The following is a 230,686-nucleotide window of genomic DNA, read 5'->3' on the forward strand; positions in this document are numbered from 1 at the left end:
ATCTAAACCATTTAAGTTGAACTCTGATTTTCCAGATTTTATTTTTGTCATAAAATGATTTTCTACAGAAATTTCGACAGTTTCTTTAGGTAATTTTTTTACGATTTCACTAAAATACTTTGCTTGTAAAATAATACTTCCTGATTGTTCAATTTCCACAATTTCTTTTCCAGCATCTTCGACTGGGATAAATGATTCGATAGAGATGTCTGCATCACTACCTGTTAAAGTAACTCCTTCTTCATTTGCTACAACTTTAATCCCTGTAAGAATTGGAATTGTTGTACGAGAAGAAACTGCCTTCATTACATCTTGTACACTTCTTACAAGATAGTCTTTTTGTATTGTAAAACGCATAACGAAAAACCTCCGGTAAGTATAAGATTTTATTTATTTAATAAAGATAAAAAAGTAGTAGTAATAGTACTAGGTCTTGTGGATATGTGGATAACCCTGTTTAAAGATGTAAAAACAGTCTATCTACATGTGGATAGACTGTGCGTAAAATAAGCTAAGTTATTCACACTATTCAGCTACTACTATTTTAAAATATCCTTAATTTCTTCAACGTGTTTTTGTAATTGAGTATCCGTTTTTAATAGCTTCGAAATTTTTTCGTGAGCATGGATTACTGTTGTATGATCGCGGCCACCAAATTCTTCACCTATTTTTGGCAAAGATGAGTCCGTAAGTTCACGTGATAAATACATCGCAATTTGGCGAGGGAATGCAACGGATTTTGTCCGTTTTTTTGCTTTGAAATCTTCTAATTTTACTTGATAGACGCCCCCAACAGCTTTTTGAATATCAGAAATAGAAATAATTCTAGGTATAGAGTTTGGAATAATATTTTTCAGCGCTTCAGCCGCTAAATCAGCATTCATATCTTTATTAATTAAAGATGAATAAGCTACAACTCGAATAAGTGCACCCTCTAGTTCACGAATATTTGAATCGATTTGATTTGCGATATAAAGCATAACTTCATTTGGTATATCAAGACCTTCTGCTTTTGCTTTTTTACGTAAAATTGCGATTCTAGTTTCTAGATCTGGTGGCGTAATGTCCGTAATTAACCCCCATTCAAAGCGAGAACGAAGGCGATCTTCTAAAGTTGGGATTTCTTTTGGTGGTCTATCGCTTGAAATCACAATTTGTTTACTTTCTTCATGTAACGCATTAAATGTATGGAAAAACTCTTCCTGTGTTTGTTCTTTTCCAGCAAGAAATTGAATATCATCTATTAATAAGACATCTACATTACGATATTTATTACGAAAATCGACAGCTTTATTATCACGAATTGAGTTAATAAATTCATTTGTAAATTTTTCAGATGATAAATATACAACTTTTGCATTCGGGTTGTGTTCAATTACATAATGCCCAATTGCGTGCATTAAATGTGTTTTTCCAAGTCCAACGCCCCCGTAAATAAAGAGCGGATTATAGGCTTTAGCTGGTGCCTCAGCTACAGCTAAAGAAGCAGCATGTGCAAAACGATTACCAGAGCCAATAACAAATGTATCAAATGTATATTTTGGGTTTAACATACTCTGTGGTAAGTGATTAGACTCATCATGTGCGTGTTTTTGCTTAACAGAAGGGAGATCTATATCCTCTTCTGCCTGACTTTGGGGAATAATAAAACGAATAGCTAGTTTTGCCCCTGTTAAATCATAAAGTGTTTCGGAGATTAGTTCCGAATAATGAGATTCTAGCCAGTCACGAGCAAATTCATTTGGAGCTGTAATAGTTAATACATCTTTTTTCAAGTTATGAGCAGTTGTTGATTTTAACCAGGTTTCATAACTTGGCTTGCTTACCTTTTTTTCTAATTCTTTTAAGGCATTATTCCATAAATCAGAGATATTTTCCAAAGGTGTCCCTCCTTTACAAAGATGGTAAAAGAATAAGGTTGCGCAACAATTGTACAACCTGTAAATATTTTTAATGCATATTTATACGAAACGTATTTTAAAATATAAAAACGTCGTTAGTATCCGAGATAGAGTTTTCGACAAAAAAACAAATGTGGACAACTATTTACCCACATGTGATTTAAACTATCCACATGTTATGCACAAATTGTGGATAAAATAAAGGTGTGGAAAACTTATTCAAAGTGAAAACACAACTATAATATCAAAAAAAAGCAGCTATAGCAATGAATTTAAGAAAGTTATCCACAAAATCAATACCTTGTGGAATAAACTTGTCCACAATACGATATACTGTGTAAAAGTAAAAAAAGAGTTTGTGGATACAAAAAAGAGAAAATATATTTATCCACAAGGAAATGTAGGGACTGTGAAAAAGTGTGTGAATAGGTTAAAAACGAATATTTGATGAAAATTTCGAGAACCATTGACATTTTCCTATTTGATTTACTATAATTTATTAGACTGTCTTTAACAGATATTCCTCAGGGAGGTGTCATATAATGAAAAGAACTTACCAACCAAATAAACGTAAGCGCAGCAAAGTACATGGTTTCCGCAGCCGTATGAGCACAGCAAACGGACGTAAAGTGCTAGCAGCTCGTCGTCGTAAAGGAAGAAAAGTATTATCTGCGTAGACCACTGATCGTTCAGTGGTCTTTTTTTCTAATAATAATGAGTTTCCGCTGATGAAATACAGGAGTGTCAATTGATATGAAGAAAAAAAACCGTATAAAAAAGAATGATGAATTCCAGGCCGTTTTCCAAAAAGGACAATCGAATGCCAATCGCCAGTTTGTTGTATACAAATTAGATAAAGAAAAACAGCCGCATTTTCGCATTGGTCTTTCTGTTAGTAAGAAAATAGGAAATGCAGTAGTTCGTAATCGAATTAAGCGTATGATTCGCCAATCGATTATAGAATTAAAAGATGAGATAGATTCTGGAAAAGATTTTGTTATAATAGCAAGGAAGCCTTGTGCAGAGATGACATATGAAGAGTTAAAGAAAAGCTTAATTCATGTCTTTAAACGCTCTGGTATGAAAAGAATAAAAAAGTAGCGTAAGGAAATGAATTACACTATATACATACCGAAACAAGGAGGAGCAGGCTTTGAAAAAGAAAATAGGTTTATTAGCCATGGTTATTATGCTAATGGCAATTGCTACCGGCTGTAGTGAAACAAATCAACCGATTACACCGAAAAGCACTGGGATTTGGAATGAATATTTCGTATACCCGCTTTCTCAGTTAATCACGTATTTTGCAAATTTATTTGGTAGTAATTACGGTTTAGCAATCGTTGTTACAACTCTTATCATTCGTTTTGCATTATTACCATTAATGATTAAACAAACGAAGAGTACGAAAGCAATGCAGGCGTTACAACCAGAAATGGTGAAATTAAAAGAAAAGTACAGCTCAAAAGATCAAGCAACACAACAAAAATTACAACAAGAAATGATGCAGTTGTATCAAAAAAATGGTGTAAATCCATTAGCAGGATGTTTACCAATATTTGTTCAGATGCCTATCCTATTCGCTTTTTATCATGCGATTATGAGAACATCAGAAATTAGTAAACATACATTTTTATGGTTTGATTTAGGACAGGCAGATCCTTACTATATCCTTCCAATTGTTGCTGCTATTACGACGTTTATTCAGCAAAAGCTTGCAATGGCAGGAACGGCTGGACAAAATCCGCAAATGGCAATGATGATTTGGCTTATGCCAATTATGATTTTAGTCTTTGCAATTAACTTCCCAGCAGCACTATCATTGTACTGGGTAGTTGGTAATATCTTTGGTATCGCTCAAATGTATATGATCAAAGGGCCTGAGATTAAGGCTAGTAAGGCAGGAGGATCAAGCAAGTGAGTATAATTACTGCTAAAGGACAAACAGTCGAGCTGGCAGTACAAGATGCTTTAAGACAATTAAATGCTTCGAAAGATCGAGTAGATATAAAAATTATCGATGAGGGTAAGAGGGGATTCCTAGGTTTATTTGGGAATCGCCCCGCTGTAGTAGAAGTTGTATTGAAAAAAGATCCAATCCAAGAATGTGAAGAATATTTAAAAAATGTTATTCAAAATATGGGTGTGGAAGTTGAGATTAGAAAAATTGTAAAAGGACGCGAAGTTGAATTTACAATTTATGGTGATAATATTGGTGTTTTAATTGGCAAAAGAGGTAATACATTGAATTCTTTACAGTATTTAACAAAACTTGTTGCGAATCGTAATACAAAGCAATATATTGGTATTACACTGGATGCTGAAAACTATCGTAGTAAAAGAAAAAATACGTTAGAATCTCTTTCTTATCGATTAGCAAAGCAAGTAGTGAGTACGAAAAAAAGAGTTGTTCTAGAACCAATGCCTTCTTTCGAACGAAAAATTATTCACCAAGCATTATCTAATCATCAAAATATCATTACAACTTCTGAAGGGAAAGAACCACATCGGTATGTTGTAATATCTTCCAAGTGACCGGTTACTCAATTGAGTGCCGGTTTTTTTGAGGCGAAAATAAATGTGGATAACTAAAAAACACTAAACTTATCCACTGTGAATAAGTTTAGTGTTTTTTACATAAGGACATAATAAAATGAGTTATTATTCTTTTGTAGATAGGTTCGTTATGGTATCCTAATAATTTAGTGACGGAAAAAAATCATGTTGAAATAGAGATAAATAAGCAAGTGAGGTGAAAGGACATGGAATTTGATACAATTGCCGCAATTTCCACAGCACTTGGGGAAGGTGCAATTGCCATTGTTCGAGTAAGTGGGGATGATGCGATTGAGAAAGTCAATCGTATTTTTAAAGGGAAGGATTTAACACAGGTTTCTTCTCATACAATTCATTATGGTCATATTGTCGATTTAGATACAAATCAAGTTATTGAAGAAGTTATGGTGTCTATTATGCGTGCACCAAGGACTTTTACGCGTGAAAATATAGTAGAAATTAACTGTCATGGTGGACTTGTTTCGGTAAATAAAGTATTACAGCTTATTTTAGCACAAGGAGTACGACTAGCAGAGCCTGGTGAATTTACAAAACGTGCTTTTTTAAATGGACGTATTGATTTGTCACAAGCAGAAGCTGTTATGGACTTAATCCGTGCGAAAACGGATCGTGCTATGAATGTAGCGATTAACCAAATGGAAGGACGATTATCTAAATTAATCGGCTATTTGCGTCAAGAAATATTAGAAACATTAGCTCATATTGAGGTGAATATAGATTACCCGGAATATGATGATGTGGAAGAGATGACGCATAATATTTTAATTGAGAAAGCTACACATGTCCGTGCTGAAATTAAAAAGATATTAGAAACATCGAAGCAAGGAAAGATTTTACGTGAAGGTATTTCTACCGCGATTATCGGTAGACCTAACGTTGGGAAATCATCGCTATTAAATAGTCTTGTTCAGGAGAAAAAGGCAATTGTAACTGATATTGCAGGAACAACTCGTGATGTTATTGAAGAGTACGTTAATGTGCGTGGTGTACCACTTAAACTTATAGATACAGCCGGAATTCGTGAAACGGAAGATGTTGTTGAACGAATTGGTGTAGAGCGTTCAAAAGAAATGATGAGCCAAGCAGACTTAGTGTTAGTTGTAGTTAACTATAGTGAGGCTTTAACAAATGAAGATGAGGATCTATTCCGCGCTGTACAAGGAAAAGATTTCATTGTCATTGTAAATAAGACAGATTTACCGCAAGAAATTGATATGGAACGTGTTACAGATTTAGCGGTAGGCAATCGTGTTATTACAACATCTCTAATTGAGGAGAAAGGAATAGATGAGCTTGAAAAGGCAATAGCTGATTTATTCTTTGAAGGAACAATTGATTCTGCGGATATGACATATGTGTCTAATGTGAGACATATCGGATTATTAACACAAGCAGGAAAAACAATTAGTGATGCAATTGAAGCAATAGAAAATGGTGTTCCGATTGATATGGTTCAAATTGATTTAACAAGAACGTGGGAAATACTTGGTGAAATTACTGGTGATACTGTCCATGAAAGCCTAATTGACCAATTGTTCTCTCAATTTTGTTTAGGAAAATAAAGTGAAACTTTAATCAGAGATGCTTTAGCGAGATAGAGGTTATTAGGAGGAATAAACAATGGGATACAATGCCGGTTCATACGATGTCATAGTGATCGGTGCAGGTCATGCAGGATGTGAAGCTGGTCTTGCAGCAGCACGAATGGGCTCAAAAACATTAATGTTAACAATTAACTTAGATATGGTAGCGTTCATGCCATGTAACCCTTCTGTTGGTGGACCAGCAAAAGGGATTGTTGTTCGTGAAATTGATGCATTAGGCGGAGAAATGGGACGCAATATTGATAAAACACATATTCAAATGCGTATGTTAAATACGGGTAAAGGACCGGCTGTACGCGCGCTTCGTGCACAAGCTGATAAATTCTCTTACCAGCATGAGTTAAAGAAAACAATTGAAGAGACACCAAACTTAACGTTGTTTCAAGGTCTGGTAGAGCGTTTAATTGTTGAAGATGGTGTATGTAAAGGGGTAATTACACAAGCTGGTGCTGAATACACAGCGAAAACAGTTGTAATTACAACGGGAACATTTTTACGTGGTGAGATTATTATGGGAGATTTAAAATATTCAAGTGGTCCAAATAATCAGCAACCATCTATTACGTTATCTGAACACTTAGAGGAACTTGGTTTTGATCTTGTTAGATTTAAAACAGGTACACCTCCGCGTGTAAACAGCAATACAATTGATTATAGTAAAACAGAAATCCAACCAGGTGATGATAAGCCACGTGCTTTCTCTTTTGAAACGACAAAATTTATTATGGATCAAATTCCATGTTGGTTAACATATACAAGTACAGAAACACATCGTTTAATAGATGAAAACTTACATCGCTCAGCTATGTATTCTGGTATGATTAAAGGAACAGGGCCTAGATATTGCCCTTCGATTGAAGACAAGGTAGTAAGATTTAATGATAAACCACGTCATCAAATTTTCTTAGAGCCAGAAGGACGTAATACGCAAGAAGTATATGTACAAGGTTTATCGACGAGCTTACCAGAAGATGTACAGCGTGCAATGCTTAGAACAATTCCTGGCCTGGAAAATGTTGAAATGATGCGTACGGGTTATGCAATTGAATATGATGCAATTGTACCAACGCAATTATGGCCAACACTTGAAACGAAAAATATTAAAAATTTATATACAGCAGGACAAATTAATGGAACTTCTGGTTACGAAGAAGCGGCAGGACAAGGACTTATGGCTGGAATTAATGCAGCGTGTCGTTCTTTAGGTAAAAAAGAAGTTATTTTAGGTCGCGCCGATGCATATATTGGTGTCTTAATTGATGATCTTGTAACAAAAGGCACAAATGAACCATACCGTTTATTAACGTCTCGTGCAGAATATCGTTTATTATTACGTCATGATAATGCAGATCTTCGTCTAACTGAGGTTGGGCGTGAAATTGGTTTAATTAAAGAAGATCGTTATGAGAGATTTACAAATAAAAAACTACAAATTGAACAGGAAAAGGAACGTTTAAGCAGCATTATTATTAAACCACGTCCTGAAGTTCAAGAATTAATTCGCAATATTGGCGGAAGTGAATTGAAAGATGGAATACGCGCAAGTGACTTATTACGTCGTCCAGAGATGACATATGAGCATATCCATCTTTTAGTACCAAGTGAATTAGAATTAAATGATGAAATTACAGAACAAGTTGAAATTCAGATTAAGTACGAAGGATATATCGAGAAATCTTTACAGCAAGTAGAGCGTATGAAGAAAATGGAAAACAAAAAAATCCCTGTGGATATTGATTATGATGCGATTTCTAGCCTTGCCTCAGAAGCGAGACAGAAATTAAAAGATGTTCGTCCACTTTCGATGGGGCAAGCTTCACGTATTTCTGGTGTAAACCCAGCTGATGTTTCCATTTTACTTATTTACATTGAACAAGGAAAAATTGCACGAGTATCGAACCAATAATATAGTAAGGAGACATTGCTAGATGAACATAGAACAATTTCAATCTATGCTGGAAGAGAAGGGTATTTCCCTCTCTTCTAGACAGTTAGAGCAGTTCGAAATCTACTTTGAAACGTTAGTAGAGTGGAATGAAAAAATGAACTTAACGGCTATTACGGAGAAAGAAGAAGTATACTTAAAGCACTTTTTTGATTCTGTTACAGCGGCTTTTTATTATGATTTTTCGAAACCATTTTCTATTTGTGATGTTGGAGCAGGAGCTGGATTCCCAAGTATCCCTTTAAAAATCTGTTTCCCGCACTTAAAAGTAACAATTGTTGATTCATTACAAAAACGTATTAATTTCTTAAACCACTTAGCGCAAAAGTTAGAATTAAGTGACGTTGCATTTTGTCATGATCGTGCTGAAACATTTGGTAAAAAAGAAGGTGTACGTGAAGTATACGATATTGTAATGGCACGTGCAGTTGCACGTCTTTCTGTATTAAGTGAGCTATGTTTACCACTTGTAAAAGTAGGGGGAACATTCATTGCAATGAAAGGTGCAGCAGCGAACGAAGAAATCGAGAATGGCAAATATGCTTTAGAGGTACTTGGCGGAGAATTAAAAGAAATGTTTACGTTCCAATTACCGTTTGAAGAAAGTGAGCGTAATATTTTATTAATCGAGAAAAAGCGCAAGACACCAAAGAAATATCCACGCAAACCGGGAACGCCCAATAAATTACCTATTGAAAAATAAATCTTATTAGACGTAAGATTAAATTATATAAATGAAAACGTAAATGTTTCATAGGAAACATTTTATGTAGAACAGTCAATAGGCCTAAAAGGTGGTGGAATATGTATGAAAAATACGTTTTCTCGTTTATTTGGCTTTGGAGATAAAGAGAGCGAATTCGAATTACAAGACGAAAGCCATGAAGAAATAGAGAAAAAGGTATATGAAGAAATACAGGAAATTCCGATAGTGAACATTACCCCTAACCGTTATCAACCACGAACAGTTTTTGATGATGCACGTATTGAGGAGCTAGCATTAACGATTCGTACTCACGGGCTTATCCAGCCGATTGTTGTGAGACAATATGAGGATGATAAGTACGAGATTATTGCCGGGGAAAGGCGTTTCCGAGCAGCAACAAAATTAGGGTGGGAAAAAGTTCCTGCAATAATAAAGAATTTAAATGATACTGAGACAGCTTCTGTAGCGTTAATTGAAAATTTGCAGCGTGAGGAATTAACAGCAATTGAGGAAGCTGTGGCGTATCAAAAGCTGATTGAGTTACATAATTTAACACAAGAAGCATTGGCACAACGACTTGGAAAAGGACAATCGACAGTCGCAAATAAATTGCGATTATTAAAGTTGCCTGAAGAAATCAAAAGTGCATTATTAGAAAAAAGTATTACAGAACGGCATGCTCGCGCCCTTATTCCTTTGAAAAATGAGGAATTACAACTGAAGGTTTTACAAGAGATTGTGGAGAAGCAATTGAATGTAAAGCAAACAGAAGAACGAATTGCAAAGTTACTAGAAGAAGTAAAACCAAAGCGCAAAGCGAAGCAAAAAGCAGTAAGTCGAGATGCGAGAATTGCTATGAACACAATTAGACAATCATTACAAATGGTTGCTAACAGTGGTTTGAATGTTAATTCTGCAGAAGAAGAGTTTGATGAATACTATCAAATTACGATTAAAATTCCGAAGAAAAAATAATTACGTGCTAGAGACCTTATCCTATTGGAGAGGTCTCTTTTACTATATTTTCTTGTTAAAGCAAGAAGGAGTTTAGAAATAAATTTTGAAGTTTAATAAGGACGTAAAAGAAAAACTTTTATTTCATGTTACAATAAACATAATTATTTCTAGAATAAGAAAGAAAGGTTGAAAGTAGGTGACATCATGGGAAAAATCATTGCTATTGCTAATCAAAAAGGCGGTGTTGGAAAAACAACAACATCCGTTAATTTAGGGGCTGGATTGGCACAAGTAGGAAAAAAAGTCCTTCTCGTAGATATTGATGCTCAAGGAAATGCAACGACTGGTGTAGGAATTGAAAAGTCTGAATTAGATCAATGTATTTATAATGTTCTTGTAGAAGATGCAGATGTTCAAGGCGCTATACGGAAAACCGCAACTGAAAACTTAGATGTTCTACCCGCTACAATTCAATTGGCTGGTGCTGAAATTGAATTGGTACCAACCATTTCCCGGGAAGTACGCTTGCAAAGAGCATTACAGCCAATTCGTGATGAATATGAGTATATTATTATTGACTGTCCCCCATCCTTAGGGTTATTAACGATTAATGCATTAACAGCAGCAGATTCTGTTATTATTCCTGTACAGTGTGAATATTACGCGCTGGAAGGGTTAAGTCAGCTATTAAATACAGTTCGACTTGTGCAAAAGCATTTAAATAAAAATTTAGCAATTCAAGGTGTATTGTTAACGATGTTGGATGCTCGTACAAATTTAGGAATTCAAGTTATAGATGAAGTGAAAAAATACTTTAGAGATAAAGTATATCGTTCGATTATTCCTCGTAATGTTCGCTTAAGTGAGGCACCAAGTCATGGAAAACCAATTATGCAGTATGACGCTAAATCAAGAGGAGCAGAAGTGTATTTAGATTTAGCAGAGGAAGTGATTGCAGGTGGCTAAGGGATTAGGAAGAGGAATCAATGTGTTTTTTCCAGATTTAGATGTGAAAGAAGAAGAAACGATTCAGGAGATTATCGTAACTGAATTAAGGCCGAATCCATATCAGCCACGTAAACATTTCAATAAAGAAGCGATTCAGGAATTAGCGGCTTCTATTAAAGAGCACGGTATATTGCAACCGTTAATTGCTCGAAAGAGTATTAAAGGATATGAAATAGTTGCAGGTGAAAGAAGATATCGTGCTGCTAAAGAGGCCGGACTTGAGAAAGTGCCTGCTGTTGTAAGGCAATTAAATGAGCAGCAAATGATGGAATTTGCTTTGCTTGAAAACTTACAACGAGAAGATTTAAATCCTATGGAAGAGGCAATGGCATATCAGATGTTAATGAAAGAGCTAAATGTAACACAAGAACAATTAGCAAAACGTCTTGGTAAAAGCAGACCTTATATCGCAAATTATACTCGTTTGTTAAGCCTCCCTTCATTCGTTCAAGATATGATTGCAAACGGTGAGCTTTCAATGGCTCATGGAAGAACTTTACTTACAATAAAAGATGAAGAACAGTTGAAATCTTTATTGAAACGAATTGAAAAAGAAGGATTGAATGTCCGTCAATTGGAACAAATTGTCCAGGAAATTAATCAACGTGTTTCACGTGAAACACAACAAGTGAAAAAGGAAAGAAATATATTTTTTGTAGAGCGTGAAACGTTTTTAAGAGAAAAGTTTGGTACGGATGTAAAGATCAAAGAAACGAAAAAAGAAAAAGGTAAAATCGAAATCGAATTTTTTAATAAAGAAGATTTAAATCGAATTTTAGAATTATTATCAAAGGAAAATTAAAAAGCAAACCATCTTATTGTTTATAGATGGTTTGCTTTTTTTAATGCAGATAATTTTTGGTCTGTTTCTTTTATACTTTGTGCAATTACATCAGCCATCTTCATGACTAAACTTAGTCTTGTATTTTGAAGTACGAAAAACTCCATGAAACCATTTAAATTTACGATGCCATGTATATGCAAATCACCAATTTCAGGTAATTTCTTATTCATCGCAGCTCCAGGTTTACTGGGGCCTTTTCCGGTAGTTATAGAACCAATACTTTGAGATTTTCCTAAACATGCATCAACAGCAATAATAAATGAAGCAGGATTATCTTTCTGTATATTCCGAATCTTTTCCTCTAAATTTAGTGCATGTATTGGTTCATCTAGTGTGCCAAATACTTGAAGATTTTTGATTTCAATTTGTGCTAGTTTAGTACCGACTAACGGACCAAGTGCATCACCGGTGGAACGGTCTGTTCCGATACAAACGAGAATGAGTGGCATATTAGTCTTAATGGGAATATGAGAAAGTAAGAAATTACTGATTGTCTCAGAGGCTTCTAGGTCATGATGCATAACATTTTGAGTTTCTTTTTCAAAAAAAGGTAAGCGAAAACTTCTAATATTCATGAAGCACCCATCCTTTTAATAAATTTTCACAATATGTTATATGGTGTGTGAAATGGAAAATTATAAGTGCATAATTTTTACAAACTGTGAATGAAAACGGAAATAATAGTACTAGTATATATATATTCGTCTCATTTTATACCTGAATAGAAGTTAACAAATGGAATTAAAGTTATAAATTTTTTTCAGAAATCAGAGAGAGTTCTGATACAATAAGAAGGATAACTAAAAAGAAATTTTAGCTGGAGAGGTAGAGGGACATGGATTTAGCGTTGAAATGGTTTGAGTCCATTGATTGGACGAATATAGGTGTAAAATCACTACAAATAGTCGTTATTTTAATACTTGGTGCAATCGTTGTGCGAGTTGCAAGAGCAATTGTACGAAATGCGTTTCGCATGGGGAGTCGTTCACCGATTCAAATTTCAGAACGTCGTACAGTTACGGTAGCGAAGTTGCTTGAAAATATTGTGGCATATGTTGTTATGTTTATTATGTTAATAGCGATTTTAGGTGTATTTGAAATTAATGCATCAGGTTTATTAGCGGGTGCCGGGGTAATTGGTTTGGCAGTCGGATTTGGTGCTCAAAGTTTAGTGAAAGATGTCATTACAGGACTATTTATTTTGCTGGAAGATCAGTTTTCGGTAGGTGACTATGTAAGAATTGGTCAATTTGAGGGAGTCGTTTTAGAAATTGGACTTCGTACAACGAAAGTAAAGAGTTGGACAGGTGAAATTCATACTTTGCCAAATGGAAGTATCATTCAAGTTACTAATTTTTCAGTTAGTAATAGTGTCGCATTTGTTGATGTATCCATTTCATATGAGAGTGACATAGCGAAAGCAGAGCAAGTCATTGAAGATTTATTAGTTGAGCTTCCTGAAAAATATGAGAAGATGATAGCGACTCCTCAACTATTAGGTGTTCAAACGTTAGCTGCATCTGAGGTTGTATTACGCGTTATTGCTGAGGTAGAACCGATGCAACATGCAGTTATTGCAAGAGCTCTTCGCAAAGAGATTAAAAATCGTCTTGATTTACATGGGATTGAAATTCCATACCCACGTATGGTTTTATATAGTCGCGAAGAATTAGTTAATGAAAAAGCAATTTAATAGTGGGAGGGATTTAGAGAATGGAGCAAAAGCAATATAACTTGTACGATGTTGTGGAAATGAAGAAAGCCCATCCATGTGGTGAAAATCGCTGGAAGATTATTCGTATGGGAATGGATATCCGCGTTAAGTGCGAGGGGTGTGACCATTCGGTAATGATTCCTCGAAGAGAGTTTGATCGTAAGGTGAAAAAAATACTTGTGAAGCATGAAGAATAGTGAAAAAGCAACAGCTGCAGTAGACAGCCGTTGCTTTTTTTCATTTGGTGGAAACTTGTCATTTTTTTCGTTACTATCTATAATGATGAAAGATTGAGACATAGGAGTGAAAAATATGGGATTAACGGCTGGGATTGTTGGATTACCTAACGTAGGGAAGTCCACTTTATTTAATGCAATTACACAAGCAGGAGCAGAATCTGCGAACTATCCATTCTGTACAATCGATCCAAACGTAGGGATTGTAGAAGTACCAGATGAGCGCTTAAATAAATTAACGGAATTAGTAGAACCGAAAAAAACTGTTCCGACTGTATTCGAATTTACTGATATCGCAGGTATCGTAAAAGGTGCGAGTAAAGGTGAAGGGTTAGGAAATAAATTCTTATCTCACATTCGTCAAGTAGATGCAATTTGCCAAGTTGTTCGTTGTTTTGAAGATGAAAATATTACGCACGTTTCAGGAAAAGTAGATCCAATTGATGACATTGAAACAATCAACTTAGAGCTAATCTTAGCGGATTTGGAATCTGTTGATAAACGTATCGAACGAGTTGCGAAGTTAGCAAGACAAAAAGATAAAGAAGCTGTATATGAGCATGAAATTTTAGTTCGTTTAAAAGAAGCTTTTGAAGAGGGAAAACCAGCTCGTACTGTTGAATTTACAGAAGAGCAAATGAAGATTGTTAAAGGCCTTCATTTACTTACAACGAAAGAAATGCTATACGTAGCAAACGTAAGTGAAGATGATATTATGGATCCTTCTGACAATAAATATGTACAAATGGTAAAAGAATTTGCAGCAAATGAAAATTCACAAGTAATTGTTGTATGTGCAAAAATTGAATCAGAAATTGCTGAGTTAGATGAGGAAGAGAAGAAAGTATTCCTTGAAGAACTAGGTATTGAAGAATCTGGTTTAGATCAATTAATTCGCGCTGCATATGACTTATTAGGACTTGCTACTTACTTCACAGCTGGTGTGCAAGAAGTACGTGCATGGACGTTTAAACAAGGTATGAAAGCACCACAATGTGCTGGTGTTATTCATACGGACTTTGAACGTGGATTTATTCGTGCGGAAACAGTTTCTTATACTGATTTAATGACAAATGGCTCTATGACAGCTGCAAAAGAAGCTGGAAAAGTACGTTTAGAAGGAAAAGAGTATATCGTAAAAGACGGAGATGTTATGCACTTCCGCTTTAACGTTTAATTTAATATTTCCTAGGAAAAATAAAGATATGGGCTTGGCAAATATATTATATGTTTGCCAAGTTTTTTACGTATTGGTGAGTTGATTCATATAACTTACTATGATATAATCTAAACTCGTGAGTAATTACTATAAATTAATTGCTCCTTGCCCATTATGGGCCGTTTAGACCAAAAGGAGGTGAAAGTGTAATGAGAAAGTACGAAATTATGTACATCATTCGTCCTGGCGTTGAAGAAGAAGCTCAAAAAGCTTTAGTTGAACGTTTTGCAGGTGTTTTAACAAACAATGGTGCAGAAATCATTAACACGAAAGAGTGGGGTAAGCGTCGTTTAGCTTACGAAATCAACGACTTACGTGAAGGTTTCTACATGATCTTAAACGTGAACTCTAACGCAGAAGCGATTAACGAATTCGACCGTTTAGCTAAGATCAACGAAGACATCCTTCGTCATATCGTTGTTAAAGAAGAAGAAAAATAATTGATATATAAGGGAGAGTGGTTCGATTGATGAATCGTGTTATCCTCGTTGGTCGTTTAACTAAGGACCCTGACTTACGTTACACGCCCAATGGTGTTGCAGTAGCTACTTTTACGTTAGCTGTGAATCGCGCATTTGCGAATCAACAAGGTGAGCGTGAAGCTGACTTTATTAATTGTGTAATATGGCGTAAACAAGCAGAAAACGTGGCAAATTATTTGAAAAAAGGTAGCTTAGCAGGCGTAGACGGACGTCTTCAAACTCGTAATTACGATGGACAAGATGGTAAACGTGTATATGTAACAGAAGTTCTTGCGGAGAGCGTACAATTTTTAGAGCCGCGTAATGGCGGTGGGGAGCAACGTGGTTCATTCAATCAGCAACCATCAGGAGCTGGTTTCGGTAACCAAAGCTCTAACCCATTTGGTCAATCTAGTAATCCAGGTAACTCAGGTAACACTGGTAACTCTGGATTTACGAAGAATGACGATCCATTTTCGAATGTTGGTCAACCGATTGACATTTCGGACGACGATTTACCATTTTAATGGTATGAATCGGCTATTTTTAACAAAGAATGGAGGGAATAGACATGGCAGGACGCAAAGGTGGACGTGCGAAACGTCGTAAGGTGTGTTTCTTCACATCTAACGGCATCACTCGCATTGACTATAAAGATGTTGATTTATTAAAACGTTTCGTTTCTGAGCGTGGTAAAATTTTACCTCGTCGTGTAACAGGGACAAGCGCAAAATACCAACGCAAACTTACAGTTGCAATTAAACGTGCTCGTCAAATGGCACTTTTACCATATGTTGGTGAATAATAGCGTATGAAATGCACAGTAGAGTCGGACTCTACTGTGCATTTTGCTATGCTTTTCTTTTTGAAAGAGAGGTTAGATGATGAAAAGTACGAAATTTATTACTGAGGGTGCAGCATTATTGGCGATATATGCAATTTTATTGCTGATATCTATGTATGTTCCGATTTTAGGTACAGTTGCAATATTTGCGTTGCCGTTACCATTTATATTATTAACAGTAAGACATAGACTATCTAATGTATTCATGATTTTTGTAGCGTCACTTTTTGTTACAGTTATTGTCAGTCAGCCGATTAGTCTCATAAAGACAGTGATGTTTGGATTAATAGGTGTTGTATTAGGATATATGTATAAAAAAGGGAAAAAACCAGTGGAGATATTGATAGCTGGAACACTTGCATATTTAATTGGTATGATGCTCATTTATGTGGGGAGTATAAAGTTTTTTAACATAGATTTAATGAAGCAAATGCAAAATATGTTTAGTGAAAGTATGGCGCAAAGTGAAAAAATAGCAAATGCTGCTGGTATGCCAGTTAGTAAGGAACAAAAAGAGTTATTTGCACAAATGAATGATATATTACAAACGTTATTTCCAAGTATACTTGTGCTAGTTTCTGTATGTTTTTCTTGGATCACAGTGCTAATATCAGGTAGTGTTTTGAGAAAATTAAAGTACGACGTGACACCTTGGCCTAAATTTAAAGATATACAATTGCCAAAGAGTATCGTCTGGTATTACGTCATATTTATTTTGCTATCAACTTTCATAAAAGTTGAACCAACATCATATTTACATATGGTATTTTCTAATCTATATGTAATCTTTGCGTTGCTACTTGTATTGCAAGGATTAACGTTTATCACCTTTTTAGCACACAAAAAAGGTTTTACGAAAGGTGTTCCTATTATTAGTTTTATCGTATGTATGTTTATTCCAATGCTGTTTCCTCTTGTGACAATCTTAGGTATAATTGATTTAGGGATTTCATTGCGTTCTAAAATGCAATGAAAAACAAAGGGATAAAACAGCATTTTTATGCTGTTTTAAGGTGTTTAATCTGTTTAACTAACTAGAAATTGAGTTGGTTTTACGTTATAGGAGTTGTATACATGCCTGAATTTTATAAGAAACAGTGGTTTTTATATCCTGTTTACGTATTGGCATTTTTTGTGTTGGTGCTAATCTCGATTCTTTGTTATTTTCACTTAATTATGGGGATAGCCGCCTTTTTTATTTTTAGCATCGTTTTCTTTTTAGTTATACGATTTGAACTTAACTTTCAAAGGAATTTTGAAAAGTATACGACAGATATGATTACTAGGGTAAAAAAAGTGAGTAACGAAGCATTCAACCAGATGCCAATAGGTATATTGTTATACAATAAGGAGTATGGGATTGATTGGGCAAATCCTTACTTGTCTTCATGTTTGGGGCAACATGCATTAGCTGGGTGGCATCTGTACGATGTATCAGAAACATTACTCCTTTTTATTAAAGGAGAGACTTCTGACGATATAGTATCTTTAAATAGTCGAAAGTTCCGTGTGTTTGTAAGGAAAGAAGAAAAACTAATTTATTTTTTTGATGTAACTGAGCAAACAGAGATTGAAAAAATGTATGAGGATCAGCGTACTGTTTTAGCTGTTATTTATTTAGATAATTACGATGAAGTTACACAAGGGTTAGATGATCAATTACGTACGAATATAACAAGTCTTGTGACGTCACGTCTAAATGAATGGGCCGTTAAGTATGGTGCATATTTGAAACGTGCATCTTCAGAAAGATTCTTCGTTGTACTAAATGAAAGTATTTTAGCGCAAATGGAGAAAGGGAAATTTAGTATTTTGGATCAAGTGCGTGAAGAAACATCAAAAAGGAATATCCCACTTACATTAAGTGTTGGTGTTGGCTCAGGTGATTTACCTTTATCGGAGCTTGGAGCGATGGCTCAATCTGGTTTAGACCTTGCGTTAGGACGAGGAGGAGACCAAGTAGCTATTAAACAAGCAACGGGTAAAGTTAAGTTTTACGGTGGTAAGACGAATCCGGTCGAAAAGCGTACTCGTGTACGTGCTAGAGTTATTTCACATGCATTAAAGGATTTAGTATTAGAAAGCAGTAATGTCATTATAATGGGGCATAGAGCCCCTGATATGGATGCTATTGGTGCAGCGATTGGTATTTTAAAGGTAGCTCAATTAAATGAGCGCAAAGGATATATTGTATTAGATGAAAATGATTCTGATAAAGGAATCAAACGTTTGATGGATAAAGTGAAACAAAATGAAGAGTTATGGTCACATTTTATTTCACCAGGGCAAGCGATGGAATTTGCAAATGATGATTCATTACTTGTTGTTGTTGACACGCATAAACCTTCAATGGTGATGGAGGAAAAACTGTTACATAAGATTGAAAATGTAGTGGTTATTGACCATCATCGCCGCGGGGAAGATTTCATTGAAGATCCATTGCTTGTTTATATGGAGCCATACGCTTCTTCAACGGCAGAGCTTGTTACAGAATTACTTGAGTATCAACCGAAAAATTTAAAGATGACAATGTTAGAAGCAACGGCATTGTTAGCTGGTATTATTGTTGATACGAAAAGTTTTACATTCCGTACAGGCGCTCGCACATTTGATGCCGCTTCTTATTTACGCTCGCATGGCGCAGACACTGTACTTGTACAAGAACTTTTAAAAGAAGATATGGGTCAGTATTTACGAGTTGCAAAAGCCATTAAAAATGCGTACATTTATAAAAATGGAATTGCGATTGCTAAAGTTGATGGTGATGAATATTATGACCAAGTACTTATTGCACAATCAGCAGACACATTATTGACAATGACAGGTATCATTGCATCGTTTGTTATTGCAAAACGTGGGGAAAATTTCATTGGAATTAGTGGTAGATCTTTAGGTGAATTGAATGTACAGCTAATTATGGAGAATTTAGGAGGTGGCGGGCACTTAACAAATGCAGCCACACAAATGAAAAATGTTACAGTAGATGAAGCGGAGGAGAAGCTTCGATTTGTTATTGATGACTATTTACAGGGAGGCACACAATCATGAAAGTAATTTTTCTAAAAGACGTAAAAGGTAAAGGTAAAAAAGGAGAAATAAAAAACGTACCAGACGGTTATGCAAATAATTTCTTACTAAAACAAGGGTTAGCTGCCGAAGCGACAAACAGCAGTATGAAAATTTTAGATGCTCAAAAGCGCAAAGAAGAAAAAGACGCAGCGGCAGAAGTTGAGAATGCAAAAGAGCTGAAAGAAACATTAGAGAAATTAACTGTAGAAGTAAAGGCGAAATCTGGAGAAGGTGGTCGCTTATTTGGTTCTATCACGAGTAAACAAATTGTAGATGTAATGCAAAAGTCACACAAGATTAAACTTGATAAACGTAAATTTGAAATGGATGATGCAATCCGTGCATTAGGTTATACAAACGTCACTGTGAAATTGCATCCGCAAGTAACAGCAACAGTAAAAGTTCATGTTAGTGAACAATAAAAATAAATTAAGCAAGGAGGATTGCGCATGAGTGATGTAATGGCTGATCGTACCCCTCCGCATAATATAGAAGCTGAGCAGGCAGTCTTAGGTGCCATATTAATTGATCAGGATGCGTTAACGTCAGCATCGGAACTATTGGTACCTGACTCATTTTATCGAACGAAACATCAAAAGATTTTTGAAGTCATGCTTGGGTTGTCTGATAAGGGAGAACCAATTGATTTAGTAATAATGACATCAGCGATGGCTGATCAAGGATTACTAGAAGAAGTTGGTGGGGTTTCTTATCTAGCAGAGTTAGCAGAAGTTGTTCCAACAGCTGCTAACGTAGAATATTATGCACGCATCATCGCTGAAAAGGCGCTTTTACGTCGTTTAATTCGAACGGCGACTCATATTGTATCGGATGGATACGAGAGAGAAGATGATGTGGACGGCCTTTTAAATGAGGCTGAGAAAAAAATATTAGAAGTATCTCATCAAACAAATGCAAAAGCATTTCAGAACATTAAAGATGTTCTTGTAGATGCTTATGATAAAATTGAACTTTTGCATAATCAAAAAGGTGAAGTTACGGGAATACCAACTGGATTTACTGAATTAGATAAGATGACCGCAGGTTTCCAGCGAAATGATTTAATCATCGTGGCGGCGCGTCCATCGGTAGGAAAAACTGCATTTTCATTAAATATCGCACAAAACGTAGCGACAAAAACGGATGAAAATGTAGCGATCTTCAGTCTAGAGATGGGCTCTGATCAGCTTGTTATGCGTATGCTCTGTGCAGAAGGAAATATTGATGCGCAAAGACTTCGTACCGGTTCATTAACTTCTGATGATTGGGCGAAATTAACAATGGCGATGGGTAGCCTTTCTAATGCTGGTATATATATTGATGATACACCAGGGATTAAAGTAAATGAGATTCGAGCAAAATGTCGTAGATTAAAGCAAGAGCAAGGTCTTGGGATGGTTTTGATTGACTATTTACAGCTTATTCAAGGAAGTGGGAAATCAGGAGAAAACCGTCAGCAGGAAGTATCTGAGATTTCTCGTACATTAAAAGGGATTGCACGTGAATTGCAAGTACCTGTTATCGCCTTGTCGCAGTTATCTCGTGGTGTAGAATCTCGTCAAGATAAACGTCCGATGATGTCTGACATTCGTGAATCGGGAAGTATCGAGCAGGATGCTGATATTGTAGCCTTCCTATATCGTGAAGATTACTATGACCGAGAAACGGAAAATAAAAATACGATTGAAATTATCATTGCAAAACAGCGTAATGGTCCGGTAGGTTCAGTAGAGCTTGCATTTGTTAAGGAATTTAATAAATTCGTCAATTTAGAACGACGCTTTGAGGATGGGGCATAAAGGCAGTATAAAAAAGAAACACATTTCTTATAATAAGATGTGTTTCTTTTTTTATATAGGAAAGATAAGGCTTTCATAATGTGAAAATATAATTCTTACGAACGAAAATGAATTTTAGTAAAAAAATGTTCGCTTTTTGGTTGACTTCTTTTTCGGTTTTGGTACAATTATATTGTTTGAATAGATCGTTTGAAAATTGCGGAGGTGCTTTAATAATGTCTTCAGTAGTAGTTGTAGGAACACAATGGGGCGACGAAGGAAAAGGTAAAATCACTGATTTTCTTTCTGAGCATGCGGAAGTAGTTGCAAGATATCAAGGTGGAAATAACGCGGGACATACAATTGTTTTCGGCGGAGTTAAATATAAATTACACTTAATTCCATCTGGTATTTTCTATAAAGAGAAAATTTGTGTAATCGGAAACGGCTTAGTAGTAGATCCGAAAGCATTACTTGAAGAGTTAAAATACTTACACGATCGTGGTGTAAGTACTGATAATTTACGTGTAAGTAACCGTGCGCACGTTATTTTACCTTATCACTTAAAACAAGATGAGTTAGAAGAAGCGAGTAAAGGTGATAACAAGATCGGTACAACGAAAAAAGGTATCGGTCCTGCATATATGGATAAAGCTGCTCGTATTGGTATCCGTATGGCTGATCTTTTAGACCGTGAAGCATTTAAAGAGAAGCTTGAGCGCAATTTAGTGGAAAAAAATCGTTTATTTGAAAAAATGTACGACACAGAAGGTTTCAGCGTAGAAGAAATCTTTGAAGAGTACTTCGAATACGGACAACAAATCGCACAGTATGTATGCGATACATCTGTCGTATTAAATGATGCACTAGATAACAATCATCGTGTATTATTTGAAGGTGCACAAGGTGTTATGCTTGATATTGACCACGGTACGTACCCATTCGTTACATCTTCTAACCCAATTGCTGGTGGTGTAACTGTTGGAACTGGAGTTGGTCCTGCGAAAGTTACTCGCGTTGTAGGTGTATGTAAAGCATATACAAGCCGCGTAGGTGATGGTCCATTCCCTACTGAGCTTCATGATGAAATTGGTCACCAAATTCGTGAAGTTGGTCGTGAATACGGAACGACAACTGGTCGTCCACGCCGCGTAGGTTGGTTCGATAGCGTTGTTGTAAGACATGCACGTCGTGTTAGTGGTTTAACAGACTTATCATTAAACTCTATCGATGTATTAACAGGTATCCCAACTCTTAAAATTTGTGTTGCTTACAAATACAATGGCGAAGTTATCGATGAAGTTCCAGCTAACTTAAACATTTTAGCGAAATGTGAGCCTGTATACGAAGAGCTTCCAGGTTGGGAAGAAGATATTACTGGTGTAAAATCATTAGACGAGCTTCCTGAAAATGCACGAAAATACGTAGAACGTGTTTCTGAATTAACAGGAATCCAATTATCTATGTTCTCAGTTGGACCAGATCGTAATCAAACAAATATCGTTCGTAATGTATACGAAGCTTAATTGATATAAAAAATTGATTTTTTTAAGAAAAAACTCATGTTTTCATGAGTTTTTTCTTATCTTTTATAAAAAAATAAAAAAGGTATTGCAAAAACAAAAGATAACATGTTATGATATGTCTTGTCGTCACGAAAATATGACGTTGGTGAGTATGAGCCATTAGCTCAGTTGGTAGAGCATCTGACTTTTAATCAGAGGGTCGAAGGTTCGAATCCTTCATGGCTCACCATTTTATTTTTCGTGGCCCGTTGGTCAAGTGGTTAAGACACCGCCCTTTCACGGCGGTAACACGGGTTCGAATCCCGTACGGGTCATGTTTTTTTATGTTCATTTTTGGTCCCGTGGTGTAGTGGTTAACATGCCTGCCTGTCACGCAGGAGATCGCCGGTTCGACCCCGGTCGGGACCGCCACTTTTGTTTATACCACCATTAGTGGTTTTATATATAGTTTTGGCTCGGTAGCTCAGTCGGTAGAGCAGAGGACTGAAAATCCTCGTGTCGGCGGTTCGATTCCGTCCCGAGCCACTCTCAGGATATTAAGTGGGCCCACTTAATATCCTTTTTATTTTGTCCAGTTTTACAAAAGTGGGTAGTTATTTTACAATAGAATGAGGAGCCTCTAGCAGTTGAAGCTAGAGGTTTTTCTATAGATCGTATAGGATTCCGTGTAAAAGTGGATGATACATGAGTCTATGAGAATAGAGGAGAAATACTTAGACTAAGATTGTTGTCATATAGGAACATACTATAGAAACACCAATATGTTTGAGGATTATTGATCATATTTTTATAAGGAGGAAATAGACGATGATGGGAAAGAAAATTTTAGTAGTTGATGATGAAAAGCCGATTGCGGATATTTTGAAGTTCAACCTAGAAAAAGAAGGTTTTGAAATTGTAATGGCGCATGATGGTGATGAGGCGATTGAAAAGGCAAATGAAGAACAGCCAGATATGGTTTTATTAGATATTATGTTACCGGGAAAAGACGGTTTAGAGGTATGTCGTGAAATACGTAAAAGCTCAGAAATGCCAATTATTATGCTTACAGCAAAAGACTCTGAAATTGATAAAGTATTAGGGCTTGAGCTTGGGGCAGATGATTATGTAACGAAGCCATTTAGTACGAGGGAGTTGCTTGCTCGTGTGAAAGCGAATTTACGTCGCCATCAGCAGGGCGGTGCTGCAGAGAAAGAAGAAAATACTGAAATGGTTATTGGACCAATCGTTATTAATTCGAACGCTTATAGTGTAACGAAGCGTGAAGAAAGCATTGAGCTTACACATCGTGAATTTGAATTACTACATTATTTAGCGAAGCATTTAGGGCAAGTTATGACTCGTGAACATTTATTACAAACAGTTTGGGGTTATGATTATTTTGGAGATGTACGTACAGTAGACGTAACAGTACGTCGTTTACGCGAAAAAATTGAAGATAATCCAAGTCATCCTACTTTAATTGTAACTAGACGTGGAGTAGGGTATTACTTGCGTGACCCAGAACAGGAATAGTATATGAAGAAAGTTGGTTTTTTTCAATCTATTCATTTAAAATTTGTGCTCATATATATGCTGTTAATATTAATAGCAATGCAAGTAATTGGTGTATATTTCGTCAGGGAATTAGAAAAAAGCCTTGTAAAAGGCTTTCAAGATTCCTTAACGCAGCAAACAAACTTACTTTCTTATAACTTGAAGCAAGAGTTTGTAAAAGAACGTCCTAAAACAGAATCAGTAGATAAAGCTATTAATGATTCGATTCAAAAATTTGCATCAGATCGTAAGAAAGATATTCAAGAAGTAAGTGTAATTGATGCTACTAAAAAATTAATGGCAATTTCAGATGCGTCTAAGCAAAATAAGGTAGGACGAACGTCAGCAGATACAGCTGTACAACGGGTAATGGTACAAAAGAAACCAGAGTCAAAAGTTGAGAAAGATGGAAATACAGGTCATCGAGTTCAAGTTATGATTACTCCTATTCTAAAAGAGCCGGGCGGAGAGGTACTTGGCGTCATTCATATCGTTGCATCTATGGAAGATGTGTATAAACAAATGAAAGACATCAACCAAATTTTCGCAACGGGGACAGTAATTGCTTTATTAGTAACAGCTGTACTTGGGATTTTGTTGGCTCAAACAATTACGAGACCAATTTCAGATATGCGGAGACAAGCAATTGAAATGGCAAAAGGAAACTATTCGAGAAAAGTAAAAGTGCATAGCCATGATGAAATTGGACAACTAGCATTATCTTTCAATAATTTATCAAAAAAATTACAACAAGCCCGTTCTTCAACAGAGAGTGAGAGACGCAAATTATCATCTGTTTTATCACATATGACAGATGGAGTAATTGCTACTGATCGAAAAGGCGACATCATTTTATTAAATGATCCTGCGGAAAAAATGTTAAATGTTTCGCGTGAAACGGCGCTAGATCAATCAGTCTTAGAAGTGCTAGGGATACAAGAAGAATTTACACTGGATCATTTATATGAAGAACCTGATTCAGTTTTATTAGATTTTAGTACGAGAAATGAACCATATATTTTACGTGCTAGTTTCTCTGTTATTCAAAAAGAAACAGGGAAGGCAAATGGTTTAATTGCTGTATTATATGATGTAACAGAGCAGGAGCGGATAGAACAAGAGCGCCGTGAGTTTGTTGCGAACGTATCTCATGAGTTAAGAACGCCGTTAACAACGATGCGCAGTTACTTAGAAGCACTTACTGATGGAGCATGGCAAGATCCAAATATTGCACCACAATTTTTAACGGTTACACAAGAGGAAACGGAAAGAATGATCAGGCTTGTAAATGCATTGTTACAACTATCTAAACTAGATAGTACAGAACATCGCTTAATGAAGGAATGGGTCGACTTTACTGACTTCTTTAATAACGTTATCGATCGCTTTGAAATGTCTAAAGAGCAAAATGTAAGCTTCAAACGATCTTTCTCTAAAAAATCTCGATTTATTGATATGGATACAGACAAAATTACACAAGTTTTATATAACATTATTTCCAATGCACTAAAATATTCGCCAGAAGGCGGTACAGTAACATATCGCTTGCGTGACCGCGGGGAGTTATTAGAGATTAGTGTGAGTGATCAAGGAATGGGAATTCCGAAAGAAAATGTAGATAAAATATTTGAACGTTTTTATCGTGTAGATAAAGCGCGTTCGAGACAAATGGGTGGTACAGGTCTTGGGTTAGCTATTGCGAAAGAAATGATTGAGGCACATGGCGGCTCGATTTGGGCGAAAAGTGAGGAAGGAAAAGGGACAACTATTTATTTCACATTGCCAATGGCGACAGATGAAGAGGACGATTGGGAATGAGTATGGAAAACTTTAAAACAATAGTGCTAATCAATTTGGTTGTCATAAGTCTATTTCTTACTTTTAACTTATGGACATATGTTCCTGATTCTACTTCTATGCAAAATACAAAGTTCGTTCAAGGTAACGAAGATATAAATCCGATAAAGATTTCGGAGGTTGTTCGCCCATCCTCTGTCGTTATTCATAAGGAGAAAAATCATTATGTAAGCGAAAAGAAGGCAAATGTGGATTCAATCTATAAAATTCTTGAAAATGGAGAATTACATGGTTTTGTGGAAATAACGGGGACAATTCCTAAAGGTGATTTTCTGTCTTATGTACACGGAGAAGAAAAAATTGAATTTGTTTTTCCTACAAATATCCCATTAGATACGATTAAAGATATGTTTAATATTAAAGATAAAAACATGGAAAGTAACAGAAGTTTTAATCGTATTATAATTGATCCTTCTCGAAGTAAGGACCAAGAAATTAAAGTTAGCTTTGTTTCCTATGATACTCCTCATAAAATATATCAAGCAACATTGAGCGGTGCTTATATAAAGGATATTATAAATGCTCAAAATCAAATTATAACAGTAGCAAAACCATATTTTGAGTATCAAATAAATGATACAAAAAAACTTTTTTTACCAGAGGGGATTACGGAGTTAAGTAAGGCAGAGTATATTACGGCTAAACTAGAAGTGGATCCATTTAAAAATGCTTTATTTAGTGATCCACGTTATTTAAGTCCTATTTCTGAGAAAACAAAGGAAACATTTACGGATGGCATCCGTTCTATGGAAATTGATAAGTCGGATGCAATGTTGAAATATAAAAATTCCGCTGTACATGGTGATAAACCTACGGATAATGCGGTAATTTTACAAAAAAGTTTTGACTTTGTAAGTGGGCATAGTGGATCCTTGAAGTCCTATCGTTTTGATTATATTAATGGGAGGAAAACTTCATTCCGTCTATATGAGGATGGTTTGCCTGTATTTAATGCAAATGGAATAGCAGAATTAAAACAAGTATGGAGTTCAGGTGAAATTATGCAGTATGAAAGACCCTTTTTTGAGTTCAGTATTACTTTGCCTAGTAAACAACAAACAACTTCTCTTGCATCAGGACATACAGTGATGACATCACTAGAGAATAATCCAGAAATTGATAAAAAATCAATTCAGGATGTTGGTATTGGCTATAAAATGTCATTGGAACCTTCCATCAATGATGGGAGAATCGCTGTCTTACAGCCGATATGGTATGTAAAATGTGAAGAAAATGGTAAGCAACAAATATTTGAATGGAGTGAGGGGGGACTAAATGGATTGGGATCGAATTAAAACCATATTTATTGTGACCTTTTTTGTTTTAGACCTCTTTCTTATCTTTCAGTTCATTCAAAAGCAAGATAGTAATCAATTGGAACTTATAACAGAAACAAAAATTGATCAACAATTAAAGGCTGGAAAGATTACTATGGGGAATTTTCCTAAAGAACCGAAAAAAGAGTCATTTATAATGGCAAAAAATAAGGTTTTCAGGGAAGATGATGTGCAGTCTTTAAAAAACCAGACAGTGCACCTACAAAACGAATACCAAATAGAAAGTAAATTAAAAGAGCCTTTTTTAAATACGAAATCATCGTCAAAAGATAAGTATAATGATTTTTTGAAAAACTACGTGCTTGATGGACAGAAGTACGAGTTTGGGGCAATGAAAGATTCAAAAATTTATTTCTTTCAAAAGTATAAGGATAAGCCGATTTTCTACAACAATCGTGCAATGATTGTTGTAGATTTGAATGAAAAAAATGAGCTTGTTTCGTATACACAAACAATGTTAACGGATTTGAAGGAAATGGGCGAAAGTGAAAAAACGAAAGAACAAGAAATTATCACTGCTCAAACAGCTTTAGAAAATATATATGTAAAAAATAAAATTGCAGAAAATACGCACGTGAAAGAGGCGCAGATTGGATATGCGACTCTAGCTGAATCTTCTTCTAATATACAAGTGCTTGCTCCAACGTGGAACTTAAAGACAGAGCAGAAAAAGGACTATTTTGTGAATGCAATTGAAGGACAAGTTATGGAATTAGGGGAAACTCAAGTGCCGGAAGAACATAATGGAGTGAGAAAGAATGAGTATGCACTTTAGTGTACTTGCAAGTGGAAGTACAGGGAATATGCTATATGTAGGAACAGATGAAAAAAAACTGCTCGTCGATGCAGGTTTAAGTGGTAAAGCTACAGAGTCCTTATTTAAGCAAGCTGAACTGAATATAAATGACATATCAGGTATTCTTGTAACACATGAGCATAGTGACCACATTAAAGGATTAGGTGTATTGGCGCGTAAATATGATTTACCTGTTTATGCGAACGAGAAAACATGGAATGCAATGGAACATTTAATAGGTAATATCCCAACTGATCAAAAATTCATTTTCTCAGTAGGAGACGTGAAAACATTTGGAGATATTGAAGTTGAATCATTTGGTGTTTCTCATGATGCAGCGGAACCGATGTTTTATGCTTTTCATAACAATAATAGAAAGTTAGCTCTTATTACAGATACGGGCTACGTAAGTGACCGTATGAAAGGTGTTATTAAAGGGGCGAATGCTTTCGTATTTGAAAGTAATCATGATGTGGAAATGCTTCGTATGGGGCGCTACCCATGGAGCATTAAACGACGTATATTAAGCGACGTTGGCCATGTTTGTAATGAGGATGCTGCATTAGCGATGGCGGATGTTATTACAGACGAGACAAAACACATTTATTTAGCGCATTTAAGTTTAGATAATAACATGAAAGAATTAGCGCGTATGTCTGTATCACAAGTATTAGAAGAAAAAGGTTTTGGGGTTGGAGAATCCTTTGAAATACATGATACAGATCCAAAAATGCCTACGAAAATTCAATACGTATAATTCTTCATTTTAGTAAACAATAAAGGTGAATATAGTTGTTTTCAGGAAGATAGGTGAACAAATATGTCCTTTATTGATGAAGAAAAATATCGTATTAAACGAGCAGGTAAAAAGAAACATAAAGGTATTGTCATTTCTAGCATAGCGGGAACAATTGTAGGGGCTTCATTATTTGCATTTGGAGCTCCTTTATTTTCAAATCATGCAGGTAAGCTTCCGCAAGCTGAAGCAAGTGAAAAAAATATGGCTGAAGCTCAAAGTGGAAATGGTCCTGTTAAACAGATTAGCTTTGTAGACGCTGTTGATCGTGCTTCAGAGGCTGTTGTTGGTGTTATTAACATTCAACGAGACGATTTTTCAGAGGCTGATTCGGAAGCTGGTACAGGTTCTGGTGTGATTTATAAGAAAACAGATGGACATGCGTATATTGTAACGAATAACCACGTTGTTGCTGGGGCGAATCGTATTGAAGTGAGCTTAAGTGACGGTAAGAAAATTCCAGGTAAAGTATTAGGAACCGATGTAGTCACAGACTTGGCGGTATTAGAAATAGATGCAAAGCATGTGAAGAAAGTGATTGAAATTGGGGACTCTAATACCGTTCGTAGAGGAGAACCAGTTATTGCGATTGGAAATCCACTGGGGCTACAATTTTCCGGAACTGTCACACAGGGTATTATTTCGGCTAATGAGCGTATTGTTCCTGTAGATTTAGATCAAGATGGACATTACGATTGGCAAGTAGAAGTATTGCAAACAGATGCGGCAATTAATCCAGGTAATAGTGGTGGGGCGCTTGTAAATGTAGCGGGACAATTAATAGGTATTAACTCAATGAAAATTGCAGCAAAAGAAGTAGAAGGAATTGGATTAGCTATTCCAGTTACGAGAGCTGTTCCTATTATGAATGAGTTAGAAAAGTACGGTAAAGTAAGAAGACCTTATGTTGGGATTGAACTAAGATCATTAAATGAGATTCCGAGTTACTATTGGTCAAAAACGTTACAATTACCAGGTAACGTAACAGAAGGAGTCTGCATTTTAGATGTGAAAAGTCCTTCGCCAGGTACGGATGCTGGTCTTAGAGAACACGATGTTATTGTGGCGGTAGATGGAAAAGCGGTGCATGATATTATTGGGTTCCGCACGGCCTTATATAATAAAAAAATTAATGATAAAATGACTCTTACGTTTTATCGTGGTACAAAACGAGCGACAACAACGGTGAAATTAGGCATTCAAAAGTATTAAAAACAGGAGGGCCTACCTCCTGTTTTCTATTGTAGAAAAGTGAGGTGAAGAATATGAATTTACCTTGTTGTTTAGAACATGTTGAATTAGCATTAGATATCATTGTGGATGAGTGTGAAGTTGCACCGGTTATTAACAATGTGGATAACTCTGAAGAAAAGAAAAAAACATGTGAATTTTGTCAAAATGAGGCGACATATGTTGTATCGAACACAGATTCTCACACAATATGTGGGTAACATTTGTGGATATGTGGATAAGTGCTGTGGATAACGTGTTTGTAAGGTGGGGAATAGATGTGAATATCTCGATTATTTCAATCGGAAAATTAAAAGAAAAATACTTAAAACAAGGTATAGCAGAATACTTAAAACGATTATCTTCTTACGCAAAAGTAGAAGTAATTGAATTGCCAGATGAAAAGGCACCAGAAAATTTAAGCGAAGCAGAAATGTTAATTGTAAAAGAAAAAGAAGGCATACGTATACTGGATAAAATTTCTGATGATACGCACGTTATTGCGTTAGCAATAGAAGGAAAACAAAAATCATCAGAAGAATTTGCAGCAAGTCTAGATCGTCTTGCTACATATGGGAAGAGTAAAGTAACGTTTGTAATTGGTGGATCACTTGGACTTAGCTCAGAAGTAATGAAGCGTTCAAACGAATCTCTGTCTTTCTCAAAGATGACATTACCACATCAATTAATGCGATTAGTATTGCTTGAGCAAGTGTATAGAGCGTTTCGTATTAATCGCGGTGAACCGTATCATAAATAAATTTTTCATTTGTATATAAAGAGTAAAAAAGACCATTGGACAAAAATCACCGATGGTCTTTTAAACATTAATAGATGGTATGTAGATTTCCTAAAATAAGTATGTTTCTATTTCTAAAAAAATATGCTGTAATATGAAGAGGAAAAAGTATAAGTAGTCAGAGAAGTGAGGAATTAAAGGTGAAGAAGTTTAAGAAGTTTTACTTGGAGATTACGAGTGTATGTAATCTTGCGTGCAGCTTTTGTCCGCCGACGGAAAGGCAGAAGCAATTCATTTCTGTGGAGGATTTTGCTAAAAGATTAGACCAAATTAAACCTCATACAGACTACATTTATTTGCACGTGAAGGGTGAGCCATTGCTCCATCCGAAAATAGATCAACTGTTAGATTTAAGCCATGAAAAAGGGTTTAAAGTTAATATTACAACGAACGGAACGTTAATTAACAAGAGAAGGCATAGACTGTTAAATAAGCCTGCGTTAAGACAGATGAATTTTTCCCTGCACAGTTTTGATGGACACCCAGGTTCGCAAGATAAAGAGGGCTATGTAAGAAGTATACTTTCATTCATTAGAGAGGCAACGAGTCAATCGGATTTAATCGTCTCACTAAGATTATGGAATTTAACTCAGGATAATAAAACAAATGCTGAAATCCAGAAAAATAGGGATTTATTATCCATAATTGAAAATGAGTTTGATCTATCCTATCAAATTGAAGAGAAGCTTACACCAGGAAAAGGCATAAAAATTGCGGAACGTGTCTTTATTAATCAAGATTATGAATTCCAGTGGCCAGCATTACATGAAGAAGAGGATGATGGAAAAGGTTTCTGTCATGGTCTTCGAAATCAAGCTGGTATTTTAGCAAATGGAGCGGTTATACCTTGTTGTTTAGACGGTGAAGGCATTATTAATCTTGGAAATATTAATGATGATTCATTTTCTAACATTATAGAAGGTGAAAGGGCACAAAATATTGTAGACGGATTTTCGAAAAGGGTTGCGGTTGAAGAACTTTGTAGAAAATGTGGATACCGTAAAAGGTTTGGAAAGTAAACATAGGATAAGCCCTCATAAAGTGAGGGCTTATTTTTATTCTTGATAAGAACGCTCTAATTCATCAATTAAGGAACCAACGTAAGAAACAGCTTTACGGATTGCATCTGGTTTTGACATATCTACTCCGGCGTGTTTCATTAATTCGAGTGGTTTCATCGTACCACCAGCGCGAAGTACATCTAACCAGCGATTAACGGCAGGTTGCCCTTCTTCTTTAATCATTTGGGCTACTGCGGTAGATGCAGTGAGACCTGCGGAATATGTGTAAGAATATAATCCCATATAATAATGAGGTTGACGCATCCAAGTTAAGCCGGCACCTTCATCAATTTCTACAGAATCTCCCCAGAATGTAGAAAGGACATTTGTTTTTATTTCGGTTAAATTTGTAGCTGTAAGTGCATGTCCTTCTTCTGCTAGAGTATATACTCTACGTTGATATTCACCCTCAAGTAAGTGAGTAACAAAGTTATGATAATATGTGCCAAGTAGTTGCAGAATAACCCATCTGCGCATTCTCTTATCTTCAGTAGTCGCTAGTAAATGCTGGGCTAATAGTAATTCATTCATCGTTGATGGTGCTTCAATAAAGTACATAGATGGGCGTACATTCATAATACGCTGATTTTTATTTGCTAAATAAAAATGGCCAGCATGTCCAAATTCATGAGCTAATGTGAAACATCCGCGCATCGTACCCTGCCATGTAATTAAAATATATGGGTGAGAACCGTATGGACTAGAGCAGAAGGCACCTGTTGATTTTCCTACGTTATCTGCAAGGTCTACCCATCTCTCTTTAAATCCTTTTTCGATAATAGTACTATATTCAGGTCCTAATACTTTTAAAGATTCTTGAATTAATTTACCAGCTTCTTCGTATGTGATTGTCGGATTAAATTCAGGATCTAAAGGTGCGTGTAAGTCACAGAAAAGCATTTGGTCAAGCCCTAATACTTTCTTTTTTAAATCTGCAAAACGGCGCATATGAGGCGCTAACTCGTTATAAATAATATCTAGTTGATTGTTATACATTTCAAGTGGAACTTTTTGAGGTTCTAAAAGCATATGGGTAACGGACTCGTACTTGCGTAAACGAGAAAGTGTCACTTGTTTTTTTACTTCAGTAGCATATGTAGTTGCAACTGTATTCTTATATCGTTTCAATGTGGAAACAAATGATGAATATGCTTCTCTACGTATATATGCGCTTGGAGAAAATTCATATTTGCTTTCAAATAATGCAAACGATACAGGCAAATCATTTCCTTGTTCATCTTGTATAGAAGAGAAATCCATATCGGCTAATTTAGTCATGCCGTAAATTTTGTAGGGGGAACTATGAACTTCACCGAGTGCAGCAAGAGCTTCTTCTGTTTCAGGAGAGAGAGTATGCTGCCTGTTTTTGAGTACCTCTAGTAATGATTTACGGAAAGGTTCGAGTTTTGTTTCCTCAGTTAAATATTTTTCAATTGTTCCTTCTTCAAATGAGAGGATTTCGTTATGAATAAAGGATAGTGCAGTATGTACTTTCGTTCCTAAAGCGGAAATTTTGGAAGAGTTCGCTTGAATAACTGGATCTGTACGATCAGCGGAATCTTTTAAATTTGCATATGTGCCGAGTTTTGTTAACTTCATTAAAAGCTCTTCTTCTAAAAGCAGGCAATTTAATAAGGTAGCGGGGCTAGTGTGTAATTGTCCTTTAAATGCATCGAGTCTTTTTATATCATTTTCTAATACATTTAGTGCAGTGTGCCATTCATCATCAGACTTATACAAATCAGAAAGATCCCATGTTAGTTCAGTAGGAACTTCCGCGCGAATAAGGCGTTTCTCAATTACATGTTTCATTTAATGTATCCCCCTTATTTTAAGTATCTAAAAATATAATACTAGAAAATTCAGTGAAATGAAAATATTTTACATTTTTATACATGAAAAAGAAGGACAAGCATAAAAAATGCTTGTCCTTCTTTTTAAATTTAAGAATTAATATACTTTATCGCCGTTGAAAATAGAGTTTTTCACGACTACATAATCTACAGTACGAATTGCATCTAATTTTGTTCCACCAGCGTAAGAAATAGAGGATTGAAGATCTTGTTCCATTTCGATTAAAGTGTCTTCTAAAGAACCTTTATGCTCAACGAACATTTTCTTACCTTCAACGTTTTTCTTCTCACCTTTTTGGAATTCAGAAGCTGAGCCGAAGTACTCTTTATAAAGTTTGCCATCTTTTTCGATTGTTTCCCCTGGAGATTCTTCATGACCAGCGAATAGAGAACCGACCATAACCATAGTTGCTCCAAATCGAATTGATTTAGCTACGTCGCCATGTGTACGAATACCACCGTCAGCGATAATTGGCTTACTTGCAGCTTTTGCACACCAGCGAAGTGCAGCTAGCTGCCAACCGCCAGTTCCAAAGCCTGTTTTAATTTTAGTAATACAAACTTTGCCAGGTCCAATACCAACTTTTGTTGCATCAGCACCAGCGTTTTCTAATTCTCTTACCGCTTCTGGAGTTCCAACGTTTCCAGCGATAACGAAGCTTTCTGGTAAATGTTTTTTAATATGTTGAATCATGTTGATCACAGCATTAGAGTGACCATGTGCGATATCGATTGTAATGTATTCAGGTGAAAGTTGCTCAGCAGCTAATTGTTGTACGAATTCGTACTCGTCTTCTTTAACACCAACGCTAATTGAAGCAATTAATCCACGTGATTGCATATCTCTAATGAATGAAATTCGTTTCTCTGGTTGGAAACGATGCATGATATAGAAGTAATTATTTTCAGCTAAATAAGTTGCGATTCTTTCATCGATAATCGTTTGCATATTTGCAGGTACGACAGGTAATTTAAATTTATGTTTTCCTAAAGTGACAGTTGTATCACATTCAGATCGGCTATTTACAATGCATTTTGCAGGAATTAATTGAATGTCTTCATAGTCAAATACGTTTTCCATCATTTACACCCCTAAAATACGAATATTTTATTTTTATTGATTAAAAATGTTCGTCCATAGGATAATTTACATCATTTTTATTAAGAAGTCAAAGATTTTCTTAACATTTTTTTTGAAAGAAGCTAATATCTTTTAAAAATAACGTTAAAAACGAATTTAAATAGTTTTTATATGCATAACGTTCGTTTATAAAAAAAGTAAGGAAAGTTGCGATAATTGCATAAAATTGCATGTGTGCTTCTTATTTTGGGTGAGGGGGCTGGGGAAATACTATGAAAAAGCTAATACTAACAATAGGAATAACTTTGTTGGGTGTTGCCGGATGTAGCAATAATGATGCATTTGATAAGGCGAAGAAACAAGGAGATTTAGCACTGGAAAATAAAGAATACGATAGAGCATTCGCGTCTTTTGAATTAGCATTAAAAGAAAATAAGGATGACCGAGAAGTAAGGCTGAAGATGAATCAAACGAATAAAATGATTGAAGTATTGCAGGAAAGTAATATAGACCGGGCAATTTCGTTATTGAGGGAAATTGAAAATGATTCTGCTAGTTCAGTTATATTAGCCAAACAAGCAAAAGAAAAACGAGAAGCTTTATCTAATCAAAAAGATGAGGAAGAAAAATATAAGCAAATGCTTGCTAAAGTAGAAGAGTTGAAAAACCAACAGAAGTTTGTGGATGTAAAAGAGCAACTGAACGTAATTATTAGGGAAACGAAAGGGAAAGAACAGTTTAAAATATATTATCAAAATGCGAATGAACAAATTACACAGATTGTGCCGAGGGCAGTAGAGGTAGATAAAACAAAAGATGAGAATAGTAAGGAAGAAAAGGTAATAGAAGAGAAGCCGAAGAAAGAAAGTGTTATTACCGGTCAGAAGGCAGAATATATTGCTAAACTAAACAGTATTGAGGAGAGTTTGAAGAAACTCGATTACTTATATGAGAACGGAATTACAACTGAAATGAAAGAAGGAGAAGTTAGAAGATACGATGCATGGGATCAAGCTTTAAATGAGATTTATGGTGTTTTGAAAAATCAACTTTCTACAAGTGAAATGAACACTTTGAGAGAGAAACAGCGTGAATGGATTACGTATCGAGATCGCAAGGCGGAAGAAGCTTGGAATGAATCTGGACAGGGAACATTGTCAGGGATAGCAACTATTTCATCGAATGCAACTAGTACGAGGGAAAGGTGCTATCAGTTAGTTGAACAGTATATGAAGTGATAGAGGTTTATTTTTATAATGGAATAATTTTTTGAAATAGAAAATTTCTATATAAAAAGGTGGATTACGAATGATTCGCCTTTTTATGTGAGCTTTCAAGTATAATGAATAAGGTGATAATAACGTATATGATGATTCATTGATAGGAAAAGCGAAAAAAGAAAATAATATAGAATAAAAAGAGGTTAATATATGAGTAAAAAAAGTTTTTCTGATTATGCATTAAGTAAAGAAATTGTAAGAGCGCTTACTGGTTTAGGATATGAACATCCAACGGAAGTGCAAGGAGAGGTTATTCCAGTTGCCTTGCAAAAGAAAGACCTTGTCGTGAAATCACAGACTGGAAGTGGAAAAACCGCTTCATTTGGCATACCACTTTGTGAAATGGTGGAGTGGGAAGAGAATAAGCCACAAGCTTTAGTTTTAACACCGACGAGAGAGCTTGCGGTGCAAGTAAAAGAAGATATTACGAATATAGGCCGCTTCAAAAGAATTAAGGCTGCTGCAGTTTATGGTAAATCTCCATTTGCACGTCAAAAATTAGAGTTAAAGCAAAAAACACATATTGTAGTTGGGACTCCTGGCCGTGTGTTAGATCATATTGAAAAAGGTACTCTTTCTTTAGCGTGTTTGAAGTATTTAGTTATTGATGAAGCAGACGAAATGCTGAATATGGGCTTTATCGATCAAGTAGAGGCAATTATTGACGAGTTACCTACAAAACGAATGACAATGTTATTTTCGGCAACACTTCCAGAAGATGTTGAAAAGTTATCTCGTAAGTATATGGATTCGCCAACGCATATTGAAATTAAGGCTGCTGGGATTACAACAGATAAAATTGAACATACACTTTTTGAGACGAGAGAAGAGGAGAAGCTTTCACTTCTTAAAGATGTAACAACGATTGAGAATCCAGATAGTTGTATTATTTTTTGCCGTACACAAGAAAATGTAGATCACGTATTTAAACAGTTAGATCGTGTTAACTATCCTTGTGACAAAATACATGGTGGTATGGTACAAGAAGATCGTTTTGAAGTTATGGACGATTTTAGAAAAGGAAAGTTCCGTTATTTAGTAGCGACAGATGTAGCAGCTAGAGGAATTGATATTGATAATATTACACATGTTATTAACTATGATATTCCATTAGAAAAAGAAAGTTATGTACATCGTACGGGAAGAACGGGACGAGCTGGTAATAAAGGAAAAGCTATTACATTCATAACACCGTATGAAAATAGATTTTTAGAAGAGATTGAGGAGTACATCGGCTTTGAAATTCCAAAGGCGCTTGCACCTTCAAAGGAAGAAGTTATGAAAGGGAAAGCAGTATTTGAGGAAAAGATACATGCTAAACCAATTATAAAGAAAGATAAAAATGCGGACCTAAACAAAGGAATTATGAAATTGTACTTTAATGGCGGGAAGAAAAAGAAAATTAGGGCGGTAGATTTCGTCGGTACAATTGCTAAAATTAAAGGTGTTACAGCAGAAGATATAGGCATTATTACAATACAAGACAATGTTTCTTACGTTGAAATATTAAATGGAAAAGGACCACTTGTTTTAAAAATCATGAAAAACACAACGATTAAAGGGAAACAATTAAAGGTTCATGAAGCAATTAAATAAACAAAAAAACTATCCACTTCAAACAGGTGGATAGTTTTTTGTTTAAGATTCTTTGAGATCATCAACTAATTTTTCTGCTAAACGTCTATACATATTACTCATAGTTACGAAGGATGTTAGTAATAAAAACTTTTCTAGTGTTGGATCTTCTAAGGAAGAAACCTCATTTACTTCCGTAACGCGCTTATTTACGTCTTGCTTAAAGCTTTCCACATTGGTTTCAGTAAGAGAAAGATAATCTTTATATAGAGTATTTAATTCGAATGTATCATCGTTTATTAACGGTGCATTTATATTTTCTAAGGAGCTTTTTATATCATTAATGGAAAGTGCTCCTTTTAATTGATAAATTAAGCTGATTAAAATCATATGTTCTTTTGAATACTTTTTATTTTTGATAGGGATGAATAGTTTCCCTTTTGCGTAATTGTTAATCATTGTTTTTGTTAATACTTTTTCATCATCAGTTCTCGTTGTATCCGCATAAGTATTCTCAAATAGTTGGACAACTTGGTCTACATATAAGTCGACATTTGGGATATCCTCAAGTTTAATATTTTTTTCTAAATGTAATGATTCAAGTAATGTATTTATATTTTCCACGTAGAACCCCTCACTTTTATAACTTAGTGGAACTTAATGTTTAGTATATCTTTAAATATGGTATTACGAAACAAATGAAATGTAAATGTTGACCCGTATGAATAATATATATATAATTATAAGTAGTTATCAAAACTACATGTAATTATATGAGGGGTGTTTATATGAATGCTTATGTAAGAGAACCGGTTAATGCATTTACTCACTTAGGAGGAGCTGTATTATCATTTATTGCATTATTAGCTATGATTGTGAAAGTTTCTGTTAAGATGCCATCTTTTGCTGCAATTACAGCTGTTATTTTATTTGGTATCGGGATGATGGTCCTTTATATGGCGTCAGCTGTGTATCATAGTGTCGTAGCCAGTGAACGTGTTATTTATTTCTTTAGGAAGCTAGATCATTCTATGATTTTTATATTAATTGCAGGTACATATGCACCCTTTTGCTTAATTACATTAAATTCGGCAAACGGTTTACTATTATTTTGTTTAGTTTATGCAACGGCAATTTGTGGTATTGTTTTTAAAATGTTTTGGTTTAATTGTCCAAGATGGTTATCGACAGCAATTTATCTTCTGATGGGTTGGTTAATCGTTCTATTCTTTGCACCGCTAGCTGAGAATTTAAGTACAGGAGGTATTATTTTCTTAGTACTTGGAGGCATTTTTTATACAATTGGTGGGTTTATTTACGGTGCGAAGCCAAAATGGTTGGAGTTTAAATATATGGGACACCATGAAATTTTTCATGTTTTTGTATTGTTAGGTAGTCTTGCGCATTTTCTAAGTGTATATTGTTACGTAATTTGATAAAAAACGCCACGTGATGTCTGTTATGTGGCGTTTTTTTATTACCTGATTTAAATCGTGTATTGTACAAAATAATTATGGGATAAAATGTAAGTTTCTGTGTTCGCATAATAAACATAGGATAAGAAATATGTGATATACTTTGAGAAGTTTATAATGAATGAAATATGGAGGACTATAATTATGGCAATACTTGTAACAGGTGGAGCAGGATATATTGGTAGTCATACATGCGTAGAATTACTAAAAAACGGTTACGAAATTATAGTAGTAGATAATCTTTCGAATAGCTCAGTAGAGTCTATAAATCGAGTGAAAGAGATAACAGGAAAACAGTTTAAATTTTATAAAGAAGATATTTTAAATCGAGAAGCACTTGATACGATTTTTGAAGAAAATACAATTGAAGCTGTTATTCACTTTGCAGGCTTTAAGGCTGTAGGGGAATCAGTAGCAATTCCGTTAACGTATTATCATAACAACATTACAAGCACATTAGTGCTATGTGAAGTGATGCAGAAGCATGATGTGAAGAAGATGATCTTCAGTTCATCTGCAACAGTGTATGGTATCCCAGAAACATCACCAATTACGGAGGAGTTTCCGTTAAGTGCAACAAATCCATATGGTCAAACGAAATTAATGATTGAACAAATTATGCGTGATGTAGCATTTGCGGATGCAGAATGGAGTATCGCATTACTTCGTTATTTCAACCCATTTGGTGCGCATGAAAGTGGACGTATTGGAGAAGATCCAAACGGAATTCCAAATAACTTAATGCCATATGTAACACAAGTAGCAGTAGGTAAGCTAAAGGAATTGAGTGTATTTGGAAATGACTATCCAACAAAAGATGGCACGGGTGTCCGTGATTATATTCATGTTGTAGACCTAGCCAATGGCCATGTAAAGGCACTTGAAAAGGTACTTGGCACTACTGGGATAGATGCATACAATCTTGGTACAGGTACTGGTTATAGTGTGTTGGAAATGGTTGAAGCATTTGAAAAGGTTTCAGAAAAGGAAGTTCCTTATAAAATTACGGAGCGTCGCCCTGGTGATGTGGCAGTATGTTTTGCAGATGCATCGAAAGCGAAGCGTGAATTAGGATGGGAAGCAAAACGCGGATTAGAAGAGATGTGTGCAGACTCTTGGAGATGGCAATCAAATAACAAAAATGGCTATCTAGAAGTTTAATAAACAGATAAAAAAATGACCTTTTTGCGGGAGCAAAAGGTCATTTTTATTTATTTATTTCCATTAAGTTTATTAGCAAATTTAGTAAAGAAAGTTCGTCGTTTTATAGGAGCATTTGACTGACAAAACGTGTAGTAATCAATATCTTTAATGTAAGTAAAGAGTCTAGAAATAGCATATAAGAATGTAATAGAAGATCCGAGTGCAAAACTAATACCGTAACCATTGAACCCAAATGGAAGTAGAAGAAGACTTAATAACAGGTTTGCAAAAAAGAACAGAGCCGATGTTCGAAATGCCCCTTTACGATCTTCAAAATATAAGAGTAGTAACGTAATAACAAGAACCATACCGTTTGCATAAGCACCAATTATAGTCAGTTGCAAAATAGAGTATTCAAGTGTTACGTTCCCAGACTGTGAACTAAACATCCATATTATAAAAATAATAAGTAAAGAAAAAATACCTTGATTACGAAGTATTCGTTCCATTTCTTGTTTTAGGACAAAGTTCATTGACTCTTTTAATTGTAAAATTGTATTTAATGTTGCCCCATTGTTAACTGAGCCGAAGAACTTCTTATACCGTTCATAAAATCTTGTTTCAATGGATACCACGAAGAAAATATAGGTTGGGATAATACTTAAATAAGCCCAGAAAACAGAGGTATCATATATTTGATGATAAATAAATGTGTTTTCAATATTTCCTCGCCCTTCTCCGAACCAAATAACAAAGTTACATACCCAAATGCCAATATTGTAAAGTAGGCTCGACCAAAATAGTTCTGGATATTTATCTAAATAAGAAAGAAAGGTAAATTGTTCAGTAGCATCACTATTTGGAAACATTCGTACAATAACTATACTTAACCACACTAATGTAATGAAAGTCCCGATTGTAAAAGAAATTAAAAGTAATAGGGCAAATCCATGTTCTATTCCAAGTGTTGGATGCCAGTAAGCGATAAGCGCAATTCCAGATAAGGAGAAAATGGAACCAATTAAAAATGCAAGAGCGATGGACTGATAATCTTTAGCTGCTGTTAAATAAATGGATTGAATCCAAATGATGTTTAAAGCTAAAAATAAAAATAGCATTACGATTTTATAATACAAGGCTAATGGTGTAAAAATTGCAAACAAAAGCCATAAGATAATAGCTAAGAAAAGTGTGATTTTCGTCATTCCTAAAAAGGAAGAAAATACTTTATCAGCTTTTTGCTCGTATAAAAGGTCAGCCACATATCTAGTTACGATGAGCTGCAAGGCACCATATATGATTTGAGAAAAAATAAAGCAGTATGAAATTGAAATGGTGAAAAGGCGCTGTTCCTCAATTGAAATAGAATGGAACAAACTTAAAATGTATCGAATAGCTGTTACCGCTAAAATAACGACTAACCAAGGACCAGCTGTAACAAATAATGAAAATCCGTACGCTTTTATTCTGGAAGAATAGTAGTCTTCTTGGAATAATTTTTGTAAACGAAACCCTATTCCTGCCATGTTTTTTTACCTCTTTCTAAGTAAAGCTTACGATAACTATCAACGACACCTGATAATTGATAATGCGCTTCAATACGATTGCGCCCGTTATCCCCAAATTGTTGAATGGATTCAGGGTGACGATAATACCACTCTAAATGAATGGCAACTTGTTCAGGAGATACAGGTGGTACAACAAATCCACATTGTCCGTAAGGATCTTCATCTTGTCCGTAAATTAATTCCTTACAAGAGCCAACATCTGTAACAACCCATGGTAATCCTGCTGCCATTCCTTCTAACATAGCTAATGGTTGTCCTTCAGATATACTTGTTAATACGAGAATATCTGTTTGTTTTAAGTAATCTTTAATATTTACTTTGCCGGTCATTATTACATGCTCTTCTAATCCTAATTGTTGAATTAAATCACGACATTCCTGAGCATATTCTGCTTCTTCCGTATCAGGACCTAGTAAGTAAAATATAAATGGAATATTTTTTTCAAATAATAATTTAGCTGCATAAATCATTGTTTTTACATCTTTAATTGGCACAACTCGTATAATAGCGGAAATGATGAGTTTATCCGAATTATACTTTGGTTTACGTAACCCTTTATAGTCAGATAAAGTAACGCCATTTGGAACGATTTTTAGTTTATGAGCCGGGGCACCTAATTCTTTTTGATATGCACTATTTCGGCCGAACAACGTAATTACATCAGCTGCTTGTTCATATGCTTGATGAGACAAGTGATGAAAGAAAGAAACCCATCTTTTTTTGTATTCAATTGGTATCCAAGTAGACTGTAGTATTTCTTCTTCACGTTCCCGAGAATAAATACCGTGTTCAGTTAGAATAAATGGTATATCAGATTTGGCGCTAATTGCAGCACCAAGCAGTCCGCCATAACCTGTCGATACAGAATGAATAAGATCTAATTCAGGAAAATCAATTTGTAAAATTTGAATGATTGGTGTGAACATAGATCTCCACATCCAAAAATAATTTAAGAAGGAACCACTACTTTCTTCATATAAATAGCTTTCTTTAACAATTTCATAAAACTCACGACTTTCGAAGAAGGAATGGAGTGTTCCTAGCTTTTGTTTATCCCCTAATATTTGTAATGCTGTTGTATCGTTGGCTTGAAATGTAAACCATTTTTGAAGTGTCTGTACTTCTTGTTCAGTTAAATTAGTTTTTATATGTTTTGATTCATTTTCTGATTGCAAAGGAATCATAATGATATCTTTTACGTTGCTTGGAATTTCATATTGATATTCATCTTCTGTTTTTACTTGAGGGACTATCGCAAAAATCGTAAATTCATGTTCTTTAAACTGCTGGATAATCATTTGAACCCAGCTTGCTACCCCTCCACTTACAAAGGGGTAGCTGCCTTCGACGACCAAACCTATTCTCATCTGTTATTCTCCTTTAATTGGGATCGTAGCGCTGGCTTTCGTTAACGTAACGCTATAAATTTGGGAATCAAGTTTTTTAACCGTACCGTAAGAGAATGAGCCAGTTTGTATCTTCTTACCTTCTTCTACACGTATAATTGTTGAAGTATGGTTTGGTAACCCTTTATATGCAATGTGAACAGCATCATCTTCATAAGAAACATCTAGGTCACCAGTTTGATAAATTTTCATAGAAGCAGTTGCTTCACTTTGGGTCATACTTTTTATATAAGGATATTTTTCTTTGATTTCTTTAATTGTCGTTTTATAAGCTTTAAATAATTCTTCCCATGTTAAGTCACCTGAGCGTTTTTCATCAAGGATATCATCTGGATGGACGAAATGTGAGATAACCCCTAAATTTGCGGTAACATCAGTTAAGATAAATTGCTCTTCATCTGTGATAGCATAGCCACTCGTAATACGCGGGAAGTGATAAATGTTTTTGTTATATTCATCTGGTCCAAATTCTTGAATTAAACTGCCGTTACTTTTACCTCCCACATATAGAGAAGCAACTGTTTCCATAGTTGGAACCGCGTCGTTTAATGCACTTAATCCAGTTGTATTTATAATATTGGATGGTGGTACATAGGTTTTTAATTTTTCGTTTGGAAAGAAGTTATACACGAGTTTTTGTAGAGCATCTAAGGAGTTCTCCATATCCTCTTTTGAATTCCACGGAACATATTCAAGTGCTTTATCTACTGGGTCTGGTGGTAATAATAAAGGTTGATGGTTATAGCCATGAATACCTATTTCCCCGCCGTGACTTAATAATTCTCGCCCAAATAATAAATAGGTATTTCTATTTTTACCTGTGAAATCTTCAAAGGGTGGCGTTACTTTATTTTGGTATGTCCCAATTGCAACACCCGTATATTTAATATCAAGCTCTTCAGAGATATCCTTCATATTTTTCCACCAATGTTTTTTATAAAATTCTTCAACAGAAATTTTTTCTGTTGTTAAGTTTTTTAGTTCTCCACTTGGAATCGGAGATGGGAAGTCATCGATATACATAATCTCCGCTCCAAGTTGCGCTGTAGCGAAAGCCGGGAAAATAGTACCCAGTGATTGAACGAACATACCCCTGCCTAATTTATCGTTCAATGCTGTTGTATTCCAATATAAGACTTTTCCTTCACCGTAGTCATTGGTCCAAAGAATGGGAGTATCTTCTGCCGTAATCCAAGTATTAGTGGTATTCTCATCTAGCATAATATTCATTGAGCTATGAGTAAACAATGCAGAAGAACTTGAGAGATTTGGATAACCAGGGAATAAAACTTCTTCAAAAGTTAATCCTTTCGCATCTTTGAATCCTTCTTTTTTTGTAATACCGAATAGGGCGTTCCAGGAAGGATCTGAATCAAGTCGGTTTGCGATAATAATCCTTCCGCCCATTTGTACAAAATTTTGAATATCAGCTTGTGGAAGTTGCTCCATTATTTCACCTGTAATAATAATCCCTGTATAGGGAGAGGGATTAAGTCCCTTAATTTCATTAGCTGTAATATCTTTATAGTGTAGATGTGCGTAATCCATTGCCTTCTTCGTATTAAATTCGACTTGTTGTCCCAATGTATTATCCGTTTTTAAAACGTATAATTGCATTTTCTGTCCATTTTGAGTTACATCTTTTGCTTTGAGTGTTTTAACAGTATCTGTTTCTTTAGCTTTAGGAACAGAAAACTTTTGATAAAAATTTTCTGTTCGATATATAAGAATGGATAAAATTAAGAGAAATAAAATGATACTAATAATCCCGATATATATATTAATCCCCTTTTTCAATGTGTGTGCCTCCAAACTGCCTTACAAATAATTGATATTTACGCGGTAGTATATTAATTATTTTTGCATCTATTAGGTTATTGATTAAGTTATAGAGCTTGTCCCATAACTTTTGGTCATAATATATTTCAAGTAATCCAACATAACCGTAATATGATTCAGGATAGAAGTGAATAAGATTTAAAAATTGTTCTTCAGACTTTGCATATTGTTTTGTGTGTAGAAACAGATTTCCAAGTTGGAAAGGGTAAAGAGACTCGTTAGGGAATAGTTCTACACTTTGTGTAATAAAATTCATAAATTCATCGATTACTTTTTCTTTTTGCTGATTAGAAAGGAGACCACTGTCTATATATCTTAAATAGTTAGAAACCAATTCCTTTGCAATTTCATTTTGTGGATTTTGTAAAAATTGCCTATTTAAGTATTCAATCTGTTTTTCGTACCGTTCATTTAGTAAATTGATAGTAGTTGCTGCGTAATGTACAGTTTCAGGATCTTTATGGTGAATTGCTTCTTTCAATAATCCACCTTCATTAGAAATAGAGGAGGAGCTTAACTGTACAATGAGTTGTTTATGTAATTCAGGCTTATCTAGTTCTAATCCAGAAGAAAATGAAATTAAGTCCATATCTTGTTTAGCTGATTCCAAAATATCTTCGTAATTATCAACGTGAAAGGCAACATAATCAGAGTATTGCTGTAACCACTCGGTTTTGGATCTTCGTATATTAAGTAATAACATGATTACTGATACAATAAGTCCGATAAGCGGGAAAAGAAGAGAGATAATTAAGCAAAATTCAATAATTCCTTTTTTATCTTCAGCAATTAAACTTTTTGTAAATCGAAATAAAAGAAAAACTAAAATAGCGTAAATAAAATAAAGAAGGAGTAAAATCATTAGACTATCACTCCTTTAGAAGAAAGAGCATTTTGTATACGAGTTTGAACTTGTAGTAAAAACTTTTCTTCAGTGCCAGGTAATAAAATCATAATTTTTTGCTCGGTTGTACTATAACCGAATATATCAATATATCGTAAATGATCTTTTAAAATAGAATTTATTATTTCTAAAGAATCTTGTGGAGCATTGAACTCAAAATAGGAATATGGATAAGATAATGTTTCGTACCGTTTCTTTTCTATTTTTAGTAAATGTTCAAATTCATCTTCATAATAAATGTTTGTCTTAGGGAATGTGCGATCCTCTTGACTTGATAGCCAAAGATTAGAAGCGTTTTGTAAACGATCACCCATCCAGCGTAAATACCATGTGAAAAGTTCGAATTGCTCAGAAGTTACCTTTGAAAACTCGATTTCGTCTAATATAATGACGTATTGTACATCATCTTGGAATAGGACGGGACCAACTAAAAGTGGAGCATCTTGAAAATCCTCATCTGTACGGAAAAAAGGTCGATTATGAGCTAGCGCATTTTTGATGACTAACGAAGCGTTGTTAACAAAAATAGATTGAGATAATGTATTTTTACCAGTTTCTGATCTTAATTTAATACGAAGCGATTGTTTATTGTTATCGACGTGATAGATACCAATTTTTTTTGCTCCAAAATACATTTTTAATACATTCATTCCTTCATCGAGTACAATTTCAGGATGTGTATGATTTAAAGCTTTAAACATATGATACATTTTAGATAAATGGTTATTTGATTCAAGTACGCGAGAACGTAGTGTAATACGTGTTTCATCCAATTGTTTCACAACATATTTTAATTCTTTATTTTCAGCCTTCAGCTCATTATTGATCATATGTACATCTTCATAACGTTCTTTTTGTGAAGTACTCATTAGTCCACAACATAAACTAATAACAAGTAAGAAAATCCAACTTATCCAGTAATCTGATGAATAAAAGTACAGTAATACATCATTTTCTTTATATATACCGCTTATAAAAATGTAAATCATTGCTTCTAGAAAGGTGAAAAGGGAAATAGATATGCCATACCGGCTAGAAATAATTAATGTAATAAATAAGAGCAAGAAGTATTCATACATTGGTGTTAGAAAATCAGTTAGTATTGAGAGAAAAAATAGGGCAATAAAGAGAATCGTAGGTTCAATCATCTTTTGGAATAAATTAGATTGTCTATAGTGCATAAAAAAATCCCTTCTTTCGTTTGCAATTTTAATTTTGAGGAATAGTACACTGAAATAAAATACATAATTTAAAAGAATTATTTTAAGATATATAATATATGAAGCCCAAATCATTTTATCAACAGGGATGTAGTAAATTCAAGTGAAATAAATTCTAATTTCTGTTAATGTATTGTATTTATTGGAATTTTTATAAAATATCGAGTTTGAAAAAATGTAAAATGTTATGGTATTACTATATTTGTATTAACATTTAAAACGATAAAAAATTACAGTTGTATAGGGGGTAATATTATTATGGAGTGGAAACGTTCCATATGCTTTTTAGCTATATTTTCTTTTATTTTTTCCTCAAGTACATCCGCACAAGCAAATGTTGTGGAACCAGTTTTAAAAAATGTACGAAGTTATAAAATTTATTATGGTGAAGCAAATGAGCAAGTAATTGAGAGACTTTCAACGTATGACATGGTTATTATAGAGCCATATGCATTTACGAGAGAACAAGTTCAGCAATTAAAAAAATCAGGAACGGTAGTCCTTGGTTATGTTAGCGTTTTAGAATTAGAAGCGTGGCATAAGTCACAAGTAGTTGAATCAGACTATTATTATAGAAACGGTAAGAAAATGAAGATTGAGCAGTGGAATACATATATTATGAACTTAGCTGATGAACATTACCGTGGGATTGTTGTTAATAAAGTAAAACAGCAAATTATTGGAAAAGGCATAGATGGGGTGTTTTTAGATACAGCTGGTGATATTGATGACTATTTTTATGATCAGCCAGCTACACAAGGAAAATTCCGAGAAGCATATGTAAATTTATTAAAAGAAATTAAAAGTGTTGATTCCAACCTACTTCTTATACAGAATTGGGGATTTGACACAATCAAAAATACATCCTTGAATTTTATACATGGTGTATTGTGGGAAGACTTCAATAAACAAGTTATTGCGAAAGATGAATGGAGTCAAAATTGGATGCGCTATTTTAAACAACAAAGTAATAAAATTATAACGTTTACTGTTACTCCAGATAACGTATCTAAAAAATATAGTTCTATAAATGGATTTATTCCTACAATTAATCCGAATGATATTTATGATAAATAGAAATTGTTAGGTCAGTAATACGATTATCTTATAAAGATGAATGTATTACTGACCAGCCCATTTTATCCCGCTATTTGTGGGCAGTAAAGCTCCCACTGATTAAAGTTTCACTTTATAATATTCTATGTTAGAAATTAGTAGAGTGAGATAGGGAAAATGTATCACCCTACTAATTTTTTATAGAAATAAAAAACGTAATCTTGAAAAGAATTCCAATACTTGTATCATGGTTAGAGTACGTTTATAATCAAGGAATCCTATTTAATGTTCTGATAGGGTTATTTATTATTGAAAGCGTTTTAAATTCGTTATTTTTTAAGGTAGGAAGTCTGACTTGTTCGGATTAAAAATTATGTATGTAGTTTTAAATAGGAAGAAAAATAATAAAGGATCACTTTATATTGTGGGGAGGTTAAAAGTGTGAAAGGGAAAGACTTTCACACGAATATATATGGGTTACGTAGGATTATTACTTTCAGGTGCAGCTTTATTTTTAAATAGTCTTGTTATATTGGGCAAAGTAGAGATGAAAAGTGCAGGTGTTTTTAATTTATTTGTGGGGGCATTACAAATTATCATTCCGTTCTATTTGATTATGATTTCTGATCAAAGTAACTGGACGGTATATTCATACGCAGCTACTTTTCTATTTGGTTTAACTTATTTATATGTAGGCGTTACTTTTATTAAAGGAATGGATAGTAGTGGGCTAGGCTGGTTCTGTATTTGGGTAGCAATTATTGCTTTATTCTATATGGTTGTTTCATTTGTTCAATTCCACGATGTTGTTAATGCGTTAACATGGTTTATGTGGGCATTACTTTGGTATTTATTCTTTGTATTAAATGCACAAAAAAAGAATATCAATCAATATCTTGGCAGAATTGCCTTTGTACAATCATGGGTAACATTGACGTTGCCTTCACTCTTTTATTTTATGGGAGTATGGGGCGAGGGCTTCGTATATGAACTATGGGTTTATGTATCAGTAATTTCTATTTTATATTGCTGCTATTGTATTTTTAAATATCGAGTACGTTAAAGTATCGTATGTAAGAAAGCATGGAATCTTTATAATGATTCCATGCTTTTTATTTATACTCAAGTTTATAATTAAGGTAGTAACTTACAATATTCAATTTTATAAAACAGGGGATGATGAATTTGAAAAAGGTATTGGTACTAGGGGGAACAAGGTTTTTTGGTAAACATTTAGTAGAAGTACTGTTGCAAGCTGGACACAATGTAACGATTGCTACGAGGGGAGTTACTGAAGATTCTTTCGGTAGTGCGGTAAAAAGATTGATTGTCGATAGAGAAGATGAAGAGCTACTAAAAGAGCGTCTAGAAGATAAAAGTTATGATATCGTATACGATAATTTATGCTATAGCTCGAATACAGCGAAGATAGTATGTGAAGTGTTAAAAGGAAAAACGAAGAAATACATTATGACATCTTCAATGGCTGTCTATGAGCCTGCGCTAGGCCTGTTAGAAGAAAACTTCAATCCGTACGAGTATACAATTACGTATGGAGGTAGGAATGATTTCAATTATAGTGAAGGTAAGCGATTAGCTGAGGCAGTTTTATTTCAACATGCAACATTCCCAGTCGTTGCAGTGCGTTTTCCAGTTGTTATTGGAGAAAATGATTATACGAAAAGATTACAATTTTACGTTGAACATGTTATGAAACAAGAGCCTATCTTTGTGGATCATGTAGATGGAAAGTTGTCATTTATACATGAAAAGGAAGCAGGAGAGTTTTTAGCATGGTGCGGAATGGAAAGCATAGAAGGTCCAATTAATGCTTGTAGTAATGGAGTGATTTCCATGGGAGAAGTTATTTGTTTCATAGAAGAAAACAGCGGGACAAAAGCTCTTATTCAAGAAGCAGGAGAGAATATAGCACCTTATAATGAAATAACTAATTGTACGTTACATAATAGAAAGGCTCGCGAATTAGGATTTCCGTTCCGAGAATTAAATACAGAAATAAAAAATGTTTTACAGTATTACATAAATATACTGAAGTAATCATAAATCCCCCGGTGGCAATCCGGGGGATTCTGGAGGATTTTTACAATACTAATTTTACATTACCAAACTTACCTTATACGCACGACTAATGTTTTTGTGATTGCATTGCTTGTAAATACTTTTCATTTACCTGGTCCCAGTTCACTGTATGCCACCAGTTGGTAACAAATTCTGGACGTCGATTTTGATACTTTAAATAATAGGCATGTTCCCATACATCGATGACGAGTAATGGAATCTTACCTTCTTGCAGAGGTGTATCTTGATTGGGTGTACTCATAACAGCAAGTTCTTCACCATCAAGGACAAGCCATCCATATCCACTTCCAAAACGGCTAATGGCTACTTTGGATAGTTGATCTTTTAAGTTGTCAAAGGTATTGAAATAATAATCAATTACTTTTGCAACGTCTCCATTAGGCTCGCCGCCACCTCGTGGGCTCATTACTTCCCAAAAAAGACTATGACAATAATGTCCACCACCGTTATTTCTGACAGCTGTAACAATTTCCTTTGGTAAAGTTTCTAAATTACATAGTAACTCTTCTAAAGATTTATTATGTAATTCCGTATAGTTTTCTAAAGCGGCATTCAAATTATTTACGTATGTCGCATGGTGTTTTTCATGATGAATAGAAAGCGTGTTACTATCGATATATGGCTCTAGTTCATCATAGTCATATGAAAGTTTTGGCAATTGAAATGAAGACATAACATTCCCTCCTTTCTCTCTAAAAGTTGGTCTAGGTAAAAATATTTTACCTGAGTCAAAAATACACCTATTTTTCATGCAAGTCAATAGTAATCTCTTTAATTTTCTGAAAAATATTACAATAAAAGTAACACTTCCACTTTCGTTTGTGACTCTTATCCTTTTTGCTTATACTGTAAAGTAGTAGTGTCTTGTTGAGATAGAAGGAGATTGTTTATGAGTAAAACGAAACAATTAATAGAGGAAGCAAGTAACTTTATTACTATTTGCTATAAGGAACTTAATAAAGAGCAATTAATAAAAGAGCGTATGGAAGAAATTTTAATAGAGATAGAAAAGACGGGCACGTATGAGCATACATTTGAAGAGCTTGTTCATGGATCACGAATGGCATGGCGTAATAGTAATAGATGCATTGGGAGATTGTTTTGGAGTAAGATGCACATATTAGATGCGCGTGAAGTAAATGATGAAGAAGGTGTATATAATGCATTAATTCATCATATTAAATACGCGACGAATGATGGTAAAGTTAAACCGACAATTACGATTTTTAAGCAATATCAAGGTGAAGAGAATAATATACGACTTTATAATCATCAATTAATTCGATATGCAGGATACAAAACGGAAATGGGAGTAATCGGTGACTCCCACTCTGTCGCATTTACTGATTTATGCCAAGGTCTTGGGTGGCAAGGAGAAGGCACAAACTTTGACGTATTACCACTTGTATTTTCTGTTGATGGAAAAGAGCCTGTATATAAAGAAATTCCTAAAAAAGAAGTGAAAGAGGTGCCAATTGAACATCCAGAGTACCCAATCTCATCTTTAGGAGTGAAATGGTATGGGGTACCAATGATTTCAGATATGCGCTTAGAAATAGGCGGGATTTCTTATACAGCTGCCCCTTTCAATGGATGGTATATGGGAACGGAGATTGGAGCGCGTAACTTAGCGGATCACGATCGTTATAATTTACTCCCAGCTGTTGCGGAAATGATGGATTTAGATACATCGAGAAACGGTACGTTGTGGAAAGATAAGGCGTTGATTGAATTGAATATTGCTGTATTACATTCCTTTAAAAAACAAGGAGTTAGTATTGTGGATCACCATACGGCTGCACAACAATTTCAACAATTTGAGAAGCAAGAAGCTGCTTGTGGACGGGTTGTAACAGGGAATTGGGTGTGGCTCATTCCGCCGTTGTCGCCAGCTACCACTCATATTTATCACAAACCGTATCCAAATGAAATTTTGAAGCCGAATTTCTTTCATAAATGATATTTAGTATAGGGGTTTCTTCTGCAAAATATAATTTTTTTTAATTACTGTTACGTAGCAAATGGAAGCCTTTACTATCGGTTATTTTTGGAAGGGTCTTTTTGAACCAAGAAGTTCCTTGTGTTATAATCAAATTTCTGTTTCGAAGACCTTATAGAAATATAAGGTCTTTTGTTTTGCTTTTTTATGTAATAGGAATAGAAATTTTCTTTTAAATAAGGGATTTAGCATATTTTTAGGGACAACATAAGTGTGTGGAAAATCGATTAATTATTATACTTATATAATCATTGTGTTTTGGGTGTAAACGATACAACATAATAAAGTTGTTTTTTTAGATTGCTGAGGAAGGAGGAAGTGTAAATGAGGATGAAGAGTCGAAAAACGGATTGGCCTGTATTTCTTATTAGTGGTGGCTCACTTTTATTATTTGTAATTGCAGTTATTTTAAATAAAAGTTATGTAGAGGGAGTCATTAATAGCAGTTTTGCAGCTTCAATTAAATATTTTGGTGCCTTTTGGCAGGTTTTATTAATTGGTACATTTATTGTTGCGATGTGTATGGCGTTCTCGAAATATGGGAGAGTTAAACTTGGGGGATTAGAAAAACCTGAGATTAGTACGGCAAAATGGCTCGCTATTATTATGTCTACATTACTTGCCGGAGGTGGCGTTTTTTGGGCAGCAGCAGAGCCAATGTATCATTTGATGACGGTGCCACCAATACATGAAGGTATATCTGCTGGAACGAAAGAAGCAGTCATGCCTGCCTTAGCACAAAGTTATATGCACTGGGGTTTCTTAGCTTGGACGATTTTAGGAACAATTAGTGCAGTAGTTATGATGTATGGGCATTATCATAAAGGTATGCCATTAAAACCTCGAACACTTTTATATCCTATTTTCGGTGAGAAATTGCGAAAGAGTGTGCTTGGAACGATGATCGATGTGTTTGCAATTATTGCGGTAGCTGCAGGAACAATTGGCCCAATCGGATTTTTAGGATTACAAGCAAGTTATGGTTTGCAAGCATTATTTGGAATTCCTGATGTGTTTACTACTCAATTAGCAATTATTATTTGTGTAGTAGCCGTTTCTACTATATCTGCGGTAACGGGAATTAATAAAGGGATTCAAATAATAAGTGATTTAAATGTTAAACTAGCGATTTTATTGATGGTGTTTGTGTTATTCTGTGGACCAGGTGGATTTATTATTGATTCATTTGTTTCTTCGTTTGGATTTTATATGCATGAATTTATTCCAATGAGCACATATCGCGGGGATACAGGTTGGTTAGGATCTTGGACAATCTTCTTCTGGGGATGGTTTATTGGATATGGACCGATGATGGCAATTTTAGTGAGTCGAATTTCAAGAGGAAGAACGATTCGAGAAATCATCGTTGCAATTGGAATTATTGCACCTATTATTACAACGTTTTGGTTTACGATTTTGGGAGGATCAGGTGTGTTTTATGAGTTAATGAAGCCTGGCTCTATCTCGGCTGCATTAAGTGAATCCGGTATGCCGGCAGCTATGATTGCAATTACGCAGCAGTTGCCACTCTCTAATATTATTGGACCGGCATTTCTTTTATTAACAATTTTATTTGTAGTAACAACAGGAGATTCAATGGCCTATTCTATCTCAATGGCAGTGACTGGAGATGGAGATCCTAGAATTAGCTTACGAATTTTTTGGTCGCTTATTATGGGAGCAGTTGCAGCAATTCTTTTATATATGGGTGAGGGAAGTATTAATGCACTACAATCCTTTATTGTAGTGACGGCTGTTCCTGTATCAATTTTATTATTTCCGATGCTATGGTTAGCTCCTAAAGTTGCAGGAGAATTAGCATTGAAGCAAGGAATTGTAGAAGAGAAAGATAAAACTGCTTTCTTATTCCAGAAGGCTAGTAAATCAAAATGATAAATAAACATTGAAAAGAGGAAGCATCTTAAATGAGATGCTTCCTCTTTTACGTTTAATCTAACACTTTTCCCTTTGTTTCTGGTACACATAATAGCATCGTAATCAATCCGATTGGATAGATGATAAAAATTAGGGATAATGCTCCAAGTAGATTGCCATCCGTAGCGAGTAATCCGATAATAACCGGTCCAAATCCAGCTAATCCACGCCCTGTGCCGAAAATAAAGTTTTCCGCTGTGGAGCGAGCTTCGGCAGGATAGTTTTCAGCTAAAATTGCCCCGAATCCTCCCATCATTCCATTTGCAAAGAATCCAAGTAGGGCACTTCCCCATAACAGTGATGTCGCATCTGTGAATAGGAAGAAGTAAATGAGGCAGTATATAGTACCGCCAATATAATATAATGAAAATGTTTTGCGGCGGCCAATTTTATCGGCTAGAATACCAAAAGTTGCAATCCCAATTAGCATACCAATAGTAGAAATGAACATCCAACCGCTTGCTTTTGCTAATGTATAGTTATATTTATTCGCTAAAATAGTTGGCATCCATGTGAAAATTCCATAATATCCGAAGTTCTGGATAAATGACATGATAATAAGACCAATTGTTGTTATTGTTACTTTTTTACTTGCAAATAACTTTCGAAGTGGGAACTTTTTCATATGTTTTAGTTGTTCCGCTTCAATAGTTGTCAAATTACCTTCAGCTTCCTTTTGGAGCAATTCCCTTTTGTAACGTTGCTTTTGCTCCCATATTTTCGGTTCGCTTAAACTTTTACGGACATAAACAGCTAATAAAGCGGGAATTAATCCAAATAAGAAAACAGCTCTCCATCCAAAATGCGGGACGATAAATGCTGGAAGGAGTGAAGCAACCAGGACGCCAAATTGCCAGCCAAGTGCAACAACTGATGTCGCTTTAGCGCGCATTTCTTTAGACCATGTTTCTGTTACGATGGCCATTCCAATCCCAAATTCACCACCAACGCCCATTCCAACTAAAAAGCGAAGAATTAATAATTGCCAATAATCTGTTGCGAAATAAATAAGTGCGGTTGCTAGTGAAAATAGCAAGATCGTAAAGGCCATTGTACGAATACGACCGAATAAATCAGCAATAAATCCGAATAAATAGGAACCAATTAACATCCCAATTGTTGTGGCTAATGTTAAGTTCCCTCCCTCGACAGGGCTAAGGTGAAATTCTTTTAGAATGTAGACAAGTACGAAAGATAAGAGCAACATATCTAGTCCTTCTGCAGCGTATCCTAGTGCAGAGCCAAATAATGTTTTATATCTTTTCTCTTTCGTCTCCTCTGTTGATGATTGTACATCAGTAGTAATGTTCATTATTACTCCTCCTTATTTTCTTCTACAGTCGCTATGGAAGAATAACAAAAGGCCTTCTCACCTGATATGATGAGAAGGCCAAAAAAGCATACGTATCCCTTAAAAAAGAACATACGTATATTATATTCCGACTTCCTTCTCAACCTCACGGGGTTGGGTTAAAGGACTGTATTATATTACTTTATTTTTAGCACTCTTCTGTTAGATTGTCAAATAAAGGGGAGATTGTTATGTGTAAAATATTTCAAAAAACATTTCATTCTTCTTGACGCCCACTTCATTATTTTCCCATAATAAAACTAACTAATATAAAAAGGAATGAATCACAGATGCTAAATTTAGTACTTATGATGATTGAACGCGTCGGGCTTATAGTTATTTTAGGATTTTTACTTTCTCATATTAAAACGTTCCGGCGTCTTCTTCATAAGCAAGACGGATATATGGATAAGTTTAAGCTTATTTGTATTTTTTCAGTGTTTACAATTGTAAGCAATTACACGGGGATTGAAATAGCAGGAAATACTATTATGAATGAAAATTGGTTACAAGATGTTTCATCATCCAGCACAATTGCGAATACACGAATTATGGGTGTGGGAATTAGTGGATTGCTTGGCGGTCCTATCGTCGGAATTGGAGTAGGTTCTATTGCGGGTATTCATCGTTATATGCTTGGCGGGACGACGGCAGTAAGTTGCGCAATCTCATCAATTTTGGCTGGGATTATAACAGGTTATATTGGATACATCTTCAAAAAATATAACCGTACTATTACACCTAAATTTTCTGCGGTTTTAAGTGTTTTTATCGTTACTTTAGAAATGCTTATGATTCTATTAATTATAGAAGATGGACTTAGTGTTGTGAAAACAATTGCGCTACCGATGATTCTTGTAAATAGTTTTGGCAGTTTTATTTTACTTTCGATGATACTAGCTATTTTAAGACAAGAAGAAAATGCAAAAGCTTTACAAACGCATAAAGTATTACGAATTGCTGATAAGACGTTACCATATTTCCGCCAAGGGTTAACGGAAGATTCTTGTAAACATGTGGCACAAATTATTCACCGCTTTACGGGAACAGATGCGGTATCCTTAACAGATACAGAGAAAATCTTAGCTCACGTTGGATTAGCATCAGATCATCATATTCCTTCACACAGTTTAATAACAGGTTTATCAAAAGAAGTATTAAAAACAGGGAAAATAATGAAGGCGAAATCACGTGAGATTATTAATTGTCAACATGAAGGGTGTCCATTACAAGCGGCAGTTGTTATTCCATTAACTTCACATGGAAATACGATTGGAACATTAAAACTTTATTTTAAAAACTCTAATCAATTAAGTCGTGTTGAAGAAGAGTTAGCGGAAGGGCTAGCGAAAATATTCTCCACACAGCTTGAGTTAGGTGAAGCTGAGTTACAAAGTAAGTTATTGCAAGATGCTGAAATAAAAGCGTTGCAAGCACAAATCAATCCGCATTTTTTATTTAATGCAATTAATACAGTATCAGCTTTATGCCGAACAGATGTAGAGAAGGCGAGAAAATTATTATTGCAGCTTAGCGTTTATTTTCGTTGTAATTTGCAAGGGGCACGACAATTACTTATTCCATTAGAACAAGAGTTGAATCATGTACATGCATATTTATCGTTAGAGCAAGCGAGATTTCCGAATAAGTATGAAGTGAAGATGTACATTGAAGAGGCACTAAAGGTGACTTTAGTTCCACCATTTGTGCTTCAGTTATTAGTTGAAAATGCATTGCGCCATGCTTTTCCGAAAAAGCAGCCAGTGTGCCAAGTCGAGGTACATGTGTTTGAAAAAGAAGGAATGGTTCACTTTGAAGTGAAGGATAATGGACAAGGGATTGAGATTGAACGTCTAGAGCAATTAGGAAAAATGGTAGTTCCATCAAAGAAAGGGACTGGAACAGCTTTATATAATATTAATGAACGACTTATCGGGTTATTTGGGAAAGAGACAATGCTTCAAATTGAAAGTGAATTAGAGCAAGGGACAACGATCCTCTTTGTAATTCCGAAAAAAGTAGAGGAGGAAAAACGGAGTGTTAAAAGTATTAGTAGTTGATGATGAAATGTTAGCGCGGGATGAATTGAAATATTTATTAGAGCAAACAAAAGAAGTAGAGATAATTGGTGAGGCGGATTGTGTAGAGGATGCATTAGAAGAATTAATGAAAAACAAACCAGATATTGTTTTTCTAGATATTCAGTTATCTGATGATAACGGATTTGAAATCGCAAATATATTAAAGAAAATGAAAAATCCACCTTCAATTGTGTTTGCTACTGCATATGATCAATATGCGCTGCAAGCATTTGAAGTAGATGCATTAGATTACATTTTAAAGCCATTTGATGAAGAACGTATCGTACAGACATTAAAGAAATATAAAAAACAAAAGCAAATAAAATTAGAAACAAAGCAAGATGTAAAGAGTATAGATGTAACGACCGAAATGCATAAATTAGCATTACCGATTGAGGAATCAATTGTACTTGTTAACATTGAAGATATTATTTATGTGGGGCTTGTAGATGGGAAAGTAACTGTAAAAACAATGAAAGAAACATATGTAACACATGATACGCTTGTCATTTTGGAAAAGAAATTACCACAAACAATTTTTATGCGTGTTCATCGTAGTTTCGTTGCTAATATTAATCATATTTCTGAAATACAGCCGTGGTTTAATTCGACTTATAACTTAATTATGAAAGAGGGATCCAAAGTCCCAGTTAGCCGTACATATGCAAAAGAACTTAAAAAGCTGCTTCGTATTTAAGAAGCAGCTTTTGCATTTCACCGTATGATTATTGTAATTGGCTGTATATATTTGACATTCTGTTATGTAAACGCTTACTTAGGTGTTTATATCCTATAAAATAAAGGTACCAAATCAAAAGAGGTGGCCAAAATGAGCACAAAAAAAGTATATGGTTTTCTATCACAAATATTCGTTTTTTCAGCTATTATGTTAGTTTCTAATATTATCTCAACCCATTTACCAATTCCGATGCCTTCATCAGTAATCGGGTTAGTCGTTTTATTTAGTCTATTATGTTTAAAGGTTATTAAATTGGAGCAAGTTGAATCACTCGGAACAGCTTTAACAGGTATTATCGGATTCCTTTTCGTCCCATCAGGTATTTCAGTTATTAACTCTCTTGGTGTAATGAGCCAATATTTCGTACAAATTCTAACTGTAATCGTTGTCGCAACAATTATTTTACTTGCTGTAACAGGTTTATTTGCACAATTCATTTTAGGTAAAGATGACAAAGAAACAAAAGGTACAAAAGAGTTGAAAGTTGTAAACAAAGGAAGCAAACACGGAAAAGTCGCGTAACTATTTTAGACCATACATGGTTAGGAGGTAATGAACATGACAAGCACAATGACTCCATATTTCGGAATCGTCGTTTCATTAATTGCATACGGAATCGGAACGTTTTTATTCAAACACTCAAAAGGATTCTTCTTATTTACACCATTATTCGTAGCAATGGTATTAGGGATTGTATTTTTAAAGGTAGGTAACTTTACCTTTGAGGAATATAATACGGGCGGAAAGATGATTAGTTTCTTCTTAGAACCAGCAACAATCGCATTTGCAATTCCGTTATATAAACAAGTTGATAAGTTAAAAAAATATTGGTGGCAAATTTTATCGGCTATCGTGGTTGGATCTATTTGTTCAGTGATTGTTGTGTTCATTGTCGCAAAAGCAATTGGTCTAGATACAGCTGTAATGAACTCAATGTTACCGCAGGCAGCAACAACAGCAATTGCATTACCAATCTCTGAAAGTATCGGTGGTATTCCAGCAATTACATCATTTGCAGTTATCTTTAATGCAGTTATCGTATACGCATTAGGAGCTTTATTCTTAAAAACATTTAGAGTTAAACATCCGATTGCTAAAGGTTTAGCTCTTGGAACAGCGGGACATGCGTTAGGGGTTGCTGTAGGGATCGAAATGGGTGAAGTAGAGGCAGCTATGGCAAGTATCGCTGTGACCGTAGTTGGGGTTGTAACAGTAGTTGTCATTCCGATGTTTATGCCGTTCATTGGGTAATATAACTTACTTAAAAAATTATAAAAGCAAGCTATTTGTAGGACGGATTTCTACTGATAGCTTGCTTTTTATGTTACAGTAATGGTAAGACCTATTTTTATAAGAATAAAAGTTTCCTTAAATCTTCATTAATACTACGCATAATGCGTTCTGAAATAGGTCATTGTATTGTAAAATAAGAAGTAACATAATATATTAGCACAATTAATGGGCGGTTAGGATTGAAGATCAATTGCTCGCAATGGCTTTAATATTAAAGGATAATTATAAGTAGAGAATATATAGAGAGAGCTACTTGTTAAAGTTTTACTTTATAGGACAGGAGAGAGTACTCGTCGATTATGCAAATAAAAAACCTGTTTCAAAGCAAAGGATTTCAGAGATTAATCGTATTAGTATTACTTGCTCTCATATTGTATGGGATGCAAAGTATGTTAAATTTAATTTTAATTACGTTTATGTTGACGTATTTAATGGATCGATTCCAAAAGTTTATTTCTCGTAAATTAGATCATTTTATGCCAATTAATCGGAAAATTATTATAGCACTTTTATATGTAATGTTAGTGGCGGGAATTGCCATTACGCTATTTAAATATTTACCGGTATTAACAATACAAATTTCACAATTGATTTATCAATTCAATGTATTTTTAAGAAATCCACCTGATAGTGAATTAATTAAGTATGCAGTTAATGCTGTTAATCATATGGAACTTTCTAAATATGTAGGGCAAGGCGTAGACATTCTGTATAAATCCATTACGAATGTTGGGAAATTTGGCCTTCAAGTTTTACTTTCTGTAATTTTAAGCTTATTTTTCTTACTTGAAAAAGCACGTATCGTTGCTTTTACTTCGAAATTTAAAGAAAGTCGACTTGCAATTTTCTATAACGAAATAGAGTATTTCGGAAAGAAATTTGCACGTTCATTCGGAAAAGTAATCGAAGCACAATTTTTAATTGCAATTGTTAACTGTGTTTTATCGGTTATCGCATTATGGATATTAGGATTCCCACAATTACTAGGTTTAGCGTTAATGATTTTCTTGCTTGGTTTAATTCCAGTAGCAGGTGTTATCATTTCGTTATTCCCACTTTGTATGATTGCTTACAATATCGGCGGTATTATGTATGTCGTTTATATTTTAGTTATCGTAACAGTAATTCATGCGCTTGAAAGTTACGTATTAAATCCGAAGTTTATGTCGCAAAAAACAAATTTACCGATTTTCTATACGTTTATGGTATTAATCTTCTCAGAACACTTTTTAGGTGTATGGGGACTAATTATCGGTATTCCTATCTTCATTTTCTTATTAAATGTCTTAGATGTGACAAGTGATGAAATGGAGAAGGACGTTGAAAAAAATAAAGTGAAGTAAAGAAAAAGCATCGATGTTCGATGCTTTTTCTTTTATAACATTATGTTTCTTATGCCATACTGTAAGGAGAATATAGAATAGGGGTGAAATAATGGCTTTAAATGAAAAGGTAGAGTTAGCTACATTTGCTGGTGGGTGCTTCTGGTGCATGGTTTCGCCGTTTGAAGAGATGGAAGGGATTATACAGGTTGTTTCAGGCTATACAGGTGGACATAAAGAGGATCCAACGTATAAAGAAGTATGCTCGGAAACAACTGGGCATTATGAAGCAGTACAAATTACATTTGATGCAAATAAAATGCCGTATGAAGAGTTGTTAAATATATATTGGAGACAAATTGACCCGACTGATATAGGGGGACAATTCCACGATCGTGGACAGTCTTATGAAACGGTGATTTTTTATCATAATGAGGAACAACATAAAAAGGCAGAAGCTTCAAAAGAAGATCTTGCGACGAGTGGACGCTTTTCAAAGCCAATTGCCACAAAAATATTGCCGGCTGCTACGTTTTATCCAGCTGAAGAATATCATCAAGGATATCATAAGAAAAATACATTCCGTTATGAGCTATACCGCAAAGGATCAGGTCGTGATGCCTTCATTAAAAATCATTGGCCAAAGGACAACGCTCATTTAAAAGAAAGATTAAATGAGATGCAATTTTATGTAACACAGGAAAATGGGACAGAACCGCCATTTCGAAATGAGTATTGGAATCATAAAGAAGAGGGTTTATATGTAGATATCGTTTCGGGTGAACCGTTATTTACTTCTTTCGATAAATTCGATAGTGGATGTGGATGGCCGAGTTTTACGAAACCAGTTATGTCAGCTAGTGTGGAAGAAAAAATGGATGTTAGTCATAATATGACGCGTACTGAAGTGAGAAGTAAGGCAGGGGATTCACATCTTGGGCATGTATTTCCAGATGGCCCAGGACCAAATGGCCTGCGTTATTGTATTAATTCAGCAGCTCTTCGTTTTATTCCAAAAGAAAATTTAGAAAAAGAAGGATATGGTGATTTCCTAATCCTGTTTGGAAATAAAAAATAACCTCGCTAATTGCGAGGTTATTTTTTTACTTTGCTTTTTTCTTTTTAAATTTGCTTAATGCTTCATAAACGATTGGTACGATAAGAAGTGTTAACAATGTTGAACTTGTTAATCCACCGATTACTGTTACACCAAGTCCTTTAGAAATTAAGCCGCTACCTTCAAATCCTAATGCAAGCGGGATAAGAGCCCCAATTGTTGCAATTGCAGTCATTAAGATAGGACGCAGGCGTGTTGCACCAGCTTCTAATAATGCTTCACGTGTTGATAGGCCGTCATTTTCTTTATGAATAACGCGGTCAATAAGCACGATTGCATTCGTTACAACGATACCAATTAGCATAAGAGCCCCAATCATCGCAGATACACTTAACGTTTCGCCAGAGATTAATAAGGCAACGAGTGCACCAATGATTGTGAATGGTAGCGAGAATAAAATTGCGAATGGTGCAAGGGCACCGCCAAATGTAACGACAAGAACGAAGTATACAATGGCAATCGCAGCTAACATCGCTAAGCCAAGTTGTTTGAATGATTCTTGAATATCTTGTGTAACACCGCCCATAGAAACATCTACACCAGAAGGAAGATCCATTTTATCTACTTCTTTTTGAACAGCCGCAGATGCTTTTGAAACATCATCAGATGTTAATTTTGCACTAACTTCCGCATAAACGCGGCCATCTCGGTGCGTTACTGTATTAGAAGTTTCACTTTCTTTTACAGTCATAACGTCTTTAACAGCAACTTCATTACCAAGTGGCGTTGTAATTTTACGATTTGTTAAATCATCGATCGTTTCATAGTTTTGTTTTTCAGTTTCTACATATACATTTATATCTTTACTGTCTTTTTTAATTGTTGTTAGAACAGGGCGATCATGTTGATTCGAAAGTCCCATTCCAATTTGAGCAGCTGTTAAGCCCATTTTACTTAACTTCTCTTGATCAGCGACTAATGTGTATTCTGCATATGTTTTCGCAATACTAGAGTCTACGTCTTTTAAGTCTTTATTTTTCTTCATGATATTTTGAATGTCTTTAACGACAGGCTTGATTTCTTCAGAGCTATCTCCATAAACGTATAGCTTAATTTCGTTACTACCGCCACTTGCTCCAAAATCTTGGTTTTTCCATTCGCCTTTTCCAGACATCTTTTGTAAATCTTTAACGACTTGTTCTTTCTCTTTTTCAAAGTTTTTCGTATCGTTATCATATTGAACGAAGAACATTGCCTGATTTGTTTGACCAGGGCTCATTGGGTTTTCGCCACCTAATGAGAATTGAATTGTTTTGACGTCTTTTTTATCTTGGAAATGTTTTTCAGCTTTCGTTGCAATTTTTTCAACGTCTTCTAACGTTTGACCTGGCTCAGGTTTGTACGTTGCAATAATCATTTTTTCTTCTTCAGATGGTAAGAAGCTGACACCGATAATTGGTACAAGTGCAAGGCTACCTACTAATAGAAGAACAGCGATACTTGATGTAATAATTTTATGGTTTAAAGCCCATTCAAGTATACGTTTATATCCGTTTGCTAATTTGCTTGGTTTTTCTTCATGATGTACTTCTTTTTCTCTCATGCTCTCTTTCTTGAATAAGGAGTGAGCTAGCATTGGTACTATTGTAACAGCTACCAGTAAGGATGCTAATAAAGCAAATACAATAGTTAAAGCAAATGGTAAGAACATTTCACCAATCATACCTTTGACAAGCCCAAGAGGTAAGAATACAGCGATTGTTACAATTGTAGAAGACATAATTGGGATAAACATTTCTTTCGTAGCTTCACGAATTAAATCTTTTCCACGTAATTTTTCTTCTGATAACGACATGCGTCGGTAAATATTTTCAATAACAACAATGGAGTCATCGACGACACGTCCGATAGCGACTGTCATTGCTCCAAGTGTCATAATGTTAAGCGTAATATCCATTTGTTTTATGACTAAAACTGCAATTAATAGAGAAAGTGGTATAGAAACGACAGAGATTAGCGTTGTTCGAATGTTTCGCAGGAACAACATAATAATAACAATCGCAAAGATAGCACCGAAAATAGCTTTGCTAAGCATTGTTTCGACTGATTTTTCAATAGGCGCACCTTGATCGAATGTTGAAATAATCTCTAAGTCTTTATATTTTTTTTCAAGGTCTGTTACTTTATCTTTAACTGCATTTACAACATCAACTGTATTCGCATCAGCAGCCTTCACAATTTGAATTCCAATTGCTTCTTTTCCATTTGTTCGAGAAATAGACTCTGCTTTTCCGACTTCTTTAATATCAGCAATGTCTTCTAATGTAACCGTTGGTATGCCGTTCATAGCGGCTGGATTCATCTGTGGTGCTTGTGTTCCGGCACCAGCATTTTGATTACCTTGACCATTTGGTGATGAAGGGATAGCTGGAATTTTTAATTCTTTTAATGCTTTAATTGTTGTAATGTTACCATCTACAACAACTGATTTTTCCGTATCTTTAAATGTATATAAGCCAAGTGGTAATGATACGTCCGAACCTTTAATCATATTTTTCACAGTATCTTCACTTAAACCTAATTCTTTCATCTTATCTTTTTTGAAGACAAGCTGTACTTCGTCTACTTGTTGACCTGCGATTTGAACAGATGCGACACCATCAAGTCCTTTTAATCCAGGAACAACATTTTTTTCTACATTTTCTGTTAAGGCAGCTAAAGATTCATTTTTACTCGCTACGCTTAATGAAATAACAGGAAAGGCATTAAAGTTTACTCGTGAGACTTTCGGGTCTTTCACACCTTCTGGCAGTTTCACATTTGCAAGCGATTCTTTAATTTCTGTTTCGGCTTTTTCCATGTTTTTATCAAAATCATATTCTACCTGAATAGAAGATGCGTTTTGAAAAGATGAAGAACTAACAACGTTTACACCGCTTAAATTTTGCAGTTGCTCTTCCATTGGTTTTGAAATTTTATCAGCTACTTCTTCTGGTGTAGCACCAGGATAAACCGTAGTTACTGTTACAATAGGCGTTGTAATATCAGGAATTGTTTCTAACTTCATGTTCATCCCGGAATAAATGCCTGCAATGGTAACAATAATGGTTAGTAGCCAAACCGCGAACTTATTTTTTAACGAGAAATTAATGAGTTTGTTCATGTTTGCGCTCCCTTTTTATTGTATTGACCAACTGGTCAGTCTAATACATAATATAACTGACTGATTGGTCAGTCGTCAATGAAAAGAGATGGTATAATAAAGTGAATCTGTAAGGGGAGAAATTTTTAACTAGTCCTTACTGAATCATTAGCTTTTATTAATTGAGCTTCTATATAGATAGTAGGCCTCGAAAAGAATTTTGTCTCGCTAAATTTTTGGGTAGGGGTCTTGCTACTTGCTAATATAAAATTAAATTAAATTTAAATTTACATAAGATGCGAAATTAAGTTTAGGAGAGAAGATATGAAAGAAAAAGAGCGCTTAATTATAGAGATGGCTATGAAGTTATTTGCGACTAAGGGTGTAAATGCAACGTCAGTACAAGAAATTGTCACAGCTTGTGGTATATCAAAAGGGGCTTTTTATTTGTATTTTAAATCGAAAGATGAGCTTTTATTAGCGACACTTCGATATTATTATGACAAAATCCAAAAGAAAATGCTGGATATTGAAAAAGAATCGTTATTACCACGTGAAAAATTTGAAAAACAATTATATTTTCAGTTTACTGATGTGCAAAAACATAAAGAATTTATTATTATGCATGCAAGAGAAAATGCCATTCCATTTAATAAAGAAGTAGAAGAGTTTATGGTGCGGATGAAGTTAGAATCTCATGCATTTTATCGGAATAGCCTACTGTCTATTTATGGTGAAAAAATCAGTCCATACTTATTAGATTTGGTAATTATGGTGGAAGGGATATGCCACGGTTATTTACAATTAATTATTTTAAATGAACCGGAAATAGATTTCTCTCATGTTTCTTCATTTATTTTAAAAAGAGTAGACGATTTAGTAGAAGGGCTTCTAGACTCTTCGGAGGAACCTGTTTTAAATGAAGAAAAGATTGGGGAGTTATTTTGTAGCTCAGAGCTTATTAAAGAACAGGTGAAAGAGCATTTTTTAAATGAAATTATTATATTAAAACGAACATTAGCAGATCAACTAGAAAATGATGAGGTTTTAGTCACTTTAGATGTTTTAGAATCCGAAATGAGAGTTCAAAATCCAAGGATTCCAGTTATTCGAGGGATGTTAGCGAATTTAGAAACGTATAATGATTTGAATGATTTTAGATTGAGGTTAGCCCGATATTACTATATAAATTGAGAATATAATCAGTGGGATTGAAATCCCACTGATTATATTTGAAAATAAGTTTTTATTTTACATTTTGAAATTTATACATATCACCATAAACGTTGGTGTCGTTGTATATAAACAATACAATATCTGCATTTTGTTCTTCTATTTGCTGTTTCACACTTTTTCCTTGAGTGTAACGAGAATCAATAAAAGTTGTTTTAGCAAAATTACGTGCAAATAAAGGATATGTAGCATCAGCATACGAATCTTTTAAGATAACAATGTGTAAATCGTTGTCTGCCTTTTCATTAATGATGTTTATTTCAGGGAAATCCGTTTGATAAATATTAGCATATCCAGGAGCAGGACTATCTTTTTCTTTTCCGTAAAACTGAGCCATAGATTCCTTAGCAGTATCATCTTTAATAGCACCATAGTAAACTGCGTAGTCGTCCCAAGATTCGCCCGAATTATAATGGACATACGGAATTTGTACAGATGAAGTATCAATTAAGCGGTACAATTGATTATTCCAGCTACCAACAAACTTTCCTTTCGGTTTTTCCCAGTTAATGGTGTAGTCATCTTTCTTTATTGGTTGCCCTTTATATTTGTTTGAATGAGAATTAATAAAATTCATCGTATCCTCATATGCATAAAAGGCACCTTCCATATCCCAATGATGGTCTGTAGTTAAATACATTCGTTCTAGTTCTTTGTTAGTAAAACTTTCTTTAAACATTGGTAATACATCAATAATGGGGAATTTAGTTTCTGCCAATTTCTCAGCAAGGTGATCCCTAAGTATTCGTTCTTACCCAAGATTTAGGTAAGAGGGAAGCTTATATTGTAACGCTGTTTGCTTACTAGGAACTAAAGAAAAATAGAATTCTGTTTGAGGAAAATCTTTTTTCAAAGTATTTAATTCATGAACCCCAGCATCAACATCGTTTAAATGATTTTCCATATTAGGCCTATTAAAAATAAATTGATCGTTTGTAACATGAATGTTGTTTACGAATGTTTGATTCATAGACAGTTGGAACTTTATATAACTTTCAAGAAAGAAATCTCTAGGTCCAATATAATCTGTAAAATGTATTTCGATACCTTTAAATAATTCTCCAGTTTTTATAGTGGAAGCACTTACAGCAGGTTTAATTGCTAAGTTTCTGTTCTCAAATTCAGAAAATGTCTTTTTATCTATAAGGATAACTTTTGCTGTCCAAATACCCACTCCAAAAATAACTGTAAGAAACCCCATTATTAAAGTGAGGTTTTGAAATTTCTTCATAGTGAACCTTCTTTAAAAACGGAAATAAATAAATGGATTATAAGTTGCATTTGTTAGGAATACTAAAACAATGACTAAAATACTTAAATAATAAATTGGCGATAAAACAGCGAATCTTTTTGTTGATAACACTTTTTGTAACCATGGAAATACGGGCGCTGCAGTAATAATAGCTAATAGGAAAATGCCCCAATAATTCATTATATAGAAATAACTATTAATGTCTGTTAACGGACCGTTAAATCCGAACATGGATTTTAAAAATTCAAGGCAATAACTGAAATTATCTGCGCGGAAAAATACCCATCCAATAATAACTAAAAACATAACGTAAATATGTTGGAGAGGACTCCATAATTTTTGAAGTAGGTTTTCAAGTCCTGCTTTTTCAAGTGCAATTAGAATTCCATAATAAATACCCCAAATCATAAAGGTCCAACTGGCACCATGCCAAAACCCGGTTAATCCCCATACAATGAAGAGGTTACGATAAATTTTCCAAGTTGTAACGCGATTTCCTCCAAGAGGAATATAGACATAATCACGGAACCAAGAACCGAGCGAAATATGCCAACGACGCCAAAATTCAGAAATGGATTTTGAGATATATGGATAATTAAAGTTTTCTAGAAAATCAAATCCAAACATCTTTCCTAATCCAATTGCCATGTCACTGTATCCAGAAAAATCAAAGTAAATTTGTAGCGTATAGGCAATGGCTCCCATCCATGCTAATGATACACTCATATCAGAAGGATTCATTGCGAAAATCTCATCGGCTATAGCACCTAATTGGTTAGCAATTAAAACTTTTTTCCCAAAACCAATAATAAAACGGCGAACTCCTTCAGAGAATTTTTCGGCATCAACAGTTCGCTGGTGTAATTGGTGAGAAATTGTATTATAACGAACAATTGGTCCTGCTACTAATTGTGGAAATACAGTAAAGTATAAAGCCAAATCAAAGATATTTCGTTGAGCATCGACTTTTTTCTTATAAATGTCGATAATATAACTCATCGCATGGAACGTGAAAAATGAAATACCAATTGGTAAAGGTATTTTTTCAAGAATAATATTGGTATGGAAGATAGAATTGATATTATCCACTAAAAAGTTTGCGTATTTAAAATATCCTAAAATAGCTGTGTTCATTATAATTGCAAACGTTAATAATAGTTTTCTTTGCCCATTTGTGAAGCGACTATTCCCTAACAAGATACCAAACCAATAGTTAACAAAGATAGAGAACAGCATTAGGAAAACATAGATGGGTTCGCCCCAGGCATAAAATACTAAACTAAAAAATAATAAAACTATATTTTGTAGTTCTTTGCGTACAGCATAATAAATTAAGAGTACAGCGGGTAAAAATAAACATAAAAAGACAAGGTTACTAAATACCATTTCAATTAATTCCTTTCCTATTTTATCTAAATAATATCAAAATTATCTTCGAAATATAAGATTATAAAATTTAGGATATCATCTGCATTTTTAATGTCTTTATATTGTGAGAAGTTCTCTTAAGTGGTGAGAGAGAAAAAATCTTTGTTTATAAAAAAAGGCCGTCCCTAATTATCTTTTAGGAACGGCTCTTTTTTACTGACATGAAATAATTTAGTTGTTTTTTTCTGCCCATTCTTCTACATTCCAAACTTTTGTTATCCAGTCTTCATAGAAGTCGGGTTCGTGACATACAAGAAGAATTGTCCCTTTATATGCTTTCATAGCTTTTTTAAGTTCTTCTTTTGCTGTAACATCAAGGTGGTTTGTTGGCTCATCGAATAGTAGCCAGTTGCTTTCTTCACCCATTAGTTTACATAAGCGAACTTTTGCTTGTTCCCCACCACTTAATTGATTTAATGGGCGAGAGATATGTTCATTTTTTAGTCCACATTTCGCTAACATTGCACGAATTTGATGTTGGTCCATGCTAGGGAATGTATTCCACACATCATCAATTGGTGTTATATTATCAGCTTTAACTTCTTGCTCGAAGTATGCAGGCTCTAAGAAGTCACCAAGACTCGTTTTACCGCTTAAAGGTTTATTTTTTCCTAAAATCGTTTTTAGTAATGTTGATTTACCAACACCATTACATCCAACGATAGCAATTTTTTCACCGCGTTCAATTGTCATTGTTAGTTTTGGTAGTAATGGGTGTGTATATCCGATTTCTACATTTTCACCTTCAAAGACGAAACGGCTACTTGCACGACATTCTTTAAATGAAAATTCTGGCTTAATTGCCGTTTCAGGACGATCAATAAGCTCCATGCGATCAAGCTGTTTTTGACGACTCTTTGCACGGCCTGTAGTTGAATAACGAGCTTTGTTCTTTGCAATGAAGTCCTCTTGCTTTTTAATAAACTCGCGCTGCTTTTCATAAGCGTTTATATGTTGATTTTTATTGATTTCTGCTAGTTCTAAGAATTTTTCGTATGTCGCTGTATAGCGCGTCATTTTCGTGAATTCTAGATGGAAAATAACATCAACACATTTATTCATAAATTCCGTATCATGGGAAATTAATAAGAATGCATGCGGGTATTCTTTTAAATAATTCGATAGCCAATTAATGTGTTCCACATCTAAATAGTTGGTAGGCTCATCGAGTAATAACACTTCTGGTTGTTCAAGTAATAGTTTAGCAAGTAATACTTTTGTACGTTGCCCACCACTTAGTGCTGAAACATCACGATCTAAACCGATTGCATCAATTCCAAGACCTCGTGCTGCTTCTTCGATTTTCATATCTAGTAAATAGAAACCGCCTGCTTCGAGAGCATCTTGGATCTCTGCCATCTGCTCAAGAAGGTCCTCTAATTCCTCCGGTGTAGCGGTTCCCATTTTTTCTGTAACTTCATTTAACGCGTTTTCTTTTTCAAATAAAGGTAAAAATGCATCTGCTAATACATCACGGATTGTACGACCAGGTGTTAAAATTGTATGCTGGTCTAAGTAACCGTAATGTGTACCTGGTGTCCACTCTACGCGACCTTGGTCGTGAATAAGTTGACCAGTAATAATATTCATAAATGTTGATTTACCAACACCATTTGCACCGACTAATCCAACGTGCTCACCTGCTAGTAATCGCATAGATACATCTTTAAATAATGTACGATCACCAAATGTATGTCCTAGTTTTTCGACTGTTAATAAGCTCATAGTATCCTCCGTCCAACTTGAAATAGTACCTTGAATCATGATACTAAATTCTTTCGTATAATGCTATCATTTCAAAATGTATATTTTTTCAAGAATTATATTGCATTAATTTTTTGAAAATGTATAATGTAATTGAACAGTGGTTAATTAAAGGTGTGAGGTATGGAATATGTCACCAAGGAAAGCAGTTAAGCAAGAACTAACAAGAGAAATGATTATGAATGTAGCAAGGGATTTATTTATAGCACAAGGATATCAACATACTTCAATGCGCAAAATTGCAACGGAACTTGGATATAGTCATGGTTCGATCTATTATCATTTTAAAAATAAAGCAGAGCTATTTTACGCAATGGCGGAACAAGATTTTCAGTTATTAAATAAAAAATTAGATGAAATATGTAATCAAAAATTATCGAGAGAAGAACAATTAAGAGCAGTTTTATTCGGTTTTATTGAATTCGGCCTACGAAATCAGAGTCACTACGAAATCATGTTTTTAATTAAAGATGATGAGTTAAAAGAGTGCTTGGCGGATAGTCCGAATGTTAGTTATGAAAAATTTGCGAGCGTCATCTCTTCTTTATGCGATGCAAAAATAAATGCGATGTTAATATGGTCTGTCTTTTTATCATTACATGGGTTTGTAGCACATTATTGCAGGAGTGGTCAAACGTTTGAAGAACTACAAGGTTTAGCTAAGGTGCATGTAGAGTTTATTTCAAAATCGCTTCTTATGTAAGTGATTTTCTTTTTACTATTAATTGAACGGTGGTTAATTAATTTAAGGGGGAATTGTAATGAAAAAAGCTTTAGTACTAGGGGCATCTGGTTCAATGGGATATGCCATCGTAAAAGAGTTATGTAACCGAGGAATTCACGTAGTCGCTTTTGCAAGGAATAAAGAGAAGTTAGATTTATTATTTTCTGATGAGGAAAATGTGGAAGTCGTAGCGGGAGATGTATTTATACAAGAGGATATAATGAGTGCTGCTAAAGATGTTGATGTTATATTTCACGCTGTAAATATTCCGTATTCGGAGTGGGAGAAGCAGCAAGCAAAGTTATTAACAAATATATTAGAGGTAACGAAATATTATGGTATCAAGTTAGGGATAGTCGATAATATTTATGCGTATGGAAAGCAGGGACGAGGGCTCGTAAAAGAAGATGCTGAAAAGAGACCACATACAAAAAAGGGGAAAATTCGTTTGCAGCTTGAAGAGATGGCAAAAGAAGCCAATGTACAAATGTTTATTGCTCATTTCCCAGACTTTTACGGTCCCAAGGCAGAAAGTACACTTGTCCATCATACATTAAAGGGGGTACTTGGAAATAAAATGTCTAGCTTTGTAGGAGATCAAAGGATTGCGCGCGAATATATTTTCACACCAGATGGTGCAAAAGCGATGGTTGAATTGGCATTACACGATAAAGCGTATGGTCAAAATTGGAATATACCGGGATGTGGAGTAATTACAGGAGAAGAGATGATTCAACATATGAAAGAATTAGCGGGATATAAAAAATCGATAATAACGGTAAATAAGTGGGTCGTTAGGCTACTAGGATTATTTGATAAACAAATGAAAGAATTTGTGGAGATGTTATATTTAGTAGAAAAACCAGTTATATTAAGTGGTGAAAAATATGAAGAGTATATAGGAGAAATACCTAAAACACCTTATTATGAGGGGATAAGAGAAACTATTGAGTATATGGGTAAAATGAAACTTTAACTAATTGGAATGCCTGCAAATAGTGGAGAATAATATTAAAAAAAGTTACTTCTGTAAATAGAAGTAACTTTTTTACTAAGCTTTTTGTTTTACTTTACTAACTTTTTTTTCTGCTACAATGAAATGTGGTCTACGCTTTGTTTCATAATAAATACGGCCGATGTATTCACCGATAACTCCTAGAAAAATGAGTTGAATACCACCGATGAATAATATGGCAGAAATTAATGTAAAGTATCCTGGTACATCGACGCCGCTAACGGTAATTTGAATAAATGTAGTGATTACATATAAAACAGCTAAAAGTGTTGTTAATAATCCAAGGTATATAGATAATCGCAATGGTTTATTGTTAAACGAAATTACACCATCTATCCCGTAATTTAATAACTTAGAGAAAGTCCATTTACTTTCTCCGTCAGAACGTAATACATTTTCGTATTCAATAACTTGTTCTTTGAAACCAATCCAAGAAAATAACCCTTTTGAAAAACGATTGTATTCAGTTAGAGATAGTAATGAATCGACTGCACTTCTACTTAAAAGTCTAAAATCACCGATGCCATCTACTAGCTCAATATCAACGAATTTATTCATGACTTTATAATATAAGCGAGAAACGAAAGAACGTACTGGTGAATCACCCGTCCTAGTTCGCTTTGCAATTACTTGATCATAGCCGTTATTATAGCCGTCTAACATATCTTTTATTAGTTCGGGTGGATGTTGTAGATCAGCATCCATAATAACCACAGCGTCGCCTGTAGCGTACTTTAGACCGGCAAGCATAGCAGCTTCTTTTCCAAAATTCCTACTAAATGATATATAATGCACACTTGAGTCTGAATCGGCTAGGTCACGTAGAATTTCTAGTGTATTATCTTTACTTCCATCATTGACGAAAACAAATTCATAATCAGTAGTTAGTTTATGAATTTCAAGAGAAGTCTCTGAATAGAAAGCTCTGAGTACCTTCTCCTCATTATAACAAGGTACTACTATTGAAAGGGTCATGTTAGGACCTCCTTAGGTGTAATTTTAAACTGGGCATGAAGTAAAAGTTCAAGCAATTATCTTCAACTTTTACTTCACTTTATTTTAATAACTTTTTTTAAAACGACTTTTAAATTTTTTATATCGATCCTTATCTCCAAGAACTAGAAGCGAGATACAAATGATAAATGAAATGATAGAAATAACGAGACCCATTTTGAAATAAGGTGTGACGTATTTCATTTCAACTACATGCTGCCCTTTTGAAATAGGAACACCAATAAAGGAAGAATTAGCCTTCGTAAACTCAGTTTCTTTACCGTCAACCTGTATTGACCATCCTTTACTATACGGTACAGATAAATATAGTAATCCATCTTTAGTAGAATTAATATTACCTTTTAAGTAGTTACCTTTATAGTAAATATTTTGTAGGCTATTTTCTTTTAAAGTATTCACTTTTTTCGGGACAGTCTGATAGTTGGTACTGTTGACTTGTAAGTCTTTCAACTCGTATTGACCAGGAGTAGGGATAGAAATGATTAGCTCAGTTGGCTTCGCATCTTTACCTAAATTGTAAACAAATCTTTCTAACGGGTAAGCATAAGCTCCATCTTCATTACCTTTTATCATAGATTTGTCATTCACAGTAACCCCAAATGATTCCTTATTTATATTTCTAATTTTAATTTCAACAAGGAGATCACCTAACATATCGGTATTATCAACAGGTACTATTATACGCCCATTTTCATGAACAGTGAGTATATCTTTCTCTTTATCTATATTTTCCCACTTAATTTTATTTGAATTAATCTTAATTTGTTTTGAATCTAGCTGTTTTGTATTAAATTGTTTTAACGGAAGACTTCCAACATTATCTACAACTACAGCATCTAATAAAAGTTGATCTCTCTCGGCGAAATTAAGTTTTGAAAATTCTTCATCACTTATTCCAGCTTCGTATACATAGCCTAATGGTAGTGCAAATTCGTTTTTGTAAATGTTGTAAGGGCCTACTTGTTGTAAATATTTATAACCATACGGAATATCAGTTTTATTAGCACCTTCACTTAATACATAATATTTTACCCCTAGCATGTTCTCAAGGAATAGTCGTTTATCTAACTGGAAGAACATAGATGGACTATCATATCCCTGGAAAACATTGTACTTATTTTTCATAAAGTCATGAACATCACGATTGACTAAGCTTTGATAAGTACTTGTACCATGATAACCTTGCAGCATCGGTGTATTCTTATAATTATTGTTTGGATTGATAATTCGATAAAAATCTTTATCTTGATTTTGTATATAACGAATTGCGTCAATTTCATCCTTATTATCGAGACCTGGACCATGTAATGATTCTTTTGTTGCGCCTGCTTGATTAAAGTGTTTACTAAGAGCTGTATCTGAATAGATGTAATTAATACATATTACATTGACCAGTACATTTAATATAATGAAAGATTGTAAGACTGCTTTTGATAAATAGCGCCATAGTAATATTGTAATAATAGATAAAACAGTAGTACCAATTAAAATTTTATCAATCGTTTCTAGTGGTTGTTCGTTTATATTTACTTTTCTATAGAATGCGTAAATAAATAGTGCTGTTGCTAGCAAAGGACCTATTAAAGAGTTGACCTTCTTTTTGTTAAGTAGCATCCAATCTAAAATGTAGGCGGCGGTTTGCGCAACTACAAATACAAATAAGTAAAACCATCTGTATTGCATAGCAGAAAAGCCATTAAATACGGAATACGTATATGGAAGCATATATAGAACTAACATAAACCCAGTAAAGAGTAACTTATTTGTGACAAGTTTATTGCGTATTAGAAGCGCACTAGTAACAAGGAAGAGAATGAAAACTGGGAATGCGAGCTGATAATCCTCTGTATTATTAATGAAAAAGATACTTTCCATTAAGTTTTTATAAAACGTATCTTCAAAAAATAATGGAATAGTAAATTTTGTAGCTAGTCGATCTGAACTAAATACACCATTTACAGATGGTATAAAGCAAACAGCGGCTAAACCTAGTGATAAAGAATATAGGAAAGCAATTCTAATATAATAAGTTATAAATGTTTTAATTGTTTTGTTCTGCTGTGTAGCGAAATATTGGAAAAAGGCATAAATATAGATGAAAATACTAGTAATGAAGGCGAAATAGAAATTTGATGCAAGCATAAGTGCTGTTGCAAACAGGAATAATCCCTTTTTTCGCTCTAAAATATATTTATCTAATCCCCATATTACTAAAGGTAAAAACACTATAGCATCTGCCATGAAATCCCATAATAAAGAATGGCGAATAAAAGTCACACATCCTCCATATATAATGGCAGAAATGAAAGAGGAAAAAACAGTTTTATTATGATAACGTAAAGAACCATACATGAATAACATCGCTAATGTACTTTTTAAAATACTCATATATAGCTTCATCTCAAATATTTGGTCAAAATTTAGTTTAGGAAGTAGAAGCGTAAGCCAGAAAAATGGTGCTGTACTATAGTAATAACTAAATTCTCCGAATAAATCTCCACCTAAGCCATAATCCCAAGACCAAAATAAATTCCCATCTTTAAACGCATGTTGTAAAAGGAATGTAAAAAAGCTGAATTGTGATAATGCATCTCCCGTACTAGAAAATACACTGTCTGATTTTAAGAAAAAGTAATGAAAAGCAAATGCACATATTATTAATAATGGAATGATAATAAGTGTGCTTTTAGTAAAAAAGGTTCTTTTATTTACTTCTGAAGTCATTAAATGAATAAGCCTCCTCAATACAATTATTAAGATTTAAGCCACATTCTCCATATTTAGATATTGTTTTATAATGAAGAAAAACTATGGATGAATCGACGATTTTTAATGGTAGTAATAAAGTGTTCAGTTGTATAATTTATGGTGAAATTAGGGTGTAACGAGTTAATGTTTTTATAGAAGATTAACTGCGAATTGCTTTAATACTAGGTGTTGTACATCTAGGGCTGTTCGTTTCCAAGTATAATCATTCCAGAAAGGCAAGTCAATTTAAGATATAGATTGAAAACAGGGCTCATTCTAAGTGAAGAAGATAAAATAAAAACTTCAAATTTAATTTGAAGTTTTTATTTTTATTTATTTTCTAGCTAGCTTTTTATTTATAAATCCTAAAATTAACCCGCGTATTTGAGGGTCAATGGCAAGACCGATAATACCGTACAATATACCAGTAAATGTTAAAGCTAGTAGTGGCGGTAAGTTAATTAATACCGTGCGGTATATTGCGTAACTGATTATAAATGCTAGTGCATTGAATATTATTCCTTTGAATAGTAATGAAAAACCTTTACGAACGAATAAAGTAAATCCGATTAATAATGTAATCTCGGTAATAATCGCAGCTGCCGCAGCTCCCATCATTCCAAATTGGCTACCTAATGCGATGTAACTTACGATAGCGACAGCTAGTCCAATTCCCATCGTTGTCGCGCGCTTCCACTGTTGACCAATTGTCGTTAAATTATCAGCAAGTGGGTAGTTGATAGATTGTAAAATGACCATAAAGGCTAAAATTGCAAGAGCGTCACCAGCTGGTGCATACTCTTCGCCTAATAAAGTAACAATCCAAAAGCTTGGATCAGCGATAAATGGGATAGAAATTCCCATTCCTAAGAAAGACATAAGCTTTAATTCAAACAGAGATAGTTTTCTATGTTCATCAATATTCTTCTCATTTCCAAAAGCAAATAACTTTGGATAAAAGGCTGCTGCAATTACACCGGGTATTTGATAAAGTACAGCGGGTATTTTCGATGCAGCTCCAAAGAATCCAACTTGCTCATATGTCGAAACTTTTTCTAATATAATGGGGCCTAACTGCGGTAAAAGCATAATGATGATCCCATTTATTGTGAAAATAAGCAGTTGATCTAAAATACCTTTGTCCCAGCCTTTATGAACTGTTGTATGGCGAATTACCATTATAAAGGCGATGACTCCTGTTACAAGACTAGATATCCCGTACATGGCAGCGACCATCATAAGTGACCATTTAAATGACATTCCTAGTAGAAGAGCAGCTGCGGCTGTGACACCTTGTATTACAGAAATGATCGCTGTAAATTGCATACGTTCTGTTACTTGGAAGTAAGCCATTCCAACACCTTGTAAAGTTGCTCCAAACATTGTCGGTAGTACAACCCAATATACCATTGCACGTAAGTAAGCATCAGTATAGAAGAACTGAGCGAAAATAGCGAAGAGCACAGAAATTACGATGGCTAATACTAAACGAATGCGTAAATAACTGCTGATTAGTACACTAATGTTAGCATCACTTCTCGTTCCTTCACGCATAAATGTATGCGTCAAACCTGCATCTGTAAAATAACAAATAACAGCGGAAACTGCTAATGCAGTTGTAAACATACCATACTCACCTGGTGAAACGTACCTTGCAAAGAAAATTGTTGCGATAGCAAGCACAAATCGAACAGTAATATTTCCTACAAAGAGGTAGGAAGCGTTTTTAAGGATTTTATTTGTTTTCATGGAAAAAGACCTTTCTATTCTTCAGGACGTACTTTGTCCTATTTGTAAATTTGATTTGTTTACGGAAAGAATGTTTAGAAGCTTATTTTTATTTAAGAAAACATAAATTTGATTCGTACAAACCAAAGCATTGCGTATAACTTCTTGCTTCGTTTTCCATTTTTTGAATAAATTTTGCGACAATATTTCTTTATATCGCTTTTGATTAGTTGAACTTGTGATTTATCTAATTTAGAGTTGCCCTTAATGTATATACAAGCGTTATTAATAACCGTATATGGGAATAGGTAAGTTTCAAGGATTTCAATAAGTTCGGTAGAATCATTCACGATTAAGTCTTTTGACTTATTATGAACCCAATCTTTCATTCGATTAAATATTTCTAATTCTTTTTCTGTTTTTAACTCATAATCTTTATACTTTGAAGAAAGATTTCCTTCTGATAAAATTCGGTAATATGTCAAATATTCATCCACATAGCATACGTTTGTTACACTCATTAATTTAAATAGAAATTCTAAATCTTCTCCCCAGCTACATCCTGGTGTGAAACGAATGTTATGATCCATCACGACAGATCTTTTAAAAATCCAAGTACTCGTTTGCGCAACAACTTGATGCGTTAAGAAAGCTTTTGTCATATCACCTTTAATAAAGTTTGTCGTGTGTTCAACTTTTTCACCAGTCTCTTCATAAAAGTTCATATAGCCGCAATAGCAAGCATTCATGTTGTTTTTATGCATGCTTTTAACCTGTTTTTCGATTTTTGTTGGATGCCATAAATCATCACTATCAAGAAAAGCAACATATTCTCCGCTAGCATTTTCAATTCCTGTATTACGAGCAACAGAAACGCCTTGATTTTCTTGAGGAACGTATTTTATTTGTCCTGGATATTTTTGCTCAAGATTTTTTACGATAGAAGATGATTGATCTTTACTCCCATCATCTACAATTACAATTTCAATATGTTTATATGTTTGATTTAGTATCGATTCCATCGTTTCTTCAATATATTTTTCCGCATTATACAGCGGGATAACAACTGAAACGATTTGTTTTTGTTCCATCATATAATTTTTATCTCCTCAAATTTTTTATGTTTCACACTATATATAGGCCTTTTCAAAGGAAGAAGATTACAAGAACATCTGTATAAGTTTACCGCATATAAACTTTGTAAATCAACTCTATGTATTTTATATGAAAAGCGTGTAAACAAATGCTTCATATAAAAAACCTTCCTTTTTGATTAGAAAAAAGGAAGGTAAATCAGTTATTAAATACTCCAAGGTTTATTCAAAGTTAACACTTCAGCCATTTCTTTACTTTTCAAACGTCCTTTTTTCCTATTTTCTGCACGCTCTGAACCAGTTGTATGTAGCCAATGCTCTTCCTCTGTTTCAGGAATTACTTGTGGTACAGATGAAGGTTTTCCGTCTTTTAATGCGACAAATGTAATGAAACATGTTGCGGCCATCCTACGCTCACCTGCTAGTAGATCCTCTGCAATTACTTTTACGAAAACTTCCATTGAAGATTTTCCTGTATAACATACGAATGCTTCATAACAAACAGAATCTGCTTGGTGAATGGGAGTTAAAAAATCAACGGAATCGATAGATGCTGTTACGCAATGTTTGCGGCTATGTCTTGCAGCTGCAATTGAGGCGATACTATCAATTTCGGCTAATAATTTCCCTCCGAAAAGTGTTTGGTGATTATTTAAATCGTTAGGAAAAACACGTGTTGTTTTAATTGCTTTTGATTCTCGCATGAATTTCTTTTCCATATATTCATCCCCTATTTTCTGTTTTCAATCAGAGTGACATGTGTAAGTGGAGTACTCATATTAGATATTTAATGAAGTAAAGTGTTCCAAAAGAGGATTATCCCGCTATTTGCGGGCTAATAGTCAGTGGAGGATGAACAATCCCCCTGCGGATTAAAGTTTCACTTTATTGAAATTTCTGTATTTGTATTCATGTAACTGAAAGAAAATTTATCTTATATAAAATGTAGTGTAAAAGAGGATTCGCTTACATTGCAAGTGAAAAAGTAATGACTATGTATTTGTCATAGAAATTCCCTATTAACCTTGTGCCTATTCATGATAGAATCGTTTTGTTATGAATGGAAATAGAGGTGCAATGGACATATGAATCATATAAGAACAAATTTTTCGTCTTTCTTCAGTAAAATAATGATTGGTGCGATGCTCGCATTTTTTGTCTATAGTTGTTGGTCGGCTTTTGAAACAAGTAAGCAATTTTTTGGGGGAAGTACAACAAGTATAACAATTGTATTAGTGATTTTTGTTATTCTTATTTTGTTAGTAGCATCAATTTTGCAATATCGTTTTACAGATAAACAATTTCTTGTTTTTCTCATAAGCATATCTATAGTTGTAAGACTTATCACAGTTCTATTTGTAGATGGTCCAATGATAGGTGATATGAAAGCTATGTATGAGTCTGCAAAGCAGATTGCAGTTGGCAATAATATAGAGAATATAGCACAGTTACCTTTTATTATTTATGAATCGATCATCATTCGTATATTTGGTGATACGGTATTCGCTTTACAACTATTTAATATTTTATTTTGTACAGGAACTGCATTTTTCATTTATCGCATTGCGTCAAGGGTCTTTGGAGAAGAGTGTGGTCGTATTGCATCAATGTTTTACGCTTTATATATTCCAAATATATTTATGAGTTCTGTATTAACGGCGGAATCACTCGCAATATTTTTATTTTATTGTGCTTGTTACATATTTTTATATAAGGGATTAGATCATCCTTATATGTGGGTAATTTCAGCAATTTTATTTGCGCTTAGCAATATGATTTTCCCAATGGGGTTATTTTTACCTATTTTTATAGCTGTATATGTGCTGTTAATTGAATTATTTCAATCAGGGGCGAAACAAAAATTACTATTAAAAATGATAGGGATACTTATTCTGTTTTATAGTACTCATTTTGGTGTAAGCTATGGTATCAAGATGATGGGAATGTCACAGTATACGATTTCTAATCAGACTTATGTTCAATCTGTTTTAATTGGAAAAAGTCAAAATGAAGAAAAAACATCCAAAAATCAAAGTGTAAAAGAGCACATTGATCAAGAGTTAAAAGAAATGGAAGTAGAAAGATTTAAACTGTTAAAACCAGTTATTAACCAGTTTTCAGACGAGGGAATAAATTCTATTATTTTTAAATGTGAAAAGCTTATATATATAGTGGTGACATTATTTATGGCCATAGCTTTATTACATTTTCTAATTAAGAAACAGCAAAATGAAGGATATATGTTGTTTGTATTATTAATTACCGGATATGTGTCGTTAAGGCTCTTTCGAGTAGATATGGCATATTATAATATTATTATGCCAGCCTTGTTTATTTTACAAAGCTTTGGTGTTTATATGAGTTATTTTTATTGCCAAAAAATATTTTTCAGAAAATAAAAGAATCCATTTTGGATTCTTTTTTTTGTAGACAGATGATAAGGATGAATGCAAAGCGGAGATGAAGAATCTCCACTTTGTATCGATTCGCCTTATCGGTTTAGTTCTAGTTGTAAATTATCCGCTGTTAAGGCCATTTTCGAGGAATCGTCTTGAATACTCTTCATTACTTGTGAGATAGTTTCTAATTCATTTTCAATTTTTTTATTTTGATCTTTAGAGTTAGACATATCTTTTACGATTTCTTGGAAATATTGATCTGTCGCATGCATACTATCTGTCCCTTCAGATACGAGAGAGCTTATTTGTTCCACGGAAGAAGAGACGTGTATAATTTGTTCATTCGTTTTTTCAACGAGTTTTGTAACGTTGAAAATTGATTCTTTCGTTTGCTCTGATAATTTTCGGATTTCTCCCGCTACGACTGAAAAACCTTTACCGAATTCGCCAGCACGTGCAGATTCAATAGCGGCATTTAATGCTAGTAAATTTGTTTGCTCGGCGATTGATTTTACAATATCAATGATTTCATTAATTTTGTTAGAAATATCAAGAAGTTCATGGGTATCAGTAATAATAGTTTCCATATTCGTTTGAATGCTTTCCATTCGTTTGTTTTGCAGATTTAATTGTTCTTTTCCTTTGTTGGCCTTTTCTTCTGATGTTGTAGCTAATGATGTACCTGTTTTTGCAATTCCTACGATACTTTCTGATTTAGATGTTAACTGTTGAATAGAAGAACTTGTTTTTTCAGATACTGCGGCTAGTTCTGTTGCAATATGTGTAATCGTCATAGCTGTCAGTTCTTTTTCTTTTTCATGTTCTTTTTGGATTCTTTCATATTCGGATTCATAAGCCGCAATAACAAGTTCTTGTTCTAATGTGAATAATTTATTTATTACATTTATAGAATAAGAAAAATCGTCTATCGTTGAAGTTTTCGTTTGCAAAATCTTTATGACGGAGCGGAATAACTCTTGATAAGCAGCAGTATACCATTTTCTATGTAAACCAATTTGTACGTGCCTTTTTGCGATTCTAACACGTTGTTCAATAAAATCTTCATTCATATTCCCGCTGAATAATTCTTTAATATGTGTCTTTAAAGTTTGTTTTAATTTTGGAATAGAGCTGTAGCGTTCAATAACAGCAATTAAATTAGGTTGTTTTGTGATGTTGGTGTAGAATTTTTCTGTTATCCAATCTATTTCTTCATAAATAAATGGCTGTAATACTTTTACAATTTGTAAATCTTCCTTTGAAATATGTAGCATATCCATTTGAGTTTTTAGTTCAGAATTAGCAGGCACGTTAAATATGATTTGTTGGCCTTTGCTTAATTCGATTATACTGGTGTTTGTTTTATTTTTTTTAAAAACCCCAAGCATCATTCTTCCCCCTGTTTATAAAACGTTTTCATTTTTTTATTCTAATGTAATTATATATTTTTATATACAATTACTCTATAGTATGTGGAATTGTATATAAATTAAGAGAATTCTATGTAGAATTCTCTTAATGGCCTTTATTAATTTTTGCATGTGTTTTAAAGAAAACTGGGAAATGTACATTATATATTACGGTGACTACACGAATAACGAATGTTATTAATAAACAAACATAGAAAGCTAATATGTGTGCCCCCATTGCATGTGTAATTAGGAAACTAACTGCTCCTAAAATAGAAGCAATTGCATATATCTCTTTTCGGAATACATACGGGATATCTTGAGCGCAAATGTCGCGTAAAATACCGCCCCCAATACCTGTAATAACTCCCATTGAAACGACTAAAAACGAGGCGTCAACATGATGTGACATTGCTGCATTTGCACCAATAGCTGTAAATACACCTAAACCAACAGCATCAGAAAGCATAATAACAACTTGAAGTTTATTAATGCGCTCAAAAAACATACATGTGAATAATGCTGATAGTACACTTACGAAAAAGTAAATGGGTTTTACAAATGCGACAGGAGGCAGGTTACCAATCATAATATCACGAATAATACCGCCGCCGAGCGCAGTAGCTACAGCTAAACAAAGGACACCAAATAAATCTAGATCTTTTTTTAAACCAACTAATGTACCAGAAATGGCAGCGGCGATAATGCCAAGAAACGTAAATATATCGATTAATAACATGGCTTTAATTCCTTCCTCTTAAAGATGTTCCAGAGAAAAAATATACACTAAAGTTTTAGAAATAACAATTACTTTTCGCTACATGTAGAAAAATGGATGAAATAGCTAAAGAAAGCGTTTGAAAATGCTTGATAAGTAGCAATAAAGTAAAGCGAAAAAGTGTGGAAAGATTAATTGTATAGTTTTTTGATGTAGCTTAGTTGGAGGGATGGTACAATAAGAGAAGTCCGTTTTTTACATTTGTATAAAATGATAAAAAAATATTTCTGTGTGATCGAAAATAAGTGCATATGTGTTAGATAGTTTTTATAGGGATAGGGAAGGATAGCTAAAGGACAATGTTTTCGGTTATTAATAATGCTGGATTTGACTAGTTTCGGCATGAAAAATAGTTCTCAATTTAAATATGAGTTATGTTATAATTGCTAGGTGTGTTTAAACAGTAGAAAACTATGATTAAAAGATAATGTAAAGATTTTGTATGGAGGTCTTGGAATGTTAGCAAATCAAGCTAGGGTTAGATTTGAGCATTTTTTGCTCTTTTTTATTATTTTACAGCCTGTTTTAGATTTATTAACGTCTCTTAGCATCGTGTTATTAAAGTCAAATGCCACTGTTGGAATTTTGGTAAGATTTCTTATTATGGCTGTTGGTGGTATTTACATTTTAATTCAGGCAAAAGAGAAGGAAAATAGGAAGTTTTTAATTTACTTAATATTATTAGCAGTAGTTTTAGGGATAGGGTTTATTAATAATAAACTAGTTAAGAATCCTATTGTACTTGGTGAAGAAGTTAAGTTTGTTGCGAAGGCATTATATATATATATCATGCTAGGATCATACATTTTAGCTTTAAAATCATTGAAAAAGAAAGTAAATATTAGCGACAAAGTCAGAAATAGTATTGTGTATTCAACATTAATCATTAACGCTATTATGGTTATTTCTATTTCGACATCTACAGACTTTGGTAGTTATCAATGGATGAAGGTTGGTTCCCGAGGATGGTTCTATGCAGGTAATGAACTAGGATCAATCTTAGCTATTATTTTCCCTATTGTGGTACTATATTCTATTCAAAAAACAAAGAGCGTGAAACACGTTTTATATTGGATTCCATCGCTGTTAATGATTTACTCTTTAATTCAAGTTGGTACGAAAGTAGGGATGGGCTCAATTGGTGCTACGTTAGCGGCAGCAATAGGGATTATCGTACTACAATTATTATTTGATAGAAAAAATCCAAACAAAAAGTCTCTTGTACTTAATGGGTTAATTGCTGTCATCTTATTAGCTGGTGTTGTCGGAACGTTTAAAATGACGCCATTAGCACAAAATATGGGTATTCATAATAACTATCTATCAGAACAAAACGTAGCACAGCAAGGTCAAAAAGAAAAAGAAATTAAAGAGAAAATTAAAAAAGAAGAAAAGCAACATAAAGTTGAAAAGCCAGAAGAAAAGGCGAAGGTAGAAGCGGAAGTTAAGAAAGAGATTGAGAAAGAGCAAAAGAAAGAAAATCAAGAAAATCTTATTTTCAGCGGACGTCAAGTATATGAAGAGAGACATAAGCAATTCTTTAAAGAAGCGCCAATGTCACAAAAATTATTAGGAATGGGTTATGCAGGTAACTTTAAGTATAATGAACAAAAAGAGCCAGATCCGAAGTTAATTGAAATGGACTTCCATGATTGGTTTTATGATTTCGGAATTATTGGCTTTGCATTACTAATGATTCCATTTGTTTATTACGGCTTAAGAATTCTGCTAGCATTTATTACAAGATTTAAAGAGATATTTAATATAAAATATGGAATGATTACAGCAAGCTTAGTATTAGCACTAGGTATTGCATATATTGCAGGACATATTTTGACGGCACCAGGAGTTGGGATTTACTTTGTAGTGTTGTTAGCGTATCTAATTGTAGACTTAGAAATTGAATGATAAAAATAAAAGCTAACTTTTGTTAGCTTTTATTTTTTAGTACAGTAAAATAAAGATAGATGGAAATGTAGCGAGGATTTAAAGGAGGAAAAAATATGAGGATATTGCATATGAATGCAGGAGCAGAAGATGGGGGAGGAAAAACACATATTATTTCACTTCTCGATCAGTTCCCAACTGGTGAAGTAGAATTAGCAGTATTTGAAGATGGAATTGTTGCGAAAGAAGCAAGAGAGCTAGGGATAAAAGTTCATGTGTTTTCACAAAAATCTCGCTATGATTTATCCATTTTAAAGAACATAAGTGAATTCATTAATAAAGAAAAATTTGATGTAGTTCATACACACGGTCCTAGGGCGAATTTCTTTGTTTCTCTAATGAAGAAGAAATTCGCGGCAAAATGGGTAACGACAATTCATAGTGATCCATTTCAAGACTTTACTAAACAAGGCTTAAAAGGCTGGATTTTTACTAAGTTAAATTTGAAAGCTTTAAAAAATATAGATTTATTTTTTGTTGTAACGAATAGGTTGAAAAAAAGCTTAGCAGCATTAGGTATTTCAAATGAAAAGATGCATGTTATTTATAACGGGATTGAATATGATCAGGAAAAAGCAGATGGCTATAATAAAAAGGAAATGTTTAATATTGATGAAGATGTGTTTACGGCAATACAAGTAGCACGTCTGCATCCTGTTAAAGGACATGAAGTTTTATTCGATGCGTTACAACAAACAAAGTTAGAGAAAATTAAAGTGTTATTAGTTGGTGACGGGCCATTAGAAGCGGAACTAAAGGCGTTAGCTACTGAAAAAGGGATTAATGATAAAGTTGAATTTTTAGGGCACCGTCAAGATGTGAAACAATTATTTGCTTCATCACATGTCAATTTATTAACTTCCCATAGCGAAGGATTTCCATTAGTTTTATTAGAAGCGGCAAATCAACGTGTACCATCAATTGTGACTAGAGCAGGAGAAATCGAACCGTTAATTGCAGATGAAACTTATGGGTGGATTGTGCCAACTGGTGATGGCAAAGCGTTAGCATCGGCATTAGAAGAGGCGTATGATAAGTGGAAAACTGGAGAGTTGACAGTAATGGGTAAGCATATTTATGAGCATGCTACTATGAACTTCTCACTTCAAAAATTATATGAAGATACGAAAGAAACATATGAGCAATTAATAGCGAAAAACCTTTAATGATAGAGAGGATAGTTAAATATGTCAGTACAAACGGTTGATATTCTAGGTGTTCCTTTTTCTACAATGACAATGGATGAAACGATCCAGCATTTAAAGAAGCAATTAGAATTAGAGCAAACTCATACTTTTCAGGTGGTAACGGCAAATCCTGAAATTGTTATGTGCGCAAAAAAGGACGAAAAATTCCATAAAACACTATTAAATACAGATTTAATTACACCTGATGGTATTGGGGTTGTAAAAGCAAGTGGTATGCTTGGTACACCTTTAAAAGAGCGGGTAGCTGGATTTGATTTAATGAGCAATTTATTTGCAAAGTTGTCAGAAGAGAATAAATCAGTATCTGTTTTCTTATTAGGTGCAAAACCACATGTTGTACAAGCTGCAGCTGATCATTTAACGAAGACATATTCGGCTGCATCTATCGTGGGTATACAAGATGGATATTTTAAACAAGAAGAAGAAGAGAATATTGTTTCACGTATTCAAGAAGCAAAACCAGATCTATTACTTGTTGCACTTGGCTTCCCAAGGCAAGAAAACTTTATCCAAAACAATAAGCATCGTTTAGAAACGAAAATGGCTGTTGGAGTAGGCGGTAGTTTAGATGTGTGGGCTGGAGAGGTAAAGCGTGCGCCAAAATGGATTCAAGCTATTAATTTAGAGTGGTTTTACAGATTGTGTAGTAATCCAACACGCTGGCGTCGTCAGTTAGTATTAGCCGAGTTTTTAAAAGAAGTAATGCGTTCAAAAAAGTAGCGGAACATCGCTACTTTTTTTTATTTGTTTATTTTTGATAAACATTTTATTTTTTGGGAATGATGAAGGAGAAATTTTTATACGAAAGTGTTTTACTTATACAATACACACATGTAAAATTATGTGTAAAGACACCTGTGTAAGGAGGACTTCTTGTGAGCAAGGTAAAAGAAATTTCAAAGCGAAAGCTACTTGGTATAGCAGGGCTTGGCTGGCTATTTGACGCAATGGATGTTGGAATGCTTTCATTTGTAATAGTGGCGTTGCAAAAAGAGTGGGGATTAAGTACCCAAGAGATGGGTTGGATAGGTAGTATTAACTCAATTGGTATGGCTGTAGGGGCGCTCGTTTTTGGGATACTATCAGATAAAATAGGACGGAAATCGGTCTTTATTATTACATTATTACTATTTTCTATTGGTAGTGGCTTAACGGCTTTAACGACGACACTCGCGATGTTCCTCGTTTTACGCTTTTTAATTGGTATGGGACTTGGCGGGGAGCTTCCAGTTGCATCTACCCTTGTATCGGAGAGTGTTGAAGCGCACGAACGTGGGAAAATAGTTGTACTATTAGAAAGCTTTTGGGCTGGTGGTTGGTTAATCGCAGCTCTTATCTCATATTTTGTTATTCCTAAATACGGTTGGGAAGTTGCTATGGTATTAAGTGCAGTTCCAGCGTTATATGCTTTATATTTAAGATGGAATTTACCCGATTCTCCAAGATTCCAAAAGGTTGAAAAAAGGCCATCTGTTATTGAAAATATAAAATCGGTTTGGTCTGGAGAATATCGTAAAGCAACAATTATGTTATGGATTCTATGGTTTTGTGTTGTCTTTTCCTATTATGGAATGTTCCTTTGGTTACCTAGTGTAATGGTACTGAAAGGATTTAGTTTAATAAAAAGTTTTCAGTACGTACTCATTATGACTTTAGCTCAACTTCCAGGGTATTTCACAGCTGCATGGTTTATTGAACGTCTTGGTCGTAAATTTGTATTGGTTACGTATTTAATTGGTACAGCATGTAGTGCTTATGTGTTCGGAATTGCGGATTCATTAACAGCATTAATAGTGGCGGGTATGTTACTATCCTTCTTTAATTTAGGTGCTTGGGGTGCATTATACGCTTATACACCAGAACAGTATCCAACAACTATTCGCGGTACAGGTGCAGGAATGGCCGCGGCATTTGGACGTATTGGTGGTATTCTTGGACCACTATTAGTAGGGTATTTAGTTGCTTCACAAGCTGCACTATCGCTAATATTTACGATTTTCTGTGGATCAATTTTAATTGGGGCACTTGCTGTAGTTATACTTGGTCAAGAAACGAAACAGAGGGAATTAGTATAAAGTGAAACTTTAATCAGTGGGTGTTTTGTCCATCAACCACTAATTATTAGACCGCACCAATCGGGATAAAAGAAAAGGGAACCAAAGTGGTTTCCTTTTTTCTGTTTTTTTAGATAAATAATGGTATAGTAAGAAAAAGGGATTGTTTCTTACTAAAGCGAATGTATACAACAAGACATATGGGCAAAGGAATTAGGTGGCTGGATAAATGAAAATCTTACTTATCATGAAAGAAGCAGAAGAGCGAAGAAAATTAGTTGAGAACTTTACTGAAAATATTCGAAATGTAGAATGTTTTGAAGCGGAAACTGGAACAGAATCTTTGCTAATAATGAAAAAACATACACCTGATTTTGTTTTTTTAAATTCGCAATTAATGGATGGTACTGGTTTTGAATATTCGAGTTTGTTAAGAGAAGTGAATTGTTATACGAAATTTATTTTTATTGGTGAGGATATAGAAGAGGCAATTACAGCTTTTCGTTTCCAAGCGTTTTATTATTTATTACGACCATTTCGTGAAGAAGATTTACAATTCATTTTATATAAAATCGGAAAAGAACAAGGTGAGAAAGCAAAGAGTCATTTGCGTAAACTACCGATAGAAGGCCATGAGGGGATTAGATATATTTTCCCAGAAGATATTGTATATGTAAGTAAAAATAAGGAAAACAAAACCGTTTCAATTTATACAACAAATAATCATTATATTTCAACATATACACTCCAGGAATTAGAAAATAAACTAAATGCATATGATTTTTTACGTGTACATAAAAGCTATCTAATTAATATGTCATATGTACAAGAACTTAAACCTTATTATAATGGCACGTATAATTTGTATTTAGATAGGTACGATGAGCAACCGATTCCAGTAAGTCGCAATTATGTAAAACGACTTCGAAATAAAATTGAACTGTGACAAGTAATGAGAGAATTTTAACATGATAATCTAGAAATCCTTCATGATAAGGAGGATTTGAGTAAAGTATTCAGAAAATTTAGTACAATCTCCACTAAGAAGTAGTAATGGGGGGATTGTATGTGAAAACATTGAAGTCAATTTTACTTTGGGGGATTATTGCAGCGCTAGGAGCATCTGCTTTTGGTGTAATAGCGTTATCGCAAGGTGAGACAATTAATGCTGTATGGCTATTAGTTGCTGCTGTATCAGTGTATGCGATTGCTTATCGCTTTTATAGTAGATTTATAGCGAGGAAAGTTTTTGGCCTAGATAATAATAGACAAACACCTGCTCATACGTTAAATGATGGCAAGGATTATGTTCCGACAAATAAATGGGTTTTATTCGGACATCACTTTGCGGCGATTGCAGGGGCAGGTCCTTTAGTAGGACCGATTTTGGCGGCACAGATGGGGTATTTACCTGGGACAATTTGGATTATTGTTGGGGTAGTTATTGCTGGAGCTGTACAGGATTTTGTAATTTTATTTGCTTCAATGAGACGTAATGGTAAATCATTAGGAGAAATGATTAAAGATGAGATTGGTCCTGTTACAGGATTGATTGCGATGATTGGTATTTTAGGTATTATGATCATTTTATTAGCGGTATTAGCTTTAGTAGTTGTGAAGGCGCTTGTTGGAAGCCCATGGGGAATGTTTACGATCGCAGCAACGATTCCAATTGCTATTTTAATGGGAGTTTACATGCGTTACATTAGGCCGGGGCGAGTAGGAGAAGGATCAGTAATCGGTATTGTTCTACTAATCTTATCTCTTATTGGAGGACAATATGTAGCGGAAAATCCGACACTTGCAAGTATGTTTACTTTTAGTGGTGAGACAATTGCTATTATGCTTATCGTATACGGATTCATTGCATCAGCATTACCAGTTTGGATGCTTCTTGCGCCACGTGATTATTTAAGTACATTTTTAAAAATAGGGACGATACTTGGATTAGCAATTGGTATTTTAATTGTAGCACCGGATTTAAAAATGCCAGCAGTTTCTCAGTTTATTGATGGAACAGGTCCTGTTTTCTCAGGGAACTTATTCCCATTCCTATTTATTACAATTGCCTGTGGTGCTGTGTCTGGATTCCATGCTCTCGTCTCATCAGGTACGACGCCAAAAATGATCGAACAGGAGGGACATGCAAGGCCGATTGGTTATGGAGCAATGTTAATGGAGTCGTTTGTAGCAGCTATGGCTATGATTGCGGCTTGTGTATTAACACCAGGAACTTATTTTGCGATTAATAGTCCGGCCGCACTGATCGGTACGGATGTAACGCAGGCAGCTCAAGTTATTTCTTCATGGGGATTTGCTATTACACCAAATGAATTAAAAGACCTTGCTGTTAATGTCGGAGAACAGACCATTTTATCACGTACAGGTGGTGCACCAACATTAGCAATTGGTATGGCGTATATATTTTCACAAGTAATGGGCGGAACGGCGATGATGGCATTTTGGTACCATTTTGCTATTCTTTTTGAAGCGCTATTTATTTTAACAACGATTGATGCCGGGACACGCGTAGGACGATTTATGATTCAAGACATTTTAGGTCATGTATATAAGCCGTTTGCGAAAACAGATTCAACATTAGCAAATGTGATAGCTACAACACTATGTGTACTAGGGTGGGGGTACTTTTTATATCAAGGGGTGGTAGATCCTCTTGGTGGAATTAATACGCTATGGCCACTTTTCGGTATTGCAAATCAAATGTTGGCGGGGATTGCATTATTACTTGGAACGACAATCTTATTCAAAATGGGGAAAAAGGCATACGTATGGGTAACGCTTATTCCGACTGTAGGATTACTTATTGTAACGATGACAGCTGGTTATCAAAAGTTATTTCATGAAAATCCTAAAATAGGATTTCTATCACATGCGAAAGTATTCCAGGGAGCATTAGATGATGGGAAGATATTAGCTCCAGCTAAAAACGTTGCACAAATGAAACAAATTATTTTTAATGACTATATTGATGCGGCACTTTGTGGAATTTTTATGATAGTTGTAATTGCTGTATTAATTTCTGCACTTCGAATTTGGCTTCAAGTATTAAGAAATAAGCCAATGCCATTAAAAGAGGCGCCATATATTCCTAGAGATGAAAGTGAGTCGAGGAACTATGCTTAAAAGTTTACGGGACGTATGGGGAAAGAGAAAGCAATTTATTAGTTTACTTGTCGGAGTTCCAAGTTATGAAACGTATGTAAATCATATGAAAGTGCATCATCCAGAAGAGAAAATTCTATGTCAAAAGCAATTTTTTGCGGAGGCACAAGAAGCTAGATTTAATGCAAAAGACGGAAAGATATCACGATGTTGTTAAGGGAGGAGACGAAATTTCGTCTCCTTTTTTATTTTACTGTTCCACGTGGAACAGTAAAATAAAAAAGATTGGGAATTATAGGGATTTCGTAATACAATAGCATATAGAAAGGGATAGATGGAAAAGAAAAAGTAGGGAGATTATTTTATGTTCAGAGATTTATTTGTAAATATGACAATCATTCTTTCCTTTATCTTTGTGGGTGCTCAGCTTTTAAGAGATAAGCCATTAAAAGAAGGATTCTCTTTTTGGCAGAAATGTTTGGTCGGTATTTTAACTGGAATATTGAGTATATTGTTGATGCATTTTGGTGTGCATATTGAAGATATTATGTTGGATTTACGTTATTTGGCTGTTGTTTTGGCAATTATAATTGGTGGCCCAATAGCTAGTAGTATAACCGTTATGATTATTTTAATAACGCGGGTATTATTTACTGATTATTCTTTAGCCTCTGAATTGGCTTGCTATACTATCGTGGCAATAGGGATTGGCGTTACCCTCATTTGGCGGATGAAGATTTCTATATTTACAAAATGGATATGGTTTAATGTATACAGTTTATCTATTTTAATACTACCACTTTATATTTTATTTAAGGATCTATATGTAGTGGCATTATATTTAGTTTGTTGTATTGTAGCGGCATACATCACATTTGTAAGTGTAAGTTACGTATTGCAATCGAATGAATTATTTCAAAAGATGAAGCATTATGCAACGATAGATGCATTAACGAATCTAGGAAATGTAAGGCAGTTTGATTTAGAGATGAATCGCTATATTGGTAACAAGTATATGAAAAATGATTCACTTTGTTTATTACTTATCGATATTGATCACTTTAAGTATGTAAATGATACGTACGGTCATCCTGCTGGAGATGAAGTGTTAAAACAAGTAGGACGTATTTTGTTCGAGAATGCACCATTCCAAAATTTAGTCTTTCGAAAAGGTGGCGAAGAGTTTGCTCTGTTGTTACCAAAAAAGGGATTAGCATTTGGAACTCGTATAGGGGAACAAATTCGACTAGCTGTTGAAAAGCATTCATTCCAACTGCAAAATGGGGAAAAAATTAAAATTACAGTTTCTGTGGGGCTTTCAGAGTATAAAAAATCACCTGAGCAATTTATTCAATCAGCGGATGATGCGTTATATTATTCAAAAAGAAATGGTAGAAACAAGGTTAGTTCAGCATCATAGGAATTAGGGGAGTAATTTAAAACATATTAAAACCGACAGAACAATAAATGTTCTGTCGGTTTTAATATGTTTTTAAATTTATGAATAAAAAAGCTTTATGTTAGACAAGTTCTTTCGGTGCAACGAATTTGCGGTATGCACCGTGATGTGTTGGTCCTACATATTCGTTAATCTTAAATGAATGACGAATTGCAGCTGTGATGAATTCTTTCGCAGTTTTTACCGCTTCTTTCACAGTTTTTCCTTTTGCAAGTTCTGCTGTAATTGCAGCAGAATATGTACAACCTGCACCGTGTGTATTTGTCGTATCAATCTTTTCTGATTCTAGAAGATCGAATGTTGCTCCGTCATATAATACATCAATAGCAGTTTCTGTGCCTAGTTTGCTACCACCTTTAATTAGTACGTATTTAGCACCTAAAGCGTGGATTTTTTTTGCAGCTTCTTTCATGTCCTCAAGAGAATTAATTTTTACACCACTTAATTGATATGCTTCAAATAAGTTTGGCGTCACAACTAATGCCTTTGGAACAAGAACGTCACGTAAGCAGTCATTTGTTTCAGGATGTAATGCTTCATCCGCTCCTTTACATACCATAACAGGGTCAACTACTACGTTTTTGAAATTGTGCTTTTCAATTGTTTCCGCAACCATTTCAATAATCTCTACGGATCCAAGCATACCCGTTTTTAAAGCATCTACGCCAACGCCCTCAATTGTTGTTTCTAATTGTGGTTTTAATGTAGAAGCCGCGATTGGGAATACGTTATGTGCCCAACCGTTATGTGGGTCCATTGTTACGATTGTCGTAAGAGATGTCATGCCATATACGCCAAGTTCTTGGAATGTTTTTAAGTCTGCTTGTATACCAGCACCGCCACTTGTGTCAGAACCAGCGATTGTAAGTGCTTTATTTAATGTCATTATGAAAACCCCCTCAAGTGATATAATGAAAACTATGTTTTCACTATTATATCAATGTTACGAATAAGTACAAAGTGAAAAGTAGATGATTTATTTTAGGAACTATTTAAAATCTTGTATGTAGGAGACGAATTATGTTTCAAGAGAATCGTACAAATGAATTAGTTATATTAAAAGAGATTGCAGAAACGTTGAACACCTCAAATGATACATATCATGTCCTTCAAGCTGTGTTGGAAAAGCTATTGAATGTAACTGGTTTAACGACAGGGTGGATTTTCCTTGCGGATAAAAATGGTAGGTATACAAAATTAATTGATTACCAATTACCAGAGGGATTGAGATTCGAAAATAAACGACCGATGTGTGAGGGGAATTGTTGGTGCTTACATCGCTTTGTGGAAGGAAAACTAGAGCGAGCGGTTAATATTATTGAATGTAAGAGAATTAATAATGCGATTGAATATAACTGGGGAGATACAGAAGGAATTGTGCATCATGCGACAGTACCGCTAAAAGCGGGAGAAGATGAATTCGGCGTATTAAATGTGGCTAGCCCAGGTAAAACGCATTTTTCTGAAGAAGAATTAGTACTATTACAATCAGTTGCCTTTCAAATTGGAACAGCGTTAAAGCGTACGAAATTATATGAAAATGAAAAGAGAAGAGCTCATTATTATGTAAAGTTAGAACGTTTTATTCAAGCTTTAAGGACAATTCATAAATTTAATGCATTGCCTGAGGAGATTGTAAAGCAAATAGGGAGCTTGTTTCTATGGGAGCAAGTCGTATTCTTTAGTAGAGAAGAAAATGAACTTGTCGTAAGGGCCGCATATAAGACAGATGAACTACAAGAGGATTTGAAATCGGCAGCACAGGAAGCGTTGGAAAAAGAAGAGTCTGTCTTGTTGAAGCGTCAGGTTGGTAATATAGAGCATCCCAATAGGGCAGTTATCGCTATTCCGATACATATTCAAGATCATATATTTGGAGTATTAAGTGTAAGTTCTAATAATGGAGAATTTGATATAAATACGATAGATGTAGTACAAGCGTTAGCAAATCATATTTCATTAATGATAGAGAACTTAAGATTAAATGAAAAACGCCGCGAACTTGTACGAATGGAAGAGCGTAATCGTTTAGCTAGAGATTTACATGATTCTGTTTCACAAAAGTTGTTTTCATTAACGTTTATGACGAAAGGTGCTGAAGCTGTCTTAAAGGGTCAAAATGAAAAGGTAGATCATTCTTTGTATGAGATGCGTGAATTAGCACAAGGTGCCTTAAAAGAAATGAGGACATTAATTTGGCAGCTCCGTCCGGCTGGATTAGAGAAAGGGTTATTACCAGCTTTAAAGCAGTATGGTGAAAGTTTAGGATTGAAAATTCGGGAGCAAGTTACAGGTGTGCGTGATTTGCCGCGTGTAGTAGAAGAAGCGCTATGGCGAATTGGACAAGAAGCTTTAAATAACGTAAGTAAGCATGCGAATGTAAGAGAAGCGACGATTTATTTCAAAGTGACGGAGAAAAATGTATCATTAGAAATAGTCGATCAAGGAAATGGGTTTGTAGAAAAGGATATAAAAGAGAAGAAATCACTTGGTATGACTACGATGCGTGAAAGAGTAGAATTAGTTGGTGGAACAATTAAAATTGTAAGTAGCAAGAAACGAACGAGTGTAAAAGTAAATGTACCATTATGATGTGAAAATGAGGGAAGTTTGTGAAAATAAAAGTATTGTTAGTTGATGATCATACAGTTGTTTTAAAAGGATTGGCATTTTTTCTAAGCACACAGGAAGATTTTGAATTAGTTGGGGAAGCAAACAATGGGAAAGAAGCGTTGGTGAAAGTAGGCGAAACAAGTCCAGATGTCGTATTAATGGATTTATATATGCCTGAGATGGATGGAATTGAGGCAACAGCTTGTATTAAAAAAGAATATCCAAACGTGAAAGTAATTGTATTAACTAGTTTTTCTGACCAAGCTCATGTATTGCCGGCACTAAAAGCTGGGGCGAGTGGTTATATTTTAAAAGATATAGAACCAGATCAGCTTGTTGAAGCTATTCGAAGCGCGTATAAAGGTAATATTCAACTACATCCAGATATAGCAAATGCCCTTCTTTCTCAAACATTACCACAGGAAGAGAAAGAAGAAGAACCTTCAGTTCAAGTGGATGTGTTAACAGCGAGAGAAAATGAAGTACTGCAGCTATTGGCGAAAGGGATGAGTAATAAAGAAATTGCTTCTGTTTTAGTTATTACAGAAAAAACGGTAAAAGCTCATATGAGTAGTATTTTGAGTAAGTTACATTTATCCGATCGCACACAAGCAGCATTATATGCGGTGAAAAATGGAATTGTATAAGACGAAAGTCGTAAGACCTAGTTCGCCTTTAGAAGGTGGACTTTTTTTATGGAAAAATACGTCTATGTGAGGACGAAATTGTCTTGATATAAAGATAAAATGTATTTGTAAGCAACAACAATTACAAGGGAGTACCCTTTTTTCGTAAGTAATATATAACAACATAAGAGTGAGTAGTAGGAGGAAAAGAATCATGGCAACAGTTTTATTTGTAAAAGCAAACAACCGCCCAGCGGAACAAGCAGTAAGTGTGAGATTATACGAGGCATTTTTAGCAAACTATAAAGAAGCACATCCAAATGATACAGTAGTAGAACTTGATTTATATAAAGAAGAATTACCATATGTAGGCGTAGATATGATTAATGGTACATTCAAAGCAGGTAGAGGATTTGATTTAACAGAAGAAGAAGCAAAAGTGGTAGCAGTTGCTGATAAGTATTTAAATCAATTTCTAGAAGCTGATAAAGTAGTTTTCGGTTTCCCATTATGGAACTTAACGATTCCAGCCGTATTACACACGTATATTGATTATTTAAACCGTGCTGGTAAAACGTTTAAATATACACCAGAGGGTCCAGTTGGGCTTATTGGAGATAAGAAGATTGCGTTATTAAATGCACGCGGCGGCGTATATTCTGAAGGACCAGCAGCTGAAATGGAAATGGCTGTTAAATACGTAGCAAGCATGATGGGCTTCTTCGGCGCAACAAACATGAAAACAGTAGTTATCGAAGGACATAACCAATTCCCAGATAAAGCAGAAGAAATCATTACAGCAGGTCTTGAAGAAGCGGCTAAAGTAGCAAGTAAATTTTAATTAAAAATATAATCGTCACTCAAAGAAACAGCATTAACGCTTAAACGTTAATGCTGTTTCTTTATATTTTTAGCTCATCAGCAAGTTTTTCTAATTGATTTCGATCTTGTATATAATATGTTCGGCCTTCTTTTTTTAAATAATTTTGCTGGCAAAACTGGTTTAATACATATAAAAGATGACGATAACTGACGTTTAAGTATTCTGAGGCTTCGGTATGTTTTTCGGTATAGCAATTATTTTGTTCTGTTAATAGAATAAACGCCGCTAATCGATTTTCGAACGGATAACTATTGTTTTTTGCATAACTTTCTGTTCGGACAATTGTTTTTTCGCCAATGAATTTGCATAGTTTCTGTAAAAAGGTAGCATCTTGCAATAAAAGATGCTGACAATTTTTAAGAGGAAGTGCTAAGCAAATACAATCATCGATTACCTCAACTGCTTTAGTAAAGGATTCTACACCAATTAATCCTAATTCTCCAATGAACGAAGGTGCTTGAATAAAGTTAATTAATGAAACCTTTCCGTTTTTGTGACTCATATATATTTTTGCTTTCCCAGAAATTAAATAATAAAGATAAGGGAAATCAACCCCTTCAGTACATATCTTTTCTTTCTTTTGAAAGGAATGTAGCTCAGCATACGGTAAGACATCAAAAGAAAAAAGAGTGTGGAGGTTGTAAGTTTGCATGTAATGAGAAATTTCTTCGTTATTTTTGCTGACTTTCATATTTTCACCTCATATTTAGTATGAGATATCTCCTATTATTTTTACAAGGAAGAATGATACGATTTATGTAAATTTGTTTTTGTAGAAAAGAGAGTGTGAGGGGTTTATGAAAAAATATAAAACATTGCTATTTGATGTAGATGATACATTACTAGATTTTCAAACGGCTGAGAAAATCGCTTTACGGATGCTTTTTGAAGAGAAGGGGCTTCTTTTAACCGATGAAATAGAGGAGCGTTATAAAAAAATAAATAAAGGCCTTTGGGGTTCTTTTGAAAAAGGTGAAATAACGCGAAATGAAATTGTAAATACACGATTTTCCATTTTGTTTAAAGAGTACGGGGAAGAAGTAGATGGGATATTATTCGAAAATAATTATCGTAGCTACTTAGAAGAAGGAAACCAACTAATGCAAGGTGCGTTTGAATTTATAAATCAAATTCAAAGTGAGTATGATTTATATATAGTGACAAACGGTATTTCTAAGACGCAGGATAAACGTTTACGTAATGCAGGGTTACATTCATTGTTTAAAGGTATTTTTGTTTCTGAAGATACAGGTTTTCAAAAGCCGATGAAAGAGTATTTTGATTATGCTTTTGAAAGGATTCCTAACTTTGCTTCTGAAGAAGGGCTTATTATTGGGGATTCATTAAGCGCCGATATTAAAGGTGGATATGTAGCGGGAATTGATACTTGTTGGTTTAATCCAGAAAAGAAATCAAATGATAGCGAGATTGTGCCAACATATGAAGTGCATAGTTTTGAAGATTTATACGCTCTATTGAAGCGGCATGTGTAACAAAAATAGGCAGTGGAACTTTTGTCCCTACTGCCTATTTTTATTAATTTGTAGCTTCGTTATGTTTAGGAAGCGGAAAAGCATTACCAATTGCCGCAGCTCCAAGCATCGGTAATAATAAATTGAGCGGGAAAAACATGAGCAATAGTAATGTTATAGCTATTGGTTTTTTTAATGCATAGCTTGAAATAGCTGTCGTGACGATGGCTACAGAAGCTATTGGATCTATAGGGATAATAGAAGCTATAGCATATCCGATACTTGATCCAGCAAATATAATTGGGAAAATATGTCCGCCGCGCCAACCCGTATTTAAACAAACGGCAGTAATACATAATTTTAAAACCCCTGAAAGAAGTAGTACCCAGAAGGACAAATGGCTCCATTCAACGACTAAATCTTTTAATTGATGTTCCCCTGAAAATAACGTATACGGGAGAAAAGTTCCTGTAACTCCTAATAAAATACCGCCTATAATTCCAAGTGATACCTTGTATTCCCTGAAGGGATGGATTAATTTCTCTAATGCGAATTCTAATTTGAAATAAAAGAAACCAACTATAACACCAATGCTAGCAAGTGGTAGAAAGGCGATCCATTCATTAAGAGCAAGAGACCCTTCCCCAAAATCAACAATAAAGGATCCACGATTATCGAGTTTACTAAGCAATAAGTAAACGGAAAAACCGGCAAAAGTGGTAGCTAAATATACAATTGCTTTTTTTCCTTTCGAAAATTCATTAATTTGCTCACCCTCATTTTCATTCGGAGCTAAGTAACCGAATAATGGTGCATTAAAAATTACACTTAAAGTAGCACCAATTCCAACCTCTGTTAGTTCATTCATTCCCTTTAAAGCAAAATTAAAGCGATCTCCTACCCATGTACAAAGTCCACCGATAATTCCAACAAGTGCTGCTTCTGGGCCTAAACTAGCTCCAAATATTAAAACGATAATCGCAGTTAAAGTAGCTTTATGTACAAAACTGTATTCGATTCTACCTGTTTTTTTATATTCAGCCATCACTTCGGGCATAAGACGTGGATATGTACCGAAGTATTTTTGTGTTAAACCAACGAGGATACCACCGATGATTGTTACACAAATGGTGTAATAAGGCGGAGAAGAGAAAATAGTAGGTAAGTATCCCCAAATAAAGTGAATTCCGATATTTATTGTAACTAAAAATAACCAGACTGTAGCTCCTACTATAGAGCCTAAAAGAATGCCATATAGGACGAGTATATAGTGCATGTCCTTTTTATTTGTCATGTTGTACCTCCGTTATGTAAGTTTTCATGTAGAAAGGATTAAAAATGCTAGTGTGAAATGAATGGAATATATATAGTATCTTTTTGAGGGTTTGGCTTATTCAATATATTGAAATCTCATGAAAATTTGAAACAAACGCGGTTAAACCACTTATTTAATTCTATATATTGATCGGAGTTTTTAAAAGGTCTTTTTCAAATGAATATGGAATATATTTCTTTTGTTGTTTAAATTAAATTCCTCTCATTTAATTTAGAACATTCAGAAAAACTATTTGACATCAGGAAATTATTGCTATAAAATCAACGGTAATTGCATAGTCTTATCAAGAAAAGGTGGAGGGACAGGCCCGATGAAACCTTGGCAACAGCCGTATAACGGAATTGTGCCAAATCCTGCAGGTAATAATCCTGAGAGATAAGAAAGAACCTTAGAGCGTGTTTTCAAACTGCTCCTTTCTTGTTTTCAGGGAAGGAGCAGTTTTTTATTTTGCATAAAAGAAAGGAGAATGAGAGATGGGAGAATCATGGGGGAAAGGAACGATTTGTGTGCAAGGTGGCTATACGCCAAAAAATGGTGAGCCGCGTGTTTTGCCACTTTATCAAAGTACAACGTATAAATACGATACGTCAGATGATTTAGCAGCACTATTTAATTTAGAGGCAGAAGGATATATATATACGCGTATTGGAAATCCTACTCTAGCTGCATTTGAGCAGAAGTTATCAGATTTAGAAGGCGGTGTAGGGGCTGTTGCAACAGCTTCTGGGCAGGCAGCTATTATGCTTGCGGTTTTAAATATTTGCAGTAGTGGAGACCATTTACTTTGTTCTTCAACTGTTTACGGAGGAACGTTTAATTTATTTGGAGTGAGTTTGCGTAAGCTTGGTATCGATGTTACGTTCTTTAATCCTAATTTAACGGCAGATGAAATTGTGGCACTTGCTAATGATAAGACAAAACTCGTTTATGCAGAGTCATTAGGAAATCCAGCAATGAACGTTTTGAATTTCAAAGAACTTTCAACGGCAGCAAAAGAATTAGAAGTACCTTTTATCGTTGATAATACATTAGCGACGCCTTATTTATGCCAGGCGTTTGAACATGGGGCAAATATCATTGTCCATTCTACAACGAAATATATTGATGGCCATGCAAGTTCTCTAGGCGGCATTGTAATAGATGGAGGGAACTTCGATTGGACAAATGGAAAATACCCTGAGCTTGTCGAACCGGATCCGAGTTATCACGGCGTAAGCTATGTTCAAAATTTTGGAGCAGCAGCGTATATTGTGAAAGCACGCGTTCAGTTATTAAGAGACTACGGAAACTGTATGAGCCCATTCAATGCATATATTAGCAACATTGGCCTTGAAACATTGCATTTACGAATGGAGCGTCATAGTGAAAATGCTCTCGAAGTTGCTAAGTGGCTTGCTAATCATGATCGCATTGAATGGGTGAATTATCCAGGGTTAGATAGTAATGAAAATTACTCGTTAGCACAAAAGTATTTGAAAAAAGGTGCTAGTGGAGTTTTAACATTTGGTATTAAGGGCGGATTAGAAGCAGCAAAAGAATTTATCGCAAATGTAAAGCTTGCAACTCTTGTAACGCATGTAGCTGACGCAAGAACTTGTGTAATCCATCCTGCTAGTACGACGCACAGACAATTAAGCACAGAAAATCAGCGTTTAGCTGGTGTTACATCTGATTTAATCCGTTTATCGGTCGGTATAGAAGATGTTTCTGATATTATTGCAGATTTAGAAGCGGCGCTAGTCGGAGGCAAACAACATGCCGATCATAATTGATAAAGATTTACCAGCTCGCAAAGTATTGCAGAAGGAAAATATTTTTGTAATGACGAAGGAGCGAGCAGTAACACAAGATATACGTGCTTTGAAAATTGCTATATTAAATTTAATGCCTACAAAACAAGAAACAGAGGCGCAATTACTTCGTTTAATTGGAAATACACCGTTGCAATTAGATGTGCATTTACTTCATATGGAATCGCATCTGTCTCGCAATGTAGCGCAGGACCATTTAACGAGCTTCTATAAAACATTCCGTGATATTGAGAATGAAAAATTTGATGGACTCATTATTACAGGAGCACCAGTTGAAACTCTTTCTTTTGAAGAAGTAGATTATTGGGAAGAACTTGGACGTATTATGGAGTATTCAAAAACGAATGTAACATCTACGCTTCATATTTGCTGGGGGGCACAAGCAGGTTTGTATTATCACTATGGTGTGCCGAAGTACCCTCTTGCGGAAAAAATGTTTGGTGTATTTGAACATGAGGTTCGCGAGCAACATGTGAAATTGTTACAAGGGTTTGATGAAGTGTTTTTTGCTCCGCATTCTCGTCATACAGAAGTACGAGAGAGCGATATTGAAAAAGTGAAAGAATTAACGTTATTAGCCAGTTCTGAAGAAGCGGGTGTTCATCTTGTTATTGGGCAAGAGGGAAGGCAAGTTTTCGCACTCGGACATAGTGAATACAGTTGTGATACGTTAAAGAAAGAATACGAACGGGACTGCCAAAAAGGGTTAAATATTGATGTGCCAAAAAATTATTTTAAACATAATAATCCAAATGAGAAGCCGCTTGTTAGGTGGAGGAGTCATGGGAATTTATTATTCTCTAATTGGCTGAATTATTACGTGTATCAAGAAACCCCTTATATATTGTAAATGATTGTATAACACGTGGTAGCGTTTTATTTGTAAAGATCAACCTGTATTTTTCTTAATATTCAAAATACATTGTTTTTCAGATTTTTTGTCTATATAATGGCATCTAAACACAATTTTTAAGGGGTGGACAGTATTATGAAAGAAATTCAAGTGGGGTTATTAGGTCTTGGGACAGTTGGTAGTGGTGTAGTTCGTATTATTACAGATCATCAAGAACGACTTATACACCAAGTAGGTTGTCCAGTGAAAGTAACGAAAGTATTGGTGCAAAACATTGAGAAAGAGAGAGAAGTAGACGTGCCTTCTACTCTATTAACACAAAATGCAAATGAAATTTTAGATAATTCAAATATTGATGTTGTCATCGAAGTGATGGGTGGCATTGATGATGCAAAAGCATATATTTTACAAGCTTTACAAAGCGGGAAGCACGTTGTGACTGCAAATAAAGATTTAATGGCGTTACACGGAGCGGAACTATTAGCAGTAGCAAAGGATAATAAGGCTGATTTATTTTACGAAGCAAGTGTAGCTGGAGGGATTCCAATTTTACGGAGCATCGTAGAAGGACTTTCCTCAGATCTTATTACGAAAGTAATGGGAATTGTAAATGGGACGACAAATTTTATTTTGACGAAAATGTCAGACGAAGGGAGAGCATATAACGACGTGTTAAAAGAAGCTCAGCAGCTTGGATTTGCAGAAGCAGATCCAACATCAGACGTAGAAGGTTTAGATGCAGCAAGAAAAATGACGATTTTGGCTACTCTCGGTTTCTCTACAAATGTAGAGCTTGGAGATGTGAAGGTAAAAGGAATTACTTCTATTACAGCAGAAGATATTGAATATAGTAAGAGCTTAGGCTATACAATTAAATTAATTGGTCTCGCAAAGCGAGATGGCGAGAAATTAGAGGTTACAGTTGAGCCAACTTTACTTCCAAATGCACACCCTCTTGCGGCAGTGCAAAATGAATATAATGCTGTCTATGTGTATGGTGAAGCGGTAGGAGAAACGATGTTTTATGGACCGGGAGCAGGAAGTTTACCGACAGCGACAGCTGTTGTTTCTGACCTAGTTGCTGTAATGCAAAATATTAGGCTTGGTGTAAACGGAAATAGTGCGGTAGTCCCGCAATATCAAAAGGTACTAAAAGAGCCAGATGAAATTGTTGTGAAAAAGTTTTTAAGACTTCATGTGAAAGACGAAATTGGTGTGTTTGCAAAAATTACATCCTTGTTCTCTGAGCGCGGTGTTAGTTTTGAAAAGATTATTCAAATGCCACTTGAAGAGAAAGGGAAAGCAGAAATCGTAATTGTAACGCATCGTGCTTCTCTTGCGGATTATGAGTACATTCTACATACATTGCAATCGTATGAAGAAATAGATTGTGTGAAAGCAAACTATCGAATTGAAGGAGATGCTAAGTAGTATCTCTTCTAATAAAACGAAAACCCTATTAAGCGGCTTGCTTAATAGGGTTTTTTCTATTTAAAATCTGCGTACCAACTTGAATAAATGCTTGAATAATCCAACCTGTTGTAAAGGATAAGATAATTGTTCCAAAATAGATTGGCCCATCTAATAAGAAGCTTAATGTTAAAAATAAAAAAGCTAATGAAATTTCTGTTCTTCTAAATGTCCATTTCTTTTTCTCAGCAACAGTTAAAACGAAAGCCTCTTGAGGTGCTGCGCAAAGGTTAGTAGAGACGTAAAGACCAATTCCAGCTCCGACGAATAGATTTCCGCAAATAAGTGTTATATATTTTGGAAGAGAGCGGATAGCGTCCATAATAGTCGTAATAGAACCAACCCAATCAACAAAAAGAGAAATAAGAATCATTGTGACAATTGTGCCGATTGTAATTTGTTTTTTGTCCCAAAAGAGTACGATTAGGGTAAAAACAAAGTTAATCATAAAAATCCAAAAACCAATACTTATCCCAAAATTTTGATATAGTGCAATAAAGAAGGAATCATAAGGGCTAAGTCCAAAGGAAGTAATTGTCGTCATCATATTAATACCGATGGCGAGAATGAGTAAACCGCCAATGAAAAATATATATTCTAATTTGAATCGAAGCATAGTTGTATATCCTTTCAAAATGTATTTGCTAGGAAAGGATATATTGTGGAAAGCTTACCAGGTCAAGGGAGAATTTTTGTGAGAAGGGGAAAATGAGATGACGAATATAAGAAAGATTGCTGAACTTGCTGGGGTATCGGTTTCAACTGTTTCACGTGTACTCAATAATCATCCGTACGTGAATGAACAGAAACGAAAAGAAATTTTAGCGATTATAGAAGAATTAAATTATACGCAAAATGTGAATGCTATTCATTTAGTGAAAGGAAAAACGAATGTAATTGGCGTTTTATTGCCGCACGTAAATGATCAATATTACAGTGCCATTATTGGGGGAATATCAAAGGAAACCGCAAAGAATAATTATAATATGATGCTTTGCCAGACAAATTATAGCGAAGAAAAAGAGCTTGAAATTTTACAGATGTTAAAAATGAAAAAGCTTGATGGAGTAATTATATGTTCACGGACAAATAGTAAGGAAAAACTTGAAGAGTATACGAAGTTTGGTCCAATTGTGATGTGTGAAGAAATAGATTCGAATTTCATTTCGAGTGTACATATTGATTACTACAAAGTATTTTTGCGCGGGATGAAAAGCTTAATAGATGCTGGTCATACACGTATCGGATATTGCATTGGAAGAAGTAATAGTATTAATAGCCAAAGGCGAAAAAAGGCGTATGAGGATTCACTTCAACAGATTGTTATAACACCGTTAGATGCCTGGAAGTTTAAAGGCTGTTTTACGGTGGAAGATGGGCGCAATGTAGTCAGGGAATGGGCTAGTATGTCTGTAAAACCGACGGCGTTTCTTGTATCTTGTAATCATATTGCTGCAGGAATGGTAACGGAGGCGAAAAAACAAGGAATTCGTATCCCAGAGGATATTACGATTATCGGATGTGATGATCAAGAGGTAGCAGATATATTAGGTATTACGACGATTTCGCATTCGAGTAAAAATGTTGGTATAAAGGCATTTGAATTATTATATGAAAAGATTAATGATGAGGAAATAGATGTGAAACATGTAGAGTTATTACCAAATTTGGTAAATAGGGAAACGACATAATAGAGAAGGTGTGAAAATCGCTTTTCGAAAATTCGTTTGGTATAATTATGGACAATCTATAGGGGCTAAAAGGGGTTTTGATATGAGATCAAAATTAGTAAAAGTAATTCTACTCATTACAATTGCGTCTTTCTGTTTATTTGCATATGGTTTTGTTTCGGGTGTGAATGATGTATTAAATCCGAAAGCTTCCAAATTAATTACAAAGACTGACGTAGTGGCAAAAGAGAAAAAGAAAACGGGAACGTTACAAATAGTTAGTCTAGGTGATTCGTTAACGCGAGGCGTTGGTGATAAAGAAGGAATTGGCTATATTGGACGAATGAAACAGGATTTACAAAAAGATTATAAACAAAAAGTTGCACTAACCAATTTGGCAGTTAGTGGCGCAAAAATGCCGGATTTATTAAAACAATTAGAGGGTAGCGGTGCTCAGTATTCAATTAAGCAAGCAGATGTAATTGTTTTAACAATTGGAGGAAATGATTTGTTCCCAGGATGGGAATCGCTCGGAAAGATAGATTTAGAAACGTATCGTCCTGATACGGAAACGTTTCAAAATGAAGCAAAGAAAATTATAGAAGAAATTCGTAAATTAAATACAGATAGCCCTATTTTTTGGCTAGGTTTATACAATCCTTTTGAGGATGTGGAAGATTTAAGAGGTTCATCAAATATTGTTGTTGATTGGAATGCTTCTTTAGAGAAGTTAGCATTAAATGATAAAAATGTATATATCACACCGACATTTGATTTATTCCAAAATCGCGGAAAAGATTTATTATACTCCGATCATTTTCATCCGAATGAAGTAGGCTACACATATATGGCAGAGCGATTAGTCCAAAACGTCGTAAGTAAACTAAAACTAGAACAAGGAGGGATAAAATGACGATGATACTTTCCGTACGAGACGTGAAGAAGGTAATTGGAAAGAAGACACTTGTAGAAGACATTTCATTTGATGTAAAGCAAGGAGAAGTGTTTGGCTTTTTAGGACCGAACGGAGCCGGGAAAACGACAACAATTCGAATGTTAGTCGGACTGATTAAAGCGACAGAAGGTACTATTTCTATTGGTGGTTATTCTATTAAGGAAAATTTCAGAGAAGCGATGCGTCAAATTGGAAGTATCGTTGAAAACCCAGAGCTTTATACATATTTAACAGGATGGGAAAACTTAAAGCAATTTGCGCGCATGCTTGGTGATATATCAGATGAACGTATTATTGAAATTGCAAAAATGGTTCATTTAGATGAGCGTATTCACGATAAGGTAAAAACATATTCCCTTGGTATGAAGCAGCGCCTCGGAATTGCACAGGCGCTGCTTGGAAACCCGAAATTGCTCATATTAGATGAACCGACAAATGGTTTAGATCCAGCTGGGATTAGAGAACTTAGGGAATTTATACATAAGCTTGTAAAAGAAGAAAATATGAGTGTATTTATTTCGAGTCACTTATTAAGTGAAGTGCAAATGATATGCGACCGTGTTGCTATTATTCATAAAGGAAAAATGATAACAGTTGCACCTATTGAAGAGTTGATCAAAACAGCGAGTGATCGTGTGGAATGGGTCGTTACACCGATTTCCAAAGCAAAAGACATGTTAGACGCTGCCGAAGAGGTAGAGGAAGTTATTATAGAAGATGAGCGTTTACTATGTCGTATGGATGTTGCGTCTGTTAATATTTGGAATAAGAACTTTGTAGAAAACGAGATAGATGTACATAGCGTCAAAGAGCTTGTATTTACGCTAGAAGATTTATTTATTGAACTCACAAGGGGTGAGCAACATGCGTGAATTTGCAAATCTAGTTTTAAATGAATCAGAAAAGATTTATCGTAAGAAACGGATTGTTGTTGTTATGCTTATTTTAGCAATCTTGATTCCGCTTTTTGTGTATGCTCAGTATCGTGAAATAGAAACAACGCAAAAAAGGCTTGGTACGACCGATTGGAAAGTATCATTGCAACAACAAATTGTTGATTCACAAAACCGCTTGAACAATTCTAGATTGCCAGAAGAATGGCGTGATTGGTTAAAAGTAAGAGTGGAACAGCAACAATATTATTTAGATCATGATATTAATCCGACTGCGCCAGGGGCACCAACATTTGTGAGGGCATTTATTGAACAAGGAATAACGTTATTTATTCCATTGCTCGTTATGATTGTCGCCATTGATATTGTTTCAGGAGAACGAAGCGATGGTACGATGAAAATGCTTCTGACGAGGCCAATTCGGCGCTGGAAAATACTCCTTAGTAAATATGTGACGATGTTATTTTTCATTTCGCTCATATTGCTTCTTGTCGGTGTGTTTGCTTACGCATTATCAGGGCTTGTATTTGGATACTCTGGATGGAACTTACCTGTTTTAACTGGATTTGTTATCGATAAGGAAACATTGAATACGAACTTTGTCCATCTTATTCCGCAGTGGCAATACATTTTAATGGCGTACGGATTAGCTTGGTTTGTTGCCATTGTGGTTGGAACTATATCATTTATGGTTTCTGTTTTAATTCGAAATACACCAGCTGGTATGGGCGTTATGTTAGCTGCGTTAATCGCAGGCGGCATTTTAAGTTCATTCGCAACGTCTTGGGAAGGTGCGAAATACATTTTTAGTGTCAATTTATCGTTAACGGATTATTTATCAGGAAAACTGCCTGCATTACAAGGATTATCAATGGGATTTTCTTTAATGAATTTAACGGTTTGGGCAGTAGTATCTCTTATCATTTCATTTGTAGTATTTACAAGGCAGGATATGGTGAATTAATTGGATAGGAAGTGAAGGCATGGAAAACATTTTGCAGAATGATTGGGGACCATTACTGAGGTCAGAATTTGAGAAAGAATACTATCAAGCTTTAGCTAATTTTTTAAAAGAAGAGTATGAGGAGCATGTGATTTATCCAAAGAAAGAAGATATCTTTAACGCTCTTCAGTATACAAGTTATGAAAATACAAAGGTCGTTATTTTAGGACAAGACCCATATCATGGACCGAATCAAGCGCATGGTTTAAGCTTTTCTGTACAACCTGGCATTAAAACGCCACCGTCATTGCTAAATATGTATAAAGAACTTCGAGATGAATATGGTTATGAAATTCCGAATAACGGTTATTTAGTAAAATGGGCGGAGCAAGGAGTCTTATTATTAAACGCGGTATTGACGGTTCGTCAAGCTGAAGCAAATTCTCATAAAGGAAAAGGATGGGAGCATTTCACAGATCGCGTAATTGAGCTATTAAATGAACGTGAAAAGCCAGTTATTTTCATATTATGGGGACGCCATGCTCAGGCGAAGAAAAAATTAATTACGAATACGAATCACTATATTATCGAGTCCGTACATCCAAGCCCATTATCAGCAAGACGAGGTTTCTTTGGAAGTAAGCCGTACTCTAAAGTAAATGAGATTTTATCTAAAATGGATGAAAAAGAAATCGATTGGCAAATTCCGAATATATAAACGCAAAAAAGGTAGCTAACAATTGTTAACTACCTTTTTACTATTACTGTTCATTTTTTAGTTTTGCATCTAGTACAAAAGTACCAAATGGGATAACTGATGCAACAAGTGCACCAAGTGCCCATAAAATTGTTTTACGGTGTACGATTGTTACTTGAATTACCGCAAAGATGAATAGTATGAATAAAACGCCATGAGCCATACCTGTAATTTTAACAGCTGTTGCAAACCCTGCAAAATATTTTAATGGCATTGCTACAAATAATAGTAATAGGAAAGAAATCCCCTCAACTAAGCCGATTGCTCTTAATCGTCCGATTGGTGTAGATAACATGAAATAGCCTCCTTTAACGTATGCTTGTATATAGTAAATTTGTATTCTTTTTCAAAATAAAATAGTCTATTTTGTTCCATTATATACAAAAAGAAACTTTACACTACGAGAATAGTGCAAAGTTCAAAATATAGTCACAAAAGCAATGTAATTTAAATAAAAACCTATTTGAAGTATTTGACTTCAAATAGGTTTTATGAGTGAAAATATTAAACAAGTACTTCTCTTTTTAGTACGAACTTCTCTACAACTTTTGCAACGCCATCGTTCATATTTGTATCTGTTACGTAGTTTGCAATTTCTTTAATATCATCTGGTGCATTGCCCATTGCAACGCCAAGACCAGCGAATTCAATCATTGCCTGATCGTTATAGCTATCACCCATTGCGATAACTTCTTCGCGTTTAATACCAAGTTTTTGGATTAATTGGTTTAAGCTCGTTCCTTTTGTAACACCATATTCAGTGAATTCTAAGAAGAATGGTTTAGAGCGCATAACGCTTAATTGACCTTCTAGTTGTTTTTGTAGTTTCTTTTCTACTTCGACAAGGCGTTCAGCTTCTTTATTCATTAATACTTTTACTACAGGCTCTTTAACAGCAGCTTTAAAATCATCTACTACAACAATTGGCATACCAGTAATATCGCCTTCAATTTCAGTATACGAATTATTTTCTTCCGTTACGATATCATCGCCAATATAAGTATGAATCCATACATCTTCAGTTTTACTAATTTCAAATAGGTTGTGAACGATTTCAGGAGATAGCGTGCTACTGAAGATTTCTTCATTTGTTTTACAGTTAATAATTTTTGCACCGTTAAAAGATAGAATGAAGCTACCGTATTCTTCTAAAAGAAGTTCTTTTGCAACATTGCGCATACCAAACGTTGGGCGCCCAGAAGCAAGTACAACTTTAACCCCTTGCTCTTGTGCTGTCATTAAAGCCTCTTTCGTACGAGGCGAAATTGTATGGTCATCGCGTAATAAAGTATCATCTAAATCTAAAACAATCATTTTATAAGTCATATAGAAAATTCCTTTCTTTGTTGGAATAGAAATAAATTTTTATGAAGATAGTGGGGAATATATAGTAAGACATCGAACCTCTTTATATGAAATTAGGAGAAGTTCTGCATTGTTAGTATAAATTATCATGAGCGTGTTGCCCATGACAATTTATCATTATCGTAACAACTCTAAAGGCAGAGTGCAATAATGGAAGTTTTCCAATTTACGATAGTTGTTTTTCGTGCGAACGAGAAAATAGTATTTCTAGCAAGATTGCCATTACAGATCCAAGAACGAGACCGTTACTTAAAAATGATGCTAAAAATGGTGGCAGCGTAGAAAATGCTCCGGCTGGAACGAACATAACTCCGATTCCTGTAAAGATTGAAAGACCTGCTACTTTAAATAATTGTTCTTTATTTTGCACAGTGTCATATTCGCGAAAAGCGAGACCAATCATGCTTGCAAATACAGGGTAAATCGCAGCATACCCAACTGCAACGGGGATTGCTGCAAAGAATGAAGTAATCTTTGGGAATATACTAACAAGAATGATAAAGCTTGACCCTAACATAAATGGAAGGCGCTTATAAATATTTGTCGTTGCGATAAATCCCGCTGATCCAGAAATGGCAACAGGACCAATGGCTGAAAATAGACCGCCTAGCAATTGATTTATTCCTGTTATAATGCCAGCTTGTTTGAAGCGATCTGGAGCTGCATCTTTTTCATACTTAGACACAACCTTTTGTACAACGCGAATGCTTGCTAACATATTTGTTAGAAGTAATAGTGTGACGAAAACTACCGTAATTGCCATGTTCCATTCAATGCGAGGCATTCCGAAAACAAATAGAGATGGAAGACGAATTATATCTGTCACAGGTGTTACTGGATTAGATAATCCGAAGCACGCGAATAATATCCAGCCGCAGACGATGCTGAAAAGAACGGAATATTGTCCAATAATAGGTAGCTTCATAATGAAAAAAGATAGTAAAATAACAATGAGTGAAAGAATAAATACCTTTGGCTGTACTTCTGTATGTTGTCCATCAAGGCCAAACATGCCTTTTAAGAAGGAGCCACTAAGTTGTGCGACAAGAAGGAATAAATATGTTCCAATTACTGTCGGTGTAAAGTAACGAACCAGTTTATCAATAAGTCCAAAAACACTAAGAATAATACAAATGATGCCACTTAATAGGAAAGCGTACTGAAGGACCTTAAGTGTTTCATTACTTGATCCAAATAATACGACACCTAAGCTTGCATAAAGGGAGAAAATTCCCCACCAAAGGCCTGCAGGACCTTCTTGAATAGGAAGTTTATGACCAAATATAGCTTGCAGTAGGCCGGCAAAACCGAGAACAAATAATGTTCTTTGTACAAATGCGATAGCTTCAGCACCATCGAGACCGTAACTAGTTGCGACACTAATTGGTACAATAAGACTTCCAGCTAAAATAAATAGTGCCCATTGTAAGGCAGAAAGAAATAGCTTCATTATATCAACCTCTTTCATAGATTCCGTTTCTAGTATATACGTATTTCATTTCCTCTGGCAAAGATTGTAGATAGAGAAAAGAGTTGAAACATAATATGAATGCACGGAAGCAATTATGGATAGCAGTTATATGTATGACTTTTGTTGTAATTCTAGGAACGCTAGGATTTATGACAATTGAAGAGATTAGCTTGTTCCAAGCATTTTGGATGACGATGATTACTGTATTAACTGTTGGATATGGTGATGTAGTGCCTGTAACAAAGGCGGGGAAATTTTTTGCGCTCCTTATTATACCTGTTGGCGTCGGTATCGTTACGTATGCAATGGGGGTAGTAGCAGCTATGATCATTGAGGGTAACTTATTTCATGCAGTGCGGAGGAAGAAGATGGATAAACAAATAGCACAGTTACAAAAGCATATTATAGTATGTGGTTGCGGAAGAGTAGGGCTTCAAGTTGTACATGAATTACAGGAAAAGAAAATCCCATTTGTAGTTGTGGAAAAAGATGAAAGTATATTCGAACAGGAAAAGCTTTTATATGTACATGGGGATGCAACTGAAGATCAAGTGTTACATAATGCCGGAATCTCAAAGGCGGCTGGTCTAGTTGCTATCGTAGCAAACGATGCTGAAAATGTATTTATTACATTAACGGCAAGAGGGCTTAATGATACAATTAAAATTGTAGCAAGAGCTGAAAAGCCAGAAACAGAAGAGAAATTACGGCGCGCTGGTGCAAATAAGGTTATTAATCCATCTAGTATGGCAGGGATTCATATAGCGAAGGGTATTGCGAATCCGTTAACAGTTCATTATATTGATACAGTATTGTATGGAATAGAGCAATCATTTGTAATTGAAGAAATTCAAGTTGGAAAAGATTCTATCTTAGTTAGTAAATCGTTATTAGAGAGTAATGTGAGAAATCAATTTGATGTAACAATTTTAGCGATTTTAAGAGATGGGGATATTATCCATAATCCAACGGGGCAGGAAAAACTGCAAGAACATGATATGATAATAGTATTTGGCTCAGTGGAGAAACTGGGGCAATTTGAGAAAGAACTACAAAGTAAGAGGTGACAAGGAATGCAAGTATCTAGCGATAAGGTTTTAAATAAAATGGCGAGTGAAATTGCAAAGGCAAAAAGTAGTGAAGGACAAAAATCAAAAGAGCATTTATTAGTTGTGCGTGCATTATGTGATTTATTATTAGATGAACAAGTTGAGCCTTCTACGTATAGAGAACCACAAGTTCAATCACAAATAATCGGATCTCAGCCTATAACAACAGTTCAACCGGTTATGCCAGTTTCTGGAGAACCTGTGTATATAAAAGAAGAAGGTGCAAATGGTAATTCTTTATTTGATTTTTAAGGGTTAAATCGTTTGGATTATATGTGAAAATTGCTTATGATAAAAATAAAAAGGGGAATTAAGATGAAAATTTTCTTTTTACTAGGTTGTATTGCAGCGGGGCTATCTGTTGCATTAGGGGCTTTTGGAGCACATGGTTTAGAAAATAAAATTTCTGCAAAAATGTTAGAAGTGTGGAAGACGGGCGTTACATATCAAATGTTTCATGCAGGTGGCTTATTCGTAGTTGCTCTATTAATGGATAAAATGCAATCATCACTTTTAAGCACTGCGGGTTGGCTTATGGTAGCTGGGATTATTATGTTCTCAGGCAGTCTTTATGCATTAAGTACAACAGGTATTAAATTCTTTGGCCCAATTACCCCCCTTGGTGGTGTAGCATTTATTGTGGCGTGGATTTTAGTCGGAACTGCAGTTGTAAAAGGGTTATAAAAAAACAAAAGCTGGCATTTGCCAGCTTTTTTTTATGGTCTTGGAGCATAAGTTGCTTGTTGACTAGGTAAATACGTAATTTCTCCTGGGAATTCTACATAATCTAAGTAAATCATTAGTAGTAAATAACGCTTTCCAGATTTCGGTTCACTAATAACGATATGATCACGGCCAGCTGCCTCGATAATCCCTGTATAAGATTGTGTACCAAGCGAACTACCACGTTCATAAGTCATTACAACTGTAGCTGGCTTACCTTTGTTTAAACGAAGGATATTTTCGATATACGATTGCTCTAGTGGTAACATCCCTTGAGAAACTGCAAGTTGAGCTTGAGCAGCTTGTTGTTGCATTGCTTGCTGTTGTTGCTGTTGTTGCTGTTGTTGTGGGGTCATTTGTTGCGGTTGTACATAAGTTCCAGATGGTTGATAAAAACCTGTTCCGTAGTACGGGTTTTGTTGCTGTGCCATTCAAAAATCCCTCCTCATTTTCATTCCTTAATATACGCCTGGACAATCTCCACCAGATGGTTGGAAGAAGCAGTGCTTTTTAAAGCGACCAGAATTTTGCTGGTCATACCAAGTTGGCGGGCAAGGACCTTCAGGTCTAAAGAACCATAAGGCAAAGTTAGCGGGCCAAAAACGTTGTCCTTGAATAGTCCGTCTTGCCAATGCGATATCTTGTTCTCTCGCTCGTTGATAAAAATACCCTTTTTGAGTTGCCTCAAAACCACCAGGATTTTGATACACCATTTGACGTAAATTACGTATTTTTTTAAAATCTAAACAATTTCCGCGGACACGATTTACGCCAACGTTTCCAACCATTAACATCCCTTGTTGGCCTTCTCCTTCGGCTTCAGCACGCATCAGTCTAGCTAATAACTTTACATCTTCTTCGTTATATGCGATAACACCCATTATGTTTCACCTCTCTTTTTGGAATGCCTTGTAGAAAGAGGTTTATCCCGCATTAACGGGCAGTAAGACTCCCACCCTAAAATTCGGCTGGAGCAAAGAAGTTGGGTGGGAGATCAAACTGCCCCTAAACGCCCGATTGGTGAAGGCTAATAATCAGTGGGGGATGAACAAAACTCCCACTGATTAAAGTTTCACTTTATCTCTAGATGAAGTGTGGAACAATTACTAGTTCATAGGTATGAGAAAAAGGACTCAGATATGACAACCAAACGAAGTTTTACATTTAGAGGGGAAAATAAAAAAGCTAGCGTGGGCTAGCTTTTTTTATCATTAAAATACTTTAGACCATAAGTTTGAGAAGAAATCGCCAATTGAACGCATTGTTAATACGAACCAATTTGCTTTTTCTACTTCTTCAGTCGTTTTTGCAGTAACTTTCATACTTTTATTTCCGTTTAAGAAACCGTATTTATCAGTTGATTCTAAAACGATTGAACCTACTTTTACATCTTTCTTAATAGGGGCAACTAAATGCCCATCTTCAGCAAGTAATTTATCTGCTTCAGTTGAAATTTTGTAAGGTGATTTGTTACCTTTTGCAGTAACTACTGTTACTTCTTTTTCTGGTGCAACTGTTACGTAGTCTTTATTTCCTTTTACTACAGAAATTTTGTTATTTTTATCTACTTTTAATTTCTGTTTTTCGAAGTTATTAAACCCGTATTCAATTAATGCACGAGATTCTGTGAAACGCTCGTCCATTGATTTTGTTTTAATAATAACTGAAATAAGGCGTAAATCACCACGTTTTGCTGTAATGGTGAATCCATATCCAGCGGTATCAGAGCTTCCTGTTTTTAAACCATCTGCTCCTTCATAAGAGAAAGCAGCACCTGGTAACATCCAGTTCCAATTTTCCATACGAATGGGTTTCGGATGATTATCTGGGAAGTTTCTAAATCTTTGTTTTGTATCCTCTAGCATTTCTGGATACTTTGTAATAATTGTTTTTGAAAGAATACCCATATCGCGAGCTGACATGGAGTTTTCTCCATTCGGATCAGTTCCTTCAGGATGTTTTCCTTTTAAATCAGCGTTGTTTAACCCAGTAGCGTTTACAAATTTATATTTCTTTAACCCTAGTTTTTTCGCATGTTCATTTGCAAGATTTAAGAAGTTCTTTTCACTTCCTGCAAGTAATTCTGCTAAAGCAATACTAGATCCATTCGCAGAGAAGATAACGATAGAATGATATAATTCTCTTACAGTATATTGGCGTCCCTTTTCGAACGGTACGTTAGAGAATTCATTATTACGTGAAACTTCATAAGCGTAATCGGAAATGTTTACTTTCGTATCCCAAGTGATTTTACCTTCTTTAATCGCTTCTAAGACGGCATAAACAACAATTAATTTTGACATACTAGCGATAGCTAGTAGTTCATCTGGATTTTGTTCATGCAGTATTTTTCCTGTATCTGCATCAAATAGAAGTGCAGCAGCTGCCTCTATATGTATTTTTTCTTCCGCATGGGATGTTGTTACTCCTAAGGGAAAAAATGACAATAGAAACAATAGTGAAATAGACAAGATTTTCTTCATATACATTATCACCTTCGCATCGTTATTAGCATATAGCTCGTACCATTTTAGCATAAATTTGGATGTGAAAAGGTTACAATCTTACAAGAAATTTGAAAAGAATTTGTCGATTTTTGTTCAAATTTGCAGAGAAAAGAAGGTTTTTGCAGGTAAATGTAGAGGGTAATAAAAAAAGGAACGAATTTCGTTCCTTTTTTATATTATATGTGTAAAAATGTTGTTACTTTTTCGCTTGGTAAAATGTTTCCGACAAAGAATGTTCCAAATTCACCGTAGCGAGCACTTACTTCGTCGAAGCGCATTTCATATATAAGTTTCTTAAATTGAAGAACATCGTCAGCAAATAATGTTACGCCCCACTCAAAATCGTCAAATCCAACTGATCCTGAAATAACTTGGCGCACTTTACCTGCGTACTGGCGACCGATTTTGCTATGACTGTACATAAGTTTCTTACGTTCATCCATAGGAAGCATATACCAGTTATCATTACCTTGGCGACGCTTATCCATTGGATAGAAGCAAATGTGATTTGCTTTCGGTAACTCAGGATATAAGCGAGCTAAGACTTGTGGGTTTTGGTATGGGTCTTCATCAGCTGGAAGATAGTTGCTTAGTTCAACAACAGATACGTAAGAATATGCAGGAACTAAATATTCAGCTAATGTTGTTTTATTTAATTCTGTTTCGATTTCATTTAACTCTTCCATTGTTGGACGTAAGATCATAAGCATAATATCTGCTTTTTGACCAACAACTGTATACATTGCATGACTGCCTTTTTTTGCAGTAGCCACTTCGTTCCATTTTTCAACGACATTTAAAAATTCAGAAATTGCTTGTCCGCGTTCGTCACTAGATAATGTTTTCCATGCTGCCCAATCAATAGAACGTAAATCATGTAAACAATACCAGCCATCTAACGTTGTTGTTGCTTCACTCATTCTATTCACCTCAGTTAATGATATTTTACACGTTAACTATAGCATATATAGGATTAAAAACATCTAAATAAAGTTTCGGTGCATAAAACTGTCACATTTATATTTACTGGAAAACGGGAGAAAATAAGGCTTAAGTAGGCTTGTTTTCTCGGCTGAATTTTATGAAAATATAATCATTTTCATTTTATCTATTTTTTGGGAGCTATAAGTTTAAAATATAGCTGAAAAGAAGTATTCTTAAAGGTAGAGTTTTTAACATTTGTAGGAGGGTTTATTCGTGAGCAATTTATTTACAGCAGTAAAAGAAAAAGTTCAAGGAAAAGGCATTTCTATCGTACTTCCTGAAGGAACTGATGAAAGAATTTTAGGCGCTGCAGAGCGTTTAGCAAAAGAAGAACTAGTAAAACCAATTTTAGTTGGTAATAAAGAAGAAATTAGCGCAAAAGCTGCTAGCATGAACTTAACATTAGCAGGCGTTGATATTTACGATCCAGCTACATACGAAGAGATGGATGCAATGGTAGCATCTTTCGTTGAACGCCGTAAAGGTAAAGCAACAGAAGAAGATGCTCGTAAAATTCTTAAAGACGAAAACTACTTCGGTACAATGCTTGTATACATGGGCAAAGCACAAGGTTTAGTAAGTGGTGCAGCTCACTCTACAGCTGATACAGTTCGTCCAGCACTTCAAATTATTAAAACAAAACCAGGCGTTACAAAAACTTCAGGCGTATTCATCATGGTACGTGAAGAAGAGAAGTATGTATTCGCTGATTGCGCAATTAACATTGCACCAAACAGCCAAGATTTAGCTGAAATTGGTATCGAAAGTGCGAAAACTGCTGAACTATTCGGTATTGACCCACGCGTTGCTATGTTAAGCTTCTCTACAAAAGGTTCTGCGAAATCTCCAGAAACAGAAAAAGTTGTAGAAGCAACTCGCATTGCAAAAGAAATGGCTCCTGAATTAGCTTTAGATGGAGAATTCCAATTCGATGCTGCATTCGTACCATCTGTAGCTGAGAAGAAAGCTCCAGGTTCTACAATTAAAGGTGATGCTAACGTATTCGTATTCCCAAGCCTAGAAGCTGGTAATATCGGCTACAAAATCGCTCAACGCTTAGGTAACTTCGAAGCAGTAGGACCAATCTTACAAGGTTTAAACATGCCTGTAAATGATCTATCTCGTGGATGTAACGAAGAAGAAGTGTACAAGTTAGCTTTAATTACAGCAGCTCAAGCACTTTAATTCTATAATGAATTAATATGAAAAAAGACCACCCTATTTCTTTTGAAATGAGGGTGGTCTTTTTTGTTTATCCTTTAAAATTTAAGTAGTTTTAAATCTTTAAGGAATATATATAATTTTAATAATAGGGGGAGGGATGAAAGTGACAGTACACCACTTTATTGCGGCAAATAAAGAACTACCAGTAGGGGATTACGGAATGATTGAAGGGGATTTTATAACGATTGTGAAACTAGAAACGTACTATGAGCCAATCAAAAAACACTTTCATAAAATGTTGGTCTATGAAATAGGTGGATATTTAGGGAGACCGGGGGAAGGTATGAAAGTATTATTTCATTATATAAATAGCAATTTAAACGCTGGTGAAGAAATAGAAATCTACAGTTGTTTAGATGGAGAAGAGGAATATGAGAAAGATGATAAGCTAGACATTACAATTGATTTGAAAAACCTTCAATTCGGCAAGTACATTAAGTTAAATAAGAAAAAATATATTGAACAATTAGGAGAAACATTTTTCTTAGAAGATAAGCAATTTGTTGTGGTGAAAAAATAAAAGCATGTATATAAAAAAACCGTCGCTATAGCGGCGGTTTTTACTTCTCTAAGCCAAGTGCCTTATTATTACGGTCAATAATACGTTGTAAATTCATCTCATATAAAGGAACTTCATCTACTGTTAGCTGAGATGGTGTTAACTTTGGAGCGAATTGTTGCAACGTTTTTAAAAGGCGCATCATTAAATCTTGCACTGTAATTGTTTCGCCAAGTAATTCAGATAGTGAAGCCATCGTACTCGGCACGATTTCAGGATACGTAAATCGTGTTTCTTCGCCTTGAATTGCTACGTTGTAAAAATCACGAACGAGTGCGGCACGCTCAGATCCGCTTCCTGTCGCACATAAGTAAATTTGTACAGCAACGCCTCCGCGAATACGACGCTGAGAAATACCAGCAAATTTTTGATCGCGAATGCTCAAATCATAGCTACCAGGACAATAAGAACCAACAATTTCTTTTGCCTCGATAGTAACATCGTAATCTTTTAACATTTCCTTAATTAAATGCCACATCGTATCGTATCCAAGATCGATGTCGATACCTTTTTCTGTTTCTTGGAATAAAAGTGATACGTTTAAAACACCTTCATCAAGTACGACAGCTAGTCCACCGGAATTACGAACGATAACATTGAAGTCGTTTTCTTTTAAAAAGGAAATACCTTCTTCTAAATGTGGTAGGCGTGAATCTTGAATGCCAAGAACAATTGTATTGTGATGAACCCAAGATCGCATTGTTGCAGCGGATAGACCATTTCCAATACTTGTGCATAACGTGTCGTCCATTGCGAATGACTGAAGTGCATGGAATGTTGGTCCTAAACTAGACTGGTCTACAATACGCCACTCTGGCTGAGATAAAATTGAACGGGAATTGCTCATATAACTAACCCCTTATCTTTAAAATGACAATCTTTATTATAGCAAAAATATAGAAAGTAGTTTTAGGGAGAAATCTTACTAAATTGTAATGTTGTTGTAAGGAAAGTGAATTGGTTAAACTAGCTGCGGTGGTTAAACTAAGGGATGCAATTATGCTTTTAGGAGGAATACAAATGAAAAAAGTTAAATTAGGAATCGTAGCAATTATGTCTGCTGCTGTATTTAGCGGTTGTTCTATTATGGATATAATCGCACCACAAGCAAAGGGTGTTGTTATGTACGGAGATGAAACTGGCGTTCAAAAAACAATGGATCAATATAAAGATAAAATTGAATTCCAAAGTAAATTTGAAGCAAAACTAGGTACTGTCAATGAGAAAAAGGTTTTAATTATGAATAAAACGACAGCTGAAAAGATGGTAAAAGAAAACATGCTGAAAAAAGTAGTGAAAGAAGATGTAGAACCTATTAAAGCATTGCCGGCTATTTCTGATGAAGCTGGAATCGTATTTGCTAAAGAGGAACAAAAAGATGTAGTAATTGATGGAAAGAAAATGAAGTATGAAGGTAATGTAGTAATTGGTGATGCGCGTAAATATACAGATATGTATGCGGTCGTTAGTGATACGGCATATACAAAGATAAATGAACCGGTAAAAACGATTGGATTAGCAGCTTTTAAAGAAAATCCAAAGGAAAAAATTTTTCCAGATATAAAAAGAGATTCTAAAGTAGAAGAAGCACATATGGTTGAAGTGAAATAATAAAAAAAGGATGCATGCAATGCATCCTTTTTATTCTGCAATTTTTTCTAAGTTACCGTTTCGATCCATGCGGAAAGATGTTTGTGAGCGTTCCTCATCATCCATTACTGCTAATTTACGAGCGCGGTTCATAATATTCATAAGTGTTTCGTAATCCTCTTGTACAGTATGAGATTGTTGTTCTAATTTTTCTAGTTTCTTTTCTAGTTCTTCATTTCGCAAGATTTGCGCTTTAATTTCTTGCTTCAATCTCGTATTCTCGTTTTCAAGAGCTGTTACTTTTATATTTGAAGATCCAACTGTTTGTAAAAAGTAAATAACATCTTGCATTGTTATTGAGTTTTTTGAAGCAGGGACAGTCGGCTCTTGATATGGAATAGCTTCTGTATATTGAACAGCTGTTTCATACGGTACGTGTTCTTCATAATCAGTTATCGCCGCTGAAGCTGGTGGTGTATAAAGCAAACGTTTTTTTGCCTGTTCACCGCCCGCAGCACGCATTTTATCTTTACGATGTTTTTTTGCTAGTTGAAGAGCTTGTTCATAGCTATAGCGAACAACAGCATTCCAGCGGAAACCACAAGCAGCAGATGTGCGATTTAACTGATCTCCTACTTCTTCAAAAGCATTTAATTGAGTACTTCCTTCTCGAACATGGCGAAGCACCGTTTCAGCAAGTAATAAATCGTCCTCGTCTGTCCAAGCATCTTGTCTTACTTTCATAGATTCAACTCCCTTTCTTTTTATGAACTTCCTATTTTTATAATGGGCAAAAAAATGAGCTTTTATACAAAGCTTTTAAAAATATGGTAGATTTCAATGAAGAGAAGAAATGTGGCTATGAATGATGAAAGCTTTTGAAGGAGAAAGTATAAAAATAGGTAGCCTTATATAGGAATAGAGCTACGCCCGGAGACTTGCAACAAGCTTCAAAGAGCGGTAAAATACCATTTAGTGTTTATTTTTAAATGTACTTGTGAAAAGTTTAAAATAGAGGAAGTGTTATATATAATGGGAAACGAATTTCGTGTGTGCGATGATTGTCAGGCAACGAACGTTAAAACGTTGATTCCAAAGTTAAAAAAAGTAGATTCATGTGCAACGATTGAAGTTGCATGTCAGTCTTACTGTGGCCCTGGTCGTAAAAAATCATTCGCATTTGTAAATAATCGTCCAGTTGCAGCTCCAACAGAAGACGAATTAATTGTAAAAATTGAAGCGAAGTTAAATAAGTAAGAAAAAGAAGAGTGAACAGATTACTCTTCTTTTTTTATGTCCATAAGATAGCGCTTTGTATGAATTCGTATTTCAAAATAATGGTTGACAGTCTTTTGACGTGATAGGTAGAATAGAAAGTGTCTGATTCTGATAATCATTATCACGAAAAAGGTCAATTCACCTAATTTTTTTATTATTATTTGAGAATAAATTTCATTTTATTAAATATATGTTGTTGGTTAGGATGGTTGAGGGATGGAAGCGAGCGCAAGGAGTATAGAACAGCAAGATGTGAATGTTAAAGAGATTAAGAGCAGACCGCTCGTTGCTTCTATTATTTTAATAGCAGGCACAATTTTGTTAGCTTTAAGCATGGCAGTTTCTATTTCGTTTGGTGCAGCAGATATTAGTTTAAAGACCGTTTGGCAAGCTGTATTTCAGTTTGATGGGTCTATCACGCATCATAACGTAATTCAAGAACTTCGCATGCCTAGAGCAATAGGGGGCGTAGTTGCAGGTGCCTTTTTAGCGGTATCAGGAGCAATTATGCAAGGTATGACACGAAATCCACTTGCATCTCCATCGTTAATGGGGATTACAGATGGTGCTGTATTCGGGATTGCAATTATGTATGCATTTTTCCCTAATTCACCTTATTTAATGTTTGTTATTGCATCTTTTATTGGAGCTGCGTTTGGAGCGAGCATTGTATATGGTATTGGGTCTTCTTCACCAGGTGGATTAACGCCTGTGAAATTAGCTTTAGCTGGTGCGGCAATTAGTGCTTTATTAGGGGCAATTTCATCTGGAATTGCATTGTATTTCAACCTTGCTCAAGAGGTAAGTATGTGGAATGCAGGCGGTGTTGCTGGAGTGAAATGGCAAAGTATTAATATGTTAGTACCGATTGGTCTTGTTTGTCTCGTTATAGCAATTATGATGTCGAGGTATATTACCATTTTAAGCTTTGGTGAAGAAATTGCGATTGGGCTTGGTCAAAATACGACATTAATTAAATTTATCGGAACAGTACTTGTTCTTGTATTAACAGGTTCTGCGGTTTCTATGGCAGGATCGGTTGGATTCGTTGGACTTGTAATTCCGCATATGACTCGTTTCCTTGTAGGCTCAGACTATAGATGGGTTATTCCATGTTCTGCAGTCTTAGGTGGATTGTTAATTGAATGTGCAGATATGTTATCTCGCGTTATTAATCCACCATTTGAAACGCCAATTGGAGCAATTACAGCGCTAATTGGAGTTCCATTCTTCCTCTACTTAGCACGTAATGAAGGGAGAGGAAAAATGTGAGGACGAGCGTCTTAACAAAAAAGAACATTTCTATTTTAACGATTTTAGTAGGATTAATCGTTGCTGTATTTTTAGTAAGTTTAAATACAGGAACATTTAAAATTCCTCCAATAGATGTATTAAAGTCACTAGTTGGATTAGGTGCAGAAGATCAATCTGTTATTTTATTTGAATTTCGTATGCCGCGTATGGTTATTGCTATATTAGTTGGTTCTGCATTAGCTATGTCAGGTGCAATTTTGCAAGGGCTATCACGAAACCCACTTGCTGATCCAGGTATTATAGGTATTAACGCCGGAGCGGGATTAACAGTTGTTGTATTCGTCTACTTTTTCTTTGGAAAAGTTGGAACTGGTACATTCTTATCTGTATTTATCCTTCCATTCTTCGCGCTAGTTGGTGCGATATTAGCAGCGGTTATTATTTATTTACTAGCATGGAAAGACGGCGTTTCATCAACTCGATTAATACTTGTGGGTATCGCTGTTGCAGCCGGATTTGGTGCTGTTAGTTTAATTTTTTCTATGAAGATGACATCTAACGACTTCCGTTTTGCAACGATTTGGTTGGCAGGAAGTTTATGGGGAACAGATTGGAAGTTCGTACTAAGTGTGCTCCCGTGGATGGTTATTTTCTTACCACTTGCCATTAGTAAAGCGCACATATTAAATGTAATGAATTTAGGCGACTCTACAGCAGTTGGCCTTGGTGTAAATGTAGAAAAGGAAAGACGTAAATTATTATTTATTGCAGTTTGTTTAGCAGGTGCATCTGTTGCTGTTGCTGGCGGCATTGGTTTTATCGGTTTAATGGCTCCGCATTTAGCGAGACGCCTCGTTGGTGGTAAACATCAAATTATGTTACCAACGGCTGCATTAATAGGAACGTTCTTACTTTTATTTGCAGATGTAATTTCAAGAAGTGTGTTACCAACTTCAGAAATACCGGTCGGTCTTGTTATTTCTGTAATTGGCGCACCATATTTCATATACTTACTTATGAGGACAAAATAAAGGGAGGCTTTTTGTATGGCAACTTTAGCAGTTGATGCGGTATCTGTTGGCTATAATGAAGGGTTAATTATAGATGGATTAACAGTTGAAATTCCGGAAGGGCAAATTACAACGATTATTGGACCAAATGGTTGTGGGAAATCTACATTATTAAAAACGGCTTCTCGTATTTTGAAAGCAAAACGAGGTACTGTTTATCTTGATGGAAAAGCAATTGAGAAACAGCCAACGAAAGAAATCGCAAAGAAAATGGCGATTTTACCACAAACTGCAGAAGTGCCAACAGGCCTTACTGTGTTTGAACTTGTTTCATATGGACGTTTTCCTCATCAAAAGGGATTTGGAACATTGAAAGAAGAGGATTATCGCTACATTCATTGGGCGCTTGAAGTGACGGGAATGACTGAGTTTGCAAACCGTCCAGCAGAAGCGTTATCAGGTGGGCAACGTCAACGTGTATGGATTGCGATGGCTCTTGCACAAGGAACAGATTTACTCGTGTTAGATGAACCGACAACATACTTAGATATGGCTCATCAGCTTGAAGTATTAAACTTATTGAAGAAGTTAAATCAAGAAGAAGGTAGAACGATCGTTATGGTTATCCATGACTTAAACCATGCTTCTCGTTTCTCAGATCATATGATTGCATTAAAAGCAGGTAAGCTAATGAAACAAGGAACGCCAGATGAAGTTATGACAAGTGAAACACTTCGTAACGTATTTGAGATTGAAGCTCAAATCGTTCCATGTCCAGTAAACTGTAAACCAATTTGTTTAACATACGATTTAGCGATGATTAATAATCAATTGCGTAAAAAAGCATAAGTAGAACCCCCTCTTTAAGAGGGGGACTTCTAATGGACGTTGAGCTTCTTATATACGAATGGGAAGTTGAACGCCCGTTAGAACGGGCTATAAACAACAATTAATGAAAATATATTAATTAATTGTTACTTTCGTTTCTTATAGTTCATTGTAACTTATAAGAGAAATACAGCTAGAAGGAGTGGGAACATGAAGAATTTTAAAATGGCACTATTAGCAATGGTACTAGTTGTTACTTCTGTACTATTTGCAGCTTGTTCTAACAAAGAAGAAGAAAAGAAAGCAGATGCGAAGGATGCGAAGATTGAAGAGCGCACTGTACAACATGCAAAAGGGGAAATTAAAATCCCTGCAAATCCAAAGAAAATTGCTGACCTTAGTGGTTCAACAGAAGAATTATTAATCTTTGGTATGAAACCAATTATTACTGCTAATACATCTCAAGAAAAAATTGATGCACATATTGAAAAGAAATTAAAAGACGTAAAACCGGTTGGTTCTGCTTGGGGCGATAAAATTAATATCGAAGCAGTAGCTGCTGCAAAACCAGACTTAATTCTTGTAAACAATCGTCAAGAAAAGATTTATGATCAATTATCTAAAATTGCACCAACAGTTATGTTAAAAACTCCATTAGATCAATGGCGTCCAAAATTCGAAGAAGTAGGTCAAATCTTCGGTAAAGAGAAAGAAACAAAAGAATGGTTCAAACAGTATGATGAAAAAGCAAGTAAATTACATGACAAAATCATCGCTAAAACTGGTGATGCAACATTCATGAAAATGGCTGCATATCCAAATGCTTTCCGCGTATACGGCGACTACGGTTACGGTAGCGTAATCTTTAATGACTTAAAATTACCAGCAGTTAAAGGTACACCAACGGACAAACCGCTAGTACAAGTACAAAAAGAAGCTTTAATCGATTACAACCCAGATTACTTATTCGTATTTACAACTGGTGACGGTTCTCAGCGTCTAAAAGAATTCCAAGAAGAATCAATTTGGAAAAACATGAACGCTGTTAAAAACAACCACGTATTTACAATTAGCAATGAAGACTTAAACAAAGGTTACTTCCCATTAGGTAAAGAAATGATCCTAGACGAAGTTGCTGAGTTTGTTTTAGGAAAATAATATATAAAGAAAAATCACTTTTACGTCGGTAAAAGTGATTTTTCTTTATATAACAGGAATTAATATAGTCTTTCATTTCTTTCTGTTTCCTATATCGTTTATAATATATAGTAAGAATGCAGTAAAGAAAGGGGGATGTCGGAAAGTGGTATATTTAAACGACAAACTCAGCGAAACAAAAGTGTTTAAAGACCCAGTACATAAATATGTGCACGTGCGTGATCGCGTTATTTGGGATTTAATCGGAACGAAAGAATTTCAACGCTTGCGCCGTATTAAGCAGCTTGGTACGACATTTTTTACATTTCACGGTGCAGAGCATAGTCGCTTTACTCATTCGTTAGGTGTATATGAAATTATTCGTCGTATGATTGATGATGTGTTTGATGGCAGACCGAACTGGAATGCTGAAGATAGATTATTATGTTTATGTGCGGCATTACTTCATGATGTCGGTCACGGTCCATTTTCTCATTCGTTTGAAAAAGTATTTTCGTTAGATCATGAGAAATTTACGCAAAAGATTATCGTTGGTGATACGGAAATTAATCGTGTGTTAAGCCGTGTGGATAAGGATTTCCCACAAAAGGTAGCAGATGTAATTGCGAAAACATCTACTAATAAATTAGCGATTAGTATGATTTCGAGCCAAATTGATGCTGATCGTATGGATTATTTATTAAGAGATGCATATTTTACTGGTGTAAAGTATGGGAACTTTGATATGGAACGTATACTGCGTGTCATGCGCCCGTACGGTAATCAAGTTGTCATTAAAAATAGTGGTATGCATGCTGTAGAGCATTATATTATGAGCCGTTATCAAATGTATTGGCAAGTATATTTTCATCCGGTAACACGTAGTGCAGAAGTAATCTTAACGAAGATTTTACACCGAGCTAAATCACTGCATGAGAAGTATTATGCGTTTAAAAATCATCCTGTTCATTTCTATTCTTTATTTGAAGAAGAAGTGACAGTAGAGGATTATTTAAAGCTAGACGAGAACGTAATGTATTATTACTTCCAAGTATGGCAAGACGAAGAAGATCCGATTTTAAGTGACTTATGCCGCCGTTTTATGAATCGAAATCTATTTAAATATGTAGAGTTTACAGATAAGCACGGTTTAGATAATTGGATGGAGCTAAGTAGCTTATTTAAAAAGATTGGACTAGACCCAGAGTATTATTTAGTTGTTGATTCAACATCGGATTTACCGTATGACTTTTACCGCGCAGGAGAAGAGGAAGAGCGTCTGCCAATCTTACTTCTTATGCCGAACGGGGAACTTAGAGAGCTTTCACGTGAATCGGATATTGTTGAGGCGATTACGGGTAAGAAGAGAACGGATCAAAAGCTATTCTATCCGCATGATTTAATCTATGAAGATGGAAGAAAAGGAAAATATAAAGAGAGAATTATCGAGTTATTAGAAGGAAAGAAATAAGAAGCAGCTAAGAGCTGCTTCTTATGAAAAAACTTGGAATTATTTGTCGCTTAAGCGTTTTCCGCCAACTGCATAATGGTTTTTAGACATTTCTTCGATGAAAACAACGATGTTTTCTTCAGGAGCACCAGTTGTTTCGCTTACTGCTGCTGTTACTTTCTCAGCGAGAGCTTTCTTTTGTTCTTCTGTGCGTCCTTCTAGCATTTTCACTGTTACGTATGGCATGTATAATCGCTCCTTTTATGTAAGTTACACTCTTATTATAGCGGATTATGAGGAAGAACAATCGGAAAAACAAATAATTTCTTTTTTTGACATATTGAAGAGGAGATGAGTTATGGATCAGTTATTTAGATACCCATTGCAGCAAATTCCATTGGTAGCAATGGCGATTATTATTGCGCTATCTGTGCATGAATTTGCACATGCGTATGTTGCATATAAATTTGGAGACGATACAGCGAAAAAGCAAGGACGTTTAACGTTATCACCGATGGCTCATTTAGATCCTATCGGTATGATTGCTGTACTAATTCTTGGATTCGGTTGGGCAAGACCAGTACCTGTTAATCCGTATAACTTTAAAAGACCGCGTCTTGCGGGAATATTAGTTTCTATTGCGGGACCGATAAGTAATCTTATCTTAAGTGCAATTGGTTTAATTATTTGGTACAGCTTAATAACGTTTGGTGTGTTAGATGCGATTCCACCTGCAGTAGCAGATACGCTGGGTCAATTCTTCCAGATTTTTATTATGCTTAATATTGTTTTACTTGTATTTAACTTATTACCAATCCCGCCACTTGATGGTTATCGCGTTGTGGAAGATTTAGCACCAGCAAATATTCGTGCGAAAATGACGCAGTATGAAAAATATGGAGCAATTGCGTTATTAATTCTTGTTATTACACCGCTTAGCAATTACACAATTCAACCTATTTTCAATGTTGTTATTCCATATGTATTAGTATTTTTACAAAGTATCATTGCGCCTATTTTCGGGCTCCTATAATTATTAAGCGAGGAGGAATTTACATATGACAGAGAAAAAGAAAAAAATCGGTTTTAATATCGTGAAGAATGACTCAACAGATGGACATGGTGGTTTTGGTGTCGGGGCATTAAGCCTAGAAAATATTTCTCCTGTATTTGTTGATGTACTAGAGAAAACTGCGTTCGTTGATATCGGTGCGATGCATGCGCGTAGTACAGTAGAAAAAGGTATTAAATTTTTAACAAATAAAGATGAAGTTCCAAACGGAAAACCATTTTGGCTTGTTTGGGTAACGATTGAAAGAACACCAAACGGTGCATATTACGCAGGTGTAACTGCTTGCGAAATGACAGTTGATCGTGAAATTCGCCGCGGATATAAATCACTTCCAGAGCATGTAAACAAAATGGATAAATCACTAAAGCGTTACATCATGATTGATCATATGGATGAATCATCTAAAAAAGTACTTGGTACATTCTTAAAAGAGCATAATGAAGCAATTTGGAACGAATCTAGTGAAGAATTGCGCCGTGCATTATTAGGTGAATAAAAGAAAAGGATGTCTCATTAGTCGATTTTTGACTAGTGAGGCATCCTTTTTATTTTGTGAATAGGACCATGGGATATGAAAATATATCAGCGATTCGACAAGGAATATCAATAGCATTCTTTCTTACCACGGGAGATATTTCTTCCACCAACCCGTCTTTTTCTTCTCTTCACTAACCTTTTCAAACTCTTCTTTATCATCAACATGATCCATACAATATTCAGTTGGCTCTGTACCTTTTGCGAAATACATTTTCACAGAAATGGGACAATTTTTTGTAGCAATCTTACCGTTTTCAGGGTTAACGTCGACAGCAACAACATCTGTTGGTTGTTTGAAATCTTTTTTAGGCTGTCCATCTAATCCTTTTTCCATTGTATCGGTCCATATTTTTTTCGCGTATCCTTGTTCTGCTACATTTGAAATGGATTTAGGTTGATCGTATCCAATCCAAACCCCTGTTACAAGTTGCGGGGTAAATCCAATCATCCAACTATCAGTTTCTGTAGAACCAGACTTTCCAGCATATGATCTTGATAGTTTTGATAACATCGATTGTCCGGTCACAGCGGCATAACTGCTTAGTTTTTTATTAAACATACCTGTCATCATTTCTTCCATCACAAAGGCTTTACTTTTATCTAGAACTTGTTTACTTTCTAAATGGGCGTCGTATAGCATATTTCCTTCATGATCAACGATGCGCCTTATAAAGATTGGTTTTACTTCTTTCCCGCCGTTTGCAAACATGCTATAAGCATTGACCATTTCAATTGGCTTTACAGGAGATGTGCCGAGAGCAAGAGACGGAACATCTTTTAATGCGCTAGTAATACCGAATTGCTTCGCCGTTTTTGTAAGAATGTCTTCGCCTAAAAATAGATTCGTCTTCACAGCATATACATTATCAGAAACGGCGAGTGCTTGTGCCATTGTCACAAAGTCATCTGCATAATAGTTTTTATAATTTTTCGGTTTATACTTTGAAACACCGTCACCTAAAGTGAATACAGTGTATTCGCTTTTTAAGCGCGTAGCAGGGGTAAATCCTCGTTCTAAGGCTGCATAATATAGGAACGGCTTAAATGTAGAACCGGGCTGACGAGCGGCTTGTGTAGCTCTGTTAAATTGACTCGTATTATAATCAGTTCCACCAACAAGAGCAGCCACTTCACCCGTTTTTGGATTCATAGAGACGAGGGCAGTTTGGATGTTTGTTGTTTCAGGTATATGATTTTTTACAGCTTGCTCTGCTACAGATTGTAATTTAGGGTCTAGCGTTGTATAAATACGTAAGCCACCTCGCTGTAAGGCTTGCTCATCTAATCCGATATCACGAAGAAGAGAAGCTTGTACAGCATCTTGGAAATAAGGTGCAATTTCTGCAACTTTTTTCGTATCCAATGAGGCGAAAGTAAGTGTTTCTTTTTTTGCCGAGGTAGCTTGCTGTTTTGTAATATAACCTTGTTCTACCATTTCATCTAGTATGAGAGATTGACGCCCTTTAGCACGCTCTTCTTTTAAAAAGGGAGAGTAGAAGCTAGGTCCTTTCGGAATACCTGCGAGCATACTAGCTTCTGCTAATGTTAATTCTTTTGCAGTTTTATCGAAATATAGGCGGGAGGCAGCTTCGATTCCGTAAGCCCCATGCCCGTAATAAATTGTATTTAAATAGCCTTCTAAAATATGATTTTTATTATAGTTCACTTCAAGACGAACGGTATACATTGCTTCTAATAGTTTACGCTTCCACGTTTTATCATGATCTAAGTATAGGTTACGAGCATACTGTTGTGTAATAGTACTAGCACCTTGCACTTTTGCCATTGCTTTTAAATCGGCAACAATAGCACCAGCAATGCGCTTCATATCAAAGCCATGATGTTTGTAGAATCGTTGATCTTCAATAGATAGTGTTGCCCCTTTTACATAAGGAGAAATTTCATCAAGAGATACATTATAGCGTTTTTGCATTTCATTACTTTGTCCTATAACAGTGTCATCATTAGCGTAAAAGACACTCGTTTGCGGAACCGCGACGGGTGGAGGTCCCATAATTTTTGCAGCTATAATGATAATAAAAAAGGAAAAAACGAAAAAAAGAACACAAGAAAACATTACGGTGAAGAAAAGACGTTTATATTTTTTAAGTTTTGGATTCATAGTTTGATCCATCTTTTTCAGCCCCTCATTAATACAAGCATTATTGTATTAGTATTGAGGGTTTTCGTTTATTTTAAACAATGAAATTTCCAAAATAAAAAGAGCCCCTTTATTTAAGAAAGGAGCTCAAAAGCACGCGCTGGCCAATCGGTAATAATAACATCTACACCATAATCAATCATAGTTTGTAAATCTTTATATTCATTAATGGTGTAAGGACGAAAAACGTATCCTTGCCCCTGTGCTAATTGGACAAACTCTTTTGTTAATAATTGAAAGTTTGGATGTAATCCAGTCGCCTCGCGCCTTTTTGCTTCAGCAATAGGATCTGCAAGTGGTGTATCGTACAAAATCGCTCTTGGAATTTCTGGAGCAATTTCTGCTAATAATGAAACGGAATCGTGGTTAAATGATGAAAATGCAATTTGATTGGATAGATGATATTCACGAACAAGAGCAACAACTTTTTCTTCAATATTTGGATAATGAATAACATCTGTTTTTAATTCAATGTTAAGTTGTAAATTTGTTGTAGAGAGCCAAATAAATACTTCTCGTAATGTTGGGATTTTCGCCTCATGGAAAGAAGGATCTTTATGGCTACCGGCATCTAAAGCTTGTAATTCCTCTACAGTTTTCTCAGAAACAAGTCCCACGCCATTTGTTGTACGGTCCACTGTTTCATCATGAATAACAACTAGTTCACCATCTTTTGATAGATGAACATCAAGTTCAATTCCGTGAGCACTAATGCGTTCAGCCTCTTGGAAGGCAATCATCGTATTTTCTGGATGTGTTCCTTTTACCCCGCGATGAGCGAAAATAAGTGGTTTATTCATGTGAAAATCTCCTTATCATCTCTTTTCTTTCATTATGAAACTGCTTTGAGAAAAATACAATTCATATGACAAACATTTACAAAAGTATAATAGTTGCACAAAAGTTAACGTTAACGTAAAATGTAATAATCCGGTGAAGGGAGGAATACACATGTATAAGATTGATGAAGTAACAAAGCAAGTGGGTTTAACAAAGCGTACACTTCGTTATTATGAGGAAATTGGTTTAATTCATCCCCCAGAACGCAGTGAGGGGAATATTCGTCTGTATACAGACGAGGACATTGCAAGAATTAAAAGGATTGTGGAAGCAAAAGAAGTACTAGGAATTACGCTTCAAGAAATGCAACATTTCTTATCGTTAAAAGAAAGAATGGAACAAAGAAGAAATAGTGAGAATCCGCGTGACCGTGAAGTGATTCAAGAAATTAAAGAGATGCTTGAAAAACAAGTGCAAACGTTAGACGAGAAAATGGAGCAAATGCAGCGTGTTAAGGCAGAGCTAGAGGATAGTTTAAGCCGTGCAGTTACATTTTTAGAGAATACAAAAGGAGAGTAATCAAAATGGAGAGCAAACAAAAATTAGGGAGATTGATTACAGTGGTGGCTACCTTCCTTGCCTTTTCAGGTATAGGGGTAGTCGACCCAATTTTACCAAGTATTGCTGAACAAATTGGTGCATCCCATTGGCAAGTCGAGATGTTATTTACAGCATATATTTTAACGATGGCAATTATGATGTTACCAGCTGGAATATTTGCATCAAGATTTGGTGATAAACGAATGATGACGATTGGTCTTGCGATTGTGACTGTATTTGCATTTATATGTGGTATATCGCAAACGATTGCTCAATTATCTCTTTTCCGCGCTGGGTGGGGATTAGGAAATGCGATGTTTTTTGCTACAGCAATGACACTTTTAATAGCATTAAGTAAAGAAGTTCATGAAGCAGTAGGATTATATGAAGCAGCCATTGGTTTAGGGATGGCAGGTGGACCATTATTAGGCGGGATATTAGGTGGACATTCTTGGCGTTACCCATTTTTTGCGACGAGTATTTTAATTTCCTTAGCATTTATTTTAGTTTTCTTTTTTGTAAAAGAACCGGAGCGAAAAGTGAAGCGTAAAGCAGCGGGCGTAGGTGAATTACTTAACCTGGTGAAGTATAAACCGTTTATGCAAGGTGCCATTTCAGGGATGTTATACTACTACGGATTTTTCGTTGTACTAGCATATTCACCACTTATTATGCATTTATCTGCTATTCAATTAGGATTTGTATTTTGTGGATGGGGATTAGCGCTAGCTTACGGATCAGCAATTTTAGCGCATAAGCTAGAAGGTAAATATGAGCCGAAAACATTGTTAAAAGGCAGTTTACTCGTATTTGCGATTTTCTTAATTGCATTATTCTTCGTAAAAATTATGTGGTTACAAATCGTGTTAATCGTTCTATCTGGATTAGCATCAGGATTAAATAATGCGTTATTTACAAGTTATGTAATGGATATTTCACCTTATGAAAGATCTGTTACATCAGGTGTTTATAACTTCGTTCGTTGGTTAGGAGGAGCGATTGCTCCAATTTTATCAGGAGTTATCGGTCATACTGTTTCGCCGCAAAGCCCGTTTTTAGTTGGTGGAATTGTTGTGTTAGTCGGTTGTGTTATGATCTTAATTCCAATTCGTAAACCGGTAGAAATAGAGACAGAAGCCCTTTCTTAAGAAAGGGTTTTCTTTCCTATTACAGAGCAAACCCTTTTCGTACATATGTTAGAACCCTCTGACTAAAATATATTTTCGGTATTTTTGTACTTTTAACTATACTTTTTGGATGTTTTGTTTTATTTTTGTTAGGGGACATTAAAGATGTCCCTATTATAAATTTGCATTGAAAGGCGTGATTGTACGATGGAACTATGGTTCACTGAAAAACAAACAAAACATTTTGGGATTACGGCGCGTATTAACCGCACATTACATACGGAGCAAACAGAATTCCAAAAACTTGATATGGTTGAAACGGAAGAGTTCGGAAACATGCTTATTTTAGACGGCATGGTTATGACGACAGAAAAAGACGAGTTCGTTTATCATGAAATGGTAGCGCACGTGCCTTTATTTACACATCCAAACCCTGAAAACGTATTAGTTGTTGGCGGTGGTGATGGTGGTGTTATTCGTGAAGTGTTAAAACACCCAAGCGTGAAGAAAGCAACTCTTGTTGAAATTGATGGAAAAGTAATTGAGTACTCTAAGCAGTACTTACCATCAATTGCAGGTGCATTAGATAATGAGCGTGTAGAAGTAAAAGTAGGAGATGGTTTCCTACACATCGCAGAAAGCGAAAACGAATATGACGTAATTATGGTAGATTCTACTGAGCCAGTAGGCCCAGCAGTAAACTTATTTACAAAAGGCTTCTATGCTGGAATTTCAAAAGCGTTAAAAGAAGATGGTATTTTCGTTGCCCAAACGGACAACCCTTGGTTTACACCAGAACTAATTACAACTGTGTTTAAAGATGTAAAAGAGATTTTCCCAATTACTCGTTTATACACAGCAAACATTCCAACGTATCCAAGTGGACTTTGGACATTCACAATCGGATCTAAAAAACATGATCCTTTAGAAGTAAGTGAAGAGCGTTTCCACGAAATCGAAACGAAATACTATACAAAAGAATTACACAATGCAGCATTCGCATTACCGAAATTTGTTGGCGATTTAATTAAGTAAGAGCGTTAAATTGAAATGAATAAAGTGTAAGTAACTCATTTAAGGTGTTTGTCTAGAAGGCTTGAACATGCTAGTTACTTACACTGCTACAAATGAAGTAGTCTTCTTGTAATAAAAAGAAGGCGCAGGTAAATCGAGAAAGAGGAGTTATAGGCTCCAAATTTGAGAAATAATGAAAGGTTGGGATACCTTAAGTTCCACACAAGGAGGAAAAGAGTATGCGTTTTGATGAAGCTTATTCAGGTAAAGTATTTATAAAAAGTCATCCAAGTTTTGAAGAGTCAAAGGCGGTTATTTATGGGATGCCTATGGATTGGACAGTAAGTTTTCGTCCAGGATCTCGCTTTGGCCCTGCACGTATTCGTGAAGTATCAATCGGTCTTGAAGAATATAGTCCGTATTTAGATCGTGAACTAGAAGAGGTAAAATATTTTGATGCGGGTGATATCCCATTACCATTCGGAAATGCACAACGCAGCTTAGACATGATTGAAGAGTATGTATCAAAACTTTTAGATGCCGGTAAGTTTCCACTAGGTCTCGGCGGTGAGCACTTAGTGTCTTGGCCAATTTTTAAGGCAATGGCAAAAAAATATCCGGATTTAGCAATCATCCACATGGATGCTCATACTGATTTACGTGAATCGTATGAAGGGGAGCCTTTATCCCACTCTACACCAATTCGTAAAGTGTGTGATTTAATTGGTCCGGAAAACGTATATTCTTTCGGAATTCGTTCTGGAATGAAGGAAGAATTTGAATGGGCGAAAGAAGTAGGTATGAACTTATACAAATTTGACGTATTAGAGCCGTTAAAAGAAGTATTACCGAAACTTGCAGGACGTCCAGTCTATGTCACAATCGACATTGATGTATTAGACCCAGCTCATGCTCCTGGAACAGGAACGTTAGAGGCTGGGGGTATCACATCTAAAGAACTATTAGATTCCATCATGGCAATTGCAAATTCAAATATAAATGTAGTTGGAGCAGACTTAGTAGAAGTAGCTCCTGTCTACGACCATAGTGATCAAACACCAGTCGCAGCAAGCAAATTCGTGCGGGAAATGCTGCTCGGTTGGGTAAAGTAAAAGTGAAGCCGACTGTTTAGACCCGGTGACTAAGGTTCTTTCCTGCAAAAGGTGCTTTTTACCTTTTGCAGGGAAGGTTCTTAGACGCAAGGGTCTAGGAGGCGTAACTGGATATAATAAAAGCGGAGGCAGCTCGCTCAGAATCGCAGGTCATTGGAACGCTCGACCGAGAGTGTGAAATAGCCGGAGATTCTAGCCGCTGTAGCTGGATAAAATAAGAGCCTCCTATATGAATAGGGGCTCTTATTTTTGTCGTTATGTGTCGGCAAGTCGATATATTTAAAAAATCGCTGATATAATTTCACTGGTTGTCACGCAAGATCAAAAAGAGTTATTCTCAAACGATGAGAATAACTCTTTTTCTTATGCAACTTTCTCTTCCGAATTAATTCCACGAATTTCATCAGCAGAACGGATCGGATATTTGCGGAACACAATGGAACCAACGTATCCAACAATAGTGGTAACGATTCCACATAATACGGCAGCAATCGTTACTTTTATTACATCATTAAATCCGAACAATACGAGAAGTCCTGGAATTGGTGATGCTGTCCCTGGTGCATTATTAACGAGCTGGAATAGCGACGTAATAATACCGGCAAGCGCACCGCCAACAAAGTTCGTCATATAGATAGGAATTGGGTTTGCTGAGACAACATCGGCTTGTGTTAACGGCTCGATTGCCACAGCGATTATATCTTTCTTTGAACAAATTTTTAGTCGTTTAAAGAAAATAAAGTTCATTGGGGCAGAAGCTGCTACGGCAAGACTACCAATTGCCATTGGTAAACCTGTTAATCCAAGCATTGCAGTTAGTGCCATAGAACTCAGTGGAGATGTAGAAATAACTGTGATTAATCCACCAAGCATAATACCCATAATGATAGGACTTTCTGTAGTTGCAACTGAAATCATAGAACCGATTTTACCGAGTGTGGCGTTAACGAGCGGATCCATAAGCATAGCCATTCCACGTGAAATTGGTGCGGCAATAAATAAAATTGCTAAAAATTCTACACCAGCTGGTAATTTCTTTTCGAGAAATTTCACGACGAAGGCACAAACGTATCCAGCGAAAAATCCTGGTAAAATACCGAACCCACTAGTAGCTATACCGATTAAAACAGCGTATACGGGTGAAACACCGATTGCTAATGCTACTAAAATCGCCGCTGCGACACCGCTCATACTACCAGAAGCTTCTCCTACTGATTGTAAAAAGTCATTATGAAACATTTCTCCACCGATATAACGGTGAAATGCCTCAATAAGAAAACTCGCGATTGCTGCATTAGCTAAAGCACCCATTGCTTTCATTCCGTAAGGAGCACGGTAACTAAAAAGTGTAAATAGACAGAGTACAACAAGTAATAGTGCTAAACCTTGCAAGATAGCCATTTGAAAACTGTCTCCTTTGATTTTTGTAATAAAAATTCGTATCATTCAATAATAATATAAAAGTTTGTTAAACGGAAAAACTTTTTGCCCGGAAATTGCTGTAAGGTGAAAAAGTCTTACAATAATGTAAGGGAAGTGTAAGACATTTCGATAGAGTATAGTATGCTTTTTTTCGTATAATACAGGTATAGACATACGGTTAGTGAGAAAGAAGTAGAAACAGGAGGCGCATTTATGAAATTGGTAATAAAAGTTTTAGTTGTGTTCGCCATTATTTTAGGGGGAACAGCATATTATTTAAACACAAAAACAGAAGGTGTACACGCTTTTGTAGACAACTTCTTTTCAAATAAAGAAATACAAGATTATTATGCAGTTATAGATAAAGGTGAGAAAAAAGACGATGAATATTTGTATACATTTAAAGGGTATACGGAAGACGGAAAGCTACAAATTATTAAAAGAATAGTGAACCGTGAATTGCATACAGGTGATTTTATAAAAATTTATGCAAAGGGTATGCAAGGAAAAGGATGGGCTGAAATCCCGAAAGAATCAATCCCGCAAAAGGCATTACAAAAAATAGAAAAAGTTTAAAAGGAGCGAACAAATCGCTCCTTTTTTAATTCGTTAAAATTGTAATAGATGCGCTCTTTTTATTAGAAGTGATTGTTGCTCTTCCGCCAATTGGGAAAGTGAAAATAGGAGTTGTATGCCCAAAACTAGCATTTGCAATGATAGGTATATGTTTAAGTTCTATCTTTGAAGCAATCATTTCTTGAATATCTGCTATCGTACATTCTGCTCCTTTTTGCATTCTTCCTATAACAATGCCTTTTACATGTTCAAAGCCAGGTTGCTGCATAAGAGAATGTAAATATCGATCAAAAGTTTTAAGGGTAGCTTTTTCTGTTAAACTATCCTCTTCAAGAAATAAAATTTTGTCCTGTAAGTTAGGCATATATGGTGTACCTTGTAGTAAATTAAATGTGCTCATATTACCACCAATAATCTCTCCTGTGGCTTCTCCTTCTTGAATTGAAACATATCCTTCATTTTTAATAAATTTTCGATTTTCCTGATCAATATACCAAGAATCATCGCTCCATGTTTCAGCCGGCAATATTTCAATAGGCTCATTAGAAGTTAAGCATTTTAAAAAGTAATCGGTCGTATAATCGAGGCCTTTCTCCATTCCAAATGAAGAGAAGTGAGGACCTGAATATGTAACTAAGGCCGTTTTAGCATAAATCGCGTTAGTTAAAGCGGTAATATCAGAGTAACCGCAGAAAAACTTCGGATTTTCTCGAATTAAATCATAATCGAGATGTTTCAATAAACCGTTAGAGTTGTATCCTCCAAGTGTCGTCAAAATTGCTTTTACATTAGGATCTCTAAATGCTTCGTGGAGGTCTTGAACTCGTGAAGAAATAGAGGCTGAAGAAAAACGATCTATTTCTTCAGCATTTTTTGAGAATGTAACGTGAAAGCCCATATCGGTTAATCTTTTTGTGGCAATCTCTCGGTTCGTATTTGAGACAATACTTAAACTACAAGATGGTGAAATAACCCTTATTTCATCACCTTTTTTTAATTTTGTTGGTAGCACCAAATTCACCCCTTTAAATGAAAGAATATTTAGATTTAAAAAACATTTTAACATATGAAATAAAGTGAAGGTGAATTATTTTTTGAAAAGGAGTTTTCCTGATTTTTCAGCAGACAGACAGAGTCTTTTTTTGATATGATAGGAAAAGTGATTTATTATATACATTATTTAATATCTATAACATTTGAAGGGTGTGCAAGACGTGAAGAAACAACTTGCAGGCTTGCCGGTACACGTTCATTTCGTAACAGAAATCCGTGAAGGGGCGAGAAAGGAAACCGTTGCTTTTGAAGCAAATGGTCAATACTATGTAAAAGGTCAAGGTACATATATAACATTCCAAGAGCCGAACGAACAAGGCGAAGTGAAAACAATTATTAAAATTCAAGATGAACAAGTTCTCATTATGCGTTCAGGTGCTATTTCTATGCGTCAGACGCATGTGAAAGGTGAATGGACAACTGGTACGTATACGAGTGAACTTGGTACGTTTGCATTGCAAACGAAAACTGATAACGTTCTTTTTAAATGGTCGGATGAAAAGAAAAAAGGACAACTCTTCTTAACGTACGCATTGCTTCTAAGTGAACAAGAAGCTGGCAGATATACAATTACAATTAATTTGAAGGAGGCAAAATAATGAATTCTTTAGAACAAGTAAAAGGATTGATTAAAGAAGAAATCCAAGCTGCTGTATTAAAGGCAGAATTAGCGACAGAAGAACAAATTCCAAACGTTGTATTAGAATCTCCAAAAGATAAAACAAATGGTGACTTCTCTACAAATATGGCAATGCAACTTGCACGAGTTGCGAAAAAAGCACCTCGTATGATTGCAGAAGAATTAGTTGCAAACTTCGATAAAGCAAAAGCTTCTATTGAAAAAATTGAAATCGCTGGTCCTGGTTTCATTAACTTCTACATGGATAATAGCTACTTAACAGACTTAATCCCAACAATCGTCAACGCTGGTGAAGCATACGGTGAAACGAATACTGGTAAAGGTGAAAAAGTACAAATTGAGTTCGTATCTGCGAATCCAACAGGCGACCTTCACTTAGGACATGCACGTGGTGCGGCAGTAGGTGACACTTTATGTAACGTATTAGCAAAAGCAGGATATGATGTATCTCGTGAGTACTACATTAATGATGCTGGTAACCAAATTCATAACTTAGCTCTTTCTGTTGAAGCTCGTTACATGCAAGCTTTAGGATTAGAGAAAGAAATGCCAGAAGACGGTTACCATGGTGCGGACATCATTGGAATCGGTAAACGTTTAGCTGAAGAATTTGGTGATCGTTATGCAAAAGCTGATGCAGAAGAAAGCTATGAATTCTATCGTTCATACGGTTTGAAATATGAGTTAGCAAAACTTCAAAAAGACTTAGGAAGCTTCCGTGTTAACTTCGATGTGTGGTTCTCAGAAACATCATTATACAAAAACGGAAAAATTGATCAAGCTCTTGCTGTATTAAAAGAGCGTGACGAAATCTTTGAAGAAGGCGGAGCAACTTGGTTCCGTTCAATGACTTACGGTGACGACAAAAACCGTGTATTAATTAAAAATGATGGTTCTTACACATACTTAACGCCGGATATCGCTTATCACCGTGATAAATTAGAGCGTGGTTTCGATAAGCTAATCAACATTTGGGGTGCTGACCACCATGGTTACATTCCACGTATGAAAGCTGCAATTCAAGCGCTAGGTTATGATAAAGAAACACTTGAAGTAGAAATTATCCAAATGGTACAACTGTACCAAAATGGTGAAAAGATGAAGATGAGTAAGCGTACAGGTAAAGCAGTTACACTTCGTGAGCTTATGGAAGAAGTAGGCGTGGACGCAATGCGTTACTTCTTCGCAATGCGTAGTGGTGATTCTCATTTAGACTTCGATATGGACTTAGCTGTATCAAAATCTAATGAAAACCCAGTATACTATGCACAATATGCACATGCTCGTGTATGCAGCATCCTTCGTCAAGGTGAAGAGTTAGGATTAGCTACAGGCGGAGACGTGAATTACAAACTTGTTACTTCTGAGAAAGAAGTAGAGTTATTGAAAAAACTTGGTGAATTCCCAGCTGTAGTTGCGGATGCAGCGCAAAAACGTCTGCCACACCGCATTACAAGCTATGCATTTGAATTAGCAGCAGCATTACACAGCTTCTACAATGCAGAAAAAGTATTAAACCAAGATAACTTAGAATTAAGTAAAGCTCGTTACGAATTAATGAAAGCAGTACGCACTACACTTCAAAATGCATTAGCAATCGTAGGAGTATCTGCACCAGAAAAAATGTAATTAAGAAAAGCGGAAGCGGCTCGCTTAGAATAGGAGGTGGATGGAGCTCCTGACAGAGAGGCGTACTTTGCCTCGGAGGAAGGCGCGAAGCCACCGAGTATTCGTTTTAAATAAAAAGCAATCACATGATGTTGTGATTGCTTTTTTATATGGAATAATAAAAAAATATCCAACAAAAGGAGAGTTTGCATCGTCTTATATAAGTGACAGGGGGGTTACGATGGAAGAAAATGTGGAGAGATCGAGTATTGGATTTGTTTCATAAAGAAGGGCCTTGTAAGAGGCCCTTTTTCTATTGAATTGTATAAGTAACAGAAAAGCTAACAAGACTGTAGTAAACGAAAGGTGCATGAAATTGAACATATATATTCCCATCTGTTTTTGCGGTAAAAATTCTCCCATAACCATCAGAATAACGTCCGATGAGATTATTATTTGTATCGTAAATGCTGTAACTAGGGGTTTTACTATTAGGATGAATTGTTAGCTCTTGTCCTTTTTTAAGGTAAATTGGTTCTTTTTCAGAGCTACTGCCAGTTTGAATAGAATAAAATTTTGTGAAGTTTTGTTCTTGAGTAGCTGCAGCAGCCTTTGTTTCAGGAATAAAAGCGGTAGCTCCTGTAACACCTGCTAAAGTCAACGCGCCTGCTAGAATAATTTTTTTCATAGTAGAAAAGCCTCCTTATTAGTTGTAATCATTTTCGTTACAGTTAATATTGTATACGATAATTAATAGGAGAAAATATGCGTTTATGCATATATATTTTTTCTCAATAAAAAACCACCGAAGAGATCGATGGTTTACGTATTATTAAGCAGCTTTTTGCCCTATTTGAGTAACAGGTTTTTGAAGAGTGTTATAAACACCAGTTCCGATAATTTCTAATGCCATTTTCATACGTTCTGGTGAAATGTTCTCAAATACGTTATCTTGAGGCGTGTGATATACCTTTTCGATATGATAGATTAATGGATTCCAACTATCGACGCCCATCCAAATAAATAGTGCAGAAGGAATACCCACTTCAGCAAATGGTACGTGATCACTAGAGCCAAATTTCCCTTGAAGAACGAGATTATTATTTAATTGCTTACCTGCATGTAAGGCAGCATCTGTTACAAGGTTTGTTGAGCCATCAGGAGTCATTGCATATAAATTCTTTGCTTTATCATAGTTTGTTGCAACCATGTCGGCGTTAAAAACACCTAAAATTCGATCGCGTTCCTTTTGGGACAGACTATTAACATAATAATCAGAGCCAAGTAAGCCGGTTTCCTCAGAACCAAAAGCAATAAAACGAATTTCTTTATCAGTTTCTACATTTTGAAAAGCATGAGCTAATTCTAATACTAATCCTGTACCAGAAGCATTATCATTTGCCCCAGGTGCTCCAACGACACTATCATAGTGTGAACTTACAACGACAGCTTTTTCATTACCTGTACTATTTTTTGGTTTCTTTTTAGCGATGACATTTAGGGATGTTAAATTAGATTCATGTCTCGCTTTTAGGGAAAGAATTGTTGTCTCCTTTGTAGCGATTTCTTCTTTAAACGCATTTCCTTGAGCATAAGCAAGACCAAAGACAGGGATAGACTGCTTTTTAGTTAAGCGAGGATTAAAGGTTTGTCCGTAGTTTCCACGACCTCCAATTAAACTGTATAAAAGAACACCTTTTGCCCCTTTACTAACAGCATTTTCAACTTGCTTATTATAATCTGCTACTGTTGCACCTCTTTCGAATAAAACAATTTTTCCATTTACCTCATTTGGAATATCGTCCAATTTTGTACCACCTTGAACAAAAATAAGCGGAGCTGTAACAGCTTCTGTAGAAATTAGTGAATTGGGAGCAGCACCAGCTTGCCAATTACGCTTTGTCCCTAATGGTGATTCGATAAATCCAACGTATTGATCCGGCACTTGAAAGGGTTGATACTCTACTTCATATCCCATTGACTTAAGCTTCATGCCAACATAGCGAGAAGCCCATTCTTCTGATTTTGTACCACCTGGACGGGGACCGATTGTTTCGGATAAGAAACGGATATGCTCGATAGCGCGGTTTGCATCAACTTGTTTTGTAATAGGTGGAGTCTGTGTAATTTCTGACGTGGAATCAGCTTTTGCTTGTCCGATTGGAGCTAAGCTAACGGCGAGTGATACAGCAAGCAAGGAGCTTACTATTTTTTGTTTCAGTGATTTTCTCATTTTTTCCTCTCCCATTCTTCTATTCTCTCTGACTGACAAAAGAAGACGGATAACGACCTTATTTTACCTTTATATATCTGAATTTTCAATAAATGTATGTTGAGAAATAAAAAACGCTATATGCACATTTGCATATTTTTAGCGGATATATGTATGCTATCATTTTAAATGAAGGATCGCTTTCTGTTTTGAAGGCTCCTACATTGCATGAATCTAGTGTACCCAAACTTTAGATTATGTAGGGAAAAGAGATCCGTTATAGGATTTCTTTTCTTTTGTTTTGTTTGAATCATGTGATGGTAACTATGTTTCCGCATTTCATAATTATCATCAGTGATATATGTAAGGCATCCATATGAAAATACGAGGCTGTTCAAGAGTTTTCCGTACTTTTGGACAGCCTCACCCCGTTAAAAAGGTGATACTTTGATGTATCACCTTTTTATTTGTATAAGCTTTCTGTTTATATGGATGTTACATACTTAAAAATAATAAAAAACAGCCGCTTTAGTAGAAGGAATCTACAAAACGACTGTTTTTTATTATAGTTGAGTTAAAATAATTGGCTCGCTACGAGTGACAACAACTGTATGTTCACATTGTGCAACAAGGCTTTTATCTGGTGTAACGAATGTCCAACCATCATCACCGCGCTCAATAATATGATCAGCTTTCATAGAGATGAATGGTTCTACAGCGATAACAAGGCCGTCTTTTAGAAGTGCATTATCCATTGGATCATAGTAGCTTAAGATGTGATTTGGGGCTTCGTGTAAGCTAAGACCAATGCCGTGACCAGTTAAGTTTTGAATAACGTTATATCCATTTTTATGTGCAAAGTTAGAAACAGCACGACCAATTTGATTTTGTTTTGATCCAGCTTTTACCTTTTTCATTGCTTCCCAAAATGAGTCTACTGCTGCTTGGCAAAGCTTTTCTTTTTCTTCATCTTCTCCAAGAACAAAGGAGATACCTGTATCTGCATAATAGCCGTCAAGTGCTGCTGATACGTCTACGTTTACTAAGTCACCTTCTTTTAATACACGATCTCCTGGAATGCCGTGAGCAACTTCTTCGTTCACACTAATGCAGGTTACACCTGGGAATTTATATTCTTTTTCAGGTGCTGACATAGCACCGTGCTCATCTAATACTTTTTTACCAATTAAATCAAGCTCTTTCGTTGTCATACCTGGCTTCGCTTGCTTTTTCATTTCTTCGCGTGCAAGTGCAACGATGCGGCCGATTTTTCGTAAACCTTCTAAATCTTGTTCATTACGAATAATCATGAAAACCACTGTCCTTCCTCGAATATATCTCTTATCCGATTGTATCATGTTTATTTTTGTACTGCTACTCGTGTGCGGCATGCGGGTTGATTCCTCTCATAAAGAATACATGACAATTGTCATATGGATGTCATGACGCATCATACTGTTTCCTAACTTTTCCAGCGCATACAATGTAAATATAAGAAACGGCGGGGGTGGAGAGATGGAAAAGATTATTGAAGTAAATGGTGTTTCTAAAACATTTAAACATAAAAAAGCAGTAAATAATGTTTCATTTCATGTGAATAAAGGGGAAATAGTAGCATTACTTGGACCAAATGGTGCAGGGAAAACAACAATGATGTCCATGATGCTTGGATTAAAAGATCCAACCGAAGGAACGGTTTCTGTATTTGGAAAAAGCCCCAAGCATAGAGATGTTCGTAATAGCTTCGGTGCGATGCTACAAGAAGTAAGTGTTATTGATAGCATTTCAGTGGATGAAGCAATTGAGTTATTCCGTAGTTACTATACGAACCCGGTAGCGAAAGAAACATTACTACAATTATCAAATTTAGAATCAGAGCGAAAGCAAAGATGTGAGAAATTGTCAGGTGGACAAAAAAGAAGGTTAAACTTTGCGCTCGCACTTGCAGGAAATCCAGATTTGTTATTTTTAGATGAGCCGACAGTTGGAATGGATATTACGTCTCGAAGAACGTTTTGGGAAACGATTAGAAAATTAGCAGGTGAAGGGAAAACGATTATTTTAACGACACATTATTTAGAGGAAGCAGATGCGTTGGCGAATCGTATTTTATTGTTTGCGAACGGAAAGATTATCGCAGATGGTACACCGGATGAGATGAAAGCGACGATTTCTCGAAAAACGATTTCGTTTTATTCAAAGGAAAGCATTCCTACAAGGTTGCTAAAGGAATTGCCGAATGTAACAGAAGTACAGTCAAATGAAGGGCGGATTATTTTAACAACGGAGGATACTGATGCCACGTTACAAGCAATTTATCAAAAGAACTTACCTGTAACAGATATTTCAGTTGAACGTGGAAGTCTGGATGAAGCATTTGAACAATTTGTCGCAAATCAAAAGGGGGAAATTGCATGAGAGCTTTATGGATGCAATGCAAAATAGAAATTTTACGTACGTTTCGTAATAAATTATTTATCTTTTTCTCATTATTAATGCCAGTTATGTTTTACTACATTTTCACAAATGTCGTTCAAGTGCCACAAAACGGAGATGCTTGGAAAGCACATTATTTAATCTCAATGGCGACTTTTAGCATTGTAGGAACGGCACTTTTTAGTTTTGGTGTGAGAATCTCTCAAGAAAAAGGGCAAGGATGGACACATCTTCTAAAAATTACACCACTTCCAGAGGGGGCATATTTAACAGCAAAGATTATTGCCCAAACGGTAGTAAATGCTTTTTCAATCTTAGTTATTTTTATGGCAGGGATATTAATTAATCATGTGGAGTTAACAGTAGGACAATGGATTAGTGCCGGATTATGGTTATTATTAGGTGTTACACCATTTCTAGCGTTAGGAACAGTGATCGGTTCCATTAAGAAGGCAGATGCAGCTGCTGGCTTAGCGAATATTTTAAATATGAGTTTAGCTGTAATTGGCGGGTTATGGATGCCGATTGAAGTATTCCCTAAAATATTAAGAACGATTGGTGAGTGGACACCGACATATCATTTCGGAAGCGGGGCATGGGATATTGTAGCCGGGAAGTCAGTTGGTTGGGAAAATATCGCGGTACTAGGAGGTTATTTCCTTATATTTGTTGTTGTATCAATATATATAAGAAAAAGACAGGAAGCGGTATAAATGATAGAGAAGAAGAGGTTTGAAGTTTTTCCGAAACAGATGGGTTTCTTCCCATATATGTGGTTAGTGTATCTGTTATTTCCAATTTATAATTTAACACAAGTATCAGGGGGGAAGCTTGCAATAGGGATCGGTATGTTGATGGTTTTCATCGTCACATACCGTCAACTGTATTTTGTGCAGAGGACGTTCATTTTGTGGGCGTGTATTCAAATGTTACTAACCTTTTTATTTGCTGTATTTTATAATCCTTTCATGATTTTCTTTGGATTTTTTACGGCAAGTGCGATGGGATTTGCGCCAAGTAAAAAAGTATTTCGATTGATGTGGGGCCTGTTAATTGTAATGCTGGGAGCTTTTATATTTGTAAACTTTAATCAATTAACAACTACAAGTTTAGTGAATATCGTTCCGATGTTTATTTTAATGCTTCTTACGCCATTTGGGATGCGTAATTTTAATCAAAAAAAGATGTTGAAAAATCAATTAAACGAAGCAAATGAACAAATTAAAGACTTAGTAAAACGTGAAGAACGGCAGCGAATCGCAAGAGATCTTCATGACACGTTAGGGCATACGTTATCTCTTATTACTTTAAAAAGCCAGCTCGTGGAGAAGTTAATTGTGAAAAATCCAGAGCGTGCAAGTATGGAAGCGAAGGAAATTACACAAACATCTCGTACAGCTTTAAAGCAGTTAAGAGAGTTAATTTCTGATATGCGTATGATTACAGTGGAAGAAGAATTAGAGCAAATAAAGGCAATTTTACAAGCTGCTAATATTGAATTAGAAGTAAAGCAAGAAGCAAGTTCAAGTTCGTTATCACCAATTGAACAAAATATTGTTGGGATGTGTTTGCGTGAGGCAGTGACGAATGTTGTAAAGCATAGTCAGGCAACGCGGTGCACAGTCTCTGTATTAGAATCACAAGGTGAGTTGATTTTGATCGTAGAAGATAACGGTATCGGTCTAGCAGATCAAAACCATGATGGAAATGGTATACGCGGTATGAAAGAGAGAATTGCTCTTATTGATGGATTTGTTGAACTGGATACGATAAATCCAGGGACACTATTAACAGTAAAAGTTCCAGTTGTCATTAGAACAGGAAAAGATGAGGTGAGGGCATGATTCGAATTATTATTGCAGAAGATCAACGGATGCTTCGAGGGGCATTAGGAGCCCTACTTGATCTAGAAGATGATATTGAAGTAATTGGGCAAGCTGCAAATGGGGAAGAGGCGCTAAAATTAATTGAATCGCTAAAACCCGATATAAGTATTATGGATATTGAAATGCCGATTCAAAGTGGATTAGATGTTGCTGAAACTTTAAAGAAAGAAAAATCGGCATGCAAAGTAATGATTTTAACAACATTTGCTCGCCCAGGGTATTTTGAACGAGCAATGAAAGCTGGCGTGCATGGGTATTTGTTAAAGGATAGCCCGAGTGAAGATTTAGCTGCAGCAATTCGTAATGTGATGAAAGGAAAACGGGAGATCTCTCAAGATTTAATGTTTGGCTTATGGCAGGAGCAAAATCCGTTATCAGATCGTGAAAAAGAATTGCTTTTACTCGCGAAAGAAGGAAAGACGGCAAATGAAATTGCGAAGGCACTTTATCTTTCACCTGGTACAGTACGTAATTATATTTCTGAAGTGTTAACGAAGCTTGATGCAAAAAATAGAATTGAGGCAATTACAATTGCAGAAGAAAAGGGCTGGATATAAAAAAGAAGTTTACCTATAGTCGGTAAACTTCTTTTTTGCTTATTTTCCTTGTTGTACTTCTACTACTTTACTAATTTTTGCTAGTGCTTTATATCCATGTGCTTGGAAAGCCTTTTCGAATTCTGTCGATGTTGTATTGCCATATAAATCTTTTGCAGCTTGTACAATGTGAGATTGAAGTGATTCAAAATCTTCTGCTGAAGTTGCGTAGTTTTGCAATGCACGCATAATAACTTTACTTACTTTTTCATTGCCTTGTTTTTGAACAGCAATCCCGTTGTATGTCTTACCCTCAGCTAATTGATATAATACGTGACTAATGATACCAGAATTTACATGCGACTCTTGATCATTTCCGTCATTATAGAAATCTTGTAAGTTTGTATATAGTTTGTTGCCACCGTCACCAATTTCCCTTGGGATGTCACGAATTGTTAGGCCGCCTAACGTATCACCCATAATCCAATTTCCTTTATCTTTCTTTACGTAATATTCTATTTGTGTACCCCAAAAATCTGCTAGACCTTCATTTAGCGCAGATGTTTCAGCACTTGGATATCGCACAATTTTATTTTTCGTCGTACCACTAAATACAGCATGTCCAAATTCATGGGCTGTTACGTCAAGAGCAGAGGTTAATTTTCCATTTAGCCCGTCACCAAAGACCATTTGATTCCAACCTGGATGCCAAAATGCATTTACATAGTTTTCTTTTACACCATCACTAACTTCAGTAGAATCAAATCCGTGGACGCTAGCAACAACTTTTGAGTCTTTATTATCGTAACTTTTCAGATTATGTTCTTTCTTAAAATAGTCGTAAATATCACTCATATTTTTCATAACACCAGCTGCTTCTTTATCTAAGAAGTTAGAGTTGTCGCTTGAAATAAGTGTCCCTGGATAACCAGCTTGGCTATTGCCACCAAGGGAATCAGCATAGTTTGCATTGTAAATATAAATACCATTCCCGCGGGATAAATCAGCTAAATAAAATTTTTCATCAGAGCCTTTCGCAATATTAAATAATACATTTTCTTGTAGCGCATTTTTCCCAGTTCCTTGTTCTTTCGCTGGTGATAGTTTAGGTGCTGTTACTTGATTAATAGTTTTATTCTCTTTATTTTTAATAAACTTTTCTTGGAAAAGTACTTCACCGGTTTGTAAGTCCATGATTGCATTTCCGTTTATAACTTGTTCATTGTTTTCATAAGTAAATGTAAGGACCGTTGCGTATGTATAGTAGCCATCTTTTTTCTTATAAACTACCGTTTCGCTAGAAAATTCTGTTTCTTTCGCATCACTTGGAATTTGAAGTATATTGCGTAATTTAGATTTTACTTCATTTTTCGACAAAAAATTTGTTATAGTAAGATTAAGTTGTTGGTCTAAATTTTGGGCAACTTTACCACTAACAGTTGTAATTACTCCATTTTTATCTACTTTTACAATGAGATCTTGACCATATACTTTATAGTTTTTGTACGTTTGTGCAAGGCGTAATTCGGTTTGATTTTCTTTTGTTTCTTTATTTGTAGGTTGAAAATCGACATTCTTTTCAGTAGTAACTTGCTCTTGTTGAGCTTTAGCCCCATTTGCCTCACCTTTTAAATACTTTTTAGCAATATTCTCTTTTGTATCGTTTTGAGGTTGTGTTAATTTTCCGATTGTTAAACCAGGCTGAGCAATTTCAACTTTTACTTCATTTTTATCTAGTTCTTGAGCGTGAATAGCTTCTGTTGATAAAGGACAAAGAAGGCCGAATGTAACGAAAGCACTAGCAAGTTTTCTATAATTCATCTATAACACTCCTAATCTTGTATTGTGTATGTGAGATGAATTGTATGAGGAATTTGCGGAATTTTATATATATTATGCATTATTTCATATCAAAAATTGTCGAATTCACATTATTGTAGTGGTATGACAACTTGAAAAAAATTAGATTGTTATAATGGGATGGTGAGTAAGTATGCACGCAGAAAAATTAGGAAGCGAAATAAAGAAAATTAGGGTAATGAGAGGATTAACACAGAAACAACTCTCCGATAATGTATGTCATCAATCGGAAGTGAGCCGAATTGAATCGGGTGCGGTATACCCAAGTATGGATATATTACAAGGAATTGCGGTGAAGTTACAAGTTCCCATTATTCACTTTTATGAGGTACTCATTTATTCTGATATTGAAAGAAAGAAGCAGTTTAAAGATAAGATTCAAGTATTGAGTAAGAAGAAACAATATGCTGAAATTTATAAAATCACTTCAAATGAACTTAAGAAAGAAAAGTTTCATCCAGAATTTAATCAGTTTCTTCTTTGGTACTATTATTTATCTGCATATGTTTTGCAGAAAATTGATTTTGAATATTGCATTTTAGAGTTGAAAAAAATTGTACATCAATCATATGGAGGGGTAGATGTATTTCAAAATTTGTATATTGAAAATTCCATTGCAAGTATTTACGCGGAAAATAATCAATTGGACAGAGCAATAGCATCATTTAGAACTATTTTAGAACAATTAGAATCATCACATAATAATGAAGTATTTATAGTTAAAGTTCGATATAATTATGCAAAATCTTTATATTTGAGTGATCAGTTTGAAGAGGCATTGTATCAAGTAAATGAAGCAATTGAAGCTTCTTGCTATATGGGAAGTATGGAGTTAATTGGGCAACTATATTACCAAAAGGGTGAGTGCCTGGAGAAATTAGATTATTCATCAAATGATATTAAAGAAGTGTATGAAAAAGCATCTTTCTTCTTTGATTTATTAGATTTACATTCATATAAAGAAACTTTATTAAAGAAAAAGAAATATTTAAGTTGAATTTAGTTAAAATATGCATATATGCATATTTTGTAAGCGTGTTTTTATGGTATATTTACAAAAAAGAAAACATAGGGTGATAATAAATATGAAGAAATTTCTTGCTTGTAGTTTAGTAGCAGTAACAATGCTGGCAGGTGTTGTATTTGGAGTAAGTCAAGAGCAAGCGCTAACAAATCAACAAGAGCAAGTACAGTTAGCTTCAGATTTACCGTTTGAACATTAAAATAAACAACCGTCTTACTTAGACGGTTGTTTTTTTGTGGAGTAACATCCAAACATCTTTACTAGAAACAGGTTTGCTAAAGAGGAATCCTTGAATGTGGTCACAGTTTTGTTCTTGTAAAAACTTCCATTGTTCTTCTGTTTCTACACCTTCCGCAATAACCTCTAACTTTAGTTCTTTTGATAGCTTAATAATGGAAGCGATAATCGCTTCTTCTAAAGGGCTATTCGTAATTCCACAAATAAATTCTCGAGCAATTTTTAAGGTATTGATTGGATATTTCGTTAAATAAGCTAAAGAACTATAACCAGTTCCAAAGTCATCAATTGAAATTTGGATACCGAGATTTTGAAGTTCTTCTAGTTTAGCAATTACAGAATGATTTTGATTAATCGCGATACTTTCTGTAATCTCAATATCCAGCGCTTCCGGCTTTAGTTCTGTTTCTTCCAAGACTTTTGAAATAGTTGATATTAAATCTGCGTGATTGAATTGAACAACAGATAAATTCACACCAACCTTTAAATGAGAAAATCCTTGATTATGCCATCTTTTTGCTTCTAAGCAGGCAGTACGTAAAATCCAATTTCCAAGTTCAATAATAAAGCCGGTTTCCTCCGCTAGAGGAATAAATTGGGCAGGAGATACGATACCGAGTTTTGGATGCTTCCAACGAATTAATGCTTCAAAACCAATAATTTGTTTTGTTTTTGTGCTTACTTGTGGCTGGTATTCAAGGAAAAATTCATTTTGTTGTAATGCTTTTGCAAGTTCACCTTCTAAGAATTGGATTTCATTTTGGGCGATACTTATTTCTTTTGAGAAGAAAACAAATCTGTTTTTTCCATTTGCTTTCGCGCGATACATAGCCATATCAGCATTTTTCATTAATTCTGTTACATCTGTTCCATAATCAGGATACATAGCAATTCCGATACTCGGTGTAATAGATAGTTCTTCATCTTTAATGAAGAATGGTTTGTTTAAAATAGTTAAAATCTGTTCAGCTATAAAAGCCGCACTTTTTTCTGAGTACATATCTGGTAATAGAATTGTAAACTCATCTCCACCTTGGCGAGCAACGATATCCTTTGAACGTAAGCAACCGCGTAACCTTTTTGCTACTTCAATTAATAATAAATCTCCGACGTCATGACCGAGTCTATCGTTAATTTTTTTGAATCGATCTAAATCAAGAAACATGACGGCAACATCATTTGCGCTAGCTTGAGCTGTATTTAAAATAATTTTTAAATCTTTTTCAAACTTTCGGCGATTTGGTAATCCAGTAAGTGCATCATGAAAGGCTAAATGTTCTACTTGTTTTTGTTTTTCATATAAAGTTGTAATATCGCGTGCTATACCGAACATCCCAACAACTTCTTTATTTATGAAAGTAGGGATGAGTGTAACGTGAAGGTAATAATAATAGCCTTCTTTTTCTTTTGTACGAATTTCTAGAGTTTGTGGCTTACCTTCTTTTGTAATTTTTAAAGATTTCTTCAATAATTCATGATCTTGTGGATCAATGAAGTGTAGAAGGGAATAGCTTTCGACTTCACAATAGTAGGCAGTAAATAAGCTTTCACAAGCCTTATTAGATTGTTGAAAAATGCCATTCATATTTAAAGAGAAAACGGCATCAGGATGATCTTCGAATAAAGATGTATAACGTTGTTCACTTTTTGATAACGCAGATGCACCTTCTTCAACTTTTCCTTCTAGTTGTGTAGTCAACTGTTCGTACGTATCGATTAGTACTTGATTATCTTTCCACATGTAAAGTTGTCGTAGGAATAATAAGATGAGTGATAATACGAGACCGATTAACATGAACTTATCATCCCAAGGTTGAATAAGAATAAAGGCAAAGGTAATGATTATACTGAAATATGGTAATATAAAGCGCACATAATCGAATCGATAATATTTCGCTTTCGTTTCATGTTGCATGGGTTTATCCAAAATATATAGTATGGATGATAAACCGATTAATAAAATTGAAGCAGTATGTATTAAGTAAGAGACTTCAGAAGAAGGTTTCATTCCTGAGTTTAACTGGAATAGGTGTATATATCCGTATACAAGTATGATAGTAAAGCCGATAATTAACGAAATTCTACTAGAAGAATATTGTTCTCTTCTATATAGACTAATAACGGCGTAAATCACTAATGATTGTGCAATAAAGTATCCAATTAAAAACCACGTATCTGTTGTTAACATACGAAAGCTCGAAAAATCCAAAATAAAAGTTAAGGTAAAATAAATATTCATAATAACAATAAAGATGCTATCGAATGAAAATTGAGCAAGGCCTCTAATAGAGTAATGTTTTATAAACTTTATAGCAAAGCCAGAAAAGAGCAAAATATATTGTATGATGAAAAAAGGCAATGCCTTATATGAGAATATGACTTGATCATATATAGAAAGTGAATGAAGAAATAAAGTTATCTCCATAGCTAATCCACATATACAAGTGCATAGTACTAGAACCCAAAATAGTTTGTCACCGTGCTTCATCTTCTTAATTGCTTTATATAAGCAATAGCAAGAAAAGAGTGTAGCAAAACAAAATAAGAAGAGAATTCCAATTTCTTTTATATTTAAACTCCTAGGGATAAGGAATATCCAAAGAGAAAATATAATTATATACATCATGACAAATTGTACATATTTTTTTTGATTAATCATATTATGACTCCGTTTCAATAAAGTTGAATCGCAGGGGGAAAATGCTAATTTAAATAATAGCATATAAATTGGGATGTTTTTTGCTATAAGAATTACTTTTTTTTGAAAAAATAGCGCAGTGTTACAAATTACCATTGTAACGTTGCGCCATTTGTTCTTTTTATCCCTCTTATAGAAGCGATTTCATCTATTAACTGAAGAAGTGCTAAATCCTTTTGTTTACTTTCAATCATAATATCAAAATTATGATTGATTTTTTTTGTAATGTGTAAAAAAGGTTTAATAAATTCTAAATCAATATAATCTGCGTGGGCCCTAAATTCTTTTTCTGATCTAGGAGAAGAAATATGAACTTTAGGAAGGACATTTGTATGTGACCAGGTTTTAAATATCATAGGAAGTAATTCTTCTAGCGGTTCATTACAAAGGTTCGCTATGTGATGATGATAATCGAACACGAAAGGGATTTGCTCTTTTTGACAAATAGCCAAAGTTTCAGAAGTTGTATATGTTTTATCATCATTTTCAAGAGTCATTTGTCTTTTTACATGGTACGGAAGTTTTTGTATGTTTTCATGAAAACGTTCGATTGCCCTCTCCTTATTTCCATACGCGCCACCTACATGGATATTAATGTAGGAAGAATCTGCAATTCCCATAGCATTTAACACGTTATAATGATAGGTCATATCTGTAATTGCATTAGTTGTAATATGTGGTTTGTCGCTTGTAAATAGCGTAAATTGATTTGGATGAAAACTTACGCGTAAATTGTGTTCTTGAATTAATGCTCCTATTTTACGCCATAGTGGAGCAAATAGTTGAATGTAATCAAATTCAACTTCAGGATGTGTTGCAAGTGGAACGATAGAAGATGATAAACGATATAATGGAATTTCGTGTGCAATATTGTAATGAAGGATGCGTATTGTGTGTTCTAGATTCTGTAGTGTGACATTATACAATTTATCTTCACGCTCTTGTTTGTTTAGTTTTTTCCAGCTTGTAAATGTCATCGTTTTAGCAGGAGAGCAGTCCCACAATGCCATAGCGTGTGAGACATATCCAAATCGCATTATCATATGTGATCCACCTCTTTAGCTTTTGAAATTTTCCTATAAAAAGAACGCGAGTACCGTTCCTATCCATTCCTTTCCTCTATCAATAATGGAGAGAGGGCTGACATCTTCAAAGGAAAGTAATGAGGAGCGCCCCAAATCTTCCTCGAATTTACTTTTTACTTCTTGTATGAAATATTTATCGTATAAAAGGCAGTTGATTTCATGGTTAATATATAAACTTCTCATATCAAAATTAGCGGTTCCGATATCACAAATATGATCGTCTACTATAATAATTTTTGCGTGGAAAAACCCTTGCTGAAAAGCGTAAATATTACAACCAGCTTGTATTAACTTTCGGCAATATGGGAATTTTGCTTCTCGAACGAGGGCATGATCAGCCTTTTGTGGAACGAGAATAGTTATTTGAACCCCGCGTTTTCGTGCTTTTAATAATGCGTTCATAATTTTTTTTCCAGGAATAAAATATGGTGTACCGATAAAGAGTTCTGTTTTCGCGCTTTCGATTAAATGTAAAAATGTATTTTGTAAATAGGCACCATCAGTAGGGATGAAACGATGTAGAACGGCCCCTGGTTGTTGCGTAGGAAAATAAAGAGATGAATCTAATAAATTTTGGTCTGTATCGTCGAGCCAATCATGTAAAAATTGTTTTTGTAAATCTTGTATCCCTTCTCCTGTAAGACGTAAATGATAATCTCTCCATAACCCTAATTTTTGATTATGCCCTAAATATTCCTCGCCAATATTAAATCCACCAATATAACCAATTTCCCCGTCAATAACTGTAATTTTTCTATGGTTTCTTTGATTTGCAGAAAAGAAAGGAAAAGGAAATTTCACTTTGTGACAAAATGAAAAAGAAACACCATGCTTTTGTAGGGAGTAAATTGCTTCTTTTGATAAATAATGACTTCCAAACCGGTCGAGTAAAAGTCTTACTTCAATTCCTTCTTGTGCTTTATCGATCAGTAACTTTAAAAACTTACGACTTATGTTATCGTTCTTTACAATGAAAAATAAGACGTGCACATGGTGTTTAGCTTGTTTTATATCAGTAAAGAGAGCATCGTACAGATCATTTCCGTATGTATAAAGGCGAAAATCACTTTGACGTAAAGGGAAAGAACGAGAGCGTACGCGCTTTAAATGAAGAATTCTCCCGTATGAAAGGTCGATTGTAATCCAGAGAGCGCTGCCTAATAACAAGAGAGATAAGAAAAACATAAGTAAATTCCCTCCTTCACGGTCTTTTCACCATCAATTTTTTACAAATCAAAATTTCGCTGTATCCCGCTATTTGCGGGCGGTAAGACGCCCATCTCAAAATTGGGTTAAAGCAAAGAAGTTGGTTGGGATTCGGGCTGCCCGTAAAAGTCCGATTGGTGCGGGCTAATAGAATAGCTCCCCACTGATTAAAGTTTCACTTTATAGTTTCACCGAAATAAACATCTTTATTAAAAAATGTGTTGTTGTATAACAAAAAACTGTTGACTGAATGCTCACTCATTATATAATGGGAATAGGGGATATAATTCAGAAAATTATATATTTTCGAAGATTCTAAAAAAAGAAAGAGAGCTTACAAAGAGAGGGGTAGCATAAAATGAATAGCTTACTAATCATTAATTGGCTGGCTGCCATTGCTGTTATTGCTTATGCGGGGTATTTGTTTGTATATCTTATACGAACAAGAATGGCCTACATACAATTAGGAAAAAAGATCGAATTTGACCGTCGTTTTAAAGAGCGTTGGGATCTTCTTAAGGTCAATGTTTTCGGTCAGAAAAAGCTGCTGAAAGATAAAAAGAGCGGCATCATTCACGTTATGTTCTTTTACGGATTTATTCTTGTCCAATTTGGAGCAATTGACTTCGTTTGGAAAGGACTCGCACCAGGATCGCATCTTCCACTTGGACCACTATACCCTGCATTTACATTCTTCCAGGAAATTGTCACACTCGTTATTTTAATTGCAGTCTTTTGGGCTTTTCATAGACGCTATGTTGAAAAGCTTGTTCGTTTAAAACGTAATTTCAAATCAGGTCTTGTTCTTATCTTTATCGGTGGCTTAATGATTTCTGTGCTACTTGGTAATGGGATGGGAATTATATGGCACGGTGAGGAGCTTTCATGGAGTGAACCAATCGCTTCTGCAATCGCTTACGTTTTCTCGGGGATAAATGAAACCGTAGCCATTTCAGTATTCTATTTTTCTTGGTGGGTGCATCTATTAATCTTGTTAACGTTTTTAGTTTATGTTCCACAATCAAAACATGCGCATTTAATTGCTGGACCAGTTAACGTGTTTTTTGGTCGTCTTTCAAATCCGGGAAAACTTGAAAAAATCGATTTTGAAGATGAAACACAAGAAACATTCGGTGTTGGTAAAATTGAAGACTTTAGACAAAATCAACTTATCGACTTATATTCTTGCGTCGAATGTGGTCGTTGTACAAATATGTGTCCGGCAACAGGAACAGGGAAAATGTTATCACCGATGGATTTAATTTTAAAACTTCGTGATCATTTAACTGATAAAGGAGCAGCGGTAACATCAAAAGCACCGTGGGTTCCAGTTGTTGCTTTTAATAATACACAAGGAAATCAGTTAGCGATGATGGCAGCTGGAAAAGGACAACAAGAATCAGCGGCTACAGCGCTAGCGTACGATCCGAGTTTAATCGGAGATGTTATTACAGAAGAAGAGATTTGGGCATGTACAACGTGCCGTAACTGTGAGGACCAGTGCCCAGTTATGAATGAGCATGTTGACAAAATTATTGATTTACGCCGCTATCTCGTTTTAACAGAAGGAAAAATGGATGCGGAAGCGCAGCGTGCAATGACAAACATTGAGCGCCAAGGGAATCCGTGGGGACTGAACCGTAAAGAGCGTGAAACATGGCGCCAAGGTGATGATGAAGTAACAGTTCCAACTGTAAAGGAGAAATCAAAAGCTGGCGAAGAGTTTGAATACTTATTCTGGGTTGGGTCGATGGGTTCGTATGACAACCGGAGTCAGAAGATTGCGATATCATTTGCGAAGCTAATGAACGAAGCAGGCATTTCATTCGCAATTCTTGGTAATAAGGAAAAGAACTCTGGTGATACACCGCGCCGCCTTGGAAATGAATTTGTATTCCAAGAAATGGCGACTAAAAATATCGAAGAATTTGAAAAAGCAGGAGTGAAGAAAATCGTTACGATTGACCCTCATGCTTATAACACTTTTAAAAATGAGTACCCGGACTTTGGCTTACAAGCAGAAGTCTATCATCATACAGAATTACTAGCCCAGTGGGTGAAGGAAGGACGTTTAAAACCTGTCCATTCTATTGAAGAGACAGTTACGTATCATGATTCCTGTTACTTAGGAAGATACAACGAAGTATACGAAGCACCGCGCGATATTCTAAAAGCAATTCCAGGCGTTAACCTTGTGGAAATGGCGCGTAATCGTGAAACGGGAATGTGCTGTGGTGCAGGTGGCGGCTTAATGTGGATGGAAGAAACGGCAGGTTCTCGTATTAACGTGGCTCGTACAGAACAAGCGCTAGCTGTACAGCCGTCAATTATCGGTACAGGATGCCCGTATTGCTTAACAATGATTAGTGACGGTACGAAAGCGAAAGAAGTAGAAGAAACAGTTCAAACTCTGGACGTAACAGAGATTTTAGAACGCTCAGTTATCGGACAGAAGAAAGAAGCAATGTAGTTTGTAAGAATGCATTCAAATTTAGAAAGAGGTGCAATAATTGCACCTCTTCTCAACGCAAGGATACCGAGCGAGCGCTCGGTGCTAAAAAAAGAAATGGGGGAAAGAAACATGAGTAAAACAGTTATTTTAAGTGCTGCAAGAACACCGGTTGGAAAATTTGGAGGGACTTTAAAAGACGTGAAAGCAACAGAACTTGGAGGAATCGCAATTAAGGCAGCGATTGAAAGGGCGAATGTTTCCGCTAGTGATGTTGAAGAAGTTATATTTGGAACGGTTATCCAAGGAGGGCAAGGACAAATTCCATCACGCCAAGCAGCAAGAGCGGCCGGCATTCCTTGGGAAGTGCAGACAGAAACAGTAAATAAAGTTTGTGCATCAGGGCTTCGCGCAGTTACTTTAGCAGATCAAATTATTCGCACTGGTGACCAATCACTGATTGTAGCTGGTGGAATGGAATCGATGAGTAACAGCCCTTACATTTTACGAGGGGCAAGATGGGGATACAGAATGGGTAACAACGAAGTTATCGATTTAAACGTTGCAGACGGTTTAACGTGCGCATTTTCAGGTATACACATGGGTGTTTATGGCGGAGAAGTTGCGAAGGAAGATGGGATCTCTCGCGAAGCACAAGATGAATGGGCATATCGTAGCCATCAACGTGCGGTTTCAGCGCATAAAGAAGGGCGTTTTGAAGAGGAGATTGTACCAGTAACAATTCAGCAAAGAAAAGGCGATCCTATCGTCGTGGCTAAGGATGAGGCACCACGCGCGGATACAACGATTGAAAAATTAGCGAAATTAAAGCCTGTATTTGATAAGACATCAGCAGTGACAGCAGGTAATGCTCCGGGACTAAATGATGGCGGTGCTGCACTTGTATTAATGAGCGAGGACAGAGCGAAGCAAGAAGGAAGAAAGCCATTAGCGACAATTTTGGCGCATACGGCGATCGCGGTAGAATCGAAGGATTTCCCAAGAACGCCAGGTTATGCAATTAATGAATTGCTGAAAAAGACAGGTAAGACAATTGAAGACATCGATCTATTTGAAATCAATGAGGCATTTGCGGCGGTAGCAATTGCAAGTACAGAAATCGCAGGAATTGACCCAGAAAAATTGAATGTAAATGGCGGCGCAGTGGCGATGGGGCATCCGATTGGAGCAAGCGGAGCACGTATTATCGTTACACTTATCCATGCACTAAAGCAGCGCGGAGGCGGAATTGGAATTGCTTCGATTTGTAGTGGTGGCGGTCAAGGTGACGCAGTAATGATTGAAGTTCACTAATTAAGATTAGAAGATATATAGTTTATTAAAAATTAAGGGGGAAGAAAAAATGGGTGTACAAAAGATTGTTGTAATTGGTGCAGGACAGATGGGATCGGGAATTGCGCAAGTATGTGCAATGGCAGGATATGATGTGAAAGTGCAAGATTTAAAACAAGAGCAATTAGACCGAGGGTTAGCTGTTATTACGAAAAATTTAGCCCGCCAAGTAGAAAAAGGCCGTATGAAGGAAGAAGAGAAAGAAGCGACTTTAAATCGTCTTACATGGACGCTCGATTTAAATAGTGTCAAAGAAGCTGATCTTGTTATTGAAGCAGCTGTTGAAAAAATGGATATTAAAAAGAAAATTTTTGCGAATTTAGATGAAATCGCCCCAGAACACGCAATTTTAGCGACGAATACATCATCTCTACCAATTACGGAAATTGCAGCGGTAACGAAACGTCCGGAGAAAGTAATCGGCATGCACTTTATGAATCCAGTTCCAGTTATGAAACTCGTTGAAATTATTCGTGGTTTAGCTACAGATGATGCAGTGTATGAAACGATTGAGGATATTACGAAAAAGATTGGGAAAGTTCCAGTTGAAGTAAATGATTTCCCAGGGTTTGTATCGAACCGTATTTTATTACCAATGATTAACGAAGCAATCTATACGTTATATGAAGGTGTAGCAACGAAAGAAGCGATTGATGAAGTAATGAAGCTCGGTATGAACCATCCGATGGGGCCACTTACATTAGCTGATTTTATCGGTTTAGATACGTGTTTATACATTATGGAAGTGTTGCATGAAGGATTAGGAGATAGTAAATATCGCCCATGTCCATTATTACGCAAGTATGTGAATGCAGGATGGTTAGGACGTAAAACGGGTCGTGGTTTCTACGTTTACGAATAAAGTCCTCCCTTTATTAAAGTAGTGGTCTTACCAGATTGTTAAAAAGATATATAGCAAACGGAGGCGAAGTACATGAATTTTCACTTAACTGAAGAGCAACAAATGATGAGGAAAATGGTTCGAGATTTTGCACAGAAAGAAATAGCTCCCTTTGTTCCTAGTATGGAACAAGGGGTGTTCCCGAAAGAGATTTTGCAAAAGATGGGTGAGCTTGGACTAATGGGTATTCCAGCGCCTGCAAAATATGGCGGGGCAGAAATGGATTTTATTTCTTACATTCTAGCAATTGAGGAAATTTCAAAGGTAAGTGCAACGGTTGGTGTAATTTTAGCTGTACATACGTCAGTTGGAATGAATCCGATTTTATACTTCGGAACAGAAGAACAGAAGCAGAAATATGTTTCTAAATTGGCGACTGGTGAGTATTTAGGCGCATTTGCTTTAACAGAACCAAATGCAGGATCAGATGCAGGTAGTTTGAAATCAAGAGCTGTAAAGAAAGACGATCATTACATTATTAATGGGTCGAAAGTATTTATTACGAATGGCGGCGAAGCAAGTACATACATTGTATTCGCTTCTACAAATCCAGAGGCGGGGAAAAGTGGTATTTCTGCATTTATAGTAGAGAAAGATACACCAGGCTTAATTATCGGTAAAGATGAGCATAAGATGGGACTTCTCGGTTCTCGCACAGTACAACTTACGTTTGAAGATATGAAGGTGCCGGCTGAGAATTTACTTGGAGAAGAAGGACAAGGATTTAAGGTAGCGATGGCGAATTTAGATGTTGGACGAATTGGAATCGGTGCACAGGCGTTAGGAATCGCTGAAGCGGCGCTTGCATGTGCGATTGATTATGCGAAAGAGCGTGAGCAATTCGGAAAGCCAATTGCGGCGCAGCAAGGAATTGGATTCAAACTCGCAGATATGGCGACTAGCGTAGAAGCAGCGCGATTACTTGTATATAGAGCGGCATCGCTTAGAGCGCAAGGGCTACCATGTGGTAAAGAAGCTTCTATTGCGAAATTATTTGCTTCTAAGACGGCTGTTGAAGTTGCGATTGAAGCGGTGCAAGTATTTGGTGGTTATGGTTATACGAAAGATTATCCAGTAGAAAGATTTTTCCGTGATGCGAAGATCACGCAAATATATGAAGGAACGAGTGAAATACAAAAGCTTGTAATTAGTCGAGCTTTATAAAAAGGAACAGGGGGATACGGGAATGCATTTTAAATTATCAGAAGAACATGAAATGATAAGAAAAATGGTTCGGGATTTTGCAAGGAATGAAGTAGCACCGACAGCAGCAGAGCGTGATGAGGAAGAGCGATTTGATCGAGCTTTATTCGATCAAATGGCAGAGCTTGGTTTAACCGGTATTCCGTGGCCTGAAGAATACGGTGGAATTGGAAGCGATTACTTGGCGTATGTAATTGCCATTGAAGAATTATCCCGCGTCTGTGCTTCTACAGGTGTAACGTTGTCTGCGCATACTTCACTTGCTGGATGGCCGATTTTTAAATTTGGAACGGAAGAGCAAAAACAAAAGTTTTTGCGCCCAATGGCTGAAGGGAAGAAAATTGGTGCATATGGCTTAACAGAACCAAGCTCTGGATCAGATGCTGGCGGAATGAGGACAACTGCGAAACGAGATGGAGACCATTACATTTTAAATGGATCGAAAATCTTTATTACAAATGGCGGCATTGCTGATATTTATGTTGTTTTTGCATTAACAGACCCTGAATCGAAGCAGCGCGGCACGAGTGCATTTATTGTGGAGAGCGATACGCCAGGATTTTCAGTTGGGAAGAAAGAGAGCAAGCTAGGGATTCGCTCTTCGCCGACTACTGAAATTATGTTTGAAGACTGCCGTATTCCTGTAGAGAACCTACTCGGGGAAGAGGGCCAAGGATTTAAAGTTGCGATGCAAACGTTAGATGGCGGCCGTAATGGTATTGCCGCGCAAGCAGTCGGTATTGCGCAAGGGGCTTTAGATGCTTCTGTAGAATATGCAAGAGAGCGTCATCAGTTTGGGAAGCCGATTGCGGCGCAACAAGGAATTGGCTTTAAACTTGCAGATATGGCAACTGATGTAGAGGCAGCGCGTCTTTTAACATATCAAGCGGCTTGGCTTGAATCTGAAGGGCTTCCGTACGGGAAAGAGTCAGCGATGTCAAAAGTATTTGCAGGTGATACAGCGATGAAGGTAACGACTGAAGCAGTACAAGTATTTGGTGGTTATGGTTATACGAAAGATTATCCAGTAGAGCGTTATATGCGCGATGCAAAGATTACACAAATATATGAGGGAACACAAGAGATTCAAAGGCTTGTAATTTCTCGTATGTTAACGAAATAGGAACAAAAGCGTAGGTATTTTCCTACGCTTTTTACTTCCAAAAATAATAGAGAGAGGTGAAGGGGATGGTTAAACATAATGTACATGCGTCAGTGAAAGATGAAAAATTAGTTGCGTTAAGACGTGAACAAATGATTAAAGGTGCAGTGCAATTGTTTAAGCAAAAAGGATTTCCGCGCACAACAACGAGAGAAATTGCGAAAGCGGCTGGATTTAGTATCGGAACACTGTATGAATATATTCGCACAAAAGATGATGTATTATATTTAGTTTGTGATAGTATTTATGAACATGTAAAAGAGCGGTTAGAGGAAGTAGTGTGTACAGAGAAGGGAAGTATAGAAAGCTTAAAGATAGCGATAACAAATTATTTTAAAGTGATGGATGAATTGCAAGAAGAAGTATTAATTATGTATCAAGAGGTACGCTTTTTACCGAAAGAATCACTCCCATATGTATTAGAAAAAGAGTTTCAAATGGTCGGGATGTTTGAGGATATTTTAGAGCAGTGTACGGAAAATGGAACATTTACACTAAATAAAAAGGAAATACAGCTTCTTGCACATAATATTTTCATACAAGGACAAATGTGGGGATTTAGGCGTTGGGCCCTGCAAAAACTGTATACGCTTGAAGAATATACTGAAATGCAAATTAGGTATGTATTACAAGGAGCGCATATGTTTCCGAAATAAGGAATAGACAAATTATAATTTTATTGCCATATAAAAGTTTCCCGTTTTTTTTGTAGCATATTTGTGCGACTTTTGTTTATAATGAATAGTATGGATTTTTTTAAGCAGACCGTTGTATATAAGGTTATATTTGAAGAAAGGAAGTGCCGCATAAGTGAATTTTAAGCAATATTCACCAGAAGAGCTAAAAGAATGTTCAATGATTGAAGTTGTACATAGCGTTTTAGGGGATAAAAGACAAGCAACGACATTCAACGAGTTGGTTCAAGAAATCGCTCAAGTGCTGGGACTATCTCAAGAGCAAGTTAATGCGAAACTCGCACAATTTTATACAGATTTAAACATCGATGGACGTTTCATTAATTTAGGAGAAAATCGTTGGGGGCTACGTAGCTGGTACCCATATGAGCAAATTGATGAAGAAATCCTGCCTCAGCCAAAACCGAAGAAGAAACGTAAAGTTGAAGAGGACGGTTTTGACGACTACATCGAAGAAGATGAAGATGAATTCGGCGATGCAGAAGGAAATGCAGACGAAGAAGATGATGTAGAAGATTTGGACAAGGTTCTTGAAGAAGAAGACGCAGATGATGATGAAGATGATGATCTTGATGATTTAGAAGAAGATGATGAAGACTTCGCAGAAGAAGAACTTGAGTACGATGAAACTGAAGAAGAAGAAGAGGAAGAGCGGTAGTTCTTGACTTTTCATTATCGTCCATGTAGAATCATTTTTGGGCTCTTTAAAAAAGGACGATAATACTTTTAAAGTGTAAATATAAAAGAAAATTGCTCCCTACTTATTACTTTATGTGATGAGGGGAGCAATTTTCTTTTTTGTTTTTTGTTTAGAAAATAAAAAGAGTCTAACAATAAGATGGATACAATGTTATCTACATACGTTGCGCTTTGCAACGGTGATTATATAACAACGAAGTAGAAGGGAGTATTTTCATGACTAAGTATATTTTTGTAACGGGCGGTGTAGTATCGTCTTTAGGAAAAGGTATTACAGCAGCATCTCTTGGAAGACTTTTAAAAAATCGTGGTTTAAACGTAACTATTCAAAAGTTTGATCCATACATTAACGTAGACCCAGGGACTATGAGCCCATACCAACACGGTGAGGTATTCGTAACAGATGATGGTGCAGAAACGGACTTAGACCTAGGTCACTATGAGCGTTTTATCGACATCAACTTAAATAAATACAGCAACGTAACAACAGGTAAAATTTACTCTTCAGTTCTTCAAAAAGAGCGTCGTGGTGAATATTTAGGAGGAACAGTTCAAGTTATTCCTCACATTACTAATGAAATTAAAGAACGTGTATATCGTTCTGGTCGCGAAACAAACGCCGACGTTGTTATTACAGAAATCGGTGGAACTGTTGGTGACATCGAGTCTCTACCATTCTTAGAAGCAATCCGTCAAATTAAGAGCGACATCGGTCGTGACAATGTAATGTACATTCACTGTACGTTAATCCCGTACTTAAAAGCAGCGGGTGAAATGAAAACAAAACCAACGCAACATAGCGTTAAAGAGCTTCGCAGCTTAGGTATTCAACCAAATATTATCGTTGTTCGTACAGAACTACCTGTTTCTCAGGACATGAAAGACAAGCTTGCATTATTCTGTGACATCGATACAAAAGCAGTTATCGAAGCACGCGATGCAGATACTTTATATGCGGTTCCATTATCTCTTCAAGAACAAAACATGGACCAAATCGTTTGCGATCACTTGAAATTAGACAATCCAGCTGCAGATATGACAGAGTGGACTGCGTTAGTTAATAAAGTGCGTAACCTTTCTAAGAAAACAAAAATCGCTCTTGTTGGTAAATACGTAGAGCTTCAAGATGCATACATTTCTGTTGTAGAAGCACTTCGTCATGCAGGTTATTCATTCGATACAGATGTAGAAGTGAAATGGGTAAACGCTGAGCACGTAACAGCAGAGAACGTAAAAGAATTAGTTGGCGATACAGATGGTATCCTTGTACCAGGTGGCTTCGGCGATCGTGGTGTAGAAGGTAAAATCGTTGCAATTCAATATGCTCGTGAAAACAAAGTTCCATTCTTAGGAATTTGCCTAGGTATGCAACTTGCATCAATCGAATTTGCACGTAACGTATTAGGATTAGAAGGAGCTAACTCTTCTGAAATTAATCCTGACACACCTTATGCAATTATCGATTTATTACCAGAACAAAAAGATGTAGAAGATTTAGGTGGTACACTTCGTCTTGGTCTATATCCATGTAAGCTTTCTGAAGAAACAAATGCTTACAATGCTTACAATGAGCCGGTTGTATATGAGCGTCATCGTCATCGTTATGAGTTCAACAATCAATTCCGTCCAGATATGGAAAAAGCAGGATTTGTATTCTCTGGTACAAGCCCAGACGGTCGTCTAGTGGAAATTATTGAATTACAAGATCACCCTTGGTTCGTGGCAGCACAGTTCCATCCAGAACTTGTATCTCGTCCAAACCGTCCACAACCATTGTTCCATGATTTCGTAAGTGCTTCTATTACGAATAAAGAGAGCAAGTAATTAAAAAAAAGCGCCTGAAATAGGGCGCTTTTTTTAATATTCGTTTAACATTTCATCAATTGTAAATTTAATTCCGTGATAAGTAAATAAAGCTACAATTAAACTTGGGAAACCATAGCGGTTACCTTCATCATCTGGAATAAGACCTTTTAACAGCTTTGTATCAATATGTACATCTGTATATTGCTCAAGTGATTCAGGACCTTCTTGAATAGCAGAAATTCCAACAATAGATTGGCCTTCTTCATGAAGTTTTTTCGCGGTTTTTATAACTTCTTCATCTGTCGAAAAACGACTAATAAGAAGTACGCGGTCCGCAGAAGTCACTGCTGCCAGTTCACCGTTTTCTATTAAACGTTTTGCTTGTTTCATTGGTTCGGCACCAAATAATGCTTCTGAAACAATACCCTCCATTTCGTCTGTACCATGCAAGTAAATGAAGCCGTCGCCAACTAACGCCTGGGCAAGTAGACGAGCGCTATCTTCTATATTCATTTCCTCTTTTTGAGAAATTCTAGAGAAATATCCACTTAATTGAGTTGAAAAAATTTTTAACATGTTGTTGCTCCTTTCTTTCGTGTTAGCTGGTTCTCATTATATCTTATTTTTTTTGGAAAGGGGAAATAGTAGGGTAGCATAACAAAATAGGAAACGGTAAAATAAGAAAGAATAGGAAGGGATTTGGCAAAGAGTAGCGAAAATAAACCGATAAGATATAAGAAGCTTTAAATCTTGTACTTACACAGAAAGGTTGGGAGTTATGGAAGGGAAAATTTTAATCGTTGATGATCAATATGGCATTCGTGTTTTATTGCATGAAGTGTTCCAAAAAGAAGGTTATCAGACGTTCCAAGCAGCGAATGGATTTCAAGCTTTAGATATCGTGAAAAAAGATAATCCGGATTTAGTAGTGTTAGATATGAAAATCCCAGGTATGGATGGTATAGAGATTTTAAAACATGTAAAAGAAATTGATGAGAGTATTAAAGTGATTTTAATGACTGCTTATGGAGAATTGGATATGATTCAAGAAGCGAAAGATTTAGGAGCTTTAATGCACTTTGCTAAACCGTTTGATATTGATGAGATTCGTCAAGCAGTGAGAGATCAGCTTGCTGTAGAGGCGTAAAAAATGAATTTTTTATAAAAAATATGGAAAAAAGCGTTTACATGGACTATTGAGCAGGTGAATACGGTTGAGTTTTTGAGTACAAGTTGTTATCCTATTGAGTGTAGAAAGAAGTCCGGTATGTAAATATACATATTTTACCTTATTCTGGTCATACTACCAGCGATAAGAATTTATCGGATACAAAAAACGTTTTTTAGGAGGATTCACCATGCCTTTAGTTTCTATGAAAGAAATGCTAAACACAGCACTAGAAGGAAAATACGCAGTTGGTCAATTCAACATGAACAACTTAGAGTGGACTCAAGCTATCTTAGCTGCTGCGGAAGAAGAAAAATCTCCTGTAATCTTAGGTGTATCTGAGGGTGCAGCTCGTCATATGACTGGTTTCAAAACAGTTGTAGCTATGGTTAAAGCTTTAATCGAAGAAATGAACATCACTGTTCCTGTAGCGATTCACCTTGACCATGGTTCAAGCTTCGAAAAATGTAAAGAAGCAATCGATGCAGGTTTCACATCTGTAATGATCGACGCTTCTCACCACCCATTCGAAGAAAACGTTGAAACTACTAAAAAAGTGGTAGAATACGCACACGCTCGTAACGTATCTGTTGAAGCTGAGCTTGGAACAGTTGGCGGACAAGAAGACGACATCATCGCTGAAGGCGTAATTTACGCTGATCCAGCAGAGTGTAAGCACCTTGTTGAAGCAACAGGTATCGATTGCCTAGCTCCAGCTTTAGGTTCTGTACACGGTCCTTACAAAGGTGAGCCTAACTTAGGATTCGCTGAAATGGAACAAGTTCGTGACTTCACTGGCGTACCTTTAGTATTACACGGTGGTACTGGTATCCCAACTGCTGATATCGTAAAAGCTATTTCTCTAGGTACTTCAAAAATTAACGTAAACACTGAGAACCAAATTGAGTTTACAAAAGCTGTTCGTGAAGCATTAAGCAAAGACCAAGAAGTTTACGATCCTCGTAAATATATTGGACCTGGCCGCGACGCTATTAAAGCAACTGTTGCTGGTAAAATGCGTGAGTTCGGTTCTAACGGTAAAGCGTAAGAATAAAATTCCGTTTTGGAAACCGTCTAGTCTTTTAGACGGTTTCCTTTCGTTGTATAATGAAAGCGTGAACAAGTCTAAAGATTTTATAAAGTGAATTTTTAGTTTGCAAATATAGAAAATAATGTGCATAGTCCTATTAATAAATGTGATAAGTATCTGAATTGAGGAATTTGATTCGATGAATAGTTAATCTTCATCTATTTGTATAGCGGGGGAGCTGCAGGTGATGGTTTTCTACTTATTGAATTTCAGGATGGAAAGAATGATTGAGATTCTTAAGGGGGAATCTTCTACTTCTTCTTATAAAGAAGTAGAAGATAAATACATTCACAAGAAGGGAGCTCAATATGGAAAAGTTGCTAATTGAAGGCGGAAGAGCTTTAAATGGAACAATTCGCGTGAGTGGTGCAAAGAACAGTGCTGTTGCACTAATTCCAGCGACAATTTTAGCAGATACTCCAGTAACTATCGGTGGCGTTCCTAATATTTCGGACGTGAAAATGTTAGGAGACTTACTAGAGGAAATTGGAGGGAGAGTAACTTATGGGCAGGAAGAAGAGATGGTAGTCGATCCTTCTAACATGGTTGCAATGCCTTTACCAAATGGAAAAGTGAAAAAATTGCGCGCCTCTTATTATTTAATGGGTGCAATGCTTGGCCGTTTTAAAAAAGCTGTTATTGGGCTTCCAGGTGGATGTCATTTAGGGCCACGACCGATTGATCAGCATATTAAAGGGTTTGAAGCGTTAGGTGCGTATGTTACAAATGAACAAGGTGCCATTTATTTAAGAGCAGATGAACTACGCGGGGCACGTATTTATTTAGATGTTGTTAGTGTAGGAGCTACGATTAACATTATGCTAGCGGCTGTACGAGCGAAAGGTAGAACTGTTATTGAAAATGCAGCGAAAGAACCAGAGATTATTGACGTAGCTACATTGTTAACGAGTATGGGCGCACGTATTAAAGGTGCTGGTACAGATGTAATCCGAATTGATGGCGTGGACTCCCTGCACGGTTGTCACCACACTATCATTCCAGATCGTATTGAAGCTGGTACGTATATGATTTTAGGGGCTGCGTCAGGAGGAGAAGTAACAGTTGATAATGTTATTCCTCAGCACTTAGAGTCCGTTACTGCGAAGTTAAGAGAAGCTGGTGTTCAAGTTGAAACGAACGATGACCAAATTACAGTGAATGGTAATAGAAGGTTAAAAGTAGTTGATATAAAAACACTTGTATATCCAGGTTTCCCAACAGATTTACAACAGCCGTTTACAACGCTTTTAACAAAAGCGCATGGAACAGGGGTTGTAACTGATACAATTTACGGCGCACGTTTCAAGCATATTGATGAATTGCGCCGTATGAACGCGCAAATTAAAGTAGAAGGCCGTTCAGCAATTGTGACTGGACCTGTTTTATTACAAGGTGCGAAGGTGAAAGCGAGTGACTTACGAGCTGGTGCGTCCCTTGTTATTGCGGGTTTAATGGCAGATGGTATTACAGAAGTAACGGGACTTGAGCATATTGATCGAGGTTACGAAAATATAGTAGACAAGCTTAAAGGGCTTGGTGCAAACATTTGGCGAGAACAAATGACAAAGCAAGAAATTGAAGAAATGAAGAATGCATAAAGTGAAACTTTAATCAGCGTGGGGTACCCCGCGCTGATTACTAGCCCTCACCAATCGGGATAAGGTGGTGATACTTCCGTTAATGGGGAGCGAAGAATCACTACTAACGGAAGTGCACTTTATAGAAAAACACGGTTCACAAAATACGGCAGAAATATAAAGACTTAAAGGAGAGGGATTAACGTGGAAAGAAGTTTATCTATGGAGTTAGTACGTGTAACAGAGGCTGCAGCATTATCATCAGCGCGTTGGATGGGGCGCGGAAAAAAAGATGAGGCAGATGGTGCAGCAACATCAGCTATGCGTGATGTATTTGATACAATTCCGATGAAAGGTACAGTTGTAATTGGCGAAGGTGAAATGGATGAAGCGCCAATGCTATATATCGGAGAGAAATTGGGTACAGGATATGGACCACGCGTAGACGTTGCAGTTGATCCTTTAGAAGGGACAAATATCGTAGCAGCTGGCGGATGGAATGCGCTTGCTGTTATTGCAATTGCAGATCACGGCAATTTGTTACATGCTCCTGACATGTACATGGATAAAATAGCGGTTGGTCCAGAAGCAGTTGGTGCAGTTGATATTGACGCACCTATTATCGACAACTTACGTGCAGTTGCGAAAGCGAAAAATAAAGATATCGAAGATGTTGTAGCGACAGTTTTAAACCGTCCACGTCATCAAGCGATTATCGAAGAAATTCGTAAAGCTGGTGCTCGTATTAAATTAATTAACGATGGAGATGTAGCTGGAGCAATCAATACAGCATTCGACCGTACCGGTGTAGATATTCTATTCGGTTCTGGTGGAGCACCTGAAGGTGTATTAGCAGCAGTTGCATTAAAATGTTTAGGTGGAGAAATTCACGGGAAGCTCTTACCTCAAAACGAAGCTGAATTAGCGCGTTGTAAAAAAATGGGTATTGAAGATATCAATCGTATCCTTCGTATGGAAGACTTAGTAAAAGGTGACGATGCAATCTTTGCAGCAACAGGTGTAACAGACGGAGAACTATTACGAGGCGTTCAATTTAAAGGTAGCGTCGGAACGACACAATCTCTTGTTATGCGTGCAAAATCAGGCACAGTCCGCTTCGTAGACGGACGCCATAGCTTAAATAAAAAACCGAATTTGGTTATTAAGTAAAAAGCGTAAGCAGCTCGTTCAGAATGGGAGAGGGATGGAGCTTCTGACGTAGAGGCGCTTTTTGCCTCGCAGGAAGAAGTGAAGCCACCGACCATTCTAGCTGCTGAAGCTGGATTAAATAAAAAGTGGAGGCGGCTCGTTCAGAATCGCAGGGCATTGGAACTCCTGACGAAGAGGCGCTTTTTGCCTCACAGGAAGGGGTGAAATACCCGGATATTCTAGCCGCTGGAACTGGATTAAATAAAAGCAGAAATGCCTTATCTATTCTGCCTTAAAATCAGGTGAGTAGAAAAAAGTAAGAAATATAAAAGGCGAAGACAAATTTTCTTGTCTTCGCTTCTTGTATTTGTGTTTCAACGTATTGATTAAAACTAGATAAAAGGGTTACAATAGTGAATATTATCCTACTTGAACTTATTGCCTTTCATTATTATTTATTTGCCTTCCGTATTTTTTCCCTTTACCCATGTGAAAAGAGAATAAAGTTAAAGTGTGGTGTCTGAATGAATTTGTCAATTGCAGCATTAGAAAACATGAAATTAAAAGAGTTATACGAGCTTGCGAAAGAATTTAAGATTTCGTATTACAGCAAGTTAACGAAAAAAGAGCTGATTTTCGCCATCTTAAAAGCTCGAGCAGAAAAAGAAGGTTTCTTTTTCATGGAAGGCGTATTAGAAATTATTCAATCAGAAGGATTTGGATTCCTACGTCCTATCAACTACTCTCCAAGCTCAGAAGATATTTATATCTCGGCTTCGCAAATTCGTCGTTTCGATTTACGTAATGGAGATAAGGTTTCTGGTAAAGTACGACCTCCGAAAGAAAATGAACGCTATTTTGGATTATTACAAGTTGAAGCTGTAAACGGAGATGATCCAGACTCAGCAAAAGAGCGTGTGCATTTCCCTGCATTAACACCGTTATACCCAGATCGCCAAATGAAATTGGAAACGGAAACGAAAAAGCTACCGACACGCATCATGGATTTAATCGCACCAGTTGGATTTGGACAACGTGGTTTAATTGTCGCGCCTCCAAAGGCTGGTAAAACAAGTCTGTTAAAAGAAATTGCACATAGTGTCACGACAAATCATCCGGAAGCAGAATTAATTGTACTTTTAATTGATGAGCGTCCAGAGGAAGTAACAGATATTGAACGTTCTGTTAAAGGTGATGTTGTAAGTTCTACTTTTGATGAAGTACCAGAAAATCATATTAAAGTAGCCGAGCTCGTATTAGAGCGTGCAATGCGTCTTGTAGAGCATAAAAAAGACGTTGTCATTTTAATGGATAGTATTACCCGTTTAGCGCGTGCTTACAACCTTGTTATTCCGCCAAGTGGTAGAACTCTATCAGGTGGTATTGATCCAGCTGCTTTTCATAGACCGAAGCGTTTCTTTGGGGCTGCGCGTAATATCGAAGAGGGCGGTAGCTTAACGATTTTAGCAACAGCACTTGTTGATACAGGATCCCGTATGGATGATGTAATTTATGAGGAGTTTAAAGGAACTGGAAACATGGAACTTCACTTAGATCGCTCATTAGCTGAGCGCCGTATCTTCCCAGCGATTGATATTCGTCGCTCTGGTACGCGTAAAGAAGACCTATTAATTCCGAAAGAACATTTAGACAAGCTGTGGGGCATTCGTAAAACAATGCGTGATACGCCAGACTTTGTTGAAGGCTTCTTACGTAAACTTCGTCAAACAAAGACAAATGAAGAGTTTTTACAAAACATTGTTGCAGACTCAAAAAGGTATGTAACAACTAAGTAAAGGGAAAAGATTGGGACTCGCTTATTTCGTAGTAAGCGAGTTTTTTATGTTTTTAAGGGAATATTAGAGAGAGTAATATATGGAAAAAATTTGTTTTTTGAGATGAAAATCATATTTTGTGCGAGAGAACCTTAGCCAGTCAGAGCTAAGTGAGCCGCTTGCGCTTTTAGGTATATCCAGCTCCAGCGGCTAGAATGGTCGGTGGCTTCGCGTCTTCCTACGAGGCAAAAAGCGCCTCTATGTCAGAAGCTCCATCCCCTTCTCATTCTGAGCGAGCCGCTTGCGCTTTTAATTTTTAAAAAGACAAAAACAGGTAGTTGCAAAATGGAGTTAGCCTTGTTATAATTTCATCATATGTGTTTCATCAATATAGTTGTGTAAGCAGCTGAAGATGAAAAACTCTGTTTCGAAAATGATTCAGGGCGGAAGGAGATGAAAAGAATGAAAGCAGGAATCCATCCAAATTACAATAAAGTTGTATTTATGGACACGAACACTGGCTTCAAATTCTTAAGCGGGTCTACAAAAGGCTCTAGCGAAACTGTTGAGTGGGAAGATGGTAACACTTATCCATTACTAAAAATTGAGATCAGTTCTGATTCTCACCCATTCTACACTGGACGTCAGAAGTTTGCTACTGCAGACGGACGTGTTGACCGCTTCAATAAGAAATACGGTATTAAGTAATAAAGAACATAAAACAGGCAAGTGTATGTATTCGCTTGTCTGTTTTTTTTGCGAAAATATTAAACCTTTACCCTACTTTGGATTAGGAAAGTAGATGAAAGGAGAGCTCAATGTACTTAATGAATCAAAATGGTTGGATTGAAGTGATTTGCGGGAGTATGTTTTCTGGGAAATCAGAAGAGCTCATCCGCCGTATACGCCGTACGCAATTTGCGAAACAACATGCGATTGTATTTAAACCATGTATTGATAATCGTTATAGTGAAGAAGATGTTGTATCACATAATGGATTAAAGGTTAAAGCAGTTCCTGTTTCAGCTTCAAAAGATATATTTAACCATGTAACAGAAGAAATGGATGTTATTGCAATCGATGAGGTACAATTTTTTGATGGGGACATTGTGGAAGTGGTGCAAGTATTGGCAAATCGTGGCTATCGTGTCATTGTAGCTGGATTAGACCAAGATTTCCGTGGTCTACCATTTGGACAAGTTCCTCAGCTGATGGCGATTGCTGAACATGTGACTAAATTGCAGGCAGTTTGTTCTGCATGTGGATCTCCTGCAAGTCGTACGCAACGTTTAATCGATGGAGAACCAGCGGCATTTGATGATCCAATTATTTTAGTTGGGGCTTCAGAATCGTATGAACCACGTTGTCGTCATTGTCATGCAGTACCTACAAAACAAAGATAAACGAAACTCGCTATGTAGAGCGGGTTTTTTTCGAAAATAGATGAAGATTGGTGGCCAGCTCTTCGCACAGCTAAGAAATTTAGGCAGTCAGAGCTGAGCGAGCCGCTTGTACTTTTAAATATATTATCTAGCTCTAGCGGCTAGAATCTCCGGCCATTTCACTCTCTCGCTCGAAGCAAAAAGCGCTTCAAGGTCGAGAGTTGAAAGTGTCCTGCGATTCTGAGCAAGCCGCTTGCGCTTTTAAATATAATTTGCGTTTTTTTGATTAAGTACCATATACTATTTGTATTAGATACTAGGATGTAGAGGTGAATGGTGTGTTAGATCGTTTGCAAGCTGTAGAAGATCGTTATGAGAAGTTAAATGAGTTGTTAAGTGACCCAGAGGTTATTAGCGATACAAATAAGCTTCGTGAGTATTCAAAAGAGCAATCTGATATTCAGGACACGGTAGAGGTGTACCGTGAGTATAAAGATGTTCGTGAGCAATTACGAGATGCAAAAGCAATGTTAGAAGATAAGTTAGACGCTGATATGCGTGATATGGTAAAAGAAGAGGTTTCTGAATTAGAAGGACAAGAGAAAACATTATCAGAACGTCTGAAAATTTTACTTGTTCCAAAAGACCCTAATGATGATAAAAACGTTATCGTTGAGGTTCGTGGTGCTGCTGGTGGTGACGAGGCGGCTTTATTTGCTGGTGATTTATATCGTATGTATAGCCGTTATGCTGAGGTGCAAGGTTGGAAAACTGAAATTATCGAAGCGAGCTATACAGAGTTAGGTGGATATAAAGAGATTATCTTTATGATTAACGGTAAAGGTGCTTTCGCGAAGCTGAAATTCGAGAATGGTGCTCACCGTGTACAACGTGTTCCTGAAACGGAATCTGGTGGACGTATTCATACATCTACAGCAACTGTAGCTGTATTACCAGAGGCAGAAGAAGTAGAAATTAATATTCATGAAAAAGATGTTCGTGTTGATACGTTTGCTTCTAGTGGTCCTGGTGGACAAAGCGTTAATACAACGATGTCAGCGGTACGTTTAACACATTTACCGACTGGTGTAGTTGTATCTTGTCAGGATGAGAAATCACAAATTAAGAATAAAGAAAAAGCGATGAAAGTATTACGCGCACGTGTTTATGATAAGTTTAGACAAGAAGCGCAAGCTGAGTATGATCAAAACCGTAAACAAGCTGTTGGTACGGGAGATCGTTCAGAGCGTATTCGTACGTATAACTTCCCGCAAAACCGTGTTACAGACCATCGAATCGGTTTAACGATTCAAAAGCTAGATCAAATCCTACAAGGTAAGTTAGATGATTTCATCAATGCCTTAGTGATGGAAGATCAGGCTCAAAAGATGGAGGCAGCTGAGTAATGCGTGTCTATGAAGCCCTGAAATGGGCTTCTTCTTTTTTACAGGAAAATGGACGAGATGAAAATGCGGGAGAAATTGTCCTTTGTCATGTATTAAAGACGAACAGAACCGGAATGCTCATGAATATGCGTGAAGAAATAACTGCGGAACAAGAGAAAAGTTTTGCAGAATTTATCCACAAGCACGTAGAAGGTATTCCTATCCAATATATGCTCGGTTATGAAATGTTTTATGGCCGATCATTCTTTGTAAATGAAGAGGTATTGATACCAAGACCGGAAACAGAGGAACTTATAGTTGGAGTGCTAGAGAGAATTGAGCGCCATTTCGGTAATGAGGAGCTTCACATAGCGGATATTGGAACAGGTAGTGGAGCGATTTCTATTACGCTCGCTTTAGAAAATAAAAATCTTCATGTGTATACAGTAGATATCGCACAGGAGTCGATTGAAGTTGCAAAAGAAAATGCAAAAACTTTAGGGGCGGATGTAACTTTCTATCACGGCGATTTACTGTCTCCGTTTTATGAAACAGGTCAAAAGTTAGATGTTGTGGTTTCAAATCCTCCGTACATACCAGAGGAAGATTGGCGTGGTCTTTCTACTGTTGTGAAGGAGCATGAGCCGAAGCGTGCGCTTGTTGGTGGGGAAGATGGACTAGATTTCTATCGTCGTTTTATGGAGGAATTGCCGAATGTATTACAGAAAAAGGCGATTGTGGCGTTTGAAATTGGTGTAGGGCAAGGTGAAGATGTGAAAGCATTATTACAGCAAACTTTCCCGCACGCTCAAGTTGAAGTTGTATTTGATATTAATGGAAAAGATCGCATGGTATTTGCAGAGATGGAGTAAGGCATAAGCCTTACTCTATTTTTTGTATGAAAAATTCGTAACTACTCAGCCATACATTTCATTTAGAATTTTGGTAAGGAGTATTATTCCAGCGAAAATACGCACCTTATTATCCATAGAAAGTTATTTTTATTTTTCAGCATATAGATTGCTGTCATAAAGATAAAAATGGATATACACCTTGCTGCCTGTCTTTGTTTTAAATCTTTGCGTGTGGCAGGAAAAGGCTCTGACCGCTCCTATACATAGCCAGTCCCTCTCGCCCATTAAAAAAATGCTTTTCTATCGGTTTTTTATATAGATTTTGAATTTAATAGTTTAGAAAGAAGTAACTTTGTCCACACTGTTTCTAGAGGGGACGGTGGAGGAAATGAAAAAACAAGTTATTGCTTACTTTCTTTTATTATTAATTGGTGCACAGTTACTTGTGCAGTTTGGATATATGAAAGCTGATGCAAAAGGGCCTACGGTTATTCCGAAAGAGGCCGTTCGATTACGTATTTTAGCTAATAGTGATTCTGATAAAGATCAGGCATTAAAACGTAAAGTACGTGATGAAGTGAAAGCGCAAATTGATGGATGGGTAGCGGATTTAACGTCATTTGAAGAAGCTCAAAAAGTAATTCAAAATCATATTCCTGAAATTGAAAAGACAGTGGCGAATACGCTGAAAAGAGAAGGAAGTAAAGAGGCGTTTCAAGTGAAATTCGGTAAGAATGTGAAGTTTCCTACAAAGGTATATGGGAATTTTATTTATCCGGCAGGAGAATATGAAGCGGTACTTATTACAATTGGAAAAGGTGAAGGTGCAAACTGGTGGTGTGTGTTATTTCCGCCGATGTGTTTCTTAGATTTTTCAAGTGGTACAGCTGTAAGGAAAGAAGAACATGTTGTGAAAGCTGAATCTCCTGAAGAAGAGCAGGTGAAACAATCAGATGAGGAAGTAGAGGGTGTACCGGAGAAGAAAGAGGATAAGGTGAAAGAAACGAAAGTAGTGAAGCCGGAAAAAGCTGAAAAAGTAACAGTACCCGAAAAGAAAGTAGTGAAAAATGAAACACAAGTAGAAGAACAGCCTGTAAAAAAAGTAGAAACAAAATCTGTGGAAAAAGTGGAGAAATCTGTGGAGCAAAAACAAGAAAAGCAAAATGAGTATGTAAAAGTAGAAGAGGAAGAAGAAAAACCAGAGGTTAAATTATTTATCGTCGAAGCTTTTGCAGCTTTATTCTCTAAATAGTACTATTAGTAAATCCCTCCTCATATATATCAATGAGGAGGGATTTATTATGAAGAACGTGTATTTTGCTACGAAAGCAGATGTAGAAAGATTGCATTCTTTTTTCGGACAAGCTAATAAAAAAGATGATAAAATAAATGAGCTATACGCACAATTTATGATTTTGGAAGAAGCGGGAGAAATACGAGCGGTAATTGGATATGAACAAAGTGGAGAAAATGCACTTATTCGTTCTTGTTTATTCACACCTAATGTGGATAAACAGACTTTCTTATATTTTTTTGAGATGTTTTTGCAGTATATGAAAGAAAAAGATATTCGACAATTGTACTTACTCACAAATCATCCACAATCTGTGACAATCTTTCAGTTTTTTGACTTTGTCATTATAGAGAAAGAGAAAGTTCCAGAGGGAATTCGACAGTTAGAACACTTTTGTAAAAATATAAAAGAGCTAAATGCAATAATACTAAATTGTCAGCTATTCACAAAGTTATCCACGGATTAACAAGGTTTATCCACATTTTGTGGATAAACCTTGTTTGTCTTTTGGATAAATCTCATAGTAAACTAAAAATAGACAAGTATTTCATGGTAGAAAAGGACGTGGGAAAAAATGCATACAAATATGTGGATTGTGGATAATGTTGTGGAAAGAAAAAAATATTATCCACAATTAAAAGAAGCAGCGAGATTATTAAGAGAAAATGAAGCGGTGGCCTTCCCGACGGAAACGGTATATGGGTTAGGAGCAAACGCAATGGATGATGAAGCGATAGCGAAAATTTTTGAAGCGAAAGGGAGACCGAGCGATAATCCACTGATTGTCCACATAGGAACAAAATCTCAGTTAGATGGTATTGTAAGAGAAATTCCGCCGGTTGCAGAAAAGTTAATGGAGCATTTTTGGCCAGGACCATTAACAATCATTTTACCGAGAAAAAAAGGGATTTCAGAGAGGGTTACGGCAGGACTTAATACAGTCGGAGTGAGGATGCCGGATCATCCAGTAGCGCTCGCTCTTATTGAAGAGGCAAACGTGCCTGTTGCGGCACCGAGTGCGAATCGTTCAGGACGCCCAAGTCCAACGTTAGCTTCTCATGTGTATGAAGATTTAAATGGGAAAATTGCTGGTATTGTTGATGGCGGGGCAACAGGAGTTGGCGTTGAATCAACTGTAATTGACTGTACGAGCGAGGTTCCGACGATTTTACGTCCAGGTGGGATTACGAAGGAGCAATTAGAAGCAGTGATAGGAAATGTTTCTTTAGATCCAGCTTTAAAGGATGAGAAAGAAAAACCGAAATCACCTGGAATGAAATATACACATTATGCACCGAAAGCGCCACTTAGTATTGTTGAAGGGTCCCGTGAGTTTATTCAACGTATTGTGGATGAGAAAAAGAAAGAAGGATTTAAAGTAGGTGTATTAACGACAGAAGAGTATCAGCGTGTGTATAGGGCAGATGTTGTATTGTCTTGCGGCGTGCGAAGCGATTTAGCCAGCGTTGCGACTAAGTTATATGATGTGCTTAGAACGTTTGATGCAAGTGAAGTAGATGTTATTTTTAGTGAATCATTCCCGAATGAAGGAATAGGAAATGCAATTATGAATCGTTTAACAAAAGCTGCGGGACATCATATTATCACTGAATGATAATGTACCTTTAGCAAACAGAATATTTCTCCTCGGATAAGCATATTGTGAAGTAGCACGTCCGAGGGGGGATATGAGTGACGCTTGAACAATTAATACCTTTAATAATTATGGCATTTGCCCTGGGGATGGATGCATTTTCAGTGAGCCTCGGTATGGGAATGGTGACATTAAAGTTAAGACAAATCCTTTATATCGGTATGACGATTGGGATATTTCATATTATTATGCCATTTATCGGAATGGTACTAGGACGTTTTCTATCAGAGAGGTATGGGGATGTCGCAAATTTTGCAGGAGCTATTTTATTAATTGGGCTAGGGTTCTATATCGTATATTCGTCTATTTTAGAAGGGGAAGAGACTAGAACTGCTCCAATTGGAATTAGTTTATTTGTATTTGCATTTGGTGTCAGTATAGATAGTTTTTCAGTAGGTCTTAGTCTTGGAATTTACGGAGCGCAGACGATTATTACGATATTGCTGTTTGGATTTGTTAGCATGTTATTAGCGTGGATTGGTTTATTAATTGGTAGACATGCGAAAGGTATGCTCGGTACATATGGTGAGATAGTAGGTGGTATCATTCTGGTTGGATTTGGATTATATATCCTTTTTCCTATATAATTTTATGTAGGAGGGAATTATGAACAAGCTATTGGAATGGTATGTTAAGTTTTTAACCTTCTTTCCTCGATGGCTAAGAAGACTTATAATTTGGGGTATTATTTTGCAAATTTCGATGTTAGGTTGGATTAAGTTAATTCGTGAATGGTGAGATGGTTCCTTTCTGTGCATATTTTATTTGTACTATATTTATTGCACTAAAAATTACAGATATAGAAAGGATGAGATGAATGACGAGATTGAAGCAAGTTTTTGGTATTATTATTAGTTTTTTTGTTTTTTGGTTTAGTATGCTCGGTGTACAAATGTTTGCCGAGTTTTTAGATATTGAGTCATTGAAGTTTGTTGCAGGAAAAACGGAGGCAGCACGTACTTTTTATTCTCCATACCCGTTTTTAATTGTTTTCCTTATTACGTTACTTTCCTTATATTTCTTTGTAATAAAGCTTGGTAGATCTAAAAAAGAGAAATTCCCGGCATTAGAGGAGAAGAACGAAGAATTACGATAAAAAATCCCCCGCTTTCAGCGGGGGGGATGTTTGAGTGATGAAGCTGGAGCTTTTTGGTGGTATCCAGCTCCCCCTCCTAGGCCCTTGAGTCTAAGAACCTCCCGCACTAAAGGTAAAAAGCACCTTTTGTGCGAGAGAACCTTAGCTGGTCAGAGCTAAGCGGGCCGCTTCCACTTTTAGATGTATCCAGTTCCGGCGACTAGCTCTTCGCATCTAAGAACCTTCCGCCCGAAAGGCAAAAAGCGCCTTTAGGGCGAAAGAACCTTAGCTGGTCAGAGCTGGACGAGTCGCCTCCACTTTTAGTTGTATCCAGTTCCAGCGGCTAGAATGGTCGGTGGCTTCGCGTCTTCCTGCGAGGCAAAAAGCGCCTCTACGTCAGAAGCTCCATCCCCCTCCCATTCTGAGCGAGCCGCTTCCACTTTTAGATAGGCCTCACTAATTCAAATTGTTCTCCTAGTTTTGCGTAGTTGTGTCCTGCTAGGCGGCTTATTGGTTTTAGTTCTTCGGCGTGAATTCGGCCGTTTTCGTATAAGTGTTCTGCGACGTGGAAGCGGACGACGCGGCCAATTAGTAGGTCACAAGCTGGAGAGTCTTCGGTTCCGCCGAGCGGGATAGCGCGTTCTAATACGCATTCCATTCGAATGTTTGCTTCTTTCACCCCTGGTACTGAAATGACATCACTGTCGATCGGTGTTAGTTTTGCCAATTCGATTTCACTTTCATTAGGAGGTAGGTTGGCCGCTGTTTCGTTAATTGCTTCCACGTAAGATTCATCAGAAATATGTATGACAAATTCCCCTTTTTCGATTGCGTTTCGAGAAGTGTCTTTTGGTTTTCCTTCTTTTCGTTGTACTGAAACCGAGATAAGTGGTGGATTGGCAGCGACGATATTGAAATAACTATATGGCGCACCGTTCAATACACCATCTTTAGTTACAGAAGTAACGAATGCAACAGGACGTGGAATAATACTTCCTGTTAGTAATTTGTAATTATCTTTTTCGGTTTGTTCGTTTGGATTAATGGATAACATGTTGTAATCCCCTTTCTAAATATGAATACTTATTGTTTGTTTACAAGATATCAATGGGAATCTCCTGCTGAAAATAATATTTTTTTGATGATGTAAAAAAGAGATTACCTCAATTGAAGTAATCTCTTTTCTGGTGAATATCTCGAAATAGAGATAAATGATTAAAGTAAAACGTAAGCGCCAGGGCCGATTAAAGCTACACCAACTGCAACAGCGATTAACATTAAATTATACTCAAATCCGTTTTGTGTTACCCAGTAACCATTTTTTCCGTGAACTGTGAAGATTGCTACTAACATTGTTCCTACGATAAATAATGAACCAACTACAGTGAAAATACCTGCTGCGAATAAGAAACCACCTAATAGTTCAGTTGCGCCAGCCATAAATGCCATGAATACACCAGGGCGTAACCCGATTGATTCCATCCAGCCACCTGTTCCTTTTAAGCCATAACCGCCGAACCAACCGAATAATTTTTGAGCACCATGACCCATGAATGTAATACCTATAATAAGGCGAATAATAAGAAGACCGATATCCATCATTAAAAAACCTCCTAAAAGTTATTAACTTATCTTATGTAAGTAATGATAAAATAGTTACTTACTTTAGTCAAGTGGATTTCAACAAAAATTTGAAAGAAATTTTACAAATTAACAACAAAAAATAAAATGTAGTAAAGACCTCTAGACAAGTAAGTGAAAAAAAGAGAAAATATAAGTAGAAGTTAACTTCTTATTGTTATTCAGACAATCAGAATTGACTGGAATTTTGTGAGGCGCTACAATAAGAGTCTAGTAGTAATGGCATAATTTATTTCGAAAGCGTTTTTACAGTATAACATTCGAAGTATGAAGTCTTACGTGTATTTCGATCTTGAATAGAGATTGCCCTATAAACTTTTAGGTAAATTATAAGGAGGACTATCCTATGTTTAAAAAATTATTCGGTTTTGGTTCAAAAACAAATGAAGAAACAATCGTAGCTCCATTAACTGGAGCAGTGAAAAATATTGAAGAAGTACCAGATCCAGTATTCGCTGGTCGTATGATGGGTGACGGTGTTGCAATCGATCCTACTGAAGGTGTAGTTGTATCTCCAGTTGATGGTGAAATCGTACAATTATTCCACACGAAACATGCTATTGGAATTAAAGCGAAAAACGGTACAGAAATTTTAATCCACGTTGGATTAGAAACTGTAAAAATGGAAGGTGAAGGTTTCGAAGCTCACGTTTCTGAAGGACAAGCTGTAAAAGCTGGAGATAAATTAATCTCATTCGACTTAGAACTAATTCGTGAAAAAGCGAAAAGCACAATTACTCCAATCGTTATTACAAACACAGATGCAGCTGATTCTATTAAGACAACTGTAGGTGTAACAGCTACAAAAGGTTCAACAGAAGTAATGAAAGTTACAATGAAATAATTATTGTATGAAAGGAATCTGTTTCGTATGAAATGGATTCCTTATTTTGTTTTGTAGTGTGTTCATCATGTATGGTAAAATACTTTGGGCACTTGGAAATAGGGTTTCACATATATGTGGATAAGGCGCATTTTTCTTAGAAAAAATATAAGAGAAATGCGCCTTTCGTATATTCACATTTCTTTTGTTCTATTCTAATGTACGCTATGATAAATGGTAGGAAACAGAAAAAAAGGGGTGGGTTTAGATGAAACGAGTGTTATTTGTTTGCACTGGAAATACATGCCGTAGTCCGATGGCTGAGGCTTTGCTTCGTCATTACGGAGAAGGTAAATTTGAAATGCAATCTGCTGGTGTTTTCGCCTATCCTGGAAGTGATGCGTCGGTACATGCAAAGGAAGCTTTAGCTGAAAAAGGAATTGCAATCGATCATGCCGCGCAGCAGGTAAACGAAATTTTGGTTGATTGGGCGGATATTGTAGTAACAATGACGGAGAACCATAAGCAAATTGTACTTGGGCATTATCCGAGTGTTGAAAAGAAATTGGATACATTATATGGATTAACTGAGGGTATAAGTAAGGATATTTCAGATCCATTTGGCGGATCGCTTTCTATTTATAAAGAAACGCTAGAAGAGATGGAAAAACTTGTACAAACTTTCCTGAAAAAACATTCAGAAGGTTGATGTTTCGTGTATAATACGATATTGGAGATCACTTCGTTCCATTAAGGTAGCGAGTGTGAAATGAAGATAATTGATTGAAACTTTGGAGGGGTAAAAATGAAAGTAGTAGTAGCATCTGATCACGGCGGTATGAATATCCGTAAAGAACTTGTAAGTTTATTAGAAGAGTTAAATATTGAATATATTGATTTAGGTTGTGAATGTGAAGCTGGTTCTGTTGATTACCCTGATTTTGCGTTTCCAGCAGCAGAAATGGTCGCGAATGGTGAAGTGGATCGCGGCATTTTAGTTTGCGGGACAGGCATTGGTATGTCAATCGCAGCAAACAAAGTAAATGGTATTCGTTGTGCATTAGTTCATGATACTTTCAGTGCGAAAGCGACGAGAGAGCATAATGACACTAACATGTTAGCAATGGGCGAGCGTGTAATTGGAGCTGGTCTAGCACGTGATATCGCAAAAATTTGGCTAACAACTGACTATGAAGGTGGCCGTCACGAAAACCGCGTAGGAAAAATTAAAACGTACGAAACAAAGTAATAGATTCTAACTATAAGTAGTATGAAATATAATTTGGTGAACCAACCTGTGAAAGGAAGAGGCGTAATGACAGAAATCGTAAAGGTAAGAGAACAGCTGCAAATGTCGCTTTCTGATTTCCAAGAACAAGCCACGCTGCAAAGTGGCCAAATTTTTGTAGTGGGGTGTAGCACGAGCGAAGTGCTAGGTGAAAGAATTGGAACATCAGGAACGATGGAAGTGGCAGAGGCGATTTTTTCTGAATTAAAACAATTTCAAGAACGAACAGGTATTGAATTGGCGTTTCAATGTTGTGAGCATTTAAATCGTGCTTTAGTAGTTGAGAGAGATGTAGCGATGAAATATCAATTTGAAATTGTAACAGTTACGCCTGTTAGATCAGCAGGTGGTGCATTAGCGACGTATGCGTATCACAATTTTAAAGATCCGGTAGTAATTGAGTTTATTAAAGCAGATGCAGGAATGGATATCGGCGATACATTTATCGGTATGCATTTAAAGCATGTAGCTGTACCGGTTCGTACAAGTGTGAAGGAAATAGGAAGTGCGCATGTAACGATGGCGAAAACACGTGGGAAACTAATAGGTGGAGCACGTGCTGCTTATGCGGCAAACGAAGAAGCTATTCCTTGCCGTTAAACATGAAAAATTATAAAGTCTTATAACAGCTTTATATCGAAAGGTAAAAGGTATGTAGTCTGACTTTATAATAGAAGAAAGAAAAGACCAATTTTGGTCTTTTTTTTTCTTTTATGATATAGAAAGTCATGTTAGAATGTAGTTGAAAACATGAAGGTTCGAAAGAATTACAACCTGAATTTTCGTTTTTTCTGAATAAATGAGAAAAAACTATTGGGAATTGATGTAATTCGTTCAGAAAAGGGGGATTTTGGTGGATCATTTAAAACGTCAAGATGAAAAGGTATTTGCTGCAATTGAGGCAGAACTAGGAAGACAGCGTTCAAAGATTGAGTTAATTGCTTCGGAAAACTTCGTAAGTGAAGCAGTAATGGAGGCGCAAGGTTCTGTTTTAACGAATAAGTATGCTGAAGGATATCCTGGAAAACGTTACTATGGTGGTTGTGAACACGTAGACGTAGTAGAAGATATCGCACGTGATCGCGCGAAAGAAATTTTCGGCGCAGAGCATGTAAATGTTCAACCACATTCTGGTGCACAAGCGAACATGGCAGTATACTTCACGATTTTAGAGCAAGGCGATACAGTACTTGGTATGAATTTATCTCATGGTGGTCACTTAACACACGGAAGCCCTGTTAACTTCAGTGGAGTACAATATAATTTCGTAGAGTATGGCGTGGATGCTGAATCTCACCGTATTAATTACGATGATGTATTAGCAAAAGCGAAAGAACATAAACCAAAATTAATCGTTGCAGGTGCAAGTGCATATCCTCGTGTTATCGATTTCAAACGATTCCGTGAGATTGCAGATGAAGTGGGTGCATACTTTATGGTTGATATGGCACATATCGCTGGTTTAGTAGCTGCCGGCTTACATCCAAATCCAGTACCACATGCACATTTCGTTACAACAACAACACATAAAACATTACGCGGCCCACGTGGTGGTATGATTTTATGTGAAGAGCAATTTGCAAAACAAATTGATAAATCAATCTTCCCTGGTATTCAAGGTGGCCCACTTATGCATGTAATTGCTGCAAAAGCTGTTGCATTTGGTGAGACACTACAAGATGAGTTTAAAACATATGCACAAAATATCATTAATAATGCGAACCGCTTAGCTGAAGGTCTTCAAAAAGAAGGACTTACACTTGTTTCTGGTGGAACAGACAATCATTTAATCTTGATTGATGTTCGTAACTTAGAAATTACAGGTAAAGTAGCAGAGCACGTATTAGATGAAGTTGGTATTACAGTGAACAAGAATACAATTCCATTTGAAACAGCAAGCCCATTTGTAACAAGCGGCGTACGTATCGGTACGGCAGCTGTAACATCTCGTGGTTTCGGCTTAGAAGAAATGGATGAAATTGCAGCACTTATTGCTTATACATTAAAAAATCATGAGAATGAAGCTGCATTAGAAGAAGCAAGTAAGCGTGTAGAAGCGTTAACGAGCAAATTCCCAATGTATACAAATCTATAATAGATTGAAAAAGACTGCTGAAACGTAATTGTTTTAGTAGTCTTTTTTTGGACATATATTGTTTTGAAAGTATGTATACAAATGATGAATAAATTTTGGCGATATAATGAAGGATACAGCTCCCATAATTGGTAAAGATACTAGATAGATTCATCGTAAAATCATGATTTTGCCAAATTTGCCCTTGAATATTAGTAGCGTTTTCTTTACAATCGTAAATAGTGTAAAAAAGCGTGTAAACGCATGAATATCATCTAAAGGAGAGATTCACATGGGAAAACTGTATGTATTTGATCACCCGTTAATTCAACATAAGATTACATATATTCGCGATAAGAATACAGGTACGAAAGATTTTCGTGAATTAGTGGACGAAGTAGCAAGCTTAATGGCTTTCGAGATTACTCGTGACCTTCCACTTCAAGACATTGAAATTGAAACGCCTGTAAGCAAAGCGACAACAAAAGTGATCGCTGGTAAAAAACTTGGTTTAATTCCGATTTTACGTGCAGGTTTAGGAATGGTTGATGGAATTTTGAAATTAATTCCAGCAGCAAAAGTAGGACACGTTGGTTTATACCGTGACCCTGAAACATTACAACCGGTAGAATACTATGTGAAACTTCCAACGGATGTAGAAGAGCGTGACTTTATCGTACTAGATCCGATGCTAGCAACAGGTGGTTCTGCAGCTGAAGCAATTAACTCTCTGAAAAAGCGCGGTGCAAAGCAAATTAAATTAATGTGTATCGTAGCTGCTCCAGAAGGAGTAAAAGTAGTACAAGAAGAGCATCCTGATGTTGATATTTATGTAGCGGCATTAGATGAGAAGCTAAATGACCATGGTTATGTAGTTCCAGGTCTTGGTGATGCTGGTGACCGTTTATTCGGAACGAAGTAAGACAACAGACGAGAGGGGAGTCCCCGCTCGTCTTTTTTTTCGCCCTGAGCGTGCGGGGGAGGGGGAGGTAAATATACAGGGTCTATACAACATAAGTTGCATACACATCACATATAATATAGAAGTCTTACGTCTTGGGAACACTATATTATGGAAGGAAAGCGCTATATCTTAAAAACATAATAGTGACAAACTTGTGAACATTTCCTTCTATTATAAAGAGAAAACTGTTAGAAATTGCATATCTCTAACCAGTATTTAGAAGGGGAACGTTTTCATTTTTGGGAGTAAATGACTAATACTCAAATTTTTTGATTTTTTACGATTTCTCGTTGACACTGTTAATACCCTATTGTATGCTAACAACGGGGATAGATGGTAGGGCTTTCAGTGACAAAAATACATCTATTCCGTGACGAAAATGTAAACTTTTTATTTTGTATAGAATTTATGCAGAAAAATGAGTTATTATTAACACATCGTGAATGAGGGTTACATATTGGAGGGATGAATCCTTGCAAAAAAACGATCGCAGCCATATAAAAGCGTATGCTTTAATGTCAGGAATACTTGCTCAGTTAGTTGGTTCTATTCTTATTGGAATCTTTGGTGGGCAATGGATTGATAATAAGGTTGGAACGTTTCCATTGTTTCTTATTATAGGGTTATTACTCGGGTTAGGAACAGGGGTATACGCAATGATTCGACTCATTCGACATTACTATTCGGGAGAGCAATGATGATAGACGTACATGGACTTGTCCAAAGACAAAAGAAATATATGTACTACTTGCTTGCGCTTCTAGTGCTAGGATGGGGATTCACCTCTTACAAGGATGTATTTCTTGGGCTGATTATCGGAACGATTTTCAGTTTTCTTAGTTTGCGCATCATTGCACGTAGAACAGACAAGCTGTTGGATCGCGTAACAAATGGAGAAAACGTGAAATTTAAAGCAACAGCGGTAAGTACATATTCAAGATTCGCCACGATTGGGTTATTAATTTTATTTGCAGCCAAATATCAAGAATTAATTGCGATGTGGGGCTTAGGTGTAGGATTGCTGACAGGATACCTTGTCATGATCATAGATTTTCTTTATTTAGAGTATACGGGCAGGGAAGAGAGGTGAATTACTAGTGGAACACGGTAAATTAGTTGAATTTCTAGGTTTAACGTTCGATTTGTCATCAGTTATGATGGTTACTGTAGCAGCAGTTATTGTTTTCTTAATCGCTGTTATCGGAACTCGCAGCTTAGCGCTTCGCCCAACCGGGATGCAAAACTTCATGGAATGGGTGTTTGACTTCGTGAAAGGGATTATCAATAGTACGATGGACTGGAAAACAGGTGGACGTTTCTTAACGCTTGGCGTTACGCTTATCATGTTTATCATCGTATCGAACTTCCTTGGTTTACCATTCATGTATTCAACAGTTGAGGCTGGCGAACATATTGCATGGTGGAGATCACCAACGTCTGATCCAGCAGTTGCATTAACATTAGCCGTGATGGTAGTTACCCTCACCCATTATTATGGAATTAAGATGAAGGGTACGAAAGAATATGTTAAAGGTTATTTCCAACCTATGAAATTCTTATTCCCATTAAAGGTTATTGAGGAGTTTGCTAACACATTAACGTTAGGTCTTCGTCTGTTCGGTAACATTTATGCAGGTGAAATCCTGTTAGGATTACTTGCTAAGTTAGGCGGAGCATCATTCCTTGGAGCATTAGGTGCACTTGTACCGATGTTAGCATGGATGGGATTCAGCGTATTCGTTGGATCAATCCAGTCATTTATTTTCGTTATGTTAACGATGGTTTATATGGCTCATAAAGTAAGCCATGACCATTAATATAATTTAAGTAAGAAAAAATTTATTTTTTTATAATACAAAGGAGGACAAATTAAATGAGTTTAGGTGTAATCGCAGCTGCAATTGCAATTGGTTTATCAGCATTAGGTGCAGGTATTGGTAACGGTCTTATCGTATCACGTACAATCGAAGGTGTTGCTCGTCAACCAGAATTAAAAGGCGCACTTCAAACAATTATGTTCATCGGGGTTGCTTTAGTTGAGGCACTTCCAATTATCGGTGTAGTTATTGCTTTCATCGTAATGAACAAATAAGGGAGACTCCCCTTACATAGATGGCGAAGAGTGTTTTTTGAACTTTCTTCGCCATTGCTTTATGAACGAAACGTATGTCTTTTTTTTTCATATGATCAATTTAGATATTTTGAAGGGAGTGAATCCTTGTGCCAACTTTATTATTAGGGGCTTCCATTCCATTTGGAACGATTGCTTATACATTGTTCATTTTCTTACTTCTATTAGTAATGCTACGCAAATTTGCGTGGGGTCCTTTAATGGGAATTATGAAAGAACGTGAAGAGCATGTTACTAATGAAATCGACGCTGCAGAAAGAAGTAACACTGAAGCGAAGAAATTAGTAGAAGAACAACGTGAAATGTTAAAACAATCGCGTGTTGAAGCACAAGAGTTAATCGAAAGAGCGAAAAAACAAGCTGTAGATCAAAAAGATGTTATTGTTGCTGCTGCGAAAGAAGAAGCAGAATCAATTAAAGCATCTGCTGTACAAGAAATTCAACGCGAAAAAGAGCAAGCGATTGCTGCTTTACAAGAACAAGTCGCTTCTTTATCTGTTCAAATTGCTTCTAAAGTAATTGAAAAAGAGTTAAAAGAAGAAGATCAAGTGAAGTTAATTCGCGATTATATTAAAGAAGTAGGAGAAGCGCGATGAGCAATGGGATTGTAGCAAAACGTTATGCTGTCGCTCTTTTTAAAATTGCAAAAGAAAAACACGTATTAGAAATGTTTGAAGAGGAATTACGCCTTGTACAAAACGTTTATGTAAAGAACGGAGAACTACATAGCTTTTTAACGCAACCGAACATTTCAAAAGAGCAGAAGAAAACGTTTCTTGCAAACGTATTCGGATCTGTTTCTGAATCTATTTTAAATACGTTATATATTTTAATTGATAACAAGCGCATTGATATCTTACCTGAAATTGCAGATGAATATGTTGTTCTTGCTAATGAAGAACGTAACGTAGCGGATGCAACTGTATATTCTACTCGTCTTCTATCAGAAGAAGAGAAGCTTAACGTTGCTGAAGCATTTGCAAAGAGAACGGGAAAAGACGCAATTCGCGTGAAAAATGTTGTAGATGAAGATTTACTAGGCGGCATTAAAGTACGTATTGGAAATCGCATTTATGACGGAAGTTTACAAGGCAAATTAGCACGTATTCAACGTGAATTAATGAAGAATAGATAGGGGTGAAGCACATGAGCATCAGAGCTGAGGAAATTAGCGCACTGATAAAGCAACAAATCGAGAACTATCAGTCTGAAATCGAAGTTAGTGATGTGGGTACAGTTATCCAAGTTGGTGACGGTATCGCGCGTGCTCATGGTCTTGATAACGTTATGGCTGGTGAACTTGTAGAGTTCTCTAACGGCGTTATGGGACTAGCACAAAACTTAGAAGAAAACAACGTAGGTATCATTATCTTAGGACCTTACACAGAAATCCGTGAAGGTGACGAAGTTCGTCGTACTGGTCGCATCATGCAAGTACCAGTAGGAAAAGAACTAATCGGTCGTGTTGTAAACCCATTAGGTCAACCAGTTGATGGTTTAGGCCCAATCAATACAACAAACACTCGTCCAATCGAAAGTCCAGCACCAGGTGTAATGGATCGTAAATCTGTTCATGAGCCACTTCAAACAGGTATTAAAGCGATCGATGCTCTTGTACCAATTGGCCGTGGTCAACGTGAGTTAATCATCGGTGACCGCCAAACAGGTAAAACAGCAGTTGCACTTGATACAATCATTAACCAAAAAGATGAAGATATGATTTGTATCTATGTAGCTATCGGACAAAAAGAATCAACAGTACGTAACGTAGTAGAAACACTACGTAAGCACGGTGCATTAGATTACACAATCGTTGTAACAGCATCAGCTTCTCAACCAGCTCCATTATTATACCTAGCTGCTTACGCTGGTGTAACAATGGGTGAAGAGTTCATGTACAATGGTAAACACGTATTAGTAGTATATGATGACTTATCAAAACAAGCAGCGGCTTACCGTGAGCTTTCATTACTATTACGTCGTCCTCCAGGTCGTGAAGCTTATCCAGGGGATGTATTCTACTTACATTCTCGCTTATTAGAGCGTGCAGCAAAATTAAGTGATGCAAGAGGCGGCGGTTCTTTAACTGCACTACCTTTCATCGAAACACAAGCAGGGGACGTATCAGCTTACATCCCAACAAACGTAATTTCTATTACGGACGGACAGATCTTCTTACAATCTGACTTATTCTTCTCTGGCGTACGTCCAGCGATCGATGCGGGTACTTCAGTATCTCGTGTTGGTGGATCTGCTCAGATTAAAGCGATGAGTAAAGTATCAGGTACACTTCGTCTTGACCTTGCATCTTACCGTGAGTTAGAAGCGTTTGCTCAGTTCGGTTCTGACCTTGATAAAGCAACACAAGCGAAATTAAACCGTGGTGCTCGTACAGTTGAGGTATTAAAACAAGGATTACACAAACCGTTACGTGTAGAGAAACAAGTTATCATTCTTTACGCTTTAACACGTGGATTCCTAGATGATATCCCAGTAGCAGATATCACTCGTTTCGAAGAAGAATTCCATGCTTGGTTAGATTCAAATGCAGCTGACTTATTAAGTGAAATCCGCACAACTAAGAAACTTGCGGATGACGACAAATTTGCAGCAGCAATTAACGGATTTAAAAAAGTATTCGTAGCTTCTGAATAATAAAAGCGGAAGCGGCTCGTTCTGAATGTGAGGGGGATGGAGCTTCTGACGAAGAGACGGTCTTTGTCTCGTAGGAAGAAGTGAAGCCACCGAGCATTCAAGCCGCTGGGGCTAGATAGTATATATATAAGGCATCTCAAGATTTGAGATTGCTGACGGTTATGTAAAGGAAAAGAGTAGGTGCACCTATTCTTTTCCTTCAATCATGAGCAAGAATATCTTGCAACGTAGATTAGGAAGAGGATTCTTACTAATCGTGCCAACTTCCGGAAAAAAGGTGGTGAAAACCTGTGGCATCTTTACGCGATATAAAAGCGAAGATTACCTCGACAAAGAAAACGAGTCAAATTACGAAAGCGATGGAGATGGTATCTGCATCTAAGTTAAACCGTGCAGAGCAAAATGCTAAATCTTTCGTTCCGTATATGGAAAAGATTCAAGAAGTAGTAGCGAGCATTGCGCAAGGAAGCAAAGGGATTAATCATCCAATGCTAAATGCGCGTCCTGTAAAGCGTACAGGATACATCGTTATTACATCGGATCGCGGACTAGCAGGTGGTTATAACAGTAACGTATTACGTACAGTTAGTAACGTAATTCGTGAACGTCATAATATGGATTCAAACCAATATTCTATTATTGTGCTTGGACGACTAGGACGTGATTATTTAAAACGTCGCGGCTTTAACATCATTGATGAAGTAGTTGGACTATCTGACCACCCATCATTTACTGATATTAAAGATCTTGCTTCTCGAGCAATTGCGATGTTTGCAGATGGTGCTTATGATGAGCTGTACATTTACTACAACCATTACGTAAGTAAAATTTCACAAGAAGTAACGGAAAATAAAATTTTGCCGCTTACTGATGTGGCGTCTGACAAACCGACGACAGCTTATGAATTCGAACCTTCTGAAGAAGAAATTTTAAAAGTATTATTGCCACAATACGCAGAAAGCTTAGTGTACGGTGCATTACTGGACGGTAAAGCAAGTGAGCATGCGGCGCGTATGACAGCAATGAAGAGTGCTACAGACAACGCAATGGAAGTTATCGATTCACTTACACTTTCATTCAACCGTGCGCGTCAAGCAGCGATTACGCAAGAAATTACGGAAATCGTTGGTGGAGCAGCAGCGTTAGAATAGTATTAAAAAGCGGAAGCGGTTCGTTCAGAATGAGAGGGGGATGGAGCTTTTGACGTAGAGGCGATTTGTGCCTCGTAGGAAAAAGCGAAGCCACCGAACATTCTAACCGCTGGAGCTAGATTCAATAAAAAGCGGAAGCGGTTCTTTCAGGAGAACTGCGAAAGCTACACTAATAAAAAAATAAAAGCCGACTTCTCTTAGAAAGCTGGCTAATTAAAAGAAAGCTAGGAGGGAACCCGATGAATAAAGGGCGCGTTACGCAAATCATGGGTCCGGTTGTAGACGTTAAGTTTGATGGCGGAAAGCTACCAGAAATCTACAACGCCCTTACGGTAAAACAAAGCAACGAAAACGGAGCAAGCATTAACTTAACATTTGAAGTTGCACTTCATTTAGGTGATGACACAGTTCGTACAGTTGCAATGTCTTCCACAGATGGACTTGTTCGTGGCACAGAAGTAGAAGATACTGGTAAAGCAATCTCTGTACCAGTTGGTGATGCAACACTTGGTCGTGTATTTAACGTATTAGGTGATGCAATTGACTTAGATGGTGAACTTCCTGCGGATGTACACCGTGATCCAATTCACCGTCAAGCACCTGCATTCGAAGAATTATCTACTAAAGTAGAAATTCTTGAAACTGGTATTAAAGTAGTAGACTTACTTGCTCCTTACATTAAGGGTGGTAAGATCGGTCTATTCGGTGGTGCCGGTGTAGGTAAAACAGTATTAATTCAGGAATTAATCAATAACATCGCACAAGAGCATGGTGGTATCTCTGTATTCGCTGGTGTAGGTGAGCGTACTCGTGAGGGTAATGACTTATACCATGAAATGAGCGATTCTGGCGTAATCAAGAAAACTGCGATGGTATTCGGACAAATGAATGAGCCACCTGGAGCACGTCAACGTGTTGCATTAACAGGTTTAACAATGGCTGAGCATTTCCGTGATGAGCAAGGACAAGACGTACTATTGTTCATCGATAACATCTTCCGTTTCACGCAAGCAGGTTCTGAAGTATCTGCCCTTCTTGGTCGTATGCCATCTGCGGTAGGTTACCAACCAACACTTGCAACAGAAATGGGTCAATTACAAGAGCGTATTACATCTACAAATAAAGGATCTATCACGTCTATCCAAGCGGTATATGTACCAGCCGATGACTATACGGATCCAGCACCAGCTACAACGTTCGCTCACTTAGATGCAACAACAAACTTAGAGCGTCGTTTAACACAAATGGGTATTTACCCAGCCGTAGATCCATTAGCATCTACATCTCGTGCACTTTCTCCAGAAATCGTAGGAGAAGAGCATTATGAAGTAGCTCGTCAAGTACAGCAAACTTTACAGCGTTATAAAGAGCTTCAAGATATCATCGCTATCTTAGGTATGGATGAGTTATCTGAAGAAGATAAGTTAGTTGTACATCGTGCTCGTCGTATTCAATTCTTCTTATCTCAAAACTTCCACGTAGCTGAGCAGTTTACAGGTCAAAAAGGTTCTTATGTACCTGTAAAAAATACAGTTAGTGGCTTCAAAGAAATTCTAGAAGGAAAATATGATGACCTTCCAGAAGATGCATTCCGCTTAGTAGGTAGCATTGAAGAAGTTATTGAAAACGCGAAGAAAATGATGGCGTAAGGCCTTAGGAGGGACGAATTATGAAGACATTTCCAGTCAGTATTGTAACTCCTGATGGACCGGTTTACGAAAAAGAAGTAGAAATGGTAAGCGTAAAAGCAGAGAGTGGGGAAATGGGGATCTTACCAGGTCACATTCCAACTGTTGCACCATTAAAAATTAGTGCGGTTCGTCTGAAAAATGGTGGGCACACTGATTATGTAGCAGTAAGTGGTGGCTTTATCGAAGTTCGTCCAGATAAAGTAACTATATTATCATCATCTGCTGAAGAAGCAAACCATATCGATATCCATCGTGCAAATGAATCGAAACGTCGCGCTGAGCAACGTATGCAAGATAAACAAGCACATGTTGACTTTAGACGTGCAGAAATGGCCTTGCAGCGTGCTGTGAACCGTTTAAACGTTTCCGATATGAAGTAAAAAAATCCGTAAGGGCTCTTGCCTTTACGGATTTTTTGTTATGAATATAAATTAAAAGAGGAAAAATGCTTCTTTTTATCTTTTTAGGTAGGAGAGAGCATATAGCTGTGCATAGAAGCGGCCAGAGCCTTTTTCTGCCCCATGCTAAGTGGAAATTAAGAAATAAAAAGAACTGCGAGTTGGTTTTTTGTTTAAATTTCGAAACTAAATTTAATTGATAGAATAAACTTACAAAATTGGTATAATTATATTGTGATTTGTATAAGTAGGAAGTACATGACAACTTATATTTTTATAAAGGAGATGAACAAATGATCGGTGAAATGAAACAAGAAGCATTACATTCCTTGAAGGGGAAATGGGGCTTAGGTGTTGGATCGACGATTTTATATCATATTATAAGTTACGTCGTTTCAATGGCTGTAATGCTTATACTATTAATTCCAGGAGTTATAATATTTCTTTTAGTGACTATTTCAACTGGTTCAATTGAAGAAGGAGCGATGTCAATTGGAGCTAGTATTACGTTTGGGATTTTTTATTGCCTTATGATAATTTTAGGTTCTGCAGCTTATGGTATTACTTCATACGGTTATACGAATGTGTTTCTACAAATAAGTAAACGAGAAGATGCTAGAGTGGATTATTTATTTGAAGGATTTCGTGGTTTTAAAAGAATGATGAAAACAATGTGGGCTATGCTTGCACTTTTGTTATATACAGGTACGTGGGTTCCGATGCTTGGAATGATTGTATTTGGGATATTAGGCTTTTTTGATGAGAATGCCAACCCATCTTTCATAATCGCTTTCTTTGTTTTACTAGCTATTTCGATCATTGTAATCGCTGTTCTGTATTTTTCATATTCGATGACGTATTATGTGATGGTTGAAAAACCAGAATATAGTGTTTCGCAGGCGATGAAAGAAAGTAAGAACCTTATGAAGGGGCATAAACTAGATTTATTTCTTTTATGGCTTAGCTTCATAGGATGGGCTATCTTAGCGATTTTTACTCTTGGAATAGGGTTTCTTTGGCTTAGTCCATATGTAGGTACAACGACAGCGCATTTTTATCACTATATTGCAAAAGGTGAATTGCAGTAGGAATATGCTATACTAATAGAATTGTTACGTATAGGAGGCCAAGTATGATTAGTGATTTAAAAGGAGAAGCGCTGGACTCACTAGAAGGAAAATGGGGATTAGCTGTCGGGGCAACACTACTTCTTTCGATTCTTATTTCAGCTTTTAGTTTTAGTATTGATTTCATTTTCTCTCAGGTTTGGGATTGGAAAGAAGTAAATAGCTCACTTACAGTAGACGTTATTACAATATTTCTGGTAGGTCCATTAACGCTAGGTGGCTATTATTTAGCGCTACATTTAATTCGTGAAAAAGAAGCGCGTATTGGGCATATATTCAGATGGTTTACAGAAGGAAGTAAGTTTATAAAGTCATTTTTATTATATATAGTAGTAAACATTTATATTTTCTTATGGTGCTTACTATTTATTATTCCAGGTATTATTAAATCATTTTCTTATGCAATGACGTACTTTATAATAAATGATCATCCGGAGTATTCCATAAATCAAGCTATTACAGAAAGCCGTCGTATGATGGACGGACATAAAATGGAGTATTTCATTTTATGTTTAAGTTTTATTGGTTGGTTTATATTAAGTTGTATTACATTAGGGATTGGATTTTTATGGTTAATTCCATATTTTTATACTACGTCAGCAGCTTTTTACGAAGAGATTGCAGAAGAATATTACGAGAAAAAAATTCCAACACTATAAAGTGAAACTGTAATCTGTGGGGGCCATCCCCCGCGGATTACTAGCTTCACTGCCCGCAAATAGCGGGATAAAAACACCCAGTGTGAACTATTGGTTCATACTGGGTGTTTTTTGTAGAAATCTTATAAATTCTTTACTTGTTAGAGGTTTACTGAAATAGTAACCTTGCATGTATTTACAGTTGTTTTTTTGTAGGAATTTAAGCTGTTTTTCTGTTTCAATTCCTTCAGCAACGACGGAGAGATTTAAAGTATTTGCAAGAGAAAGGATAGTGGAAACGATAGCTCTTTCTTCAGGTCGATGGTCGGCTAGTTGTGTAAATTCTTTTGGTACTTTTAATGTATCGATAGGGAAAATTGATAAATAAGCAAGAGAAGAATAGCCGGTACCGAAGTCATCAATGGACGTTTGAATACCATATTCTTTTAATTGCTTTAGTCTAGATAATGTTTCTTTTTCATCAATCATCGCAATTCGTTCTGTTAGTTCAAGTGTTACATCTTTCGGGTCAATCTCAACGTCCTTTAGTATTCGTGAAATATTTTCGATTAATTGATTTTGTTGAAATTCTTTCGCTGATAAATTGACACTCATTTTTAAGTTTGTGTATCCAAAACTTTGCCATATTTTTAGTTGACGACAAGATTCTCTTAACACCCAATGTCCAAGTGGGATGACCTGCGGAGTCTCTTCCACAATTGGAATGAACTCACATGGTGAAATGTCACCTAATAGTGGATGTTTCCAACGGATTAAAGCTTCGGCACCGATGATTTTATTCGTTGTAATGTCAACTTGTGGTTGATAGACGAGAAAGAATTCTTTATTTACTAAAGCAAGTGGTAAATCTTTTTCAATTCGAGCTTTTCGCTCCATTTTTTTATATAACTCTTTCGTATAAAGTGAGCTACCATTCTTTCCTTTATTTTTGGTTTCGTACATGGCCATATCAGCATGTTGTAAAATAGATAACGGATCTTCGCCTGCTTCTGGGTATATTGCAATCCCGATACTTGGCGAGATTTGTAAGTGTTGATTTTCAATTTCGAATGGCTCATTCATAGATAGTACAATCATATCAGCTATTTTTTGTATATCTCTATCTTCTTTATAATCTTCTATAAGAATTGTGAATTCATCCCCAGCTAACCGAGCAAGTTTCATATTTGACGTCGATATTCGTTCTAGTCTTTTTGCTACTGCAATTAATAGAAGATCTCCTACCCGGTGACCGAGAGTATCATTAATAACTTTAAAGCGATCTAGGTCTAGAAACATAACAGCAAAAGGTCTTTTCGATATTTTTGCTCGTGCAATTGCCTTTTCTAACTGTTGATGAAATGAACGGCGATTCGCAAGTTCCGTTAAAGTATCGTGATATGCTAGGAAATTAATTTGCTCTTGTTGCTGCTTGCTTTCTGTAATATCTTTAATCATTAAATAGGCCCCAGAAATATGTTCCTTTAAAAAGATGGGAACAGCTGTAACATGTAAATAGTAAATATCTTTATTTTTATGATATGCCCGTATTTCTAAAGAAATAGAGGTCCCTTTTTTTACGTGATGAAAGGCATTAATGATTTCTTCCAAATCTTCTTCATACATAAGTGAATAGTATGGTTGGTTTAATAATTCATTCGTTTGATAACCGAGTAAAGTAGTTCCAGCGTTGTTCACATTTAGAAAATTACCGTACAAATCTAATGTGAAAATTGGATCTGGATGATGCTCGTATAAAGATTTAAACATTTGTTGGTTATGATATAACTCATTTTTTTGTTCTACTAAATCTTCTGTACGTAGTTCAATTTGTTTCTCGAGTTCTAAGCTGAATTGCATTTGTGCTAGCAATAATATTTTATTTTGTCTTCGAACTAACGTATGGCGTATGAGAACGAAGGCGAAAGTTACCATAAGTCCAATTACTACGATAGGTGCAAAAACATTTTCGACCAATATAAAAACAATAAGCATCACGACAGAAATATACGGTAATGATAATCGGATTGATTCACCAAATTGAGGCGTTAGTAATACTTGTTCTTGTTTTTCGGGCTCTTTTGTGTGAAGTATACAAGCGATTGCTACCAATAATAAGGTTACTTGATAGAATGGAGCAACTGTGAACATAGAGTGCTCAGGCTGGAAGTATTTTATATAAGCATAAATAGCATCCGTAGTAGCATACAAAATTAAAGCACTGCCAAGAAGAGCGCCAACTTGTTTTGGTAGTAAGAATAATGGTCTGAATAAAAGATTGATTCCTATTAGAAGAAAGAGTAAATCAGCCATTGGATACGTGAGTTGAACAAGCATGTCGATATATGATGTTGTAAAAATATGAATGGTTCTTTCAATAAGCAAATAGTAGCTTAAAGTAAATTGAGCTGTAACAATAATACAAATATCACATATCGTAAAAAGCTGTTCCAATAAGTCTCGGCCATAAATAATTTCATATAGAACGGCAAATGCAAAGCTAATTAAAAATAATAAGTAAAAAAAGTCTGATGGATCAACGAATGTATAGTAGTCATGCAGAATCAAGCGTTGATAAGCAACTACTATATCGCCGATGAAATAAGAGAAGGATCCGATAGTTAATGTTATCCAAAACAAACGAGATAACCCTTGTTTTATATTTGAAAAATAAAATATATAACTGCAAATTGTAATATCAATTAATATGGTACTTATTCCAGTTACTATTTGAAATGGGAGTGCGTACTCATATAAAAAGGACATTGATACGTAATGAATAGCTATATACAACAATGAAATGCTTATAAGAATACTTACATGTGTTTGTTTTTTCATTTATATCACCCACTGTATATACATAAGAACCACCTTTTTTTAGTTTATGTTTTTTAGGATTGCTTGAAAAACATATAGAATTTCTATATTTATTTTACACATTTATAAGGAGTTGTAAAAATAGATTTATTCAGCAAGTATTAATTGTTGTTTCTGTTCCCAATATATCGACATAGGAATTTGAAGTTTGCTATAATGAATTGAATAGTTGCATTATTTAGAAAAATTTAAAAATAATAAATGATGCAAGTAAGACATATTGTTTACTATGTGAACTTGTTCTTAATTCAGGGGGGAGGGTTTCACAATGGCAAGTGTATATGAAAATAGTTATATGATCGTTTTGATTTTCTTGCTATTAGGTATATTGCTGCCGGTAGTGGCTCTTACATTAGGGAAAATGCTGCGTCCAAATAAACCGAGTGCAGCGAAAGCGACGACGTATGAGAGTGGAATTGAGCCTTTTCATGATGCTAATATTCGGTTTCATGCTCGTTATTATATTTTCGCTTTATTGTTCGTCATCTTTGATGTAGAAACTTTATTTTTATATCCATGGGCTGTTGCATATGACAAGCTTGGTTTATTTGCACTGATTGAAATGCTCATTTTTGTTGTGATGTTGCTAGTTGGATTAGCGTATGCTTGGAAAAAGAAGGTGTTACAATGGTTATAAATTTTGAGGAATTACACCCACAGGAGCGAGCGGAATTAGAAAGAAATATCTTTTTTTCTACATTGGAACAGTTGAAGGGATGGGCGCGGAGCAATTCTTTATGGCCGATGACATTTGGACTGGCATGCTGTGCGATTGAAATGATGGGAGTAGGTTCATCACATTACGATTTAGATCGATTTGGGTCATTTTTTCGGACTTCACCAAGACAATCGGATGTCATGATTGTGTCAGGAACGGTAACGAAGAAAATGGCGCCTATTGTTCGGCGCTTATATGATCAAATGCCTGAACCAAAGTGGGTAATTGCGATGGGCTCTTGTGCAACAGCCGGTGGTCCGTATGTGAATTCGTATGCTGTTGTGAAAGGTGTAGATCAAATTGTACCAGTTGATGTGTATATTCCTGGATGCCCTCCGAATCCTGCTGCTTTAATTTATGGAATTAATAAATTAAAAGAAAAAATTCGTTACGAGGCGAGGACCGGGAAGCAGGTGACGAATAAATGAGTGATCCAAATAAAGACTTAGAAAGCATGAAAAGAGAAGCAGCCCGTCATGCGAAAGAGGAAGCGCGAAAACGTCTTGCTGCGAAACATGAGGCGGAAATGTCTAAACTTAAAGGAGAACATCGAGAAAAAGAGAAAGCGCTACCAAAAGATAAGAGGATTAATGTAGAAGAAGCGAAAGCCTCAGCACTAGCGAAGCAAAAGCGAGAAGGAAGCGAAGAAGTAACGGACGAAGACAAAGCAAAAGCGAAGGCGAAAGCCGCAGCAGCTGCAAAAGCGAAAGCAGCGGCACTAGCGAAGCAAAAGCGAGAAGGGTCAGAAGAAGTAACGGACGAAGAAAAAGTCAAAGCGAAGGCGAAAGCTGCAGCAGCTGCAAAAGCGAAAGCAGCGGCACTAGCGAAGCAAAAGCGAGAAGGGTCAGAAGAGGTAACGGACGAAGAAAAAGTCAAAGCGAAGGCGAAAGCTGCAGCAGCTGCAAAAGCGAAAGCAGCGGCACTAGCGAAGCAAAAGCGAGAAGGGTCAGAAGAGGTAACGGACGAAGAAAAAGTCAAAGCGAAGGCGAAAGCTGCAGCAGCTGCAAAAGCGAAAGCAGCGGCACTAGCGAAGCAAAAGCGAGAAGGAAGCGAAGAAGTAACGGACGAAGAAAAAGCGAAGGCAAAGGCTGTAGCAGCTGCAAAAGCAAAAGCGGCAGCGTTGGCGAAAGTAAAATCCTCACAAGGTGATGGGGATTCAGGGGATGAGAAAGCAAAGGCAATTGCAGCCGCGAAAGCGAAAGCCGCTGCTGCAGCAAGGGCAAAGGGAGCTGTAAATAAGATAGAAGATGAACCGCAGCAGGAAGAACCATCAGTTAACCAACCATATTTAAATCGCTATGTGGAGGTTGTTAAGGAGAAGATAGGGGAATATGCATTAGTAGATTCCTATATTAATAAGCTTTCAAAAGATGTTCCAACTCTTGTGGCGGAGCCTTCAAAATATTATGAAGTGATGGAATTAATGCGATTCCATGAGGGGCTTGCTTTTGATTATATGTCAGAGATACATGCGACGGATTTTGTGACACATATGGAAGTGTATGTTCATTTATTTTCATATGGAAAGAAACAGTCAGTAGCAGTGAAGGTAAAGCTGGATAGGGAAGCGCCGCAAGTAGAATCGGTGACGCCGCTTTGGAAAGGGGCAGATTGGCCGGAGCGTGAAGCGTATGATTTGCTCGGTATTGTGTTTAAAGGTCATCCTAATTTATCTCGCATTTTAATGCCGGATGATTGGGTAGGGTATCCGCTTAGGAAAGATTATGAACCGTATGATGTGGAGGTGTAGCTTGTGATCCGTACGGAAGAGATGCTCTTAAATGTAGGACCGCAGCACCCAAGTACACATGGTGTGTTTCGGCTTGTAATTAAGATTGACGGGGAAATTATTAAAGAGGCTACACCAGTTATCGGGTATTTGCATCGCGGAACAGAAAAGATTGCTGAGAGCCTGCAATATACGCAAATTATCCCGTATACAGATCGAATGGACTATTTATCAGCGATGACGAATAATTACGTCATTTGCCATGCTGTAGAGACGATGATGGATCTTGAGATTCCAGAGCGTGCTGAATACTTACGGGTGCTTGCGATGGAGCTCGGGAGGGTTGCGAGCCATCTTGTTTGGTGGGGAACGAACCTTCTTGATATAGGAGCGGTTAGTCCATTTCTATATGCGTTTCGTGAACGAGAAATGATTATAAATTTATTAAATGAATTGTGCGGTGCAAGGCTTACTTTCAACTATATGAGAGTCGGCGGTGTGAAGTGGGATGCGCCGGATGGTTGGATTGAAAAGGTAAAAGAGTTTGTTCCATATATGAGAGAGCAATTGGCAGGTTACCACGACCTTGTTAGCGGAAATGAAATTTTCTTGAATCGTGTGAAAGGCGTTGGCGTATATAGCGCGGAAGAGGCGATTTCGTATTCTTTAAGCGGCGCAAATTTGCGGTGCACGGGAGTCCACTTTGACCTTCGCAAAGATGAGCCGTATTCTATTTATGATCGTTTTGACTTTGATATTCCTGTAGGGATCGCGGGAGATGCTTGGGACCGCTACGTTTGCCGGATGAAGGAAATTGAGGAGTCATTAAAAATTATTGAGCAAGCAGCCGAGCAGTTCCCAAAAGATGGAGCTGTGCTTGCGAAAGTGCCGAAAATTATTAAAGCACCTAAAGGAGAAGCGTTCGTCCGTATAGAGTCACCACGGGGAGAGATTGGCTGTTATATTGCTAGTGATGGAAAGAAAGAGCCGTACCGTTTGAAATTTCGCAGACCGTCTTTTTATAATTTGCAAATCTTACCGAAGTTATTGAAAGGTGAAAACATCGCCAATTTAATTACGATTTTAGGTGGGGTTGATATTGTACTTGGGGAGGTTGACGGCTAATGATTGAGACGCTCTTACAATCACCTTCAAGTTGGACGAATTTCTTCATTTTTTTCGGATTAGCGGTGCTTCTATTATTTGCAGTCCTTGGCTTCGTTACATACGGTATTTTGGCAGAACGGAAAGTGATGGGGTTTATGCAAGGACGGATTGGACCAAACCAAGTTGGGGGCCGGTTCGGTTTACTACAAACGGTAGCTGATGTTTTGAAACTATTATTAAAAGAAGATAGCATTCCGAAAGCTGCTGATAAACCGTTGTTTATATTAGCACCTGTTATTGCATTCGCACCAGCATTTATGGTGCTTGCGGTTATCCCATTTACTGATAAATTTCAGTTCGCGGATATTGGCGTAGGATTACTGTATTACATTGCTATTTCTGGGATTACGACGATCGGAGTTGTAACTGGGGGATGGGCATCAAATAATAAATATTCCCTTTTAGGAGGGATGCGCGCAGCAGCGCAAATGATTTCTTATGAGATTCCACTTGTGATGAGTGTAATTGGCGTCGTTTTGTTAGCAGGTAGTCTTAATTTAAATGAGATTGTAGCGGCGCAGGAGAAGGTATGGTACATTTTCGCACAGCCAATCGGTTTCGTCGTTTTCTTAATCGCGGCAGTTGCAGAGTTAAATAGGACACCGTTTGATTTACCCGAAGCGGAGTCAGAACTTGTTTCTGGATACCATACAGAATACTCAGGGTTTCGCTGGGCGTTTTTCATGCTTTCAGAGTATGTGTATTTCTTCGGGATGGCATCTTTAACTACAGTACTCTTTTTAGGAGGCTGGAACCCAGTTATGTTCCTTGGATTTATTCCAGGAGCAGTATGGTTTGCTTTGAAATTCAGCAGTGTGGTCTTTCTGTTAATTTGGTTCCGCGTTACGTTCCCGCGTATAAGAGGTGACCAGTTAATGGAGTTTGGCTGGAAAGTATTATTACCAATCGCACTTGCAAATATTTTCTTAACGGCATTGATTAAGGAGCTATTCTTCTAATCTATAAAGGGGGTGCCAGTAAGAGATGAAAGGACTATTTAAAGGGTTAAAATATACGCTTAGTAATTTGAGTAAGAAAAAGGTGACGTATGATTATCCGAATCAGCCGCTACCATTACCAGACCGCTTTCGGGGTATTCAAAAGTTTTATCCAGAGAAATGTATTGTTTGTAATCAGTGTTCCAACATTTGTCCGACAGATTGCATTCAATTAACAGGAAAAAAACATCCTGATCCTACGAAAAAAGGAAAAATCATCGACACGTATGATATTAATTTTGAAATTTGTATTCTTTGCGATTTATGTACAGAAGTTTGCCCGACAGAGGCGATTGTAATGACAAATAACTTTGAACTCGCAGAGTATTCACGTGATGATTTATTTAAAAACTTGCAGTGGCTTGACGAGAACGACGAGAACGTCAGGAAGGAGAATAAAGCATGAATGGCGAGTTTGTAGCATTCTTTATCCTATCCTTGTCTGCGATTATCGGCGGAGTGCTTATGCTGAACTTAACGAAAGTAATGCATATGATGCTGGCTCTTGTACTTACATTCCTTAGCATTGCAGGTTTGTACTTTCTCTTATCGGCCGAATTTATCGGAGTTGCACAAATTTTACTTTACTCTGGTGCGATCACTATTATTATGATTTTTGGCATTATGTTAACGAAACATAACGCGGAAAATGAATCGCGCCTTACTCTTCGAAAATGGATTATCTTCTTTGCGGTTGTAGCATTTGGAGCAGTTATGTATTTCGCTGTTAATAGTATCGATTTTTCAAATCAAAGCACACAAGGAAGTTTACCTCTCCATGAAAACAACACACTTCAAATCGGTACACTTCTCTATTCAAAATATATTATTCCATTCGAGTTAACCTCAGTTATTTTACTTGTAGCACTTGTAGGAGCGATTATCCTTGCGAAGAAGGATGAGGGAGAGGAGGATTCCCATGAGTAGCGTTCCGGCTTCTGCGTATTTAACACTTGCGATTATTTTGTTTTGCATCGGCTTATTTGGAGCTTTAACAAAGCGAAATACAGTAATTGTATTAGTTTGTATCGAATTGATGTTAAACGCTGCCAATTTAAATTTAGTAGCGTTTAGTAAATTAGGCTTGTTTCCAAATTTAACAGGACAAATTTTTTCGCTGTTTACGATGTCTGTAGCGGCAGCGGAGGCAGCGGTAGGTCTTGCAATTTTGATTGCTTTGTACCGTAATCGCCCGACAGTTCATGTAGATGAGATGGATACGCTCAAAGGATAGCATTGTGACCGAAAAGGGGGAAGGAAACAATGATCGATTATGCATGGCTCATACCGCTTTTCCCGCTTGTTTCATTTTTGTTACTTATTGTGTTCGGGAAGAAAATTAGAGAGGGAAGTAGTGTACTAGGTATTTTCTTTACCTTTCTCTCCTTTCTCTCTGCGGTAGTGGTACTAATAGAACGGTTTTCATCCGAGGCAGTGAAGCATAAGTGGGTATGGCTTAGGGTAGGAGATATAGATATATCATTTGGTTTTGAAGTTACCGCATTAGGAGCTTTAATGTTGTTTATCGTTACGCTTGTGAGTTTTCTTGTACATGTGTACTCAAAAGGTTATATGAAAGGCGACGCCAGATTACCAACCTTTTATGCATATTTAGGGCTCTTTACCTTTGCGATGCTTGGGCTAGTTATATCGACGAATTTATTACAGCTTTATATATTTTGGGAGTTAGTCGGCCTTGGTTCGTTTTTACTTATCGGTTTTTATTTCTTTAAAGAAGAAGCGAAGGCTGCTGCAAAAAAGGCTTTTATTATGACACGCATTGGGGATGTTGGGCTATTTATTGGGATGATTTTAATTTTTTGGCACGCAGGTAGTTTTGAATATGACGCGATTTTTAAAGCGATTCATACGGGCGACCTCTCTCCTTCCATGATTACAATAACGGCGATATTAATTTTTATCGGTGCGATGGGGAAATCGGGTCAATTCCCGCTTCATACATGGTTGCCAGATGCAATGGAAGGACCGACGCCTGTTTCGGCACTTATTCACGCGGCAACGATGGTTGCAGCCGGCGTATATTTAGTAGCGACGATGTTCCCGCTATTTTCAGCAAGTGTGGTAGCGATGCAAACTGTGGCAATCGTTGGGGCTTTCACTGCAATCTTTGCGGCCTCTATTGGTCTAGTACAAACTGATATTAAGAGGGTTCTTGCTTACTCTACAGTTAGTCAGCTCGGGTATATGATGCTTGCGCTAGGCTCTGCTGGTTATGTAGCTGGTATCTTTCACTTAACGACACACGCCTTTTTTAAAGCATTATTGTTCTTAGCGGCAGGAAGTGTAATTCATGCAGTCCATACGCAAAACATTAATAAAATGGGCGGTTTACAGAAAAAGATGAAAGTAACCGGTGCACTATTTTTAATAGGCACACTTGCAATTAGTGGTGTTCCTCTTCTTTCCGGATTTTTTAGTAAAGATGAAATTTTAGCGGCGGCTTGGATGAATGGCAATTACTTTCTATTCGTTTTAGCAGTAATTGCGGCATTTCTAACAGCATTTTATATGTTCCGTCTATATTTTCTTGTCTTTACGGGGGAAACAAAGACGAAGGAAGAGGTGCATGAATCACCTCGCACCATGACGTATCCGATGATTGTCCTTGGTGTTCTTGCGGTAGTGGCAGGTTATATAAATACACCGTGGTTCGGAACGTTTCTTGGGGATTGGCTTACGAAAGATATAGGATTCCAGGTGAAGGAAGTGCATGGACCTGTTTGGATTATGGTTGTTGCGACGCTCGTTTCATTTGCGGGAATTGCCCTCGCATATTTCATATATGGTAAGAAATCTATCTCTAGAGATTGGGCCGGCGGTGAAGGGACGTCTCTTTATAAACTTTTGAAAGAAAAATATTATGTGGATGAACTATACAATGTGACGGTGCTTCCTATTACGAAAGGAATCGCTCATGTGCTTCGCTTATTTGAAGTATACGTTGTAGAAGGAATCGCAGTTTTAATTGCTGGACTCGTTAAAGGTATGAGTGGCCTAGGATCGCGGCTTCAAAACGGGAATGTACAAGTGTATGGAACTGTAACAGCAGTTTCGCTCGCAGTGCTCCTAATTATTTTGTTATATACGGGAGGGGATTTACGGTGAATGGATTGCTATTAACGTTCTTCATTTTTTCCCCACTTTTAGGAATTCTCTTGCTTTTATTAACGCCGAAACGAGAATCGCGTACAGTGCAGGCGCTTGGTTTATTCGGAACGGCGCTTCCATTTGGAGTTGCTATCGTCCTCGCTTGTACATACGCTTCAGGAAAGAGTTTATCGATATTTGATGAAAAAGTGAACTGGATTAAATTTGGGGATTTCACAGCAGTGGACAAAAGGTGGTTTTCAATTTATTACGAGCTTGGTATTGATGGTTTATCGCTTGTAATGATGGTGCTCACAGCCCTTTTAGCGATGCTCGCAGCTATTGCGGCATTTTCCATTAAAAGAAATTTGAAAGCATTCTACATGCTGTTACTCATGCTAGAAATAGGGATGCTCGGTGTCTTCGCTGCTCAAAATTTAATGCTGTTCTTCATCTTCTTTGAAATTACGTTGCCACCAATGTTTTTATTAATTGGCAAGTGGGGGAAATTGTCGAGTGAAAAGGCTGCATATAGTTATTTAATATATAACGGTATTGGATCAGCTATTTTACTTATCGTTTTCTCGGTTTTATTTGCAAAAACAGGTACAACAAATATTGCGGAGCTTAAAGAAATATTAACGAGTGTAGGTGCTGGGGGAGGAATGGCTGTCTCAAGCAGCTTACAGTTCGGCTTGTTTCTTGCCATAATGACTGCCTTTGCGATTAAACTCCCTGTTTTTCCTTTGCATCGCTGGATGGTCAATGTACACATAGAAGCGCACCCGGCCGTAGTTATGCTTCATGCGGGAGTTTTGCTGAAGATTGGCGCGTACGGTATTGTTCGCTTCGGGAAAGGATTATTCCCAGAATATTTTCGTGATTTTGCAACGCTAATTGCGATTTTGGGAGTCATTAATTTATTGTACGGGGCCTTTCTAGCACTCATCCAAACGGACTTTAGGAAGGTACTTGCTTACTCTAGTATTTCGCATATGGGTATTGTATTAATGGGACTTGCGGCGTTAAATGCACCAGGTACACAAGGGGCGCTGTTCCAAGTTGTGTCTCACGGTTTAATTGCGGCCTTGCTCTTCTTCTTGCTTGGCATTATTGAAGAGCGTTTCGGGACTTCGGATATTACAGCACTTGGTGGACTCGCAAAAAGTGTTCCAGTGCTTAGTGGTTTCTTCTTAGCGGGTGGTATGGCATCGCTTGGAATGCCAGGGATGTCTGGATTTATTAGCGAATTCCTTGCCTTTCTCGGTTTATTCCAAGGGAAACCGGTTATCGCTGCCGCAGGTGTACTTGGAATTATTTTAACCGCTGTATACGTATTAAGAGCGACACTTCAAGTGACATTTGGTAAGAAAGAATGGGAAGCGAAATCTGATATACACGGATGGGAGTACATTCCTGTTATAGTGCTTATCGTTTGTATTATTGCAATTGGGGTAATGCCAGAACTACTAGGGGATCCGCTTCAAACTACATTGAAAACATTGGGGGTGAAGTAGGATGGATATGAACACGTTACTTAGCTTATCATGGCATCTCATGGTACCAGAATTCATTATTCTAGGGGCTGCCATCCTTCTTTCCATATGTGATTTGTTTTTTAAGCTGAACCATAGGTACGTAGCGATTAGTGCAATTGCCGCTGTCCTGTTAGCGATAGTGTCATTAATTTCGCTATACAGCGAACCGGCAGGAGATATTTTAAATGGATCGTTTGTACTAGATGGATTTTCAAAAGGATTTAAAACGTTGTTATTAGGCGGAGCAGCTCTCGTTTTATGTATGGCAATAAGCGATGACAAGAAGGAGCCCATTCAAGATAAAGGAGAATATTATTATCTGTTTTTAATGGCGCTTCTTGGAGCGATGTTCATGGCTTCTAGCGTTGATTTCATCACATTGTTCGTTGGTTTAGAGTTGCTTTCGCTTTCTTCCTATATTTTAGTAGGAATCCGAAAAAGAAACCGTGCATCGAATGAGGCTGCAATGAAATATGTCATTAACGGAGGAATTGGAACAGCAATTACACTCTTTGGAATGAGTTATTTATACGGTATTACAGGTTCGACCAACATAGTGGAAATGCAGAAGGTATTTACGCAAGGATTGGCTGGGGGCATTCAGTTATTGTTAGCTCTCGCATTTCTACTACTGCTCGTTGGACTCTCATTTAAAATTGCAACAGTGCCATTTCATATGTGGGCACCAGATGTGTATGAGGGAGCGGCTACACCTGTCACCGCTTTTCTCGGAACGATTTCTAAAATTGCTGGCTTTCTACTCATTACGCGTTTGTTTCTTATGGTGTTTGCAGGTGTAGCAATCCAAGGAGACGCACAATCTTTGTACGGGCGTATGAGTATATACATTGCTGTACTAGCTAGTATTACGATGATTGTTGGGAACGTAGTAGCATTAAAACAATACAACGTAAAACGTCTATTTGCCTATTCAGGTATCGCGCATGCTGGGTATTTGCTCGTGCCCCTTGTAGCGCTATCACAGTTTACGATGGATAGTATGTGGTTTTATATGCTTGCATATATGCTTATGAATATAGGAGCATTTGCAATCATTCACGGATTAATCTTACAAAATGATAAGGAAAATATGACGATTTTTACAGGATTATACAAGCGATCCCCATTTACAGCTATAGTGATGACGATCTTTATTTTATCATTAGCTGGAATACCGGGGACAGCAGGTTTCATCGGGAAAATTAACATCTTTTTAGGGGCACTTCATGTTGAGCCTGCTCATTACGTATTAGCTTCTATTATGATGGGGACAACAGTTATTTCATTCGTATATTACTTCCGGATATTACAGCAAATGTTTTTCCGCACAGGAGGGGCAGAAGAAAAGCTTCGGTTACCGTTAAATATAAAGATTGTCATGAGTCTTTGCGCAATTTCAATTGTAATACTGGGGATTATGCCGATGATTGGTTACAATTTCTTCTATGAATATTTTCCATTAATGAAAGATTTCTTCTTCTTAGGGAACGTGGTACAATAGTAAAAATAAAAGGTGTAGAGTCCGTACTCTACGCTTTTTATTTTGGAGTAACAGCAAATGAAAACACCTATAGGTATATGTTTTTTAACAGAAAATTACGATGTAAAATGTAAGATGCTTATTTGCGTGTGAAAAAGTGTGGCTCCTACTTATTTATGGTATCGTTTTTTACATTTTGCGTAAGTAGTAGCCAAGCAAAAAAAGGGGTCGATTTTTTGGCACATCTTTTAGGGCAACAAGCACTAATTGCCATTGTTTCACATTTATTATTTATTACCATTACGTGGTGGGCCTTACAAGGTATTCACATTGAGCGTTTAATGAAGTCTGGGAAAGTGATGCAGACGAGAGTGTTACTCATCCTAATTACAATTGCAATTGGGACATCTGTAAGTAACTTTTTCCTTGATTATTTAGGCTATTCAAAGAGTTTAACGTATTTAGTAAAGTAAGTGTATAGAACCTCATATCTCCGTTAACAATGGGGATAGGAGGGGATGAAATTGAAGTTTAAAGCCATTCTTATCGTTATCGTAAGTGTCGTTTTATTTTTGGTTGGATATAAAGAGATGAAACCTATAAGCGATGAACAGAAAATGGAGAGCATGATTGCAGCTTTAGAGAAAAACGATGCAAAAGTAGAGCGGTGGTCATGGTTAGCGCGAGAAACGAAAACAATTTCTAATATACATACGTTTCAAAAATTGTTAAACGATGTGAAGGAAGAGGCAAGCATCGAAAGTTGGGAATTAGAACAATCTCCAGATGGATATAAGGCTACATCCTATAAAAAATCTTCTTCACATGAAGAACGAATAGTAGTAACTTGGAGTAAGGAAAATACTAAAGAAAACACTTTTATTATTTTTGAAGTGAGCGGGGCGAAATGGGACCCGAAGTACGTTCAGAACATGAATAAAATTTTTAGTGAAAAACCTATAATTTACACTTGTGTTCAAGGTGTACTGAATGATAAGATTGAAGGTGTTTTGCAAAATAAAACCAATCAGGTTTTGAAAGATCTTTCAGCAAGAGCGATCGAACAGATAGAAGAAAGAGCATTTGTATCAGTCTCCGCATATAATAAAAAGTGGAATGACGCTCTTTCAACAAATAGAGAGAAAATAAATGTGCAAATAGCAATACGTTCTACAAACAACAAAGATACAATTGTGGTTGGCACACCGATCATAACTTCTGAGTATTGAGTGAATAGATACTGAAAAAAGGACACGGAGGGGAATAATTTGGAAAAGATCATCGTCCGTGGCGGAAAGCGGTTAAGCGGCACAGTGCGTGTTGAGGGCGCAAAAAATGCTGTATTACCTATAATCGCTGCAGCCCTATTAGCGAGTGACGGAAAGAATGTACTATCTGAAGTACCAGTATTATCTGATGTATACACAATTAACGAGGTATTACGTCATTTAAATGCTGAAGTCGTATTTGAAAATAACCAAGTAACAATCGATTCTTCTAAAGAATTAAATATTGAAGCACCATTTGAGTATGTACGTAAGATGCGTGCATCTGTTCAAGTAATGGGACCATTATTAGCACGTAACGGTCGTGCTCGTATTGCACTTCCTGGTGGATGTGCAATTGGTTCACGTCCAATTGACCAACATTTAAAAGGCTTCGAAGCAATGGGAGCGAAAGTAAAAGTTGGTAACGGATTTGTTGAGGCACACGTGGAGGGAGAACTAAAAGGAGCTAAAATTTATTTAGACTTCCCAAGCGTAGGCGCGACAGAAAACATTATGTCTGCAGCTACATTAGCAAAAGGGACAACAATCCTTGAAAACGCAGCGAAAGAGCCAGAAATCGTTGACTTAGCTAACTTCTTAAATGCAATGGGAGCGAAAGTACGCGGAGCTGGAACTGGAACGATTCGTATTGAAGGCGTTGAAAAATTATATGGTGCAAACCACCCTATTATTCCTGATCGTATTGAAGCAGGAACATTCATGGTTGCAGCGGCAATTACAGGTGGAGACATCTTAATTGAAAATGCTGTGCCTGAACATTTACGCTCAATTACGGCGAAAATGGAAGAAATGGGTGTTAAAATTATTGAGGAAAACGAAGGTGTACGTGTTATCGGCCCAGATAAGTTAAAAGCGGTTGATATTAAAACTATGCCTCATCCAGGTTTCCCAACAGACATGCAATCACAAATGATGGCATTATTACTACATGCTGATGGAACAAGTATGATTACAGAAACGGTATTCGAAAACCGCTTTATGCACGTTGAAGAATTCCGTCGTATGAATGCTGATATTAAAATCGAAGGTCGTTCTGTAATTATGAACGGTCCAAGTAGCTTGCAAGGTGCTGAAGTAGGCGCAACTGATTTACGTGCTGCAGCAGCATTAATCTTAGCTGGTTTAGTATCAGAAGGTTATACTCGTGTAACAGAGTTAAAACATCTTGACCGTGGTTATGTAGATTTCCATAAGAAATTAGCTGCATTAGGTGCAACTATTGAACGTGTAAACGAAAAAGTAGAAGAAGTGAAAGAACAAGAAGTTTCTGATCTTCACGCTTAATTGAAATAGTCTCTATGTCTTTTGACATAGGGGCTATTTTTTTTGGGTTATTACTGTTATAGTCAATAAATTCTATACTTATGCACGTACCGGTAAAAATATTTAGAAAATTTACGTTTTATTCCGCTATTTTCAGGCAGTAAAACTCCAACTGATTATAGTTTCACTTTATACCGATACCCCCAAGTATGTTCTAAAAGATCCCGTAGTTCCATAAGAATGAAAGGAATCCAACTTTATATTGGGGGAATAGGATGAAATTTTCAAAGCCGCTTTTCATTACAGTAGCGCTCTTAATAGCGCTCGTTATCATTGTACCTGCTGCTCTTGTGATTCCGTTTGCGAAAGCAAAGGTAGGGGAAGAAGCAGCTTCTAAAACTCCTCCAGCGATAGAAAGTATACCAGCTCCAGGGAAAGTGGATACAGCGGTTCAAGTTGCTGTATACCGTGATCAGCAGAAGAAGGTAGAAACATTACCTATGGAGGAGTATGTGGCCGGTGTAGTAGCTTCTGAGATGAATGCCAGCTTTGAAATAGAGGCGCTAAAGGCGCAGGCATTAGCAGCAAGAACATTTGTAGTGCAGCGTATGCTAAGCGGAGGTAAGAAAAACAATGCGGACGTGACAGATACAGTGAAAGATCAAGTATACAAAAGCAAAGAGGAATTGAAGAAACAATGGGGTAATAACTATGAAAATAATTTAAAGAAAATTGAGGAAGCCGTTTCGAAAACCGCAGGACAAGTTTTAACGTATGATGGAAAACCAATTTCAGCATCCTTCTTCTCAACGAGTAACGGACGAACAGAAAATGCAGCTGATTATTGGGGAAATGATTATCCGTACTTAAAGAGTGTAGATAGTCCGTGGGATCAAGCCTCTCCAAAATTTACGAGTGAGCAAAAATTCACAGTAGCTGATTTTCAAAAACGTCTCGGTGTGAAAGTACTAGCAAACGGAAAGGTTGGTAATATTAAAGACCTTACGGAAGGAAAACGAGTGAAGGATGTAGAGTTTCAAGGGAAAACATTAACAGGAAAACAAGTTCGTGAAAAGTTAGATTTACGCTCCTCAGACTTTACGTGGAAACAAGAAGGGGATAACATCACCGTTACGACGAAAGGATTCGGTCACGGCGTCGGTATGAGCCAGTACGGTGCGAATGGTATGGCAGGGGAAGGTAAGAAATATACAGAGATAGTCGCTCATTACTATAAAGGCGTTGAAATAAAGACGATGAATGATTATGAAGGAAAATTGATGGTGAAGAAGTAGGTGTCAGGGGTTTCCTGATACCTACTTATTTTTGTTTAAAATATCATAATCTTCCATTAATTGTTTGATATAATTAGGGAAAAACATTTGGGGGAGACGGAATGGCGTTATTGGAGTTGAAACAGTTAGGGAAGACGAACCAGTTACCGGCAATTGAGCTAGAGGTTGAGAAGGGACAATGTGTTGTTTTGCAATGTAATAACCATACAGCAAAGATTTTGCACCGCATCATTATTGGTGAGGAAGAAGCTTCAACTGGCAATGTGCTATTTGAAGGCGAAGCGATTAGAAAGAAAAATTATTCCCGCATAGGCTTTTGTTTTTTGAAGGATGAAGCATATGACCGTTTGAAGGTGAAGGAATACTTCAAATTTTTATTAGGGCTTTATGAATCCAAGGTAAGTATAGAAGAAGTTGTACAATGTGTTGGTCTCCTAGATAAGTTAAACGTTAAAATAGAAAAATTATCATTTTCAGAGAAACGCCGTCTTCATATTGGGCGGATTATGATTCACAATCCGGATTTAGTTATTTTGGAAGAGCCAGAGCAAAATGTCGATACAGAGAGTACAATTATTATTCGAAAAGCGATTATGAAAATGAAAGAACAAGGAAAGGCAATCTTTATTACGTCATCTTTCTTATCGGACGCCCTTTCGTTAACAGAAGATGTATACATATTAAACAACGATGGTGTGAAAAAGCTAGAAATTGAGCAAGAAGAAGTGGAAGGAGTCGATGAAGAAAAAGTCGTTCAAATGATTCCACAAATGAAACTAGAAAGAATACCAGCGAAAGTGAACGATAAAATCATTTTACTTGATCCGATGGAAATTCATTTCATTGAAACACAAAACGGAGTGACACATATTCATGTGCGTGAAGGTGATTTTGTATGTGCATTAACATTAAGTGAACTAGAAGCGAGATTAACAGGATTCGGGTTCTTCAGATGCCATCGCTCGTACCTCGTTAATTTACAAAGAGTGCGAGAAGTTATTACTTGGACAAGGAACAGTTTTAGTTTAATTTTGGATGACGAAAGAAAAAGTTCAATTCCGCTTTCAAAAGGACGAATGGATGAATTAAAAGGTGTAATTGGGCTATAAGAGTGCTCCAATAAGCTCAAAATACGATTCATTCACTGGTAAAAATACTCCTTTTACCGGTATTTTACTGCGCCTACCCTTTGTTTTTCATATGATTGAGTCAAGAAAAGCGAAACATACAAATCGAAAATTGCGAAAGCAAATTTCATCTATAAAGAGAAAAACAAAGGGGATGACGAAATGACATTGGCAATTGAAATGAAAGATGTAATGAAAAGTTTCAATGAAAAAACGGCACTTCGAAATGTAAATATTGAGGTGAAGCAAGGAGAAATTTTCGGATTCCTCGGACCAAGTGGATCTGGTAAAACAACAACAGTAAAGATTTTAACTTCTCAATTGCTTCATAGTGTTGGAACGGTAAGAGTATTAGGTAAAGATATTACAGGACCAAGTAGCATCGATTACAAACGAATTGGTATTTTAACAGATAACAGCGGCTTATACGAAAGACTTAGCATTTATGATAACTTACTATTATTTTGCGACTTATACGATTGTAAAAAAGAGCGAATCGATGAAGTGCTAGCGCAAGTGAATTTATTAGATGATAAAAAAACACCAATAAAAAAACTATCAAAAGGAATGAAGCAGCGTGTCACACTAGCGAGAGCGATCCTTCACAAACCAGATATCCTCTTCTTAGACGAACCAACATCCGCACTCGATCCAGTAAACGTACAAAACATTCATAAAATCTTAAGAGACTTAAATAAAGAAGGAACGACGATTTTCTTAACGACGCACAATATGGACGAAGCAGAAACGCTTTGTAACCGCATTGCCTTCCTTTGTGGGGGCGAAATAGTAGCGCTTGATACACCGGAAAACCTTCGCTTGCAATACGCGAAAGATCAAATACAAGTCGTATTAACAGATAAGAAGAAAGAAATCGTGCAAAAAGATGAATTAGGTGCAAAACGCATTTCAGAATGGATGAAAAAAGGTGAATTACTATCCATTCATTCACACGAACCAACGCTAGGCGATATCTTTATCGAAGTTACTGGGAGGGGATTATAATGACATTTTCAATGAGACGTGTATCAGCTATTTTTAGGAAAGAGGTACAAGATTTTAAGACAAATTCACAAGTGTTGTTAATGGCATCTTTACCACTTATATTTTCGGTTATATATAGCAAATTTGGAGTGGGCAAGCAAGTGTTGGGTACTACTACTATAATGTCTCTCCTGTTTGTCGCAGGTTTTGTTCAATCTATGGTAATTGCAGAAGAAAAAGAAAAACATACATTACGTGTGTTAATGTTATCGCCAGCATCTTCTGTTGAAGTTCTTCTTGGAAAGAGTCTATTAACAGCTGGTCTGACGATGATCATTTGTATTGCGAATTTATTCATTTTAGATCAATTAAATATAAATCTTCCATTGGTAGGATTGATATTCTTATGTGGAATTATTTTATTTATCGCGATGGGAACAATGATTGGATTACTTGCATCTTCTGTACCGCAAACATCATTAATTGGAATGCCTATTTTAATGACGATGTATTTAGCTGTACAATTTGAGGCATTTGTTGAAAATACAACAATTAAGACGATGATTGGATATCTCCCAACATCTCATATTACAAAAGCGATGAACGGTTTAGTAGATGGAGCAGGCTTTAGTAGTATGAGTGGTCATGTGTTGAACATTACAGTTTGGTTTATCATTTCGCTTGTTGTATGTTTAATTGTATATAAGAAGAAACAATTAGACTAAAAACTGAGCCAAAAAGCTCAGTTTTTTCTTTTTTCATCATTTCCTCGGAAATTTTGCAATTCTTATACATATTTTTACAGATTTTGTCGAAAAGTAATTAGTTATAGGTTGTATAGGATGAGTGAATATTGTTCAAAATGATTGCTGAGGTGATGATGGAATGCGAGGAAGAAATAGTAAAAAGTCGCGAAAAGTAGTACATTTATTTCAAAAAAGATGGGTGTTTCCGGCACTATACATTGCTTGTGCAGCGGTAATCTTAATGGTTGCGCTATGGTTCCAAGGAGCTAATCCAAAGAAAGCTCCGAACCAAGATCAAGCAACACCGTACACACAAACGGAAGATCCAGCAGTACCGGTAACAAAATCTTCAGAAGTAGTGAAAATGCCAGCTGCAGCAAATGCAGAAGTAGTGGTACAGAAGAAATTCTATGAAGATGCAGCATCAGAGGCGGAACAAGAAAAAGCACTTGTCTTTTATAACAACACATATTCCCCGAATAAAGGAATTGACATTGCTGCGAAAAACGGAAAAGAATTTGATGTTACAGCTGCTTTAAGTGGTACAGTAACGAAAGCTGAAAAAGATTCACTTCTTGGTTATGTTGTAACAGTAGATAGTGGAAATGGTGTAGCAGCATCTTATCAAAGCTTAGGCAGTGTGAAAGTAGAAAAAGGTGCAAGAGTTGTGCAAGGTGAAGTGTTAGGAAAATCAGGTCTAAATGCAATGAATAAAGATGCAGGTTCTTACGTTCACTTTGAAGTACGTAAAGACAATGTGGCTGTGAACCCTGAGCGTTATTTAAATAAATCAGTAGCAGAAATTAAAGCTGATGCAGGTGCTGCAAAGGCGACAAATGCTTCTGGTAAAAAAGCTGATGACAAATCTCAAAAAGAAGAAAAGTCAACAAGCACGAAACCAGAAAGTAAAACAGAAGATAAGTCTCAAAAAGAAGAGAAATCAACAAGCGGCTCGACTAGTGATAAAGAGACGAACGGTAAACAAGATGAGAAATCTCAAAAAGAAGAGAAATCAACAAGTGGTTCGACTAGTGATAAAGAGACGAACGGCAAACAAGATGAGAAATCTCAAAAAGAAGAAAAATCAACGAATGGTTCTACAGAATCCTCTAACGGTTCTTCTTCACAAGAATAATAAAGTAAAAAAATCAGTTCTCATTAGGAGAGTTGATTTTTTTATTTTTATATAAAAATAATCAATTTCGAGAAAAAATTTGCAATAACAAGGAAAAATGACGAGATTCTCGAATATATATTACAAAAGGGAGGGGATACTGTGTCATTTTTATCTGTTCTGTCGATTGCTATCATTTTATTGTTTGTTTTATTCGCTTTATATTATTATATTGCCGGTAAGAAAGAAGTTCCCCACCATCAGTTGTTAGAAGAAGAATATGAAAGAGAAGAGTGACACCTTTTATAAAGAGGTGTCACTTTTTTTCGCCATAATTGTCTTTGTTAACGTATTTCTCACAAAAAAACGTAATTTTTCTTAACTTAGTCCGCAAAAATAGTGAACATGTAGCATATATCAGTAGTGCGGGCAATACAATGGTATAAACCAATGCAAAGAGAGTGTTTGAGGTGAGAAATCGTGAATCATTTCATTATAAATCCAAGAATGTTTAACGCTTACAAACAGCACTCACATTTACTTCATAGTCGTATGCAGCGAGTCTCATTTCACACTTCTCACATCCAATTTAGGGAGGCGAGTGGTGTGCACGATTACATCAAAGAGAGAACTATCAAGATTGGCAAGTATATCGTGGAGACAAGAAAGACAGTGCGTGTAATCGCAAAGGAGTTTGGGGTATCAAAGAGTACAGTCCATAAAGATTTAACAGAACGTTTGCCAGAAATTAATCCAGAGCTGGCAAATGAAGTGAAAGAAATTCTTGATTATCATAAGTCTATTCGTCATTTAAGAGGTGGAGAAGCAACAAAGCAAAAGTACCGAAAAGAAGATACAGAAAACCCTGTGCGCCAATAAATCTAAAATAGCAAACATTCCTTGCGAATTCGGTAATATTTTTCAGAAGAATTCTTTTTGCGAATATTACGTTTCTGTTAAATTTATGATAAAATCAGAAATTAGGTGTAAAAGAATTCGGGTATAACCTGATTTTGAATATCGAGGAGGAAATGACGGGAATGTTTGCGCGAGATATCGGAATTGACCTAGGTACGGCTAACGTATTAATTCATGTTAAAGGTAAGGGTATTGTATTAAATGAGCCATCTGTTGTGGCAATTGATCGTAATAGTGGAAAAGTATTAGCAGTAGGTGAAGAAGCAAGAAGTATGGTGGGACGTACACCTGGTAATATTGTAGCAATTCGTCCGCTTAAAGATGGTGTAATCGCAGATTTCGAAATTACAGAAGCAATGTTAAAGTATTTCATTAACAAATTGGACGTGAAGAGCTTCTTTTCAAAACCTCGCATTTTAATTTGCTGTCCAACAAATATCACATCTGTAGAGCAAAAAGCAATTCGTGAGGCTGCTGAACGTTCAGGTGGTAAAACAGTATTTTTAGAAGAAGAACCAAAAGTAGCCGCAGTTGGTGCTGGTATGGAAATCTTCCAGCCGAGCGGAAACATGGTTGTTGATATTGGTGGAGGTACAACAGATATTGCCGTACTTTCTATGGGTGATATTGTTACCTCTTCCTCTATCAAAATGGCTGGCGATAAGTTTGATATGGAAATCTTAAACTACGTTAAACGTAAGTATAAGTTATTAATTGGAGAACGTACTTCAGAAAATATTAAAATTAAAGTTGGTACAGTATTCCCAGGTGCACGTAGTGAAGAGCTTGAAATTCGCGGACGTGACATGGTAACAGGTTTACCACGTACAATTACAGTATGCTCTGAAGAGATTACAGAAGCACTAAAAGAAGACGCAGCTATCATTGTACAAGCTGCAAAAGGCGTACTAGAGCGTACACCACCAGAACTATCTGCAGACATTATCGACCGTGGTGTTATTCTAACAGGCGGTGGAGCTTTATTACACGGTATCGACATGCTTCTAGCAGAAGAATTAAAGGTACCAGTATTAATCGCTGAAAACCCAATGCAATGTGTTGCTGTTGGTACAGGTATTATGTTAGAGAATATCGATAAATTACCACGTCGTGCTTTAAAATAAAGTGAAACTTTAATCAGTGGGGTTCATCCCCCGCTGATTATTAGCTTTCACCAATCGGGATAAAGTGAGAAGGACTAAGGTATCAAACCTTGGTCCTTTTTTATTTTTTTATATCTTTATATTTTTTTAATTTATTAAGAAAATAGAAGAAAAATAAAGAAAAATAGAGAAAACAGGTAAAATATTCATATATATGGTTAAATTTAATATTTTCATATTTGAAAACGTTTGTAATATAATGAGTCGAATACGACATTAAGGCAAAAAATGTTCAAATACATATTGCCTTTCCCTAATTTGGGCATACACTCTTTTCTACCTCCGTGTCAGTTGCTGAGAAGTGCAACTATTTTAATGGAATAGAGTGTGTGCATTTTTTTATAATAGGAAGTAAAGTAGTACTTTATAATGACAAATAATAAACAAAATGGGATAATAACAATATGTCCAAGTGGTAAGACCAATATTGTAAAAGGGGCGATTGTCACATGCTAAATATAGAACAAATTAAAGAAATCATTCCTCACCGCTATCCGTTTTTACTTGTTGATAAAATATTAGAAGTGGATGAGGGAAAAAGAGCGGTTGGAATTAAAAATGTATCTGCAAACGAGGAGTTCTTTAATGGGCACTTCCCAGATTATGCAGTTATGCCTGGTGTACTTATTGTAGAAGCATTAGCGCAAGTTGGTGCAGTTGCTGTATTAAAGAAAGAAGAAAACCGCGGGAGACTTGCTTTCTTCGCCGGCATCGACAACTGTCGCTTCAAAAAACAAGTACGCCCAGGTGATCAACTTCGCCTAGAAGTAGAAATGACGCGCGTACGCGGTCCAATTGGAAAAGGAAAAGCAATCGCAACAGTAGATGGTGAAGTTGCGTGCGAAGCTGAAATTACATTTGCAATTGGTGATAAAAAAGAATAGATAAAATAAAAAAACTTCTTGTATTTGTACAAGAAGTTTTTTTATTTATGATATATATTGATATAAACAAAAATACAAACTAGTCAGAAAATTAGTTTACAATTAATTGGGATTACCATATAATTACTTTATCATTTATCTCGTTTTTGAGATAAATGATAAAGGTATAAAAGAAATGAAGCTATTGTCATATTATTACGGTCTTTATATAGGACAAAATAGAAGGGCATTGAGTATGGTTAGATATGGGGAAGAATGGATGGATTTACCTGTGGAAATAAGTGGGGAATGAGCGTAATATATCCATCATGAATGAAATAGGCATGTATATCGAGCATATAGAAGTAGGGGGAACAGGTCGCATTTTGACAAAGGAGACTAGAACATGTTCGGAAGAAAGAAAAGAAAGCCATTAAAACAATTAATTACACATAAAGAGCCTAAATCGCGTATTGCGGAACAATACCGTAACATTCGTACAAATATTGAATTTACATCTGTAGATCATAATATGCGTTCTCTTATTGTCACTTCGGCAGATCCAGGTGACGGAAAGACGACGACAATTGCAAACTTAGCAGTTATTTTCGGCCAACAAGGAAAGAAAGTTTTAGTAATTGGAGCTGACTTACGTAAGCCGACGATACAAAACTTATTTGCAATTCATCATTCAAATGGATTAACGAACGTATTATTAGGACAAGCAAAATTAATGCAATGCATTCAAAAAACAGATATAGAGAATGTATACTTAATGGGATCAGGTCCAATACCACCAAACCCAGCAGAACTGTTAGGAAATCGAGTAATGGACGAGGTATTACTAGAAGCATATAACATGTTTGATATTATTTTAATAGACACACCGCCAGTTCTTGCGGTTACCGATGCACAAATACTTGCGAACAAATGTGATGGAATCATACTTGTCGTGCGCAGTGAAAAAACAGAAAAAGATAAAATGGTAAAAGCGAAACAAATTTTAGACAAGGCATCTGGTAAACTACTTGGTGTCGTACTAAATGACAAGCGAGAAGAAAAGGAACAATATGGATATTATTAAAAAATAATGTCTAATATAATAATTTTTAAAGCCAATAATTATTTTTATTGGCTTTTTTGAATCATATAACAACTTTTTATTGCTTTATATAAAATAAATGATATAATGGAAATTTTGGAAATTCTATGGAATGTGTTGTCATATTTAAGATTATTTTGTAAGATTATATATGTTTTCAAATAACAATCGTACATAGATATTACTAAAATAAAAAAATATAAGATTATATGTTATAATTTTTCTTATGTGCAAATTTTAGAAAGTTGGAGGAACTTATGGAAGAAACAATTAGTTTAAAAGAGCTATTTCATATTTTAAAAAAACGTTTAGCAATGATCCTCGTAATCGCCTTTGGTGCAGCTATTGTAAGTGCTATCATTAGCTTCTTCTTCATGACACCAATCTATCAATCTTCAACGCAAATTCTTGTGAATCAGAAAAAACAAGAGGGTGCAATGATTCAAGCTGGTGAAATTCAAACAAATATTCAATTAACGAATACATATAAGGTCATTATTAAAAGTCCGGTAGTCTTAGACCAAGTGAATGAAAAATTAAATTTAAATATGACAGCGCAAGCGTTAACAGGAAAGATTAATGTTGCAAATGAAAAAGATTCACAGGTCATTTCTGTAACAGCTGAGGATAAAGATCCAAAAGTAGCTCGTGATATTGCAAATGCAACTGCAGATGTATTTAAAGGTGAAGTTGCAAAAATTATGAATGTCGATAACGTAACGGTATTATCGAAAGCAGAAGTAGGGGAAAATCAATCGCCAATTAAACCACGTCCGATGTTAAATGTAGCAATTGCTTTCGTTGTTGGCTTAATGGCTGCAGTTGGTCTTGCATTCTTACTAGAATACTTAGATAACACAGTGAAAAAAGAAGAAGATGTAGAAAGCTTACTTGGCTTACCAGTGTTAGGTATTGTTGCTCGCATGGATGAAGAAACAACAAACGTAAAATCACATGCTCCATCATCAAGAAAAGTGAGGGGACAAACAATTGGCTCTTAATAGTTTATTTAAGAAGAAGAAAAATCATCGTCAACGTCGTCAATTAATTGCTCATCAACAACCGAAATCACCTATTTCAGAACAATATCGTAATATTCGAACGAATGTTGAATTTGCGTCTGTTGATACAAACTTGCATTCACTAATGGTAACATCTGCGAACCCAAGTGAAGGGAAAACGACAACGACAGCGAATATGGCAGTTGTTTTCGCCCAACAAGGAAAGAAAGTATTGTTAATTGATGCAGATATGCGTAAACCAGCGATGCATCAAATGTTCCAAGTAGACAATATTTTCGGATTAACGAATGTATTAACACATAGTGAACGTTTAGAGAAGTGTGTACAAACGACATCAGTTGATAATCTACACTTTTTAGCGTGTGGCCCAATCCCGCCAAATCCAGCAGAATTGTTAGGTTCGAAATCAATGCAAGAACTTCTTGCTCAAGCGTATAGTATGTATGACTTAGTCATTTTCGATTTACCACCAATTTTAGCTGTAACAGATGCGCAAATTATGGCAAATGTATGTGATGCATCTATTCTTGTCGTTCGTAGTGAATCGACAGAAAAAGAAACAGCGGTAAAAGCAAAAGGATTATTAGAATCTGCAAAAGGTAAATTGTTAGGTGTTGTTCTAAACGATCGTGAACGTGAACAAGGCTTATATTATTATTACGGTGCGAACTAGTTTAAAAGTGAGATATGACAAGAACATATCTCCTTTTTTCCTTTGAATATGAGATATATCTCATATTCAAAGGAAAAAAGATTTTTATACGAGAGGGAGGATGAGAAGAGTGATTGATTTACATTGTCACATTTTACCTAACATCGATGACGGTGCACAGACAGTAACAGATAGTTTAGCGATGGCAGAAAAAGCTGTACAAGAAGGAATTCATACGATCGTCGCTACACCACACCATCAAAATGGAAAATATGTAAATGAGCGTACTGCTATTATTCATCAAGTGAAACAATTAAATGATGAACTACAACAAAACGATATTCCACTGAAGATTTTACCAGGACAAGAGGTCAGGTTATATGGTGATTTATTAGAAGACTATGAAGCTGGTAAAATCGTTACTTTAAACGAAACAAATAAATATATATTAATTGAATTCCCGTCTAATCATGTACCTCGTTATGCAGAACAACTATTATATGAAATACGTGTTAAAGGAATGATTCCAATTATTGTTCATCCGGAACGCAATGCCGAGTTAATCGAGCGACCAGATAAGTTATATAACCTTGTAAGTAAAGGTGCATTAACACAAGTAACGGCGGGTAGTCTCTTAGGGAAGTTTGGCAAAAAGATAAAAAAATTCTCACTACAGCTCGTTGAACATAACTTAACGCATATGATCGCATCGGATGCACATAACACAACATCAAGAGGATTTCATTTAGCAGAAAGCTATGAATTAATCGGAAAAGAATTCGGAATGAACGTTATGAGCGATTTAAAAGAAAATCCGTACTTATTAATTAGCGGAAAATCAATTTATAAAGAAGATCCAGAACAAATTCGTCGTAAAAAATTGTTCGGTATTTTTTAATTGAAGAGCTTTGGTGATGTCTCCTAACCGTTATCAACGGGGGCACTCGGTCGTGCTGTGGGTAGAAATTTTTATTTCGAGCCTACCTTAGACGCTTGTCGTCGGGAGTATGACGTGAGGATGGGTTAGATGCCCATAAATTTATTTCTATTTAGAAACTCTACCTATGGAGTTATAAAAATGACTCTATAGGTAGGGTTTTTGTTATTGTTACATATGAATAAAACGATGAGGGAGGGATACAATTGAAAAGAGTAAGAAAAGCGATTATCCCAGCAGCTGGTCTTGGGACGAGATTTTTACCAGCAACGAAAGCGATGCCGAAAGAAATGTTGCCGATCGTCGATAAACCGACTATTCAATACATAATAGAAGAAGCGATAGAATCAGGAATTGAAGATATTATTATTGTTACTGGAAAAGGAAAACGTGCGATTGAAGATCATTTTGATCATTCCTTTGAATTAGAACAAAATCTTTTAGAAAAAGGAAAACATGAAATGCTTGAAAAAGTACAAGCTTCTTCAAAAATTAATATCCATTACATAAGACAAAAAGAACCAAAGGGGCTTGGACATGCAGTTTGGTGCGCACGTAAATTCATTGGGAACGAGCCATTTGCGGTATTACTTGGTGATGATATCGTACAAGCGGATACGCCATGTTTACGTCAATTAATGGATCAATATGAAGGGACACAATCATCTGTTATTGGTGTACAAACCGTACCAGAAAACGAAACACATCGCTACGGTATTATCGATCCCATTGAACAAAATGACCGCCGTTATCAAGTGCGTCAATTTGTAGAGAAGCCAGCAGAAGGCACAGCGCCATCTAATTTAGCGATTATGGGACGTTACGTATTAACACCAGAAATTTTTATGTTCCTTGAGAACCAACAAACAGGCGCTGGTGGAGAGATTCAGTTAACAGATGCGATCCAACGATTAAATGAAATTCAACGAGTGTTTGCTTATAACTTTGAAGGAACTCGTTACGATGTTGGGGAGAAGTTTGGGTTTATTAAGACGACGATAGAAATGGCACTTCAAAATGAGGAATTGAAAGTGGATTTGATGAAATATATGAAAGAACTTGTAAAAAAGGAAGAGGTACATTCATAAGAGAATGTCCTTTTTTATTATCAATAAGATACTAATTGTATAAAGAAGGGAACAGATATATTGAGTTATCGAAAACGGCTCTCATTATTAATTTTATTAGATTCATTTATTGTATTAACTGCGGTGTACTTAAGCTATTGGTTCATACACCCAAATGTATTAAGTAAAATTCCTACGACAGTAGTTATTAGTTCTATTACATTATTGTGTAGTCATCATGTTTTTGCTTCCATTTATAAGCTGTATAACAAGGCGTGGGAATATGCAAGTATTGGAGAATTAAAACAAATATTTAAAGCAATTACATTATCGATTTTAGTAACAGCAATTGTTCAACAAATTATAAATCAGGATATTTATGTTCGAATTTTAGCGATCGCATGGATGTTACATTTATTATTAATTGGTGGCTCCCGCTTTGTATGGCGTATGTTCCGTGATACGTATATTAGTAAGGACGCGAATAAAAAACGAACATTGATTGTTGGAGCTGGTTCAGCAGGAAATATGGTAGTAAGACAGTTACTACATAATAAGGAAGCAGATTTGTATCCAATTGCATTTGTTGATGATGATAGAAATAAACAAAAATTAGAGATTTATAACGTGCCAGTTGTTGGTACAACAAATCATATTGAAGAAGTGGTAGAGGATAATGACATTGAACATATTATTATTGCTATTCCTTCTTTAAATAGGAATCAAATAAACGAGATTTTTGAGAGGTGTACAAAAACGAAGGCAAAAACGCAAATTGTACCGATGCTTGAAGATCTTTTAGACGGTAAAGTTTCTGTTAATGAATTCCGAGATGTACAAGTGGAAGATTTATTAGGAAGAGAACCAATCCAATTAGATGATGCAGGAATTGGAGAAAAGATTACAGGTAAAACAATTTTAGTAACAGGTGCTGGTGGATCAATCGGATCAGAAATTTGTCGTCAAGTAATGAAGTATAAACCAGCAAAAATTGTTCTTTTAGGACATGGTGAAAACAGCATTTATAATATTGAAATGGAAATGAGAGTTACCTATAAAGATACAGTTGAAATTACGACAGAAATTGCTGATGTTCAAGATCGTCATAAAATCTTTGAAATAATGAAAAAGCATCAACCATATATCGTATACCATGCAGCGGCACATAAGCACGTGCCTTTAATGGAACGTAATCCTGAAGAGGCTGTGAAAAATAACATCTTTGGTACGAAAAATGTAGCTGAATCTGCAGATACGTTTAAAGTAAATACGTTTGTTATGGTTTCTACAGATAAGGCAGTAAACCCGACAAATGTAATGGGAGCTACAAAACGATTTGCAGAAATGCTTGTACAACATATGGCTTCGGTTAGTACTGGTACACGTTTTGTTGCGGTTAGATTTGGTAATGTTCTTGGAAGTAGGGGGAGCGTAATACCTCTATTTAAGAAACAAATTCAAAAAGGTGGGCCTGTAACTGTTACTCACCCCGATATGATCCGTTACTTTATGACAATACCAGAAGCTTCAAGATTAGTTATTCAGGCTGGAACGTTAGCTAGAGGTGGAGAATTGTTCGTACTCGATATGGGAGATCCAGTAAAGATTGTTGATTTAGCTAAAAACTTAATCACTCTTTCAGGCTATTCTGTTGAAGAAATTGGAATTGAATTTACTGGATTAAGACCAGGGGAAAAAATGTATGAAGAGTTATTAAATGAAGGTGAGGTTCATCCAGAGCAAATATTCCCTAAAATTCATATAGGAAAAGCTGTTTTACTAGATCAAGATATTTTAAGACAGTTTATGAATGAGTTTGAGGGAATGAATAAAGAGGAAATAAGAGAACGATTATTAGGCATTGCGAATAATAAAGTTAATCTAAAAAATTAATTTAAGGGAAGGAAGTTTTAGAAATGGGAGACAGAATATTTCTTTCATCACCACATATGAGTGATGAAGGTTATGAGATGCATTACGTTAAGGAAGCTTTCGATACAAATTGGATTGCACCACTTGGGGAAAATGTGAATGGATTTGAAAGAGAACTAGCCGCTAAAGTTGGCTCTAAAGCAGCCGCAGCGCTATCTTCTGGAACAGCTGCAATTCATCTGGCTCTAAAAGCAGCTGGAGTAGGGGAGGGCGATGTTGTTTTTTGTCAAACCCTTACATTCTCAGCAACTGCAAATCCTATAATTTATCAAAATGCTAATCCAGTCTTCATAGATAGTGATTATGAGACTTGGAATATGTGTCCTAAAGCATTAGAAGAAGCTTTTAAAAAGTATCCAAATGTAAAGGCAGTTATAGTAGTTCATTTGTATGGTCTCTCCGCGGATATGGATAAGATTGTTGAACTTTGTAAGAAATATAATGTTGCTTTAATTGAAGATGCTGCTGAATCTTTAGGAACTTATTACAAAGGTAAACATACGGGAAGCTTTGGAGATTATGGTATTTTTTCTTTTAATGGTAATAAAATTATCACTACTTCTGGTGGTGGAATGCTCGTTTCTAATGATGAGGAACGAATTTCAAAAGCAAGATTTTGGGCAACTCAAAGTAGAGATCAAGCAAGACATTATCAACATAGTGAATTAGGGTTTAATTATCGCATGAGTAATGTAGTTGCTGGTATTGGTAGAGGGCAGCTTAAAGTGTTAGATCAAAGAGTTCAGAAGAAAAGATACATATTTGATTTTTATAAGAGAGGATTAGGAAATCTTGAAGGAATTGAATTCATGCCTAGTAATGAGTGGAATGAACCAAATTATTGGCTAAGTTCTATGAAACTAAACGGCAAGATTCGTCCAATTGATGTGATGGAAGCTCTTGAAAAAGAAAATATTGAATCTAGACCGGTTTGGAAACCAATGCATATGCAGCCATTCTTTGAAAAATATGATTTTATTGGGACTGATGTATCAGAGAAGCTATTTGAGACCGGTGTTTGCTTACCAAGTGATACGAAAATGACAGATGAAGATTTAGATAGAGTCGTGAAAATTATTAAAGGGTTGTGGATAT

221 protein-coding genes, 4 tRNA genes, 3 pseudogenes and 1 riboswitch (1 of these 229 cut by a window edge) are annotated in these 230,686 nt (G+C 36.1%); of the genes and pseudogenes, 173 read left to right on the forward strand and 55 right to left on the reverse strand.

Going from position 1 to position 230,686, the window contains the following annotated elements; all coding sequences use genetic code 11:
• A pseudogene (locus tag QCI75_RS00005) lies at positions 1-357 on the reverse strand (DNA polymerase III subunit beta); the annotation flags it as partial.
• A 182-nt stretch (positions 358-539) separates the two neighbouring features.
• Positions 540-1,880: a chromosomal replication initiator protein DnaA gene (dnaA, locus tag QCI75_RS00010; RefSeq protein ID WP_098775566.1), complete on the reverse strand. Its 1,341-nt coding sequence runs from the start codon at positions 1,878-1,880 to the stop codon at positions 540-542.
• Between the two features lie 563 nt (positions 1,881-2,443).
• On the opposite strand from dnaA, the gene rpmH reads away from it, so the two are divergent.
• From rpmH to spo0J, 10 genes are all read left to right on the forward strand, one after another.
• Positions 2,444-2,578, forward strand: coding sequence for a 50S ribosomal protein L34 (gene rpmH / locus QCI75_RS00015; RefSeq protein ID WP_000831901.1), 135 nt, complete (start codon positions 2,444-2,446; stop codon positions 2,576-2,578).
• Positions 2,579-2,654: 76 nt separating this feature from the next.
• A complete protein-coding gene (gene rnpA / locus QCI75_RS00020) occupies positions 2,655-3,002 on the forward strand; it encodes a ribonuclease P protein component (protein WP_002089963.1) in 348 nt (115 codons plus the stop codon).
• A 52-nt stretch (positions 3,003-3,054) separates the two neighbouring features.
• Positions 3,055-3,822 (forward strand): YidC family membrane integrase SpoIIIJ, encoded by a 768-nt coding sequence (spoIIIJ, locus tag QCI75_RS00025; protein ID WP_144506036.1) that lies wholly within the window; start codon positions 3,055-3,057, stop codon positions 3,820-3,822.
• Positions 3,819-4,436: an RNA-binding cell elongation regulator Jag/EloR gene (gene jag / locus QCI75_RS00030; protein ID WP_070145759.1), complete on the forward strand. Its 618-nt coding sequence runs from the start codon at positions 3,819-3,821 to the stop codon at positions 4,434-4,436. Before spoIIIJ ends, jag begins: the two co-directional genes overlap by 4 nt.
• Positions 4,437-4,663: 227 nt before the next feature.
• Positions 4,664-6,040 carry a tRNA uridine-5-carboxymethylaminomethyl(34) synthesis GTPase MnmE gene (gene mnmE / locus QCI75_RS00035; RefSeq protein ID WP_144506035.1) on the forward strand — a complete coding sequence of 459 codons (1,377 nt, stop codon included), beginning with the start codon at positions 4,664-4,666 and terminating at the stop codon, positions 6,038-6,040.
• A gap of 58 nt (positions 6,041-6,098) precedes the next feature.
• Positions 6,099-7,988 (forward strand): tRNA uridine-5-carboxymethylaminomethyl(34) synthesis enzyme MnmG, encoded by a 1,890-nt coding sequence (gene mnmG / locus QCI75_RS00040; RefSeq protein ID WP_144506034.1) that lies wholly within the window; start codon positions 6,099-6,101, stop codon positions 7,986-7,988.
• A 22-nt stretch (positions 7,989-8,010) separates the two neighbouring features.
• Positions 8,011-8,730: a 16S rRNA (guanine(527)-N(7))-methyltransferase RsmG gene (gene rsmG / locus QCI75_RS00045; protein ID WP_144506033.1), complete on the forward strand. Its 720-nt coding sequence runs from the start codon at positions 8,011-8,013 to the stop codon at positions 8,728-8,730.
• Positions 8,731-8,835: 105 nt separating this feature from the next.
• A complete protein-coding gene (noc, locus tag QCI75_RS00050) occupies positions 8,836-9,708 on the forward strand; it encodes a nucleoid occlusion protein (protein ID WP_144506032.1) in 873 nt (290 codons plus the stop codon).
• A 186-nt stretch (positions 9,709-9,894) separates the two neighbouring features.
• Positions 9,895-10,656 (forward strand): sporulation initiation inhibitor protein Soj, encoded by a 762-nt coding sequence (soj, locus tag QCI75_RS00055; RefSeq protein WP_002016469.1) that lies wholly within the window; start codon positions 9,895-9,897, stop codon positions 10,654-10,656.
• Complete coding sequence (spo0J, locus tag QCI75_RS00060; RefSeq protein ID WP_186320880.1) at positions 10,649-11,500, forward strand: stage 0 sporulation protein Spo0J; 852 nt, start codon at positions 10,649-10,651, stop codon at positions 11,498-11,500. Before soj ends, spo0J begins: the two co-directional genes overlap by 8 nt.
• A 20-nt stretch (positions 11,501-11,520) precedes the next feature.
• Here spo0J and yyaC read toward each other — a convergent pair whose 3' ends face one another.
• On the reverse strand, positions 11,521-12,117 hold the full coding sequence (gene yyaC / locus QCI75_RS00065) for a spore protease YyaC (protein WP_353759795.1): 597 nt from the start codon (positions 12,115-12,117) through the stop codon (positions 11,521-11,523).
• Between the two features lie 260 nt (positions 12,118-12,377).
• On the opposite strand from yyaC, the gene QCI75_RS00070 reads away from it, so the two are divergent.
• The 24 genes from QCI75_RS00070 to QCI75_RS00185 all read left to right on the forward strand — a co-directional run bounded on the left by QCI75_RS00070 (position 12,378) and on the right by QCI75_RS00185 (position 31,759).
• On the forward strand, positions 12,378-13,235 hold the full coding sequence (locus tag QCI75_RS00070; RefSeq protein WP_144506029.1) for a mechanosensitive ion channel family protein: 858 nt from the start codon (positions 12,378-12,380) through the stop codon (positions 13,233-13,235).
• A 20-nt stretch (positions 13,236-13,255) separates the two neighbouring features.
• On the forward strand, positions 13,256-13,453 hold the full coding sequence (locus QCI75_RS00075) for a DUF951 domain-containing protein (RefSeq protein WP_000436054.1): 198 nt from the start codon (positions 13,256-13,258) through the stop codon (positions 13,451-13,453).
• Positions 13,454-13,568: 115 nt separating this feature from the next.
• Complete coding sequence (ychF, locus tag QCI75_RS00080) at positions 13,569-14,669, forward strand: redox-regulated ATPase YchF (protein WP_002130188.1); 1,101 nt, start codon at positions 13,569-13,571, stop codon at positions 14,667-14,669.
• Between the two features lie 191 nt (positions 14,670-14,860).
• A complete protein-coding gene (gene rpsF / locus QCI75_RS00085; protein ID WP_001233781.1) occupies positions 14,861-15,151 on the forward strand; it encodes a 30S ribosomal protein S6 in 291 nt (96 codons plus the stop codon).
• A 26-nt stretch (positions 15,152-15,177) separates the two neighbouring features.
• Positions 15,178-15,699 (forward strand): single-stranded DNA-binding protein, encoded by a 522-nt coding sequence (ssb, locus tag QCI75_RS00090; RefSeq protein WP_002113227.1) that lies wholly within the window; start codon positions 15,178-15,180, stop codon positions 15,697-15,699.
• 44 nt (positions 15,700-15,743) lie between these two features.
• Positions 15,744-15,977, forward strand: a complete 234-nt coding sequence (gene rpsR, locus QCI75_RS00095) for a 30S ribosomal protein S18 (protein ID WP_000918874.1) — start codon at positions 15,744-15,746, stop codon at positions 15,975-15,977.
• Positions 15,978-16,056: 79 nt separating this feature from the next.
• The gene (locus QCI75_RS00100) at positions 16,057-16,989 is read left to right on the forward strand and encodes a YybS family protein (RefSeq protein ID WP_144506028.1); all 933 of its coding nucleotides are present in this window, start codon (positions 16,057-16,059) and stop codon (positions 16,987-16,989) included.
• 101 nt (positions 16,990-17,090) lie between these two features.
• Positions 17,091-19,064, forward strand: coding sequence for a DHH family phosphoesterase (locus QCI75_RS00105; protein ID WP_002068737.1), 1,974 nt, complete (start codon positions 17,091-17,093; stop codon positions 19,062-19,064).
• A complete protein-coding gene (gene rplI / locus QCI75_RS00110) occupies positions 19,061-19,507 on the forward strand; it encodes a 50S ribosomal protein L9 (protein ID WP_002123577.1) in 447 nt (148 codons plus the stop codon). The genes QCI75_RS00105 and rplI overlap by 4 nt, the downstream gene beginning before the upstream one ends.
• A gap of 27 nt (positions 19,508-19,534) precedes the next feature.
• The gene (gene dnaB, locus QCI75_RS00115; protein WP_001286241.1) at positions 19,535-20,884 is read left to right on the forward strand and encodes a replicative DNA helicase; all 1,350 of its coding nucleotides are present in this window, start codon (positions 19,535-19,537) and stop codon (positions 20,882-20,884) included.
• 215 nt (positions 20,885-21,099) lie between these two features.
• Positions 21,100-22,389 carry an adenylosuccinate synthase gene (locus QCI75_RS00120; protein ID WP_000100227.1) on the forward strand — a complete coding sequence of 430 codons (1,290 nt, stop codon included), beginning with the start codon at positions 21,100-21,102 and terminating at the stop codon, positions 22,387-22,389.
• Positions 22,390-22,542: 153 nt separating this feature from the next.
• A tRNA-Lys gene (locus QCI75_RS00125) sits at positions 22,543-22,618 on the forward strand.
• 13 nt (positions 22,619-22,631) lie between these two features.
• Positions 22,632-22,703, forward strand: a tRNA-Glu gene (locus QCI75_RS00130).
• A 21-nt stretch (positions 22,704-22,724) separates the two neighbouring features.
• Positions 22,725-22,800 (forward strand) — tRNA-Asp (locus QCI75_RS00135).
• 41 nt (positions 22,801-22,841) lie between these two features.
• Positions 22,842-22,914: transfer RNA gene (locus tag QCI75_RS00140), tRNA-Phe, on the forward strand.
• Between the two features lie 282 nt (positions 22,915-23,196).
• On the forward strand, positions 23,197-23,904 hold the full coding sequence (gene walR / locus QCI75_RS00145) for a cell wall metabolism DNA-binding response regulator WalR (protein ID WP_000971867.1): 708 nt from the start codon (positions 23,197-23,199) through the stop codon (positions 23,902-23,904).
• A 3-nt stretch (positions 23,905-23,907) separates the two neighbouring features.
• A complete protein-coding gene (gene walK, locus QCI75_RS00150) occupies positions 23,908-25,743 on the forward strand; it encodes a cell wall metabolism sensor histidine kinase WalK (protein WP_144506027.1) in 1,836 nt (611 codons plus the stop codon).
• The gene (locus QCI75_RS00155) at positions 25,740-27,077 is read left to right on the forward strand and encodes a YycH family regulatory protein (RefSeq protein WP_144506026.1); all 1,338 of its coding nucleotides are present in this window, start codon (positions 25,740-25,742) and stop codon (positions 27,075-27,077) included. The genes walK and QCI75_RS00155 overlap by 4 nt, the downstream gene beginning before the upstream one ends.
• Positions 27,058-27,894: a two-component system regulatory protein YycI gene (locus QCI75_RS00160; RefSeq protein ID WP_098775580.1), complete on the forward strand. Its 837-nt coding sequence runs from the start codon at positions 27,058-27,060 to the stop codon at positions 27,892-27,894. The genes QCI75_RS00155 and QCI75_RS00160 overlap by 20 nt, the downstream gene beginning before the upstream one ends.
• A complete protein-coding gene (locus QCI75_RS00165; protein ID WP_098775581.1) occupies positions 27,878-28,672 on the forward strand; it encodes an MBL fold metallo-hydrolase in 795 nt (264 codons plus the stop codon). The genes QCI75_RS00160 and QCI75_RS00165 overlap by 17 nt, the downstream gene beginning before the upstream one ends.
• A 63-nt stretch (positions 28,673-28,735) precedes the next feature.
• On the forward strand, positions 28,736-29,923 hold the full coding sequence (locus tag QCI75_RS00170) for a S1C family serine protease (RefSeq protein ID WP_353759796.1): 1,188 nt from the start codon (positions 28,736-28,738) through the stop codon (positions 29,921-29,923).
• Positions 29,924-29,976: 53 nt separating this feature from the next.
• Positions 29,977-30,162 (forward strand): CxxH/CxxC protein, encoded by a 186-nt coding sequence (locus QCI75_RS00175; protein WP_071770492.1) that lies wholly within the window; start codon positions 29,977-29,979, stop codon positions 30,160-30,162.
• Positions 30,163-30,221: 59 nt separating this feature from the next.
• Positions 30,222-30,701, forward strand: a complete 480-nt coding sequence (gene rlmH, locus QCI75_RS00180) for a 23S rRNA (pseudouridine(1915)-N(3))-methyltransferase RlmH (protein WP_071743971.1) — start codon at positions 30,222-30,224, stop codon at positions 30,699-30,701.
• 179 nt (positions 30,702-30,880) lie between these two features.
• Positions 30,881-31,759: a radical SAM/SPASM domain-containing protein gene (locus QCI75_RS00185; RefSeq protein WP_002113208.1), complete on the forward strand. Its 879-nt coding sequence runs from the start codon at positions 30,881-30,883 to the stop codon at positions 31,757-31,759.
• 36 nt (positions 31,760-31,795) lie between these two features.
• Here the strand turns inward: QCI75_RS00185 and pepF are convergent, their stop codons facing one another.
• On the reverse strand, positions 31,796-33,613 hold the full coding sequence (gene pepF / locus QCI75_RS00190; RefSeq protein ID WP_353759797.1) for an oligoendopeptidase F: 1,818 nt from the start codon (positions 33,611-33,613) through the stop codon (positions 31,796-31,798).
• Positions 33,614-33,751: 138 nt separating this feature from the next.
• On the reverse strand, positions 33,752-34,735 hold the full coding sequence (gene guaC, locus QCI75_RS00195) for a GMP reductase (RefSeq protein ID WP_002068771.1): 984 nt from the start codon (positions 34,733-34,735) through the stop codon (positions 33,752-33,754).
• A 272-nt stretch (positions 34,736-35,007) separates the two neighbouring features.
• On the opposite strand from guaC, the gene QCI75_RS00200 reads away from it, so the two are divergent.
• Both QCI75_RS00200 and QCI75_RS00205 read left to right on the forward strand, forming a co-directional pair.
• A complete protein-coding gene (locus tag QCI75_RS00200; protein ID WP_353759798.1) occupies positions 35,008-35,973 on the forward strand; it encodes a lysozyme inhibitor LprI family protein in 966 nt (321 codons plus the stop codon).
• Positions 35,974-36,165: 192 nt separating this feature from the next.
• A complete protein-coding gene (locus tag QCI75_RS00205; protein WP_144509008.1) occupies positions 36,166-37,611 on the forward strand; it encodes a DEAD/DEAH box helicase in 1,446 nt (481 codons plus the stop codon).
• A gap of 42 nt (positions 37,612-37,653) precedes the next feature.
• On the opposite strand, the gene QCI75_RS00210 is transcribed toward QCI75_RS00205, so the two are convergent.
• Positions 37,654-38,214 (reverse strand): DUF1836 domain-containing protein, encoded by a 561-nt coding sequence (locus QCI75_RS00210; RefSeq protein WP_144509007.1) that lies wholly within the window; start codon positions 38,212-38,214, stop codon positions 37,654-37,656.
• A 164-nt stretch (positions 38,215-38,378) separates the two neighbouring features.
• Here QCI75_RS00210 and trhA point away from each other — a divergent pair, with 164 nt between their 5' ends.
• Positions 38,379-39,026 (forward strand): PAQR family membrane homeostasis protein TrhA, encoded by a 648-nt coding sequence (trhA, locus tag QCI75_RS00215; protein ID WP_000995373.1) that lies wholly within the window; start codon positions 38,379-38,381, stop codon positions 39,024-39,026.
• A 183-nt stretch (positions 39,027-39,209) separates the two neighbouring features.
• Positions 39,210-40,226 (forward strand): UDP-glucose 4-epimerase GalE, encoded by a 1,017-nt coding sequence (gene galE / locus QCI75_RS00220; protein ID WP_353759799.1) that lies wholly within the window; start codon positions 39,210-39,212, stop codon positions 40,224-40,226.
• Between the two features lie 50 nt (positions 40,227-40,276).
• Here galE and pelG read toward each other — a convergent pair whose 3' ends face one another.
• The 5 genes from pelG to QCI75_RS00245 are packed head-to-tail and all read right to left on the reverse strand — an operon-like array spanning position 40,277 to position 47,106.
• A complete protein-coding gene (gene pelG, locus QCI75_RS00225) occupies positions 40,277-41,734 on the reverse strand; it encodes an exopolysaccharide Pel transporter PelG (protein ID WP_144505316.1) in 1,458 nt (485 codons plus the stop codon).
• Positions 41,722-43,143, reverse strand: coding sequence for a GT4 family glycosyltransferase PelF (gene pelF / locus QCI75_RS00230; RefSeq protein ID WP_144505317.1), 1,422 nt, complete (start codon positions 43,141-43,143; stop codon positions 41,722-41,724). Before pelF ends, pelG begins: the two co-directional genes overlap by 13 nt.
• A gap of 3 nt (positions 43,144-43,146) precedes the next feature.
• Positions 43,147-44,979, reverse strand: coding sequence for a DUF2194 domain-containing protein (locus QCI75_RS00235; protein WP_353759800.1), 1,833 nt, complete (start codon positions 44,977-44,979; stop codon positions 43,147-43,149).
• A complete protein-coding gene (locus QCI75_RS00240; RefSeq protein WP_144505319.1) occupies positions 44,963-45,883 on the reverse strand; it encodes a tetratricopeptide repeat protein in 921 nt (306 codons plus the stop codon). The genes QCI75_RS00235 and QCI75_RS00240 overlap by 17 nt, the downstream gene beginning before the upstream one ends.
• The gene (locus QCI75_RS00245; RefSeq protein ID WP_353759801.1) at positions 45,883-47,106 is read right to left on the reverse strand and encodes a GAF domain-containing protein; all 1,224 of its coding nucleotides are present in this window, start codon (positions 47,104-47,106) and stop codon (positions 45,883-45,885) included. The genes QCI75_RS00240 and QCI75_RS00245 overlap by 1 nt, the downstream gene beginning before the upstream one ends.
• A gap of 297 nt (positions 47,107-47,403) precedes the next feature.
• Between QCI75_RS00245 and QCI75_RS00250 the strand changes: the two genes are divergently transcribed.
• From QCI75_RS00250 to QCI75_RS00260, 3 genes are all read left to right on the forward strand, one after another.
• On the forward strand, positions 47,404-48,222 hold the full coding sequence (locus QCI75_RS00250; protein WP_144505321.1) for an endo alpha-1,4 polygalactosaminidase: 819 nt from the start codon (positions 47,404-47,406) through the stop codon (positions 48,220-48,222).
• 451 nt (positions 48,223-48,673) lie between these two features.
• Entirely contained in the window at positions 48,674-49,264 is a 591-nt protein-coding gene (locus QCI75_RS00255; protein ID WP_000542579.1) for an AmiS/UreI family transporter, read from the forward strand.
• A gap of 116 nt (positions 49,265-49,380) precedes the next feature.
• Positions 49,381-50,259 (forward strand): NAD-dependent epimerase/dehydratase family protein, encoded by an 879-nt coding sequence (locus QCI75_RS00260; RefSeq protein ID WP_425290556.1) that lies wholly within the window; start codon positions 49,381-49,383, stop codon positions 50,257-50,259.
• 88 nt (positions 50,260-50,347) lie between these two features.
• Here QCI75_RS00260 and sodA read toward each other — a convergent pair whose 3' ends face one another.
• Positions 50,348-50,974: a superoxide dismutase [Mn] gene (gene sodA, locus QCI75_RS00265; RefSeq protein ID WP_144505323.1), complete on the reverse strand. Its 627-nt coding sequence runs from the start codon at positions 50,972-50,974 to the stop codon at positions 50,348-50,350.
• A gap of 216 nt (positions 50,975-51,190) precedes the next feature.
• Between sodA and QCI75_RS00270 the strand changes: the two genes are divergently transcribed.
• Positions 51,191-52,261, forward strand: a complete 1,071-nt coding sequence (locus tag QCI75_RS00270) for a nitric oxide synthase oxygenase (RefSeq protein ID WP_353759802.1) — start codon at positions 51,191-51,193, stop codon at positions 52,259-52,261.
• Between the two features lie 363 nt (positions 52,262-52,624).
• On the forward strand, positions 52,625-54,193 hold the full coding sequence (locus QCI75_RS00275; protein WP_144505325.1) for a BCCT family transporter: 1,569 nt from the start codon (positions 52,625-52,627) through the stop codon (positions 54,191-54,193).
• Between the two features lie 55 nt (positions 54,194-54,248).
• Here the strand turns inward: QCI75_RS00275 and QCI75_RS00280 are convergent, their stop codons facing one another.
• The gene (locus QCI75_RS00280; protein ID WP_353759803.1) at positions 54,249-55,547 is read right to left on the reverse strand and encodes an MFS transporter; all 1,299 of its coding nucleotides are present in this window, start codon (positions 55,545-55,547) and stop codon (positions 54,249-54,251) included.
• A gap of 329 nt (positions 55,548-55,876) precedes the next feature.
• Between QCI75_RS00280 and lytS the strand changes: the two genes are divergently transcribed.
• From lytS to msrB, 7 genes and pseudogenes are all read left to right on the forward strand, one after another.
• Complete coding sequence (lytS, locus tag QCI75_RS00285) at positions 55,877-57,646, forward strand: two-component system sensor histidine kinase LytS (RefSeq protein WP_144505327.1); 1,770 nt, start codon at positions 55,877-55,879, stop codon at positions 57,644-57,646.
• Positions 57,624-58,364 (forward strand): LytR/AlgR family response regulator transcription factor, encoded by a 741-nt coding sequence (locus QCI75_RS00290; protein ID WP_002159687.1) that lies wholly within the window; start codon positions 57,624-57,626, stop codon positions 58,362-58,364. Before lytS ends, QCI75_RS00290 begins: the two co-directional genes overlap by 23 nt.
• Positions 58,365-58,496: 132 nt before the next feature.
• Positions 58,497-58,928 carry an antiholin-like murein hydrolase modulator LrgA gene (gene lrgA, locus QCI75_RS00295; protein WP_144505328.1) on the forward strand — a complete coding sequence of 144 codons (432 nt, stop codon included), beginning with the start codon at positions 58,497-58,499 and terminating at the stop codon, positions 58,926-58,928.
• A gap of 36 nt (positions 58,929-58,964) precedes the next feature.
• Entirely contained in the window at positions 58,965-59,657 is a 693-nt protein-coding gene (gene lrgB / locus QCI75_RS00300; RefSeq protein ID WP_144505329.1) for an antiholin-like protein LrgB, read from the forward strand.
• A 341-nt stretch (positions 59,658-59,998) separates the two neighbouring features.
• Positions 59,999-61,042 (forward strand): AI-2E family transporter, encoded by a 1,044-nt coding sequence (locus tag QCI75_RS00305; protein WP_353759804.1) that lies wholly within the window; start codon positions 59,999-60,001, stop codon positions 61,040-61,042.
• A 91-nt stretch (positions 61,043-61,133) separates the two neighbouring features.
• Positions 61,134-61,601: pseudogene (gene msrA, locus QCI75_RS00310) on the forward strand (peptide-methionine (S)-S-oxide reductase MsrA); the annotation flags it as partial.
• 45 nt (positions 61,602-61,646) lie between these two features.
• On the forward strand, positions 61,647-62,099 hold the full coding sequence (msrB, locus tag QCI75_RS00315) for a peptide-methionine (R)-S-oxide reductase MsrB (protein WP_272950247.1): 453 nt from the start codon (positions 61,647-61,649) through the stop codon (positions 62,097-62,099).
• Between the two features lie 25 nt (positions 62,100-62,124).
• Here the strand turns inward: msrB and QCI75_RS00320 are convergent, their stop codons facing one another.
• Complete coding sequence (locus QCI75_RS00320) at positions 62,125-65,241, reverse strand: efflux RND transporter permease subunit (protein WP_144505331.1); 3,117 nt, start codon at positions 65,239-65,241, stop codon at positions 62,125-62,127.
• A gap of 303 nt (positions 65,242-65,544) precedes the next feature.
• Between QCI75_RS00320 and QCI75_RS00325 the strand changes: the two genes are divergently transcribed.
• Positions 65,545-66,414: a TetR/AcrR family transcriptional regulator gene (locus QCI75_RS00325; RefSeq protein WP_002144617.1), complete on the forward strand. Its 870-nt coding sequence runs from the start codon at positions 65,545-65,547 to the stop codon at positions 66,412-66,414.
• 52 nt (positions 66,415-66,466) lie between these two features.
• Here QCI75_RS00325 and QCI75_RS00330 read toward each other — a convergent pair whose 3' ends face one another.
• From QCI75_RS00330 to QCI75_RS00345, 4 genes are all read right to left on the reverse strand, one after another.
• A complete protein-coding gene (locus QCI75_RS00330) occupies positions 66,467-67,198 on the reverse strand; it encodes an alginate O-acetyltransferase AlgX-related protein (protein WP_353761468.1) in 732 nt (243 codons plus the stop codon).
• Between the two features lie 6 nt (positions 67,199-67,204).
• Entirely contained in the window at positions 67,205-67,684 is a 480-nt protein-coding gene (locus QCI75_RS00335; protein WP_235676324.1) for a hypothetical protein, read from the reverse strand.
• Between the two features lie 12 nt (positions 67,685-67,696).
• Positions 67,697-69,091: an MBOAT family O-acyltransferase gene (locus tag QCI75_RS00340; protein WP_353759805.1), complete on the reverse strand. Its 1,395-nt coding sequence runs from the start codon at positions 69,089-69,091 to the stop codon at positions 67,697-67,699.
• A 213-nt stretch (positions 69,092-69,304) separates the two neighbouring features.
• Complete coding sequence (locus QCI75_RS00345; protein WP_144505333.1) at positions 69,305-70,897, reverse strand: ABC-F family ATP-binding cassette domain-containing protein; 1,593 nt, start codon at positions 70,895-70,897, stop codon at positions 69,305-69,307.
• 130 nt (positions 70,898-71,027) lie between these two features.
• Between QCI75_RS00345 and QCI75_RS00350 the strand changes: the two genes are divergently transcribed.
• Both QCI75_RS00350 and QCI75_RS00355 read left to right on the forward strand, forming a co-directional pair.
• The gene (locus QCI75_RS00350; RefSeq protein ID WP_144505334.1) at positions 71,028-71,600 is read left to right on the forward strand and encodes a TetR/AcrR family transcriptional regulator; all 573 of its coding nucleotides are present in this window, start codon (positions 71,028-71,030) and stop codon (positions 71,598-71,600) included.
• 58 nt (positions 71,601-71,658) lie between these two features.
• A complete protein-coding gene (locus QCI75_RS00355) occupies positions 71,659-72,597 on the forward strand; it encodes an SDR family NAD(P)-dependent oxidoreductase (protein ID WP_144505335.1) in 939 nt (312 codons plus the stop codon).
• Positions 72,598-72,672: 75 nt separating this feature from the next.
• Here the strand turns inward: QCI75_RS00355 and QCI75_RS00360 are convergent, their stop codons facing one another.
• The 5 genes from QCI75_RS00360 to QCI75_RS00380 all read right to left on the reverse strand — a co-directional run bounded on the left by QCI75_RS00360 (position 72,673) and on the right by QCI75_RS00380 (position 79,939).
• Positions 72,673-73,611 (reverse strand): glycosyltransferase family 2 protein, encoded by a 939-nt coding sequence (locus tag QCI75_RS00360; RefSeq protein WP_144505336.1) that lies wholly within the window; start codon positions 73,609-73,611, stop codon positions 72,673-72,675.
• A gap of 84 nt (positions 73,612-73,695) precedes the next feature.
• Positions 73,696-76,374 carry a YfhO family protein gene (locus tag QCI75_RS00365; RefSeq protein ID WP_353759806.1) on the reverse strand — a complete coding sequence of 893 codons (2,679 nt, stop codon included), beginning with the start codon at positions 76,372-76,374 and terminating at the stop codon, positions 73,696-73,698.
• A 357-nt stretch (positions 76,375-76,731) separates the two neighbouring features.
• Positions 76,732-78,147, reverse strand: coding sequence for an oligosaccharide flippase family protein (locus QCI75_RS00370; protein WP_144505338.1), 1,416 nt, complete (start codon positions 78,145-78,147; stop codon positions 76,732-76,734).
• A gap of 92 nt (positions 78,148-78,239) precedes the next feature.
• Complete coding sequence (locus QCI75_RS00375) at positions 78,240-79,220, reverse strand: glycosyltransferase family 2 protein (protein ID WP_144505339.1); 981 nt, start codon at positions 79,218-79,220, stop codon at positions 78,240-78,242.
• A 206-nt stretch (positions 79,221-79,426) separates the two neighbouring features.
• A complete protein-coding gene (locus tag QCI75_RS00380; protein ID WP_071743997.1) occupies positions 79,427-79,939 on the reverse strand; it encodes an acyl-CoA thioesterase in 513 nt (170 codons plus the stop codon).
• 366 nt (positions 79,940-80,305) lie between these two features.
• Here QCI75_RS00380 and QCI75_RS00385 point away from each other — a divergent pair, with 366 nt between their 5' ends.
• Positions 80,306-81,619: an ArnT family glycosyltransferase gene (locus QCI75_RS00385; protein ID WP_353759807.1), complete on the forward strand. Its 1,314-nt coding sequence runs from the start codon at positions 80,306-80,308 to the stop codon at positions 81,617-81,619.
• 92 nt (positions 81,620-81,711) lie between these two features.
• On the opposite strand, the gene QCI75_RS30495 is transcribed toward QCI75_RS00385, so the two are convergent.
• The 3 genes and pseudogenes from QCI75_RS30495 to QCI75_RS00395 form a co-directional block, all read right to left on the reverse strand.
• On the reverse strand, positions 81,712-82,413 hold the full coding sequence (locus tag QCI75_RS30495; protein ID WP_425290558.1) for a methyl-accepting chemotaxis protein: 702 nt from the start codon (positions 82,411-82,413) through the stop codon (positions 81,712-81,714).
• A gap of 99 nt (positions 82,414-82,512) precedes the next feature.
• Positions 82,513-83,010, reverse strand: a pseudogene (locus QCI75_RS30500) (protoglobin family protein); the annotation flags it as partial.
• A 124-nt stretch (positions 83,011-83,134) separates the two neighbouring features.
• Positions 83,135-83,767: a trimeric intracellular cation channel family protein gene (locus QCI75_RS00395; protein ID WP_002016412.1), complete on the reverse strand. Its 633-nt coding sequence runs from the start codon at positions 83,765-83,767 to the stop codon at positions 83,135-83,137.
• Between the two features lie 495 nt (positions 83,768-84,262).
• Here QCI75_RS00395 and QCI75_RS00400 point away from each other — a divergent pair, with 495 nt between their 5' ends.
• The 8 genes from QCI75_RS00400 (at position 84,263) to QCI75_RS00435 (ending at position 93,558) form a co-directional block, all read left to right on the forward strand.
• Positions 84,263-85,714 (forward strand): O-antigen ligase family protein, encoded by a 1,452-nt coding sequence (locus QCI75_RS00400; protein ID WP_144505342.1) that lies wholly within the window; start codon positions 84,263-84,265, stop codon positions 85,712-85,714.
• Positions 85,715-85,809: 95 nt separating this feature from the next.
• A complete protein-coding gene (locus QCI75_RS00405) occupies positions 85,810-86,919 on the forward strand; it encodes a glycosyltransferase family 4 protein (protein WP_144505343.1) in 1,110 nt (369 codons plus the stop codon).
• A 21-nt stretch (positions 86,920-86,940) separates the two neighbouring features.
• Positions 86,941-87,681, forward strand: a complete 741-nt coding sequence (locus QCI75_RS00410) for a WecB/TagA/CpsF family glycosyltransferase (RefSeq protein ID WP_144505344.1) — start codon at positions 86,941-86,943, stop codon at positions 87,679-87,681.
• Positions 87,682-87,836: 155 nt separating this feature from the next.
• Positions 87,837-89,036, forward strand: coding sequence for an MFS transporter (locus QCI75_RS00415; RefSeq protein ID WP_353759808.1), 1,200 nt, complete (start codon positions 87,837-87,839; stop codon positions 89,034-89,036).
• Positions 89,037-89,244: 208 nt separating this feature from the next.
• Complete coding sequence (locus tag QCI75_RS00420; RefSeq protein ID WP_144505346.1) at positions 89,245-89,961, forward strand: LytR/AlgR family response regulator transcription factor; 717 nt, start codon at positions 89,245-89,247, stop codon at positions 89,959-89,961.
• 122 nt (positions 89,962-90,083) lie between these two features.
• The gene (cstA, locus tag QCI75_RS00425; protein ID WP_353759809.1) at positions 90,084-92,159 is read left to right on the forward strand and encodes a carbon starvation protein CstA; all 2,076 of its coding nucleotides are present in this window, start codon (positions 90,084-90,086) and stop codon (positions 92,157-92,159) included.
• Positions 92,152-92,355: a YbdD/YjiX family protein gene (locus tag QCI75_RS00430; RefSeq protein WP_353759810.1), complete on the forward strand. Its 204-nt coding sequence runs from the start codon at positions 92,152-92,154 to the stop codon at positions 92,353-92,355. Before cstA ends, QCI75_RS00430 begins: the two co-directional genes overlap by 8 nt.
• Before the next feature lie 147 nt (positions 92,356-92,502).
• The gene (locus tag QCI75_RS00435) at positions 92,503-93,558 is read left to right on the forward strand and encodes a GGDEF domain-containing protein (RefSeq protein WP_353759811.1); all 1,056 of its coding nucleotides are present in this window, start codon (positions 92,503-92,505) and stop codon (positions 93,556-93,558) included.
• Positions 93,559-93,658: 100 nt separating this feature from the next.
• Here the strand turns inward: QCI75_RS00435 and pdxK are convergent, their stop codons facing one another.
• Positions 93,659-94,483: a pyridoxine/pyridoxal/pyridoxamine kinase gene (pdxK, locus tag QCI75_RS00440; RefSeq protein WP_098775430.1), complete on the reverse strand. Its 825-nt coding sequence runs from the start codon at positions 94,481-94,483 to the stop codon at positions 93,659-93,661.
• Between the two features lie 134 nt (positions 94,484-94,617).
• Between pdxK and QCI75_RS00445 the strand changes: the two genes are divergently transcribed.
• The 3 genes from QCI75_RS00445 (at position 94,618) to QCI75_RS00455 (ending at position 97,677) form a co-directional block, all read left to right on the forward strand.
• Positions 94,618-96,189 (forward strand): GAF domain-containing sensor histidine kinase, encoded by a 1,572-nt coding sequence (locus tag QCI75_RS00445; protein ID WP_353759812.1) that lies wholly within the window; start codon positions 94,618-94,620, stop codon positions 96,187-96,189.
• A 20-nt stretch (positions 96,190-96,209) separates the two neighbouring features.
• Positions 96,210-96,857 (forward strand): response regulator, encoded by a 648-nt coding sequence (locus tag QCI75_RS00450; RefSeq protein ID WP_002016393.1) that lies wholly within the window; start codon positions 96,210-96,212, stop codon positions 96,855-96,857.
• A 193-nt stretch (positions 96,858-97,050) separates the two neighbouring features.
• Positions 97,051-97,677 (forward strand): FMN-dependent NADH-azoreductase, encoded by a 627-nt coding sequence (locus QCI75_RS00455; protein ID WP_144507333.1) that lies wholly within the window; start codon positions 97,051-97,053, stop codon positions 97,675-97,677.
• Between the two features lie 61 nt (positions 97,678-97,738).
• On the opposite strand, the gene QCI75_RS00460 is transcribed toward QCI75_RS00455, so the two are convergent.
• A complete protein-coding gene (locus QCI75_RS00460) occupies positions 97,739-98,410 on the reverse strand; it encodes a transcriptional regulator YeiL (RefSeq protein WP_353759813.1) in 672 nt (223 codons plus the stop codon).
• Positions 98,411-98,516: 106 nt separating this feature from the next.
• Between QCI75_RS00460 and QCI75_RS00465 the strand changes: the two genes are divergently transcribed.
• A complete protein-coding gene (locus QCI75_RS00465) occupies positions 98,517-99,212 on the forward strand; it encodes a YjjG family noncanonical pyrimidine nucleotidase (RefSeq protein ID WP_144507331.1) in 696 nt (231 codons plus the stop codon).
• A gap of 43 nt (positions 99,213-99,255) precedes the next feature.
• Here the strand turns inward: QCI75_RS00465 and QCI75_RS00470 are convergent, their stop codons facing one another.
• Positions 99,256-100,485 carry a chloride channel protein gene (locus QCI75_RS00470; RefSeq protein WP_353759814.1) on the reverse strand — a complete coding sequence of 410 codons (1,230 nt, stop codon included), beginning with the start codon at positions 100,483-100,485 and terminating at the stop codon, positions 99,256-99,258.
• Positions 100,486-100,804: 319 nt separating this feature from the next.
• A riboswitch (SAM riboswitch) is annotated at positions 100,805-100,909 on the forward strand.
• A 91-nt stretch (positions 100,910-101,000) separates the two neighbouring features.
• Between QCI75_RS00470 and QCI75_RS00475 the strand changes: the two genes are divergently transcribed.
• From QCI75_RS00475 to QCI75_RS00485, 3 genes are all read left to right on the forward strand, one after another.
• Positions 101,001-102,299, forward strand: coding sequence for a bifunctional O-acetylhomoserine aminocarboxypropyltransferase/cysteine synthase (locus QCI75_RS00475; protein WP_144507329.1), 1,299 nt, complete (start codon positions 101,001-101,003; stop codon positions 102,297-102,299).
• A complete protein-coding gene (gene metA / locus QCI75_RS00480) occupies positions 102,283-103,188 on the forward strand; it encodes a homoserine O-acetyltransferase MetA (protein WP_144507328.1) in 906 nt (301 codons plus the stop codon). Before QCI75_RS00475 ends, metA begins: the two co-directional genes overlap by 17 nt.
• Positions 103,189-103,326: 138 nt before the next feature.
• Positions 103,327-104,622, forward strand: coding sequence for a homoserine dehydrogenase (locus QCI75_RS00485; protein WP_353759815.1), 1,296 nt, complete (start codon positions 103,327-103,329; stop codon positions 104,620-104,622).
• Between the two features lie 28 nt (positions 104,623-104,650).
• Here QCI75_RS00485 and QCI75_RS00490 read toward each other — a convergent pair whose 3' ends face one another.
• Positions 104,651-105,277, reverse strand: coding sequence for a YczE/YyaS/YitT family protein (locus QCI75_RS00490; protein WP_002159723.1), 627 nt, complete (start codon positions 105,275-105,277; stop codon positions 104,651-104,653).
• Between the two features lie 97 nt (positions 105,278-105,374).
• On the opposite strand from QCI75_RS00490, the gene QCI75_RS00495 reads away from it, so the two are divergent.
• The 5 genes from QCI75_RS00495 to QCI75_RS00515 are packed head-to-tail and all read left to right on the forward strand — an operon-like array spanning position 105,375 to position 109,840.
• Positions 105,375-106,352, forward strand: a complete 978-nt coding sequence (locus QCI75_RS00495; protein WP_353759816.1) for a LacI family DNA-binding transcriptional regulator — start codon at positions 105,375-105,377, stop codon at positions 106,350-106,352.
• A gap of 10 nt (positions 106,353-106,362) precedes the next feature.
• A complete protein-coding gene (locus QCI75_RS00500) occupies positions 106,363-107,244 on the forward strand; it encodes an SGNH/GDSL hydrolase family protein (RefSeq protein ID WP_144507324.1) in 882 nt (293 codons plus the stop codon).
• Positions 107,241-108,158: an ABC transporter ATP-binding protein gene (locus QCI75_RS00505; protein ID WP_353759817.1), complete on the forward strand. Its 918-nt coding sequence runs from the start codon at positions 107,241-107,243 to the stop codon at positions 108,156-108,158. The genes QCI75_RS00500 and QCI75_RS00505 overlap by 4 nt, the downstream gene beginning before the upstream one ends.
• Entirely contained in the window at positions 108,151-109,143 is a 993-nt protein-coding gene (locus QCI75_RS00510; RefSeq protein WP_078180857.1) for an ABC transporter permease, read from the forward strand. The genes QCI75_RS00505 and QCI75_RS00510 overlap by 8 nt, the downstream gene beginning before the upstream one ends.
• A 19-nt stretch (positions 109,144-109,162) precedes the next feature.
• A complete protein-coding gene (locus QCI75_RS00515) occupies positions 109,163-109,840 on the forward strand; it encodes a uracil-DNA glycosylase (RefSeq protein ID WP_353759818.1) in 678 nt (225 codons plus the stop codon).
• A 43-nt stretch (positions 109,841-109,883) separates the two neighbouring features.
• On the opposite strand, the gene QCI75_RS00520 is transcribed toward QCI75_RS00515, so the two are convergent.
• The 3 genes from QCI75_RS00520 to QCI75_RS00530 form a co-directional block, all read right to left on the reverse strand.
• Positions 109,884-110,174: a DUF3817 domain-containing protein gene (locus tag QCI75_RS00520; RefSeq protein WP_098775416.1), complete on the reverse strand. Its 291-nt coding sequence runs from the start codon at positions 110,172-110,174 to the stop codon at positions 109,884-109,886.
• A 209-nt stretch (positions 110,175-110,383) separates the two neighbouring features.
• Entirely contained in the window at positions 110,384-111,205 is an 822-nt protein-coding gene (locus QCI75_RS00525) for a Cof-type HAD-IIB family hydrolase (RefSeq protein ID WP_353759819.1), read from the reverse strand.
• Positions 111,206-111,410: 205 nt separating this feature from the next.
• Positions 111,411-112,694, reverse strand: a complete 1,284-nt coding sequence (locus QCI75_RS00530) for a purine/pyrimidine permease (protein WP_144507320.1) — start codon at positions 112,692-112,694, stop codon at positions 111,411-111,413.
• A 95-nt stretch (positions 112,695-112,789) separates the two neighbouring features.
• Between QCI75_RS00530 and QCI75_RS00535 the strand changes: the two genes are divergently transcribed.
• The 3 genes from QCI75_RS00535 (at position 112,790) to QCI75_RS00545 (ending at position 114,508) form a co-directional block, all read left to right on the forward strand.
• A complete protein-coding gene (locus QCI75_RS00535; protein ID WP_353759820.1) occupies positions 112,790-113,782 on the forward strand; it encodes a potassium channel family protein in 993 nt (330 codons plus the stop codon).
• A 6-nt stretch (positions 113,783-113,788) separates the two neighbouring features.
• The gene (locus tag QCI75_RS00540; RefSeq protein WP_001198367.1) at positions 113,789-114,076 is read left to right on the forward strand and encodes a YwdI family protein; all 288 of its coding nucleotides are present in this window, start codon (positions 113,789-113,791) and stop codon (positions 114,074-114,076) included.
• 63 nt (positions 114,077-114,139) lie between these two features.
• Positions 114,140-114,508, forward strand: a complete 369-nt coding sequence (locus QCI75_RS00545) for a DUF423 domain-containing protein (RefSeq protein WP_002016371.1) — start codon at positions 114,140-114,142, stop codon at positions 114,506-114,508.
• A 32-nt stretch (positions 114,509-114,540) separates the two neighbouring features.
• Here the strand turns inward: QCI75_RS00545 and gerQ are convergent, their stop codons facing one another.
• The 4 genes from gerQ to hemQ all read right to left on the reverse strand — a co-directional run bounded on the left by gerQ (position 114,541) and on the right by hemQ (position 117,974).
• Positions 114,541-114,978, reverse strand: coding sequence for a spore coat protein GerQ (gene gerQ, locus QCI75_RS00550; protein ID WP_002159730.1), 438 nt, complete (start codon positions 114,976-114,978; stop codon positions 114,541-114,543).
• Positions 114,979-115,005: 27 nt separating this feature from the next.
• Positions 115,006-115,428 carry a cell wall hydrolase CwlJ gene (gene cwlJ / locus QCI75_RS00555; RefSeq protein WP_000538158.1) on the reverse strand — a complete coding sequence of 141 codons (423 nt, stop codon included), beginning with the start codon at positions 115,426-115,428 and terminating at the stop codon, positions 115,006-115,008.
• A gap of 330 nt (positions 115,429-115,758) precedes the next feature.
• Positions 115,759-117,036, reverse strand: a complete 1,278-nt coding sequence (locus QCI75_RS00560) for a serine hydrolase (RefSeq protein ID WP_353761469.1) — start codon at positions 117,034-117,036, stop codon at positions 115,759-115,761.
• A 194-nt stretch (positions 117,037-117,230) separates the two neighbouring features.
• Positions 117,231-117,974 carry a hydrogen peroxide-dependent heme synthase gene (gene hemQ / locus QCI75_RS00565; protein ID WP_144508729.1) on the reverse strand — a complete coding sequence of 248 codons (744 nt, stop codon included), beginning with the start codon at positions 117,972-117,974 and terminating at the stop codon, positions 117,231-117,233.
• Positions 117,975-118,251: 277 nt separating this feature from the next.
• Between hemQ and pta the strand changes: the two genes are divergently transcribed.
• Both pta and QCI75_RS00575 read left to right on the forward strand, forming a co-directional pair.
• Positions 118,252-119,223 carry a phosphate acetyltransferase gene (gene pta, locus QCI75_RS00570; RefSeq protein WP_002113123.1) on the forward strand — a complete coding sequence of 324 codons (972 nt, stop codon included), beginning with the start codon at positions 118,252-118,254 and terminating at the stop codon, positions 119,221-119,223.
• Between the two features lie 142 nt (positions 119,224-119,365).
• A complete protein-coding gene (locus QCI75_RS00575; protein ID WP_353761471.1) occupies positions 119,366-119,782 on the forward strand; it encodes a hypothetical protein in 417 nt (138 codons plus the stop codon).
• A 40-nt stretch (positions 119,783-119,822) separates the two neighbouring features.
• Here the strand turns inward: QCI75_RS00575 and lipL are convergent, their stop codons facing one another.
• Positions 119,823-120,668, reverse strand: coding sequence for an octanoyl-[GcvH]:protein N-octanoyltransferase (gene lipL, locus QCI75_RS00580; RefSeq protein ID WP_353759821.1), 846 nt, complete (start codon positions 120,666-120,668; stop codon positions 119,823-119,825).
• A 173-nt stretch (positions 120,669-120,841) separates the two neighbouring features.
• Between lipL and QCI75_RS00585 the strand changes: the two genes are divergently transcribed.
• A complete protein-coding gene (locus QCI75_RS00585; protein ID WP_353759822.1) occupies positions 120,842-121,432 on the forward strand; it encodes a lipoprotein BA_5634 family protein in 591 nt (196 codons plus the stop codon).
• A 30-nt stretch (positions 121,433-121,462) separates the two neighbouring features.
• Here the strand turns inward: QCI75_RS00585 and QCI75_RS00590 are convergent, their stop codons facing one another.
• Entirely contained in the window at positions 121,463-122,155 is a 693-nt protein-coding gene (locus tag QCI75_RS00590; RefSeq protein WP_002113121.1) for an RsfA family transcriptional regulator, read from the reverse strand.
• Between the two features lie 288 nt (positions 122,156-122,443).
• On the opposite strand from QCI75_RS00590, the gene QCI75_RS00595 reads away from it, so the two are divergent.
• The 6 genes from QCI75_RS00595 to QCI75_RS00620 all read left to right on the forward strand — a co-directional run bounded on the left by QCI75_RS00595 (position 122,444) and on the right by QCI75_RS00620 (position 128,389).
• Positions 122,444-122,668, forward strand: a complete 225-nt coding sequence (locus QCI75_RS00595; RefSeq protein ID WP_000526075.1) for a YuzB family protein — start codon at positions 122,444-122,446, stop codon at positions 122,666-122,668.
• 237 nt (positions 122,669-122,905) lie between these two features.
• Positions 122,906-123,961, forward strand: coding sequence for a FecCD family ABC transporter permease (locus QCI75_RS00600; RefSeq protein ID WP_002113119.1), 1,056 nt, complete (start codon positions 122,906-122,908; stop codon positions 123,959-123,961).
• Positions 123,958-124,974, forward strand: coding sequence for a FecCD family ABC transporter permease (locus QCI75_RS00605; RefSeq protein WP_144505020.1), 1,017 nt, complete (start codon positions 123,958-123,960; stop codon positions 124,972-124,974). The genes QCI75_RS00600 and QCI75_RS00605 overlap by 4 nt, the downstream gene beginning before the upstream one ends.
• A gap of 15 nt (positions 124,975-124,989) precedes the next feature.
• Positions 124,990-125,802, forward strand: a complete 813-nt coding sequence (locus QCI75_RS00610; RefSeq protein ID WP_002123701.1) for an ABC transporter ATP-binding protein — start codon at positions 124,990-124,992, stop codon at positions 125,800-125,802.
• A gap of 189 nt (positions 125,803-125,991) precedes the next feature.
• Positions 125,992-126,939, forward strand: coding sequence for an ABC transporter substrate-binding protein (locus QCI75_RS00615; RefSeq protein ID WP_144505018.1), 948 nt, complete (start codon positions 125,992-125,994; stop codon positions 126,937-126,939).
• Between the two features lie 145 nt (positions 126,940-127,084).
• Positions 127,085-128,389 (forward strand): HD domain-containing protein, encoded by a 1,305-nt coding sequence (locus QCI75_RS00620; protein ID WP_000262735.1) that lies wholly within the window; start codon positions 127,085-127,087, stop codon positions 128,387-128,389.
• Positions 128,390-128,428: 39 nt separating this feature from the next.
• Here the strand turns inward: QCI75_RS00620 and QCI75_RS00625 are convergent, their stop codons facing one another.
• A complete protein-coding gene (locus QCI75_RS00625; RefSeq protein WP_001147171.1) occupies positions 128,429-128,614 on the reverse strand; it encodes a 2-hydroxymuconate tautomerase in 186 nt (61 codons plus the stop codon).
• Positions 128,615-128,726: 112 nt separating this feature from the next.
• On the opposite strand from QCI75_RS00625, the gene QCI75_RS00630 reads away from it, so the two are divergent.
• Together QCI75_RS00630 and QCI75_RS00635 are read left to right on the forward strand one after the other, a co-directional pair.
• Entirely contained in the window at positions 128,727-129,401 is a 675-nt protein-coding gene (locus QCI75_RS00630) for a site-2 protease family protein (RefSeq protein WP_070145628.1), read from the forward strand.
• Between the two features lie 25 nt (positions 129,402-129,426).
• Complete coding sequence (locus tag QCI75_RS00635; protein WP_137057899.1) at positions 129,427-129,936, forward strand: YwhD family protein; 510 nt, start codon at positions 129,427-129,429, stop codon at positions 129,934-129,936.
• A gap of 123 nt (positions 129,937-130,059) precedes the next feature.
• Here QCI75_RS00635 and QCI75_RS00640 read toward each other — a convergent pair whose 3' ends face one another.
• Together QCI75_RS00640 and QCI75_RS00645 are read right to left on the reverse strand one after the other, a co-directional pair.
• Complete coding sequence (locus QCI75_RS00640; protein WP_144505016.1) at positions 130,060-132,111, reverse strand: transglycosylase domain-containing protein; 2,052 nt, start codon at positions 132,109-132,111, stop codon at positions 130,060-130,062.
• Between the two features lie 101 nt (positions 132,112-132,212).
• Positions 132,213-132,938, reverse strand: coding sequence for a glycerophosphodiester phosphodiesterase (locus QCI75_RS00645; protein ID WP_353759823.1), 726 nt, complete (start codon positions 132,936-132,938; stop codon positions 132,213-132,215).
• Between the two features lie 151 nt (positions 132,939-133,089).
• Here QCI75_RS00645 and QCI75_RS00650 point away from each other — a divergent pair, with 151 nt between their 5' ends.
• The 4 genes from QCI75_RS00650 to speB all read left to right on the forward strand — a co-directional run bounded on the left by QCI75_RS00650 (position 133,090) and on the right by speB (position 136,771).
• Complete coding sequence (locus QCI75_RS00650; RefSeq protein WP_002016353.1) at positions 133,090-133,497, forward strand: MerR family transcriptional regulator; 408 nt, start codon at positions 133,090-133,092, stop codon at positions 133,495-133,497.
• A 5-nt stretch (positions 133,498-133,502) separates the two neighbouring features.
• Positions 133,503-134,666, forward strand: a complete 1,164-nt coding sequence (locus QCI75_RS00655; protein WP_002089799.1) for an MFS transporter — start codon at positions 133,503-133,505, stop codon at positions 134,664-134,666.
• A 186-nt stretch (positions 134,667-134,852) separates the two neighbouring features.
• Positions 134,853-135,680, forward strand: a complete 828-nt coding sequence (speE, locus tag QCI75_RS00660; RefSeq protein WP_000424696.1) for a polyamine aminopropyltransferase — start codon at positions 134,853-134,855, stop codon at positions 135,678-135,680.
• Positions 135,681-135,898: 218 nt separating this feature from the next.
• A complete protein-coding gene (gene speB, locus QCI75_RS00665) occupies positions 135,899-136,771 on the forward strand; it encodes an agmatinase (protein ID WP_001209829.1) in 873 nt (290 codons plus the stop codon).
• Positions 136,772-137,134: 363 nt separating this feature from the next.
• Here the strand turns inward: speB and QCI75_RS00670 are convergent, their stop codons facing one another.
• Entirely contained in the window at positions 137,135-138,172 is a 1,038-nt protein-coding gene (locus tag QCI75_RS00670) for a PTS sugar transporter subunit IIC (protein ID WP_144505012.1), read from the reverse strand.
• A gap of 234 nt (positions 138,173-138,406) precedes the next feature.
• On the opposite strand from QCI75_RS00670, the gene QCI75_RS00675 reads away from it, so the two are divergent.
• Positions 138,407-138,769: a YxeA family protein gene (locus QCI75_RS00675; RefSeq protein ID WP_144505010.1), complete on the forward strand. Its 363-nt coding sequence runs from the start codon at positions 138,407-138,409 to the stop codon at positions 138,767-138,769.
• A 25-nt stretch (positions 138,770-138,794) separates the two neighbouring features.
• Here the strand turns inward: QCI75_RS00675 and QCI75_RS00680 are convergent, their stop codons facing one another.
• Positions 138,795-139,835 (reverse strand): S66 family peptidase, encoded by a 1,041-nt coding sequence (locus QCI75_RS00680; RefSeq protein WP_186320846.1) that lies wholly within the window; start codon positions 139,833-139,835, stop codon positions 138,795-138,797.
• Between the two features lie 148 nt (positions 139,836-139,983).
• Here QCI75_RS00680 and QCI75_RS00685 point away from each other — a divergent pair, with 148 nt between their 5' ends.
• Complete coding sequence (locus QCI75_RS00685; RefSeq protein ID WP_000744340.1) at positions 139,984-140,421, forward strand: YwiB family protein; 438 nt, start codon at positions 139,984-139,986, stop codon at positions 140,419-140,421.
• On the forward strand, positions 140,421-142,091 hold the full coding sequence (argS, locus tag QCI75_RS00690; protein ID WP_070168220.1) for an arginine--tRNA ligase: 1,671 nt from the start codon (positions 140,421-140,423) through the stop codon (positions 142,089-142,091). The genes QCI75_RS00685 and argS overlap by 1 nt, the downstream gene beginning before the upstream one ends.
• A gap of 292 nt (positions 142,092-142,383) precedes the next feature.
• Here the strand turns inward: argS and QCI75_RS00695 are convergent, their stop codons facing one another.
• From QCI75_RS00695 to map, 3 genes are all read right to left on the reverse strand, one after another.
• Entirely contained in the window at positions 142,384-142,758 is a 375-nt protein-coding gene (locus QCI75_RS00695; protein ID WP_353759824.1) for a hypothetical protein, read from the reverse strand.
• Positions 142,759-142,902: 144 nt separating this feature from the next.
• Positions 142,903-144,303 carry a M28 family metallopeptidase gene (locus tag QCI75_RS00700; protein WP_353759825.1) on the reverse strand — a complete coding sequence of 467 codons (1,401 nt, stop codon included), beginning with the start codon at positions 144,301-144,303 and terminating at the stop codon, positions 142,903-142,905.
• A 542-nt stretch (positions 144,304-144,845) separates the two neighbouring features.
• Positions 144,846-145,640: a type I methionyl aminopeptidase gene (map, locus tag QCI75_RS00705; RefSeq protein WP_353759826.1), complete on the reverse strand. Its 795-nt coding sequence runs from the start codon at positions 145,638-145,640 to the stop codon at positions 144,846-144,848.
• 157 nt (positions 145,641-145,797) lie between these two features.
• On the opposite strand from map, the gene QCI75_RS00710 reads away from it, so the two are divergent.
• Genes QCI75_RS00710 through QCI75_RS00725 form a run of 4 tightly spaced genes read left to right on the forward strand, consistent with a single transcriptional unit; the run spans position 145,798 to position 149,161 of the window.
• The gene (locus tag QCI75_RS00710) at positions 145,798-146,700 is read left to right on the forward strand and encodes an ABC transporter ATP-binding protein (protein ID WP_353759827.1); all 903 of its coding nucleotides are present in this window, start codon (positions 145,798-145,800) and stop codon (positions 146,698-146,700) included.
• Positions 146,697-147,431: an ABC transporter permease gene (locus tag QCI75_RS00715; protein WP_353759828.1), complete on the forward strand. Its 735-nt coding sequence runs from the start codon at positions 146,697-146,699 to the stop codon at positions 147,429-147,431. The genes QCI75_RS00710 and QCI75_RS00715 overlap by 4 nt, the downstream gene beginning before the upstream one ends.
• Positions 147,432-148,562 carry a sensor histidine kinase gene (locus QCI75_RS00720; protein ID WP_353759829.1) on the forward strand — a complete coding sequence of 377 codons (1,131 nt, stop codon included), beginning with the start codon at positions 147,432-147,434 and terminating at the stop codon, positions 148,560-148,562.
• The gene (locus QCI75_RS00725; protein ID WP_098990780.1) at positions 148,559-149,161 is read left to right on the forward strand and encodes a response regulator transcription factor; all 603 of its coding nucleotides are present in this window, start codon (positions 148,559-148,561) and stop codon (positions 149,159-149,161) included. Before QCI75_RS00720 ends, QCI75_RS00725 begins: the two co-directional genes overlap by 4 nt.
• Positions 149,162-149,200: 39 nt before the next feature.
• On the opposite strand, the gene QCI75_RS00730 is transcribed toward QCI75_RS00725, so the two are convergent.
• Positions 149,201-150,961 (reverse strand): M4 family metallopeptidase, encoded by a 1,761-nt coding sequence (locus QCI75_RS00730; protein WP_353759830.1) that lies wholly within the window; start codon positions 150,959-150,961, stop codon positions 149,201-149,203.
• Positions 150,962-151,133: 172 nt separating this feature from the next.
• Between QCI75_RS00730 and QCI75_RS00735 the strand changes: the two genes are divergently transcribed.
• Together QCI75_RS00735 and QCI75_RS00740 are read left to right on the forward strand one after the other, a co-directional pair.
• On the forward strand, positions 151,134-151,997 hold the full coding sequence (locus QCI75_RS00735) for a helix-turn-helix domain-containing protein (protein WP_353759831.1): 864 nt from the start codon (positions 151,134-151,136) through the stop codon (positions 151,995-151,997).
• Positions 151,998-152,085: 88 nt separating this feature from the next.
• The gene (locus QCI75_RS00740; protein WP_144504995.1) at positions 152,086-152,223 is read left to right on the forward strand and encodes a quorum-sensing peptide PapR; all 138 of its coding nucleotides are present in this window, start codon (positions 152,086-152,088) and stop codon (positions 152,221-152,223) included.
• Between the two features lie 18 nt (positions 152,224-152,241).
• Here QCI75_RS00740 and QCI75_RS00745 read toward each other — a convergent pair whose 3' ends face one another.
• The 3 genes from QCI75_RS00745 to cls form a co-directional block, all read right to left on the reverse strand.
• The gene (locus tag QCI75_RS00745) at positions 152,242-154,920 is read right to left on the reverse strand and encodes a DUF4084 domain-containing protein (protein WP_353759832.1); all 2,679 of its coding nucleotides are present in this window, start codon (positions 154,918-154,920) and stop codon (positions 152,242-152,244) included.
• A 128-nt stretch (positions 154,921-155,048) separates the two neighbouring features.
• Positions 155,049-156,002 (reverse strand): UV DNA damage repair endonuclease UvsE, encoded by a 954-nt coding sequence (gene uvsE / locus QCI75_RS00750; protein WP_144504991.1) that lies wholly within the window; start codon positions 156,000-156,002, stop codon positions 155,049-155,051.
• A 33-nt stretch (positions 156,003-156,035) separates the two neighbouring features.
• Entirely contained in the window at positions 156,036-157,229 is a 1,194-nt protein-coding gene (cls, locus tag QCI75_RS00755) for a cardiolipin synthase (RefSeq protein WP_144504989.1), read from the reverse strand.
• Between the two features lie 379 nt (positions 157,230-157,608).
• On the opposite strand from cls, the gene QCI75_RS00760 reads away from it, so the two are divergent.
• The 8 genes from QCI75_RS00760 (at position 157,609) to pyrG (ending at position 167,536) form a co-directional block, all read left to right on the forward strand.
• Positions 157,609-159,720: a (Fe-S)-binding protein gene (locus QCI75_RS00760; RefSeq protein WP_002198758.1), complete on the forward strand. Its 2,112-nt coding sequence runs from the start codon at positions 157,609-157,611 to the stop codon at positions 159,718-159,720.
• Between the two features lie 9 nt (positions 159,721-159,729).
• The gene (locus QCI75_RS00765) at positions 159,730-161,013 is read left to right on the forward strand and encodes an acetyl-CoA C-acetyltransferase (protein ID WP_353759833.1); all 1,284 of its coding nucleotides are present in this window, start codon (positions 159,730-159,732) and stop codon (positions 161,011-161,013) included.
• Between the two features lie 49 nt (positions 161,014-161,062).
• Positions 161,063-161,914, forward strand: coding sequence for a 3-hydroxybutyryl-CoA dehydrogenase (locus tag QCI75_RS00770; RefSeq protein ID WP_002094337.1), 852 nt, complete (start codon positions 161,063-161,065; stop codon positions 161,912-161,914).
• Between the two features lie 72 nt (positions 161,915-161,986).
• Complete coding sequence (locus QCI75_RS00775) at positions 161,987-163,117, forward strand: acyl-CoA dehydrogenase (RefSeq protein ID WP_353759834.1); 1,131 nt, start codon at positions 161,987-161,989, stop codon at positions 163,115-163,117.
• 22 nt (positions 163,118-163,139) lie between these two features.
• Positions 163,140-164,279 carry an acyl-CoA dehydrogenase AcdA gene (gene acdA / locus QCI75_RS00780; protein WP_144504985.1) on the forward strand — a complete coding sequence of 380 codons (1,140 nt, stop codon included), beginning with the start codon at positions 163,140-163,142 and terminating at the stop codon, positions 164,277-164,279.
• 65 nt (positions 164,280-164,344) lie between these two features.
• The gene (locus tag QCI75_RS00785) at positions 164,345-164,974 is read left to right on the forward strand and encodes a TetR/AcrR family transcriptional regulator (RefSeq protein WP_073517203.1); all 630 of its coding nucleotides are present in this window, start codon (positions 164,345-164,347) and stop codon (positions 164,972-164,974) included.
• A gap of 154 nt (positions 164,975-165,128) precedes the next feature.
• Complete coding sequence (rpoE, locus tag QCI75_RS00790) at positions 165,129-165,671, forward strand: DNA-directed RNA polymerase subunit delta (protein WP_144504983.1); 543 nt, start codon at positions 165,129-165,131, stop codon at positions 165,669-165,671.
• Between the two features lie 257 nt (positions 165,672-165,928).
• Positions 165,929-167,536, forward strand: a complete 1,608-nt coding sequence (gene pyrG / locus QCI75_RS00795; protein WP_144504981.1) for a CTP synthase — start codon at positions 165,929-165,931, stop codon at positions 167,534-167,536.
• A 33-nt stretch (positions 167,537-167,569) separates the two neighbouring features.
• On the opposite strand, the gene QCI75_RS00800 is transcribed toward pyrG, so the two are convergent.
• A complete protein-coding gene (locus QCI75_RS00800; protein ID WP_144504979.1) occupies positions 167,570-168,094 on the reverse strand; it encodes a DUF2529 domain-containing protein in 525 nt (174 codons plus the stop codon).
• 202 nt (positions 168,095-168,296) lie between these two features.
• Here QCI75_RS00800 and spo0F point away from each other — a divergent pair, with 202 nt between their 5' ends.
• From spo0F to QCI75_RS00875, 15 genes are all read left to right on the forward strand, one after another.
• A complete protein-coding gene (gene spo0F / locus QCI75_RS00805) occupies positions 168,297-168,665 on the forward strand; it encodes a sporulation initiation phosphotransferase Spo0F (protein ID WP_000398592.1) in 369 nt (122 codons plus the stop codon).
• Between the two features lie 211 nt (positions 168,666-168,876).
• The gene (locus QCI75_RS00810) at positions 168,877-169,734 is read left to right on the forward strand and encodes a class II fructose-bisphosphate aldolase (RefSeq protein WP_001131858.1); all 858 of its coding nucleotides are present in this window, start codon (positions 168,877-168,879) and stop codon (positions 169,732-169,734) included.
• Positions 169,735-170,084: 350 nt separating this feature from the next.
• Positions 170,085-171,374 (forward strand): UDP-N-acetylglucosamine 1-carboxyvinyltransferase, encoded by a 1,290-nt coding sequence (murA, locus tag QCI75_RS00815; protein WP_353759835.1) that lies wholly within the window; start codon positions 170,085-170,087, stop codon positions 171,372-171,374.
• Positions 171,375-171,557: 183 nt separating this feature from the next.
• Positions 171,558-172,523 carry a class II fructose-bisphosphatase gene (glpX, locus tag QCI75_RS00820; protein ID WP_000442336.1) on the forward strand — a complete coding sequence of 322 codons (966 nt, stop codon included), beginning with the start codon at positions 171,558-171,560 and terminating at the stop codon, positions 172,521-172,523.
• A 503-nt stretch (positions 172,524-173,026) separates the two neighbouring features.
• Positions 173,027-174,298 (forward strand): transcription termination factor Rho, encoded by a 1,272-nt coding sequence (rho, locus tag QCI75_RS00825; protein ID WP_002123767.1) that lies wholly within the window; start codon positions 173,027-173,029, stop codon positions 174,296-174,298.
• 441 nt (positions 174,299-174,739) lie between these two features.
• Positions 174,740-174,985, forward strand: a complete 246-nt coding sequence (locus QCI75_RS00830) for a type B 50S ribosomal protein L31 (RefSeq protein ID WP_000643447.1) — start codon at positions 174,740-174,742, stop codon at positions 174,983-174,985.
• Positions 174,986-175,095: 110 nt separating this feature from the next.
• Positions 175,096-175,680 carry a thymidine kinase gene (locus tag QCI75_RS00835; RefSeq protein ID WP_000281086.1) on the forward strand — a complete coding sequence of 195 codons (585 nt, stop codon included), beginning with the start codon at positions 175,096-175,098 and terminating at the stop codon, positions 175,678-175,680.
• A gap of 317 nt (positions 175,681-175,997) precedes the next feature.
• Positions 175,998-177,065, forward strand: coding sequence for a peptide chain release factor 1 (prfA, locus tag QCI75_RS00840; RefSeq protein ID WP_002113060.1), 1,068 nt, complete (start codon positions 175,998-176,000; stop codon positions 177,063-177,065).
• Entirely contained in the window at positions 177,065-177,916 is an 852-nt protein-coding gene (gene prmC, locus QCI75_RS00845; protein WP_070145596.1) for a peptide chain release factor N(5)-glutamine methyltransferase, read from the forward strand. Before prfA ends, prmC begins: the two co-directional genes overlap by 1 nt.
• A gap of 370 nt (positions 177,917-178,286) precedes the next feature.
• Positions 178,287-179,150 carry a stage II sporulation protein R gene (gene spoIIR, locus QCI75_RS00850; protein ID WP_353759836.1) on the forward strand — a complete coding sequence of 288 codons (864 nt, stop codon included), beginning with the start codon at positions 178,287-178,289 and terminating at the stop codon, positions 179,148-179,150.
• A 49-nt stretch (positions 179,151-179,199) separates the two neighbouring features.
• Positions 179,200-179,658 carry a GNAT family N-acetyltransferase gene (locus QCI75_RS00855; RefSeq protein WP_098776018.1) on the forward strand — a complete coding sequence of 153 codons (459 nt, stop codon included), beginning with the start codon at positions 179,200-179,202 and terminating at the stop codon, positions 179,656-179,658.
• A 108-nt stretch (positions 179,659-179,766) separates the two neighbouring features.
• Complete coding sequence (locus QCI75_RS00860) at positions 179,767-180,807, forward strand: L-threonylcarbamoyladenylate synthase (RefSeq protein ID WP_098776017.1); 1,041 nt, start codon at positions 179,767-179,769, stop codon at positions 180,805-180,807.
• 77 nt (positions 180,808-180,884) lie between these two features.
• The gene (locus tag QCI75_RS00865; protein WP_071744062.1) at positions 180,885-181,433 is read left to right on the forward strand and encodes a manganese efflux pump MntP; all 549 of its coding nucleotides are present in this window, start codon (positions 180,885-180,887) and stop codon (positions 181,431-181,433) included.
• Between the two features lie 19 nt (positions 181,434-181,452).
• On the forward strand, positions 181,453-181,584 hold the full coding sequence (locus tag QCI75_RS00870) for a hypothetical protein (RefSeq protein ID WP_001037634.1): 132 nt from the start codon (positions 181,453-181,455) through the stop codon (positions 181,582-181,584).
• Positions 181,585-181,663: 79 nt separating this feature from the next.
• Complete coding sequence (locus QCI75_RS00875; RefSeq protein ID WP_064476103.1) at positions 181,664-181,942, forward strand: DUF3935 domain-containing protein; 279 nt, start codon at positions 181,664-181,666, stop codon at positions 181,940-181,942.
• Between the two features lie 421 nt (positions 181,943-182,363).
• Here the strand turns inward: QCI75_RS00875 and QCI75_RS00880 are convergent, their stop codons facing one another.
• On the reverse strand, positions 182,364-182,975 hold the full coding sequence (locus QCI75_RS00880; protein ID WP_353759837.1) for a flavin reductase family protein: 612 nt from the start codon (positions 182,973-182,975) through the stop codon (positions 182,364-182,366).
• A 161-nt stretch (positions 182,976-183,136) separates the two neighbouring features.
• Positions 183,137-183,523, reverse strand: coding sequence for a DoxX family protein (locus QCI75_RS00885; RefSeq protein WP_002144734.1), 387 nt, complete (start codon positions 183,521-183,523; stop codon positions 183,137-183,139).
• 385 nt (positions 183,524-183,908) lie between these two features.
• On the opposite strand from QCI75_RS00885, the gene QCI75_RS00890 reads away from it, so the two are divergent.
• From QCI75_RS00890 to QCI75_RS00980, 19 genes are all read left to right on the forward strand, one after another.
• Positions 183,909-184,406 carry a PTS sugar transporter subunit IIA gene (locus QCI75_RS00890; protein ID WP_353759838.1) on the forward strand — a complete coding sequence of 166 codons (498 nt, stop codon included), beginning with the start codon at positions 183,909-183,911 and terminating at the stop codon, positions 184,404-184,406.
• A gap of 247 nt (positions 184,407-184,653) precedes the next feature.
• Positions 184,654-185,094 carry a low molecular weight protein arginine phosphatase gene (locus QCI75_RS00895; RefSeq protein ID WP_353759839.1) on the forward strand — a complete coding sequence of 147 codons (441 nt, stop codon included), beginning with the start codon at positions 184,654-184,656 and terminating at the stop codon, positions 185,092-185,094.
• Between the two features lie 96 nt (positions 185,095-185,190).
• On the forward strand, positions 185,191-185,634 hold the full coding sequence (gene rpiB / locus QCI75_RS00900; protein ID WP_000869917.1) for a ribose 5-phosphate isomerase B: 444 nt from the start codon (positions 185,191-185,193) through the stop codon (positions 185,632-185,634).
• A gap of 66 nt (positions 185,635-185,700) precedes the next feature.
• Complete coding sequence (locus QCI75_RS00905) at positions 185,701-186,273, forward strand: TIGR01440 family protein (protein WP_353759840.1); 573 nt, start codon at positions 185,701-185,703, stop codon at positions 186,271-186,273.
• 253 nt (positions 186,274-186,526) lie between these two features.
• On the forward strand, positions 186,527-187,768 hold the full coding sequence (gene glyA / locus QCI75_RS00910) for a serine hydroxymethyltransferase (RefSeq protein ID WP_141535361.1): 1,242 nt from the start codon (positions 186,527-186,529) through the stop codon (positions 187,766-187,768).
• A gap of 271 nt (positions 187,769-188,039) precedes the next feature.
• Entirely contained in the window at positions 188,040-188,669 is a 630-nt protein-coding gene (gene upp, locus QCI75_RS00915; RefSeq protein WP_098775787.1) for a uracil phosphoribosyltransferase, read from the forward strand.
• Between the two features lie 375 nt (positions 188,670-189,044).
• The gene (locus QCI75_RS00920; RefSeq protein ID WP_033712414.1) at positions 189,045-189,158 is read left to right on the forward strand and encodes a DUF4024 domain-containing protein; all 114 of its coding nucleotides are present in this window, start codon (positions 189,045-189,047) and stop codon (positions 189,156-189,158) included.
• A gap of 26 nt (positions 189,159-189,184) precedes the next feature.
• Complete coding sequence (locus tag QCI75_RS00925; RefSeq protein WP_001171219.1) at positions 189,185-189,409, forward strand: AtpZ/AtpI family protein; 225 nt, start codon at positions 189,185-189,187, stop codon at positions 189,407-189,409.
• Entirely contained in the window at positions 189,409-189,801 is a 393-nt protein-coding gene (locus QCI75_RS00930) for an ATP synthase subunit I (protein WP_144506160.1), read from the forward strand. Before QCI75_RS00925 ends, QCI75_RS00930 begins: the two co-directional genes overlap by 1 nt.
• Before the next feature lie 7 nt (positions 189,802-189,808).
• Entirely contained in the window at positions 189,809-190,528 is a 720-nt protein-coding gene (gene atpB / locus QCI75_RS00935) for a F0F1 ATP synthase subunit A (protein ID WP_000399874.1), read from the forward strand.
• 56 nt (positions 190,529-190,584) lie between these two features.
• Positions 190,585-190,803 carry a F0F1 ATP synthase subunit C gene (atpE, locus tag QCI75_RS00940; RefSeq protein WP_000052064.1) on the forward strand — a complete coding sequence of 73 codons (219 nt, stop codon included), beginning with the start codon at positions 190,585-190,587 and terminating at the stop codon, positions 190,801-190,803.
• Between the two features lie 128 nt (positions 190,804-190,931).
• On the forward strand, positions 190,932-191,438 hold the full coding sequence (gene atpF / locus QCI75_RS00945) for a F0F1 ATP synthase subunit B (protein WP_144506161.1): 507 nt from the start codon (positions 190,932-190,934) through the stop codon (positions 191,436-191,438).
• Complete coding sequence (atpH, locus tag QCI75_RS00950) at positions 191,435-191,977, forward strand: F0F1 ATP synthase subunit delta (RefSeq protein WP_000064684.1); 543 nt, start codon at positions 191,435-191,437, stop codon at positions 191,975-191,977. The genes atpF and atpH overlap by 4 nt, the downstream gene beginning before the upstream one ends.
• Positions 191,978-191,988: 11 nt before the next feature.
• Positions 191,989-193,497, forward strand: coding sequence for a F0F1 ATP synthase subunit alpha (gene atpA, locus QCI75_RS00955; protein WP_071717958.1), 1,509 nt, complete (start codon positions 191,989-191,991; stop codon positions 193,495-193,497).
• 290 nt (positions 193,498-193,787) lie between these two features.
• Entirely contained in the window at positions 193,788-194,648 is an 861-nt protein-coding gene (gene atpG / locus QCI75_RS00960; RefSeq protein WP_000157703.1) for a F0F1 ATP synthase subunit gamma, read from the forward strand.
• Positions 194,649-194,887: 239 nt separating this feature from the next.
• Entirely contained in the window at positions 194,888-196,297 is a 1,410-nt protein-coding gene (gene atpD / locus QCI75_RS00965; RefSeq protein WP_002123794.1) for a F0F1 ATP synthase subunit beta, read from the forward strand.
• 20 nt (positions 196,298-196,317) lie between these two features.
• Positions 196,318-196,719 (forward strand): F0F1 ATP synthase subunit epsilon, encoded by a 402-nt coding sequence (gene atpC / locus QCI75_RS00970; RefSeq protein WP_002123795.1) that lies wholly within the window; start codon positions 196,318-196,320, stop codon positions 196,717-196,719.
• A gap of 311 nt (positions 196,720-197,030) precedes the next feature.
• Entirely contained in the window at positions 197,031-197,825 is a 795-nt protein-coding gene (locus tag QCI75_RS00975; RefSeq protein ID WP_353759841.1) for a DUF975 family protein, read from the forward strand.
• A gap of 44 nt (positions 197,826-197,869) precedes the next feature.
• The gene (locus QCI75_RS00980) at positions 197,870-198,523 is read left to right on the forward strand and encodes a DUF975 family protein (protein WP_144506163.1); all 654 of its coding nucleotides are present in this window, start codon (positions 197,870-197,872) and stop codon (positions 198,521-198,523) included.
• Between the two features lie 87 nt (positions 198,524-198,610).
• Here the strand turns inward: QCI75_RS00980 and QCI75_RS00985 are convergent, their stop codons facing one another.
• Positions 198,611-201,340, reverse strand: a complete 2,730-nt coding sequence (locus QCI75_RS00985) for a putative bifunctional diguanylate cyclase/phosphodiesterase (RefSeq protein ID WP_353759842.1) — start codon at positions 201,338-201,340, stop codon at positions 198,611-198,613.
• A gap of 307 nt (positions 201,341-201,647) precedes the next feature.
• Between QCI75_RS00985 and nuoA the strand changes: the two genes are divergently transcribed.
• The 30 genes from nuoA to QCI75_RS01135 form a co-directional block, all read left to right on the forward strand.
• A complete protein-coding gene (nuoA, locus tag QCI75_RS00990) occupies positions 201,648-202,016 on the forward strand; it encodes an NADH-quinone oxidoreductase subunit NuoA (RefSeq protein WP_000179270.1) in 369 nt (122 codons plus the stop codon).
• Complete coding sequence (nuoB, locus tag QCI75_RS00995; RefSeq protein ID WP_002089729.1) at positions 202,007-202,525, forward strand: NADH-quinone oxidoreductase subunit NuoB; 519 nt, start codon at positions 202,007-202,009, stop codon at positions 202,523-202,525. The genes nuoA and nuoB overlap by 10 nt, the downstream gene beginning before the upstream one ends.
• On the forward strand, positions 202,522-203,847 hold the full coding sequence (locus QCI75_RS01000) for an NADH-quinone oxidoreductase subunit C (protein ID WP_353759843.1): 1,326 nt from the start codon (positions 202,522-202,524) through the stop codon (positions 203,845-203,847). The genes nuoB and QCI75_RS01000 overlap by 4 nt, the downstream gene beginning before the upstream one ends.
• Positions 203,848-203,850: 3 nt before the next feature.
• A complete protein-coding gene (gene nuoD / locus QCI75_RS01005) occupies positions 203,851-204,951 on the forward strand; it encodes an NADH-quinone oxidoreductase subunit NuoD (protein WP_353759844.1) in 1,101 nt (366 codons plus the stop codon).
• A complete protein-coding gene (gene nuoH, locus QCI75_RS01010; RefSeq protein WP_144506166.1) occupies positions 204,951-205,952 on the forward strand; it encodes an NADH-quinone oxidoreductase subunit NuoH in 1,002 nt (333 codons plus the stop codon). The genes nuoD and nuoH overlap by 1 nt, the downstream gene beginning before the upstream one ends.
• 25 nt (positions 205,953-205,977) lie before the next feature.
• Positions 205,978-206,397, forward strand: a complete 420-nt coding sequence (gene nuoI, locus QCI75_RS01015) for an NADH-quinone oxidoreductase subunit NuoI (protein ID WP_000677191.1) — start codon at positions 205,978-205,980, stop codon at positions 206,395-206,397.
• Positions 206,394-206,918: an NADH-quinone oxidoreductase subunit J gene (locus QCI75_RS01020; protein WP_001012819.1), complete on the forward strand. Its 525-nt coding sequence runs from the start codon at positions 206,394-206,396 to the stop codon at positions 206,916-206,918. The genes nuoI and QCI75_RS01020 overlap by 4 nt, the downstream gene beginning before the upstream one ends.
• The gene (nuoK, locus tag QCI75_RS01025; protein ID WP_000100081.1) at positions 206,911-207,225 is read left to right on the forward strand and encodes an NADH-quinone oxidoreductase subunit NuoK; all 315 of its coding nucleotides are present in this window, start codon (positions 206,911-206,913) and stop codon (positions 207,223-207,225) included. Before QCI75_RS01020 ends, nuoK begins: the two co-directional genes overlap by 8 nt.
• A gap of 29 nt (positions 207,226-207,254) precedes the next feature.
• Entirely contained in the window at positions 207,255-209,117 is a 1,863-nt protein-coding gene (gene nuoL, locus QCI75_RS01030) for an NADH-quinone oxidoreductase subunit L (RefSeq protein WP_144506169.1), read from the forward strand.
• Positions 209,114-210,616, forward strand: coding sequence for an NADH-quinone oxidoreductase subunit M (locus tag QCI75_RS01035; protein WP_353759845.1), 1,503 nt, complete (start codon positions 209,114-209,116; stop codon positions 210,614-210,616). The genes nuoL and QCI75_RS01035 overlap by 4 nt, the downstream gene beginning before the upstream one ends.
• 7 nt (positions 210,617-210,623) lie before the next feature.
• The gene (gene nuoN / locus QCI75_RS01040) at positions 210,624-212,138 is read left to right on the forward strand and encodes an NADH-quinone oxidoreductase subunit NuoN (protein WP_353761472.1); all 1,515 of its coding nucleotides are present in this window, start codon (positions 210,624-210,626) and stop codon (positions 212,136-212,138) included.
• A gap of 215 nt (positions 212,139-212,353) precedes the next feature.
• On the forward strand, positions 212,354-212,590 hold the full coding sequence (locus tag QCI75_RS01045; RefSeq protein ID WP_002016201.1) for a DUF1146 family protein: 237 nt from the start codon (positions 212,354-212,356) through the stop codon (positions 212,588-212,590).
• A 51-nt stretch (positions 212,591-212,641) separates the two neighbouring features.
• Positions 212,642-213,346 carry a YwmB family TATA-box binding protein gene (locus QCI75_RS01050; RefSeq protein ID WP_186320884.1) on the forward strand — a complete coding sequence of 235 codons (705 nt, stop codon included), beginning with the start codon at positions 212,642-212,644 and terminating at the stop codon, positions 213,344-213,346.
• Between the two features lie 39 nt (positions 213,347-213,385).
• Positions 213,386-214,690: a UDP-N-acetylglucosamine 1-carboxyvinyltransferase gene (murA, locus tag QCI75_RS01055; protein ID WP_002123823.1), complete on the forward strand. Its 1,305-nt coding sequence runs from the start codon at positions 213,386-213,388 to the stop codon at positions 214,688-214,690.
• Positions 214,691-214,944: 254 nt separating this feature from the next.
• Positions 214,945-215,964 carry a stage II sporulation protein D gene (gene spoIID, locus QCI75_RS01060; RefSeq protein ID WP_144506173.1) on the forward strand — a complete coding sequence of 340 codons (1,020 nt, stop codon included), beginning with the start codon at positions 214,945-214,947 and terminating at the stop codon, positions 215,962-215,964.
• 101 nt (positions 215,965-216,065) lie between these two features.
• A complete protein-coding gene (locus tag QCI75_RS01065) occupies positions 216,066-217,073 on the forward strand; it encodes a LytTR family transcriptional regulator DNA-binding domain-containing protein (protein ID WP_353759846.1) in 1,008 nt (335 codons plus the stop codon).
• Between the two features lie 180 nt (positions 217,074-217,253).
• Positions 217,254-218,096, forward strand: a complete 843-nt coding sequence (locus QCI75_RS01070) for an ABC transporter ATP-binding protein (RefSeq protein WP_353759847.1) — start codon at positions 217,254-217,256, stop codon at positions 218,094-218,096.
• The gene (locus tag QCI75_RS01075) at positions 218,096-218,800 is read left to right on the forward strand and encodes an ABC transporter permease (protein ID WP_353759848.1); all 705 of its coding nucleotides are present in this window, start codon (positions 218,096-218,098) and stop codon (positions 218,798-218,800) included. Before QCI75_RS01070 ends, QCI75_RS01075 begins: the two co-directional genes overlap by 1 nt.
• A 160-nt stretch (positions 218,801-218,960) precedes the next feature.
• On the forward strand, positions 218,961-219,956 hold the full coding sequence (gene spoIIQ / locus QCI75_RS01080) for a stage II sporulation protein SpoIIQ (RefSeq protein ID WP_353759849.1): 996 nt from the start codon (positions 218,961-218,963) through the stop codon (positions 219,954-219,956).
• A 141-nt stretch (positions 219,957-220,097) separates the two neighbouring features.
• Positions 220,098-220,232: a hypothetical protein gene (locus tag QCI75_RS01085; RefSeq protein ID WP_002016211.1), complete on the forward strand. Its 135-nt coding sequence runs from the start codon at positions 220,098-220,100 to the stop codon at positions 220,230-220,232.
• 309 nt (positions 220,233-220,541) lie between these two features.
• Positions 220,542-220,814 (forward strand): sporulation transcriptional regulator SpoIIID, encoded by a 273-nt coding sequence (gene spoIIID / locus QCI75_RS01090; protein WP_002089714.1) that lies wholly within the window; start codon positions 220,542-220,544, stop codon positions 220,812-220,814.
• A 161-nt stretch (positions 220,815-220,975) separates the two neighbouring features.
• Positions 220,976-221,977 carry a rod shape-determining protein gene (gene mreB / locus QCI75_RS01095; protein ID WP_002123831.1) on the forward strand — a complete coding sequence of 334 codons (1,002 nt, stop codon included), beginning with the start codon at positions 220,976-220,978 and terminating at the stop codon, positions 221,975-221,977.
• A gap of 488 nt (positions 221,978-222,465) precedes the next feature.
• Entirely contained in the window at positions 222,466-222,900 is a 435-nt protein-coding gene (fabZ, locus tag QCI75_RS01100; protein WP_000931959.1) for a 3-hydroxyacyl-ACP dehydratase FabZ, read from the forward strand.
• A 385-nt stretch (positions 222,901-223,285) separates the two neighbouring features.
• Positions 223,286-223,963: a CpsD/CapB family tyrosine-protein kinase gene (locus QCI75_RS01105; protein ID WP_353759850.1), complete on the forward strand. Its 678-nt coding sequence runs from the start codon at positions 223,286-223,288 to the stop codon at positions 223,961-223,963.
• A gap of 275 nt (positions 223,964-224,238) precedes the next feature.
• Positions 224,239-224,982, forward strand: a complete 744-nt coding sequence (locus QCI75_RS01110) for a YveK family protein (protein WP_144508384.1) — start codon at positions 224,239-224,241, stop codon at positions 224,980-224,982.
• Entirely contained in the window at positions 224,972-225,676 is a 705-nt protein-coding gene (locus tag QCI75_RS01115; RefSeq protein WP_353759851.1) for a CpsD/CapB family tyrosine-protein kinase, read from the forward strand. The genes QCI75_RS01110 and QCI75_RS01115 overlap by 11 nt, the downstream gene beginning before the upstream one ends.
• A 109-nt stretch (positions 225,677-225,785) precedes the next feature.
• On the forward strand, positions 225,786-226,553 hold the full coding sequence (locus QCI75_RS01120) for a tyrosine-protein phosphatase (RefSeq protein WP_353759852.1): 768 nt from the start codon (positions 225,786-225,788) through the stop codon (positions 226,551-226,553).
• 245 nt (positions 226,554-226,798) lie between these two features.
• Positions 226,799-227,680 (forward strand): UTP--glucose-1-phosphate uridylyltransferase BpsC, encoded by an 882-nt coding sequence (gene bpsC, locus QCI75_RS01125; RefSeq protein ID WP_353759853.1) that lies wholly within the window; start codon positions 226,799-226,801, stop codon positions 227,678-227,680.
• Positions 227,681-227,740: 60 nt separating this feature from the next.
• A complete protein-coding gene (locus QCI75_RS01130; RefSeq protein WP_353759854.1) occupies positions 227,741-229,552 on the forward strand; it encodes a polysaccharide biosynthesis protein in 1,812 nt (603 codons plus the stop codon).
• A 23-nt stretch (positions 229,553-229,575) separates the two neighbouring features.
• Positions 229,576-230,686 carry the 5' portion of a DegT/DnrJ/EryC1/StrS family aminotransferase gene (locus tag QCI75_RS01135; RefSeq protein ID WP_353759855.1) on the forward strand. It continues 5 nt past the right edge of the window, so 1,111 of the gene's 1,116 nt are visible here — the first part of the coding sequence; it begins with the start codon at positions 229,576-229,578; the stop codon falls past the right edge of the window.

Origin of the sequence: Bacillus cereus group sp. RP43 (assembly GCF_040459645.1) — a bacterium.
Lineage (GTDB): Bacteria > Bacillota > Bacilli > Bacillales > Bacillaceae_G > Bacillus_A > Bacillus_A mycoides_C.

Excerpts from the sequence above, each read along its gene's own strand:
- rpmH (WP_000831901.1), top strand. The coding sequence starts at position 2,444 with ATGAAAAGAACTTACCAACCAAATAAACGTAAGCGCAGCAAAGTACAT.
- rnpA (WP_002089963.1), top strand. The coding sequence starts at position 2,655 with ATGAAGAAAAAAAACCGTATAAAAAAGAATGATGAATTCCAGGCCGTT.
- mnmE (WP_144506035.1), top strand. The coding sequence starts at position 4,664 with ATGGAATTTGATACAATTGCCGCAATTTCCACAGCACTTGGGGAAGGT.
- mnmG (WP_144506034.1), top strand. The coding sequence starts at position 6,099 with ATGGGATACAATGCCGGTTCATACGATGTCATAGTGATCGGTGCAGGT.
- rsmG (WP_144506033.1), top strand. The coding sequence starts at position 8,011 with ATGAACATAGAACAATTTCAATCTATGCTGGAAGAGAAGGGTATTTCC.
- noc (WP_144506032.1), top strand. The coding sequence starts at position 8,836 with ATGAAAAATACGTTTTCTCGTTTATTTGGCTTTGGAGATAAAGAGAGC.
- soj (WP_002016469.1), top strand. The coding sequence starts at position 9,895 with ATGGGAAAAATCATTGCTATTGCTAATCAAAAAGGCGGTGTTGGAAAA.
- yyaC (WP_353759795.1), bottom strand. The coding sequence starts at position 12,117 with ATGAATATTAGAAGTTTTCGCTTACCTTTTTTTGAAAAAGAAACTCAA.
- QCI75_RS00070 (WP_144506029.1), top strand. The coding sequence starts at position 12,378 with ATGGATTTAGCGTTGAAATGGTTTGAGTCCATTGATTGGACGAATATA.
- QCI75_RS00075 (WP_000436054.1), top strand. The coding sequence starts at position 13,256 with ATGGAGCAAAAGCAATATAACTTGTACGATGTTGTGGAAATGAAGAAA.
- ychF (WP_002130188.1), top strand. The coding sequence starts at position 13,569 with ATGGGATTAACGGCTGGGATTGTTGGATTACCTAACGTAGGGAAGTCC.
- rpsF (WP_001233781.1), top strand. The coding sequence starts at position 14,861 with ATGAGAAAGTACGAAATTATGTACATCATTCGTCCTGGCGTTGAAGAA.
- rpsR (WP_000918874.1), top strand. The coding sequence starts at position 15,744 with ATGGCAGGACGCAAAGGTGGACGTGCGAAACGTCGTAAGGTGTGTTTC.
- QCI75_RS00100 (WP_144506028.1), top strand. The coding sequence starts at position 16,057 with ATGAAAAGTACGAAATTTATTACTGAGGGTGCAGCATTATTGGCGATA.
- QCI75_RS00105 (WP_002068737.1), top strand. The coding sequence starts at position 17,091 with ATGCCTGAATTTTATAAGAAACAGTGGTTTTTATATCCTGTTTACGTA.
- rplI (WP_002123577.1), top strand. The coding sequence starts at position 19,061 with ATGAAAGTAATTTTTCTAAAAGACGTAAAAGGTAAAGGTAAAAAAGGA.
- dnaB (WP_001286241.1), top strand. The coding sequence starts at position 19,535 with ATGAGTGATGTAATGGCTGATCGTACCCCTCCGCATAATATAGAAGCT.
- QCI75_RS00120 (WP_000100227.1), top strand. The coding sequence starts at position 21,100 with ATGTCTTCAGTAGTAGTTGTAGGAACACAATGGGGCGACGAAGGAAAA.
- walR (WP_000971867.1), top strand. The coding sequence starts at position 23,197 with ATGATGGGAAAGAAAATTTTAGTAGTTGATGATGAAAAGCCGATTGCG.
- walK (WP_144506027.1), top strand. The coding sequence starts at position 23,908 with ATGAAGAAAGTTGGTTTTTTTCAATCTATTCATTTAAAATTTGTGCTC.
- QCI75_RS00155 (WP_144506026.1), top strand. The coding sequence starts at position 25,740 with ATGAGTATGGAAAACTTTAAAACAATAGTGCTAATCAATTTGGTTGTC.
- QCI75_RS00160 (WP_098775580.1), top strand. The coding sequence starts at position 27,058 with ATGGATTGGGATCGAATTAAAACCATATTTATTGTGACCTTTTTTGTT.
- QCI75_RS00165 (WP_098775581.1), top strand. The coding sequence starts at position 27,878 with ATGAGTATGCACTTTAGTGTACTTGCAAGTGGAAGTACAGGGAATATG.
- QCI75_RS00170 (WP_353759796.1), top strand. The coding sequence starts at position 28,736 with ATGTCCTTTATTGATGAAGAAAAATATCGTATTAAACGAGCAGGTAAA.
- QCI75_RS00175 (WP_071770492.1), top strand. The coding sequence starts at position 29,977 with ATGAATTTACCTTGTTGTTTAGAACATGTTGAATTAGCATTAGATATC.
- pepF (WP_353759797.1), bottom strand. The coding sequence starts at position 33,613 with ATGAAACATGTAATTGAGAAACGCCTTATTCGCGCGGAAGTTCCTACT.
- guaC (WP_002068771.1), bottom strand. The coding sequence starts at position 34,735 with ATGGAAAACGTATTTGACTATGAAGACATTCAATTAATTCCTGCAAAA.
- QCI75_RS00200 (WP_353759798.1), top strand. The coding sequence starts at position 35,008 with ATGAAAAAGCTAATACTAACAATAGGAATAACTTTGTTGGGTGTTGCC.
- QCI75_RS00205 (WP_144509008.1), top strand. The coding sequence starts at position 36,166 with ATGAGTAAAAAAAGTTTTTCTGATTATGCATTAAGTAAAGAAATTGTA.
- trhA (WP_000995373.1), top strand. The coding sequence starts at position 38,379 with ATGAATGCTTATGTAAGAGAACCGGTTAATGCATTTACTCACTTAGGA.
- galE (WP_353759799.1), top strand. The coding sequence starts at position 39,210 with ATGGCAATACTTGTAACAGGTGGAGCAGGATATATTGGTAGTCATACA.
- pelG (WP_144505316.1), bottom strand. The coding sequence starts at position 41,734 with ATGGCAGGAATAGGGTTTCGTTTACAAAAATTATTCCAAGAAGACTAC.
- pelF (WP_144505317.1), bottom strand. The coding sequence starts at position 43,143 with ATGAGAATAGGTTTGGTCGTCGAAGGCAGCTACCCCTTTGTAAGTGGA.
- QCI75_RS00240 (WP_144505319.1), bottom strand. The coding sequence starts at position 45,883 with ATGATTTTACTCCTTCTTTATTTTATTTACGCTATTTTAGTTTTTCTT.
- QCI75_RS00245 (WP_353759801.1), bottom strand. The coding sequence starts at position 47,106 with ATGCACTATAGACAATCTAATTTATTCCAAAAGATGATTGAACCTACG.
- QCI75_RS00250 (WP_144505321.1), top strand. The coding sequence starts at position 47,404 with ATGGAGTGGAAACGTTCCATATGCTTTTTAGCTATATTTTCTTTTATT.
- QCI75_RS00255 (WP_000542579.1), top strand. The coding sequence starts at position 48,674 with ATGGGTTACGTAGGATTATTACTTTCAGGTGCAGCTTTATTTTTAAAT.
- QCI75_RS00260 (WP_425290556.1), top strand. The coding sequence starts at position 49,381 with ATGAATTTGAAAAAGGTATTGGTACTAGGGGGAACAAGGTTTTTTGGT.
- sodA (WP_144505323.1), bottom strand. The coding sequence starts at position 50,974 with ATGTCTTCATTTCAATTGCCAAAACTTTCATATGACTATGATGAACTA.
- QCI75_RS00270 (WP_353759802.1), top strand. The coding sequence starts at position 51,191 with ATGAGTAAAACGAAACAATTAATAGAGGAAGCAAGTAACTTTATTACT.
- QCI75_RS00275 (WP_144505325.1), top strand. The coding sequence starts at position 52,625 with ATGAGGATGAAGAGTCGAAAAACGGATTGGCCTGTATTTCTTATTAGT.
- QCI75_RS00280 (WP_353759803.1), bottom strand. The coding sequence starts at position 55,547 with ATGAACATTACTACTGATGTACAATCATCAACAGAGGAGACGAAAGAG.
- lytS (WP_144505327.1), top strand. The coding sequence starts at position 55,877 with ATGCTAAATTTAGTACTTATGATGATTGAACGCGTCGGGCTTATAGTT.
- lrgA (WP_144505328.1), top strand. The coding sequence starts at position 58,497 with ATGAGCACAAAAAAAGTATATGGTTTTCTATCACAAATATTCGTTTTT.
- lrgB (WP_144505329.1), top strand. The coding sequence starts at position 58,965 with ATGACAAGCACAATGACTCCATATTTCGGAATCGTCGTTTCATTAATT.
- QCI75_RS00305 (WP_353759804.1), top strand. The coding sequence starts at position 59,999 with ATGCAAATAAAAAACCTGTTTCAAAGCAAAGGATTTCAGAGATTAATC.
- QCI75_RS00320 (WP_144505331.1), bottom strand. The coding sequence starts at position 65,241 with ATGAACAAACTCATTAATTTCTCGTTAAAAAATAAGTTCGCGGTTTGG.
- QCI75_RS00325 (WP_002144617.1), top strand. The coding sequence starts at position 65,545 with ATGAAAGAAAAAGAGCGCTTAATTATAGAGATGGCTATGAAGTTATTT.
- QCI75_RS00335 (WP_235676324.1), bottom strand. The coding sequence starts at position 67,684 with ATGAAGAAATTTCAAAACCTCACTTTAATAATGGGGTTTCTTACAGTT.
- QCI75_RS00340 (WP_353759805.1), bottom strand. The coding sequence starts at position 69,091 with ATGGTATTTAGTAACCTTGTCTTTTTATGTTTATTTTTACCCGCTGTA.
- QCI75_RS00345 (WP_144505333.1), bottom strand. The coding sequence starts at position 70,897 with ATGATTCAAGGTACTATTTCAAGTTGGACGGAGGATACTATGAGCTTA.
- QCI75_RS00350 (WP_144505334.1), top strand. The coding sequence starts at position 71,028 with ATGTCACCAAGGAAAGCAGTTAAGCAAGAACTAACAAGAGAAATGATT.
- QCI75_RS00355 (WP_144505335.1), top strand. The coding sequence starts at position 71,659 with ATGAAAAAAGCTTTAGTACTAGGGGCATCTGGTTCAATGGGATATGCC.
- QCI75_RS00360 (WP_144505336.1), bottom strand. The coding sequence starts at position 73,611 with ATGACCCTTTCAATAGTAGTACCTTGTTATAATGAGGAGAAGGTACTC.
- QCI75_RS00365 (WP_353759806.1), bottom strand. The coding sequence starts at position 76,374 with ATGACTTCAGAAGTAAATAAAAGAACCTTTTTTACTAAAAGCACACTT.
- QCI75_RS00370 (WP_144505338.1), bottom strand. The coding sequence starts at position 78,147 with ATGAAAACAAATAAAATCCTTAAAAACGCTTCCTACCTCTTTGTAGGA.
- QCI75_RS00375 (WP_144505339.1), bottom strand. The coding sequence starts at position 79,220 with ATGATGGAACAAAAACAAATCGTTTCAGTTGTTATCCCGCTGTATAAT.
- QCI75_RS00380 (WP_071743997.1), bottom strand. The coding sequence starts at position 79,939 with ATGGAAAAGAAATTCATGCGAGAATCAAAAGCAATTAAAACAACACGT.
- QCI75_RS00385 (WP_353759807.1), top strand. The coding sequence starts at position 80,306 with ATGAATCATATAAGAACAAATTTTTCGTCTTTCTTCAGTAAAATAATG.
- QCI75_RS30495 (WP_425290558.1), bottom strand. The coding sequence starts at position 82,413 with ATGACGATTACACATATTGCAACAGAACTAGCCGCAGTATCTGAAAAA.
- QCI75_RS00395 (WP_002016412.1), bottom strand. The coding sequence starts at position 83,767 with ATGTTATTAATCGATATATTTACGTTTCTTGGCATTATCGCCGCTGCC.
- QCI75_RS00400 (WP_144505342.1), top strand. The coding sequence starts at position 84,263 with ATGTTAGCAAATCAAGCTAGGGTTAGATTTGAGCATTTTTTGCTCTTT.
- QCI75_RS00405 (WP_144505343.1), top strand. The coding sequence starts at position 85,810 with ATGAGGATATTGCATATGAATGCAGGAGCAGAAGATGGGGGAGGAAAA.
- QCI75_RS00410 (WP_144505344.1), top strand. The coding sequence starts at position 86,941 with ATGTCAGTACAAACGGTTGATATTCTAGGTGTTCCTTTTTCTACAATG.
- QCI75_RS00420 (WP_144505346.1), top strand. The coding sequence starts at position 89,245 with ATGAAAATCTTACTTATCATGAAAGAAGCAGAAGAGCGAAGAAAATTA.
- QCI75_RS00430 (WP_353759810.1), top strand. The coding sequence starts at position 92,152 with ATGCTTAAAAGTTTACGGGACGTATGGGGAAAGAGAAAGCAATTTATT.
- QCI75_RS00435 (WP_353759811.1), top strand. The coding sequence starts at position 92,503 with ATGTTCAGAGATTTATTTGTAAATATGACAATCATTCTTTCCTTTATC.
- pdxK (WP_098775430.1), bottom strand. The coding sequence starts at position 94,483 with ATGACATTAAATAAAGCACTTACAATCGCTGGTTCTGACACAAGTGGC.
- QCI75_RS00445 (WP_353759812.1), top strand. The coding sequence starts at position 94,618 with ATGTTTCAAGAGAATCGTACAAATGAATTAGTTATATTAAAAGAGATT.
- QCI75_RS00455 (WP_144507333.1), top strand. The coding sequence starts at position 97,051 with ATGGCAACAGTTTTATTTGTAAAAGCAAACAACCGCCCAGCGGAACAA.
- QCI75_RS00460 (WP_353759813.1), bottom strand. The coding sequence starts at position 98,410 with ATGAAAGTCAGCAAAAATAACGAAGAAATTTCTCATTACATGCAAACT.
- QCI75_RS00465 (WP_144507331.1), top strand. The coding sequence starts at position 98,517 with ATGAAAAAATATAAAACATTGCTATTTGATGTAGATGATACATTACTA.
- QCI75_RS00470 (WP_353759814.1), bottom strand. The coding sequence starts at position 100,485 with ATGACAAATAAAAAGGACATGCACTATATACTCGTCCTATATGGCATT.
- QCI75_RS00475 (WP_144507329.1), top strand. The coding sequence starts at position 101,001 with ATGGGAGAATCATGGGGGAAAGGAACGATTTGTGTGCAAGGTGGCTAT.
- metA (WP_144507328.1), top strand. The coding sequence starts at position 102,283 with ATGCCGATCATAATTGATAAAGATTTACCAGCTCGCAAAGTATTGCAG.
- QCI75_RS00485 (WP_353759815.1), top strand. The coding sequence starts at position 103,327 with ATGAAAGAAATTCAAGTGGGGTTATTAGGTCTTGGGACAGTTGGTAGT.
- QCI75_RS00490 (WP_002159723.1), bottom strand. The coding sequence starts at position 105,277 with ATGCTTCGATTCAAATTAGAATATATATTTTTCATTGGCGGTTTACTC.
- QCI75_RS00495 (WP_353759816.1), top strand. The coding sequence starts at position 105,375 with ATGACGAATATAAGAAAGATTGCTGAACTTGCTGGGGTATCGGTTTCA.
- QCI75_RS00505 (WP_353759817.1), top strand. The coding sequence starts at position 107,241 with ATGACGATGATACTTTCCGTACGAGACGTGAAGAAGGTAATTGGAAAG.
- QCI75_RS00510 (WP_078180857.1), top strand. The coding sequence starts at position 108,151 with ATGCGTGAATTTGCAAATCTAGTTTTAAATGAATCAGAAAAGATTTAT.
- QCI75_RS00515 (WP_353759818.1), top strand. The coding sequence starts at position 109,163 with ATGGAAAACATTTTGCAGAATGATTGGGGACCATTACTGAGGTCAGAA.
- QCI75_RS00520 (WP_098775416.1), bottom strand. The coding sequence starts at position 110,174 with ATGTTATCTACACCAATCGGACGATTAAGAGCAATCGGCTTAGTTGAG.
- QCI75_RS00525 (WP_353759819.1), bottom strand. The coding sequence starts at position 111,205 with ATGACTTATAAAATGATTGTTTTAGATTTAGATGATACTTTATTACGC.
- QCI75_RS00530 (WP_144507320.1), bottom strand. The coding sequence starts at position 112,694 with ATGAAGCTATTTCTTTCTGCCTTACAATGGGCACTATTTATTTTAGCT.
- QCI75_RS00535 (WP_353759820.1), top strand. The coding sequence starts at position 112,790 with ATGAATGCACGGAAGCAATTATGGATAGCAGTTATATGTATGACTTTT.
- QCI75_RS00540 (WP_001198367.1), top strand. The coding sequence starts at position 113,789 with ATGCAAGTATCTAGCGATAAGGTTTTAAATAAAATGGCGAGTGAAATT.
- QCI75_RS00545 (WP_002016371.1), top strand. The coding sequence starts at position 114,140 with ATGAAAATTTTCTTTTTACTAGGTTGTATTGCAGCGGGGCTATCTGTT.
- gerQ (WP_002159730.1), bottom strand. The coding sequence starts at position 114,978 with ATGGCACAGCAACAAAACCCGTACTACGGAACAGGTTTTTATCAACCA.
- cwlJ (WP_000538158.1), bottom strand. The coding sequence starts at position 115,428 with ATGGGTGTTATCGCATATAACGAAGAAGATGTAAAGTTATTAGCTAGA.
- QCI75_RS00560 (WP_353761469.1), bottom strand. The coding sequence starts at position 117,036 with ATGTATATGAAGAAAATCTTGTCTATTTCACTATTGTTTCTATTGTCA.
- hemQ (WP_144508729.1), bottom strand. The coding sequence starts at position 117,974 with ATGAGTGAAGCAACAACAACGTTAGATGGCTGGTATTGTTTACATGAT.
- lipL (WP_353759821.1), bottom strand. The coding sequence starts at position 120,668 with ATGAGCAATTCCCGTTCAATTTTATCTCAGCCAGAGTGGCGTATTGTA.
- QCI75_RS00585 (WP_353759822.1), top strand. The coding sequence starts at position 120,842 with ATGAAAAAAGTTAAATTAGGAATCGTAGCAATTATGTCTGCTGCTGTA.
- QCI75_RS00590 (WP_002113121.1), bottom strand. The coding sequence starts at position 122,155 with ATGAAAGTAAGACAAGATGCTTGGACAGACGAGGACGATTTATTACTT.
- QCI75_RS00595 (WP_000526075.1), top strand. The coding sequence starts at position 122,444 with ATGGGAAACGAATTTCGTGTGTGCGATGATTGTCAGGCAACGAACGTT.
- QCI75_RS00600 (WP_002113119.1), top strand. The coding sequence starts at position 122,906 with ATGGAAGCGAGCGCAAGGAGTATAGAACAGCAAGATGTGAATGTTAAA.
- QCI75_RS00610 (WP_002123701.1), top strand. The coding sequence starts at position 124,990 with ATGGCAACTTTAGCAGTTGATGCGGTATCTGTTGGCTATAATGAAGGG.
- QCI75_RS00615 (WP_144505018.1), top strand. The coding sequence starts at position 125,992 with ATGAAGAATTTTAAAATGGCACTATTAGCAATGGTACTAGTTGTTACT.
- QCI75_RS00625 (WP_001147171.1), bottom strand. The coding sequence starts at position 128,614 with ATGCCATACGTAACAGTGAAAATGCTAGAAGGACGCACAGAAGAACAA.
- QCI75_RS00630 (WP_070145628.1), top strand. The coding sequence starts at position 128,727 with ATGGATCAGTTATTTAGATACCCATTGCAGCAAATTCCATTGGTAGCA.
- QCI75_RS00635 (WP_137057899.1), top strand. The coding sequence starts at position 129,427 with ATGACAGAGAAAAAGAAAAAAATCGGTTTTAATATCGTGAAGAATGAC.
- QCI75_RS00640 (WP_144505016.1), bottom strand. The coding sequence starts at position 132,111 with ATGGATCAAACTATGAATCCAAAACTTAAAAAATATAAACGTCTTTTC.
- QCI75_RS00645 (WP_353759823.1), bottom strand. The coding sequence starts at position 132,938 with ATGAATAAACCACTTATTTTCGCTCATCGCGGGGTAAAAGGAACACAT.
- QCI75_RS00650 (WP_002016353.1), top strand. The coding sequence starts at position 133,090 with ATGTATAAGATTGATGAAGTAACAAAGCAAGTGGGTTTAACAAAGCGT.
- QCI75_RS00655 (WP_002089799.1), top strand. The coding sequence starts at position 133,503 with ATGGAGAGCAAACAAAAATTAGGGAGATTGATTACAGTGGTGGCTACC.
- speE (WP_000424696.1), top strand. The coding sequence starts at position 134,853 with ATGGAACTATGGTTCACTGAAAAACAAACAAAACATTTTGGGATTACG.
- speB (WP_001209829.1), top strand. The coding sequence starts at position 135,899 with ATGCGTTTTGATGAAGCTTATTCAGGTAAAGTATTTATAAAAAGTCAT.
- QCI75_RS00670 (WP_144505012.1), bottom strand. The coding sequence starts at position 138,172 with ATGGCTATCTTGCAAGGTTTAGCACTATTACTTGTTGTACTCTGTCTA.
- QCI75_RS00675 (WP_144505010.1), top strand. The coding sequence starts at position 138,407 with ATGAAATTGGTAATAAAAGTTTTAGTTGTGTTCGCCATTATTTTAGGG.
- QCI75_RS00680 (WP_186320846.1), bottom strand. The coding sequence starts at position 139,835 with ATGTTAAAATGTTTTTTAAATCTAAATATTCTTTCATTTAAAGGGGTG.
- argS (WP_070168220.1), top strand. The coding sequence starts at position 140,421 with ATGAATTCTTTAGAACAAGTAAAAGGATTGATTAAAGAAGAAATCCAA.
- QCI75_RS00695 (WP_353759824.1), bottom strand. The coding sequence starts at position 142,758 with ATGAAAAAAATTATTCTAGCAGGCGCGTTGACTTTAGCAGGTGTTACA.
- QCI75_RS00700 (WP_353759825.1), bottom strand. The coding sequence starts at position 144,303 with ATGAGAAAATCACTGAAACAAAAAATAGTAAGCTCCTTGCTTGCTGTA.
- map (WP_353759826.1), bottom strand. The coding sequence starts at position 145,640 with ATGATACAATCGGATAAGAGATATATTCGAGGAAGGACAGTGGTTTTC.
- QCI75_RS00710 (WP_353759827.1), top strand. The coding sequence starts at position 145,798 with ATGGAAAAGATTATTGAAGTAAATGGTGTTTCTAAAACATTTAAACAT.
- QCI75_RS00715 (WP_353759828.1), top strand. The coding sequence starts at position 146,697 with ATGAGAGCTTTATGGATGCAATGCAAAATAGAAATTTTACGTACGTTT.
- QCI75_RS00720 (WP_353759829.1), top strand. The coding sequence starts at position 147,432 with ATGATAGAGAAGAAGAGGTTTGAAGTTTTTCCGAAACAGATGGGTTTC.
- QCI75_RS00725 (WP_098990780.1), top strand. The coding sequence starts at position 148,559 with ATGATTCGAATTATTATTGCAGAAGATCAACGGATGCTTCGAGGGGCA.
- QCI75_RS00730 (WP_353759830.1), bottom strand. The coding sequence starts at position 150,961 with ATGAATTATAGAAAACTTGCTAGTGCTTTCGTTACATTCGGCCTTCTT.
- QCI75_RS00735 (WP_353759831.1), top strand. The coding sequence starts at position 151,134 with ATGCACGCAGAAAAATTAGGAAGCGAAATAAAGAAAATTAGGGTAATG.
- QCI75_RS00740 (WP_144504995.1), top strand. The coding sequence starts at position 152,086 with ATGAAGAAATTTCTTGCTTGTAGTTTAGTAGCAGTAACAATGCTGGCA.
- QCI75_RS00745 (WP_353759832.1), bottom strand. The coding sequence starts at position 154,920 with ATGATTAATCAAAAAAAATATGTACAATTTGTCATGATGTATATAATT.
- uvsE (WP_144504991.1), bottom strand. The coding sequence starts at position 156,002 with ATGATAATGCGATTTGGATATGTCTCACACGCTATGGCATTGTGGGAC.
- cls (WP_144504989.1), bottom strand. The coding sequence starts at position 157,229 with ATGTTTTTCTTATCTCTCTTGTTATTAGGCAGCGCTCTCTGGATTACA.
- QCI75_RS00760 (WP_002198758.1), top strand. The coding sequence starts at position 157,609 with ATGAATAGCTTACTAATCATTAATTGGCTGGCTGCCATTGCTGTTATT.
- QCI75_RS00765 (WP_353759833.1), top strand. The coding sequence starts at position 159,730 with ATGCATTCAAATTTAGAAAGAGGTGCAATAATTGCACCTCTTCTCAAC.
- QCI75_RS00770 (WP_002094337.1), top strand. The coding sequence starts at position 161,063 with ATGGGTGTACAAAAGATTGTTGTAATTGGTGCAGGACAGATGGGATCG.
- QCI75_RS00775 (WP_353759834.1), top strand. The coding sequence starts at position 161,987 with ATGAATTTTCACTTAACTGAAGAGCAACAAATGATGAGGAAAATGGTT.
- acdA (WP_144504985.1), top strand. The coding sequence starts at position 163,140 with ATGCATTTTAAATTATCAGAAGAACATGAAATGATAAGAAAAATGGTT.
- QCI75_RS00785 (WP_073517203.1), top strand. The coding sequence starts at position 164,345 with ATGGTTAAACATAATGTACATGCGTCAGTGAAAGATGAAAAATTAGTT.
- pyrG (WP_144504981.1), top strand. The coding sequence starts at position 165,929 with ATGACTAAGTATATTTTTGTAACGGGCGGTGTAGTATCGTCTTTAGGA.
- QCI75_RS00800 (WP_144504979.1), bottom strand. The coding sequence starts at position 168,094 with ATGTTAAAAATTTTTTCAACTCAATTAAGTGGATATTTCTCTAGAATT.
- spo0F (WP_000398592.1), top strand. The coding sequence starts at position 168,297 with ATGGAAGGGAAAATTTTAATCGTTGATGATCAATATGGCATTCGTGTT.
- QCI75_RS00810 (WP_001131858.1), top strand. The coding sequence starts at position 168,877 with ATGCCTTTAGTTTCTATGAAAGAAATGCTAAACACAGCACTAGAAGGA.
- murA (WP_353759835.1), top strand. The coding sequence starts at position 170,085 with ATGGAAAAGTTGCTAATTGAAGGCGGAAGAGCTTTAAATGGAACAATT.
- rho (WP_002123767.1), top strand. The coding sequence starts at position 173,027 with ATGAATTTGTCAATTGCAGCATTAGAAAACATGAAATTAAAAGAGTTA.
- QCI75_RS00830 (WP_000643447.1), top strand. The coding sequence starts at position 174,740 with ATGAAAGCAGGAATCCATCCAAATTACAATAAAGTTGTATTTATGGAC.
- QCI75_RS00835 (WP_000281086.1), top strand. The coding sequence starts at position 175,096 with ATGTACTTAATGAATCAAAATGGTTGGATTGAAGTGATTTGCGGGAGT.
- prmC (WP_070145596.1), top strand. The coding sequence starts at position 177,065 with ATGCGTGTCTATGAAGCCCTGAAATGGGCTTCTTCTTTTTTACAGGAA.
- spoIIR (WP_353759836.1), top strand. The coding sequence starts at position 178,287 with ATGAAAAAACAAGTTATTGCTTACTTTCTTTTATTATTAATTGGTGCA.
- QCI75_RS00855 (WP_098776018.1), top strand. The coding sequence starts at position 179,200 with ATGAAGAACGTGTATTTTGCTACGAAAGCAGATGTAGAAAGATTGCAT.
- QCI75_RS00860 (WP_098776017.1), top strand. The coding sequence starts at position 179,767 with ATGCATACAAATATGTGGATTGTGGATAATGTTGTGGAAAGAAAAAAA.
- QCI75_RS00870 (WP_001037634.1), top strand. The coding sequence starts at position 181,453 with ATGAACAAGCTATTGGAATGGTATGTTAAGTTTTTAACCTTCTTTCCT.
- QCI75_RS00875 (WP_064476103.1), top strand. The coding sequence starts at position 181,664 with ATGACGAGATTGAAGCAAGTTTTTGGTATTATTATTAGTTTTTTTGTT.
- QCI75_RS00880 (WP_353759837.1), bottom strand. The coding sequence starts at position 182,975 with ATGTTATCCATTAATCCAAACGAACAAACCGAAAAAGATAATTACAAA.
- QCI75_RS00885 (WP_002144734.1), bottom strand. The coding sequence starts at position 183,523 with ATGATGGATATCGGTCTTCTTATTATTCGCCTTATTATAGGTATTACA.
- QCI75_RS00890 (WP_353759838.1), top strand. The coding sequence starts at position 183,909 with ATGTTTAAAAAATTATTCGGTTTTGGTTCAAAAACAAATGAAGAAACA.
- QCI75_RS00895 (WP_353759839.1), top strand. The coding sequence starts at position 184,654 with ATGAAACGAGTGTTATTTGTTTGCACTGGAAATACATGCCGTAGTCCG.
- rpiB (WP_000869917.1), top strand. The coding sequence starts at position 185,191 with ATGAAAGTAGTAGTAGCATCTGATCACGGCGGTATGAATATCCGTAAA.
- QCI75_RS00905 (WP_353759840.1), top strand. The coding sequence starts at position 185,701 with ATGACAGAAATCGTAAAGGTAAGAGAACAGCTGCAAATGTCGCTTTCT.
- upp (WP_098775787.1), top strand. The coding sequence starts at position 188,040 with ATGGGAAAACTGTATGTATTTGATCACCCGTTAATTCAACATAAGATT.
- QCI75_RS00920 (WP_033712414.1), top strand. The coding sequence starts at position 189,045 with ATGGTAGGGCTTTCAGTGACAAAAATACATCTATTCCGTGACGAAAAT.
- QCI75_RS00930 (WP_144506160.1), top strand. The coding sequence starts at position 189,409 with ATGATAGACGTACATGGACTTGTCCAAAGACAAAAGAAATATATGTAC.
- atpE (WP_000052064.1), top strand. The coding sequence starts at position 190,585 with ATGAGTTTAGGTGTAATCGCAGCTGCAATTGCAATTGGTTTATCAGCA.
- atpH (WP_000064684.1), top strand. The coding sequence starts at position 191,435 with ATGAGCAATGGGATTGTAGCAAAACGTTATGCTGTCGCTCTTTTTAAA.
- atpA (WP_071717958.1), top strand. The coding sequence starts at position 191,989 with ATGAGCATCAGAGCTGAGGAAATTAGCGCACTGATAAAGCAACAAATC.
- atpD (WP_002123794.1), top strand. The coding sequence starts at position 194,888 with ATGAATAAAGGGCGCGTTACGCAAATCATGGGTCCGGTTGTAGACGTT.
- atpC (WP_002123795.1), top strand. The coding sequence starts at position 196,318 with ATGAAGACATTTCCAGTCAGTATTGTAACTCCTGATGGACCGGTTTAC.
- QCI75_RS00975 (WP_353759841.1), top strand. The coding sequence starts at position 197,031 with ATGATCGGTGAAATGAAACAAGAAGCATTACATTCCTTGAAGGGGAAA.
- QCI75_RS00980 (WP_144506163.1), top strand. The coding sequence starts at position 197,870 with ATGATTAGTGATTTAAAAGGAGAAGCGCTGGACTCACTAGAAGGAAAA.
- QCI75_RS00985 (WP_353759842.1), bottom strand. The coding sequence starts at position 201,340 with ATGAAAAAACAAACACATGTAAGTATTCTTATAAGCATTTCATTGTTG.
- nuoA (WP_000179270.1), top strand. The coding sequence starts at position 201,648 with ATGGCAAGTGTATATGAAAATAGTTATATGATCGTTTTGATTTTCTTG.
- nuoB (WP_002089729.1), top strand. The coding sequence starts at position 202,007 with ATGGTTATAAATTTTGAGGAATTACACCCACAGGAGCGAGCGGAATTA.
- QCI75_RS01000 (WP_353759843.1), top strand. The coding sequence starts at position 202,522 with ATGAGTGATCCAAATAAAGACTTAGAAAGCATGAAAAGAGAAGCAGCC.
- nuoH (WP_144506166.1), top strand. The coding sequence starts at position 204,951 with ATGATTGAGACGCTCTTACAATCACCTTCAAGTTGGACGAATTTCTTC.
- nuoI (WP_000677191.1), top strand. The coding sequence starts at position 205,978 with ATGAAAGGACTATTTAAAGGGTTAAAATATACGCTTAGTAATTTGAGT.
- QCI75_RS01020 (WP_001012819.1), top strand. The coding sequence starts at position 206,394 with ATGAATGGCGAGTTTGTAGCATTCTTTATCCTATCCTTGTCTGCGATT.
- nuoK (WP_000100081.1), top strand. The coding sequence starts at position 206,911 with ATGAGTAGCGTTCCGGCTTCTGCGTATTTAACACTTGCGATTATTTTG.
- nuoL (WP_144506169.1), top strand. The coding sequence starts at position 207,255 with ATGATCGATTATGCATGGCTCATACCGCTTTTCCCGCTTGTTTCATTT.
- nuoN (WP_353761472.1), top strand. The coding sequence starts at position 210,624 with ATGAACACGTTACTTAGCTTATCATGGCATCTCATGGTACCAGAATTC.
- spoIID (WP_144506173.1), top strand. The coding sequence starts at position 214,945 with ATGAAATTTTCAAAGCCGCTTTTCATTACAGTAGCGCTCTTAATAGCG.
- QCI75_RS01065 (WP_353759846.1), top strand. The coding sequence starts at position 216,066 with ATGGCGTTATTGGAGTTGAAACAGTTAGGGAAGACGAACCAGTTACCG.
- QCI75_RS01070 (WP_353759847.1), top strand. The coding sequence starts at position 217,254 with ATGACATTGGCAATTGAAATGAAAGATGTAATGAAAAGTTTCAATGAA.
- QCI75_RS01075 (WP_353759848.1), top strand. The coding sequence starts at position 218,096 with ATGACATTTTCAATGAGACGTGTATCAGCTATTTTTAGGAAAGAGGTA.
- spoIIQ (WP_353759849.1), top strand. The coding sequence starts at position 218,961 with ATGCGAGGAAGAAATAGTAAAAAGTCGCGAAAAGTAGTACATTTATTT.
- mreB (WP_002123831.1), top strand. The coding sequence starts at position 220,976 with ATGTTTGCGCGAGATATCGGAATTGACCTAGGTACGGCTAACGTATTA.
- fabZ (WP_000931959.1), top strand. The coding sequence starts at position 222,466 with ATGCTAAATATAGAACAAATTAAAGAAATCATTCCTCACCGCTATCCG.
- QCI75_RS01105 (WP_353759850.1), top strand. The coding sequence starts at position 223,286 with ATGTTCGGAAGAAAGAAAAGAAAGCCATTAAAACAATTAATTACACAT.
- QCI75_RS01110 (WP_144508384.1), top strand. The coding sequence starts at position 224,239 with ATGGAAGAAACAATTAGTTTAAAAGAGCTATTTCATATTTTAAAAAAA.